At 58.2% G+C, this 223874-nt stretch carries 222 protein-coding genes, 4 tRNA genes, 1 other RNA gene and 1 pseudogene (2 of these 228 cut by a window edge); 125 read left to right on the top strand and 103 right to left on the bottom strand.

The annotated features are described in order from the left end of the window. From ACR0JB_RS00555 to aspS, 3 genes are all read left to right on the top strand, one after another. Positions 1-196 carry the final stretch of an aminotransferase class IV family protein gene (locus ACR0JB_RS00555; protein ID WP_170395459.1) on the top strand. It extends 452 nt beyond the left edge of the window, so 196 of the gene's 648 nt are visible here — the last part of the coding sequence; its start codon lies beyond the left edge, outside the window; it ends in the stop codon at positions 194-196. Next, the gene (locus ACR0JB_RS00560; protein WP_170395461.1) at positions 193-864 is read left to right on the top strand and encodes a CPBP family intramembrane glutamic endopeptidase; all 672 of its coding nucleotides are present in this window, start codon (positions 193-195) and stop codon (positions 862-864) included. Before ACR0JB_RS00555 ends, ACR0JB_RS00560 begins: the two co-directional genes overlap by 4 nt. A 78-nt stretch (positions 865-942) precedes the next feature. After that, entirely contained in the window at positions 943-2718 is a 1776-nt protein-coding gene (gene aspS, locus ACR0JB_RS00565) for an aspartate--tRNA ligase (protein WP_170395463.1), read from the top strand. Positions 2719-2938: 220 nt separating this feature from the next. Here the strand turns inward: aspS and ACR0JB_RS00570 are convergent, their stop codons facing one another. Then, positions 2939-3655: a response regulator gene (locus ACR0JB_RS00570; RefSeq protein ID WP_170395465.1), complete on the bottom strand. Its 717-nt coding sequence runs from the start codon at positions 3653-3655 to the stop codon at positions 2939-2941. Positions 3656-3789: 134 nt separating this feature from the next. Between ACR0JB_RS00570 and mce the strand changes: the two genes are divergently transcribed. Both mce and ACR0JB_RS00580 read left to right on the top strand, forming a co-directional pair. After that, positions 3790-4194 carry a methylmalonyl-CoA epimerase gene (mce, locus tag ACR0JB_RS00575; protein WP_170347876.1) on the top strand — a complete coding sequence of 135 codons (405 nt, stop codon included), beginning with the start codon at positions 3790-3792 and terminating at the stop codon, positions 4192-4194. Positions 4195-4209: 15 nt separating this feature from the next. Beyond that, positions 4210-4485, top strand: a complete 276-nt coding sequence (locus ACR0JB_RS00580; protein ID WP_170347877.1) for a DUF1467 family protein — start codon at positions 4210-4212, stop codon at positions 4483-4485. Between the two features lie 3 nt (positions 4486-4488). On the opposite strand, the gene ACR0JB_RS00585 is transcribed toward ACR0JB_RS00580, so the two are convergent. Next, positions 4489-5184 carry an EI24 domain-containing protein gene (locus tag ACR0JB_RS00585; protein ID WP_170395901.1) on the bottom strand — a complete coding sequence of 232 codons (696 nt, stop codon included), beginning with the start codon at positions 5182-5184 and terminating at the stop codon, positions 4489-4491. Beyond that, a complete protein-coding gene (locus ACR0JB_RS00590) occupies positions 5184-5762 on the bottom strand; it encodes a nitroreductase family protein (RefSeq protein ID WP_170347878.1) in 579 nt (192 codons plus the stop codon). Before ACR0JB_RS00590 ends, ACR0JB_RS00585 begins: the two co-directional genes overlap by 1 nt. Before the next feature lie 138 nt (positions 5763-5900). Between ACR0JB_RS00590 and ACR0JB_RS00595 the strand changes: the two genes are divergently transcribed. Continuing rightward, a complete protein-coding gene (locus tag ACR0JB_RS00595) occupies positions 5901-6176 on the top strand; it encodes a DUF167 domain-containing protein (protein ID WP_170395467.1) in 276 nt (91 codons plus the stop codon). On the opposite strand, the gene ACR0JB_RS00600 is transcribed toward ACR0JB_RS00595, so the two are convergent. Continuing rightward, on the bottom strand, positions 6164-6412 hold the full coding sequence (locus ACR0JB_RS00600) for a hypothetical protein (protein ID WP_170347880.1): 249 nt from the start codon (positions 6410-6412) through the stop codon (positions 6164-6166). The genes ACR0JB_RS00595 and ACR0JB_RS00600 overlap by 13 nt on opposite strands. 122 nt (positions 6413-6534) lie before the next feature. On the opposite strand from ACR0JB_RS00600, the gene ACR0JB_RS00605 reads away from it, so the two are divergent. From ACR0JB_RS00605 to ACR0JB_RS00620, 4 genes are all read left to right on the top strand, one after another. Continuing rightward, positions 6535-7242: a M48 family metallopeptidase gene (locus ACR0JB_RS00605; protein WP_170504584.1), complete on the top strand. Its 708-nt coding sequence runs from the start codon at positions 6535-6537 to the stop codon at positions 7240-7242. Beyond that, the gene (locus ACR0JB_RS00610) at positions 7239-7607 is read left to right on the top strand and encodes a YigZ family protein (RefSeq protein ID WP_170395471.1); all 369 of its coding nucleotides are present in this window, start codon (positions 7239-7241) and stop codon (positions 7605-7607) included. Before ACR0JB_RS00605 ends, ACR0JB_RS00610 begins: the two co-directional genes overlap by 4 nt. A 69-nt stretch (positions 7608-7676) precedes the next feature. Continuing rightward, the gene (locus ACR0JB_RS00615) at positions 7677-7928 is read left to right on the top strand and encodes a DUF6455 family protein (RefSeq protein ID WP_170347883.1); all 252 of its coding nucleotides are present in this window, start codon (positions 7677-7679) and stop codon (positions 7926-7928) included. A gap of 118 nt (positions 7929-8046) precedes the next feature. Further along, the gene (locus ACR0JB_RS00620; protein WP_170347884.1) at positions 8047-8307 is read left to right on the top strand and encodes a DUF6455 family protein; all 261 of its coding nucleotides are present in this window, start codon (positions 8047-8049) and stop codon (positions 8305-8307) included. Here ACR0JB_RS00620 and ACR0JB_RS00625 read toward each other — a convergent pair whose 3' ends face one another. Next, a complete protein-coding gene (locus tag ACR0JB_RS00625) occupies positions 8308-8550 on the bottom strand; it encodes a CDGSH iron-sulfur domain-containing protein (protein ID WP_170347885.1) in 243 nt (80 codons plus the stop codon). A gap of 229 nt (positions 8551-8779) precedes the next feature. Between ACR0JB_RS00625 and ACR0JB_RS00630 the strand changes: the two genes are divergently transcribed. Beyond that, positions 8780-8968 (top strand): hypothetical protein, encoded by a 189-nt coding sequence (locus tag ACR0JB_RS00630; protein WP_170347886.1) that lies wholly within the window; start codon positions 8780-8782, stop codon positions 8966-8968. Between the two features lie 131 nt (positions 8969-9099). Further along, positions 9100-9456 carry a diacylglycerol kinase gene (locus ACR0JB_RS00635; RefSeq protein ID WP_170395473.1) on the top strand — a complete coding sequence of 119 codons (357 nt, stop codon included), beginning with the start codon at positions 9100-9102 and terminating at the stop codon, positions 9454-9456. A gap of 508 nt (positions 9457-9964) precedes the next feature. On the opposite strand, the gene rimO is transcribed toward ACR0JB_RS00635, so the two are convergent. Further along, the gene (gene rimO / locus ACR0JB_RS00640) at positions 9965-11353 is read right to left on the bottom strand and encodes a 30S ribosomal protein S12 methylthiotransferase RimO (RefSeq protein ID WP_226688757.1); all 1389 of its coding nucleotides are present in this window, start codon (positions 11351-11353) and stop codon (positions 9965-9967) included. Positions 11354-11449: 96 nt separating this feature from the next. Between rimO and ACR0JB_RS00645 the strand changes: the two genes are divergently transcribed. Beyond that, entirely contained in the window at positions 11450-13408 is a 1959-nt protein-coding gene (locus ACR0JB_RS00645; RefSeq protein WP_480789610.1) for an AsmA family protein, read from the top strand. A gap of 33 nt (positions 13409-13441) precedes the next feature. Here ACR0JB_RS00645 and ACR0JB_RS00650 read toward each other — a convergent pair whose 3' ends face one another. The 4 genes from ACR0JB_RS00650 to ACR0JB_RS00665 are packed head-to-tail and all read right to left on the bottom strand — an operon-like array spanning position 13442 to position 18003. Beyond that, complete coding sequence (locus ACR0JB_RS00650; protein WP_170395479.1) at positions 13442-14938, bottom strand: phosphomannomutase/phosphoglucomutase; 1497 nt, start codon at positions 14936-14938, stop codon at positions 13442-13444. 14 nt (positions 14939-14952) lie between these two features. Further along, positions 14953-15786, bottom strand: coding sequence for a 3-deoxy-8-phosphooctulonate synthase (gene kdsA / locus ACR0JB_RS00655; RefSeq protein WP_170360482.1), 834 nt, complete (start codon positions 15784-15786; stop codon positions 14953-14955). A gap of 5 nt (positions 15787-15791) precedes the next feature. Further along, on the bottom strand, positions 15792-17366 hold the full coding sequence (locus ACR0JB_RS00660; protein ID WP_170395481.1) for a KpsE/RkpR family capsule polysaccharide export protein: 1575 nt from the start codon (positions 17364-17366) through the stop codon (positions 15792-15794). Continuing rightward, complete coding sequence (locus tag ACR0JB_RS00665) at positions 17344-18003, bottom strand: ABC transporter ATP-binding protein (protein ID WP_170347894.1); 660 nt, start codon at positions 18001-18003, stop codon at positions 17344-17346. Before ACR0JB_RS00665 ends, ACR0JB_RS00660 begins: the two co-directional genes overlap by 23 nt. A gap of 233 nt (positions 18004-18236) precedes the next feature. Between ACR0JB_RS00665 and ACR0JB_RS00670 the strand changes: the two genes are divergently transcribed. Beyond that, positions 18237-18824 (top strand): uracil-DNA glycosylase family protein, encoded by a 588-nt coding sequence (locus ACR0JB_RS00670; protein ID WP_480789611.1) that lies wholly within the window; start codon positions 18237-18239, stop codon positions 18822-18824. Beyond that, positions 18817-19605, top strand: a complete 789-nt coding sequence (locus tag ACR0JB_RS00675; RefSeq protein WP_170395485.1) for an SseB family protein — start codon at positions 18817-18819, stop codon at positions 19603-19605. The genes ACR0JB_RS00670 and ACR0JB_RS00675 overlap by 8 nt, the downstream gene beginning before the upstream one ends. A 46-nt stretch (positions 19606-19651) precedes the next feature. Here ACR0JB_RS00675 and yghU read toward each other — a convergent pair whose 3' ends face one another. After that, entirely contained in the window at positions 19652-20530 is an 879-nt protein-coding gene (gene yghU / locus ACR0JB_RS00680) for a glutathione-dependent disulfide-bond oxidoreductase (protein ID WP_170395487.1), read from the bottom strand. Between the two features lie 231 nt (positions 20531-20761). Here yghU and ACR0JB_RS00685 point away from each other — a divergent pair, with 231 nt between their 5' ends. Then, the gene (locus tag ACR0JB_RS00685; protein ID WP_170395489.1) at positions 20762-21280 is read left to right on the top strand and encodes a YHS domain-containing (seleno)protein; all 519 of its coding nucleotides are present in this window, start codon (positions 20762-20764) and stop codon (positions 21278-21280) included. Positions 21281-21313: 33 nt separating this feature from the next. Here ACR0JB_RS00685 and ACR0JB_RS00690 read toward each other — a convergent pair whose 3' ends face one another. Both ACR0JB_RS00690 and metF read right to left on the bottom strand, forming a co-directional pair. Continuing rightward, positions 21314-21991, bottom strand: coding sequence for a J domain-containing protein (locus ACR0JB_RS00690; protein WP_254437367.1), 678 nt, complete (start codon positions 21989-21991; stop codon positions 21314-21316). Positions 21992-22180: 189 nt separating this feature from the next. Then, positions 22181-23047 carry a methylenetetrahydrofolate reductase [NAD(P)H] gene (gene metF / locus ACR0JB_RS00695; protein WP_170395491.1) on the bottom strand — a complete coding sequence of 289 codons (867 nt, stop codon included), beginning with the start codon at positions 23045-23047 and terminating at the stop codon, positions 22181-22183. A 94-nt stretch (positions 23048-23141) separates the two neighbouring features. On the opposite strand from metF, the gene ACR0JB_RS00700 reads away from it, so the two are divergent. Together ACR0JB_RS00700 and ACR0JB_RS00705 are read left to right on the top strand one after the other, a co-directional pair. Next, positions 23142-24047, top strand: a complete 906-nt coding sequence (locus ACR0JB_RS00700) for a LysR family transcriptional regulator (RefSeq protein ID WP_170395905.1) — start codon at positions 23142-23144, stop codon at positions 24045-24047. Positions 24048-24143: 96 nt separating this feature from the next. Next, positions 24144-24929 (top strand): inositol monophosphatase family protein, encoded by a 786-nt coding sequence (locus ACR0JB_RS00705; RefSeq protein ID WP_170347901.1) that lies wholly within the window; start codon positions 24144-24146, stop codon positions 24927-24929. A 70-nt stretch (positions 24930-24999) separates the two neighbouring features. Here ACR0JB_RS00705 and bhcD read toward each other — a convergent pair whose 3' ends face one another. The 4 genes from bhcD to bhcA all read right to left on the bottom strand — a co-directional run bounded on the left by bhcD (position 25000) and on the right by bhcA (position 29419). Further along, entirely contained in the window at positions 25000-25989 is a 990-nt protein-coding gene (gene bhcD / locus ACR0JB_RS00710) for an iminosuccinate reductase BhcD (RefSeq protein WP_480789612.1), read from the bottom strand. Positions 25990-26066: 77 nt separating this feature from the next. Continuing rightward, the gene (bhcC, locus tag ACR0JB_RS00715) at positions 26067-27230 is read right to left on the bottom strand and encodes a 3-hydroxy-D-aspartate aldolase BhcC (protein ID WP_170504592.1); all 1164 of its coding nucleotides are present in this window, start codon (positions 27228-27230) and stop codon (positions 26067-26069) included. Between the two features lie 12 nt (positions 27231-27242). After that, on the bottom strand, positions 27243-28217 hold the full coding sequence (gene bhcB, locus ACR0JB_RS00720; protein ID WP_170360468.1) for a beta-hydroxyaspartate dehydratase BhcB: 975 nt from the start codon (positions 28215-28217) through the stop codon (positions 27243-27245). 11 nt (positions 28218-28228) lie between these two features. Then, positions 28229-29419, bottom strand: coding sequence for an L-aspartate--glyoxylate aminotransferase BhcA (bhcA, locus tag ACR0JB_RS00725; protein ID WP_170504595.1), 1191 nt, complete (start codon positions 29417-29419; stop codon positions 28229-28231). A 186-nt stretch (positions 29420-29605) separates the two neighbouring features. On the opposite strand from bhcA, the gene ACR0JB_RS00730 reads away from it, so the two are divergent. After that, positions 29606-30436, top strand: a complete 831-nt coding sequence (locus ACR0JB_RS00730; protein WP_170504598.1) for an IclR family transcriptional regulator — start codon at positions 29606-29608, stop codon at positions 30434-30436. A gap of 3 nt (positions 30437-30439) precedes the next feature. Here the strand turns inward: ACR0JB_RS00730 and ACR0JB_RS00735 are convergent, their stop codons facing one another. Together ACR0JB_RS00735 and putA are read right to left on the bottom strand one after the other, a co-directional pair. After that, positions 30440-31183, bottom strand: a complete 744-nt coding sequence (locus ACR0JB_RS00735) for a rhomboid family intramembrane serine protease (protein WP_170395499.1) — start codon at positions 31181-31183, stop codon at positions 30440-30442. A gap of 42 nt (positions 31184-31225) precedes the next feature. Beyond that, a complete protein-coding gene (gene putA, locus ACR0JB_RS00740) occupies positions 31226-34627 on the bottom strand; it encodes a bifunctional proline dehydrogenase/L-glutamate gamma-semialdehyde dehydrogenase PutA (protein WP_480789613.1) in 3402 nt (1133 codons plus the stop codon). Positions 34628-34729: 102 nt separating this feature from the next. Here putA and ACR0JB_RS00745 point away from each other — a divergent pair, with 102 nt between their 5' ends. Further along, entirely contained in the window at positions 34730-35218 is a 489-nt protein-coding gene (locus tag ACR0JB_RS00745; RefSeq protein WP_170347909.1) for an Lrp/AsnC family transcriptional regulator, read from the top strand. Between the two features lie 30 nt (positions 35219-35248). After that, positions 35249-35812: a tetratricopeptide repeat protein gene (locus ACR0JB_RS00750; protein WP_170347910.1), complete on the top strand. Its 564-nt coding sequence runs from the start codon at positions 35249-35251 to the stop codon at positions 35810-35812. Positions 35813-35851: 39 nt separating this feature from the next. Here ACR0JB_RS00750 and ACR0JB_RS00755 read toward each other — a convergent pair whose 3' ends face one another. From ACR0JB_RS00755 to ACR0JB_RS00785, 7 genes are all read right to left on the bottom strand, one after another. Further along, entirely contained in the window at positions 35852-37741 is a 1890-nt protein-coding gene (locus tag ACR0JB_RS00755; RefSeq protein ID WP_480789614.1) for a PhoX family protein, read from the bottom strand. A gap of 202 nt (positions 37742-37943) precedes the next feature. Then, positions 37944-38939, bottom strand: a complete 996-nt coding sequence (locus tag ACR0JB_RS00760) for an ABC transporter ATP-binding protein (RefSeq protein ID WP_170347912.1) — start codon at positions 38937-38939, stop codon at positions 37944-37946. Continuing rightward, positions 38936-39970 carry a Gfo/Idh/MocA family protein gene (locus tag ACR0JB_RS00765; RefSeq protein ID WP_170395505.1) on the bottom strand — a complete coding sequence of 345 codons (1035 nt, stop codon included), beginning with the start codon at positions 39968-39970 and terminating at the stop codon, positions 38936-38938. Before ACR0JB_RS00765 ends, ACR0JB_RS00760 begins: the two co-directional genes overlap by 4 nt. Beyond that, the gene (locus ACR0JB_RS00770) at positions 39967-40806 is read right to left on the bottom strand and encodes a carbohydrate ABC transporter permease (RefSeq protein WP_170360456.1); all 840 of its coding nucleotides are present in this window, start codon (positions 40804-40806) and stop codon (positions 39967-39969) included. Before ACR0JB_RS00770 ends, ACR0JB_RS00765 begins: the two co-directional genes overlap by 4 nt. Before the next feature lie 10 nt (positions 40807-40816). After that, a complete protein-coding gene (locus tag ACR0JB_RS00775) occupies positions 40817-41731 on the bottom strand; it encodes a carbohydrate ABC transporter permease (protein WP_170347915.1) in 915 nt (304 codons plus the stop codon). A 65-nt stretch (positions 41732-41796) separates the two neighbouring features. Continuing rightward, entirely contained in the window at positions 41797-43050 is a 1254-nt protein-coding gene (locus ACR0JB_RS00780; protein ID WP_170395507.1) for an ABC transporter substrate-binding protein, read from the bottom strand. 23 nt (positions 43051-43073) lie between these two features. Next, positions 43074-43958 (bottom strand): N-acetylmuramic acid 6-phosphate etherase, encoded by an 885-nt coding sequence (locus ACR0JB_RS00785; RefSeq protein ID WP_170395510.1) that lies wholly within the window; start codon positions 43956-43958, stop codon positions 43074-43076. 170 nt (positions 43959-44128) lie between these two features. Between ACR0JB_RS00785 and ACR0JB_RS00790 the strand changes: the two genes are divergently transcribed. The 8 genes from ACR0JB_RS00790 to ACR0JB_RS00825 all read left to right on the top strand — a co-directional run bounded on the left by ACR0JB_RS00790 (position 44129) and on the right by ACR0JB_RS00825 (position 53035). After that, entirely contained in the window at positions 44129-45004 is an 876-nt protein-coding gene (locus tag ACR0JB_RS00790; protein WP_170395512.1) for a glucosamine kinase nucleotide-binding domain-containing protein, read from the top strand. Continuing rightward, positions 44991-45740, top strand: a complete 750-nt coding sequence (locus ACR0JB_RS00795) for a GntR family transcriptional regulator (protein WP_170347919.1) — start codon at positions 44991-44993, stop codon at positions 45738-45740. The genes ACR0JB_RS00790 and ACR0JB_RS00795 overlap by 14 nt, the downstream gene beginning before the upstream one ends. An 18-nt stretch (positions 45741-45758) precedes the next feature. Then, a complete protein-coding gene (locus ACR0JB_RS00800) occupies positions 45759-46787 on the top strand; it encodes an SIS domain-containing protein (RefSeq protein WP_170395514.1) in 1029 nt (342 codons plus the stop codon). Continuing rightward, positions 46784-47920, top strand: a complete 1137-nt coding sequence (gene nagA / locus ACR0JB_RS00805; protein ID WP_170395516.1) for an N-acetylglucosamine-6-phosphate deacetylase — start codon at positions 46784-46786, stop codon at positions 47918-47920. Before ACR0JB_RS00800 ends, nagA begins: the two co-directional genes overlap by 4 nt. A gap of 108 nt (positions 47921-48028) precedes the next feature. Further along, positions 48029-48103: transfer RNA gene (locus ACR0JB_RS00810), tRNA-Gly, on the top strand. A 128-nt stretch (positions 48104-48231) separates the two neighbouring features. After that, positions 48232-50052 (top strand): ABC transporter transmembrane domain-containing protein, encoded by a 1821-nt coding sequence (locus ACR0JB_RS00815; RefSeq protein ID WP_170360444.1) that lies wholly within the window; start codon positions 48232-48234, stop codon positions 50050-50052. A gap of 157 nt (positions 50053-50209) precedes the next feature. Then, positions 50210-52099 (top strand): acyl-CoA synthetase, encoded by a 1890-nt coding sequence (locus tag ACR0JB_RS00820; protein WP_480789615.1) that lies wholly within the window; start codon positions 50210-50212, stop codon positions 52097-52099. Positions 52100-52111: 12 nt separating this feature from the next. Beyond that, a complete protein-coding gene (locus ACR0JB_RS00825; RefSeq protein ID WP_480789616.1) occupies positions 52112-53035 on the top strand; it encodes an alpha/beta hydrolase in 924 nt (307 codons plus the stop codon). 4 nt (positions 53036-53039) lie between these two features. Here ACR0JB_RS00825 and ACR0JB_RS00830 read toward each other — a convergent pair whose 3' ends face one another. The 15 genes and pseudogenes from ACR0JB_RS00830 to ACR0JB_RS00900 form a co-directional block, all read right to left on the bottom strand. Beyond that, entirely contained in the window at positions 53040-53876 is an 837-nt protein-coding gene (locus ACR0JB_RS00830) for an alkaline phosphatase family protein (protein ID WP_170374356.1), read from the bottom strand. A 150-nt stretch (positions 53877-54026) separates the two neighbouring features. Then, complete coding sequence (locus ACR0JB_RS00835) at positions 54027-55664, bottom strand: ABC transporter ATP-binding protein (RefSeq protein WP_170347926.1); 1638 nt, start codon at positions 55662-55664, stop codon at positions 54027-54029. Continuing rightward, positions 55661-56476, bottom strand: a complete 816-nt coding sequence (locus ACR0JB_RS00840) for an ABC transporter permease (RefSeq protein WP_170347927.1) — start codon at positions 56474-56476, stop codon at positions 55661-55663. Before ACR0JB_RS00840 ends, ACR0JB_RS00835 begins: the two co-directional genes overlap by 4 nt. Further along, positions 56473-57429 (bottom strand): ABC transporter permease, encoded by a 957-nt coding sequence (locus tag ACR0JB_RS00845; RefSeq protein WP_170395524.1) that lies wholly within the window; start codon positions 57427-57429, stop codon positions 56473-56475. The genes ACR0JB_RS00840 and ACR0JB_RS00845 overlap by 4 nt, the downstream gene beginning before the upstream one ends. Before the next feature lie 15 nt (positions 57430-57444). Beyond that, positions 57445-59028, bottom strand: coding sequence for an ABC transporter substrate-binding protein (locus ACR0JB_RS00850; RefSeq protein WP_170395526.1), 1584 nt, complete (start codon positions 59026-59028; stop codon positions 57445-57447). A gap of 259 nt (positions 59029-59287) precedes the next feature. Further along, positions 59288-59689, bottom strand: coding sequence for a hypothetical protein (locus ACR0JB_RS00855; RefSeq protein ID WP_170504623.1), 402 nt, complete (start codon positions 59687-59689; stop codon positions 59288-59290). Between the two features lie 51 nt (positions 59690-59740). After that, entirely contained in the window at positions 59741-60844 is a 1104-nt protein-coding gene (locus ACR0JB_RS00860) for a DUF4147 domain-containing protein (protein ID WP_170395530.1), read from the bottom strand. After that, complete coding sequence (gene dtd / locus ACR0JB_RS00865) at positions 60844-61281, bottom strand: D-aminoacyl-tRNA deacylase (RefSeq protein WP_170395532.1); 438 nt, start codon at positions 61279-61281, stop codon at positions 60844-60846. Before dtd ends, ACR0JB_RS00860 begins: the two co-directional genes overlap by 1 nt. A gap of 25 nt (positions 61282-61306) precedes the next feature. Continuing rightward, the gene (locus ACR0JB_RS00870; RefSeq protein ID WP_170395534.1) at positions 61307-61975 is read right to left on the bottom strand and encodes a nitroreductase; all 669 of its coding nucleotides are present in this window, start codon (positions 61973-61975) and stop codon (positions 61307-61309) included. Positions 61976-62065: 90 nt separating this feature from the next. Further along, on the bottom strand, positions 62066-63154 hold the full coding sequence (locus ACR0JB_RS00875; protein ID WP_170395536.1) for a TFIIB-type zinc finger domain-containing protein: 1089 nt from the start codon (positions 63152-63154) through the stop codon (positions 62066-62068). A gap of 35 nt (positions 63155-63189) precedes the next feature. Continuing rightward, a complete protein-coding gene (locus ACR0JB_RS00880; protein WP_170360424.1) occupies positions 63190-64338 on the bottom strand; it encodes an SPFH domain-containing protein in 1149 nt (382 codons plus the stop codon). A gap of 22 nt (positions 64339-64360) precedes the next feature. Continuing rightward, positions 64361-65287 carry a DUF2927 domain-containing protein gene (locus ACR0JB_RS00885; RefSeq protein ID WP_170395907.1) on the bottom strand — a complete coding sequence of 309 codons (927 nt, stop codon included), beginning with the start codon at positions 65285-65287 and terminating at the stop codon, positions 64361-64363. A gap of 43 nt (positions 65288-65330) precedes the next feature. Further along, the gene (locus ACR0JB_RS00890; protein ID WP_170347936.1) at positions 65331-66521 is read right to left on the bottom strand and encodes a toxic anion resistance protein; all 1191 of its coding nucleotides are present in this window, start codon (positions 66519-66521) and stop codon (positions 65331-65333) included. Between the two features lie 30 nt (positions 66522-66551). After that, positions 66552-67466, bottom strand: a complete 915-nt coding sequence (locus tag ACR0JB_RS00895) for a 5-bromo-4-chloroindolyl phosphate hydrolysis family protein (RefSeq protein WP_170516532.1) — start codon at positions 67464-67466, stop codon at positions 66552-66554. Positions 67467-67643: 177 nt separating this feature from the next. Then, a pseudogene (locus tag ACR0JB_RS00900) lies at positions 67644-68450 on the bottom strand (pseudouridine synthase); the annotation flags it as partial. Between the two features lie 61 nt (positions 68451-68511). Here ACR0JB_RS00900 and ACR0JB_RS00905 point away from each other — a divergent pair. Continuing rightward, complete coding sequence (locus tag ACR0JB_RS00905; RefSeq protein WP_170347939.1) at positions 68512-68973, top strand: nucleoside deaminase; 462 nt, start codon at positions 68512-68514, stop codon at positions 68971-68973. Here ACR0JB_RS00905 and ACR0JB_RS00910 read toward each other — a convergent pair. Continuing rightward, positions 68963-69655: a metal-dependent hydrolase gene (locus ACR0JB_RS00910; protein WP_170504632.1), complete on the bottom strand. Its 693-nt coding sequence runs from the start codon at positions 69653-69655 to the stop codon at positions 68963-68965. The genes ACR0JB_RS00905 and ACR0JB_RS00910 overlap by 11 nt on opposite strands. 60 nt (positions 69656-69715) lie before the next feature. On the opposite strand from ACR0JB_RS00910, the gene ACR0JB_RS00915 reads away from it, so the two are divergent. Next, on the top strand, positions 69716-70372 hold the full coding sequence (locus ACR0JB_RS00915; protein ID WP_170504635.1) for a ceramidase domain-containing protein: 657 nt from the start codon (positions 69716-69718) through the stop codon (positions 70370-70372). Here ACR0JB_RS00915 and ACR0JB_RS00920 read toward each other — a convergent pair. Then, positions 70363-70926 carry a DUF4202 domain-containing protein gene (locus tag ACR0JB_RS00920; RefSeq protein WP_170504639.1) on the bottom strand — a complete coding sequence of 188 codons (564 nt, stop codon included), beginning with the start codon at positions 70924-70926 and terminating at the stop codon, positions 70363-70365. The genes ACR0JB_RS00915 and ACR0JB_RS00920 overlap by 10 nt on opposite strands. Positions 70927-71075: 149 nt before the next feature. Further along, the gene (locus ACR0JB_RS00925) at positions 71076-71234 is read right to left on the bottom strand and encodes a hypothetical protein (RefSeq protein WP_170395545.1); all 159 of its coding nucleotides are present in this window, start codon (positions 71232-71234) and stop codon (positions 71076-71078) included. 228 nt (positions 71235-71462) lie between these two features. Between ACR0JB_RS00925 and gatC the strand changes: the two genes are divergently transcribed. From gatC to rnpB, 5 genes are all read left to right on the top strand, one after another. After that, the gene (gene gatC / locus ACR0JB_RS00930) at positions 71463-71750 is read left to right on the top strand and encodes an Asp-tRNA(Asn)/Glu-tRNA(Gln) amidotransferase subunit GatC (RefSeq protein ID WP_058280141.1); all 288 of its coding nucleotides are present in this window, start codon (positions 71463-71465) and stop codon (positions 71748-71750) included. Positions 71751-71753: 3 nt separating this feature from the next. Next, complete coding sequence (gene gatA / locus ACR0JB_RS00935) at positions 71754-73241, top strand: Asp-tRNA(Asn)/Glu-tRNA(Gln) amidotransferase subunit GatA (RefSeq protein WP_170395547.1); 1488 nt, start codon at positions 71754-71756, stop codon at positions 73239-73241. A 40-nt stretch (positions 73242-73281) separates the two neighbouring features. Next, on the top strand, positions 73282-73995 hold the full coding sequence (locus ACR0JB_RS00940; RefSeq protein WP_170395549.1) for a hypothetical protein: 714 nt from the start codon (positions 73282-73284) through the stop codon (positions 73993-73995). Then, positions 73940-74653, top strand: coding sequence for an N-acetylmuramoyl-L-alanine amidase (locus tag ACR0JB_RS00945; protein WP_254437381.1), 714 nt, complete (start codon positions 73940-73942; stop codon positions 74651-74653). Before ACR0JB_RS00940 ends, ACR0JB_RS00945 begins: the two co-directional genes overlap by 56 nt. A gap of 44 nt (positions 74654-74697) precedes the next feature. Further along, an RNA gene (rnpB, locus tag ACR0JB_RS00950) (RNase P RNA component class A) lies at positions 74698-75113 on the top strand. 9 nt (positions 75114-75122) lie between these two features. Here rnpB and ACR0JB_RS00955 read toward each other — a convergent pair. The 3 genes from ACR0JB_RS00955 to ACR0JB_RS00965 all read right to left on the bottom strand — a co-directional run bounded on the left by ACR0JB_RS00955 (position 75123) and on the right by ACR0JB_RS00965 (position 77009). After that, on the bottom strand, positions 75123-75455 hold the full coding sequence (locus ACR0JB_RS00955; RefSeq protein ID WP_170347947.1) for a GYD domain-containing protein: 333 nt from the start codon (positions 75453-75455) through the stop codon (positions 75123-75125). Positions 75456-75540: 85 nt separating this feature from the next. Continuing rightward, positions 75541-76362, bottom strand: coding sequence for a DUF2182 domain-containing protein (locus ACR0JB_RS00960; RefSeq protein ID WP_170395553.1), 822 nt, complete (start codon positions 76360-76362; stop codon positions 75541-75543). Between the two features lie 11 nt (positions 76363-76373). Continuing rightward, the gene (locus ACR0JB_RS00965) at positions 76374-77009 is read right to left on the bottom strand and encodes a DUF1326 domain-containing protein (RefSeq protein ID WP_170395555.1); all 636 of its coding nucleotides are present in this window, start codon (positions 77007-77009) and stop codon (positions 76374-76376) included. 281 nt (positions 77010-77290) lie between these two features. Here ACR0JB_RS00965 and rpmG point away from each other — a divergent pair, with 281 nt between their 5' ends. Together rpmG and ACR0JB_RS00975 are read left to right on the top strand one after the other, a co-directional pair. Continuing rightward, complete coding sequence (gene rpmG / locus ACR0JB_RS00970; RefSeq protein ID WP_037309480.1) at positions 77291-77458, top strand: 50S ribosomal protein L33; 168 nt, start codon at positions 77291-77293, stop codon at positions 77456-77458. 207 nt (positions 77459-77665) lie between these two features. Then, positions 77666-78172, top strand: coding sequence for a hypothetical protein (locus tag ACR0JB_RS00975; protein ID WP_170395557.1), 507 nt, complete (start codon positions 77666-77668; stop codon positions 78170-78172). Between the two features lie 167 nt (positions 78173-78339). On the opposite strand, the gene ACR0JB_RS00980 is transcribed toward ACR0JB_RS00975, so the two are convergent. Both ACR0JB_RS00980 and ACR0JB_RS00985 read right to left on the bottom strand, forming a co-directional pair. Then, entirely contained in the window at positions 78340-79119 is a 780-nt protein-coding gene (locus ACR0JB_RS00980) for a Bax inhibitor-1/YccA family protein (protein ID WP_170347951.1), read from the bottom strand. A 182-nt stretch (positions 79120-79301) separates the two neighbouring features. Beyond that, complete coding sequence (locus ACR0JB_RS00985; protein WP_170347952.1) at positions 79302-79511, bottom strand: DUF1127 domain-containing protein; 210 nt, start codon at positions 79509-79511, stop codon at positions 79302-79304. Positions 79512-79638: 127 nt separating this feature from the next. Here ACR0JB_RS00985 and ACR0JB_RS00990 point away from each other — a divergent pair, with 127 nt between their 5' ends. After that, positions 79639-80520 carry a LysR family transcriptional regulator gene (locus ACR0JB_RS00990; RefSeq protein ID WP_170347953.1) on the top strand — a complete coding sequence of 294 codons (882 nt, stop codon included), beginning with the start codon at positions 79639-79641 and terminating at the stop codon, positions 80518-80520. Here ACR0JB_RS00990 and ACR0JB_RS00995 read toward each other — a convergent pair. Continuing rightward, complete coding sequence (locus ACR0JB_RS00995; protein ID WP_170395561.1) at positions 80517-81473, bottom strand: NADPH:quinone oxidoreductase family protein; 957 nt, start codon at positions 81471-81473, stop codon at positions 80517-80519. The genes ACR0JB_RS00990 and ACR0JB_RS00995 overlap by 4 nt on opposite strands. Positions 81474-81812: 339 nt before the next feature. Here ACR0JB_RS00995 and ACR0JB_RS01000 point away from each other — a divergent pair, with 339 nt between their 5' ends. The 3 genes from ACR0JB_RS01000 to ACR0JB_RS01010 all read left to right on the top strand — a co-directional run bounded on the left by ACR0JB_RS01000 (position 81813) and on the right by ACR0JB_RS01010 (position 84471). Next, the gene (locus ACR0JB_RS01000) at positions 81813-82184 is read left to right on the top strand and encodes a helix-turn-helix domain-containing protein (RefSeq protein WP_170347955.1); all 372 of its coding nucleotides are present in this window, start codon (positions 81813-81815) and stop codon (positions 82182-82184) included. A gap of 46 nt (positions 82185-82230) precedes the next feature. Then, a complete protein-coding gene (hisN, locus tag ACR0JB_RS01005) occupies positions 82231-83022 on the top strand; it encodes a histidinol-phosphatase (protein WP_480789617.1) in 792 nt (263 codons plus the stop codon). Between the two features lie 114 nt (positions 83023-83136). After that, positions 83137-84471, top strand: a complete 1335-nt coding sequence (locus ACR0JB_RS01010; protein ID WP_480789618.1) for an 8-oxoguanine deaminase — start codon at positions 83137-83139, stop codon at positions 84469-84471. On the opposite strand, the gene guaD is transcribed toward ACR0JB_RS01010, so the two are convergent. Continuing rightward, on the bottom strand, positions 84468-85757 hold the full coding sequence (guaD, locus tag ACR0JB_RS01015) for a guanine deaminase (protein ID WP_170395567.1): 1290 nt from the start codon (positions 85755-85757) through the stop codon (positions 84468-84470). The two genes, ACR0JB_RS01010 and guaD, sit on opposite strands and share 4 nt — an antisense overlap. A 140-nt stretch (positions 85758-85897) precedes the next feature. Here guaD and mgtE point away from each other — a divergent pair, with 140 nt between their 5' ends. Continuing rightward, complete coding sequence (mgtE, locus tag ACR0JB_RS01020) at positions 85898-87292, top strand: magnesium transporter (RefSeq protein ID WP_170347958.1); 1395 nt, start codon at positions 85898-85900, stop codon at positions 87290-87292. Further along, on the top strand, positions 87289-87852 hold the full coding sequence (locus ACR0JB_RS01025; RefSeq protein ID WP_170347959.1) for a 5-formyltetrahydrofolate cyclo-ligase: 564 nt from the start codon (positions 87289-87291) through the stop codon (positions 87850-87852). Before mgtE ends, ACR0JB_RS01025 begins: the two co-directional genes overlap by 4 nt. Positions 87853-87857: 5 nt before the next feature. Here ACR0JB_RS01025 and ACR0JB_RS01030 read toward each other — a convergent pair whose 3' ends face one another. After that, positions 87858-88091, bottom strand: a complete 234-nt coding sequence (locus ACR0JB_RS01030; protein ID WP_170395569.1) for a putative hemolysin — start codon at positions 88089-88091, stop codon at positions 87858-87860. Between the two features lie 89 nt (positions 88092-88180). Between ACR0JB_RS01030 and ACR0JB_RS01035 the strand changes: the two genes are divergently transcribed. The 3 genes from ACR0JB_RS01035 (at position 88181) to ACR0JB_RS01045 (ending at position 91701) form a co-directional block, all read left to right on the top strand. Beyond that, positions 88181-88996, top strand: a complete 816-nt coding sequence (locus tag ACR0JB_RS01035) for a TIGR00282 family metallophosphoesterase (RefSeq protein ID WP_170395571.1) — start codon at positions 88181-88183, stop codon at positions 88994-88996. Between the two features lie 90 nt (positions 88997-89086). Then, complete coding sequence (locus ACR0JB_RS01040) at positions 89087-90865, top strand: SLC13 family permease (RefSeq protein WP_170374398.1); 1779 nt, start codon at positions 89087-89089, stop codon at positions 90863-90865. 95 nt (positions 90866-90960) lie between these two features. Then, complete coding sequence (locus ACR0JB_RS01045) at positions 90961-91701, top strand: YbaY family lipoprotein (RefSeq protein ID WP_170347963.1); 741 nt, start codon at positions 90961-90963, stop codon at positions 91699-91701. A gap of 10 nt (positions 91702-91711) precedes the next feature. Here ACR0JB_RS01045 and ACR0JB_RS01050 read toward each other — a convergent pair whose 3' ends face one another. The 4 genes from ACR0JB_RS01050 to ACR0JB_RS01065 all read right to left on the bottom strand — a co-directional run bounded on the left by ACR0JB_RS01050 (position 91712) and on the right by ACR0JB_RS01065 (position 96838). Next, positions 91712-93373 carry an FAD-binding dehydrogenase gene (locus ACR0JB_RS01050; protein ID WP_480789619.1) on the bottom strand — a complete coding sequence of 554 codons (1662 nt, stop codon included), beginning with the start codon at positions 93371-93373 and terminating at the stop codon, positions 91712-91714. A gap of 11 nt (positions 93374-93384) precedes the next feature. After that, entirely contained in the window at positions 93385-94242 is an 858-nt protein-coding gene (locus ACR0JB_RS01055) for a bile acid:sodium symporter family protein (protein ID WP_170395575.1), read from the bottom strand. Between the two features lie 72 nt (positions 94243-94314). Next, complete coding sequence (locus ACR0JB_RS01060) at positions 94315-95049, bottom strand: glutamine amidotransferase (protein ID WP_170395577.1); 735 nt, start codon at positions 95047-95049, stop codon at positions 94315-94317. A gap of 16 nt (positions 95050-95065) precedes the next feature. Then, on the bottom strand, positions 95066-96838 hold the full coding sequence (locus ACR0JB_RS01065; protein WP_170395579.1) for an SLC13 family permease: 1773 nt from the start codon (positions 96836-96838) through the stop codon (positions 95066-95068). Positions 96839-96948: 110 nt separating this feature from the next. On the opposite strand from ACR0JB_RS01065, the gene ACR0JB_RS01070 reads away from it, so the two are divergent. Together ACR0JB_RS01070 and ACR0JB_RS01075 are read left to right on the top strand one after the other, a co-directional pair. Next, the gene (locus ACR0JB_RS01070; protein WP_170347968.1) at positions 96949-97689 is read left to right on the top strand and encodes a YebC/PmpR family DNA-binding transcriptional regulator; all 741 of its coding nucleotides are present in this window, start codon (positions 96949-96951) and stop codon (positions 97687-97689) included. 135 nt (positions 97690-97824) lie between these two features. Then, positions 97825-99114, top strand: a complete 1290-nt coding sequence (locus ACR0JB_RS01075) for a permease (RefSeq protein WP_170395581.1) — start codon at positions 97825-97827, stop codon at positions 99112-99114. On the opposite strand, the gene ACR0JB_RS01080 is transcribed toward ACR0JB_RS01075, so the two are convergent. After that, positions 99109-99999 (bottom strand): LysR family transcriptional regulator ArgP, encoded by an 891-nt coding sequence (locus ACR0JB_RS01080; RefSeq protein ID WP_170395583.1) that lies wholly within the window; start codon positions 99997-99999, stop codon positions 99109-99111. The two genes, ACR0JB_RS01075 and ACR0JB_RS01080, sit on opposite strands and share 6 nt — an antisense overlap. An 88-nt stretch (positions 100000-100087) precedes the next feature. Between ACR0JB_RS01080 and ACR0JB_RS01085 the strand changes: the two genes are divergently transcribed. The 6 genes from ACR0JB_RS01085 to ACR0JB_RS01110 all read left to right on the top strand — a co-directional run bounded on the left by ACR0JB_RS01085 (position 100088) and on the right by ACR0JB_RS01110 (position 105853). Then, positions 100088-100687 carry a LysE/ArgO family amino acid transporter gene (locus tag ACR0JB_RS01085; RefSeq protein WP_170395585.1) on the top strand — a complete coding sequence of 200 codons (600 nt, stop codon included), beginning with the start codon at positions 100088-100090 and terminating at the stop codon, positions 100685-100687. 40 nt (positions 100688-100727) lie between these two features. Continuing rightward, positions 100728-101636, top strand: coding sequence for a DMT family transporter (locus tag ACR0JB_RS01090; RefSeq protein WP_170395587.1), 909 nt, complete (start codon positions 100728-100730; stop codon positions 101634-101636). Between the two features lie 89 nt (positions 101637-101725). Further along, positions 101726-102298, top strand: coding sequence for a choline-binding transcriptional repressor BetI (gene betI, locus ACR0JB_RS01095; protein WP_170347973.1), 573 nt, complete (start codon positions 101726-101728; stop codon positions 102296-102298). Further along, positions 102295-103803 carry a choline-sulfatase gene (gene betC, locus ACR0JB_RS01100; protein ID WP_480789620.1) on the top strand — a complete coding sequence of 503 codons (1509 nt, stop codon included), beginning with the start codon at positions 102295-102297 and terminating at the stop codon, positions 103801-103803. Before betI ends, betC begins: the two co-directional genes overlap by 4 nt. 72 nt (positions 103804-103875) lie before the next feature. Next, positions 103876-105534, top strand: coding sequence for a choline dehydrogenase (gene betA / locus ACR0JB_RS01105; protein ID WP_480789621.1), 1659 nt, complete (start codon positions 103876-103878; stop codon positions 105532-105534). 79 nt (positions 105535-105613) lie between these two features. Beyond that, entirely contained in the window at positions 105614-105853 is a 240-nt protein-coding gene (locus ACR0JB_RS01110; RefSeq protein WP_170347976.1) for an HP1242/YdcH family protein, read from the top strand. A 74-nt stretch (positions 105854-105927) separates the two neighbouring features. Here ACR0JB_RS01110 and ACR0JB_RS01115 read toward each other — a convergent pair whose 3' ends face one another. After that, positions 105928-107328, bottom strand: coding sequence for a helix-turn-helix domain-containing protein (locus ACR0JB_RS01115; RefSeq protein ID WP_170347977.1), 1401 nt, complete (start codon positions 107326-107328; stop codon positions 105928-105930). 65 nt (positions 107329-107393) lie between these two features. Then, complete coding sequence (locus tag ACR0JB_RS01120) at positions 107394-108599, bottom strand: multidrug effflux MFS transporter (RefSeq protein ID WP_170347978.1); 1206 nt, start codon at positions 108597-108599, stop codon at positions 107394-107396. A 183-nt stretch (positions 108600-108782) separates the two neighbouring features. On the opposite strand from ACR0JB_RS01120, the gene ACR0JB_RS01125 reads away from it, so the two are divergent. The 4 genes from ACR0JB_RS01125 (at position 108783) to ACR0JB_RS01140 (ending at position 111385) form a co-directional block, all read left to right on the top strand. Further along, positions 108783-110315, top strand: coding sequence for an acyl-CoA carboxylase subunit beta (locus ACR0JB_RS01125; protein ID WP_170347979.1), 1533 nt, complete (start codon positions 108783-108785; stop codon positions 110313-110315). Positions 110316-110415: 100 nt separating this feature from the next. Further along, positions 110416-110898 (top strand): DUF6497 family protein, encoded by a 483-nt coding sequence (locus ACR0JB_RS01130; protein ID WP_254440472.1) that lies wholly within the window; start codon positions 110416-110418, stop codon positions 110896-110898. Positions 110899-110900: 2 nt separating this feature from the next. After that, positions 110901-111038 (top strand): hypothetical protein, encoded by a 138-nt coding sequence (locus ACR0JB_RS01135; RefSeq protein WP_170504649.1) that lies wholly within the window; start codon positions 110901-110903, stop codon positions 111036-111038. Continuing rightward, on the top strand, positions 111032-111385 hold the full coding sequence (locus tag ACR0JB_RS01140; protein WP_170347980.1) for an alpha-amylase family protein: 354 nt from the start codon (positions 111032-111034) through the stop codon (positions 111383-111385). The genes ACR0JB_RS01135 and ACR0JB_RS01140 overlap by 7 nt, the downstream gene beginning before the upstream one ends. A gap of 87 nt (positions 111386-111472) precedes the next feature. Here ACR0JB_RS01140 and ACR0JB_RS01145 read toward each other — a convergent pair whose 3' ends face one another. Next, the gene (locus tag ACR0JB_RS01145) at positions 111473-112636 is read right to left on the bottom strand and encodes a DcaP family trimeric outer membrane transporter (RefSeq protein WP_170577349.1); all 1164 of its coding nucleotides are present in this window, start codon (positions 112634-112636) and stop codon (positions 111473-111475) included. 650 nt (positions 112637-113286) lie between these two features. On the opposite strand from ACR0JB_RS01145, the gene ACR0JB_RS01150 reads away from it, so the two are divergent. Together ACR0JB_RS01150 and ACR0JB_RS01155 are read left to right on the top strand one after the other, a co-directional pair. After that, entirely contained in the window at positions 113287-113490 is a 204-nt protein-coding gene (locus ACR0JB_RS01150; RefSeq protein ID WP_170347982.1) for a hypothetical protein, read from the top strand. A gap of 114 nt (positions 113491-113604) precedes the next feature. After that, complete coding sequence (locus ACR0JB_RS01155; protein WP_170395593.1) at positions 113605-115650, top strand: acetyl-CoA carboxylase biotin carboxylase subunit; 2046 nt, start codon at positions 113605-113607, stop codon at positions 115648-115650. Between the two features lie 76 nt (positions 115651-115726). On the opposite strand, the gene ACR0JB_RS01160 is transcribed toward ACR0JB_RS01155, so the two are convergent. After that, a complete protein-coding gene (locus tag ACR0JB_RS01160) occupies positions 115727-116173 on the bottom strand; it encodes a DUF4174 domain-containing protein (RefSeq protein WP_170347984.1) in 447 nt (148 codons plus the stop codon). Positions 116174-116341: 168 nt separating this feature from the next. Between ACR0JB_RS01160 and scpA the strand changes: the two genes are divergently transcribed. The 6 genes from scpA to ACR0JB_RS01190 all read left to right on the top strand — a co-directional run bounded on the left by scpA (position 116342) and on the right by ACR0JB_RS01190 (position 121781). Continuing rightward, entirely contained in the window at positions 116342-118468 is a 2127-nt protein-coding gene (scpA, locus tag ACR0JB_RS01165; protein WP_170360355.1) for a methylmalonyl-CoA mutase, read from the top strand. Positions 118469-118575: 107 nt separating this feature from the next. Beyond that, positions 118576-119178: a VOC family protein gene (locus ACR0JB_RS01170; RefSeq protein WP_480789622.1), complete on the top strand. Its 603-nt coding sequence runs from the start codon at positions 118576-118578 to the stop codon at positions 119176-119178. Next, a complete protein-coding gene (locus ACR0JB_RS01175; protein ID WP_226688724.1) occupies positions 119175-119699 on the top strand; it encodes a GNAT family N-acetyltransferase in 525 nt (174 codons plus the stop codon). Before ACR0JB_RS01170 ends, ACR0JB_RS01175 begins: the two co-directional genes overlap by 4 nt. A 9-nt stretch (positions 119700-119708) precedes the next feature. Beyond that, positions 119709-120389: a molecular chaperone DjiA gene (locus ACR0JB_RS01180; protein WP_170347988.1), complete on the top strand. Its 681-nt coding sequence runs from the start codon at positions 119709-119711 to the stop codon at positions 120387-120389. A gap of 4 nt (positions 120390-120393) precedes the next feature. After that, positions 120394-121371, top strand: coding sequence for an endonuclease/exonuclease/phosphatase family protein (locus ACR0JB_RS01185; protein WP_170360350.1), 978 nt, complete (start codon positions 120394-120396; stop codon positions 121369-121371). 38 nt (positions 121372-121409) lie between these two features. Continuing rightward, positions 121410-121781, top strand: a complete 372-nt coding sequence (locus tag ACR0JB_RS01190) for a hypothetical protein (RefSeq protein ID WP_170347990.1) — start codon at positions 121410-121412, stop codon at positions 121779-121781. Here the strand turns inward: ACR0JB_RS01190 and ACR0JB_RS01195 are convergent. The 5 genes from ACR0JB_RS01195 to ACR0JB_RS01215 all read right to left on the bottom strand — a co-directional run bounded on the left by ACR0JB_RS01195 (position 121778) and on the right by ACR0JB_RS01215 (position 127565). Further along, positions 121778-123322: a Ppx/GppA family phosphatase gene (locus ACR0JB_RS01195; RefSeq protein ID WP_170395600.1), complete on the bottom strand. Its 1545-nt coding sequence runs from the start codon at positions 123320-123322 to the stop codon at positions 121778-121780. The genes ACR0JB_RS01190 and ACR0JB_RS01195 overlap by 4 nt on opposite strands. A gap of 49 nt (positions 123323-123371) precedes the next feature. Then, the gene (locus ACR0JB_RS01200) at positions 123372-124061 is read right to left on the bottom strand and encodes a P-loop NTPase family protein (RefSeq protein WP_170504659.1); all 690 of its coding nucleotides are present in this window, start codon (positions 124059-124061) and stop codon (positions 123372-123374) included. Beyond that, positions 124062-125135, bottom strand: coding sequence for an AI-2E family transporter (locus ACR0JB_RS01205; protein WP_170374443.1), 1074 nt, complete (start codon positions 125133-125135; stop codon positions 124062-124064). 91 nt (positions 125136-125226) lie between these two features. Further along, complete coding sequence (locus tag ACR0JB_RS01210; RefSeq protein WP_170504662.1) at positions 125227-126201, bottom strand: isopenicillin N synthase family dioxygenase; 975 nt, start codon at positions 126199-126201, stop codon at positions 125227-125229. Next, complete coding sequence (locus ACR0JB_RS01215) at positions 126201-127565, bottom strand: FAD-dependent oxidoreductase (protein WP_170395909.1); 1365 nt, start codon at positions 127563-127565, stop codon at positions 126201-126203. Before ACR0JB_RS01215 ends, ACR0JB_RS01210 begins: the two co-directional genes overlap by 1 nt. A 168-nt stretch (positions 127566-127733) precedes the next feature. Here ACR0JB_RS01215 and proS point away from each other — a divergent pair, with 168 nt between their 5' ends. Together proS and ACR0JB_RS01225 are read left to right on the top strand one after the other, a co-directional pair. Then, the gene (gene proS / locus ACR0JB_RS01220) at positions 127734-129074 is read left to right on the top strand and encodes a proline--tRNA ligase (RefSeq protein WP_170548029.1); all 1341 of its coding nucleotides are present in this window, start codon (positions 127734-127736) and stop codon (positions 129072-129074) included. Then, positions 129058-129969 carry a glycosyltransferase family 2 protein gene (locus tag ACR0JB_RS01225; RefSeq protein ID WP_480789623.1) on the top strand — a complete coding sequence of 304 codons (912 nt, stop codon included), beginning with the start codon at positions 129058-129060 and terminating at the stop codon, positions 129967-129969. Before proS ends, ACR0JB_RS01225 begins: the two co-directional genes overlap by 17 nt. 2 nt (positions 129970-129971) lie before the next feature. Here ACR0JB_RS01225 and ACR0JB_RS01230 read toward each other — a convergent pair whose 3' ends face one another. Next, complete coding sequence (locus tag ACR0JB_RS01230) at positions 129972-130325, bottom strand: hypothetical protein (RefSeq protein ID WP_170347997.1); 354 nt, start codon at positions 130323-130325, stop codon at positions 129972-129974. A 377-nt stretch (positions 130326-130702) separates the two neighbouring features. On the opposite strand from ACR0JB_RS01230, the gene ACR0JB_RS01235 reads away from it, so the two are divergent. Next, positions 130703-131998, top strand: a complete 1296-nt coding sequence (locus ACR0JB_RS01235) for a lipoprotein-releasing ABC transporter permease subunit (protein WP_480789624.1) — start codon at positions 130703-130705, stop codon at positions 131996-131998. Further along, positions 131991-132677: an ABC transporter ATP-binding protein gene (locus ACR0JB_RS01240; protein ID WP_170395610.1), complete on the top strand. Its 687-nt coding sequence runs from the start codon at positions 131991-131993 to the stop codon at positions 132675-132677. Before ACR0JB_RS01235 ends, ACR0JB_RS01240 begins: the two co-directional genes overlap by 8 nt. Here ACR0JB_RS01240 and ACR0JB_RS01245 read toward each other — a convergent pair. Next, positions 132661-133098: a DMT family transporter gene (locus ACR0JB_RS01245; RefSeq protein ID WP_170360332.1), complete on the bottom strand. Its 438-nt coding sequence runs from the start codon at positions 133096-133098 to the stop codon at positions 132661-132663. The genes ACR0JB_RS01240 and ACR0JB_RS01245 overlap by 17 nt on opposite strands. 92 nt (positions 133099-133190) lie before the next feature. Between ACR0JB_RS01245 and ACR0JB_RS01250 the strand changes: the two genes are divergently transcribed. Continuing rightward, a complete protein-coding gene (locus ACR0JB_RS01250) occupies positions 133191-133595 on the top strand; it encodes a c-type cytochrome (RefSeq protein ID WP_170504670.1) in 405 nt (134 codons plus the stop codon). Between the two features lie 3 nt (positions 133596-133598). On the opposite strand, the gene ACR0JB_RS01255 is transcribed toward ACR0JB_RS01250, so the two are convergent. Continuing rightward, positions 133599-134285: a hypothetical protein gene (locus ACR0JB_RS01255; protein ID WP_170548032.1), complete on the bottom strand. Its 687-nt coding sequence runs from the start codon at positions 134283-134285 to the stop codon at positions 133599-133601. Positions 134286-134325: 40 nt separating this feature from the next. Continuing rightward, positions 134326-134988 (bottom strand): DNA-3-methyladenine glycosylase I, encoded by a 663-nt coding sequence (locus ACR0JB_RS01260; RefSeq protein ID WP_170395612.1) that lies wholly within the window; start codon positions 134986-134988, stop codon positions 134326-134328. 168 nt (positions 134989-135156) lie between these two features. On the opposite strand from ACR0JB_RS01260, the gene ACR0JB_RS01265 reads away from it, so the two are divergent. The 4 genes from ACR0JB_RS01265 to ACR0JB_RS01280 all read left to right on the top strand — a co-directional run bounded on the left by ACR0JB_RS01265 (position 135157) and on the right by ACR0JB_RS01280 (position 138866). Then, positions 135157-135822: an NnrU family protein gene (locus ACR0JB_RS01265; protein WP_170348004.1), complete on the top strand. Its 666-nt coding sequence runs from the start codon at positions 135157-135159 to the stop codon at positions 135820-135822. A gap of 72 nt (positions 135823-135894) precedes the next feature. Beyond that, positions 135895-136416, top strand: coding sequence for a DUF2478 domain-containing protein (locus tag ACR0JB_RS01270; protein ID WP_170374471.1), 522 nt, complete (start codon positions 135895-135897; stop codon positions 136414-136416). 87 nt (positions 136417-136503) lie between these two features. Next, on the top strand, positions 136504-137751 hold the full coding sequence (locus ACR0JB_RS01275; protein ID WP_170395614.1) for a D-arabinono-1,4-lactone oxidase: 1248 nt from the start codon (positions 136504-136506) through the stop codon (positions 137749-137751). Continuing rightward, positions 137748-138866 carry an alanine racemase gene (locus ACR0JB_RS01280; RefSeq protein ID WP_480644154.1) on the top strand — a complete coding sequence of 373 codons (1119 nt, stop codon included), beginning with the start codon at positions 137748-137750 and terminating at the stop codon, positions 138864-138866. The genes ACR0JB_RS01275 and ACR0JB_RS01280 overlap by 4 nt, the downstream gene beginning before the upstream one ends. Before the next feature lie 34 nt (positions 138867-138900). Here the strand turns inward: ACR0JB_RS01280 and ACR0JB_RS01285 are convergent. Continuing rightward, positions 138901-138984, bottom strand: a tRNA-Tyr gene (locus ACR0JB_RS01285). Positions 138985-139100: 116 nt separating this feature from the next. Here ACR0JB_RS01285 and rlmB point away from each other — a divergent pair. From rlmB to ACR0JB_RS01305, 4 genes are all read left to right on the top strand, one after another. Continuing rightward, positions 139101-139874 (top strand): 23S rRNA (guanosine(2251)-2'-O)-methyltransferase RlmB, encoded by a 774-nt coding sequence (rlmB, locus tag ACR0JB_RS01290; protein ID WP_170395618.1) that lies wholly within the window; start codon positions 139101-139103, stop codon positions 139872-139874. After that, complete coding sequence (locus ACR0JB_RS01295) at positions 139855-140169, top strand: hypothetical protein (RefSeq protein WP_174821702.1); 315 nt, start codon at positions 139855-139857, stop codon at positions 140167-140169. Before rlmB ends, ACR0JB_RS01295 begins: the two co-directional genes overlap by 20 nt. 105 nt (positions 140170-140274) lie before the next feature. After that, complete coding sequence (locus ACR0JB_RS01300) at positions 140275-140727, top strand: YHS domain-containing (seleno)protein (RefSeq protein ID WP_170360318.1); 453 nt, start codon at positions 140275-140277, stop codon at positions 140725-140727. Between the two features lie 198 nt (positions 140728-140925). Continuing rightward, positions 140926-141396, top strand: coding sequence for a CoA-binding protein (locus ACR0JB_RS01305; protein WP_170360316.1), 471 nt, complete (start codon positions 140926-140928; stop codon positions 141394-141396). Here ACR0JB_RS01305 and ACR0JB_RS01310 read toward each other — a convergent pair. The 4 genes from ACR0JB_RS01310 to ACR0JB_RS01325 all read right to left on the bottom strand — a co-directional run bounded on the left by ACR0JB_RS01310 (position 141393) and on the right by ACR0JB_RS01325 (position 145250). Further along, positions 141393-141959: a hypothetical protein gene (locus ACR0JB_RS01310; protein ID WP_170348011.1), complete on the bottom strand. Its 567-nt coding sequence runs from the start codon at positions 141957-141959 to the stop codon at positions 141393-141395. The genes ACR0JB_RS01305 and ACR0JB_RS01310 overlap by 4 nt on opposite strands. Before the next feature lie 73 nt (positions 141960-142032). Beyond that, positions 142033-142350 (bottom strand): phosphoribosyl-ATP diphosphatase, encoded by a 318-nt coding sequence (locus ACR0JB_RS01315; RefSeq protein ID WP_170348012.1) that lies wholly within the window; start codon positions 142348-142350, stop codon positions 142033-142035. Continuing rightward, positions 142347-143108 (bottom strand): imidazole glycerol phosphate synthase subunit HisF, encoded by a 762-nt coding sequence (gene hisF / locus ACR0JB_RS01320; RefSeq protein ID WP_170504688.1) that lies wholly within the window; start codon positions 143106-143108, stop codon positions 142347-142349. The genes ACR0JB_RS01315 and hisF overlap by 4 nt, the downstream gene beginning before the upstream one ends. 99 nt (positions 143109-143207) lie before the next feature. Next, complete coding sequence (locus tag ACR0JB_RS01325) at positions 143208-145250, bottom strand: fused MFS/spermidine synthase (protein ID WP_254437371.1); 2043 nt, start codon at positions 145248-145250, stop codon at positions 143208-143210. 416 nt (positions 145251-145666) lie between these two features. On the opposite strand from ACR0JB_RS01325, the gene ACR0JB_RS01330 reads away from it, so the two are divergent. Continuing rightward, a complete protein-coding gene (locus ACR0JB_RS01330; protein WP_254429466.1) occupies positions 145667-146113 on the top strand; it encodes a DUF302 domain-containing protein in 447 nt (148 codons plus the stop codon). Between the two features lie 49 nt (positions 146114-146162). Here the strand turns inward: ACR0JB_RS01330 and hisA are convergent, their stop codons facing one another. Then, positions 146163-146885 (bottom strand): 1-(5-phosphoribosyl)-5-[(5-phosphoribosylamino)methylideneamino]imidazole-4-carboxamide isomerase, encoded by a 723-nt coding sequence (gene hisA / locus ACR0JB_RS01335; RefSeq protein ID WP_170395624.1) that lies wholly within the window; start codon positions 146883-146885, stop codon positions 146163-146165. A 134-nt stretch (positions 146886-147019) separates the two neighbouring features. Between hisA and ACR0JB_RS01340 the strand changes: the two genes are divergently transcribed. Next, positions 147020-147421: a DUF2147 domain-containing protein gene (locus ACR0JB_RS01340; protein WP_170360309.1), complete on the top strand. Its 402-nt coding sequence runs from the start codon at positions 147020-147022 to the stop codon at positions 147419-147421. 4 nt (positions 147422-147425) lie between these two features. Here the strand turns inward: ACR0JB_RS01340 and hisH are convergent, their stop codons facing one another. Further along, the gene (gene hisH, locus ACR0JB_RS01345; protein WP_170395626.1) at positions 147426-148064 is read right to left on the bottom strand and encodes an imidazole glycerol phosphate synthase subunit HisH; all 639 of its coding nucleotides are present in this window, start codon (positions 148062-148064) and stop codon (positions 147426-147428) included. Next, on the bottom strand, positions 148065-148652 hold the full coding sequence (gene hisB / locus ACR0JB_RS01350) for an imidazoleglycerol-phosphate dehydratase HisB (RefSeq protein WP_170348018.1): 588 nt from the start codon (positions 148650-148652) through the stop codon (positions 148065-148067). It lies immediately after the preceding gene. A gap of 154 nt (positions 148653-148806) precedes the next feature. Between hisB and ACR0JB_RS01355 the strand changes: the two genes are divergently transcribed. Further along, positions 148807-149046, top strand: a complete 240-nt coding sequence (locus tag ACR0JB_RS01355) for an Lrp/AsnC family transcriptional regulator (protein WP_170331970.1) — start codon at positions 148807-148809, stop codon at positions 149044-149046. On the opposite strand, the gene ACR0JB_RS01360 is transcribed toward ACR0JB_RS01355, so the two are convergent. The 3 genes from ACR0JB_RS01360 to ACR0JB_RS01370 all read right to left on the bottom strand — a co-directional run bounded on the left by ACR0JB_RS01360 (position 149043) and on the right by ACR0JB_RS01370 (position 150178). After that, positions 149043-149909, bottom strand: a complete 867-nt coding sequence (locus ACR0JB_RS01360) for a GNAT family N-acetyltransferase (protein WP_170374497.1) — start codon at positions 149907-149909, stop codon at positions 149043-149045. The two genes, ACR0JB_RS01355 and ACR0JB_RS01360, sit on opposite strands and share 4 nt — an antisense overlap. A gap of 85 nt (positions 149910-149994) precedes the next feature. Continuing rightward, positions 149995-150069, bottom strand: a tRNA-Gly gene (locus ACR0JB_RS01365). A gap of 34 nt (positions 150070-150103) precedes the next feature. Continuing rightward, a tRNA-Gly gene (locus tag ACR0JB_RS01370) sits at positions 150104-150178 on the bottom strand. A 148-nt stretch (positions 150179-150326) separates the two neighbouring features. Here ACR0JB_RS01370 and ACR0JB_RS01375 point away from each other — a divergent pair. Further along, positions 150327-150479: a hypothetical protein gene (locus ACR0JB_RS01375; protein ID WP_170374500.1), complete on the top strand. Its 153-nt coding sequence runs from the start codon at positions 150327-150329 to the stop codon at positions 150477-150479. Between the two features lie 16 nt (positions 150480-150495). On the opposite strand, the gene ACR0JB_RS01380 is transcribed toward ACR0JB_RS01375, so the two are convergent. The 4 genes from ACR0JB_RS01380 to ACR0JB_RS01395 form a co-directional block, all read right to left on the bottom strand. Further along, the gene (locus tag ACR0JB_RS01380) at positions 150496-150879 is read right to left on the bottom strand and encodes an MAPEG family protein (protein WP_170395628.1); all 384 of its coding nucleotides are present in this window, start codon (positions 150877-150879) and stop codon (positions 150496-150498) included. Positions 150880-150953: 74 nt separating this feature from the next. Then, positions 150954-154391, bottom strand: a complete 3438-nt coding sequence (locus tag ACR0JB_RS01385; protein WP_170395631.1) for a pyruvate carboxylase — start codon at positions 154389-154391, stop codon at positions 150954-150956. Between the two features lie 146 nt (positions 154392-154537). Beyond that, the gene (locus tag ACR0JB_RS01390) at positions 154538-155674 is read right to left on the bottom strand and encodes an alpha-hydroxy acid oxidase (RefSeq protein ID WP_170504693.1); all 1137 of its coding nucleotides are present in this window, start codon (positions 155672-155674) and stop codon (positions 154538-154540) included. A gap of 39 nt (positions 155675-155713) precedes the next feature. Then, on the bottom strand, positions 155714-157501 hold the full coding sequence (locus tag ACR0JB_RS01395; protein WP_480789625.1) for a sensor domain-containing diguanylate cyclase: 1788 nt from the start codon (positions 157499-157501) through the stop codon (positions 155714-155716). 189 nt (positions 157502-157690) lie between these two features. Between ACR0JB_RS01395 and ACR0JB_RS01400 the strand changes: the two genes are divergently transcribed. Both ACR0JB_RS01400 and ACR0JB_RS01405 read left to right on the top strand, forming a co-directional pair. Next, positions 157691-160087, top strand: coding sequence for an ATP-dependent helicase (locus tag ACR0JB_RS01400; RefSeq protein WP_480789626.1), 2397 nt, complete (start codon positions 157691-157693; stop codon positions 160085-160087). A 52-nt stretch (positions 160088-160139) separates the two neighbouring features. Continuing rightward, positions 160140-160550, top strand: a complete 411-nt coding sequence (locus ACR0JB_RS01405; RefSeq protein ID WP_170395639.1) for a hypothetical protein — start codon at positions 160140-160142, stop codon at positions 160548-160550. Positions 160551-160606: 56 nt separating this feature from the next. Here ACR0JB_RS01405 and ACR0JB_RS01410 read toward each other — a convergent pair whose 3' ends face one another. Next, positions 160607-160831 (bottom strand): DUF1127 domain-containing protein, encoded by a 225-nt coding sequence (locus tag ACR0JB_RS01410; protein WP_170374516.1) that lies wholly within the window; start codon positions 160829-160831, stop codon positions 160607-160609. Positions 160832-161740: 909 nt separating this feature from the next. Between ACR0JB_RS01410 and mraZ the strand changes: the two genes are divergently transcribed. From mraZ to ACR0JB_RS01455, 9 genes are all read left to right on the top strand, one after another. Next, positions 161741-162244 (top strand): division/cell wall cluster transcriptional repressor MraZ, encoded by a 504-nt coding sequence (gene mraZ, locus ACR0JB_RS01415; protein WP_170348028.1) that lies wholly within the window; start codon positions 161741-161743, stop codon positions 162242-162244. Between the two features lie 4 nt (positions 162245-162248). Next, positions 162249-163241, top strand: a complete 993-nt coding sequence (rsmH, locus tag ACR0JB_RS01420; protein ID WP_170410582.1) for a 16S rRNA (cytosine(1402)-N(4))-methyltransferase RsmH — start codon at positions 162249-162251, stop codon at positions 163239-163241. Beyond that, positions 163238-163606, top strand: a complete 369-nt coding sequence (ftsL, locus tag ACR0JB_RS01425; RefSeq protein ID WP_170577358.1) for a cell division protein FtsL — start codon at positions 163238-163240, stop codon at positions 163604-163606. Before rsmH ends, ftsL begins: the two co-directional genes overlap by 4 nt. After that, the gene (locus tag ACR0JB_RS01430) at positions 163603-165390 is read left to right on the top strand and encodes a peptidoglycan D,D-transpeptidase FtsI family protein (RefSeq protein WP_170577360.1); all 1788 of its coding nucleotides are present in this window, start codon (positions 163603-163605) and stop codon (positions 165388-165390) included. Before ftsL ends, ACR0JB_RS01430 begins: the two co-directional genes overlap by 4 nt. A gap of 21 nt (positions 165391-165411) precedes the next feature. Next, the gene (locus tag ACR0JB_RS01435) at positions 165412-166893 is read left to right on the top strand and encodes a UDP-N-acetylmuramoyl-L-alanyl-D-glutamate--2,6-diaminopimelate ligase (protein ID WP_170348031.1); all 1482 of its coding nucleotides are present in this window, start codon (positions 165412-165414) and stop codon (positions 166891-166893) included. After that, positions 166890-168284, top strand: a complete 1395-nt coding sequence (locus ACR0JB_RS01440; protein WP_480789627.1) for a UDP-N-acetylmuramoyl-tripeptide--D-alanyl-D-alanine ligase — start codon at positions 166890-166892, stop codon at positions 168282-168284. The genes ACR0JB_RS01435 and ACR0JB_RS01440 overlap by 4 nt, the downstream gene beginning before the upstream one ends. Positions 168285-168308: 24 nt before the next feature. Next, a complete protein-coding gene (gene mraY, locus ACR0JB_RS01445; RefSeq protein ID WP_425081001.1) occupies positions 168309-169391 on the top strand; it encodes a phospho-N-acetylmuramoyl-pentapeptide-transferase in 1083 nt (360 codons plus the stop codon). Positions 169392-169541: 150 nt separating this feature from the next. Next, complete coding sequence (gene murD, locus ACR0JB_RS01450) at positions 169542-170942, top strand: UDP-N-acetylmuramoyl-L-alanine--D-glutamate ligase (RefSeq protein ID WP_480789628.1); 1401 nt, start codon at positions 169542-169544, stop codon at positions 170940-170942. A gap of 105 nt (positions 170943-171047) precedes the next feature. Continuing rightward, a complete protein-coding gene (locus ACR0JB_RS01455; protein ID WP_254440165.1) occupies positions 171048-171422 on the top strand; it encodes a glycine zipper family protein in 375 nt (124 codons plus the stop codon). Here ACR0JB_RS01455 and ACR0JB_RS01460 read toward each other — a convergent pair. Further along, a complete protein-coding gene (locus ACR0JB_RS01460; protein WP_480789629.1) occupies positions 171419-172597 on the bottom strand; it encodes a BaiN/RdsA family NAD(P)/FAD-dependent oxidoreductase in 1179 nt (392 codons plus the stop codon). The two genes, ACR0JB_RS01455 and ACR0JB_RS01460, sit on opposite strands and share 4 nt — an antisense overlap. 181 nt (positions 172598-172778) lie before the next feature. Between ACR0JB_RS01460 and ACR0JB_RS01465 the strand changes: the two genes are divergently transcribed. The 16 genes from ACR0JB_RS01465 (at position 172779) to ACR0JB_RS01540 (ending at position 190157) form a co-directional block, all read left to right on the top strand. Beyond that, positions 172779-173114, top strand: a complete 336-nt coding sequence (locus tag ACR0JB_RS01465) for a cupin domain-containing protein (protein WP_170374536.1) — start codon at positions 172779-172781, stop codon at positions 173112-173114. Between the two features lie 214 nt (positions 173115-173328). Beyond that, complete coding sequence (gene ftsW, locus ACR0JB_RS01470) at positions 173329-174492, top strand: putative lipid II flippase FtsW (protein ID WP_170348041.1); 1164 nt, start codon at positions 173329-173331, stop codon at positions 174490-174492. Next, the gene (locus ACR0JB_RS01475) at positions 174492-175589 is read left to right on the top strand and encodes a UDP-N-acetylglucosamine--N-acetylmuramyl-(pentapeptide) pyrophosphoryl-undecaprenol N-acetylglucosamine transferase (RefSeq protein ID WP_170395649.1); all 1098 of its coding nucleotides are present in this window, start codon (positions 174492-174494) and stop codon (positions 175587-175589) included. The genes ftsW and ACR0JB_RS01475 overlap by 1 nt, the downstream gene beginning before the upstream one ends. Further along, positions 175586-176995, top strand: coding sequence for a UDP-N-acetylmuramate--L-alanine ligase (gene murC / locus ACR0JB_RS01480; protein WP_170504709.1), 1410 nt, complete (start codon positions 175586-175588; stop codon positions 176993-176995). The genes ACR0JB_RS01475 and murC overlap by 4 nt, the downstream gene beginning before the upstream one ends. A gap of 75 nt (positions 176996-177070) precedes the next feature. Continuing rightward, positions 177071-177319 (top strand): DUF2484 family protein, encoded by a 249-nt coding sequence (locus ACR0JB_RS01485; protein WP_170395653.1) that lies wholly within the window; start codon positions 177071-177073, stop codon positions 177317-177319. After that, a complete protein-coding gene (locus ACR0JB_RS01490) occupies positions 177316-177564 on the top strand; it encodes a DUF2484 family protein (RefSeq protein WP_170395656.1) in 249 nt (82 codons plus the stop codon). The genes ACR0JB_RS01485 and ACR0JB_RS01490 overlap by 4 nt, the downstream gene beginning before the upstream one ends. 368 nt (positions 177565-177932) lie before the next feature. After that, entirely contained in the window at positions 177933-178862 is a 930-nt protein-coding gene (gene murB / locus ACR0JB_RS01495) for a UDP-N-acetylmuramate dehydrogenase (protein WP_170395658.1), read from the top strand. A gap of 101 nt (positions 178863-178963) precedes the next feature. Continuing rightward, positions 178964-179887 carry a D-alanine--D-alanine ligase gene (locus ACR0JB_RS01500; RefSeq protein ID WP_170395660.1) on the top strand — a complete coding sequence of 308 codons (924 nt, stop codon included), beginning with the start codon at positions 178964-178966 and terminating at the stop codon, positions 179885-179887. Further along, complete coding sequence (locus tag ACR0JB_RS01505) at positions 179875-180876, top strand: cell division protein FtsQ/DivIB (protein WP_170395662.1); 1002 nt, start codon at positions 179875-179877, stop codon at positions 180874-180876. Before ACR0JB_RS01500 ends, ACR0JB_RS01505 begins: the two co-directional genes overlap by 13 nt. 8 nt (positions 180877-180884) lie before the next feature. Then, positions 180885-182219, top strand: a complete 1335-nt coding sequence (gene ftsA, locus ACR0JB_RS01510; RefSeq protein ID WP_170360645.1) for a cell division protein FtsA — start codon at positions 180885-180887, stop codon at positions 182217-182219. Further along, on the top strand, positions 182206-182622 hold the full coding sequence (locus ACR0JB_RS01515) for a hypothetical protein (RefSeq protein ID WP_367648171.1): 417 nt from the start codon (positions 182206-182208) through the stop codon (positions 182620-182622). Before ftsA ends, ACR0JB_RS01515 begins: the two co-directional genes overlap by 14 nt. Before the next feature lie 349 nt (positions 182623-182971). Next, positions 182972-184582: a cell division protein FtsZ gene (gene ftsZ / locus ACR0JB_RS01520; protein ID WP_170395664.1), complete on the top strand. Its 1611-nt coding sequence runs from the start codon at positions 182972-182974 to the stop codon at positions 184580-184582. A gap of 213 nt (positions 184583-184795) precedes the next feature. Next, positions 184796-185716 carry a UDP-3-O-acyl-N-acetylglucosamine deacetylase gene (gene lpxC, locus ACR0JB_RS01525; protein WP_170395666.1) on the top strand — a complete coding sequence of 307 codons (921 nt, stop codon included), beginning with the start codon at positions 184796-184798 and terminating at the stop codon, positions 185714-185716. A 127-nt stretch (positions 185717-185843) separates the two neighbouring features. Next, the gene (locus ACR0JB_RS01530) at positions 185844-186686 is read left to right on the top strand and encodes an outer membrane protein assembly factor BamD (RefSeq protein WP_170360251.1); all 843 of its coding nucleotides are present in this window, start codon (positions 185844-185846) and stop codon (positions 186684-186686) included. Between the two features lie 35 nt (positions 186687-186721). After that, positions 186722-188371, top strand: a complete 1650-nt coding sequence (recN, locus tag ACR0JB_RS01535) for a DNA repair protein RecN (protein ID WP_170395668.1) — start codon at positions 186722-186724, stop codon at positions 188369-188371. A gap of 100 nt (positions 188372-188471) precedes the next feature. After that, on the top strand, positions 188472-190157 hold the full coding sequence (locus ACR0JB_RS01540; protein WP_170360248.1) for a chloride channel protein: 1686 nt from the start codon (positions 188472-188474) through the stop codon (positions 190155-190157). Here the strand turns inward: ACR0JB_RS01540 and ACR0JB_RS01545 are convergent. The 7 genes from ACR0JB_RS01545 to cobS form a co-directional block, all read right to left on the bottom strand. Beyond that, entirely contained in the window at positions 190154-191518 is a 1365-nt protein-coding gene (locus ACR0JB_RS01545) for a DUF3179 domain-containing protein (RefSeq protein WP_170395670.1), read from the bottom strand. The two genes, ACR0JB_RS01540 and ACR0JB_RS01545, sit on opposite strands and share 4 nt — an antisense overlap. A gap of 367 nt (positions 191519-191885) precedes the next feature. Continuing rightward, positions 191886-192365, bottom strand: a complete 480-nt coding sequence (locus ACR0JB_RS01550) for a DUF995 domain-containing protein (RefSeq protein ID WP_170395672.1) — start codon at positions 192363-192365, stop codon at positions 191886-191888. A 274-nt stretch (positions 192366-192639) separates the two neighbouring features. Next, a complete protein-coding gene (locus ACR0JB_RS01555; RefSeq protein ID WP_170395674.1) occupies positions 192640-192981 on the bottom strand; it encodes a DUF427 domain-containing protein in 342 nt (113 codons plus the stop codon). 60 nt (positions 192982-193041) lie between these two features. Next, a complete protein-coding gene (locus ACR0JB_RS01560) occupies positions 193042-194823 on the bottom strand; it encodes an aminopeptidase P family protein (protein WP_170395676.1) in 1782 nt (593 codons plus the stop codon). Positions 194824-194896: 73 nt separating this feature from the next. Next, positions 194897-196774 (bottom strand): cobaltochelatase subunit CobT, encoded by a 1878-nt coding sequence (gene cobT, locus ACR0JB_RS01565; protein WP_170395678.1) that lies wholly within the window; start codon positions 196772-196774, stop codon positions 194897-194899. 210 nt (positions 196775-196984) lie between these two features. Continuing rightward, the gene (locus ACR0JB_RS01570) at positions 196985-197704 is read right to left on the bottom strand and encodes a sulfotransferase family 2 domain-containing protein (protein WP_170395680.1); all 720 of its coding nucleotides are present in this window, start codon (positions 197702-197704) and stop codon (positions 196985-196987) included. Between the two features lie 4 nt (positions 197705-197708). Continuing rightward, positions 197709-198695 (bottom strand): cobaltochelatase subunit CobS, encoded by a 987-nt coding sequence (gene cobS / locus ACR0JB_RS01575; RefSeq protein WP_480789630.1) that lies wholly within the window; start codon positions 198693-198695, stop codon positions 197709-197711. A gap of 520 nt (positions 198696-199215) precedes the next feature. On the opposite strand from cobS, the gene ACR0JB_RS01580 reads away from it, so the two are divergent. Further along, on the top strand, positions 199216-200058 hold the full coding sequence (locus tag ACR0JB_RS01580) for a Hint domain-containing protein (RefSeq protein WP_170395682.1): 843 nt from the start codon (positions 199216-199218) through the stop codon (positions 200056-200058). Between the two features lie 6 nt (positions 200059-200064). Here the strand turns inward: ACR0JB_RS01580 and ACR0JB_RS01585 are convergent, their stop codons facing one another. Then, positions 200065-200688 (bottom strand): J domain-containing protein, encoded by a 624-nt coding sequence (locus ACR0JB_RS01585; RefSeq protein WP_170348074.1) that lies wholly within the window; start codon positions 200686-200688, stop codon positions 200065-200067. Positions 200689-200796: 108 nt separating this feature from the next. Here ACR0JB_RS01585 and ACR0JB_RS01590 point away from each other — a divergent pair, with 108 nt between their 5' ends. Both ACR0JB_RS01590 and ACR0JB_RS01595 read left to right on the top strand, forming a co-directional pair. Then, a complete protein-coding gene (locus tag ACR0JB_RS01590) occupies positions 200797-201051 on the top strand; it encodes a BolA family protein (RefSeq protein ID WP_170360232.1) in 255 nt (84 codons plus the stop codon). Positions 201052-201083: 32 nt separating this feature from the next. Continuing rightward, on the top strand, positions 201084-201308 hold the full coding sequence (locus tag ACR0JB_RS01595; protein WP_254437373.1) for a GDCCVxC domain-containing (seleno)protein: 225 nt from the start codon (positions 201084-201086) through the stop codon (positions 201306-201308). Positions 201309-201325: 17 nt separating this feature from the next. On the opposite strand, the gene ACR0JB_RS01600 is transcribed toward ACR0JB_RS01595, so the two are convergent. The 5 genes from ACR0JB_RS01600 to pepN all read right to left on the bottom strand — a co-directional run bounded on the left by ACR0JB_RS01600 (position 201326) and on the right by pepN (position 207827). Continuing rightward, entirely contained in the window at positions 201326-201736 is a 411-nt protein-coding gene (locus ACR0JB_RS01600) for a DUF4177 domain-containing protein (RefSeq protein ID WP_170395684.1), read from the bottom strand. A 140-nt stretch (positions 201737-201876) separates the two neighbouring features. Then, a complete protein-coding gene (gene gatB / locus ACR0JB_RS01605; protein WP_170360228.1) occupies positions 201877-203388 on the bottom strand; it encodes an Asp-tRNA(Asn)/Glu-tRNA(Gln) amidotransferase subunit GatB in 1512 nt (503 codons plus the stop codon). A 70-nt stretch (positions 203389-203458) separates the two neighbouring features. Further along, on the bottom strand, positions 203459-204718 hold the full coding sequence (locus tag ACR0JB_RS01610) for a hypothetical protein (RefSeq protein WP_170577366.1): 1260 nt from the start codon (positions 204716-204718) through the stop codon (positions 203459-203461). A gap of 131 nt (positions 204719-204849) precedes the next feature. After that, positions 204850-205278 (bottom strand): hypothetical protein, encoded by a 429-nt coding sequence (locus tag ACR0JB_RS01615; protein WP_170395688.1) that lies wholly within the window; start codon positions 205276-205278, stop codon positions 204850-204852. Beyond that, positions 205275-207827: an aminopeptidase N gene (gene pepN / locus ACR0JB_RS01620; RefSeq protein ID WP_480644121.1), complete on the bottom strand. Its 2553-nt coding sequence runs from the start codon at positions 207825-207827 to the stop codon at positions 205275-205277. Before pepN ends, ACR0JB_RS01615 begins: the two co-directional genes overlap by 4 nt. Before the next feature lie 206 nt (positions 207828-208033). Between pepN and ACR0JB_RS01625 the strand changes: the two genes are divergently transcribed. The 3 genes from ACR0JB_RS01625 to ACR0JB_RS01635 all read left to right on the top strand — a co-directional run bounded on the left by ACR0JB_RS01625 (position 208034) and on the right by ACR0JB_RS01635 (position 211617). Then, the gene (locus ACR0JB_RS01625) at positions 208034-210166 is read left to right on the top strand and encodes a malate synthase G (protein WP_170395692.1); all 2133 of its coding nucleotides are present in this window, start codon (positions 208034-208036) and stop codon (positions 210164-210166) included. 25 nt (positions 210167-210191) lie between these two features. Further along, positions 210192-210617 carry a GlcG/HbpS family heme-binding protein gene (locus tag ACR0JB_RS01630; protein ID WP_170395694.1) on the top strand — a complete coding sequence of 142 codons (426 nt, stop codon included), beginning with the start codon at positions 210192-210194 and terminating at the stop codon, positions 210615-210617. A gap of 220 nt (positions 210618-210837) precedes the next feature. Beyond that, a complete protein-coding gene (locus ACR0JB_RS01635; RefSeq protein WP_170395696.1) occupies positions 210838-211617 on the top strand; it encodes a gamma-glutamyl-gamma-aminobutyrate hydrolase family protein in 780 nt (259 codons plus the stop codon). Between the two features lie 39 nt (positions 211618-211656). On the opposite strand, the gene ACR0JB_RS01640 is transcribed toward ACR0JB_RS01635, so the two are convergent. Both ACR0JB_RS01640 and ACR0JB_RS01645 read right to left on the bottom strand, forming a co-directional pair. Further along, the gene (locus tag ACR0JB_RS01640) at positions 211657-213897 is read right to left on the bottom strand and encodes a xanthine dehydrogenase family protein molybdopterin-binding subunit (protein WP_480789631.1); all 2241 of its coding nucleotides are present in this window, start codon (positions 213895-213897) and stop codon (positions 211657-211659) included. 3 nt (positions 213898-213900) lie between these two features. Further along, positions 213901-214365, bottom strand: a complete 465-nt coding sequence (locus ACR0JB_RS01645) for a (2Fe-2S)-binding protein (RefSeq protein WP_170348095.1) — start codon at positions 214363-214365, stop codon at positions 213901-213903. 99 nt (positions 214366-214464) lie between these two features. On the opposite strand from ACR0JB_RS01645, the gene ACR0JB_RS01650 reads away from it, so the two are divergent. Next, positions 214465-215043 (top strand): TetR/AcrR family transcriptional regulator, encoded by a 579-nt coding sequence (locus tag ACR0JB_RS01650; RefSeq protein ID WP_480789632.1) that lies wholly within the window; start codon positions 214465-214467, stop codon positions 215041-215043. Here ACR0JB_RS01650 and kynU read toward each other — a convergent pair. Continuing rightward, entirely contained in the window at positions 215036-216229 is a 1194-nt protein-coding gene (gene kynU / locus ACR0JB_RS01655; RefSeq protein WP_170395702.1) for a kynureninase, read from the bottom strand. The two genes, ACR0JB_RS01650 and kynU, sit on opposite strands and share 8 nt — an antisense overlap. 171 nt (positions 216230-216400) lie before the next feature. Between kynU and ACR0JB_RS01660 the strand changes: the two genes are divergently transcribed. From ACR0JB_RS01660 to ACR0JB_RS01690, 7 genes are all read left to right on the top strand, one after another. Then, positions 216401-216850, top strand: a complete 450-nt coding sequence (locus ACR0JB_RS01660; RefSeq protein ID WP_170395704.1) for a methyltransferase family protein — start codon at positions 216401-216403, stop codon at positions 216848-216850. A gap of 129 nt (positions 216851-216979) precedes the next feature. Further along, the gene (locus ACR0JB_RS01665) at positions 216980-218551 is read left to right on the top strand and encodes a Re/Si-specific NAD(P)(+) transhydrogenase subunit alpha (RefSeq protein ID WP_480789633.1); all 1572 of its coding nucleotides are present in this window, start codon (positions 216980-216982) and stop codon (positions 218549-218551) included. A 13-nt stretch (positions 218552-218564) separates the two neighbouring features. Continuing rightward, the gene (locus ACR0JB_RS01670) at positions 218565-220019 is read left to right on the top strand and encodes an NAD(P)(+) transhydrogenase (Re/Si-specific) subunit beta (RefSeq protein WP_480789634.1); all 1455 of its coding nucleotides are present in this window, start codon (positions 218565-218567) and stop codon (positions 220017-220019) included. Between the two features lie 316 nt (positions 220020-220335). Further along, complete coding sequence (locus ACR0JB_RS01675) at positions 220336-220536, top strand: VOC family protein (RefSeq protein ID WP_368040136.1); 201 nt, start codon at positions 220336-220338, stop codon at positions 220534-220536. Between the two features lie 107 nt (positions 220537-220643). Continuing rightward, a complete protein-coding gene (locus tag ACR0JB_RS01680) occupies positions 220644-221921 on the top strand; it encodes a DUF3422 family protein (protein WP_480789635.1) in 1278 nt (425 codons plus the stop codon). Between the two features lie 61 nt (positions 221922-221982). Beyond that, positions 221983-223125, top strand: coding sequence for an MFS transporter (locus ACR0JB_RS01685; RefSeq protein ID WP_367648168.1), 1143 nt, complete (start codon positions 221983-221985; stop codon positions 223123-223125). Positions 223126-223182: 57 nt separating this feature from the next. Further along, on the top strand, positions 223183-223874 hold the 5' portion of the coding sequence (locus ACR0JB_RS01690) for a M20 aminoacylase family protein (protein WP_480789636.1). It continues 472 nt past the right edge of the window; only the first 692 of its 1164 coding nucleotides appear in the window; the start codon lies at positions 223183-223185; its stop codon lies off the right edge, out of view.

A 223874-nucleotide genomic window follows, 5' to 3' on the forward strand; every position in this document is an offset into this window, starting at 1 on the left:
GCATATGCCGGATGGCCGTCGCCTAACGCCTGCGTTGTCCAGCGGCGTTCTACCCGGCATTCTGCGCGAAGAATTACTGAGTAATAAAGAGGTTACCGAAGCCACCCTGACCTTGACCGACCTGAAAAACGCAGAAAAACTCTATATGGGAAATTCGTTGCGTGGCCTGATCCGGGCGGAGTTGGCAATACAGTGAGCAAACAAACCGATTGGGCGGACAGCGGGGTGCCGTATCTGCGATTGCGGCTGGAATTTGGATTGTTTTTTATCGCTGCGCCGGTGCTGATCGCGGTGTTCTTTCCACCCAACTGGATGTTCCCGTCATTATTCACCTTCACGGTCATCGGGATTGTGTTGCTGCACATTACACCCGGCTTTGCCTGGGCTGAACTACGGTACAACTGGCGCAACTGGTCCTGGCGCGAGGTTGCTTTGTTTACCTTAGCCATGACGATCTTTTGCGCCGTGGTTGTGATGGCAATGCGACCCGAGGCGGCGTTTTTCCTACTGCGAAATCGACCCGAATTCCTTCTGGTGATTTGGATTGGTTACCCATTGCTGTCGGCCCTGCCGCAAGAGCTTTTGTTCCGGTCCCTGTTCTTCCGCCGCTATCACGAGATCTTGCCAAACGGACGCGCGGCCTATCTGCTTAACGCTGCGCTGTTTTCACTGGCACATCTGATGTATTGGAGCTGGATCGTCGCCGTTATGACCTTTGCCGGAGGGTTGCTGTTCACCTGGGCCTATCGCAAACGCGGATCGTTTTTCTACGCGGTCTTATTGCACGCGATCGCGGGAAACATCATCTTTGCCGCCGGTCTGGGTATCTATTTCTACTCGGGCAACGTGCAAAGGCCGTTTTGACGGCGCGACCTGCCTTGACTTTCCATGCCTGACAGGGTGTATCGGCGCGACGAATTCTGCGCCCGAAGGGATATTTTCATGCACGCCTACCGCAGCCACACCTGCGCCGCTCTGACCGCCGCCAATGTCGGTGAAACCGTCCGCCTGTCCGGTTGGGTGCATCGTGTCCGAGATCACGGTGGCGTGCTGTTCATCGACCTGCGTGATCATTTCGGAGTGACACAGGTTCTTTGTGACGGTGACAGCGCCGCCTTTGCCGAGCTGGAAAAGGTTCGGTCCGAATGGTGTATCCGCATCGACGGCACTGTCAAAGCGCGCGACGCTGAGCTGGTAAACCCGAAACTGCCCACCGGCGAGATCGAAATTTACGTGCGCGAATTGGAAGTGCTGGGCGCCGCTGATGAGCTGCCGTTGATGGTGTTCGGCGATCAGGAATACCCCGAAGAAACCCGCCTGCGCTATCGTTATCTGGACCTGCGCCGCGAGGCGATGCAGCAGAACATGATGCTGCGCTCGGACGTTGTGGCGTCCATGCGCCGTCGCATGTGGGATCAGGGGTTCCGCGAATATCAGACGCCGATCATCACTGCGTCGTCGCCGGAAGGCGCGCGTGACTTCTTGGTGCCTTCGCGTCTGCATCCGGGCAAGTTCTATGCGTTGCCGCAGGCGCCGCAGCAGTTCAAGCAGCTGATCATGGTGTCGGGCTTTGACAAATACTTCCAGATCGCGCCGTGTTTCCGCGATGAAGACCCACGCGCCGACCGCTCACCCACCGATTTCTATCAGCTTGACCTTGAGATGTCGTTTGTTGAACAGCAGGACGTGTTCGACACGATCCAGCCCGTTCTGACCGGTGTGTTCGAGGAGTTCGGTGGTGGTCGCAAGGTTGATCAGGAGTGGCCGCAAATCTCCTACAAGGACGCGGCACTTTGGTATGGCAGCGACAAGCCGGACCTGCGCAATCCTATTAAAATGCAAGTGGTCTCCGACCACTTCCGCGATTCTGGCTTCGCGATATTCGCGAAGCTGTTGGAGCAGGAAGGCACCGAAATCCGCGCCATTCCTGCGCCGACGGGTGGCAGCCGCAAGTTCTGTGACCGCATGAACGCTTTTGCCCAGAAAGAGGGTCTGCCCGGTATGGGCTATATCTTCTGGCGCGATCAGGGCGAAGGCATGGAGGCCGCAGGTCCGTTGGCCAAGAACATCGGCCCCGAGCGGACCGAGGCAATCCGTCAACAGCTGGGTCTGGGTGTTGGTGACGCCGCGTTCTTCCTGGGCGGCAAGCCGAAAGCCTTTGAAAAGGTGGCGGGTAAGGCGCGCGATGTGATCGGTGAGGAGTTGGGTCTGACCGAGAAAGACCGCTTTGCCTTTGCCTGGATCGTAGATTTCCCGATCTACGAACAGGACGAAGAATCCGGCACCATCGACTTTGAACACAACCCATTCTCGATGCCGCAAGGTGGTATGGCGGCCCTGCAAGGTAATCCTCTGGACGTGCGCGGCTATCAGTACGATCTGGCGTGCAACGGGTATGAGCTGGTCTCGGGTGCGATCCGGAACCACAAGCCTGAGATCATGCTGAAAGCCTTTGAACTGGCAGGCTATGGCGAGGATGAGGTGAAAAGCCGCTTTGGTGCGCTGTTCAACGCCTTCCACTATGGCGCTCCGCCGCACGGTGGTTGTGCTGCGGGGATCGACCGGATCGTGATGCTATTGGCTGATGAGGCCAACATCCGCGAAGTCATGATGTTCCCGATGAACCAGCGCGCCGAAGACCTGATGATGGACGCGCCATCCGATCCGACCTCGGATCAGTTGATGGAATTGGGATTGCGGATCATCCCACAGGATTGATCAATCACCCGCCGCAGCCCCTGCGGCGGGTTTTTCCTTTGGATCAGGTGCCACAAGCCTGTGGTTAATATTCTGCGGTAACTGCTGTGTTGCTTCAGTGTCGGTCAACGGACAGGATTTTGATCTGCGTGCAACACGGATGTTCCGGGCTGTTGCACGGGTCTGAGAATAGGCCCAGATCGTCAGGATCGTGGATGTCAGAAAATACGCCGTTATCAATTCAGATCGCCTCGCGCTGTTCCAGTCGCGCCTGAACGATGCCGGCGACCGTTGCGGCCAGCGCCGTAACTGGTCCTCCGCCTGCGCGCGTTTCGGCCAGTTTCTGCGCGGCATCCGCCAGAACCGTATCCTCGGCATCCCGGGCAACGCCGATCAGGAATTGGGCCGCATAATCCAAAGTGCGATGATCGTTCGGCCCGGCCAGTACATCTGCGATATGGGCCATGTCGTCTTGATAGGCCATCGGGTCCGGGTGGATAACCTCATCCCGAATGGCGTGCAGGTTGTTGGGTCGACGATCCTGGGGCAGGTTTTCCAGAATGAACTGCTGAAAATGAGAAAGTGATTTCAGGGGTTTGTTCAAAAACCCATCGGCACCTGCTTGCAACGCAGCCTCCTGACTGTGATCGTCGCCGGACATGCCCAGAATAGCGCCGATACGTGGGGTTGCTTCGGCCAATTCGGCAATCAGGTCGGCACCGGACCCATCTGGCAAGCCGATATCCACCAGAATGACAGAAGGGCGATAGATCTGCAGGTGGCGCCTAGCCGAGGTCAGGCAATCCGCCCGCCGGATACGCGCACCGCTATGCAGGCACATCAGCCGGATCGCGTCACAGGCAAAGCGGCTGTCTTCGACAACCAGAATGGTTTGACCCAGCAGAGGCCGCGTGGCCGTCGGCTGCGCGGGTGAGGCGAAGGGGCTCGAATCGTCCATGGCAGAACTCCTAATCAGCAGATGCCCTAAGCTAGGAACTTCTGGCTAACACAGGGTTAACGGCAATTTGGCGCACTTGTTCTTTGGCCAAACTGCCCCCATAACCGCGGCAACGCAGAACACAGGAGAGTTCAATGATTGGTCGTCTGAACCACGTCGCCATTGCCGTACCCGATCTTGAGGCCGCGTCCGCGCAATATAGCAATGCACTGGGCGCCAAGGTCGGTGCGCCGCAGGATGAGCCCGATCATGGCGTTACCGTTGTGTTCATCGAACTGCCCAACACCAAGATCGAATTGCTGTACCCGCTGGGTGAAAACAGCCCGATCAACGGCTTTCTGGAAAAGAACCCGGCAGGCGGAATCCACCATGTTTGCTATGAGGTCGAAGACATCATCGCTGCCCGTGATCACCTAAAGGAAACCGGTGCCCGCGTTCTGGGATCGGGCGAGCCGAAGATCGGCGCGCATGGCAAGCCGGTACTGTTCTTGCACCCCAAGGACTTTAACGGCTGTCTGGTCGAACTAGAACAGGTTTAATCAAGCGAGGCTGTCATGACGATCACTGCTGCACTGGTATTGTTTGCCGTCATCTGGTTCATGACGCTGTTGGTTGTGTTGCCCATCCGTATCAAAACGCAGGGCGATCTGGGTGATATCGTTCCAGGCACCCATGCGGGCGCGCCGGAAGTGCATCACATGAAGAAAAAGATGTGGATCACCACCGGGATTTCGGTGGTGCTCTGGGCTGTTATTGCCGGGATTATCATCTCTGGTGTGATCTCGGTGCGCGATTTCGACTGGCTGAACCAACTGGAACCGCGGAACTGAGCGTCAGGTCGAGAGACCTGACAGCTTGTGATAGATATGGGTGAAAGTGGCAACCCCGAGGATTGGGATCACCAGATTCACCAGCGGCACCGAGAGGGGAATGGCCATCAAGGTGCCGGCCAGCCAAATGGTGGCGGAGTGTTTGGCGCGCAGCTTGCGCGCACCGTCCCGCCCGATACGTCGCATCGCGGCCAGCGTGAAATACTCCCGACCCAGCAGAAACCCGTTCATTGCCCAGAAAATAAACGGCGCCAGTGGTGGGAACATCGCATAGAGGATCAGCGCCAGCAGGTTGGCAACAACCAGCACGCCCATGAAGTTAACCGCATCCCTTAACCCTTCGTTGAACGGGATGCCTGGAACGGCGGGCAAGGTGGGATAGTGTTTATCCTCGACCGCCTGCGCGACCTCTTCCAGAAACAAAGACGTAATCGCCGAGGCGACTGGCATCATCAGAAACACCGGCAGAATCAGCACCACAAAGATGCCGGAATAATTCAGAACATCGTTCAGCCACGGGACTGCGCCGATCCAGGGCAGCGAAATCTCATCCCCAGACAGTCTGTTGATCAGCCAGATTGCACCGGCGCAGGCCGCGATCAACAACACGATTGTCAGACCAACGCCACGCAAAAGAACGGCACGGAACTTGGAGTCTCCGATCTGACCAAGCGCCGCAAAAAACGCGTTGAGGATCATCATTCCTCGACCCATTCGGTCAGCGCTGCCACATCCGGGCGAGGGCGTTCTGGCGGGGCCGTGCCTTCGGTAGCAATGTGGATCAGGCCAACGATGCGCTCATTGTCTTGCAAGCCAAAGGCTTGACGGCAGAATTCTGGATCATGGGTTTGCCAGCCGGACAACCAGTTCGCCCCCCAACCCGCTGCAAGCGCCGCGTTCAGTAAGGCCAGACAGACAGCACCAGCCGAATAGGTCTGTTCAATCGCCGGGATTTTTTCGGATGGTTTCTGCACCTCGACCACGGCAACGGCCAGATGGCCCATGTCAAACTGGCTTTGCGCTTTTGCGATGTCCTCGGGCGTCTTGCCCAGGGCAACGCCCCGCTCGTGCGTCAACCCGGATAGGCGCGGCATTGCGCCTTTCTCAAGAACGATAAAGCGCCACGGCTCCAGCTTGCCGTGATCGGGGCTGCGGGCGGCGGCGGTCAAAAGCGGCAACAGCTCATCCCGCGTCGGGGCCGGAGCAATCAGCGTTTTGGCAGGGCGGGACCGGCGCGATTGCAGAAATTCCAGGGCAGCCGGGTTTTTCAAGGACATATGTTAACTTCCTTTACATGGGCAGTCTGTATCTGGTTGAGTATCTGGCGCGTTTCAAGTGCAATCAGCTGGATAGGCCGGATCATTTTCATTCCCCGGTGCCCCATGCAAGGGTGTTTACAGGCAAGAGGTGAAAAGATGGCCAGGCCGAAACTGCGCGACATACCCGACCTAAGCGCCCATGCCGTCCCTGGCATGGCGGTTCCGGTTCGGGTCACGCCGAAAGCCGCAAAGGACAGCATCACGATGGACAAGGGCGTAATCCGCATTACGGTCACTGTGCCGCCCGAAAACGGCAAAGCCAACGAAGCTGTGCGCCGGATACTGGCCACGGCCATGCAGGTGGCCCCTTCGACGCTGACCCTAAAACAAGGGCAGACTGCGCGGGACAAGCTGTTTGTCTATGCGCCTTGACTGGGTCTTTCGTGGATTTGATACACCCCTTCCGGCAAATCCAGCGCAGCGGCCAGATCGCGGACCTGCTCGGGCGACAAGGTTATTTTCTGGATCTTGTCTGTGCGTGGGTCCAGCTGCTCAAGCGTCACACATTCGGCGAAGCTGTTGATGACGACATCCTCTTGCAAAGGTTTGGGGCCTTCGTCCACCAGAGTAATGACTGTCGAGTCGAATTCATGCTCAATCGAAAACATATAGGCAGAGTGCAGGGAGCAAGGCGGCAATGCAACCCGTTCCCGTGCAATCCGACGGTGGCGGTCCCCCAGGTGTCGCGCTATGGTTTTTCAAACGGGACCACCGTTTCAAAGGAATATAAATGCGCCGTCTGATCTATTTGCTGTTTCCTCTGGTGCTGACGGCCTGCAGTGCTGGTGTTCTGCGTGTTCAACCGGCAAATGAATGGTCGCTGGATTCGAGTGAATTTCAGGTCGACGCCGCCGCGTTTCGGGAAATTAGCCGTCAGGTCGGCGACGAAGCCCGCGCCGAATGTCTGCGCCAGGCCAAGGTCGAAAATTGCGATTTCACGATATTGGTCGACCTGAACCCGCGCGCACCGGCAAATGCCTTTCAGACTCTGGATGATGACAATCAGCCGGTAATCATATTCACGCGTTCGATGATCCAATCTGCGAAGAACCCTGATGAACTGGCGTTTGTCATGGGGCACGAGGCGGCGCATCATGTATTGGGACACATCGCCCGGCAGTCGAAAAACGCCCAGGAAAGTGCCGCGATCTTCAGCGAATTGGGTAAGCTGCATGGCGAGGAAGGCAAAGACCTTGAACGCACGCAGAAATTGGGGGCCGAATTGGGTGTGCAGGTGAACGTGAAAGCGTTCGAGCTTGAGGCGGACCAACTGGGCACGATCATCACCCATAACGCGGGATACAACCCTTTAATTGGCGCCAAATATTTTGATCGCCTTCCCGATCCGGGGGATCAGTTTCTGGGAACGCACCCCCCAAATACCGACCGAGTTCAGATCGTTCTTGAAACCGCAAGACAATTGGGTTTGACGCAATGACCGCTTTGACACGGCTGGGCGTGATCCTGACGGACCGGGGGTCGAAATACGCGGTAACAGGCGCAGCCGTTGGCACGCGGGCCGATGTTGATGAAGTCTTGCAAGAGCTCAAGTCAGACAAGGCTTATGCCAAAGCCACGCACAACACCTGGGCGGCCATTTTGCCGACCGGGGCGTTGAAGGCCGATGACGGGGAAAGCGGTGCGGGCATGGTGATTCTAAGGATGCTTGAACGGGCCGGGCTGGACAGTCATGTGGTCATCGTCACCCGCTGGTACGGCGGAAAAAAGCTGGGTGGGGATCGATTTAGGCGCGTGCAGGACGCGACCCGAGCGTATCTGGATCATATCGGCGTCGGGCCTTGATGTGAGTCAAAGGCCCAAGCACCGGGCTGAGATATCCTGCTGCGGACAGATGGCAGGAAAGGACCTCTCATGCCCGATCAAGAAGTCTTGAAATTCCATGCAGGTCTTGTGGATCAGATGGCTACGAAACTTGGTGTGGATCTGCAGGAATCCGCGATTGAAGGTGATGTTTCGATCGATCAGCTTTCCGATGCTGTTCTGAGGTGTACGGGCTGTGCAAATCCCAATCATTGCCAGAGCTTCCTACAGCAGCCCGCGCAGGCGGGCCAAACGCCGGAATACTGCCGCAATCAGGAAATGCTCCGAAAACTGCAACCTTAACGACAGGAAGGTTTCATGCCGCATTAGAGTGGTCACCTGACGCGATAGGTGACCTACAGACTAGCAGAAACCAACACCGGTTTGCTGTGTTGAAAACATGATCAAAGCAGGAAAACTGATGGCGCGAAATTCTTTGGGGGATGTCGAAAAACACTTTTGGCTAACCCGTTCGGTGGCGCGATGTATGAAAATCTCGTTGACCGAAGCCATGGCAGAGAAACGGCTGACACCGGATCGCTATGCCGAACTGGTAACACGCTGCCGGGCATCGCAGTGCAGTAACCAATGTGCCATCTGGTTGTCTGAACAACAATCCGAGGCCCACACTGCACCCGAATTCTGTGCCAACGCTGATCTGTTGAACGCGTTGAAGACCTGATTACAGTTTGGAATGCGACCCGTCACACAGCGGAGGATTCCCGCTGTGTTTGCAGCCACAGAAAAAGACTTTTTTGCTGCTGTCCGCCGTGTACTTTACCGGTTCGAACCCGGTGTCTTTGTGCGATCCATCGCAAAACGGCTGCCGCTTGGATCGGCCGCATGCACACCAGAAATAGCTTTTCCCTTCGATCACTTCGACCGGGAAGGGACCTTTTTGCGCGATGGTGGGGCTGTCAGACATGTGGCTACTCCGTCTTTTGCTGATGTCACTCTACCAGTGTAGAGCGATACGCGAAAATCGGTAGCCTATGCTCATAAATCCGCTGTTTCTGAGGGGGTTACCGGCGTTGTTTCGCCTTTCTTCACGATCGCGTGATCGAATTCGTTGCAAATATGCCATTCAAGTCGTATTGTGAGACCGGCCCCGGATTCTTGGGCAATATCAGGAAATTAATAGAGGAATGACGGACATGAAACTCAAATTTGCTGCCGTTGGTGCATTTGCCCTTGTTTTGGCTGCTTGCTCGCAGCAGGAAGAACCGGCGCCGGTTTATATCACGCCTGAGTACGACAAATTCGGCACACCTAGCTGCCCGGCAGGAACTGAGCTGGCCACGACAGAAGCAGGCCAGACCGTCTGTAATCCGGTCGCACAATAACTATTCCGCGGGTGGCCCGATTTTAAGGCTGCCCGCACATTCTCGACAAAAAACCGCCCTCGGGGCGGTTTTTTCTTGCCCTCCATAAATCAATGCGGCTTCAGTTCCGTACACCGAAAAGTTGAAGGCTGATGAGAAACCTTCTTACACATCTCAAGGATCGAACGCGTTGGAGCTGGCAAGGGCTGGTCGCAACCTGGCGTGAAGAGTATTCGTTCCGCGCCTGGGTTTGGGCAAATCTGGTCTCGGCTGCTTTGGCCGTTTGGTTGCCGCTCGGTGAAGGGGTACGCGCCCTGATCCTGATTTTTGGCCTGCTTGTTTTGGTGGCCGAGCTGTTCAATACCGCGATTGAGCGCGCTGTCGATCACACCTCGACCGATCACAATAAACTGGCGGGGCAGGCCAAGGACGCCGCCAGTGCTGCTGTTGCGTTAACGGCTTTGGCGGCGGGATTGGCTTGGGTCATCGGGCTTCTAAGCCTGTTCTGAAGCCATCAATACCACCGCCGTTTTGTACCATAGCGATATCCCCGGTTTTGAATTCCGTAACTCCGTGGAAGGTAATAAGGCGAGGCATGTTTGTTGCTGAACGCTTGCCTTGACCGGTGGTGTCGTTTGACCGGTTTGACGTAATGAACCTTGGGTTTGCTCTTGTGGTGGTACACTTTCGGCTTGGTTTGATGTTTGTGTTTGCTGGACCGATGATAAACTTTAGGTGCGCCATAGTATCGCTGCACATGGTGTTTGCTGCGCAGGTGCAGGCTCAGCGGTTCGGACCCAATAATTATGAAACCGCCCGCGCGGACGTTGTCCGCAACAGCGGGAACGGCATAAAGTTGGGCAGCAAGTATAACCGTTATGCATTTCAGGCCAAAGGGGCGTAGGCAGGACATTGGAACTTCCTTCCTATAAGGCGGTATGTCCCGTCATAATCCACGAGTCTGGCGCAAAACACCAATAAACTTGCCTCACGCTTTGCCCAGCAGGGGTGACCGGATCAGGTCAGCTTGCCCCAAAGGTCATATTCGCCAGCCTCATCGACCTCGACCGAGACAATGTCGCCAGGGTTGAGGGTTTCAAACCCTTCGTCGATAAACAGATTCCCATCGATCTCGGGCGCGTCGGATTTGGTGCGGCAAGTGGCGGCTTCGCCATCGACCTCGTCCACGATCACCTCGATGGTCTGGCCGACCTTTGCGGCCAGCTTTGCCTCGGAGATCGCCTGTGCCTTCTCCATGAACCGCTCCCAGCGCTCTTGTTTGATCTCGGCCGGAACATGGTCGGGCAGATCGTTCGAGCGTGCGCCATCCACGTTTTCGTATTGGAAGCATCCCACGCGATCCAATTGCGCCTCATCCATCCAGTCCAAAAGCGTCTGGAACTCAGCCTCGGTCTCGCCGGGATAGCCGACGATAAAGGTCGAGCGCAGGGTGATATCGGGGCAGGTCGCGCGCCATGCTGCGATCTCGTCCAGTGTTTTCGCCGCTGCCGCCGGGCGGGCCATGCGTTTCAGAACGTCCGGGTGGGCATGTTGGAACGGAATGTCTAGATAGGGCAGGATGTTGCACCCGGCATCGGCCATCAGGGGGATCAGCTCGCGCACATGCGGGTAGGGGTAGACATAGTGTAGACGAACCCAGGCATCCAGCTGCCCCAGCTCACGCGCCAGATCGGTAATGTGGCTGCGCACCTCACGGTCCTTCCACGGGTTCACATCGTATTTCCGGTCCAGCCCATAGGCCGAGGTATCCTGCGAGATCACCAGCAATTCGCGCACGCCATTGTCGACCAGCTTTTCGGCCTCACGCAATATGGCGTGGGCGGGACGACTGGCCAGTTTCCCGCGCATGTCTGGGATGATGCAAAATTTGCACTTGTGGTTACAGCCCTCGGATATCTTGAGGTAGCTGTAGTGGCGCGGGGTCAACTGCACGCTGGCGGCGGGCAGTAGATCAACGAATGGATCAGGATCGGGGGGAACTGCTGAATGCACCGCATCCAGCACCTGTTCGTATTGATGCGGCCCGGTCACGGCCATAATGCGCGGGTGGTGTTCACGGATATAGTCGGGTTCGGCCCCCAGGCAGCCGGTCACAATGACCTTGCCGTTTTCCACCAAAGCCTCACCAATGGCGTCCAGAGACTCAGCCTTGGCGCTGTCAAGGAACCCGCAAGTGTTCACGATTACGGCATCGGCCCCGGAATAATCTGGCGAAATGCCGTACCCTTCTGCACGAAGACGGGTCAAAATCCGCTCGCTATCGACCAAGGCCTTGGGGCAGCCCAGCGACACCATACCAATGGTTGGTTGGTTGGTACGTGGCGTATCAGGCATCCGGGCGGCGGGCGCCAGGTCAGGGCGGAGGTTTGGTGGGTTCGTGCTCATGGCGCGGCATATAGTGGGGAACGCTTCCTCTTGCAAATACGGGCTGGGCTTTGGATGATCTTTTCAACGCATGCCAAATAAGCGGAGAGCAGAAAAATGAAGTGGCTGGTGCGCATACTCTTCTTATTCGCGGCCGCAATCGGGTTGGTCATCGGCGCCTTATTGCTGATGCCGGGGGATAAGTTGGCGGCGATTCTGGCGGAACAAGTCAAAAGCGAAACGGGGCGCGACCTGACATTGTCGGGGGATGTGAACCTGTCGTTCTGGCCCGTTCTGGGGATGGAGACCGGCCCTGTCACGTTTGGCAACGCACCCTGGGCTGGGTCCGAACCGATGCTCAGCGCCGAAAGCCTTGCCGTCGGCGTGGATGCTTCGGCGCTGCTGAACGGAGATTTACGGATAAGGCGGGTTGTCGCGGATAATCCGGTTTTGAGGCTCGAGTTATCCGATGGACGCGGCAATTGGGAATTAAGCACTCCGGTTGCCTCGCAGGCGACGACCGGAAGCAATACCGGCGCGTCACCTGCATCGCCGCAAGGTGCCGTGACGCTGGACCGTCTGGAACTGACCAATGCACAGTTGGTTTACATCGAAAATGGCGCAACGAAATTCAACTTCTCAAACGTTGATCTGTCGGCCAGTTGGCCGGGGCCAACCTCACCCATGGTCATGGAGGCGCGGATGGCAGTGCCAGGCGGCCACGTGAAAGTTGACCTCGAAATACCGGACCTGCCGACCTATGCGTCCGGGGCTGTCGCACCTTTGAAATTGGCTCTGACCGCGCCGGGCGGCGAGGTTGGGTTCGATGGCCGCGTCAACCTTGCTGGAGAAATGGACGGCGCGCTTGCGGTCAAAACCAGGAACACCGAGGAAATGCTGGCCGCTTTTGGACAGGCGGGTGTCGGGGTGCCGCTGGGATTGGGCCGCAAGGCCGATGTGTCTGGACAGATGACCTATACCAGCGAGGGCCGTATCTCACTGCGCAACATGGTGGCGCAGTTGGACCACAACCGCTTTACCGGAGAAACGGATATCGAGATTTCGGATCCGCCGAAAATCACCGCGCGGCTCAAGAGTGGGGATATTGACCTGTCACGTTTCAATGACGCGCCGGCATCGAGCGGGGGTGGGTCGGGAACGGCGTCCTCGCCCGACAGTGGGTGGTCCAAGGCCCCGATTGATGCCTCGGCCCTGTCGCTGGCCAATGGGGAAATACGCCTGACAGCCTCGTCCATTGTCCTGCCCGACATAGAACTGGGAGCCAGCGACCTGACGCTGATACTCGACCGGTCCCGTGCTGTGTTGCAGATGAACCCGGCCACTTTGTTCTCGGGTCAGGTGAACGGGCAGGTGGTGGCCAACAACCGCAATGGCCTGTCAGTCGGCGGTAAGCTGAAGGCGAAACACATGAACGTTCAACAAGCCCTGTCCACCCTCGCGGGGATTGAGCGTTTTACGGGTACAGGAACGGGTGAGTTTGAATTTCTAGGCGTCGGGCAGACCGAAGACCAGATCATGCGATCCCTCAGTGGCACGGGCAATCTGAATGTGGGGCAGGGCGTGATTTCGGGTTTTGATCTGGATCGCCTGATGGGGCGCGGCAAAGGTTCGGGTGGGACAACCGTGTTCAACAGCCTGACAGCCAGTTTTACCATTGATCAGGGTGTGCTGACCAATAACGACCTGCTGATGTCACTGGACAATTTCCGTGCAGATGGGACGGGCAAGGTCAATATCGGCGCGCGTAGGATCGACTATCTGTTTACCCCAACCGCGCTGCGGGCCAACTCGGGGCAGGGTCTGTCGGTGCCAGTGCGGATTGTCGGGCCGTGGAGCGACCCTTCGATTAAACCCGATTTGTCCAAAGTGATCGAGGCCGCCGCCGAAGGTCAGCTAAAAGACCTTGAGGACGACGCCAAGCAAAAGGTTCTGGACAAAGTGGGCGATGAATTGGGCACAGCAGTGACTGACAGTGAAAGTGTTGAGGATGCTTTGAAAAATAAGCTGGAAGAAGAGGCCAAGAAAGGCTTGTTCAAACTGTTGGGTGGAAATTAAAAGGCGGGGCGCCTTAGGCGCCCCGATCCCAAATTAGATGGTTTGGTCGTAATCGCCAACGCCGGGCTCAGTCCGGATGACGGCGTCGATATCGGCAAATATAGCGCGCATTTCTTCTTCGCTTTCGCTGCTTTCGCAGACCACAACCAGGTTTGGCGTGTTCGAGGACGCCCGCACCAGCCCCCAGCTGCCATTGTCCAGAATGACGCGGGCGCCATTGACGGTGACGACCTCTTTGATCGCGCGGCCTGCCAGGGTTTCACCCGCATCGGCCTTGGCAACCAGTTTGTCCACCAACCGTTTGAGAATGTCGTATTTCTCGGTATCGGCGGCATAGGGTGACATGGTCGGTGTCGCCCAGGTTTTTGGCAACGCCTTGCGCAGGTCCGACATGCTTTTGTCCGGGTTGCGATCCATCAGTTTGCAGATCTCGACCGCGACCCGCATGCCGCAGTCATAGCCGCGCCCGATCGGCTCTGCCAGGAAGTAGTGGCCCGATTTCTCGAACCCTGCCAGAGCATTGATTTCTTTAACCCGGCGCTTCATGTGGCTATGGCCGGTTTTCCAGTAATCGGCTTTGGCGCCGTGGGCCTGCAACTCGGGGTCGCTGGCAAACAGCCCGGTTGATTTGACGTCCGCCACAAAGGTCGCGTTGGGGTACAGCTTGGCCAGATCGCGGGCCATGATCACGCCGACCTTATCGGCGAAAATCTCTTCACCCTCGTCATCGACAACACCGCAGCGATCTCCGTCACCGTCAAATCCCAGCGCCATGTCGGCGCCGCTGGATTTCACGGTGTTGGCCATGTCGTGCAACATCTCCATGGCTTCGGGATTAGGGTTGTAGTTGGGGAAGGTGTAGTCTAGCCGGTTGTGGCTGGGCACGACCTCGACCCCCATCCGTTCGAAAATCTCGGGCGCAAAGGCTGACGCTGTACCATTACCCGTCGCACAGACAACTTTCAGCGGCCGGGACATTTTGAAGTCACCAACCAGGTCGTCGATATAAGCCTCTTTCACGCCGTCGACGAATTCGTACGAGCCCCCTTCGTGGGGGACGCCTTGTCCATTCAGAACGATGTCGCGCAATTCCGACATCTCGTCCGGGCCGTGAGTTAACGGGCGTTCAAAGCCCATCTTCACGCCGGTCCAGCCGTTCGGGTTGTGGCTGGCGGTGACCATGGCCACGGCAGGGACATCCAGATGGAACTGGGCGAAATAGGCCATAGGGCTTAGTGCCGGGCCGATATCCTTGACCTGAATTCCAGCCTGCATCAGGCCCAGGATCAACGCATTCTTGATTGCCAGCGAATAGTCGCGATAGTCGTTGCCGACCGCGATCACAGGCGCGATTCCACGCTTGCGCATCTGAGTGCCCAAACCCAGCCCCAGCGCCGTCATGCCCGGCAGATTGATCTCTTCGGGGTATTTCCAACGGGCGTCATATTCGCGAAACCCGGTGGGTTTGATCATCGGGTCGCGCAGAAAACTCCAGGTGTTCGGAGTCACCTCGGGGATGGGTTTGGTCATACTATCGCTCTTGCTTAAATCTGAATCGGGTTGGCTTTGGCCAATGCATCAAAGCGCATCAATGTGTCAATCAATTGAGGCATTTGATCCAGATAGATCATGTTGGGGCCATCACAGGGGGCGTTGTCCGGATCTTGGTGTGTTTCCATGAATACACCGGCTACACCAACGGCAACAGCCGAGCGTGCCATAACGGGCGCAAATTCGCGCTGACCACCGGATGCACCACCCAATCCACCGGGCTGAGCCACAGTGTGGGTGGCGTCCATTATCACCGGGTACCCGGTGCGAGCCATTTCCGGCAGAGATTGCATGTCCACCACGAGGCGGTTGTAGCCAAAGCTGACACCACGTTCCGTCAGCATGATGTTGTGATTGTCGGTGCTTTCGATCTTGGCCGCGACGTTCTGCATGTCCCAAGGGGCCAGGAACTGGCCTTTTTTGACGTTGACCACCGCGCCTGTTGCGCCTGCGGATTTAAGAAGGGCGGTTTGACGGCAAAGGAAAGCGGGGATTTGCAGGATGTCACACACCTCGGCAACGGACGCGCATTGTTCTTTCTCATGTACATCCGTGGTGACTGGCACGCCAATGCTGTCCTTTACCGATTGCAGCACCGCTAAACCTTTGTCGAGGCCCAGTGCAGGAGCTGCGTTTACAGAGGTGCGGTTAGCCTTGTCGAACGAGCCTTTAAACACATACTGAGCACCGGCGGCGTCGCAGGCCTCTTTCATTTTGCCTGCGATCATCTGGGCGTGATCGGCGGTTTCAAGTTGGCAGGGGCCGGCAATGATCGTCAGAGGCAGATCATTACCGACCGTGAGATCGGAGATTTTTACATGTTTCATGTGTCTTACGAGGATACCTGTTCACGAAGGACCGACGCGGTAAGCGAGATCATCAGGTAGATACCAGCAAACAATAGGAAAGCCAAAATCGTATTTTCAAACTTGCGCGGATAGCTGGGTTCCTCACTGGCGACCGGGTTCACTGAAACCGTCAGATAACGCACTTTGCGGTTGGCTTCGGTCCGTGTGGTTTCCATCTGTTCCATTGCGGTTTGCAGCATCAAATCACGAGCCACAAGGTCGGCCTGGGCCATCTGAATTCGCACGCTTAAACGCGCCAGCGAGTTTTCGCCTGCTGACGCGTCCAGCATTTCGGCGTTCAGTTCTGCCAGGGCAACTTCAAGTCGTTGAATGTCCGCACGGACACCATCCACTTTGGCTTGGTTCGGGCGCAAGTTGTCCAAAAGTGCGGCCAGCTGCAGTTCTTTTTCCTGCAACTCGATTTCGATTACGTTGATCCGTTCGCGCAGGCCAAGGAGGACGTTTTCTGGGTCCAAAACCGCCCCCTGAAGCTGCAGCTCGATCAGTTCCTCCTGAGCTTTTCGACGTTCGTTCTGAGCCAATTCAAAACCGGCCCGGGCATCGCGCATTTGGTCTTCGCGTTTCAATTCGGTCAGACCGTTGATGGTTTCCTCGGCATAGGACAGTAGAAGATTGGAAAGTTCGACTGAAATCTCGGGGCTTGGTGCCGCAACTTCCATCCGGATGATACCGTCGCTGGGGTCGTACCCAATGGTAATCATCCGCTTGTAAAGCTTATAGGTATCCTCAAGAGATGCATCCTGCGGCAGGCGTTGAATCGGATCGATCCAATCCTGCTTGAAGATTTCGGAAAAATTGGTGTCGTTCTCAAGTCGCACCAGCGCGTCTTTGGATTCCAAAAATTCCTGCGTGGCAACGGAATCTTGTGCAGTGGCGAATTGAGTACCTGCAAGAAACCCACCAAAGGACGCCCCGCCGCCGTCTGCCTGCAAGATTGAAAAGGCGGAATCGCTGGCGTACATCGGTGTTGCGTACCGATAGAAATAGGTGCCCACAATCAGCGTCGGCAGCAGTACAAAGGCTGCCAGACGCGCAAACAGCGCAAACAGCTTGCGTTTGCGGCGGCGTGCGATGTCCTTTTGAATTTCACCGATTTCAAGATTTCGCCGCTCGGCTGGCGTTAGCTCCGGACCGGTAAGGCCTTGGGAAGAGTCCGAAATCGTCTGCGGCAACTGGATCTTGATCTTGTCCTTTGCTTGATCATTCGAACCTGTTTTTTCGGCTGCCAAATCCAGTAAGTTGGCACGTTCGAACGGATCGATGCCCTTTTTACGCAATAGCCGCACCGCGTCGTAATCCGACGTTGCAGCAAGCCCGTTTTTCTGGGCCAGACGACGCGCCACACGCAGTTGGCGACCGGTTAGCCCTTCGCGCTTGATCGCCTCAATATCGGTCGAGGGAGACGGGTTATTTGCCGCCTCAGACGGTTGCGTCGCTTTTCTGATGCGCGAAATCGCGTCGGCCCGTGCGTCTGCGGAACCCGAGCCCTGACGATTGCGGCGCCAGCGATATTTTTTAGCCTTGGGTTTGGTAGTCATATAACTGTCGTGCCTCTTCCAAGGTGTCGAACATGTAAAGCTGACCGTCCAATAGAACGGCCGCCTGCTGTGCAAATTTCTCAAGAACGTCGGGATTGTGGGACACGATCACCAGTGTGGTTGTCCGCAAACGCTCTCGCAGGATGTCACCTGCTTTTCGGTTGAATTCTACATCCGTGGATGAGGGCATGCCCTCATCAATCAGGTACATGTCAAAATCCAGCGCCAGCATCAGGGCAAATGTAAAGCGAGCCCGCATACCGGATGAATAGGTCCCGATTGGCTGGTTGAAATACTCACCCAGATTGCACAGCCAGCTGCAATACGCCTCGACATAGTCGGGATCCATTCCGTAGATTTTGGCGATGTAGCGGGCGTTTTCCAGGGCCGAAAGCTTTTTGACCACACCGCCGGAAAACCCCATCGGGAACGAGATGCGGCAGGATTTGCGGATCACACCCTCATCCGGTTTTTCCAGCCCGGCCATCATGTTGATCAATGTCGTCTTGCCGGTGCCGTTTGGGGCCAATATGCCAATCGACCGGCCCAGTTCGATCTGGAACGAGACCCGATCCAGGATCACCTTGCGGCGGGTCCCGGTCCAAAAGGACTTACTGACATTCTCAAACTCAAGCATTCACGGCCTGCTGCTCGGGCGTTTGTTTGGTACACCGCCCAGGTTGGTAAACCATCGACAAATTTATTGGTCCATGTTGGCTACATTATGTCGAATTGTGAAACAAATGATCAATGCGTACCGTCGCTGCGCTGTTGGTTTTGTGACTTTTGCATCTGTTGGCCTTGGGGTGTCCGTTGACTATCTTTCCTTTCGACCGTCAACCAATTTGATGCAGGAAGTCTTGCGATCTGATGAATTCGCTACAGAAAGAAATTGAGGCCTGCCGTATTTGCGCAGACAGGTTTCAGACCACGTTTACCGCGCATAAGCCGCGTCCGGTGGTCTGGTTTTGGTCTGGTACGCCATTGTTGATCGCAGGGCAGGCGCCTGGCGCGCGGGTCCATGCCTCGGGGCGTCCGTTCACCGATCCCTCTGGCGACCGTCTGCGGGACTGGCTGGGGATTGACGAGGCCGTATTCTATGACCGCGCCCGCGTGTCGACCGTTCCGATGGCCTTTTGCTTTCCTGGATATAACGAGCGTAAAGCCGACCTACCACCGCCGCCCATCTGCGGAAAGACATGGCATGACAGGGTGATGGATGAGTTAGGCGAGGTACCGCTGACGGTTCTGGTCGGGGGGCATGCGCACAAATATCACTTGGGTGTACGTACGGCCGTGACCGAAACCGTGCGCAACTGGCGAGACCATGCGCCGCGCGTCTTTCCCTTGCCTCATCCGTCTTGGCGGAATACGGCATGGCTAAAGAAAAACCCGTGGTTCGAAGCTGAACTGCTGCCGGTTCTGCGTGCGCGGGTGCAAGAGGTTCTGAATGACTGACGCCACGGCCCTTGACGCCGCCCATGCCACGATGGAGGCAAATCCGCAGGATGACGCGGCGCGTCTGCGGTTTTTTGAGCGCCTGGCAGACTCTGAGCTGTTTCTGTTGCTGGCCGAAGAAGCGCAGGACGAGAATATCTTGCCCGAGCTGTTCGATGTTGCGGATGGCCGCTTTGTACTGGCCTTTGATCGCCACGACCGTTTGGCCCGATTTGCGGAACGTCCCGTGCCTTACGTCGCGCTGTCGGGGCGGGTGCTGTCGACGATGCTGGCAGGGCAGGGGATCGGGCTGGGTCTGAACCTTGAGGTCGCACCTTCATCCATGCTGATCCCGGCCGAAGCGCTGGGCTGGCTGGCCACCACGTTGGAACATGCACCAGAAGAGGTACAGCAACGTCTGGCAGAGTTCATGCCGCCAAAGGGCATGCCGGATGATCTGTTGACAGCGCTGGACACGAAACTGGCCACAGCCGTCGGCTTGGCCGAAGCTGCGTTTCTTGTTGGGACCAAGACGGAAGAGGGCGGCATGGGCCACCTTCTTGGTTTTGTCGGAGCGGTTGAGGGGGCTGAGCCCGCACTGGCCAAAGCCGCGTCCGAAGCACTGACCTTTTCCGGGATCGAGGCTGGGGCGATGGATGTCGGTTTTTTTGGCCCGCATGATCCAGCATCAGCGGCACTGGCACGGGTTGGCTTACGGTTCGACTTGCCACAGCCCGAGGCGCGCGTCATCGAACAGGTTACGCCGGGCAGTAACCCGGATAAGCCACCAATTTTGAAATAGGTGGTCAGGCAAGCCCCGCGATCCAACGAACCGCGGGGCGTCGCGACTATTCTGCTGCTGCTTCCAGCTTGTCTTGTGTGCGGGTGTCAAAATCGCTTGCGTCGTGGCGTTCGTGCAGCTGCGTTTGCGGCTCACCAAACGCACGGTTGACCATGCGGCCACGCTGAGCAGCGGGGCGCGCGTCGATCGCCTTGGCCCACCGCATCACATTTTTATAGGACTCGACATCCAGGAACTCGGCGGCGCTGTAGAGGCGGCCCAACACCAGTTGGCCATACCAGGGCCAGATGGCCATATCAGCAATGGTATAGTGTTCGCCTGCAATATAAGCGTTTTCAGCCAGTTGCCGGTCCAGCACGTCCAGCTGCCGTTTGGCCTCCATCGCGAAGCGGTTGATCGGGTATTCCCATTTCTCAGGCGCATAGGCGTAGAAATGGCCAAAACCGCCGCCAAGGTAAGGCGCACTGCCCATCTGCCAAAACACCCAGTTCATCACCTCGGTGCGTTCCTGACCCGATTTCGGCAGGAAAGCATCGAACTTTTCGGCCAGATGGAACAGGATCGAGGCGCTTTCAAAAACACGCACAGGCGCATCACCCGAGCGGTCCCAAAGCGCAGGGATTTTTGAGTTCGGATTGGCGTCGACAAAGCCCGAGCTGAACTGGTCCCCCTCGCCGATATTAACCAGCCATGCGTTGTATTCGGCACCTTCGTGACCCAGCGCCAGTAGTTCTTCCAGCATCACTGTGACTTTGACACCGTTTGGGGTGGCCAGTGAATAAAGTTGCAATGGATGCTTTCCGACCGGCAGGTCCTTGTCATGGGTCGCCCCGGCAATGGGTCGGTTGATATTGGCAAATCGACCACCGCTTTCGCTGTCCCATGTCCAGACTGCGGGGGGCGTGTATGGGGATTGCTCGCTCATCTATCGTCTTTCTCAGCTGCGTTCTGGTAAAGTTTATGTCCGTCTCAACAGCTAATGTTGCAAAGCCCCGAGTCCAACCCCGGATGTTGGGGCAGTTTTGTAACATTCGGGATCGGACCTCTCACATTTCTTCATGCGATGTCACAGCGGCGCGAGCAGGACTGCCCATTGGGGCGAAAATATCTATTCTCTCAGCAAGTGCCCAACCCCGAGGACAAAAGGATTTACCACATGAAACGCTTTGCCCTGACTTTCGTGACAGCTTTGGCCTTTGCCGTGCCGGCTTTCGCCGGTGATCAGTATGTAGACGGCACCGGTTTTGCCGTGTCGGGTTACGACGTTGTCGCCTATCGTGGCCTGGATCAGGCGCCGGTTGGCCAAGCCCAGCCCGAGGCCGTGCGTGGCCGTTCTGATATTACAGCGGACTATAACGGTGCCACCTGGGCGTTCTCGACCGAAGAGAACCGCGATAAGTTTCTTGATAACCCCGCCTATTACGCCCCGGCCTATGATGGGCATTGCGCTTACGGTGTATCGCGTGGTGGCAAGGTTCCGGCGAACCCGAACCTGTGGCGGATTGTCGATGACAAGCTGTACCTGAACATCACTGATGTTGTTGTCGGCTTTTTTGAAGAGGATATCCCCGGCAACATCAATCTGGCCGAAGGCAACTGGCCGGGGATCGAAGGTGATGACGCATCGACCAGCGTTATTCCGAAATTCACCTCGGAAGGTCCGGTCGCAAACTAATACGCTACTCACCGAAGCTAAACCCGGTCCACACTAGGCCGGGTTTTTGCTGTTAGCCAGCCAGAAGTCGTCGCGCATCTGTTGACCCGCGTCGAACTTGATGCGAACGCTTTTCGCGCCGGGAAACTTTCGTTCGGTGATCGTGTCGGGAACCACGACTTCGCCGGCCCCCGCATCGTTCGACTGGAAGCTCAGAACTTCGGTTTCCGTCCGCCGGGCCGAGGCAAGAACCGAGGTTGGCAGCGCAACCCGGTTGGACCCCTCACAAACCGGTGTTGGAACAAAATAAGTCAGATGACGGCCATAGAACCCAACGGCTTCGGGGACATGGTCTGCTTCGATTGAGGTCTGAGAATCCGGGTTTGCGCCATCCGGGCTGTGCGCCAGAGCTGTGTTCAGCAACATGCGGCAGGCGTCGATATCAGCGCTTTCCAATTCAATGACACGTTTGCGTAGCTTCGGCCGGCGCGGCATGCCAGTGGCACGTCCTTTGACGGTCAGCCCTTCGCGGCGTAAAAAATCATACGCCTCTTTGGCGCGCGCGAAATGTGTGCAATCGCCGTTTCTGTGGTCTGGATGTGCGTGAAATGCGATGTGGCGCCAAGCATCTCGGATATCGTCGGACCCTGAATTCTGGTCCAAGCCCAAAGCTTCGAGCGCGTCAGCGCGTGCATTTATCTTTTCAACAGGCTCCATAGCCAAAACACTCATTAAACAAACACTACGAACTCAGTGTGTGGAGGCTCACGAATTTGTCAAACTTTATCAAAAATTTATCGCTATTTGGGGGACAGTTCGAAAGGGGTCGCGCTATTGTTCACATCCCGTTTGCACTTGTGATCCCACAAAAAAGCCCGGAGCCTTGGCAGGGTCCGGGCAAAGTAACTAACAGGGATCAAATCAGGCGACGTTTTGCAATTCGGCCTTTGGAGTAATACCCAGTGCAAAACACACGTCGCGCGTCAGTTCAGGCCGATTCAGGGTATAGAAATGTAGCTTGTCCACGCCTTCGTCGATCAGGTCCGAACACAGTTCGGTGCATAGTGCTGTGGCCAGCAGATCCTCTCGATTATCGCGAATCGCCTTTTCAAAGGCGTTTTCGACCCAGTCAGGGATATGCGCACCACAGCGGCGGGCAAAATTGCGGGCACCTTTCCAGTTCTCGATGGGCAGGATGCCGGGCACGATGGGCTTGTCGATCCCGGCTTTTTCGCAGGCATCGCGGAAGCGGAAAAAAGTCTCGGCCTCAAAGAAGAACTGCGTCAGGGCTTCGTCCGCACCGGCATCCAGCTTGGCCTTGAGCCAATCGATATCGGCGGAAAAGTCCTGTGCCTCGGGGTGCTTGTCGGGATAGGCGCCGACGCGGATGCTGAACATTTCGGTTTCAGCCAGGGCTTCGATCAACTCGACCGAGTTTGCGAACCCATCGGGATGCGGCAGGAACCGATCCTGACCTTTCGGCGGATCACCCCGAAGGGCGACAATGTCCTGAACCCCGGCACGCGCGAATGTATCGGCGATCTCCAGCGTTTCCTGGCGCGAGGCGTCCACGCAGGTCAGGTGCGCTGCCACAGGAAGGCCGGAGGATTTGTGCAGGGTGGCCACGGCATCGCGGGTCAGTTCGCGGGTTGTGCCGCCCGCCCCATAGGTGACCGAGACAAAGCGCGGCTCAAGCGGGGCCAGCGTCTGAACCGTATCCCACAGGCGGAATGAGGCCTCGAGCGTTTGCGGCGGGAAAAACTCGAATGAAATTTCTGGTTTCGTCATGGCTGCCTCACTGGTCCTATCTGTGGCCCTTGTGCCAGTTTGCGCATTGTGAGACAAACTCATATTACTCAAGAACAACATGAGCCACACTACAATGCACATCGAATTCCGACACCTGCGTACGATTAAGGCCATCCATGAATGCGGCGGCCTGGCCCGTGCGGCGGATCAGCTGAACATCACGCAGTCCGCGCTGAGCCATCAGATCAAGGGGTTGGAGGATCAGGCGGGGGTCGAACTGTTCCTGCGCCGGTCCAAGCCGATGAAACTGTCGGCGGCGGGCTTGCGTCTGTTACGGCTGGCAGAGCAGATTCTGCCGCAACTTGAGGCGACGCAACAGGAATTTTCCTCTCTGCGGGATGGGCGCACGGGGCGGATGCATATCGCCATCGAATGTCACGCCTGTTTCGAATGGCTGTTCCCGGTGCTGGAGTCTTTCCGCAAATCCTGGGGCGATGTAGATGTCGATATCCGCCCGGGTCTGGCCTTTGACGCTTTGCCTGCCCTGCAGAAGGAAGAGGTCGATCTGGTGGTGTCGTCCGACCCAGAGGAGCTGCCGGGCATAGAGTTCATCGAACTGTTTGACTATGACGCGGTCTTTGTCGCGTCGTCCTCGCACCCCTTGGCGCAGAAAGAGTTCATCGAGGCCGAGGATTTCCGAGGGCAAACCCTGATTACATACCCGGTCGAACGCACACGTCTGGATGTGTTCAGCCAATTGCTGATCCCGGCACGCGTTGAACCGGCCGCAATCCGGCAGGTGGAATTGACGGCAGTGATCCTGTTGCTTGTGGCCTCGAACCGGGGCGTTGCTGCGTTGCCTGACTGGGTCGTGCGCGAGGTAAAATACAACTCGGACTATGTCACCCGCCCGCTGACGGAAAACGGAATTACCCGCACATTGTACGCGGCTGTGCGCTCGGAAGACCTGGAAAAACCCTATGTGCAGGAACTGATCGAGCTGGCGGGAACCGAGGCGCGCAAGCTGCAAGCGCAATAGGTCAAAAACGCGGGTCTGCTATGCGCATCATTCCTCTTGGCAAGGGCGCGTTGCACCAGTATACGCGCGGTTTGACCGGACAGGAGCCTTTGGACAATGGTTGGCAGTGCAAACCTCAACATCATGATCAAAGCCGCGCGCAAGGCGGGGCGTTCTTTGGTCAAGGATTTTCGTGAAGTCGAGAACCTTCAGGTGTCGATGAAAGGCGCGGGCGACTTTGTCTCCAAGGCCGACATTGCCGCCGAGGCAATCCTGAAAGAGGAACTGCTGGGTGCGCGCCCAACCTATGGCTGGTTGGCCGAAGAGGGCGGCGCGATTGATGGTGAGGACCCAACCCGCCGTTGGATCGTAGACCCGTTGGACGGCACAACCAACTTCCTGCACGGCCTGCCGCACTGGGCGGTGTCGATTGCGCTGGAACACAAGGGCAAGATCGTGGCCGGAGTGATCTATGACGCCGCCAAGGATGAGATGTTCTTTGCCGAAAAAGGTGAAGGCGCATGGATGAACGATACCCGTATCCGTGTCTCGGGCCGTCATCGCATGATCGAGTCCATCTTCTCGACAGGTTTGCCATTTGGTGGCCGCTCGGACCTACCTGCCACGTTGCAGGATCTGGCCCGGCTGATGCCTGCCTGCGCTGGTGTGCGCCGCTGGGGCGCTGCGGCGCTGGACATGGCCTATGTGGCCGCAGGCCGCTATGAAGGGTTCTGGGAGCGTCGCCTGAACGCCTGGGACGTGGCCGCTGGGATCATCATCGTGAAAGAGGCCGGTGGCTTTGTGCAAGCCCTGAACCCCGAAGGCAACGTGCTTGAGGATGGCGAGGTGATCTGCGCCAATGAGCCGATCTTTGACCAGTTCGCCAAGGTGATCCGGGGCTAAGCTTCCTGCAAATCCATTAAAAAAGCGCGCCCTGTTACAGGCGCGCTTTGTCGTTTCAAAGAGACTGGATTCAGAGGGTTGCGCGCTGCGCCAGCCCGGCTTCATCCGCCAGCCGTGCGGCAACAGATGCAACCGCCAGGTCCTGTAGCCCAACACCGGTTCCGTCGAACAAGGTGATCTCATCCGCGCTTGCCCGCCCCGAATGGTCGCCATTGATGACGGCACCGATTGGGGTGATCTGATCTTCGGTCAACGAGCCGTTTGCGATGGCATGCTGAGCTTCGCCAAGGGTGACCGATTGGGCAACTTCGTCGGTGTAAACCGTTGCACTGGCAACCAGCGCGGCGTCGACTTCTTGCTTGCCCACCGTATCGGTGCCCATGCAGGCCAGATGGGTGCCCGGTTTGATCCAGTCTTTCATCAGCAAAGGTTCAAACGCCGACGTGATAGTGATGATGACATCCGCCTGTGCGCCCAGCTCTTCTTGACTAACAGCTTCGAAGTCGAGGCCGATTTCTTTCGCGACCTCACCCAGACGCGGAAGCATCTCGGGGTGGGGGTTCCAGGCAACGACTTTTTCAAAGTCGCGTTGCTCGGCTGCGGCGCGCAGTTGGAAGGCGGATTGATGGCCAGCGCCAACCATGCCCAGAACCTTGGAATCCTTTCGGGCCAGATGGGCGATGGAAACGGCAGACGATGCAGCCGTGCGCACGGCGGTCAGGTAGTTGCCGCCGACCAGTGCAGACAGACGCCCGGTGTCCGGGTCGAACAGGAAGACAGTGGATTGGTGGTTGGTCAACCCTTTGTCCAGATTGCCCGGCCAGTAGCCGCCAGATTTGACACCCAGCACCTGACCGGCCCGGTCAAAGCCGGATTTGAATCCATAAAGCGCATCGGCATAGCCAATCGCTTCACGGATGACCGGAAAGTTGTAAGCATCTCCGCGCGCCATTGCGGCGAACACGTCCTGCACCGCGTCAAACGCGTCGCTGCGGCCAACCAGTTGCTGGCACAGATCTTCTCCGACGATCAGCAAGGGTTTTCCCGACATATCTTTCATGACCTTTTCCTTAGCTTGAGGGCAGGTCCGGGCGGCAGGGAAGGGAAGAACCGCCGCCCGGATCAATGCGGTTCGGCTTAATACGCCTTACCGCGAGCGGATACTGGCCAGAGGGTTTCGACCTTGCCGTTGCGCACCCCAACATACCAATCATGGACGTTGGCGGTGGGATCGCAGTGACCCGGAACTAGACGCAGTTTGTCGTTCACCTTCAACGCACCGTCGGGATCAGCGACAACACCGTGTTCGTCCGAACACTTGATGTATTCCACATCGGTGCGCCCAAAGATCACCGGCAAGCCACTGTCCACCGACTGCGCTTTGAGGCCTGCATCGACAATGGCCTTGTCGGCCTTGGCGTGGCTCATGACGCTGGTGAGGATGAAGAACGCGTTCTCCCATTCTCCACGGTCGATGCGGTTGCCGTCCTGATCAAGGATACGACCATAATCGGCGTCCATGAAGGCGTAGGAACCGCACTGCAGTTCGTTGTATACGCCCGAAGTGCTTTCAAAATAGTAGGACCCGGTGCCGCCACCGCCGACAATGTCACACTCCAGACCTTCTGCGGTCAACCCGTCCACTGCGTCTTTGACCTGTGCCACGGCAACGTCGATCTTGGCCTTGCGGTCCTCATAAAGGTCCATGTGCTGCATCGCGCCCTGGTAAGCCTGAATGCCGGAGAACTTCAGCCCCGGAGCCGCGTCAATGGCTTTGGCGATGGCGATTACCTCGGGTGTCGTCGTCACGCCGCAGCGACCTGCGCCGCAGTCAATCTCGACCAGACATTCGATCTGGGTGCCATGGCGTTGTGCCGCCTCGGACAGATCGGCGACATTGTCGATGTCGTCGACACAGCAGATCGTCCGTGCGCCCAGCTTGGGCATGCGCGCAAGGCGGTCGATCTTGGCCGGGTCGCGCACTTGGTTCGAGACCAGAACGTCTTTGATACCGCCGCGGGCAAAGACCTCGGCCTCAGAGACTTTCTGGCAACATACCCCACAGGCCCCGCCCAGCTCGACCTGCAGCTTTGCCACATCGACGGATTTATGCATCTTGCCATGCACCCGGTGACGCATCCCATGGGCCTTGGCATAGTCACCCATCTTTTTGATATTTCGCTCCAAGGCGTCCAGATCCAGCACCAGGCTTGGCGTCTGAATTTCGGCCTCGTCCGTGCCAATAGCGGCAGGAATGTCAAAGCCAACTTCAAGCTGATCAATATTCACAGGCTTGTTCATATTTCTTCCTCCTCAGCCCTTGATCCAGGGCAATTTATCCAAATCCACGTTGCCACCAGTGATGATCACGCCGACGCGTTTGCCCTTGAACACTTCGGGGTGTTTCAGGATGGTGGCCAATGGCACGGCGCTGCTGGGCTCCATCACGACACGCAGGTATTTCCAGGTGATCTTCATCGCCTCGACGATTTCGTCTTCACTGGCGGTTTGAATGTCGGTGACAAAGCGGGACACGAAGTGCCAGGTGTTTTCCTTCAGCGGCACTTTCAGACCGTCGGCGACAGTGATCGGCGCGTCATCCGCGATGATGTGCCCGGCCTTGAAGCTGCGATAGGCGTCGTCGGCTTGTTCCGGTTCGGCGGCGTATATCTTTACCTCGGGGGCCGCGTTCGACAGGGTCAGGCACGTGCCCGAGATCATGCCGCCGCCGCCAATGGGTGCGACTACAGCGTCCACACCGTCGGTTTGCTCAAGCAGTTCGGCCGAACAGGTGGCTTGCCCTGCAATTACGCGCGGGTCGTTGTAGGGGTGAACGAACTCACCGCCCGTCCGGCCTTGCACTTCGGCAAACACGGCCTCACGCGAGGTGGTCGAAGGTTCACACTCGGTGATGATCCCGCCATAACGGCGCACCGCGTCTTTCTTGGCTTGCGGTGCCGTGCGCGGCATCACGACGTTACAGGGAATACCCCGCCGTCCGGCTGCATATGACAAACTGAGCGCATGGTTGCCCGAAGAGTGGGTGGCCACGCCGCGCTTTGCAGCGTCGTCATCCAGCCCAAAGACCGCATTGCAGGCCCCGCGCACTTTGAAGGCCCCGGCTTCTTGGAAGTTTTCACATTTAAAGAACAGCTGTGCGCCGGTCAGTTCGTCCAGATAGTCCGAACGCATCACTGGGGTGCGGTTGATATGTGGCCGAATCCGTTCGTGCGCTTCGCGCATGTCGGCCAGCGTCAGGCTTTCAGCTGTGGTGAGTGCGTCCAACATCAAGCTCCTCCTTAAGCTGCGGATTGCATCGGTGTGGCGCTGCCGCTGCGGAAGTACTCCTGCGCTGCTGCAACACCGCTGCCCAACGTGATCGGATAGTCCAGATCAGCCATCGCCATTTCGATCGTGGCCAGACCGGACAGAACCATTACATCCGTCAGGCTGCCCAGATGGCCGATACGGAAGGCTTTGCCGTTCATTTCGCCCAACCCGATGCCAAAGCTTACGCCATAGGCATTAAAGGCGTGATCGGTCAGCGCATTGCTGTCAAAGCCTTCAGGTACGTAAATCGCACTGACGGTATCGGAATACAGGTCGGGCGATTGCGCCACCAACTCCAGCCCCCAGGCGGCAGTTGCCTTGCGGACCCCTTCGGCCAGACGGAAATGGCGGGCATATACGTTGTCCAGACCTTCCTCGAACAGCATCTTCAGGCTTTCGCGCATACCATAGATCAGCTGCAGCGGTGGGGTATAGGGAAACCCGCCCGACGCATTTGCGTTCATCATGTCGCGGAAATCAAAGAAGGTGCGCGGCAGTTGGGCCGTTTCCATCGCAGCCAGCGCCTTGGGGCTGACACACAGGATCGCCATACCGGTTGCCAGCATGAAGCCCTTTTGCGAACCCGACACCGCGATATCGACGCCCCAGCCATCAAACTCGAACGGCATCGAGGCCAGTGAACTGACGCAATCCACAAACAGCATCGCCGGGTGGTCGCTGGCATCCATTGCCTTGCGCACCGCTCCGATATCCGAGCGTACGCCGGTCGCCGTTTCGTTATGCGTTACCAGAACTGCTTTGATCTTATGCTCTTTGTCTGCGGCAAGAGCTTCGGCAAACTTATCGGCGGGCGCGCCGCTGCCCCAGGGGCATTCGATGATGCGGACATCCAGGCCGTGCCGTTGGCACAGGTCGATCCAGCGATGGCTGAACATGCCATAGCGCGCAACCAGTACGCTGTCGCCGGGGCTGAGCGTATTGGTCACCGATGCCTCCCAGCCGCCTGTTCCGCTGGCCGGGAAGGTGATGATCTTCCCTTCTTTGGTTCCAAACACCTTTCTGGTGTCTTCCAGCACAGGGGCAAAGGTTTCGACAAAATCAGGCGCGCGGTGGTCCTGTGTCTGGACCTGCATCGCTAGGCGCAACCGATCCGGGATATTGGTGGGGCCGGGAATGAATACCGGGTTTTGATTGGACATTTCTAGATCCTCCGATTTGAAGAAGAGTGTTGTAGAAATCGCTCCTTGGTGCAATTTTCTTGAAAAATATTTTCATTTTTGTAATTAAATAAATAATCCATTGAATAGATGTAATTTTCCGTTTTTCATTTTTGGGTTTCAGAAAGCGGGATGAAAAAAACTTTGCCGGGCTGAAAGGAGAAATCAGTGACGGACACCCCCAAAAGGCCGCGCGGCAGGCCCAAATCGCTGTTCAAGGAAAGCTCGGCCGGGACCATGCAATCACTGGATCGGGCGCTGGTTGTTCTGACCGCAGTGGCACGAATGGAACGCGCTGCGCTAAGCGATCTTGCGCGCGAAGTGGATGTACCTACAGCCACTACGCACCGCATTCTGGCGACGTTGCAGAAACATGGGTTTGTCGCTTTCGATGACGAACGGCAGGAATGGATGATCGGGATTGAAGCGTATCGCACCGGCGCTTCGTTCCTGCGTCGAAACAGCGTGATTGAAATCGGGCGACCGATCTTGCGGCGTTTGATGCAAGAAAGTGGCGAAACCGCGAATTTGGCCGTGCCAGACGGGTCCGAAGTGGTTTTTGTCGGACAGGTTGAAACGCCGAACCCGATCCGGGCGTTTTTCCCACCGGGTGCTAGGACGCCGATGTACGCGTCCGGCACAGGCAAAGCGATATTGGCCGCGATGAGCGAGTCTGCGGCCAGCAAAGCATTGGCGGCTGACGCTGTTCGTTTCACCTCACATACGTTGCTGCCGAACGAAGGGTTAGAGGCGGATTTGGCTAAAACCCATGCCCGCGGCTGGTCGCATGATCATGAGGAACGGTACGAAGGCATGTCTTGTATCGGTGCCGCCATCTACAATGACCGGGGCGAACCCTGTGCCGGGATTTCCGTGTCTGGGCCGTCTGTCCGGTTCATTGCCGACCGGGCAACAGAACTGGGTGTGTTGGTTCGGGACGCCGCAGAAGAGATCACGCAGCTCAGCGGCGGTCGACTACCGAAGCCGCCTGAGGACTAGCGCCTATTTTCGCGGGACCCGTGGAATGCGGGATTGGGATAATTTGTATTTGTGTTCGGGGTGGGGCGGGTGGCCATGGGTGCGGCCCCAAAACGCGGGACCACCTCGTTTCAGCCAAAGCGGGAGGCACAGGACCAGGCCGACCAAAAAGCCCCCCGTGTGCGCCCAATAGGCAACTCCACCTTCGTCTGGGTTGCTTGCAAGGCTGCCCATGAATTGAAGGCCCAACCAGATGCCCAGCATGATGAAAGCCGGGATGGTGAAAATCCGAAAATAGACGATCAGAATCAGCAGAACGTCCACGCGCGCTTTGGGGAACAGCAAAAGATAGCCGCCCATCACCCCGGCAATTGCACCCGAGGCTCCAATGGTCGGCACCACCGAATCCGGCGCGGTGGCTACGTGGATCAGGCCTGCGCCGACACCAGCCAGCAAATAGAACAGCAGGAAGGGCAGGTGGCCCATCTCATCCTCAAGATTGTCCCCGAAAATCCAGAGAAACAGCATATTCCCGGCCAGATGCATCCATCCACCATGCAGAAACATCGACGTCACAAGGGTTTCGAACGCAAATCCATCGGTGATCCGCGCCGGGATGATAGCATAGTCGAAATACAGCCTGTTGATCAGCGGTGCATTATCCATAATCCCCACATAGCTGAAGAAAATCAGGATATTGGCTGCCATCAGTAGGTAAACGACATAGGGCGTGCGCCCCGACGGATTGTGGTCACGGATCGGAAACATGGGGGGACGCTGGGCTTTTCCCGGCCCAGCGTCAAGATACGGTTACGCCGCACCTCCCAACAAGGCCGCATTGCCTCCGGCGGCGGTGGTGTCGACGCAGACGTGACGCTCGCCCAGAACCCGCGCCCGATCAGGCTGACCGGGGATCAGCGGCAGGATCGGGCCGTCACGGCGGGCCAGGTGGCGTTCGATCTCGCGCGCGGTTTCGTCATCTCCCCACCACAGAACTCCTGAGATATTGGCGATGTTCTCTAGCCTGTGCAGGTCCACCATTCCGGTCGCTAGAATGGCGGTGCCGCCCAGGGCTGCGACTGCTTCGGCCTGCGCTTGTGCGGCCTCGGGTCCTGGCCCCATGCACAACAATGGCGCGCGGGGGAATTCACTCAGTCGGTTGGATTCGCCGGTCGGGCCGGGCAGGGATTGCGTGCGTACGGCAGCAGGCTGGCCTTGCGGATCGGGTAGATCGCCCATCGTGTTGTTCCAATTCGCCGTGCTGTGTTGACGATCCGGAGCACAGAAGCGTGCCATGTAGTTCGGCCCACCCGCCTTGGGTCCGGTGCCCGACAGACCTTCGCCGCCAAAGGGCTGAGATCCCACGATCGCACCAATCTGGTTGCGGTTGACATAAATGTTGCCCGCGTGAACGGCCTCAGTGATGTGCTGCACCCGGTCATCGATGCGGGTGTGCAGGCCGAAAGTCAGCCCATAGCCCGTGGCATTGATGTCGGCGATGACCTGATCAATCTCAGCAGCCTTGAAGCGGACGACATGCAGGACCGGGCCAAACACTTCACGCTGCAGTGCGCTGATACCGGGGATTTCGATCAGGGTAGGGGCGATGAAAGTCCCTTCGGGGGGCGTGTTCAGTTCCTTCACCACCCGGCCATCTGCGCGCGCTTGCGCGATGTGGTCCGCAATGCCTTGCAGCGCGTCCTGATCAATGACCGGGCCGCAGTCGGTCGACAAAAGCCATGGGTCACCGACCTGCAAAACCTCCATCGCGCCGGTCAGCATGGTCAGCAAGTCGTCGGCGATATCTTCCTGCACATAGAGGCAGCGCAGGGCCGAGCATCTCTGACCCGCAGATTGAAATGCGCTTTCGATAATGGATTGCACGGCTTGTTCAGGCAGTGCGGTGCTGTCCACAATCATGGCGTTCAATCCGCCGGTTTCCGCGATCAAAGGCGTGCCAGGTTTCAGGTTCTCTGCCATTGCTGAACGAATTTTCAATGCGGTGGCGGTCGAGCCTGTAAAGGCGACCCCAGACACGCGCGGGTCTGACGTCAACGCCGCCCCGACTGACGGCCCACCGGGCAGCAGTTGCAGAACGTCGCGCGGTACTCCGGCCTCGTGCAGCAGTTGGACAGCCCGGTGCGCGACCAACGGCGTTTGCGGCGCAGGCTTGGCTAGAGCGGCGTTGCCGGTGGCCAAAGCCGCCGAAATCTGCCCGGTAAAGATTGCCAGCGGAAAGTTCCAGGGGCTGATGCAAGTAAACGTGCCCGCTGGTTCAGCCGCGGGGATGTTAGCAGCATAATAACGAAGGAAATCGACCGCCTCGCGCAGTTCAGCGACCGCATCGGGAACCGATTTTCCGGCCTCTTGCGCCAGCAGAGCGAAAAGCTCACCATAGTGTGCTTCGTACAGATCAGCTGCTGTATTCAATACCTGCGCCCGTTGTTCAGCCGGAGCATTCCACGGAGCCGCCGTGGCCAACGCAAGTTCGACATCCTGAGCGCTGGCCGGGGCGACCGCGCCCGGTCGGTCCTGCGGATGCGCCGGATTGGTGACGGGTTCGTCAGCGTCGGGATGCGCGTCTTGTGACAAAAGCGGCTGCGCGTACCAGTGATGTGCGCGAAATGCATCGCGGGCGGCGTCAATCTGATCGAGCGTCGGTGTGTGTTGCAGATCAAACCCTTTAGAATTGGGTCGCTCGGGTTGAAACAGTTCAGGGCCGGTTGGCAGCGATGGTTTTGGTTCTGCAATGCTGTCAAACGGGTCCGACGCGACCTCCTCGGGCGGCACATTTTCATCGACGATCTGATTCACGAAGGATGAGTTCGCACCGTTCTCAAGCAGCCGCCGCACCAGATAGGCTAAAAGATCGCGATGCGCTCCGACCGGCGCGTAAATTCGGCAGCGAGTGTTGCTGTGATCCTTGACGATCTGATGCAAGGTTTCGCCCATGCCATGTAAACGCTGAAACTCGAATGGTTGCGCGTCGGCCATATGCAGGATTGCGCTGACTGTATGGGCGTTATGGGTTGCGAATTGCGGGTAAATCCGGTCGGTCATCCCCAACAGCTTGCGGGCATTGGCGATGTACGAGATATCGGTCGCCGCCTTACGCGTGAAAACCGGGAAACCATCGACACCTTCGACCTGCGCGCGCTTGACCTCGGTATCCCAATAAGCCCCCTTGACCAGTCGAACCATCAGTTTGCGGTCATGACGTTCCGCCATGTCATAGAGCGTGTCCAACACGACCCCAGCGCGTGGACCATATGCCTGAACCACGATGCCGAAACCATCCCAACCGGCCAATGCGGGCTCACCCATAACGGCCTCGATCACTTGCAGGGAAAGCGACAGGCGGTCGGCTTCTTCGGCGTCAACATTCAGGCCCATACCGGCGGCTTTGGCCAACAGACACAGGGCGCGCAGGCGAGGGACAAGCTCTTCCATCACCCGTTGTTCCTGCGCCAACTCATAGCGCGGATGCAGGGCTGACAGCTTTACCGATATCCCCGGATTGGCCCGGATATCGTCATGGGTGCAGGCATCGGCAATGGCCGCGATAGCGCGAGAATAAGACAGGTGATAACGGGCGGCGTCAGCTTCGGTGCGCGCCGCCTCGCCCAGCATGTCGTAGGAATAGGTGTAACCCTTTGCCTCCATCCCGGCGGCCCGGTCCATGGCGGACTGGATAGTCTCACCCAGTACGAATTGACGGCCCATTTCCTTCATCGCGCGGCCAACGGCCGTACGGATCACCGGTTCGCCCAATCGTTTGATGGCCCCACGCAGGGCGCCGACGGGCGACGCTTTGCCCTCGTCCAGAACCTTTCCGGTCAGCATCAGCGCCCAGGTTGACGCGTTCACCAGCGAAGACGATGACTGCCCCAGATGTTTGCCCCAATCCGACGGTGCGATCTTATCCTCGATCAGCGCGTCGATGGTGTCGGCATCAGGGACGCGCAGCAGCGCCTCGGCCAGACACATCAGCGCGATGCCCTCGTCGGTGGACAGGCCGTATTCGGCCAGAAACACCTCCATCATGCCGGGCGAAGTACTGGACCGGATGTCACGCACGAACTGAGCCGCTGCTGCACAGATCGCCGTGCGGTCGGCTTGGGGCAGGTTGGTCTGTTCGACCAACTGATCCAATACTGCAGACTGGTCAGCATAGGTCTGGCCGTCGATATGGGTGCGCAGGCTGTGTGTCATGTATCCTCCGGGCTTTTGGGGAGTATACAGTCGATTTTTCAGGACAATCGCCTTAAGTTCAAAAAATGGTAGGCGAATGTTCTGAAATTTCGAGGCTCAGCGATGCAAAAAGGTAATCCCGATCTGGATCGGTTCGACCGGTCGATTCTGGCGATTCTGGCCGAGGACGGGCGCATTTCGGTTGCCGACCTTGCGCGGCGGATCGGGTTGTCGAAATCTCCAACTCAAGCACGTGTGAAAAGACTTGAGGCCGAGGGTATCATCACCGGATACCGTGCCCTGCTGGACCCGATCCGTCTTGGTCTGGATCACGTCGCCTTTGTCGAGGTGCGCTTGACCGACACGCGCGAAAAGGCCCTTGCCGAGTTCAACGCGGCAGTGCGTAGGGTGGCCGAGATCGAGCAAGCCCATATGATTGCGTCAAATTTTGACTATTTGTTGAAAATTCGCACCGGCTCGATGTCGGAATACCGCGCGGTGCTGGCCGAGAAAATCTCATCCCTGCCGCATGTGGCCAACACATCGACCTTCGTCGCGATGGAAGCGGTGAAAGAGACGGGCGTGTCCGGTGCCATTGACGGGATGGGTTGACGAAAACCCCGCACGCGTCACCATTGGGTTATGAAACAGATCACCTATGCCACCATCCTGTTAATAACATCCACAACAGCGCATGCCGATGAATGCCCTGTTGCGCCGGATCACAGCGCCGATGTCAGTGGCGTAATCGCCCAGATACAACAGGCCGAAAACGAACAGGCCGCCCGTCTCTTGTCGAACCAATTGTGGGAGTTTTGGACGGACGCACCTGATGAAAGCGCGCAGGCGGTTCTGGACCGAGGCATGACGCGCCGAAACGCATGGGACCTGCTGGGCGCCATCGAGGATTTCAACAAGCTGGTCGCCTATTGCCCGTCATATGCCGAAGGGTACAACCAGCGCGCCTTTGCGCATTATTTGCGGCAGGATTTTCAGGCCGCGTTACCAGATCTGGACAAGGCGATCGAACTGTCGCCTAACCATGTGGCGGCCATCAGCGGGCGCGCCCTGACCTTGTTGGGATTGCAAAGGATTGACGAGGCGCGCGAAGCTTTGAACCAAGCACTGGAACTGAACCCGTGGCTTTCGGAGCGTCATCTTCTGGCACCCGGAGGGCCACTGGCGCCTCCGGGTGAGGATATCTGACAAAACGCCCCAACTATAGAGTGGGGGCTTTTTCGACGTTTAGCCGACCAAACCGTTGTCGGAGCGCTTGATGGCGATGACCGATGATCGCGGTGTACCGCCATCGGGCCAGTTGCTGCCCGGATGCTGAATGCCCACAAACATGGTGCGCAGGTCGTTGGACCAGGCCAAGCCGGTGACCTCGCAACCATTGGGGCCCGTCATGAACCGTACGATTTCGCCGGTCACCGGGTCGCCAACCAGCATCTGGTTATTGCCATTGCCAGCAAAGTCACCCTCATTGTTGTCCTTACCGTCGGTCTGAATCCAGATCAGGCCAGTCGAGTCGATGACCATGCCATCGGGCGAGTTGAACAGGTTACCCTCATTCACATTCGGCGAGCCAGCGCGGTCGTCGGAATGCACCGTCGGGTTGCCCGCCATGACATAGAGATCCCAGTCAAACGTGTCTGCGGCGTGATCGTCATTCGAGGGTCGCCAGCGGACGATTTGACCGTACTTGTTGGCCTCACGTGGGTTGGCGGCATTGACCGAAGTGTCGTCACCACCGGCATTCGGTTTGACACCACGGTTCTTGTTGTTGGTCAGGCAGCAATAGGCCTCGACCGCAACCGGGCTCGACGCCACCCATTCTGGGCGGTCCATAGTGGTGCCATCTACGGCAGACGCTGCCATGCGGGTAAAGATCCGGATTTCAGCATCATCCATGCCAGTCGTTTCCGGCGTCAGTGGCAGCCATTCACCGGTCGCATCGTCGTTGAACTTGGCAACGTACAGCGTTCCGTCATTCAGCAAGCTCTCGGTTTCGCCACCTGGCTGATAGGTGCCGTTCGAGACGAACTTGTACAAGTACTCGCCGCGCTCGTCATCGCCCATATAGACAACCACACGGCCATCTGCGGCCAGTGTCACCTCGGCGTTTTCGTGTTTGAAGCGGCCCAGGCCGGTGTGCTTGACCGGCGTGCTGTTCGGCTTGGTCGGGTCGATTTCCACGATCCAACCCGCGCGGTGCGGTTCGTTTGGGTTTTTTGACGTGTCGAAACGCGGATCGAAAAGCTCATACCCGTTCCAGCTTTCGGCTTTGACACCGTAACGCTTGAAGCCGTCTGCCACCTTCTGGTCGTAGCTGGCGTTTTCATCGGACGATCCGAAGTAGCCGTTAAAGTTCTCTTCGCAGGTCAGGTATGTGCCCCATGGCGTTTTACCTGCGCCACAGTTGTTCATGGTGCCCAGAGACGCCGTGCCGGTTGGGTCGGCCTGCGTCTTCAGCAGATCGTGACCTGCAGCGGGGCCTACGATCTTCATCGGCGTATTGTGGTGGATACGGCGATTGAATGGGCTGTCTTTGACAACCGACCAGCCGTTGGGGCCTTCGGCGATCTCCATCACGGTCACACCCTGAAGGTTCTGCAGCTTCAAAACATCGTCCGCGTTGGCGGGCACGCCTTCCTGCGCAGCTGGCATGTTGATCTTGCGGTTCGGGTATTCGTGGTTGATGGCGATAAGCTCGTGACCCCGGAACGAAAATGTCTCCATCCCATCAGTGTTTTCACCGAAGATACGGTCTGATTTGTCCAATGGGCCGCCATCCGTCAGGTCATAGCCATCGGCATCGGAAAACAGTGGATCGCCCCAACGCATCAGAATTTTCCACTCATACCCTTCAGGCACATGCACGGTGCCATCGGTCTGCGCAGCAATCGGCATGAATGCAAAGCGCGACGTGGTGACGGCATGAGCGGCAGTCGACCCCATCAGACCCGCGCCCATAGCGGCAGCGCCTGATCCAAATGCTAGCACACCACCCAGAAAACCTCGGCGCGAAATGGCGCTTTCTACAACACGGTCAAAGTCGTTTTCTTCGGGGCGGGGGAAATGCAGCTCGTCCCAATCGTCGGCGGACAGGGTGGTGGGATCAATGTCTTTCATGGATAGCTCCTGGCTGTTAAAAAAAGCAGATGAAAGGCAATTAGAATTTCTTTGTGACAGCTTGATAACAACCCCATTAAGGGAGAGGCCTGATCTTTCAGAATTTTGCGTGCAATGAAAAGGGAAAAGGCCTTTTCTCTGCGGGAATCCGCGCGTTCTGTTGCGCGATTATTCCGCAGAAAAACACGCGTGCCTGCGACATTTAGCGCAAACGCTGACCAGCTGCGTCGAACCGATAGGCCTTGTCAGCGGTATAGGCGAGCCGCAATTCCTGACCTTCGGAAATGGCGTGCTGACCGAATAGCCGCGCGGTCACGGATTGGTCGTGTATTTTGGCGATGACGTTTGTGTCCCCACCCAGTTTTTCAACGTGGCTGACCTGAGCTGTCAGCGGGCCGTCGTCGGACAGAAACAGGTCTTCGGGGCGGATTCCAATGATGTTCTGGCCGCTATCCCCCAACAGGCTTTCGGGTAGGAAATTCATAGACGGTGAGCCTAGAAATCCGGCAACGAACTGGTTTGCAGGGTTGTTGTACAGCTCCATCGGGCTACCGATCTGTTCCACCCGCCCGTCACGCAAAACGACGATCTTGTCGGCCAGCGTCATCGCCTCGGTCTGGTCATGGGTAACATAGATCATCGAGGCGTCCAGTGCCCGGTGCAGGTTCGCAATCTCGATCCGTGTGTTCATCCGTAAGGCGGCGTCCAGATTGGACAGCGGTTCGTCAAACAGGAACAGCTTGGGTTCCCGTACAATGGCGCGGCCGATAGCGACCCGCTGGCGTTGACCACCCGACAATTCAGACGGATAGCGATCCAGATAGGGCTCGAGGTTCAGCATCCGGCTGGCATTGGCAACGCGTTCCTCTATCACCGCTTTGGACTGCTTTTCCTGCTTCAGCGCCAGTGTCATGTTCCCGCGCACGCTGAGGTGCGGGTAAAGTGCATAGCTTTGAAACACCATAGCTATGCCACGCTTGGATGGCGGCACCAGATTGACCTGTTGACCACCGATATTGATTTCGCCCGAGGAGGCATCTTCGAGCCCCGCAATCACACGTAGCAGGGTGGACTTGCCGCAACCCGAGGGGCCGACGAAGACAACAAACTCGCCTTCTTCAACCTCAAGCGTGATGTCCTTGAGGACATGCACATTGCCGAAGGATTTGTTCACATTGCTCAGCGTCAGGGCGGTCATTTTGCGGGCTCCTCAAGGGAAACGGGCTGGCCGGTGCGGATGCTTTCATCCGCGGCCAGACAAATGGCGAGGGATTGAACGGCGTCATTCATATGACGGGTCTGTTCGATATCTTCGGCGATTGCGCGCAGCATATAGGCTTGTTCGGCATCGCAGAGTTCCTGATGGCCGGGTTCATCGGGCATATCGATGGTTCGGTCACCTTGTGGCGTATGGACCAGAATGCCGCCGACCTTTGTATGCCCATCAATATCGGAAGATGCGCCTTTATTGCCATCGGTGATCGAAACCGATCCGTTGGGCGACACGATATCTTTCACGAAAAATGCTGTTTCAGACATCATTGGGCCCCATCCGGCCTCGTACCAGCCGACCGAGCCGTCATCGAAAACCACCTGAAACTGACCGTAATTGTACATGTCCTCGGCGATCTCATCGGATAGGCGCAGACCCATCCCATGAACCCGGACAGGCTGCGCATCGGTGATCTGGCACATGACGTCGACATAATGAACTCCGCAATCGACAATGGGTGAGGTCGTTTGCATCAGCGCTTTATGCGTTTCCCATTCCGCGCCCGAGGATTGCTGGTTCAGGTTCAGACGGAACACATATGGCCCGCCGAGATTGCGCGCCTCGGTGATCAAGCGCATCCAAGACGGGTGGTGGCGCAGGATGTAACCCACGACCAGTTTGCGGTTCAGCCGGGTGGCGGTTTCGACCACGCGCCGCGCGTCAGCGACGTTGGTGGCTAGCGGCTTTTCGACGAAGACATGCACGCCTGCCTGCATCGCCGCACAGGCGTAATCGGCGTGGCTGTCGGAATAGGTCGCGATCACAACCAGATCGGGGCGGGTCTCATTCAGAGCAGTTTCGAAATCCGAATACGCGGGATAATCCGAAAGTTCGGGGTGGTCTACGCGCCCGGATCGGTTCACCAGCCCGACGATTTGCGCATCGGGGTGGTGGTGATGGGCCAGCGCATGGCTTAGCCCCATATTGCCCAGACCTGCGATCAGTACACGGGTCATTTGACAGCTCCGGATGTGATGCCACGGATCAGTTGGCGCGAGAAGATGACGTAGAGAACCAGAACCGGCAGGATTGCCATCGACAGGGCGGACAAAACCGCGTTCCAGTCGGTCACGAACTGGCCGATAAAGACCTGACTGCCCAATGTCAGCGTTTTGGTTTCCTCAGCCGGGGCAAGGATCAGCGGGAACCACAGGTCATTCCAGATAGGGATCATGTTGAACACGGCTACAGTTGCCATTGCCGGACGAACCAGTGGCAGGACCAGTCGGAAAAAGATCGTGTATTCCGACAGACCGTCAATGCGGCCTGCGTTTTTCAGGTCATCACTGACCTGCCGCATGAATTCAGACAGTATGAATACGGCCAGCGGTAACCCCTGCGCTGTGTAGACAAGGATCAGTGCCCACAGCGTGTTCACCAGCCCGGTCGCCACCATCATCTCAAGGATCGCCACAGTGCCGATGCGGATAGGGATCATGATCCCCAGCGCCAGATAAAGCCCCATGAGCAGGTTGCCTTTGAACTGGTATTCAGACAGCGCATAGGCCGCCATGGCGCCAAGCAGTAGGATGAAGAACAGCGATGCGACCGTGACGATCATCGAGTTCTGGAAGTAGAGGAAGAAATCCCCCTGCTTCATCACCGTCTCGTACCCGATCAGTGAAAAGCTGTCTGCGCTGGGCAGGGCCAGGGGTTCGCGAAAGATCGCGCGGCGGGTTTTGAAGCTGTTGATCAGAATGACAAAGACCGGGAACAGGGCGATCAGCGTATACAGGATCAACGCACCGTGCATCGCGGCGGTGTTGAAGGGATTTTGGCGTGCTTTGTTCATCCGTTCACCCTCACAGTTGATACCGGCGCATCCGGGTCTGGATGCCAAACAGATAGATGCAGACACCCACCAGGATGATGGCAAACATGGCCCCGGCGATGGCTGATCCCATATGCGGATCGCCCAGTTGCAATTGGAAGCCAAAGAAAGTGCGATACATGAATGTACCCAGAATATCGGTCGAGAAATCCGGCCCGGCCAGCGCGCCTTGAGACGCATAGATCAGATCGAACGCGTTGAAATTGCCTACGAAGGTTAGGATCGAGATGATCCCGATCGACGGCAGGATCAGCGGCAGCTTGATTTTCCAAAAGGCCGAGGCCCCAGTGATGCCGTCAATCTCTCCTGCTTCAAGGATTTCCTCGGGGATGGTCAGCAAGGCGGCATAGATCAGCATCATCGGGATGCCGACGAACTGCCAGACCGAGATCAGCGCCAGTGTGGTCAGGGCGTATTCCTCTTTTCCCAACCACGGGGCGAACAGGGATTTCAGCCCAATCGCGTCCAGCATTGACGGTGCGATGCCCCAGATCGGCGACAGGATCAGTTTCCAGGCGAAGCCGACAATCACAAAGCTGAGGATCGTAGGGATGAAAATCGCCGACCGGTACAAAGCCGCAAACCGCAGGCGCGGGTGGCTGAGAAGCGCGGCCAGTGCTATGCCAATGGGGTTTTGCACCAGCATATGGATCAGGAAGAACCAGAAATTATTCCCCAACGCATTCCAGAACTGCTCGGACCAGATCGGGTCAAAGAACAGCGTTCGAAAATTCTGTAGCCCGACGAATACACGCGTTTGGTCGACCTCGGTAAACAGCGCCAGACGCAGCGTGTTGAACAGCGGAAAGATCATAACCGCGGTATAGACAAGCACGGCTGGTGCCAGGAACACGACGATATGCCAGCGGAAGCGGGGGCGGTTCATTTGACTGCTTTCAATGGGGTGTCGGGAATACCCGGGCGGCCATTGCCGCCCGGGTATGATTGGGATCACTGGTGCGGTGCGTACCAGTTGGAAAGACCATCCTGCAGGCGTTGACCAGCCTCCGCAGGGCTTTCTGCGCCCCGAACAACATTGGCCGATGCATTCCATGTCTCAAGCTCAAGGTTGGGCTCGCCACGCGAAAGGATTTGATAGGTCGAGCGGATGGTGGATTCGCACTCGTCCCGCCAACCGACAAATTCCTTGGCCAGAGGATCCTGCAATTCGACTGGTGCAGTCGACAAGGGGAAGAAACCGGGCAGGGCGTTGCCAAAGATTTCAGCAAATTCTGGGCTTGCGACCCACGCCAGGAATGTCTCGGCCGCTTCGCGGTTTTCGGTGGCGGAGTTCATGCCGATCCCGATATCGGTGTGGTCCGAGATATAGCAGGTGTCGCCCGCGTTGCGGACTGGTGGCTTGAACGCACCCATTTCAAAATCTGCTTGAGTGTTGAAGCCCGAAATCTCCCAGCTGCCTGCGGGGTATATGGCGGCACGGCCAAGCGTGAACAGGTTCTGACTGTCTGGGTAGGTCTGCGCCTCGTACCCGTCCCCAAGATAGTCTTTCCATTTCGCCAGGGTCTCATACGGCTCGACCCATTGTGGGTCAGTCAGTTTTTGCGACCCTTCGATCAGAGCAAGGCGCCCTTCTTCGCCTTTCCAGTAATTCGGGCCGATGTTGTTGTAGCCCATTGTGGCGGCTTCCCACTGGTCAGTGGTGCCCATGGCCATGGGAATGTAGGTGCCGTCTTCCTTGAATGTTTCGAGGGCGGCAAAGAATTCGTCTTCAGTAGTTGGCACTTCGACGCCCAACTCTTCGAATGCATCCTTGTTGAAGATAAAGCCGTGAATTACAGACGCCATCGGAACGCAAAAAGTGGCTGCGCCGTCATCTGTCTGCCAAGCGGATTTGGCAACGTCCGAAAAGTTCGACATTGCGTCCAAGCCGGACAAATCGGCCAGGTGCCCACCATCATACAGGCCCAATGACCGATCAAACGGGCGGCAGGTAATAATGTCGCCCGCAGACCCAGCTTCGAGTTTGGCATTCAAAGCCGCGTCATATTCTGTCGGTGCAAACGGCGAAAACACCAGTTTGATTCCAGGATGCTGCGCCTCAAACGCGGGAATAATCTGGTCCTGCCACAGGGTCAGATCGTCATTTCGCCAGCTTTCGATGGTCAGGGTTACGTCTTCGGCATAGGCAGTTGTGGCCATCAGGGTTGTCCCCAGTAAGGCCAGCTTCAGGCTTTTATGTTTCATCTCTCTCTCCCGTTATTTAGTTGTTAATCCTTGGCCAATGCAGCGGTCAGAACTCCATTTGTGGTTCGCAGGCGAGCATCCGCTTGCGCCAACGACAGGTCTTGTGCAGCAATCAGAATGGCGGGTTTTACGTCGCCATGCGCAACGTTCAGTGCGTTTTGCGCCGTTTCTGTATCCACTTCGGCGATGCGGGCGACGATCTCGGCGGCGCGGCCCCGCAGTTTGTCGTTGTCGGCACGTAAATTGACCATCATGCCGCCATGCACATGGCCAAGCTCAACCGCCATAAGAGAAGACAGCATGTTCAGCGCAATCTTCTGCGCTGTTCCAGCGCCCATGCGTGTGGAGCCTGAGATCAGCTCGGGCGGCGTGGCCAACAGGATGGGAATGTCAGCGCCCAGCAGCAAGGGGCTGCCGCCGTTATTGGCGATACTGATCACAGTTGCGCCCTTGGTGCGGGCGATGTTCATGGCAGCCACGGTGTACGGCGTAGAGCCGCTCGCTGAAACCGCAATCACCGTGTCTTTGGCTTGTAAGCTGTCCAAGGCTTGTTCCAACCCTTCGGTCGCATCCTCGGCCCCGCCCGGCATTTCAACCCCGGTGGGCAGGCCACCTGCCATATGTATGCGCAGACGGGCGGGGGGGATTGAGAATGTGCCGCCAAGCTCTTGCGCGTCAGCAGCTGCCATCAGGCCAGATGACCCGGCGGCCACAAAGTGCAATATCCCCTCTGCGCGAATGGTTTCTGCCATGGCCTTGGCGCCCCGGACGATGTTGTCCTCGGCGTCGCGAACGGCTGCGGCAGCTTTGATTTGACCTTCGGCCAACACGCGAGCCGAAGTAGCCAGATCGCCTGGTGACATGCGCGCGGCATCAGGGTGTAATTGTTCGGTTGACGGCAGCGCCAAGAGAATCCTCCCACGTTTCCCTAATACAATACCTATCTAATACCACTTGTCTAGAATTTTATTTCTGACTGAGACTTATCAAGGTAATTCATCCGTTTAGTTGGCGATGTGGCCATTCGGTGTTGAATTTGGCCTTTTCTATCTCTGAAAGGTATTATAATGGTATTGTCATGAATGAGTCTCGAGATAATGCTGTATTGGCCGTTGATGGCGGGGGGACGCGATGCCGCGTCGCCTGTGAAATCGGGGGTGTGGTCCACAGTGTCGAGACCGGAGCGGCCAATGTTTCGACCGATTTTGACAGCGCGCTGGCGCAGATTCGGGCTGGGCTGGATCAATTGTCGCGTCAGATCGAGGTGACCATAGGGGATATAATCACTCTGCCTGCTTTTGTGGGACTGGCGGGCGTTACTGATGCCGCGATCGCAGGGCGGTTGCGGGATGCGCTGGGCCTGACCTGCGCGCGGGTCGAAGATGACCGGCCCGCCGCCGTGCGGGGGGCATTGGGCGCGCAGGACGGTTTGATCGCACATTGCGGCACCGGGTCTTTTCTTGCGGTGCAGGCGGATGGCGCGATGCGTTTTGCCGGAGGTTGGGGTTCGATTCTGGGGGATGAGGCCTCGGCCCAGTGGGTTGGGCGCAGAGCCTTGGCTGAGACGCTGCGTGCATATGATGGCACGCAAGCCGAAACCGATCTGACGCAAATGCTGTTGGCTGACCTTCAGGGCCCGGCTGGTATTGTGCGCTTTGCTGGAACGGCCACGCCCGCACAATTCGGAGTGCTCGCACCTACAGTGACGTCCGCTGCGAAAAAAGGCGATGCGGTTGCCGTACATATTCTACGAGCGGGGGCAGGCTATATCTCGGATACCGCCAAACAGTTGGGCTGGCAGGCGGGTCAGACGATCTGCCTGACCGGTGGGATTGCGGGGCAATATGCGCACTATTTACCTAATGACATGCAATCGGCCATTTGCCCCTCGCTGGGTGAGCCGCTGACCGGGGCCTTGGCCCTTGCGAAGGAGATCCGACATGAGCATCTCTGACTTCCTGCGTGCCGATTTGTGGCTGAGTCCGGACAAAGGGCCGCGCTATGTTCAGCTAAGGCACAGGCTGCAAGAGGGGATCGACACCGGCGTGTTGCCTCCGAATTCTTCGCTGCCGTCGGAACGTGAGCTGGTTGAAATCACCGATCTTTCGCGCGTTACCGTTCGTAAAGCGATTCAGGAACTGGTGCAGGAAGGTGTGATCGAACAACGTCAGGGGTCAGGCTCGTTCATTCGCGAACGTGTGGCGCGGGTCGAACAATCGCTGACTCATTTGACCTCGTTCACCGAGGACATGTCGAGCCGCGGTATGCAGACCACCTCAAAATGGCTGGAACGCGGCGTCTTTGCACCTACCCCCGAGGAGGTCCAGGCCCTGAGCCTGAAAGAGGGCGAGCAAATTTCCCGAATCTATCGCCTGCGCGAGGCAAATGGCCGCCCGCTGGCGCTGGAACGTGCTGCGCTGCCGCTGGATATCCTGCCAAACCCGATCGAGGTGACCACCTCGCTCTATGAGGTGCTAGACGGTCTGGGGCGACGACCAGTGCGCGCGGTACAGAAGATATCGGCCCTTAACCTCGCAGCGCGAGAGGCTGAGTTGCTGGAGGTGCCCGAAGGGGCCGCCGGACTGAACATCGAACGCGTTTCATTTCTTAAAAACGGGCGGGTCGCGGAATTGACCCGATCCCTCTACCGAGGCGACACCTATGACTTTGTCGCCGAGTTGCGGCTGTAGCCGGAAAGGCAAGTGAGCATGTCAGAACACAGTTCGAAAATGCGTCAGGAGGTTTTGGAAATCCCCGACGCCGTTGACCGATTGCTAAGCCAGGGTGCCGCCAATATTCAGGATGCGGCAAGGCGGGTGAAAGAGGCCGATCCCCGGTTTCTGATCACAGTGGCGCGGGGGTCGTCGGACCACGCTTGCGCGTATTTGAAATACGCTGCCGAATTGTTGCTGAACCTGCCTGTGGCCTCGGTCGGGCCGTCGGTCAGTTCGATCTATGGGGCTGATCTGCGTGCGGCTGGGGCGGTGTGCCTTTCGGTGTCGCAATCGGGCCAAAGTCCAGACATTGTAGGGATGACCCGAACGCTGAAATCTTCGGGCGGGGTGACGGTTGCGATCACCAACAACACGGCCTCGCGCCTTGCTGAAGTGACGGATGCGGTCTTGCCCCTGCACGCAGGGCCGGAACTGAGTGTCGCTGCGACCAAAACTTTTGTCACCTCGCTTGTGGCGGGGTTGTGGTTGTTGGCTGAAATCAAGGGGGATGGTGATTTGACGGCCGCGATCCGATCCTTGCCCGGTCATTTGGGGCAGGCCGCGCAATGCGATTGGTCGGCGGCGGCTGATGCAATCACCGGCCGGTCACTGTTCACGCTGGGCCGCGGTCCGTCCTTTGCGATGTCCAATGAAGCTGCTCTAAAAATCAAGGAAACCTGCCAGATTCACGCCGAAAGCTATTCGGCGGCCGAGGTTCTGCATGGTCCGGTCTCAATCGTTGAACAGGGGTTTCCCGCCATCGTTTTTGCCGCCGCAGATGCCGCCGAGCAAACGACAGCCGAGGCGGCTGATGCGTTGGCAGGCAAAGGTGCGGCTGTTTTCGCGGCCACTGATAAGGTCACCAAAGCGCATAGCCTGCCGGTAACCCGAACCGATCACTGGTTGACTGACCCCATTGCCACGATCACGTCGTTTTACAGCATGGTCGAAGCCGTGGCGCAGGCGCGCGGGATCGACCCAGATACTCCGCGCCATCTGAGAAAGGTGACAGAGACGGTATGACCTCAGAATCCATGACATTTCGCAATGGTGCCCTGTTCGATGGAGAGCGCCTGCATTTTGATCAAGTCATGACCTTTCGCAACGGCGTCCTTGCCGCGCTTGCGGCTGAGGAGACCGCACAGATCGAAGGGCAAGTCATCGACCTGAACGGGGATATCTTGTGCCCCGGCTTCGTCGACCTGCAGGTGAACGGCGGCGGCGGCGCGATGTTCAACGACGACCCCTCGGTTGATTCGATCCGGCAGATCGCCGAAGCGCATCGCCGTCTAGGTGTGGCGTCCTTGCTGCCGACCCTAATCACCGACACGCCCGAAAAAACCGAAGCCGCCGTTGCAGCCGCGATAGAGGCGGTTCGCGCGGGGGTTCCGGGTGTGGCTGGGCTGCATCTTGAAGGGCCACACCTGTCGGTGGCGCGAAAGGGGGCGCATGACGGGGCGCTAATTCGTCCGATGGAGGACGCGGACCTGACCATGCTGATTGCAGCAGCAGAGCAATTGCCGTGCCTGAAGGTGACCCTTGCGCCCGAATCCGTGTCTCTGCAGCAAGTGCAAGCTTTGTCGGACGCCGGGATTCTGGTGTCGCTAGGACATAGCAATGCAGATTTCGCGACGTGCCAGCGCTATGCCGCGGCGGGCGCGCGCTGCGTCACACACCTTTTCAACGCCATGAGCCAACTGGGCAGCCGCGAACCTGGTCTGGTGGGTGCGGCGCTGGCGATGGGAGGGCTGTCGGCGGGGTTGATCGCCGACGGTATCCATGTCCACCCCGAGGTTATCCGCTCGGCCTGGGCTGCCAAGAAAGCGCCTGGTCAGATATTTCTGGTCAGCGATGCCATGGCTGTTGCGGGTACGGATCAGGCTGCGTTCGAGCTGGAAGGTCGCCGGATCACGCGGACGGACGGACGCCTGACACTTGAGGATGGAACGTTGGCCGGGGCCGATTTGGACTTGACCACTGCGATCCGCATTCTGGTCACACATGCTGACGTGCCGCTTCAGGAGGCGCTGGCTGCAGCTACGACCTATCCGGCGTCTCTGATCGGCCAGCCGGTTGCGCAACCGCTGCGTGCCGAGTCGATGATCCGGATTTCCTCGGACCTCGAATCCTGTTCTTGGATATGTTCACAGGGTTGAGTGAAGGGCGTCTGTCTCCTGCATTAGAACGCGATTACAGAAATTGATTTCCTGCGCCGAACGGCGCTTGACGACACCAGACGCATCCCTTAAACCGACCTGCGCTGAGCGGGCGTCGTATACTGGCTATTACCTCAGCCTTCCAAGCTGATGAAGCGGGTTCGATTCCCGCCGCCCGCTCCAAATCAGCCCCGAAATTCTGCGTCAAATGGCCCTTACAGGCCGTGAATTGGTGACGCGCTGCTTGACCCCGCCGTCTGCTGCCGCCAAGAAGCGACCACCTGATTGCGAATTTTAACTAAGGGCCACGCATGGCAAGAACCGCCCCAGCCAGTCCAGCACAACAACCCGCACCCGGCGCCAGTGAAGAGCGCGCCCGGTCCAAGAAAATTGGCGTTCTGGCGTCGTTGTGGCCCTTCATGCGCCCCTATCGGATGTTGATGGCCGGGGCGACACTGGCGTTGGTGCTGACGGCAAGCATGACCCTTGCGCTGCCACTGGCCGTGCGCCGTGTGGTTGACAATTTCCGCATCGAAGATGGCGAGTTGTTAGAGTGGTACTTTCTGGCCGCGCTGGGCATCGCCGGGGTTCTGGCCGTGGGCACCGGCCTGCGCTATGCGCTGGTGACCCGGCTGGGCGAACGGGTGGTCGCCGATATCCGCGAGGCCGTGTTCGACCGCGTCATCGGAATGAGCCCCGAATTCTACGAACGTATCATGACCGGCGAGGTCCTGAGCCGGATAACCACCGACACGACGCTGATCCAGTCAGTGCTTGGCTCGTCTGTGTCCATCGCGCTGCGCAACATGTTGTTATTCTTCGGCGGGCTGGTGTTGATGCTACTGACATCGGCCAAGCTGACAGGTTTGGTTTTGTTGTTGATCCCGGTGGTGGTGGTGCCGATTCTGGTGCTGGGGCGCCGCCTGCGGGTGATCAGCCGCGAAAATCAGGACTGGATCGCAGCCTCGTCCGGTAACGCAGGTGAGGCGCTGAGCGCGGTGCAAACGGTGCAGGCATTTACTCATGAACAGGCCAGCCGCAAGCAATTCGCGGATATGACGGAAACGTCTTACGTCGTCTCGCTGCGGCGTATTCAGACGCGCGCGGTTCTGACCGTTATCGTCATCTTTTTGGTTTTTTCGGGCATTGTCGGCGTGTTGTGGATGGGCGCAAATGATGTCCGCAATGGCGTGATGACCGAAGGCGTACTGATCCAGTTCGTGATCTATTCGATTATCATGGCGGGTTCTGTGGCGGCCTTGTCTGAAATCTGGAGTGAATTGCAGCGCGCCGCAGGCGCAACTGAACGACTGGTGGAATTGCTGAATGCACAGGACACCGTCACCGATCCGTCCAACCCCAAGACGCTGCCATTACCGGTTCGGGGTGAGATCCGCTTTGACGATGTGACCTTCCGCTATCCGTCACGCCCCGATGTTGTCACGCTGGAACATCTATCATTGCAGGTTAACCCCGGCGAGACGGTTGCATTTGTCGGCCCCTCGGGGGCGGGGAAGACAACCGTCATCCAGATGATCCAGCGGTTTTATGATCCGGTCTCGGGGCAGGTCAGTCTGGATGGCGTCGATCTGCGTGACATCGACCGGGCCGAGTTCCGCCGCCACATGGCGCTGGTGCCTCAGGACCCGATCATCTTTGCCTCTTCGGCGCGTGAAAACATCCGGTTTGGTCGTCTGGACGCCACCGATGCCGAGGTTGAGGCCGCCGCCCGGGCCGCCGCCGCACACGATTTCATTTCGGCTTTGCCCGAAGGTTACGACAGTTTCGTTGGTGAACGGGGTGTGATGCTGTCTGGCGGGCAAAAGCAACGTATCGCCATCGCTCGTGCGATCCTGCGGGACGCGCCGGTACTGCTGTTGGACGAGGCGACCTCGGCACTGGATGCCGAAAGCGAGCGTGCGGTTCAAGGCGCTGTCGATCAGATGCGCGCCGGGCGCACCACGTTGATCGTGGCGCACCGGCTGGCGACGGTGAAAAAGGCTGACCGGATCGTGGTGATGGAGGCCGGCCGTATCGTGGCGCAGGGCACCCATGACGATCTGGTGGCACAGGACGGCCTGTATGCCAGATTGGCGCGTCTGCAGTTCACCGACGGCATGGCGGCAGAATAAAGTGACGCTGGGGCAGGGCAATTCGCTCCGCAGCGTAATTCTACCTCTTTCCGGGCTTCACAGCTAAGCCCTTTCTTGATCATGCACGGTTTTGCTTCCATCTTGGCGGTGGATACAAAACCCGTGCCGGACACGGGAGAGATAAGGGAGGAGTCATATGGCCTTTGTGGGTTTGGAAGACAAGGCAAGGATGGAGCAGGAAATGCCGTGGGAGGACCGCGATGTTCCGGTCACCTTCCATCAGTTGTTGTCGCGCACGGCAAGCAAGTTCCCCAACAGCAATGCGATCAGTTTTCAGCTTTTGTCCGGGCCGACCGACAAGGCCGAAACGCTGACCTGGTCCGAGCTGCTGGGTAAGGTCAACCAGGCCGCCAACCTGTTCCGCTCGCTCGGGATCGGTGAAAAGGATGTGGTGGCCTACGTGCTGCCCAACAGTAACGAGACGCTGATCACCATGATGGGTGGCGCGGTTGCAGGGATCGTGAACCCTATAAACCCGTTGCTGGAGCCCGAGCAGATAGCCGCGATCCTGCGCGAAACCGGCGCCAAGGTGGTGGTTACGCTGAAATCCTTCCCCAAGGCCGATGTGGCGCAAAAGGTCGAAGAGGCCGTGCGCCATGCGCCCAACGTCAAAACCATTCTTGAGATCGACCTCAACCGCTATTTGACGCCACCGAAATCCTGGCTGGTTCCGCTCCTGCGTCCCAAGATGGGCGACAAGGAACATCTCGCGCATGCGGATTATAAGAACTTCAACAAGGAACTGGCCAAACAGCCCACTACGCTGACCTTCGAGGACAGCACCGAAGATCGTGTCGCCTGCTATTTCCACACCGGCGGAACCACCGGTATGCCCAAGGTGGCGCAGCATAAATACTCGGGCCTGATCTACAACGGCTGGCTTGGAAACACGCTGTTGTTCTCGGACGAAGACGTGATCATGTGCCCGTTGCCGATGTTCCATGTCTTTGCTGTGCATGTGATCGTGATGGCCGCGGTGTCGTCGGGCGCGCATGTGGTCTTCCCGACCCCTGCCGGGTATCGGGGCGATGGCGTGTTTGATAACTTCTGGAAGTTGATCGAGCGCTGGAAGGTCAGTTTCATCATCACCGTCCCCACCGCGATTGCCGCCAAGATGCAACGCCCGGTGGATGCCGATATCTCAAGCGTGAAAACAGCCTTCTCGGGTTCGGCCCCGCTGCCGGTCGAACTGTTCCGCCGGTTCGAAGAAGCGACGGGTGTGACCATCGTCGAAGGCTATGGACTGACCGAGGCTACCTGTCTGGTGTCGTGCAACCCGGTGGATGGCGAAAAGAAAATCGGATCGATCGGGATTCCATTCCCCTATACGGATGTGAAAATCCTGCAGGACGGGCCGGACGGCCCCAAGGAATGCGGCGCGGATGAGATCGGCGAAATCTGTATCTCGAATCCCGGCGTCTATGCGGGCAACACCTATACCGAGGCGGACAAGAACGTTGATCTGTACCATTTCGACAAGTACCTGCGCACAGGTGATCTGGGTCGGTTTGACGACGATGGGTATCTGTGGATCACCGGCCGCGCCAAGGACCTGATTATTCGCGGCGGCCACAATATCGACCCAGCCGAAATCGAAGAGGCTTTGCTGGGCCACGATGCCGTTGCCTTTGCCGGCGCTATTGGTCAGCCCGACGCGCACTCGGGCGAGGTGCCCTGCGCCTTTGTCGAACTGGTCGACGGGGCCAGTGTGACCGAGAACGAATTGATGGAATACTGCGGTGTGCATGTCCACGAACGTGCGGCAAGACCCAAGCACATGACCATTCTGGACGAATTGCCGAAAACCGCCGTGGGTAAGGTCTTTAAACCCGAACTGCGCAAGCAGGCGATCACTCGCATCTATAACGGCGCGTTGGAAGAGGCCGGGCTGGATGCGCGCGTCGTATCCGTGATTGACGACAAAAAGCGCGGGCTTGTCGCGCAGCTTGACGCGAACGGCTGCTCGGACGACGATGTCGGTAAGGTGCTGGGATCGTTCACCCGGCCATGGGAATGGGCTGCCTGACCGGGAGGGACAATGGATTATGAACGTCTGATCGATGAAGAAACATGGGCGTTCATAAGACGAACGGCTGAAAGCTATCCTGATGACGCTGTCGACCTTTCGATCGACGATCAGCGCCGCGTCTACAACCGGATGTGTCAGGACTTTCGCCAACCCCGACCCGTTGGTCTGGATGTACAGGACAGGCCCGCCAATGGCGTGCCTGTCCGGGTTTACACCGCCGGAGATCCGACCCGAACCGTCGTCTATTTTCATGGCGGCGGTTTCGTCGTTGGTGGGCTGGATAGCCATGATGACGTTTGTGCTGAGATTTGCGTTCAGACCGGGTATCGGGTTGTTGCCGTAGACTATCGCCTTTGCCCCGAACATGTGCACCCGGCACAGTTTCAGGATAGCTGGACCGCAACGAATTGGGTGGTGCAGGAATACGGCGACCCGTTGATTTTGGCCGGTGACAGCGCGGGTGGCAATCTGGCCGCCGCGGTGGCGCAGCATGCACGGGGGCGGCTTGATGGAGTGCTGGGGCAGGTTTTAATTTATCCCGGTCTGGGCGGGGACACATCCACAGGGTCATATATCGAGCACGCCCAGGCACCGCTTTTGACGCTGGAAGAAATTCGGTTCTACGAGAAAGTGCGCTGTGGCGGACCTGCGCTGCAGAACGATCCCACGTTTGCGCCGCTGCAGGATAAAGATTTCTCGGGCCTGCCGCCTACTGTGGTGGTCACCGCCGATTGCGACCCGCTGCGCGACGACGGCCCGGCCTATTGCGGCAAGATCACCGAAGCGGGCGGGAGGGCGCATTGGGTGAATGAGCCCGGCCTTGTGCACGGGTACCTGCGGGCGCGCACCTCAGTGAAACGCGCTGCAGACAGTTTTGAACGGATATCAGTTGCGATCGAGGCGCTGGGCCAGCAGATCTGGCCCTACGATTGATCCGTTACTTCAGGAAAGGCTTGGCTTTCATCGTCTCGGCGATCGGTGCGCCCATGCGGTTCAGGATCGTGGGTGCCAGTTGCAGCTGGTCGATCACCGCATCAGCCTCGGGGCCTTCGGCATCGCCGAAATAATACAATGCAGTTTCCTGCTGAAGCGGGCTGCGCCCGCCATGATGGCCACGTTCGTCCTGACCGTGATCGGCGGTCACGATGACCTCATACCCCAGTTGCCGCCAGCGCGGGATGAAAGGGGCCAGCATTTCGTCCATGACAAAACAGGCGTGGTCCATTTCCTCGCAGTCGTGATGAAACCGGTGGCCCATACTGTCCAGCGTGCAAGTGTGCAGGACGCCGTAATCCAACCCAAAGCGCAGGCACAGATTGGTCAGAGTGCCAAACAGATCAACGTCCGACGGCGTCATCTGGTTCACTTTGCTGTAGCCGGTCATCGAGTGGAACCGGCCATGGTTGATCGTTTTGCTCTCGGGTTCGTCATATTCGACGTCACGGACATAATCGAACGGGTGACGGTTGAAGAATTGCGACCAAAAGCTGTGGGTCACCGCCCCGGTCACGCCGCCCGCTTCGCGGACTTGGCTGAAGACGTCCTTGTGGCTTAGGCGGAAGACGTTGCCATTGCCCGTACAGCCATGTTCCTGCGGCGTGACGCCGGTGTGGATCGAGGCATAGCAACTGGCCGAGATCGATGGCAGCACCGCGCGATGCTTCCAAACCTGCGCCTCGCCACTGTCGACCCACCCTTCCAGATTGCCGAACAGGCGGCGAAAATTGCGCCACGGAACACCGTCTAGAATGATGAGGAGGAGTTTTCGGTCCATTCCCTGACCCTTTCTTAAAGTCCCTCAGGCGACCCTAGGGGATTCGTTGCATATGGGCTGCCTGTTCCCGCCCCCAATAGCAAAATCCCGACACCTGTCATCAGACAAAGCGCCGGGATTTTCAGTTTTTTCAACCTGTCGCGAACCGGGTCAGTTCCCGGCACTCTCCATCTTGCGATGGGCGACAACCTCTTCCAGCCAACCCAGATGCATCTCGGGCACCGAGCTGAGCAGAAGGTCGGTATAATCGTCGAACGGTGGGCTCAGCACCTGGCTTTTGGGACCATAGCGGACCACGCGACCCTGATACATCACCGCGATGCTGTCGCTGATCGCTCGAACCGTCGCCAGATCGTGGGTGATGAACAGATAGGCCACGTCCTCGATCTTTTGCAGGTCAAGCAACAGCTTGAGGATGCCGTCCGCCACAAGTGGATCAAGCGCCGAGGTGACCTCATCACAGATGATCATCTTGGGCTTGGCTGCCAGCGACCGCGCGATACAGACACGCTGTTTCTGACCACCGGACAGCTCGGCCGGATAGCGATCCATGAACTTTTCACCCAGCTCGATCTCATCCAGCAGTTCGATGATCCGCTTGCGCTTTTCCGCGCCGCGCATGTTGAAGTAGAACTCCAAGGGACGCCCGATGATCGTGCCGACGGTCTGGCGTGGGTTCATCGCCACGTCAGCCATCTGATAGATCATCTGCAACTCGCGCAGGTCTTCGCGGGTACGGCCTTTCAGATCGCCACTGAGCTTGCGACCGGCAAAGGTGATCTCACCATCGCGCGGCGGCAGCAGGCCGGTGATTACTCGCGCCAGCGTGGACTTGCCCGAACCGGATTCGCCCACAACAGCCAGCGTTTGCCCCGGATGAAGCTCGACATTTACGTTGTGCAGCACATCGAAATTCAACCCTTTGTAGCGCGCAGTGATGCCGTCGACGCTCAGCACGGGATCTGGTGTGGGTTTCTTTTCTTCGTGCTCGATCGAGCGGACCGAGACCAGAGCCTGCGTATACTCTTCCTGCGGGTTGTTGATGATCTGGTCGGTATTGCCATACTCGACCGTATTGCCCATCCGCAGCACCATGATGTCGTCACTTACCTGCGCCACGACCGCAAGGTCATGGGTGATGTAAAGCGCGGCAACGCCGGTGTCTGCAATGGCCTCTTTAATGGCCATCAGAACGTCGATCTGAGTCGTCACGTCCAGCGCGGTGGTGGGTTCATCGAACACCACCAGATCAGGTTCGGGGCATAGCGCCAGCGCCGTCATGCAACGCTGTAGCTGACCGCCTGAAACCTGGTGCGGATAGCGATCACCAATGTTATCCGGATCGGGCAGACCCAGCTTGGCGAACAGTTCCCGGGCGCGGCCTTCGGCCTCTTTACGGCTGAACTTTTTCTGTTCGACCGCGGCTTCAACCACCTGATCCATGATCTTTTTAGCGGGATTGAAGGAGGCTGCGGCGGATTGGGACACATATGTGACTTCACCCCCGCGCAGCTTGCGGATATCGCCATGCGATGTCTTGAGGATATCGCGCCCGTTGACCCAAACTTCACCACCGGTGATTTCCACGCCACCCCGGCCATAAGCCATCGAGGCCAGGCCGATGGTTGACTTACCGGCACCGGATTCGCCAATTAGCCCCAGCACCTTGCCAGGCGCGAGGTCAAAGCTGACCCCGTGCACGATTTCGATGTCATGGGGTTTTTCACCCGGCGGGTAGACGGTCGCGCCGATTTTGAGGTCGCGGACCTTGAGAAGGGCTTCTGTCATCCCCGGCCTCCTTTCAGCGATGTGGTACGGTTCAGGACCCAGTCAGCCACAAGATTGACCGAGATCGCCAGCGTTGCGATGGCGACAGCAGGGTAAAGCGCTGCGCCGATGCCATAGACGATACCGTCCTTGTTTTCTTTCACGATGCCGCCCCAGTCCGCCAGCGGCGGCTGAACGCCCAGACCCAGGAACGACAGGGTCGAGACAAACAGAACCATGAAGATGAACCGCAGGCCCAGTTCCGCAACCAGCGGCGACAGGGCGTTGGGCAGGATTTCACGAAAGATGACCCAGACCTGGCCCTCACCACGTAGGCGCGCGGCTTCGACATAGTCCATGACCGCAATATCCACGGCAACGGCGCGGGCCAGACGATAGACACGGGTGGCGTCCAACAGGCCCATGACAAGGATCAGAACCGGGATTGTCACCGGCACCATGGCCAGAACAACCAGCGCAAAGATCAGTGTCGGGATTGACATGATCAAATCCACCGCGCGCGACATGACCTGATCGGCCCAACCACCCAGCACCGCGGCCAGGAAACCAAGGATGGACCCGGTCACAAAGCTAAGGATCGTGGCCGCCGTGGCGATAAAGATCGTCGTGCGCCCGCCATAGATCATCCGGCTAAGAAGATCGCGGCCAATGTTGTCGGTACCCAGCCAGAATTGCGAGCTGGACGGCTCCCATACATCTCCCACGACCTCCGCCATGCCATAAGGGGCCAGCAGAGGGGCGAGGAGGGCGATGATGAAGTACAGGGCTGTAAAGGCCAGCCCGATCATTGCAGAGATAGGGATGTTCTTCATTTCGGATGCCTCAGCCTTGGGTTGGCCAGAATGGCAACAATGTCTGCAATCATGTTCAGTCCGATATAGATCGCGGCAAAGATGACGCCGCAGGCCAGAACCACCGGAACGTCACGCTTGGTCACGTGGTCCACAAGGTACTGCCCCATGCCGGGATAGACGAACACCACCTCAACCACGACGACGCCGACGACCAGATAAGCCAGGTTCAGCATCACCACGTTGACGATGGGTGCGACTGCGTTCGGAAACGCGTGGCGGTAGATAACCTGAAAATTGCTCAGACCCTTCAGCTCTGCTGTTTCGACGTAGGCAGACTGCATCACGTTCAGGATCGCGGCGCGGGTCATGCGCATCATATGCGCCAGAACGACCATCGTCAGAACGATAACGGGCAGAGCGATCGAATTCAGCTTTTGCCAAAATGACATGCTGTCATTGATCATCGCCAGAGGCGAGAACATCCCCAGCTTAACAGCAACGAAATAGACCAGCACGTAACCGATCAGAAACTCGGGTATCGAGATAGTGGTGAGTGTAACCGCCGAAATCAGCTTGTCCGGCCAGCGGTTGCGATAACGCACGGCCAGCAGGCCGAGAAAGATGGCCAGCGGAACCGAAATAAGGGCGGCCCAAAAGGCTAGAAACAGCGTGTTGCCCAAACGGCTGCCGACAGACTCGGCAATATCAAGTTTATTGGTTAGAGATTGGCCCAGATCACCCTGAACGATGCCGCCCAGCCATTCGAAATAACGGGTTAGGGCGGGGCGGTTGAGGCCCATTTCCTCGCGCAGGTTTGCCAGCGCCTCGGGGGTTGCAGCTTGGCCTAGGACCGCTTGCGCAGCGTCCCCAGGAAGGGCTTCGGTGAGGCCGAATATCAGAGCCGATGCACCGAAGAGAAGCAGGAGTCCCAGCGCAAGGCGCTGGGAAACCAGTTTGATGATAGGATGCATTATCTGTGGGCCTTATCAGGAGAACCACAATTGACGCGATACCTGACCATTCATCAGTTCAAGACCCGGATTGCTCTCCCAGCCTTCCAGCAGGTTGCTGATACCTTCGACACCGTCATTGAACATTGGACAGATCAGGCCGCCTTCGTCGCGGACCATCATACCCATCTGCGCATACAGCTCTTTGCGTTTTGCAGGATCCAACTCGGCGCGCGCTTGGAAGAGCAGTGCGTCAAATTCAGGAACCTTGTAGCGTGTATCATTCCAATCCGACGTGGACAGGTATGTAGTCGCGTACATCTGATCCTGAACTGGGCGTCCGCTCCAGTACGAGGCGCAGAAGGGCTGAACATTCCAGACTTCGTTCCAGTAGCCGTCACCAGGTTCGCGCTTGATCTCAAGGTTGATGCCCGCCTGAGCTGCCGATTGTTGGAATAAGGCGGCTGCATCTACTGCGCCCGGGAAGGCTACATCCGACGTCCGTAGGATGATTGGTGATCCGTCGTGGCCGGAATTCTTGTAGTGTTCGGCTGCTTTCTCAAGGTCGAACTCGCGCTGAGGCAGAGAGTCGTCGAATAGTGGGTAGGCAGCATTGATCGGCATGTCGTTCCCGACTGAACCATAACCACGCAGGATTTTGTCGACCATTTCCTCGCGGTTGATCGCGTATTTCAGCGCCAGTCGCAGTTCATTGTTGTCGAACGGCGCAGTATCGCAATGCATGATGAACACATAGTGGCCACGTCCGGGGGTTGAGTGAACGGTCAGATTTGGTGCACGCCCCAACAGATCGGCAACTTTTGGTTCGACCCTGTTGATAATCTGGACTTGCCCTGACTGCAGTGCCGCGGTGCGCGCGGTAGCATCGTTGATGACGATGTTCTCAACGGTGTCGAAATATCCATCGTCGTTCCAGTAATTCGCAAATTTCGTGAACAGGTGCCGTACACCGGGTTCGTTTACTTCCACCTGATACGGACCGGTTCCGATTCCGGCGCCGGGGTCATCCATGCCGCCATCTGGTTGAATAACAAGATGATAATCCGCCAGCAGATAGGGAAGGTCGGCGTTTGGTTCAGTCAAGGTGACTTGGAAATTGTTGCCATCAGCTTTCATGGACTCGATGCCCTTCATGATGCCGAGAGCACCAGACTTCGATTCTTCGTTCGAGTGGCGTTCCATGGTCTTAAGTACATCTTCGCTGGTCAGGGTCTTGCCGTTGTGGAACTCAACACCTTCCCGCAGCTTGAAGGTCCAGACCTTGGCATCGGCGCTGCCTTCGACGCTTTCTGCGAGACGCGGTTCGATAGACCCATCCGCCGCAACTTCAACCAGGCCATCGCCGAAGTGACGACCGTTCATATATGGCACTGTGCTTGCATAAGTTGCCGGGTCCAGAGAATTGGTCGACTCGCCACCTTGAAGGCCGAGCTTCAAATCTCCGCCTTTTTTCGGGCCCGCCGCACGCGCGGCATCTGCAAACATGGTGCTTGCCACCGCTGCGGTGACACCCAAAGCCGCCGCTTTCCCCATGAATTCGCGGCGGGTCAGCTTGCCCGCTGTGACCTGCTTGGTCATGTGAGTGAGTTGTTCGTTCATTCAAAGATCTCCCAGTTGATTGGATTGTTCGTCCTTTGCGGACTTTTTATTGACGCATGAGTCAAAGTAGGCGCATTTCGGTCAGCCGAGCAAGGGTAAATGTCTGTCTCAATCCGGCGAATGATTTATATTTGATCGCGTGAAATGGTATCCTCCACCTGCTTTGTTGATAGCAAGCATTCACCATCAAAGGCATTCATTTCTGCCAAGGGGTAGAATGTCGGTTCTTCTTCCTGCAATTCGCAAGACGTCCCCGTTCTCAAATCGATACCAATCCGACTGATTTCCTGCCTGCGGCGGCACTATTCATGGCTTTGATTGCCCCGAACATTTCCCAGACCGAGCAGCGCCACCAATTGTTGTCTAGCGCTTGGCGGGTGTAAACTTCTCTTATCAGGTCTTCACTGCTGTCATTGCCGCGCATATCCAAACGAATGTGACCACAGCCGTGTTCCGCGAACCGCAAAGGGGCCAGCGTATCCCATATCGAGACGCCGTCGCGTTTCTCAAAAAGCAGAATGCCAAAAATGGCGGGGGCAGAGGTTTTCAGAGCATCCGAGGGGCGGGACACGCGGGCCGACCGGCGACAATCATCGCGCATACTAGTGCCTACGTTGGAAAGGTCTTGCATGTTGTGTAGCGCGTTTGAGGGCGGCGTCATTCGGATATTGTCCGGGTGTTTTATAACCCGGGCAGTCCGAAAACCGTCAAATCATGTGCGGATCGCGACAAGCAAGTCCATCACGTTTGTTCCGGTCGGACCCGTCAACAGCAAGGCGCCCACGCGATCCAGATAGCTGCCGCTGTCTGCCTGTTGTAACGCCCACTCGGCGCTGTCGCCCCAAGTGGTGCCGTCGACGACAGCTCCGGCGGCTTGCGTCGGCCCGTCTGTGCCGTCGGTGCCGCCGACTACCACCGTGAATCCGTCGTACCCTGCAATCTCGCGCGCGAGTGCCAGTGCCAGCGCCTGATTGCGCCCGCCGCGCCCCGGATTGTCAGGTAGTACGACGGTTGGTTCACCGCCGAAGATCAATGCCCCTTTAGGCATGGTGCGGATACGTTCGCCAAGCGCTTCGGCAATTTTCAGGAAATCATCGTGCAGGCATTCTTCGTTGGCGTGTACCGGGATGCCGTCGTCTTTTGCCAATTCAGCAGCGGCTGCGCGGGCGTGGGCGTTTGAAGCCACGATTTGAGTCGTCGCCGCAAAATCAACCTTACCCGGCAGCGCTCCGATGCCCGACCCGACAACATTCAGATCATCGCCCGGTACATCCGAAATCGCCAAAACGGTCGCCCTGTTACCCTGGAAATGAGACAGCAACCCGCCTCCCTTGATCCGCGACAGCGTGCGCCGTTCCGCATTCATCGTGGAGATGTCCAGCCCTTCGGACAGCAGCTTTTTGTTCAGCCGTTCCAGATCATCCAGTGTCTTACCCGGCAGCAAATCCTCGGCCAGCGAGGATGCCCCGCCCGAAACCAGCAACAACAGATGCGAGCCCGGCTTCATTGCCTCAACCGCTTCGCGCAAGGCTTGACCTCCCTGAAGACTGCGCGCGTCCGGAACGGGGTGCGAAGCCTCGATCACTGTGACATAATCCGGCAGATCGCGCCCGTGGTCGTCCTTGGTGACAACCAATGTTGGGCGCGGGCCGAAATGCTCAAGGGCCGCACGGGCCATAGCGGCGGCGGGTTTGCCGACGGCTAGTATCTGATCGGGCTCAGGGATGTCCTGCAAAACCTTGGTGGTCGCTGCGTGGCCGCCTACGGCGTCGACCCCGGCCTGCCAGATGCGAATTGCCTGTTCTTTCCTGTCCATCAGCTTTCCATCCAAATAGTGACGGGCCCGTCATTGACCAGTTCCACGGCCATGTCAGCACCGAATTGTCCGGTCTCTACCGGCACGCCATGCGCCTGCAACCGCTGGGCAAAGACCTCATACAGGTGTTTGCCAACATCCGACGCGGCGGCCTCGGAAAACCCCGGCCTGTTGCCGCGTGATGTATCGGCGGCCAGAGTGAACTGGCTGATCACCAGCGCGGACCCTTCGATATCTTTCACGGACCGGTTCATTTTACCGGCTTCATCTTTGAAGATGCGCAGCTTAGAGACCTTAGCGGCAAGCTGATCTGCCTTGGCTTCGTCATCGCCCTGCATGGCGCAAACCAAAATCATCAGCCCGGACCCGGTCTGACCGATCACCTGACCGTCAACCGAAACCTTGGCCTGCGAAACTCGTTGTAGAACAGCGCGCAAAATCGTTCTCCGCTTGGTGTGGTTGTCATCCGACCCAGTTTACGATCTCACTCAGATCGGCGCGGTCGGTGCGAAAGCTGTTGGCGGGATGATCTGTATCCGCATAGCCAAAGGAAATCGCGCATAAAATCAACCGGTCTTCCGGGATGTCGAAAAACCTGCGCAGGAACGGGCTGTAGGTGGCAAGTGCGGCCTGCGGGATTGTGGCGATGCCAAGCGCCTGCGCGGCCAGTGAAAATGCGGTGATGAACCCGCCGCAATCCAGCGCGCCATAGGTGCCAAGCTCGGCCGGGCTTGTGACGATGGCGCAATGGGGTGCCCCGAACAGAGAGAAATTCTGCATCATCTGCCGGGCCGAAGCAGTGCGGTCACCGCGCTCAACCCCGACAGCCTCGTACAAAGCCCAACCACAGGTTCGACGGCGATCTTGATATACACCGGAATAAGAGGTTGGAAAGGGAATGTCGGGGCAGGGGGTGCCCGTTGCGGCCTCGGCCTGTATGGCCGTGCGAAACCGGTCTGTTTCTGCGCCGCTGGTGATAGTGACGTGCCAGGGTTGAGCGTTGCACCAGCTAGGCACACGCGCGGCGCTGTTCAGGATTTGTTTGATCTGATCCTTGGGCACCGGATCGGAGCGAAAGGCCCGGCAGGAATACCGCGAGGCCAGCAACCGGTTCAGATCGGATAGGGTCACTCTGGCCTCTCCCCTTAGGCGTCGACGCCGTGGAGGATGGCGTCAGACTGACAGAAGTTCAAGCGCTAACATTGTCTGATTTCAGCGTTATCACTGTTGGCCGGTTGCCATCAGATACCCGACGCCTGCCGCCACAAGCAGACCCAGAATAACGGCAAGGGTGATCTTGATGGCGGACCAGGGGCGCTCTCCCTGAACGCGGCCCGTGCGTCCGTTCACGACGAACCGATAGGTCTGCCCACGGTATTTGTAGGCCGCCATCCAGACCGGCAGCAGGATATGTTTGAAGGTCACGTTTCGCACATCGGTGTCAATCGCGTGTATCCGCTGACGGTCGCCACCGATATCAAAGCGCACGTCGCGTTCGATCACCCGCGCCATGTACCCGCGGGCCTCGGTGTAGCCCTCCTGCAGTTCCACGGTGTAGGCCTCGGCGCGGAATCCGGCCAGATATTCTGGCTGATAAGGTTCCAACGCCGGCAGGTCCCAGGGCTCCAATGCGTCGGTATAGCTTTTGGGCAAAGACTGTGATGCCAGCACCAACACGTCGTCAAAGAATCGCGCGACCCGCCCGGATTTCGGAGACCACCGCACCTTGGGCACTTGCTGTTGCACGCGCTTGCCGTCGCGCATGACGGTGCGGGTCTCGTAATAAACAACGCCCCGCTCACCGCGATAATTGGACGTAGTGTCCGCATCAAAAGTCCAATACGGCACATAGATGCCCTGCATTTTGCGACCTTTGCGGGCATATTCTTTCAACCCGTTGGGCGCGAACCAGAGCCGTCCCAGCCAATCCCCCATCGCCTTGTGCGCCGTGCGTTCATCCAGCGCAAAGGGCAGCACACCGCGCGGTTTGATATGCCGGTTGACGCCGGTATCCGTTACTACGGGCGTCGCGCAGAACGGGCATTCGGCGGCGTGGGTGGCGGGGTCGAACTCGACCTGAGCCGCGCAATTGGGGCAGGACAGAACACGCGTTTCCTCGATCTCGCTGTCCGGAAGCTGTTCCGCGATGGCGGCGTTGAAATCCAGTTCTTTCAAACTGGCACCGCCCCAGGGGCCTGCGCCAATCGCTTCGGAATGCCCGCAATGGTCACAGGTCAGTGAGCCATCGCCGGGGTTGAAACGGTAGTCTGAGCCGCATTGCTCGCAGGGAAATCTGTGTTCTTCGTTCATCGTGTAGCCTTATTCTTACGCCGGTGACTGGCGCATTAGGCTCCAGGCGGTGGCGGCGGCAGGATGGTGAACAGCTGCGCCAGTTCCTGCACGTCTCCGGCCTTTTTCCAACCGTCCTGACCGGCGGTCCAGACATGGGTGTCGCGGGTGATCTCTCCGTCCGTTGCCATACGTCCCATCTTGGCTTTCGAGAACGGCCCACTGGTCTGCCCGTCCACCGCGATGTGCCACACATGTTCGACCGGGGGCGGAGGCGGCGGTGCGGCATGTGCTGCCGGTTGCGGTGCAGCGGGGGCGGAACTGCCCCACGGGCCGCTGGGTTGACCCGCTGCCATATTCGACATCTGTTGCGCCATCGCCATTCCCATACCCATGCCAAGCCCGGCGCCCATGCCGCCGCCTTGACCGGGGTTGTTGGCCGCGGCCGTCATCGCCTCGGCTGCTGAATATTGGGTAAACTTACCCAGATCGCCCGCCAACCCCATCGAAGTGCGCTTATCCAATGCCGCCTCAACTGCAGGCGGAAGTGAGATGTTTTCAATGTAGAATTCCGGCATCTCCAGACCGTAGCCATCCAGCACTGGGGAAACCTCGGCTGCAATCAGCTTGCCCAGATCGGCGGTGTTTGCGGCCATGTCCAGAACCGGAATGCCTGATCCGGCGATCACTCGGCTGAATTCCTGCACGATGATGTTGCGGATCTGAAAGCTGATCTCATCCATCGTGAATTCACCGTCGGTGCCCACGATCTCGATCAGGAACTTCGCCGCATCCTTTACCCGAACTGTATAAGTGCCAAAAGCCCGGATGCGCGTCGGGCCGAATTCGGGGTCCCGCAGCATGATCGGGTTCTTGGTGCCCCATTTCAGGTCATTGAATCGGGTCGTATTGACGAAATAGATCTCGGACTTGAAGGGCGACTGAAAGCCATGATCCCAGTGCTGCAAGGTTGTCATGATCGGCATGTTGTTGGTCTCAAGCATATAGAGACCGGGCGTGAATACATCCGCCAACTGCCCTTCATGCACGAACACGGCGGCTTGACCTTCGCGCACCGTCAGCTTAGCGCCGTACTTGATTTCATGGCCCTCACGCTCGAACCGCCAGACCATCGTATCTCGGGTGTCGTCGACCCAGTGAATGACATCAATAAATTCTCCGGTCAGAAAATCGAAAATACCCATTTGGGGTCTCCTTTCCTTGGGCTCAGAGCTGCTGGCCCATCAATTCGCGTGCAATGATCCGCACCACGGGGCGGGCGTCATCCGCCGTCACCCCGGGCTGAAGGCGCGGGTCGTAAAGCATGGTCAGTAGTTTTTCGTCATGGCTGGTCAGCAGCGCAAACTCATCATCGTCGTTGAAAATCGAAGGCCGCGCTGCGGGGCTGTCGTTTGGAAGGCCAAGTCCCTGCGCAATTTCTTCGTGGATGCAACTCAACCGCAGCAGATTGGGCAGTTCTGCACGTATGTAAGCTACGGCACGGATTACGGTATTGGTGTCCTCTTGGCCGGAAAACGTAAAGACAAAACAATAAAACGGCCGGTCCAGCGTCCTCAGCAAATTCAACCTGTCATCAGGGATACCCGGAACAAGTGATTTTAATCTATCCTGAGCGTAAGCCACGTCGTCCTGACCTGCTATGAAAACAAGAAAGTTCCCGTCACCATTTACACTTCGAACGTTGTGCCCGGTCGCTTTTTGCAGCCGTTTGGCATAGTTTTGAATGGTTTGCCGATCAGCTTCGCGGCTTTCCATAGAAACGCTCGGACCAAACTCAGTCCTGATGCGGATTGGGCTCTTCCAGCGATTTAACTTAATCTCGCTCGGGCCGCTGACAAATGCGGCGGATTTGCCGGAGTGTTCGTTGATGAAAGCAATTTTGCCAAAATTGCGGGCTAAATCATCAGCGTCATACGGTGTGTCAGGGCCTCCTCCGTCTGTTCGCAGCAAACCGCGGGTCAGCAGGTCCCGCTCGACCCGCTGATAGAACCGGGCCAGGTCCTGACTGGCAGCGGATGGGGGGACATAGGCATTGGCGGCAGGCGCCACTGCCTCTGGGCGCGGTTGCGGAACGACAGAGGATGTCAGCGTTTCATCGCAATTGGCCAGAGCCAACAGCAATAGAAAGCCCATGACCGGCTTCAGATATCCCGAAAACCGCACCCTTCGCCCGCCGTCAGCCCGGTACTGCCGTACCGGCATTGTCGCCAATACCATCCTTGCGGGCTTTGGCCGCGGCCAGCGTATCGCGCAGTTCGGCCTCCATCTTCTGAAGCTCTTGCTCGGCGGCGGCACGCTTGGCCTTGCCCTCGTCGGCAATGGCCAGACTTTCATTGATGGTGCCGATCAGGTCGGCATTGGCTTGTTTGACCGCTTCGATATCGAACACGCCGCGTTCCATTTCCTCGCGGATCATCTTGTTCGATTCACGCAAGTTCGCAGCATTCGAAGTCAGCAATTCGTTGGTCAGGTCATTTGCATCGCGCACGGCCGAGGCGGCCTCGGCGCTGCGTTGGATGGTCACGGCTTGGGCCAGCTGGGTTTCCCACAGTGGTACAGTATTAACCAGCGTCGAGTTGATCTTGGTCACCAACGACTTGTCGTTCTCCTGAACCAACCGGATCGAGGGCAACGATTGCATTGTCACCTGCCGCGTCAGTTTCAAGTCATGCACGCGGCGTTCCAGATCGTCCCGCGCGGCGCGCATGTCGCGCAGCTCCTGCGCTTTCATCACTTGTTGATCCTCGGGTGCAGCCTGAACCTCAGCCTCTTTTTCAGGGATATCCTGGCTGTCCAGTTCAGTCAGCTTTTCCTCGCCCGCCGCGATATAAAGCGCCAGCTCATCGTAGAAACCAAGGGTCTTTTCATACAGCAAGTCCAGTGACTTGATATCTTTCAACAGCGTGTGTTCATGACCCAGCAAGTCGTCAGTGATCCTGTCGATCTGGCTCTGAACTTCTTCGTATTGTGCGGTAAACTTGGCGAAGGGCGCAGCTTTGCCGATCAGCTTTTCCCACCAGCTGCGTTCACGGCGCACATCCAGTTCACTGACCGAAAAGCCCCGGATCGAGGTGACGATATCGCGCAGGCTGTCACCAGCGGGCCCCACATCCTTGTTGCGCACATCTGCCAGCATGGCCTGGCTGATTTCCTGCAATTCTGCCTGAGCGGACGAACCGAATGATACGATCGAATTCGTGTTGCTCATATCCAGCTCGTCCATGCGTTTGCGGATTTCAGCGCCGACAGGGTCGTCTGCGTCTTCCAGCGAGATGACTTCGGCCGTGGGTTCAGGCAACGCAACGGCGGTCACTTCCTGTACCAGCGTTTCTGCTTCGACCGCCTTGTTCTTGATTTCATCGGACATGGGGTAATCCTTTCTCAAAAAATGGGCCGGTTAGTCCAACCGGACGCCTTCGCGCTGCAGCCGTTCGCGCAACACGTCAATTTCGACCGTCAGATCACTACGGTCATCCAATAACATCTTGCGGGTGCGGGCCGCGAAATTCTGTTCCAGATCGTCCAGCAGGGACGAATAGTCGGCCAGTGCCTGCGCATCCCGCGTGCGGGCATAGACATCAGCAAACTTCACCGTCGCATCACGGGCACCCTGCAGGTAGACAGTCAGGTATTTGCGGGCACCGGCCAGATCGCGCGGGTCTTCCTCGACTGTTCGGAACAGATCGCGGGCGGTGTCCTGAAACCGTTCGACACGCGCTTCGATCCGGCGGTCGCCCGCACGTTTGATGGCGTCGGTCATCTCTGTCAGATGGGTTTCGGCATCTTCAACCACACGGGCCACGCGGTCTTGCTGAAAGGTATCGATCCCTTCCATGCCCTTGTCTTTCATCGGGTCCAGACCGAAGGACACGGAATGCAGGACCGTTGCCACCGCTCCGAACAGGATCGGGGCCAGCAGGCCGGCCTGAGCAGCAGTTTCGGCATCCAGGTATTCCGTCCGGTACGCGGCCACAGCGACACCAATACCGGTCAACACGCTAGCGAATATCTTGCGTGGAAAGGCAGGGCGTCTCGCGGTGCGACGTGTGTTAAATTCGGCCTCGGCGCGCAACCCTTCGCGCAACAGAAAGGCAGCGGCGGTCAGCAGGCCAGCGGCGACCAGCCCAATCGTCATCCCGACTGCACCATCGTTTAACGACAGAAACACCAGGGGAATGGCAGGCAGAAACAGGATATTGGCCCGTGCACCTGCCGGTTCGACGCGCGCGCCATGAAATTGCCCGCGCTGCGGTTGGTCGTCGTCAGAGCTGCCGCCTTCGGGGCTGAATTTTCCGCCATACCGCTTAGCCATGCGCTATAGCCCCCCCAGCACACCGGTGCAAACACCAAACATCAGCACAAGAAGGGCCGCATAGGCCAGTTTTTGCACTCCGGTCCCTGACATGGCGTTCCCCCGTGGAATAACTTACGGAAAATTTAGGCGATACGTGGGCTTGGCGCTAGGGGGAAGGTTGCTAAACCCGCGTCACTTGCGAGATTTCTTGCCGACCGGCGGTCGTTTTCGTTGCGGACGAGCAGGGCGTTTGGGTTTGGTTTCGGGCTCAGGGTCCAGACCCAGTTGGTCGCGCATAACGCGGCGGCGGATCTCTTCAACCTCGCCGGGTTTCAGACTGCCCAGCTGGAACGGTCCGTAAGATACCCGTAGCAGGCGGTTCACGGCATAGCCGATATCCTCCATTGCGCGGCGAATCTCACGGTTCTTGCCTTCGCGCAGGCCGATGGTCAGCCATGCGTTTGCGCCTTGCTGGCGGTCCAGAGACACGTCCATCGGCAGAAAGCGTTCTCCGTCGATCACAAGCCCCTTGCGCAGCGGCGCAAAGTCTTCGTCCTTGGGGCGGCCATTCACACGAACACGGTATTTGCGCAGCCAACCGGTCGAAGGCAGCTCAAGCTTGCGTTTGATGCCGCCGTCATTGGTCAGTAGCAGCAACCCTTCGGAATTCAGGTCAAGCCGACCCACGCTCATGACGCGGGGCATATCCTCGGGCAGGTTGTCGAAAATGGTGGCGCGGCCTTTTTCGTCGCGGGTCGTTGTCACCAGACCGGACGGCTTATGATACAGCCACAGACGCGAGGGTTCGGGTTCCGACACAGGTTTGCCGTCGACGACGATCTTGTCTTTGGCGGTCACGTTTAGGGCTGGGCTATCAATAACCTTGCCATTCACTGCCACGCGGCCAGCTTCGATCATGCGTTCCGCTTCACGGCGCGAGGCAACGCCCGCGCGGGCCAGCACTTTGGCGATCCGGTCGCCGGGAGGAGGGGTTTTTGTCATCCGCAGCCCATAGCGCATCCCGCCCGCTTGCGAAAGACAGGTTTCTGATGCAGTCAGAGGCATGACGTTCAAATCACATATGGATAAGGCGTTGGTCGAGGCGCGCGCTGCGGCAGATCGCGGAGAGGTTCCGGTTGGGGCCGTAATTGTCGCGCCTGACGGCCGGATCGTGGCTGCGGCGGGCAACCGGACACGCGAAATGAACGACCCCACTGCCCATGCCGAGATTCTGGCCCTGCGCACAGCCTGCGCCGAGGCCGGGTCCGAACGGCTGCCGGATCATGACCTTTACGTCACGCTGGAACCCTGCGCCATGTGTGCGGCAGCTTTGGCCGCGGCGCGTATCCGGCGCATTTATTATGGGGCTGCCGATCCTAAATCTGGCGGTGTGGCACATGGTGCGCGGGTTTTCACCCACACACAGGCGCACCATGTCCCCGAGATTTACGACGGCATCGCAGCTCAAGAAGCCGCCGATCTTCTGAGAGCCTTCTTCGCTGCACGCCGTGATATTAAAGAGTGATAGGTTTCATCAACTCAGGTTCGATCACGTCCACCCCCGGCAACCCATCAATCAGCGCCTGAGCAGACTGTTCCAGAATTGGGAAAGTTTTGTAGTGACAGGGAATCACCGTCTTGAAGTTGAAATACCGTCTGGCCGCATAGGCCGTGCCTTTCATGTCCATGGTGAAATGTCCGCCTGCTGACAGGATGCCGATGTCGGGTTTGTAGTAATCGCCCATCCACTCCATATCCGCCATGATGTCGGTGTCCCCTGACACGTAAAGCATGTGACCTTCCGAGGCGATCATGAAGCCGACCTCGCTGCCTCCGGTCCGCAGGCCGTCCGGCGTTGAAAAGGTCGAGCTGTGCGAGGCAGGCACCATGGATACCTTGACCCCGTTCAAATCCACTGTGCCGCCTTTGTTGAAGCCGACGGTTTCCAGCCCTTCGGTCTCGCTCCAATACCCCATCAGGTCGTATTGGCCGACCACGGGAACCTTCAGATGCTTGGCCAGCGACACCACGTCTGCGACGTGATCGAAATGTGTGTGCGTCAGCAGAATGTGCGTCGCACCATCCAGCGCATTGTCATGGTGGTCCTCGGACAACACCGGGTTACCGGTCAGCCACGGGTCGATCAACAGCACCTGCCCGCCGGTTTCAATACGGAAACTGCCGTGGCCCAGCCAGATGATATTCATTGAAAAAATCCTCCTGATCATACTGTTGGCATCAACCTAGCATCGGCTATGTAAAAGTGCATGGACTGGTTTCAGGAAGTTGACGGCTATTGTGAGCGTCTGTCGCCCGCCTATTGGGCCGAGCCGATCAACGCTGTGACAAACGCGGCGTTTCTGATCGCGGCGTTTGTTATATGGCGGCGCGTTCGGGGGCGGGGGATGCCGCTGGCAATGGCGCTTGTGGCCATTCTGGCTACCATCGGTGTTGGCAGTTTTCTGTTCCATACCCATGCGCAGACCTGGGCGGCTATGGCGGATGTCGTGCCGATCCTGCTGTACATTCTGGTCTATATCTTTGCCATCAACCGGGATGTCTGGCGGTTTAGACCGATGATCGCGGCAATCTTGACGGCCCTGTTCATACCTTACGCGGCGCTGACCGTGCCCGTGTTCCAACTTGTTCCGGGGCTGGGTGGATCAGCGGCTTACGCTCCTGTTCCGCTGCTGATCCTGATTTATGCATTCCTGCTGCGCAATCGGGCGCCGGATACAGCGCAGGGACTGGCCATCGGGGCGGTGATCCTTATCGTCTCGATTGCATTTCGTGCGCTCGATGACCCCATTTGTGCGCAGGTGCCGCTGGGCACGCATTTCATGTGGCACATCCTGAACGCCACCATGCTGGGATGGATGATCGAGGTCTATCGTAGGCATCTGGCGCGCGTGTCTCAGACCTGAAACGCCGCGGCCAGATGTTCCGGGAGGTTAAATTCGGACAGCACCCGCGTCCGTCCGTCGCCTGACATCTTGCGCGCGGTTTTCTCCACAATGCGTTGAATTTTCTCGACCGAGTGTTTTTCCGCGAAAGGCGCGAAATACCACTTGAGGAAAACGAAACAGATGACGTCTTCTAGCGCCTGAACCTCGTCATCGCGCTTGATGCCCTGTTTGCGCAGCATGCGACCGGCGGATTCGGCCTCGTCTTTGCTGTATCCAGCTTGCTCCATCAATCCCATGACAATCTCGGCATGATGTTCAGCCTGTGCCTTGCGCCAGGTCAGGTATCCGGTTCGGCCTTCGGGGTATTCGCTGCGCGCCAGCTTCCAGCGTTCCACATGCTGACCGCGTGCCGCGATCTGCAATGGGTCCGACGCGTCTGGAAACAACCGGTCCAACTCGGCGCTCATCCTCTGGCCGTATAACAGGGCAGCGGGTTGGCCTTCTTCGATTGTGGGGTCTTGCCTGTTGGCCGCATCTATTGCGTCCAGAACCGCTTGCTTGCGTGCGCTCATTTTCTGCTCCGTTGGCTTTTGCCGGATTTGCAATGCATTCCGGCGGGGTAGTTCGCACCATCGTAGCGGTTGGTTTCATCGGATGCAGCCGTCAATTGCATCCTGGCCGGGCCAGTCGGGGGGATTCTGGCCCGGCGGCAAAAGGCACCTTATTTGCCGACTTTGGCGCTATCCTGTGTCACCGTCTCGGGCGAGGGGGTCGGGAACGAGACGTCGGGGATCAGGGTTTGCGTCGTAGGGCCGAAGGCCATGGCGGGGGTGCTCAGAATGGTTGCGGTCAAAAGGGCTGCGGTAATGAAGGTTCTCATTTTCTTTCTCCGGTTTCTGGCTGTGCCATGGATCATGAGGTGAACAGTTTGGTTCACTTTTTCAAGGCGAAAACTGAACTAATTGGTTTACTTTTGCGTATACTGGTTATTCAATTTTGAATGGCTGGACACGCCCACGACGGAAACAGGGTCACATCCGCTCTTCGGCGGACTTGCGACCCGAGCATCAGACGGGTAAATGCCCCCTAACGCATATGAGGTTTTCCGATGTCGATTGACCAAAGCACCGCCGCCAAGGTGGCCAAACTGGCCCGGATCAAGGTCGAGGATGACGCGCTGCCCGCGCTGGCATCCGAGTTCAACACAATCCTTGGGTTCATCGAGCAACTGAATGAGGTCGATGTCGAAGGCGTCGAACCGATGGTCTCGGTCGAGCCGATGCGCCTGAAACGTCGCGAGGATGTGGTCACCGACGGCAATCAGCAGGCCAAGGTTCTGGCCAATGCCCCCGACGCACGCGAAGGCTTTTTCGCAGTCCCCAAAGTGGTGGAGTAAGACATGAGCGATCTGAACAAACTTGGCCTGGCCGAGGCCCGCGACGCGCTGCGTAAGGGTGATGTGACCTCGGTCGAGCTGGCCGAATCCTGCCTTAAGGCTATTGACGACGCAGACGCGCTGAACGCTTTTGTCCATAAAACGCCCGAGATTGCGTTGGAACGCGCCAAAGCGGCGGATGAGCGGATCAAGGGTGGCGACGCGCCGTCAATGTGTGGTCTGCCGATTGGTATCAAGGACCTGTTCTGCACCAAGGGCGTGCCTTCGCAGGCCGCGTCAAAGATTCTGGATGGCTTCAAGCCTGAATACGAATCCACCGTGTCGCAGCAACTGGCCGATGCGGGTGCCGTGATGCTGGGCAAGCTGAACATGGACGAATTCGCCATGGGCTCGTCCAACGAGACATCCGTCTATGGCAACGCGGTAAGCCCCTGGCGCCGTGGTAATGATGACGCGCAGCTGACACCAGGTGGCTCGTCGGGCGGCTCCGCTTCGGCCGTTGCTGCCGACCTGTGTCTGGCCGCAACCGGCACCGATACCGGCGGTTCGATTCGTCAGCCTGCTGCCTTTGTTGGCATCACCGGTATCAAGCCGACTTATGGTCGTTGTTCGCGCTGGGGTATCGTGGCCTTTGCATCCTCGCTGGATCAGGCCGGTCCGATGACCAAGAACGTACGTGATGCGGCGATCATGTTGGAAACCATGTGCGGTCACGACGCCAAGGATTCGACAAGCGCCGAATTGGCCGTTCCGAATTTCGAGGCGATGCTGACGGGTGACATCAAAGGCAAGAAAATCGGTATCCCAAAAGAGTACCGCATGGATGGCATGCCCGCCGAGATCGAAAAGCTGTGGTCTGAAGGGGCCGAAATGCTGAAAGCGGCAGGGGCCGAGATCGTCGATATCTCGCTGCCGCACACCAAATACGCGCTGCCTGCGTACTACGTGATCGCACCGGCTGAGGCCTCGTCGAACCTCGCGCGCTATGACGGTGTCCGCTATGGCCGCCGCGCGCAGTTGGCACAGGGCGACGGCATCACCGAGATGTACGAAAAGACCCGCGCCGAAGGTTTTGGTCACGAAGTGCAGCGCCGCGTCATGGTCGGTACATATGTGCTGTCCGCAGGTTTCTACGACGCTTACTATAATCGCGCGCGTCGCGTCCGCACCCTGATCAAGAAAGACTTCGAAGATGTCTTCGCCGCAGGTGTCGACGCGATCCTGACCCCGGCAACGCCGTCGGCCGCTTTCGGCCTGGGTGAAATGACCGAGGCGGACCCGGTTCAGATGTATCTGAACGACGTCTTTACGGTGACAGTGAACCTGGCCGGTCTGCCGGGCATCTCTGTGCCTGCCGGTCTGGACAAACAGGGCCTGCCGCTGGGTCTGCAGCTGATTGGTCGCCCGTGGGAAGAGGGCGATCTGCTCAACACGGCCTATGCGCTGGAAAACGCCGCCGGGTTTGTGGCCAAGCCTGGCAAATGGTGGTAATCCTCAAGTCAGGCAAGACAACGCAAGACGGAGCAGCTGGATGCGCTTTACGCTTCTGATCCCCGCAATCGGGTTCGTGGCCGCCTGTAATTCGGTGGCCCCGATAGGTGGCACGGATTTCAACACCCCCACCTATCAGGCACAGCGTGAGGCCCAGTTGGCGGGGCAGGGATATACTGGTAACCCGCTGCTTGGCCCGCCCGACGTGTCAGAACAGCAGCTGGGCGCGCCGGGCACAGTAGCCCCGTTGCCAACCGGCGAAAATGCCGACATCGCTTCGGCGACCGCGGCTGCGCTGGCTGGCACCTCAGGGCAAGGCGCGATCACTCCGGCACCGTCGCCCGTCGAAGACCCCATCAACAACGCGATTTCCGATGAGCAGGATTTTGGAGCGGTCTCTGACCGTCGCACCATCGAATCCGACGCCGCATTGATCGAACAGAACCGCCAGACCTATGAGGTGGTCGCGCCCACCGCCGTTCCGGAACGTGGAACGGATGGTCAGCCCAATATCGTGCAATACGCGCTGAACACATCGAACCCGGTCGGGACCCAACTATACAGCCGTGCAGGTCTGAACCTTCAGGCCAAGGCGCAGCGCAATTGCGCCCGCTTTCCATCCCCGGATCAAGCTCAGATTGAGTTCCTGTCCAACGGTGGCCCGCAACGCGACCGCAAGGGACTTGACCCGGATGGCGATGGCTACGCTTGTGGCTGGGACCCCAGCCCGTTCCGCAGTGCCGTCAACAACTGAGCCGCTGACGCCTAACTGGCACCCGTCCCCTAACTTTGGCGAACGCAGGGATGGGCTGACCCCGTCGCTGATCGTGCTGCACTATACCGCGATGGACAGCGCAACCGAGGCGCTGGACCGGCTGTGCGACCCTGCCCATGAAGTATCCGCGCATTACCTGATCGGTGGGGATGGTACACTCTGGCAGATGGTGCGCGAGGAGGATCGGGCCTGGCATGCCGGGGCGGGTGAGTGGCATGGCCAGAGCGATATCAATTCCCGTTCGATCGGAATTGAACTGGACAACACCGGCGCGCACCCTTTTTCCGAGTTGCAGTTGGACGTTTTGGAAACCCTGTTACACCAGATCATGAACCGGTGGGCTATCCCCCCTGAACATGTAATTGGCCATTCCGACATGGCACCGGGCCGTAAGTCCGATCCCGGTCCGCGCTTCCCTTGGCAGCGACTGGAACACATGGCCCTTGCCGGAAAGCGCTCTCAACACGACCCTGGCAAAACCCCTTTAAATACGTTCAATGCGTTGGCGCGCGCAGCAGGTTACTCGGCGGAGACGGACCATGACACGCTTCTGGCCGCGGTACGCCTCAGATATCGTCCATGGGGTGACGGCCCGTTGGAACCAGCTGACCTTATACCCTTGATCAAGAAAACCTGATCCACCCTTGACGCCGCCGTACCCAAAGCATACCCACACCCCGCGCGGAGGGACGGATGGCCGCTGGGGCGTATGCCCGAGAGGAAAGTCCGGACTCCACAAGACAACGGTGCCGGGTAACGCCCGGGCGGGGCAACCCGACGGAAAGCGCCACAGAAATCAGACCGCCGCACCATTGCAGAGGTTCGCCTTTGGTAAAACGCGGTAAGGGTGAAACGGTGGGGTAAGAGCCCACCGCGCCGCTGGCAACAGCGGCGGCACGGCAAGCCCCACCGGGAGCAATGCCAAATAGGGTCCTCGCGCGGGCCGGTCGGCGTCAGCCGATACCGCCGCTAAGCGCGTCTTGGCCGAGAGGGACCGGGTTGGCAGCTTGAGCCGCGCAGCAATGCACGGCCTAGAGGAATGGTCATCGAAGGGGGTAACCCTGGAACAAGATCCGGCTTACAGGCCCTCCGCGCTTAGATCCCGATTAACGGCCCGGCGCCTTGTAGGCTCCGGTCAGTTTTGCGGCTTTTTTGGTCACAGCGACAAAGTCCTTTGCCTTCCATGCGCGCACGGTTTCAACTTTTGACACCGCGCCTGATGCTGCAACGGCCATGCCTATAGCAACTGCATCCGTGCTTTCCGGCAATTCGCTGACAACCACCACGTCATTGTCGCCAGAGGTCATGTAAAACGCCACCAGCTTACCGCCGGCTTTTTTCAGCAATGCCCTGACCGCGCCCGAACGGTCCACGGGTTTCTTGAGCATTCCCTTAACGCCTTCCGGCGAATAGGACGCGTAGGTGATAAAAATAGGCATGACTACCTCCTGTCAAAAAAGTTAATGCAGAACCCGAAATTTGGCCGGTCCTTCAGCCCTTATGAACGTTTCAGCCTGTCGCGATCTATGAGATTGCGATCAGCCAAACGCCCACGACGATCAACGCAACACCAGTGAGCGGAACGAACCACCGCACCCGCGGCATCAGCTTTTCCAACGCGACATAAACGGCAATGCCCACAATCCAATAAAGGTTCATCACTCCGCCCACGAACAGCAGCAACATCAACGCCCAGCAACATCCCAGGCAAAACGCACCATGCAGCGCGCCGGTACGAAACGCGCCATAGGCACCGGGCCTGTTGTGGTCGGCCAGGAATTGGGCGGGGCTGCGGCAGTGGCGCAGACAGGCGTTTTTCAGGCTGGACAACTGGTACAAACCGGCAGCGGTCAGCACGCATCCTGCAAAAAATTTTGAATGGATCGTCATCATCGGCCCATCGGACAGTCCGACGCTTTCCATCGCCCATTGCGCCCCGGTTGCAATGATGCTGAACACCGCCCAGGCAACCAGATAGCCCGTCAAAAAAAGCAGGCTGAGACGCGACGCCCGCAACTTGTCAGGCCCCATTCGTTTGATCGCCGTATACAACAGAACGGTGGGGGCAGCGCTGGGGGTCATCATGGCAATCATCATGACCCACCACATTAGGAAAACCAGAACGGCGTAGATCGGTGTCCAGCGTGTTTCAGTCGCCATACTCATCGGCTCGCCAATCGGGCCAGCCATTCGGGTCATGTCGATGGCGGACATGTTCATACCGATGCCCGCAACCGTGTACCAGGACGCGCCCAGAATGATCAGCAGAACGCAGAACACAACGATGCCGCTGTCGCGCCGCAGCACCCGATCTACGACTCCGGGACGGGGAGGGGACGTGCTCATGTTAGCCTCCGCTATGCGCCGAGGACTCCGTGGCCTGAGATGTTGAGATGCGCCAAATGCGCGTGTGTTGCGTCAAAGGTTAGGCTGATCGCGCCGCCTGTTGTCTTGGCGGTCCCCGAGGCCGCCTCGGCGTGGCGATACTCGAACCCGTTGGGCAATTGTATCGAGGCACGATGCGGCATGCCCGAGACGATATGCGGGATCGGGCTGACCTCTACATCGAAGATACCCGAAACTTTGGCGTATCCAGCACGCTCATTCCGATCCCATTTCAGTTCGATCGGGGCGTACAGTGTTTCATGTTTTGTCGGGGCCATGGCGCTATAGACGTACCACATGGTCGCCATTTCGTCGGTGTCTTCACCTTTCATGATGGCCTCAATAGCGGCGCGCTGGTCGGCGCTGGCGGCCTCGTCAATGATCAGCTGCATCTGGCCATTGCCTTCGTGAATGGGGCCAGGCCAGTGGTACACGCCAGCCGCGCGCACTCCGGCAAGATCGGTGTCGCCATAGTTCCCGGACTCGATATCGAACACGACAACAGCCTCGCAATTGCCATGGCTTGGAAGGACGCTGAACTGACACGGGCAACCAAAGTTGCAGTTGCAATTGGCCAATTCTTCACCCTGAAGTTTCCATTCCGTCATGATAGCCCCCCAAAAACATGCTTAAAACCTCTGCTCGCAGAGGGTTTCGCCTGTTGCTGCCGTTTCGAAATACGAGCCTGTCGTCGGCTTCTTTGTGGGATAGAACGGCGGGACCTTATCACAGAACCGTGATCGCGCCAAACCGGGGCGAGGGAGCGACAGCAGGAATTGTGCGCGTTGTGCGCGGAATCTGGTTGACTCGGCTGCGCGACCGAGTAAAAGCGCACGCTCATAGGAATTCAACCGAAAGGCCCCTGCCTTTCCGGACGCAGGAGATAACCATGGCGAAGCCGACGACAATCAAGATCCGTCTGAACTCGACCGCGGGCACGGGCCACTTCTACGTGACCAAGAAAAACGCGCGCACCATGACCGAGAAAATGACCATTCGTAAATACGATCCGGTCGTTCGGAAACATGTCGAGTACAAGGAAGGCAAGATTAAGTAATCTGCCGTCCAGCTTGGACAGTTTTTAAAGGGTTCTGCCGCGGCAGGACCCTTTTTCTTTGCGCATATTCCGATGGGATCGCGCTTGTGGCGTTTCGCGCCGTTGCAACGAAGCATCAGCGATTGGGGCAATCGGATCGTCGACGGGTTGCTTTTTGCAAGAGCTTGCCTCTACGCTTCAACAACTCGTTCCAAAATGTTGGCCGTCATGAAAAAAATCTTGTTTTCTTCTACGATCATTCTGGCCCTAGCGGCCTGTGAAGATCCCTATAACCGCGAAGGCATCGGATTCACGGGTATCGATGGTGAACCGCGCTCGCTTTCGGATGTACCCGGTGCAGTGGGCTTCCTTCCGCCTGCAACGAATGTGCCAGCTGAACTGGCTGTTCTGCCTGCCGTGGCCGTCACGACGGATGAGACTGAGGCAGAGAAAGTTGCCCGAGTTGCAATTGAAAATGGTGGGCGCAGCGATACGGACTCAGTGGTTCTGACCGGGCAAGACACCAATCTGTTCCTCAGCACCGTCAATGTGAACGGCACCCTCTATGGTGTTCTGCGCACCCCGAACAACAGCACGCGCGTCGATAATCAGATCGGTGCCAACTTTGGTCGCAACGCGGAACAGTTTACCGGCTGTCTGCCTGCGGGTGACGTCTACCGCAAGGGCTCTTCCGACAGCAGCTCGGGTTTTGCGGTGCCGCTGAACTGCAGCTAAGACCCCGTTCATTCTATCATCCTAGGCCTCGCCATTTGAGCGGGGCCTTTGTCTTTTTGGGGCACCGGTCGAGGTGTCAACCGGGCTGTGAAACGGCTAAATAGGCAAAAGAAAAGGGCGGGTCGTTTTGGACCCGCCCTGTTTAATTGGTGCAGTGTTGAAGCGCGTTATTCTTGCTGCCCCATGAACATCAGCAGGAACTGGAACATGTTCAGGAACGAGATGTACAGGCTCAGCGCTCCGTCAATTGCGGCTTTGTTCAACCACTCCTGATCACCATGGGTTGCGTGCGCAATGTAGGTGTTCTTGATGTCCTGCGTGTAGAACGCGGTCAGACCAGCAAAGATCAGTACACCGATTGCCGAGATTGCGAACATCATTGCAGGCGATTGCAGGAAGATGTTGATGACCATCGCCACTAGCAGGCCGATCAAGCCCATCATCAGGAACGTGCCCATGCCGCTCAGGTTGCGCTTGGTGGTGTAGCCAAAGAGGCTTAGGCCAGCAAAGGCAATCGAGGTCACGATGAACGTCTGCGCGATCGAGTAGGGGGTGTAGATCATGAACACCGAGCTCATCGACACGCCCATTACGGCGGCGAAGACGAAAAAGCCCAGCTGTACGGCTGCCGCCGATCCGCGCCGCATAAGTGCGCCCCATCCGAAGATTAGGAAGGCCAGAGGCGAAAAGATCACAACCCATTTCAGCGGCGACATAAATAGTGCCCCACCCAGGCTGGTCAGGTAACGGTCAGCGCCGATCTGGGCTACTGCGTTGGTCGGATCAGACGTCACAGCAAGACCGGCAATCGCCCATGCGGCGAGCGCCGTGATCAGCATGCCCACGGACATCGTGCCGTAGACTTTGTTCATATGGGCGCGCAGGCCCTCGTCAATCTGGGCAGCGCGCGTACCGGCAGCCGTCCGGATCGTGTCAAATTGTGCCATTAAAGGGTCTCCCTTCACATAATTCTTTTCGCGGTCCGAAACCCGGACCCCGTTCCCAGCAAATATCGGCAACTGCGGGCCGTGTTTCAAGAGTTTAGAGTGGGAAACCGGTTAAAACATGCAACAAAATGGCGACCTGCGTCAGCGGGCCGCCATTCAGTAGGAAAACATGAGTGTCAGGGTCATTTTTGCCAGAATTCCGGTGCATCCCAGAAGGGGCGAGCAGCTTCGGCATCGGCCTGTTCGCGGGTGATTCCGATATCTTCTAGTGCTCGTGCATCCAATCTGGCCAGCGTGCAACGCTGGCGACGCAGCGAGAACGCATCCAACAACATGGTCAGGCCAAAACGACGACGGGGCGGGCAAGGTCTGTGAATTGCAATTTGGGTCATAATATATGTCCTTTCATTGATCCTCGATGAGTTTTTGGTTTCTCATCAAGTTCCTTGATTTATATGGCGCACTATGAGACATTTTAAAAATGAATGTTTTTGAAGTGATGCATAAGGATTCGTGAACATGCGGAATTTGGACATTACGACATTGCGATCGTTTGTGGCGGTGGCGGATCAGGGTGGAGTGACACGTGCCGCCGGGTTCCTGCACCTGACGCAATCAGCCGTTTCAATGCAGTTGAAGCGTCTGGAAGAGCTGCTGGGACTGGAACTGCTGGATCGCAGTGGCCGAACCATCGCGCTGACAGCTTCCGGAGAACAACTGTTGGCTTATGCCCGCCGGATGATTGCGTTGAACGACGAGGTGATCTCGAAACTCACTGACCAAGCCTTTGAGGGCGAAGTCGTTCTGGGTGTGCCGCATGACATCGTTTACCCGGCTATTCCGCGTGTCCTGCAGCGTTTCAACGTGGACTTCCCGCGGGTGCGGGTGCAGTTGATTTCTTCGTACACGATGCAGTTGAAGGAAATGTTCAAACGCGGCGAATGCGATTTGATCCTAACAACTGAGGCAAGTGCGGGCGAGGGGGGCGAAATCATCGCCGAATTGCCGTTGCGCTGGATCGGGGCGCCGGGTGGGTCGGCGTGGCGCAAGCGGCCGATCCCAATAGCGCTTGGCCGTCGCTGCATGTTCCGGCCACAGGTCATCGCGGCATTGGATGAGGCTGGCATCCCGTGGGAGCTGTCGGTTGAAACCGAAAATGATCGCACCATCGAGGCGACCGTTGCCGCTGACTTGGCCGTCCACGCCATGCTCGACGGAACCGAGGCTGCGCATTTGGTTCAAATCGATGATGGCGGTGTATTGCCTGAGCTGCCCGAACATATGATCAACCTGTACGGAGGCGATACCGGACGCGGGCCGTTGGTTGAGGCACTTGCAGCTTTGGTTCGACAGAATTTCCGCATGCTCGGCAGTGCGCCTTTGAAGGCTGTGGTCGGTTAGGGCGTAATCACGACCTTGCCGGTAGCCGCGCGGTCGCGCAACAATTGCAGGCCTTTCTCGGTATCCGACAGGGGCAGCACGTGGCTGATATGCGGCTTGATCCGCCCTTCGGCACACCACCGAAACAACGTGTCAAAACTGTCCTGAACGATCTGCGGCCGAAAGGTCAGATAACCACCGATGTAAAAGCCGATCACCGTTAGGTTCTTGACCAGCAGATGATTGGCCGGAATCTGCGGCACATCTCCGCCTGCAAAACCGATTGGCAGCAGGCGGCCTTCGGGGTTGGTGGCGCGAAAGGCGGCTTTAAACACGTCGCCGCCAACGGCGTCATACACCACGTCCGCTCCGCCCAGTTCCTTGACACGCGCGCGTAAATCCTCGGACGCATCAATCAGGTGATCCGCCCCCGCTGCCTGAGCGACCGCCAGTTTGTCTGCGCCGCGCGCCTGCGCAATTACGGTTGCCCCCATCAGCTTGCCGATTTCGACGGCGGTCAGCCCAACACCGCCAGCCGCGCCAGTGACCAGCAGGGTTTCTCCGGGTTGTAATTGGGCGCGGTGATCCAGGGCGATGTGACTGGTGCCATAAGCGATCTGAATCGCGGCGGCGTCCTCAAAGCTGACCGAATCGGGCAGGGGAATTGCGCGTTCAGCGTCAAACACCCCGAATTCCGCCAGACCGCCCTGACCTGAATAGATCGCAATGCGATCACCGGCGCTCAGATGCGAAACGCCGGGACCTGTTGTTTCGACCACGCCGGCGATTTCCATTCCTTGTGTGAACGGCGCGGGCGGCGTATCCTGGTACGTTCCCTTCTGCATCAGCAGATCGGCAAAGTTCAGACCGCATGCCTTGATCGCGACACGGACCTGGCCTTCTTGTGGGGGCGGCACGTCAATGTCGCAAAGCTGGGCGGCGGCGTCCGTAGATGAAATTCTATAGGCCAGCATGGTCGGGCTCCTGTGGTTTGGCGCATAGGTTCGTGCTGACCGGGGAATGTCAATCGCTTACCCGGCGGGGCGGAAAGGACTGTGTGGATGACGTCTCAGGCTTGCCTACGGTAACCGCGTGTGCGGGATCGAAAGGGCACAACCTTAGTCCTGTGCATGGTGAAACAGATTCAACCTTCTTGAAAAAAAGCCCAAAAAGAGCAATATTGTCCCAGGTGCTGATTTGGGGGGGCATGTTCCTGATTAGGGAGTGGTTAAGGGCGGCTCGCTAGTGTTGCGGTATTACATGCATGTCGCACACCCCAATTAGTTGTGTGTGTAGTTAAGAGGAGAATACCAATGACCCATCACGTCGATGTCCATGTGGGCAAACGCGTCAGGCATCGCCGCTGGCTGATTGGCATGACCCAACAGCAGTTGGCGCAGCAGGTTGGTATTAAGTTTCAACAGATTCAGAAATACGAGACCGGAGCCAACCGGATCAGCGCGTCGCGCCTTTGGGACATTGCCGAGGCATTGGATGTTCCCGTCAGCTTTTTCTTTGAAGGTCTGGAAGAATCTGAAAAGGAAACAGCCGGCAAAAAATCTGTTCCGGCCGATCTGATGGGGGACAAGGAAGCTCTGGATCTGGTGCGCTCTTACTATGCGATTCCGGAAAACCAGCGCCGCCGCTTGTTCGAACTTGCCCGCGTCCTGAGCGACGTCGCCTGAGAGAACCGGGGTTGACTCTGGCACGTGTGATCCGCACGGGTAGCGCATGCAAGAGACAACTTTAAGTGATCTGGATGTAGCCGAAGAAATGGCCGACGCGGCGCGTGCGGCCATTCTTCCGTTTTTTAGACAATCAAATATTGAGACTTCGAACAAGCTGGCCGACGGCTTTGATCCGGTCACGGCCGCGGATCGGAACGCGGAAAAGGCCATGCGCGAGGTTCTGGCCAAGCACCGCCCCGATGACAGCATTTTCGGCGAGGAGTTCGGCCAGACTCAGGGCAGTTCCGGCCGGACGTGGGTGTTGGACCCGATCGATGGCACCCGCGGTTTTATCAGCGGCACACCGACATGGGGCGTGCTGATCGCGCTGAGCAACCAGAACGGGCCGTTCTTGGGCGTCATTGATCAGCCCTATATCGGCGAACGTTTCCTTGGATCAGCGGATGTTGCACAGGCGACTGGGCCGACCGGAACTATGCCGCTGAAAACTCGCAAAACCTCCAGCCTGGATCAGGCCATTCTGTTCACGACCTTCCCCGAGGTCGGCACCCCTGAAGAACGCGCCGGGTTCGAGGCTGTGGCCCAACAGGTGCAACTGACCCGGTATGGTATGGATTGCTACGCTTACGCTTTGCTGGCGGCGGGGCAGGTCGATCTGGTGATCGAAGCGGGCCTGAATGCTTATGATGTTCAAGCCCCCATTGCGGTGATCGAGGCCGCAGGTGGTATCGTGACAGATTGGCAAGGTAGTCCAGCCCATGAGGGCGGACGGGTGTTGGCTGCGGCAAATGCCGAATTACATGCGGCGGCGCTAAAGCTTCTGCGCAACTACTGAAACAGGTTGTCGGGTTAAGGCTGGTCAGGTAATCTCTGCCCGGCTGGTTCTTATGCCCGTTTTCCGCCAGCCCTTACCTTCTTGCACGAAACGGGCGGATGCAAGGAGGGCGACATGGCCGAAATCCTGATCAAGAACGCAGACACCATCTTGACGATGGATGACACACGCCGCGAGCTTTCCGGCGCGGATATCCTGATCCGCGGTGGACAGATCGACCAGATCGGCCACAGACTGCAAACAACCGGAGAGGTGCATGACGCCACAGGATGTGTCGTCACGCCGGGTCTGGTGAATACCCATCACCACCTCTACCAAAGCCTTACTCGTGCGGTGCCCGGTGGGCAGGATGCGCTGTTGTTTGGTTGGCTTAAGACGCTGTATCCCATCTGGTCCCGCTTTGGGCCCGAAGAAATGTTTATCTCGGCCCAGATCGGGTTGGCCGAGCTGGCGCTGTCAGGGTGTACACTCAGTTCCGACCACCTTTACCTGTACCCCAACGGTGCCCGGCTGGATGACACGATTGCTGCCGCCGCCGAGATCGGTATGCGATTCCATCCGACGCGCGGTGCGATGAGTATCGGGGAAAGCGACGGAGGTCTGCCGCCCGACGCCTTGGTAGAAAAAGAGCAAGCGATTCTGGACGACATGATCCGTGTGGTCGATACGTTTCATGACCCGTCTGAGGGCGCAATGTGCCGTGTAGGGCTTGCACCGTGTTCGCCATTTTCCGTCAGCCGTGACCTGATGCGCGATGCTGCTCTTCTCGCTAGGAAAAAGGGCGTTATGCTGCATACTCATCTGGCGGAAAATGACGAGGACATCGCCTATTCGCAGGCCCAGTTTGGCTGCCGTCCGGGCCAATATGCCGAGGATTTGGGCTGGACCGGCACGGACGTCTGGCACGCCCATTGCGTCAAACTGGATGGGGTGGAAATAGACCTGTTCGCCAAAACACAAACCGGCGTCGCGCATTGCCCCTGTTCCAATTGTCGGCTGGGTTCGGGCATCGCGCCGGTGTGCGAGATGCGGGATCACGGCGTGCCTGTTGGACTGGGCGTGGATGGTTCAGCGAGCAATGACATTGGCAACATGATCCTCGAGGCGCGTCAGGCCATGCTGTTGCAACGGGTAGCCAACGGCGCGGATGCCATGTCGTCGCGCGAAGTGCTAGAAATTGCGACACGCGGTGGTGCAGATGTGCTGAACCGTCCTGATTGCGGACGTCTGGAGCCCGGAAAACGCGCTGACATCGCGATTTGGGACACAAGCTGTATCGAAAGCGCCGGCAGTTGGGACCCGGCGGCTTTGCTGTTGGCCGGGCCAGTGAAGGTCAAGCACCTGTTCGTCGAGGGCCGCCAGATCGTGTGTGACGGGCATGTCACCAGTTTGGACATGCCCCGCGTGATCGAGCGGCAGAACCAGCTGGCCCGCGCCCTGCAAGTCTAGTTGGAAACGCGTTGACCGGCGATCCAGACCTCTGCGATCGCCCGGTCATCGCCCATCATGATGGTGGGAAAGATGGCCTCCCACAGGTTCTCGGCGCAGGCTTCGCGCTGGGCAATGGCGGGGGTCGAGGCGAGGTCGAGCACGATCAGATCAGCCTCCATCCCCGGTGCAACGTTGCCGATGCAATCGTCCATCCGCAGCGTGCGTGCTGAGCCAACCGTGCTTAGCCACAAAAGTTGCGCGGCGTGCAGCGGCGCCCCGCGCAGTTGTCCGATTTCATAAGCTGCTGCCATCGTTCGCAGCATCGAAAAACTGGACCCGCCGCCGGTGTCCGTCGCCAACCCGACGCGATGGCCGTCACGCATCAACCCCGCCATATCGAACAAGCCAGAGCCGATGAATGTGTTCGAGGTCGGGCAGTGGATTAGCGCCGCGTCGACCTCGCGCAGGCGATCGCGTTCGCGTGCTTCAAGATGGATAACGTGGCCATACAGGCCGTTCGACCCTAATAGGCCAAATTTTTCATAGGTATCCAAATAATCGCGTGCCTCGGGGAATAGCTCGCGGACCCAGGCGATCTCATCGGTTTGTTCGCTCAGGTGGGTTTGCATCAGGCAATGCGGGTAATCGGCCCAGAGTGCGCCCATGGCTTCCAGTTGTTCCGGCGTGGACGTGGGCGAAAAACGCGGGGTGATGGCATAAGACAGGCGGTCGACCCCGTGCCAATTCTCAAGCAGCGCCTGAGACTGATCATAACCCGCTTGTGCTGTATCCCTCAGACCTTCGGGCGCATTGCGATCCATGCAGGTTTTGCCTGCCACAACCCGTTGGTTGCGCTTTTGCGCGGCGGTAAAAAATGCATCAACGCTTTCGGGGTGAATGGTGCAGAAACTGCACATGGTCGTGGTGCCGTGCGCAGCTGTCAGGTCAAGATAGCGATTGGCGATTTCACCGGCATAGGCCGGATCACCGAACTTCATCTCTTCGGGGAAGGTATAGGTGTTCAGCCAGTCGATCAGACGTTTGCCCCAACTGGCGATCATTGCGGTTTGGGGATAATGGGCATGCGCATCGACGAAACCTGCCATGATCACGTTCTGGCCGTGATCCACCACGTTGGCCTCGGGGTTGTTGGCGCGCAGGCTTTCGGCATCCCCAACAGCAGATATTCGGTCGTCTTCAACCAGAACGGCCTCGCTGATTTTCACGGCCTCGGTCGGTTCTCCTTCAAAAGGGGAACCCGTAAAGCTCAGAACACGACCTTTCAGCAGCGTTTTTTGCGCCATTTTCATCCATCTCCGCCTGAATAGGACTGTGAAACAGCATAGGCGGGCGAAACTTGCCGGTAAATCGGCGCATTGTCATTGTTTTCCGGTAGCTGCTTCTTCTAATTAGGGGGCAATGAGCGCGCGAAACGGGGGCAGACATGACAACAGGCTTTGATGAACCCGTAACCGAATCCACAAGTGACGAAGACGTCTATGCGCTGGATCGCAAGACTGTGGCGGATATCCTGTACGCGGTCGAAGTGGATGATCGCGACAAACTGATCGAGCTGATGGATCCGCTGCACGCTGCGGACATCGCCGACCTTCTGGAACAGATCAGCCCTCAGGAACGCGCCCAACTGATCCGTCTGTACGACAAGGAATTCGACGGCGATATCTTGTCGGAACTGGATGAGGCCGTTCGTGAAGAGGTTATCGAGGTTCTGCGCCCGGACGTTCTGGCCGACGCTGTACGGGACATGGAAAGCGACGATGTTGTCGACCTTCTGGAAGACCTCGAAGAACCGCAGCAAGAGGCCATCCTTGACGCGCTGGAGGATTCCGAACGGATCGCGGCCGAGCAGGCGCTGTCCTACCCCGAAAACTCGGCCGGTCGCCTTATGCAGCGCGAGGTTGTCATGGCCCCCGAACATTGGACCGTTGGGCAGGCCATCGACTTTATGCGGGCCAATGACGACTTGCCGGAACAGTTCTATCACGTTGTTTTGGTCGATCCCCGGTTGAAGCCGGTAGCGCAGGTCATGCTGGGCAAGCTGATGGCTGCTCGGCGTGAGGTGCCGCTGCACGACATCGCCGAAGAAGAGTTCCACACTATTCCTGTCGATCAGGACGAAGAGGACGTGGCATATGCGTTCAACCAGTATCACCTGATCTCGTCGCCCGTGGTCGATGCAGACGGGCGGCTGGTCGGTGTGATCACCATCGACGACGCGATGGTTGTTCTGGATGAGGAATACGAAGAGGACATGCTGCACCTTGCGGGTGTCAGCAACGAGAGCTCGCTGTCCGACAGCGTTGCCGCGACCAGTAAGCGGCGTCTGCCTTGGCTGGCAGTGAACCTGTGCACGGCGATTTGCGCCTCGTTGGTGATCTCGCAGTTCGAGGCGGCGATTGATCAGTTGGTGGCGCTGGCCATTCTGATGCCGATCGTGGCGTCGATGGGCGGCAATGCGGGCACTCAATCGCTGACAGTTGCGGTGCGTGCTTTGGCGACGCGCGACCTTACGGGGTCGAACGTATTGCGCGTGATCCGGCGGGAACTGCTGGTGGGGATGTTGAACGGCCTGTGTTTCGCCATCGTTTTGGGAACCGTGGGGATGATGTGGTTCGATTCTGCGATGCTGGGTGTCGTGATCGGCGCTGCGTTGGTCGTGAACATGATCATCGCTGGGTTCATCGGTACGGTAGTACCTGTGGTGCTGGACCGATTGGGCGCTGACCCGGCGCTTGCCTCCGGCACCTTCGTGACGACCACAACGGATGTCATGGGGTTCTTCCTGTTCCTGGGGCTTGCCAGCGTGGTGCTACTGTGACCGATCTGACCGAAATCAAAGCCGCTGCGCGCAAGGCGGCTTTTGCACGCCGCAAGGTTGCTTTTGACACCCGCCTGCCCGGTGCTGCGGGGCGCTTGTCCGAGGTTCTGGCCGGACACCGTGGCGTACCTCTGTCCGGTTATATGCCGATCCGTACCGAGATTGATCCAGTGGCGGCGATGGCAGAAGCATCGGCCTATGGTCCGGTTGGTGTGCCGGTCATTCAGGCTGCCGGTCAGCCACTAAAGTTTTCGCGCTGGACGCCGGAAGGCACGCTGAAGGACGGCCCGTTTGGGGCCAAGGTGCCCGAGGTCGACGATTACTTCGACCCCGAAATTCTGATTGTCCCATTGGTTGCTTTCGATGCGCTGGGCGGGCGGCTGGGCTATGGCGGCGGTTTTTACGACCGCACGTTGCAGGGTCTGCGCGCCAAGCGCCCGACACTGGCCATTGGCTTTGCCTTTGACGCGCAAGAGGCCAAAGAGCTGCCGTTAGAGCCCACGGATCAACCGCTGGATATGGTGATTACCGAAAGCCGGGTTCTGACGTTCTCGGGCTGATCGCCTTAGCTCGGGTGGTTCTCACGGAAGAACTCCCAGGCATCCACCTCGCGCCCATCCGGCAGAATGCAAACGCCGGTTTGGCCGTTGTCACCGTCGCGTATCTCGTACTGTGCGCCGTTGTCGATGCAATAGGTCGCCGCGGGGTTCGCCAGTTGCGTGGTGGAATCGGTTGCTGGGGTTTCGTCGCAGGCGGCAAGTGCGAATAGGCCAGCAACGGCCAAAAGGATGCGAGTCATCAAGATTCTCCTGCTTTAAAGGCTTTGGCAGATTATGCAGGCAGCTTAATCACTTGTGCTTGGTCATTACCACACTTAGGACAGGTTGGATGAGGATACTTTTTCTGGGTGACGTCATGGGCCGTGCGGGACGCACGGCCATACAGCAACATCTGCCGCGTTTGCGCGACGAATGGCGGCTGGATTTCGTTGTGGTCAATGGCGAGAATGCCTCGAACGGGATGGGGTTGACCGGTGATCATGCCAAGTTGCTGCTGGACGCTGGCGCGGACTGTCTAACACTGGGCGATCACGCGTTCGATCAGAAAGAAATGCTGCAATTCATCGAGAGCGAACCGCGTATCGTGCGCCCGGTGAATTTTGCGAAGGGTGCGCCGGGGCGGGGGCATCGGCTGTACACCGCGCCGGGCGGGCGCAAGGTTCTGGTGGTGCAGGTTCTGGGGCAGGTCTTTATGAAACGGCCCTTTGACGATCCGTTCTCTGCGGTTGAACCCATTCTGAAATCTCATCCTCGTGGCGGGCAGGCCCAGGCGATCATCGTCGATATGCATTGCGAGGCCACGTCTGAGAAGATGGCGATGGGCCATTATTGTGACAAACGTGCCAGCCTTGTGGTCGGCACGCATACGCATGTCCCGACTGCGGATGCGCAGATTCTGCCGGGTGGCACGGCGTATCTGACCGATGCGGGGATGTGCGGCGATTACGACTCGGTTATCGGGATGGACAAGGTCGAGCCGATGCGCCGCTTTATCACCGGCATGCCCAAGGCCCGGTTCACCCCGGCCAATGGCGAAGCAACGCTGAGCGGTTTGTTCGTTGAAACCGATGACCGCGACGGGCGGGCAAAATCTGTGCAAATGGTGCGCGTCGGTGGGCGTTTGCAGCAGGCCGGGCCGCAATAAGGCGATGTCAGGCTTGCTCTGCCGCGCGCAATGCGTGAAACTGGCTGCCGGGCGCGCAAGCCAGGCTAGGGTTCGGACAGAATACCAAGAATGCAATTCCTTCAACTGACAGAAACAGGCAGCGCAATACTGGCGCTTTTGGTCGTCGCGGGCATGTTCGTCATGTTCCTGCGTGAGGTCTATCCGACCGAGGTCGTTGCCATCGGCGGTGTCGCCATCATGCTGGTGACGGGTATCTTGCCGTATCAAAGCGCGCTGGCGGTTCTATCCAACCCGGCGCCGTGGACGATTGCGGCGATGTTCATCATCATGGGGGCTCTGGTGCGCACTGGCGCGCTGGACGCATTTACCTCGACCGCGCAAAAGCAGGCACAGGTAAACCCGCGTTTCGCCATCGGGCTGCTGATGGCGTTTGTTGTGCTGGCGTCGGCCGTGGTGTCGAATACGCCGGTGGTTGTCGTGATGATCCCGGTATTTGTGCAGATCGCGCGCACGCTGAATGTTCCGGCCTCGAAACTGCTGATCCCGCTGAGCTATGCAGCGATTTTAGGCGGCACGCTGACGTTGATCGGAACCTCGACCAACCTGTTGGTGGATGGTGTGGCCCGTGCGCAGGGGATGACTGCCTTCACCATTTTCGAGGTGACCCCGTTGGGCATCGCTCTGGTGATCTACGGTATGGTCTACCTGCGCTTCATCGCGCCGCGCCTGCTGCCGGATCGGGACAGCATGGCGACGTTGTTGTCTGACCGATCCAAAATGAAGTTTTTCACCGAGGCTGTCATTCCGCCTGAAAGCAACCTGATCGGTCGCGAGGTCACAGGGGTTCAGCTGTTCAAGCGCCCCGGTGTGCGGCTGATCGACGTAATCCGCGGGGATGAGTCGCTGCGGCGTAATCTGAAAGGTGTTGAGCTGAAACTTGGCGACCGTGTCGTTCTGCGAACTGAAATGACCGAATTGCTGAGCTTGCAAAGCAACAAGGAACTAAAGCGCGTCGATCAGGTCTCGGCCGTTGAGACCAAGACGGTCGAGGTTCTGATCACCCCAGGTTGCCGCATGGTGGGTCGGACGCTGGGCACGCTGCGTTTGCGGCGTCGGTATGGTGTCTATGTGCTGGCTGTACACCGACGGAACCAGAATATCGGGCGTCAACTGGATGATCTTGTGGTGCGGGTCGGCGACACGCTGCTGCTGGAAGGATCGCCCGCTGACATTCAGAAACTGGCCGCCGACATGGACATGGTCGACGTTTCGCAACCGTCGGCACGTGCGTTCAGGCGAAGCCATGCCCCCATTGCGATTGGCGCGCTGGTCGGTATCGTCGCCTTGGCCGCGTTGGGTGTCGCGCCGATCCTGTTGCTGTCGGTTCTGGCAGTTGCGGTGGTCCTGATCACGCGCTGCATCGACGCGGATGAGGCATTTTCTTTTGTCGAGGGCCGCTTGCTGGCGTTGATCTTCTCGATGCTGGCTATAGGGGCCGCGCTGGATAAATCCGGGGCCGTATCGCTGATTGTCGAGGCGATTGCTCCGGGCCTCAGCTCATTGCCGCCCTTCCTGATCATCTGGGCCGTATACCTGCTGACCTCGGTGCTGACCGAACTGGTATCAAACAACGCGGTGGCCGTGGTGGTGACACCGATTGCCATCGGGTTGGCTCAGGCGGTCGGGATTGACCCGCGCCCGCTGGTGGTGGCGGTGATGGTGGCGGCCTCAGCCTCGTTCGCGACGCCGATCGGGTATCAGACCAACATGATGGTTTATGGTCCGGGCGGGTACAGGTTTGTCGATTTCATGAAGGTCGGCATTCCGCTGAACCTGACTGTTGGGCTGCTGGCGTCGTTGTTGATCCCGCTGATCTGGCCCCTGTAAATCAGGCGTGGAATCGCCGATTTGGATCACTAGGTCTTGTAAATACTGATCTGGCCACGATCTTTTCACCAAAGTGGAAGTGAAAGGATTGTGTCATGCCATTTCCAAAGCTCGGCCAGGCCATCGTTGTCTGCGCTCTTGTCCTGACTATTTTGGGTAGCCAAAGCCATGCTGGAACCGTAACGGGAACCGCTGCCTATCGCGAGCGGATTGCCGTGCCGCCCGATGCGACGCTATATGTCGAGCTTCAGGATGTCTCTCTGGCCGATGCGCCGGCAGTGTCCCTTGCTGCAAAACGCTATGCAATGGACAGCGTTCCCGCGCAGTTCGAGCTGACATTCGATGACGCGCTGATCAAGGACGGGCACCGCTATGTGGTGCGGGCCTCGATCAGCCAGGGGCAAGACCTGCTGTTCACCACCGATACGGCCTATCCGGTTCTGACCGATGGGGCAGGAAATTCCGCGGACCTTATGCTGGTGCAAGTGCAGGGGGGAAACATGCTGGACAACACGCAGTGGACGGCCGCCGCCCTGAACGGCGCACCGATTGAAGCAGAGCGCCGCCCAGAGATTAACTTTGCCCAAGATGGTGCCTTTTCAGGCAGCGGTGGCTGCAACCGGTTCAACGGGCAGGCCGACATTTCCGGTGCGACTATCACATTCCCTGACAATATGGCTGCCACGCTGATGGCGTGTCCTCCGGCCTTGGAAGAGGTTGAGCGGCAATTCTTTCAAGCCTTGCAAAGCGTCACCACTTACGCGGTTGAAGGCGATGCGCTGGCCTTTCTGGATGCCGCAGGCGAACCGGTTATCAAATTCGTGCGCACCCGGTAAGGCGGGGCCGTCAGGCGACGGCCCTTGATCGCCCGGCATTGCGGCCCGAGAATATGCAGCCGCCCAGAAACGAGCCTTCCAGCGCGTTGTAGCCGTGATAACCGCCGCCGCCAAACCCGGCGACTTCGCCTGCGGCAAACAGGCCGGACACAACCTGACCATCCGAGCCGATCATCTGGCTGTCGAGATTGGTCTGTAACCCGCCAAGCGTTTTGCGGGTCAGCACGTGCAGCTTTACGGCAATCAGCGGGCCGTTTGAGGGATCAAGGAACTTGTGCGGTTTGGCGGTGCGGATCAGCTTGTCGCCGCGATAATTGCGCGCGGCGAGAATAGCGGCCATCTGCGCGTCTTTGGTAAAGGGGTTGTCGACCTGGCTATCCCGCGCCTCGATCTGGGCGCGCAGATGCGCCTCGTCAATCAACCCACCGCCCATCTGGTTCATACCGCTGACCAGTTCGGTCAGAGTGTTGGCGACAATGAAATCCTCACCATGTTCCTTAAAGGCCTCGACAGGCGCAGTGGCTTTTGAGCCGGTCAGGACGCGCTGGAACAGCACCTCGCGCCAGCCGCCATCAGTCATGTCTGGGTTCTGTTCCGAACCCGACAGGGCGAATTCCTTTTTGATCACCTTTTGAGTCAGCACAAACCAGCTGTATTCATACCCGGTTTTCAGGATTTCCTGCAGCGTGCCCAGCGTATCGAACCCCGGCATGAAAGGCGGTTTCAACCGATTGCCACGCGCGTCAAACCACATTGAGCTGGGGCCGGGCAGGATACGGATGCCATGCCCGGGCCAGATCGGATTCCAGTTCCGCACACCCTCAGTATAGTGCCACATCCGATCGCCGTTGATGACGTGCCCGCCGGCCTTTTCGCTTATGGGAATCATACGACCATCGACGTGAAACGGAACGCCCGCCACCATATCTTTGGGCGGCTCACCCAGCCGATCGCGGGGCCAGCTTTTGCGCACCATCTCAAAATTGCCACCGATTCCGCCCGAGGTAACGATGACCGAGGGCGCATAGATCTCGAACTCACCCACTTCATCGCGGTTGGTTTTGGCACCGTGGGGTGCCGTGTCATCGGCTAGAACCTCGCCCGAGACCCCTTTGGCGCACCCGTTCTGCATAATGATGTGGCTGACCTGATGGCGGAATTTCAACTCGATCAGACCGGCGCTGACATGTTCGCGCACGCGGCGGACAAAGTTCTTCAGAACGCCCGGTCCGGTGCCCCATGTGATGTGAAACCGCGGCACTGAATTTCCATGACCATCCGCATAGGACCCACCGCGTTCAGCCCAGCCAACGATAGGGAACCAGCGCAGGCCCATCTCATACAGCCACGGACGCATTTCACCTGCGGCGAATTCCACATAGGCCTCGGCCCATTTGCGGGGCCATGCGTCTTCTTTGCGGTCAAACTGCGCGCTGCCCATCCAGTCGCGCAGCGCAAGGTCCTGACTGTCTTTGATGCCCATCCGGCGCTGTTCTGGCGTGTCGACCATGAAAAGACCGCCCAAACTCCAATGCGCTTGCCCGCCCAGAAAATGCTCAGGCTCCTGATCCAGCACGATCACCTTCTTGCCACGATCCCCCAACTCAGCCGCAGCGGCCAGCCCGGCCAGTCCGGCGCCCACGACAATGGCGTCAGCAGTAGTGTTGGTCATTTCTTGTCCTTTCAGCGGCTGCGGAGCCAGGCGATATAGGGCAGGGCCACGACATACATCATGATCCCGTAGACGGCCGAGGGCAGAGCCAGCGGGCTGAACCCGCTGTCTGTCCCGGTGATCAGCGCCGCCAACGTGATCCCCAGAGTCGAATTCTGAATGCCGGTTTCGATTGAGACCGTTTTGCTTTCCGTCCACGACAGCTTCGCGGTACGGGCAATTCCCAATCCAATCGCCAACAGCGCAACGTTCAGCGTGATCAGACTCGCGCCCATGATCCCAAGGTTGTCGACGAACAACTGCCAGTTCCCGGCAAGCGCGGCGATCACGATCAGAACGAAAAGAACGGTGGCCGTCTTGGACAGCGGCGCGTCGATCCGTTCGGCAAATCCGGCTGCGAAATGGCGCAGGCTGACGCCGATGGCGACGGGCAGTGTGGTGATCAAGAACATTGCAATTGCCAGCCCGGTGATCGACACGTCGGGCGCGTCTTCGCCCATGAAGTGAGCGATGGTCCAAGCCGCCAAAACGGGAACGGTAATCATGGACAACAGGCTGATCACGGCAGTCAGGCTAACCGACAGCGCGACATCGGCCTTGGCCAGTTTGGACAGGATGTTGCTGGTGACCCCTCCGGGGCAAAAGCTAAGCAGCATGAACCCCACCGCGATCTCGGGCGGCAAAGCGAAGAGTTTGACTATGATGAAGGCTGCGACGGGCAGCAAAACAACTTGGCTTAGCGCGCCTATGGCAAAAGGATAACCCCGGCGCAGCACCCGTTGGAAGTCAGATACCTGAAGCCCAACACCAAGGGACAGCATGATAATGGCCAGCGACAACGGCAGCCCGACATTTATTAGCAAATCCAAGAACAACTCCTCCCTCAGCCGTTCGGATCAGCCTAAGCGAGTGTTCAAGGCGCAGGCAACCGCGCCGTTAGGTCACATATAGCGTTGGGCGAAACGGCGCAGGATTTCGCCGGGCTTGGTGACCTCGGCGGCGTGACAGATATCGATCAGACGCTGGGCGTCTTCGGGCGGGAAGTAGCCGAAATCCTTGTAGATATTGATGCGCTGTTCGAAATCTTGCGCGTTGGCCTCGGGGTGGAACTGCGTGGCATACACATTTTGACCCCAGCGGATCATCTGAAACGGACAGGGGTCCGAGGCCAGCAAGTGGACACATCCGTCGGGCAGGGACTGCACAGCCTCTTTGTGGCCGACGAAAGCCTCGAAACTGTCGCCCAGCCCGGCGGTCAGCGGGTCAAGCGCGCCTTCATCTGTCAGTTGGCAGGTCGAGGGGCCGACGGGTTCTCCGAACTGTTTCTTGCTGACATCGCCGCCCAGATGCGCCGCGAGAATGCCCAATCCGTAACAGCAGCCCATGAAAGGGTGATCATTCGCGGTGATCTGCGGCATCAAACCCATGATGGCCGCTTCGATACCTGCATCCATCTCGGATTTCGTCGCCGGATCATCACTGACGCAACCGGGGCCTCCACCTACGATAACGCCGGCATAATCTGTCACATCCAGACCCGCGGGCAGGCCCTGACAATCCAGACGGATACGATGGGTCTGGTCCGTCGACAGACCGGTCTTGTCCAGAATCGAGGCGTATTCGGCGTCCGAAGCTTCGGTCTCGGGACGCAGTTGCAGGATCAGAAATCGTTTCATGCAGTGCCCTTACCCGTCAAAGCGGCCAGAAGACAAGGATGGCAGGAACGGAAACTGCAACGATGAGGATTTCCAGCGGCAGCCCCATGCGCCAGTAGTCCCCGAACCGATATCCGCCAGGCCCCAGCACCAGCGTGTTGTTCTTGTGCCCGATCGGGGTAAGGAACGCGGCCGAGGCTGCCACGGCAACCGTCATCAGAAACGGATCGGGAGAGACTTCAAGCGTGCGCGCCATTTGGATGCCAACGGGGGCCGCAACGATGGCCGTGGCGGTGTTGTTCAGCACATCCGACAGGGTCATTGTAACAACCATCAATACCGTCAGGATCGCCCATGCGGGCAGGCCATCCGTCAGTTGCACTAGCGCATTGGCGATCAATTCGGTGCCGCCTGATGTCTCCAGAGCACTGCCCAGCGGGATCATCGATCCCAGCAGCACAACGACCGGCCATTCGATATGGTTATAGAGATCGGCAATCGGCAAGATTTTGGTCAGCACATAGGCGACTACGACAAACCCCAGAGCAATCGGTAGGTAGATCAGCCCGACACTTGCGGCCAATACCGCAGCGACAAACAGCCCGATGGCCAGCCAGGCCTTGTCATTGGCGGTGACGTTCAAGCCACGCGTGGCCAGCGGCAGGCAGCCCAGCCATTCGGTCACGTCGGCACTGCGGTCACGAGGGCAGAGCAGCAGCAGAATATCGCCTGCCTCGACTTCGGTCTTGCGGACCTGTTCAGTGATACGGCGACCCTGGCGCGAGATGCCCATCAGCACAGTGCTTTGCCGCCAGGCAAGCCCTAACCCTTGCGCGGTGCGTCCGGTAATGCGGGCGCTTTCGGTGGCAACAACCTCGATCACTTCCAGCCCGTCGCCCTCGGCCGTCAGCAACTCCTGCCGCCGCGTGTCCGAAAAATCGAGGTTCAGCGCTGCACGGAATTCATCCAGTGCCTCGGGCCGCGCCTCAAGCACCAGCGCGTCGCCCGGTTTCAAGGTGGCATGGGCCGATCGTCCATAGCGCCGCTTGCCATCGCGGATCAAACCGATGATGGCGACGTCGGATTTCTCGGCGGCCTCATACAATTCGCTGACCCGCTTGCCGATATGCGCTGATTCCGGAGGGATGGTCAGTTCGGCGATGTATTCCGCCAGCGCCTCGGACGTTTCCTCTTGCGGGCCGCGGTTCGGGATCAGACGCCATCCGATCAAAGACACAAAGGTCAGCCCGGCAATGGCCGCTAACCCGCCGACAGGGGCGAAATCGAACATCCGGAACGGCTCTCCCAATGTTTCGGCACGGATCGAGGCGATTATGATATTTGGCGGCGTCCCGATCAGGGTGGCCATTCCGCCCAGAATGGTGGCAAAGCTCAGCGGCATCAGGGTCAGGCCTACCGACCGCCCCGCCTTGCGCGCGGTTTGAATGTCGACCGGCATCAACAAGGCCAATGCGGCCACGTTGTTCATGAAAGCCGACAGAACAGCTCCGATCCCGCCCATCAGTGCGATATGCGCGCCAAGCCCGCGCGAGGCATCAACCAGCGTGCGCGTGATCAGAAACACCGCCCCCGACCGAACCAGCCCTGCTGAGACAACCAGAACTAACGCCACAATAATGGTTGCCGGATGTCCAAACCCGGCAAAGGCGTTGTCCACCGGCACGACGCCAAGAACGACCCCGATTAACAGCGCAGAAAACGCCACAAGATCATAGCGAAACCGCCCCCACAGAAGCATTCCGAATACAGTGGCAAAAAGGGTGAAAAGAATAATCTGATCTGTCGTCATCCCGTCACCATACCCGCAAGGGGGCGTCTCGCAAGCCGCTCTCTTGATCCCATGCCCTGCAAACGTCTATATGAGCGCCGAATACGCAATCACTATCACGAGGACGCACCATGGCAGGCCACTCCAAATGGGCCAACATCCAGCACCGCAAGGGACGTCAGGACGCCGCGCGGTCCAAGCTGTTTTCCAAACTGTCGAAAGAAATCACCGTCGCCGCCAAGATGGGCGACCCCGATCCCGAAAAGAACCCACGCCTGCGTTTGGCAGTTAAAGAGGCCAAGTCGAACTCAGTCCCCAAGGACGTGATCGACCGGGCGATCAAAAAGTCGGTTGCGGGTGAAGGCGACGATTACGAAGAAATCCGGTATGAGGGTTACGGCCCGAACGGTGTGGCTGTGATCGTCGAGACGATGACTGACAACCGCAATCGCACCGCCTCGACCGTGCGTTCAACCTTTTCCAAGAATGGCGGCAATCTGGGTGAAACCGGCTCGGTCGGGTTCATGTTCGACCGCAAGGGCGAGGTGGTGTATCCGGCCACTGCAGGCGATGCGGACACCGTTTTTGAGGCCGCCATCGATGCCGGCGCCGAAGACGTCGAAAGCTCGGAAGACGGTCACATCATCTGGTGTGCTGACACCGACCTGAATGATGTGTCGAACGCACTGGAGGGCGCGCTGGGCGAATCCGAATCTACCAAGCTGATCTGGAAACCCACCACCACGACCGAACTGGGGCTGGAAGACATGCAAAAGCTGATGAAGCTGGTCGATGCGCTGGAAGATGACGATGACGTACAGCGCGTGACCACGAACTTCGAGGCCACAGACGAGGTCATGGCACAGCTTTAAGCGTTTTGAATTTCTGTTGGAAAACCCGGCCTCTGGTCGGGTTTTTTGCATTGCGGGTTCTTGGCCGGTTGGACAGAACCCGATAGGCTTGACCAGAATATCTGTGCCCAAACGGCACATAATCTGATTGAGCGAATGACGGACAGCCCAGCCAGCCAACCCAAACGCAACATTCCTGTTCTGACCGGTCAGAGCATCCTGTCTCAGGTCGCGTGGACGCTTGGCAGCCCTTCTATCGTGCTGCCGTTTCTGGCCGTTTCTTTTGAATTGCCCATGTTCATCGCAGGCGCATTGGTGTCCATTCGGATGGTCGGCAGCATGATTTCGGATATCTTTCTGGCACAGCCGATTTCGGCGCGACAGCAGAAGAAACGCGGGATTGCCCTTACCGAGGTTTGTATAGGCGCCTGTCTTGTCATGGCTGTTTTGGTGGCCGCGACCGGGTTTGTCCCTGCGATTGCGTTGGCCTTTGTCGCGGCGTTCTTCGTGATTGGTCTGATCGAAGAGATCCAGTCGTTGATGTTAACGGATCTGATAGGGGATCAAGTGCAATCCAAATCGCGGATGATCATGCACTATCTTCAATTAGGTATAGGCGGGTTGGGAGCCATCGGATTGGCGCTGCTGGTCCATGAGATCACCAAGGAAAACCCACCGTTTTCCCGCCATTCCACCGTGATTGCGGTTTCGGTGGCCTTTTTCGTTCTGTCTGGCCTGTCCATTCTTGCGATCTCGGAAATCGCACGAGGGGATGAGGTCAAGGACACACCGCAAAGGGTGCGGAAACGGAAATTCTCAGAGAACTTTACCGATATTGCCGCCATGTTCGACCAGGCTTGGTTCCGTCGGTATCTGGTCATGCGGCTGCCCTTGGTCGTGGTCTCCCTGTCGGTGCCATTTTTTGCCCTGATCGCGGCCGAGGCGCATCATGCCTCAGCCAAGGGACTGACGGCCATGATCATCTCATCCGCGTCGGGATATTTGGTCTCGGCGCCGCTGTGGCAGCTGGTAAACATGAAATCCCACCGCGCCGTCATGGTGGCCGGAAACCTGATGGTTGCCGCGACAGGTGCCACGTTGGTCACTGTCCACTTTCTGGGTATTGATCACGCAGTCCATCTGCATGCTATCGCGCTGTTCGTTGTGACCGTGGCCGTAACTGGCATAAGCGGTGCGCGGCAGTTGTATTATTTGGACGTGGCCCCAAAGGATCAACGTGTTAAAGGCGCGGCGGCGATCAAAAGTATTTGCCGGATCACGGCGGTGATCCTGTCGGCGGCATTGGCCGGGGTCGCCCATATGCATGAGGTTGCGTGGGCCATTGTGTTCATCACTATGGTCAGTCTGTTTGCTGCCCTCACCTGTTACCGCGTGGTCCTTCCCAACGCGGAACAGGCCAAGGGCGCGCAACCAGGACAGTCATGATTGCGACGGAAGAAGCTCCTTTGCCGCGGTTTGTCTGACCGCACGGGTCAGCGGAATCAGCGCAGAGGACAGAACGCGCCCCACCTGCCAAGTCAGACCCACGTCAAGGGGGGCGTCAGGCAGCAGCGGGCGTAGCCGGCCGTCACTCAATGCGGTCTGCGCCAACCCGACAGGGTTCATGCCCCAACCTAACCCAGCGATGGCCGCATCCACAAACCCCTGCGGTGACGGCAGAAAATGCGAGGGCGGGGAAATCCGGCACCCCATCTGTTCGATGATCCACGATCGTTGAAGGCTGTCCTTGCGGTTGAAGGTCAGGCAAGGGGCAAGGGCCAGCGAGCGTTCGTTTACACCCTCGGCAAACCATTGCTGCATATAGGCCGGGCTGGCGGTCGCGATGTAGCGCAGCGCGCCCAAGGCATAGGAGTCGCACCCCGAAACCGGCTGACCGCCTACCGTGATGGCGGCGCTGACCTCGCCGCGCCGCAACCACTCGGCCGAGTGATCCTGATCATCCACCACCAGATCAAACAACAACCCATCCACCTGTGCCATGGCATCAATGAACCACGTGGCCAGAACGTCGGCAGGCACTGCCACGCGGACACGGGCCGGGCCGGTGCCCTGATCCAATGTCAGTTCGCGGGCCAGCTTCGCTTCGAGCAAACCGATATCCTCAGCATGCTGGGCAATACGCAGCCCCGCCGGTGTTCCGGTGCAAGGCGGTCCACGATTGATCAACGCTGCCCCCACGCGATCTTCCAATGCCTTGATCCGCTGGGATATGGCTGAAGGCGTCACCGTAAGTTCCGTCGCAGCGGCCTCAAAACTGCCGTGCCGCAGAATCGACGACAAAGCCGACAAGTGGTTGGGGTCGAGTATCATTAGCTAAACTTAATTAGGATCAACATCTTTAATTTGATAGGATGCAAAAATGCACATAGTCAATGCCCCTGAACGCACAGGAGGCATCATGTCCGCATCCCTTTTCGCCGGTTTTTTACTGGGCTTCAGCCTCATCCTAGCCATCGGGGCACAAAACGCCTTTGTGTTGCGTCAGGGATTGCGGCGCGAACACGTTTTTCCCCTGTGTCTGACCTGCGCAGTGTCGGATGCCATCCTGATTGCCACAGGTGTCGCAGGGTTTGGTGCGCTGGCCGAAGCGGCACCTTGGTTTGAGACCGCCATGCGATACGGAGGGGCGATCTTTCTGACGTGGTACGGGCTGCGCAGCCTGCAATCTGCGTGGCAGGGTGGGGCGGCGATGGACGTGGCCGAAGGTCAGCGCGCCAGCCTGCGGTCGGTGCTGCTGACGGTGCTGGCTTTTACCTGGCTCAACCCGCATGTCTATCTGGATACGGTAGTGTTGATCGGATCGATCTCGGCCCAGTATGATGACCGTCTGGCCTTTGCGAGCGGTGCGATGCTGTCCAGCTTCGTGTTCTTCTTTTCCCTCGGTTATGGGGCCAGGGTGCTGTCCCCGGTCTTTGTAAGACCGCGTGCCTGGCAGATTCTGGATGTGGTCATCGGTATTGTCATGCTGGGGATCGCACTGAAACTTGTTGCCATGTGAAGGGTTGTACCTGCGCAGTTTTCAGTGTTCAGGTTTCGGCATGAAAACGTCTGCCACCTCATACCGTCCCCTTGCGGGCATGTTCTGGATGTTTGCCGCCGGGCTGTCCTTTGTGGTGATGACGGCCTTGGTCAAATCGCTGGGCACAACAGTGAGTCCGATCCAGGCGGCATTCATACGCTATGCTCTGGGGTTGGTATTTCTGTTGCCGGCCCTGCGTTTGATCCTGTCGACTCATCTCACAAAGCGTCATCTGACCCTGTTCGGGCTGCGTGGGATCATTCACGCCTTTGCTGTGATGCTGTGGTTCTATGCAATGACCCAGATCCCATTGGCCGAGGTCACGGCGATGAACTATATGACGCCGGTCTATGTCACGTTGGGTGCGGCGCTGTTCTTGGGTGAGCCGCTGGCCTTTCGCCGGATTGCGGCGATAATGGTGGCGTTGGTCGGTGTGGTGATCATCCTGCGCCCGGGGTTCAGAGAGGTTTCGACCGGTCACCTGGCCATGTTAGGAACTGCTCTGCTGCTTGGAGGGTCCTACCTGCTGGCCAAACTGCTGGTGCGCGATATTCCACCATCGGTGGTCGTGGCGCATTTGTCGATTTGGGTGACACTGGCGTTGATCCCCTTTGCCATCGCCGTTTGGCAGCCGCCCAGCTTGCGTGACATCTGGGTTTTGTTTCTGGTCGCCTGCTTTGCCACCGCGGGGCACTATTTCATGACGCTGGCCTTGCAGGCGGCTCCGGTGGCGGTCACGCAGCCGGTGACCTTCCTGCAATTGATCTGGGCCACACTGCTGGGCGCTTTGGTTTTTCACGAAAGTGTTGACATCTGGGTTGTTGCCGGGGGTACGCTGATCCTGTCTGCCGTCAGCTTCATCGCCTGGCGCGAAGCGGTTTTGAACCGCAGCAACCTGACCACGCCCAGTATAGCTTCAAAACTCTAGCAGGTTTCAGCGTGCGGAAATGGTTATTGATTGACGAGTCAATAAAAACACCGTAGCGTTTTCCTACCAGTCATAGGGAGGGGACAGCTATGCCGAAACTCGGAATGGAGCCGATCCGCCGTGACGCAATCGTCCGGGCGACGATTGCCGAGCTTGGGTCGAAGAAATCCCTAGATGTGACCGTTAGCCAAATCGCCAAGCGGGCCGGCATGTCCAGCGCCCTTGCGCATCACTATTTCGGTGGCAAAGACCAGATTTTTCTGGCGGCGATGCAACGCATCCTGTCCGATTTCGGTGCCGAGGCTCGCAGCGAGCTTAAGGCAGCCGCACCGCAGGAGCGGGCGCAGGCCATCATCCGGGCCTGTTTTGCGCCCTCGTGCTTTACGCCCGATGTCATTGCCGCATGGATGACGTTTTACGTTCTGGCCCAAACCAACGATGACGCGCTGCGCCTGTGGCAGATCTATCAGGCGCGTATCCGTTCCAATCTGATTGATGCCCTGCGCCCGTTGATGAGCGACCCGGTCGAAGCGGCCGAGAATATGATTGCTCTGATTGACGGGCTGTATATCCGCGCCGCGCTGAGCGCGCCGAAAAAGCCGCAACTGGCGGTTAATCACGCATTGCGTGTCCTCAACACTCTGCTCGAGGCTGAAAAATGACAAAACCGAACATTCTGATCCTGATGGTGGATCAGCTCAACGGGACACTCTTTCCAGATGGTCCCGCAGACTGGCTGCATGCACCCAATCTGAAGAAATTGGCGGAAAGGTCGACACGGTTCGCCAATGCATATACGGCCTCGCCGCTATGCGCGCCGGGGCGGGCCAGCTTTATGTCCGGCCAGTTGCCGTCGCGGACCGGCGTCTACGACAACGCCGCTGAGTTCCGCAGCGACATCCCCACCTATGCGCACCATCTGCGCCGTGCGGGGTATTACACTTGCCTGTCCGGCAAGATGCATTTCGTCGGCCCCGATCAGTTGCACGGGTTCGAGGATCGCCTGACCACCGATATCTATCCGGCCGATTTCGGCTGGACGCCCGACTACCGCAAACCGGGTGAACGGATTGATTGGTGGTATCACAACATGGGCTCGGTGACGGGCGCAGGCGTGGCCGAGATTTCCAACCAGATGGAATACGACGACGAGGTCGCCTATAACGCCAAAACCAAGCTGTATGATCTGGCGCGCGGTAAGGATGACCGACCCTGGTGCGTAACCGTCAGCTTTACCCATCCGCATGATCCCTATGTGGCGCGCCGCAAGTATTGGGACCTGTACGAGGATTGCGAACATCTGCTGCCCGAGGTCGCGGACCTTGGCTATGACAACCAAGACCCGCACTCCAAACGGATTTTTGACGCCAATGACTGGCGCAGCTTCGACATCACCGAAGAAGATATCCGCAAATCCCGCCGCGCCTATTTTGCCAATATTTCGTATCTGGACGACAAGATAGGCGAGATTCTTGAAGTGCTGGAAAGTACACGGCAAGAGGCGATCATCCTCTTTGTCTCGGATCACGGCGATATGCTGGGTGAGCGTGGATTGTGGTTCAAGATGACCTTCTTCGAGGGCTCGTCCCGTGTTCCGCTGATGATTTCGGCCCCTGACTTGCCTGCCGGCCGGATCGGCACGCCAGTTTCGACAATCGACGTGACGCCGACATTGGGTGCGTTGGCAGGTGTCGACATGGCCGAGATCGAACCTTGGACCGATGGGGAAGACCTCGTGCCGCTGGCCAAGGGCGTTGAGCGCACCGCGCCCGTAGCAATGGAATACGCGGCCGAGGCGTCTTATGCCCCGCTGGTTTCGCTGCGCTATGGCAAGTGGAAATATAACCGCTGCGCGCTGGACCCGGACCAGTTGTTCGATCTTGAAGCCGACCCGCACGAACAGGCCAATCTGGCCGAAGACCCGACGCATGCCGGAACGCTGGAATCGCTGCGCGCCAAGTCCGAAGCGCGCTGGGATTTGGATCAGTTCGACGCGGATGTCCGCGCCAGCCAGGCCCGCCGCTGGGTGGTGTACGAGGCGCTGCGGCAGGGTGGGTATTACCCGTGGGATTACCAGCCGCTGCAGAAGGCATCGGAACGCTACATGCGCAATCACATGGATCTGAATGTCGTCGAGGAAAACGCCCGTTTTCCGCGTGGCGAATAGACTTATCAACCTAATCGAAGATACCTCGCCGAAAATTCGCAACTTGGTTCGGCGGGGCATGGAGACCAAATAATGGAAGCAGATTTCGTCATCGTTGGCGCAGGATCCGCAGGATGCGCGATGGCTTATCGCCTGAGCGAGGCTGGGGCCTCGGTTCTGGTGATCGAACACGGCGGCACCGATGCCGGTCCGTTCATCCAAATGCCCGCGGCGCTGAGCTATCCGATGAATATGTCGCGCTATGACTGGGGCTATCATTCCGAGCCTGAGCCGCACCTGAATAACCGCCGTCTGGCCTGTCCGCGTGGCAAGGTGATCGGTGGGTCATCCTCGATCAACGGCATGGTCTATGTACGCGGTCATGCGCGTGACTTTGACACCTGGGCCGAGATGGGGGCTGATGGCTGGTCCTATTCGGATGTGCTGCCCTACTACAAGCGTATGGAGACCTGGCATGATGGTGGCCATGGTGGTGATCCTGAATGGCGCGGCACTGATGGGCCGTTGCATGTTTCGCGCGGTCCCCGTGAAAATCCGCTGTTTCAGGCCTTTGTCGATGCTGGTCAGCAAGCTGGCTATGAAGTCACTGGAGATTATAACGGCGAAAAACAGGAAGGCTTTGGCCCGATGGAGCAGACCGTCTGGAAAGGGCGGCGCTGGTCGGCTGCGAATGCTTACCTGAAGCCTTCGCTCAATCGTGAAAACTGCGATATCGTGCGCGGGCTGGCCGCGCGCGTGGTGATAGAGAACGGCCGTGCGACGGGTGTTGAGCTGGTGCGTGGTGGTAAAAAGGAAATTATCCGCGCGCGGCGCGAGGTGGTGTTGGCCGCATCCTCGATCAACTCGCCCAAGCTGCTGATGTTGTCGGGCATTGGTCCGGCGGCACATCTGGCCGAACATGGGATCGAAGTTGTCGCTGATCGCCCCGGTGTGGGGGCGAATTTGCAGGACCATCTGGAGCTTTATATCCAACAGGCTTCGCTGCAGCCGATCACGCTGTATAAGCACTGGAACCTGATCAGCAAGGGCTTGATCGGGGCGCAGTGGCTGTTTACCAAAACCGGCCTTGGCGCGTCGAACCAGTTCGAAAGCGCGGCCTTCATCCGGTCGAACCCCGGTGTCGAATACCCGGACATCCAGTATCACTTCCTGCCGATTGCTGTTCGGTATGACGGGCAGGCGGCGGCCGAGGGGCATGGCTTTCAAGCGCATGTGGGGCCGATGCGCTCGCCTTCGCGTGGGGCAGTCACGCTGCGCTCGGCCAAGCCCGAGGACGCGCCGGTGATCCGGTTCAACTACATGAGCCACGAAACGGATTGGGAGGACTTCCGCAAATGTATCCGCCTGACCCGCGAGATTTTCGGGCAAGATGCGTTCAAACCCTATGCGGGCAAGGAAATCCAGCCGGGTGCCGACGTGCAGACAGACGAAGAGCTGAATGGCTTCATCGCCGAACATGCCGAAAGCGCCTATCACCCCTGCGGCACCTGTCGCATGGGTCGGGCCGATGACAAGAATGCGGTGGTCGATCCTGAGGGTCGTGTGATTGGTGTGGACGGCCTGCGCGTCGCCGACAGCTCGATCTTTCCGCAGATCACCAACGGCAACCTCAACGCGCCGTCGATCATGGTCGGTGAGAAAATGTCGGATCATCTGTTGGGTAAAGAAACCCTGCCAAAAGCCAATGACCGCCCGTGGATTCATCCGGCATGGGCAACAGCGCAGCGGTGATTTGATCCGCGTCAAAGCAGGGTGTGGAAAAGACGTATAGACTTGAATCGCAACGACATATTTTGAGGAGCGAACAGGAATGTCCCACACCCCGCATGAACTGGCCGAAGAGTTTCCGGATAAGGTCGAGCTGATGAGCCAGCTCAAGCAATCGGATGCACATTTTGCCCGGCTGGCGGATGAGTATCACGAGATCAACCGCATCGTGCATCGGGCCGAGACCAACATCGAACCAGTCGAAGATCTGACCGAGGGTGAAATGCGCAAGAAGCGCGCGGCGCTCAAGGATGAGATCTGGGCGATCTTGTCGAAAGCCTAAACCTTAAGGCGGGGGCGATGCCCCCGTCGCCGCAGGCCGCGACTCCCCCGAAGTACTTTCAGGCCAGGTGAAGATCAGGTGACCTTATATGGCAGGGTTCCACGGGTGTGGGCGTCGATCGACAGGCGGCGTTCCAGCGGCGGGACCGAGCGTTGGTGGCAGGTTTGCCGTTCGCAGATACGGCACGAGATGCCGATGGGCTCATAGGCGCTGGCGTTATTGATGTCGAGATTGTCGGCATAGACCAGCGCTTCGGCGTGGCGGATTTCGCACCCAAGCGCGATGGCATAGCGACGCACCGGCGCGCCATAGGAACCGCCCGATTTCGAAACATCCCGAGCCAGAGAGATATAGCGCACGCCGTCGGGTGTTTCCGCCAGTTGCCGCAGGAAATGGCCGGGCGTTTCAAAGGCACGGTGGACATTCCACAGGGGGCAGGCACCGCCGAAACGTGCAAATTGCAGGCGAGTGGCCGAATGGCGTTTGGTGATCGTACCAGCCTGATCAACGCGGACAAAGAAGAACGGGATGCCTTTGGCACCGGGGCGTTGCAGTGTGGAAAGCCGGTGTGCCACTTGTTCGATTGACGCGCCGAACCGGTTGCTGAGCAGTTCCAGATCGTGGCGATAATCCTGCGCTGCGGTCAGAAAGGCGTCGTAAGGCATCAAGGACGCCCCGGCGAAATAGTTGGCCAAACCGATCTTGGCGATGGCGCGGGCTTCCTCGCTTTGGAACTTGGCGAAGTCCAGGGTGGCTTCGAGCAGTTTGTCCTGGCTGATAAGCGCCAATTGCAGCAGCAGTTGAAACACTTGTGTTTGCGGCGCGATACGGGACGAGAGTTGCAGTGTCTTGCTGTCAGCGTCGTATTTCCGTGTTTCGGGTATATCGACAAATTGCACCCGAATGTCGCGCTCATTAAGACTGTTGATCGCTTCCGCCCTTATGCCATCGGCCTTACCAGCGCGGGTCGAAAAATGTTCGGCCGCGCGGTCGACCGCGTCGATGTAGTTGTCGCAATAATGAAAAAAGTCACGCACCTCTTCCCAGGGGCTGGCCTGAATCTGCGCGTCCTCGCGACCCAAAGCTTCGTCCAGCGAAGCGAGCCGTTCATGGGTTTGGCGATAGGTGCGGTGCAGTGCGATGAACGCGCGCGCCAGTGCAGGAGCGTTCGAGGCCGTCAGGCGCAGATCGGCCAGTGGTGGTATGGCGTCATCGAAAACCGGGTCGGCCAAAGCCTCGCGCATGTCCGAGACCAGACGCTCGCTGTCGCCGGTGCTCAGCTCGGTCACATCCATACCGAACTCCTGTGCCAGAGCCAGAACAACTGTGGTCGAGATCGGCCGGTTATTGTTCTCCATCTGGTTTAAGTAGGGCAAAGAGACGCCCAATTTGGTGGCGAATTCCTTTTGCGTCAGGGTCAGGCGCGTGCGCATTTCGCGCAGTTTCGCACCGGCATATAGCTTTTGAGTGGCCATGGCGTTTCTTTGCAACTTTTCCGTTGTGGCAAGCTAACTTTGCAAACCATGCGGTGCAAGCTGTGTTACAAGCCCAGTTGCCTCTCGCGTCGGATGACGGACGCAATCGCGCAGATCGCCAGCGCCGATGTTGCCAGCATCAGCCAAAGCAGGGGCATGGCGCCGGTTTCATGGGTCAGCAACGTCCCGGCCAGGGCGCTGAGGCCCGCACCACCGCCCAGCATGATCGCGCCGCTGAGGCCCGAGGCGGTGGCGGCCAGATGCGGACGCACCGACAGGGCGCCCGAGGTGGCGTTGGGGATCGTCATGCCGTTGCCAAGGCCCACAAAGGTCATGAGGCCAAAGAAGCTGAGCGCGGTGCCAAAACCTGCCAGAAACAGGATGGCCGACAAGGCAACACCCATCGCGTTCAGCCAACATCCCCAGTATACCATCCGGTTCACGCCAAATCTGACCGAGTATCGACCACTGAGAAAATTGCCGACAAAATACCCGACAGCAGGAGCGCCGAAATAGATGCCGACCTGCGCGGCACTGAGGCCGAACAATTCCGTACCGATGAAGGGCGCGCCGCCCAGATAGGCAAAAAACGCGCCCGAAGACAGGGCAGAGGACAAGGAATAGCCCCAGAACCGAGGTGAGCGCAGCAGCTCTGGATATTCTCGGAATTGCTGTACCAGCGTTTTACCGCTTTTGGCGGAGGTTTCCCCAAAGTCGACAAAGGTCAATGCCAGCGTCAAAGCGCCCAGGCCGAAAGGCAGCCAGAAATTAGCTTTCCACCCAAAGCTTTCCTCAAGCAGGCCGCCGATGGCAGGGCCGATCATCGGTACGATGGCCATGCCCATGGTCACATAGCCGATCATCGAGGCCGCCTGATCCTGATCATAAAGATCCCGGACGGCTGCTCGGCTCAGCACCATGCCGACCACCACGATGGCCTGGCACATTCGAAAGGCTAGAAAAACCTCGGCCGTCGGCGCATAGATACAGCCCAGCGTGGCGATCAGAAACAGCGCCAATCCCCACAGTAAAACAGGGCGACGCCCCGCTTTATCCGCAATCGGGCCGATCAGTACCTGCAGCACCGCATTGACCAGCAGGTACAGCGCGATGGACAGTTGCATGACCTTGTAGTCGGTCTGAAAATGCAGCGCCATATTTGGGAGGCTGGGCAGGAACAGGTTCAGGCTGAGGGCGGACAGCCCCGACAGCAAAACCAGCGTGAAAATGGTGGGTGGCGACCGACGCGCCATAGGCGAACTAAACTGCATGGTTCACAGGTATAATGACCGTTTCAGGGAATGCTATCCAAGACGGTGTTTCAGTATGAAACTTTGCAATTTTACAGTTTTCCATAACTTTGTTGCCAAAGGTTTGCAAATTTGCCGAAATGTACTTTGGCAACGGCATCCGTGCGTATAGTGTTCGCCTAAATTTCACAGGGAATTAGCGCCATGAAAGACATCCTGACTGAGCTTGAAGACCGCCGCAACGACGCCCGTCTTGGGGGTGGGCAAAAGCGTATCGACGCGCAGCACGGCCGCGGTAAGTTGACAGCACGCGAGCGGATCGAACTGTTGTTGGATGAGGGCAGTTTCGAAGAGTTCGACATGTTCGTCAACCATCGTTGCACTGACTTTGGGATGGAAAATCAAAAGCCTGCGGGTGATGGTGTGGTCACCGGCTGGGGCACAGTCAATGGCCGCATGGTCTATGTGTTCAGCCAAGATTTTACCGTGTTTGGTGGTTCGCTGTCGGAAACCCATGCGCAGAAAATTTGCAAGATCATGGATATGGCGATCCAAAACGGCGCGCCTGTAATTGGAATCAACGACTCGGGGGGTGCGAGAATCCAAGAAGGCGTGGCTTCGCTGGCCGGTTATGCCGAAGTGTTTCAGCGCAACATCATGGCCTCGGGCGTCGTTCCTCAGATCAGCGTGATCATGGGGCCATGTGCGGGCGGTGCGGTTTACAGCCCGGCGATGACCGACTTTATCTTTATGGTCAAAGACACGTCGTACATGTTTGTGACCGGCCCCGATGTGGTGAAAACCGTGACAAACGAAGTTGTCACGGCAGAGGAACTGGGTGGTGCGTCGACCCACACCAAGAAGTCCTCGGTCGCCGATGGCGCGTTTGAAAACGACGTCGAAGCACTGGCCGAGGTGCGCCGTCTGGTCGATTTCCTGCCGCTGAACAACCAAGAGAAACCGCCCGTTCGTCCGTTCTTTGACAGCCCCGAACGGGTTGAAACCTCGCTGGATACTCTGATCCCAGACAATCCCAACACGCCCTACGACATGAAAGAGCTGATCACCAAGGTGGCGGATGAGGGCGATTTCTACGAAATTCAGGAAGATTACGCCAAGAACATCATCACTGGTTTCATCCGGTTGGAAGGACAGACTGTGGGTGTCGTGGCGAACCAGCCGATGGTTCTGGCCGGATGTCTGGACATTGACAGCTCGCGCAAGGCGGCGCGGTTCGTGCGGTTCTGCGATTGTTTTGAAATCCCGATCCTGACGCTGGTGGACGTGCCCGGATTCCTGCCGGGGACGTCGCAGGAATATGGCGGGGTGATCAAGCACGGCGCCAAGCTGTTGTTTGCCTATGGTGAAGCGACGGTTCCAAAGGTCACCGTGATTACTCGCAAAGCCTATGGTGGCGCCTATGACGTTATGGCCTCCAAGCACCTGCGCGGCGATTTCAACTATGCTTGGCCCACAGCTGAAATCGCGGTGATGGGTGCCAAGGGCGCGACTGAGATCATCCACCGTGCCGATCTGGGCGATGCTGAAAAGATCGCGCAGCACACGCAGGACTACGAAGATCGCTTTGCCAACCCCTTTGTTGCGGCTGAGCGCGGTTTCATCGACGAGGTGATCATGCCGCAATCCACCCGGCGCCGAGTGTCGCGCGCGTTTGCCAGCCTGCGCAACAAGCAGCTGAAAAACCCGTGGAAAAAGCACGACAACATTCCGCTGTAACGGACTGCGCTGAATGACCTGCCCTTTGCAGAATGCTCCTTGGGCGGGTCATGGCAAGAGTAACTGTCGGTACGTTTGACTTTGAGGCCAAAGCTGCTAGATGAGACGTCTTACCAGATACAAACACGCGCGGGCCGAAAGCCATGCGCGCGCGATCCCGGAGAGAGGAGCCCACTTGTGGGTCTGGGATCGCGCTTTTGTACTGGCGTTTCTGGCATGGACCTCCCCTGCAATCGCTCAATCCGAAAACCTGTTGCCTGTCCCCTCTGGTCAGCCGGTGCATCTGAGTGATGTGCTGCTGGACAACAACCCGGGCGAGCTGTGGGTCAGGTTCCGTTTTATCGCGCCCAAGATCGGATCGGACGTTGGACGGATCGGGTATGATGTGGCCTCGGTGGACATGGAACATCTGTGCCAAACCCTTGCGGTGGCCTATGTCGCGAAATACGAGCTTGATCCGGCGCGGGTCGTGATATCGCTTTCTGATCGACCCCTTGAATTCGGGCGATCTTCACCTGATGCAACTCAGTACTTTGAAGCCTACCGGCTGGAGCAATCCCAATGTATCTGGGAGGGGCTCTGACCATGAAACCCCGTTTTCACCACGTCCGAGCGTTCCTGATCACCATAGCGGCTTTGGAGGTGCGCGAAATGATCCCGTCTGCACTCGGGTACAAGTTTGTTTCCCGGAATATATCGAACAACGAGGTGCTGGCATGCTGAAGCACCGCGGATTCCCCGGACGTCTGGCCGGAACTGATTTTCAGTTCACCATTCGCCGCGCCAATCCCAAGGGCGTAACCCCGATTGCCCGGCGCGAGCGGTTCCGTGACCGCAAACCCGCCGATCGCCGTGCGGATGCGGCGTTTATGGAAGCGCTGTGGCAGAATTTCGGAGACCAGCCGTTCGAGCGTGGCAACCTGGACGCCGGTCGCCTAAGTTGGTTGTTCGAGCGTGAGGTGATCGCGGCCGAAGATCCGTTCGATCCGGCCAGCTATGATGCGCTGCTGGTGATTGATGTGGACGCGGCGCGCATGTCGTTCCCCGATATCTTCGACGGGATACGCTGATCCGTGCAACCCGCTGTCGCGCATATCCATTCGGGGGAAACTTCGGAAAAAACCCTGCCCAGGATCGGGCAGGGTGGATTTGTGTGCCTAGAAATTCAGCTGGGCCGCGAATTGAACACGGTCCGAGTCAAATGTCCGGCCTGTAGACGCGTCGTTGCGTTCGCCAAAGAAATATTCGGCGCTGAACGTCAGATCGTCGGTTGCCTTGTAGAAGGCATTGACGTGGATTGTCTCAAGCTCGGTAAAAGCCAGAGTTCCGGTCGAGGTGGGCAGGTCGTAATCTTCTTCGCCATAGGCAATGCCGACATTCCACTTTTCGCTAATTTGCTGCCGGAGTTCGACGGTAAAGCCGTCAACGTCGTTGGCCTCGCCACCGACGATGGCGTCCCCGAAGCCGATCAGATATGGGCCAAGCGCTTCGCCGTCGACGTAGTTGACCTGAAACAGACCACCTTCCCAGGGACGGATACCAGCCGACAGAGTAAAGCCGGTTTGATCAACTTCGACATCACCGGATTGTGCCCTGCCGTACAAGGCCGAGGCTCGGGCGATGTATTTCCCGTCATTATATTCCGCCGACGCCGTCAGAACCGGATCATCGGAATTCGAAGCGCCGACATTTTCTTCAACCGAAAGGGCAAAGGTTGCGTTGCCGCCAATCTTATTCGTAAAGCGTACCTGAGGGACACGCGCGAAGGGGATACCAACGGGGCCGTTGAATTCCACAGAGGTCGGGTAGGTATCCAGCGGCTGGAAGTTGGTCCAGTACTGACCGATCAACCAGTGGTCACCGATTGTGATGTTGGCGTGTCTCAGACGCAATTCGGCCGGACCGTCCGTACCGCCGGAGAAAAGATCCAGTTCCAGTTGACCACCGATATCGCCCAATGCACTTGGCGTCGTCGTGCGCAATCCGACCCGAGATTGGCGAACCGTGGCGCCAAAGGTTCCATCCGTGGCAAATTGGGGCTCACCAATCCGCGACGTATCGGCCAAATCGCCAAGTTCGAAATCCGTATCGTAGAAAAAGTCGGCCTTGACGTAGCCGTAGAGGTCCAAGGTGGTGTTTCCGATCCTCAGGTCTCCGTCTCCGCCCCCAGAGCCGGTATTTGCGGTCTCCAGCGCCTCGACGCGGGCGCGCAGCGCATCCAGTTCTGCCTGGGTTCCGGCATCTTGAGCGAGCGCGAGCGTGCCCGTGACGCTAAGCGCAGAGGCAGCAAGCAAGAGTGCCTTTTTTCTATTTGTAATCATGCAGTTGATTCCTTGTGTGCGAGTGTGCCCACGCAAAGTTTCACGCAAACGTCAGTGGGGGAAATCACGAGAACGGCAAAGAAAGCGCCGTTTTCCTCAAGCAAAATTGTGCAAAGAGTCGGTATTTTTCACAGCAAGGTGAACAGATCGGTTAACCATACGTTCGCAAAGACTTTTTCAAATGAGAACAGCGAACTGAAACGTGATGTTGCACATGCAGAAAATCGCCTCGGAAGCGCGAATTGTAACGGAAGTGTGACTGATTCAGAGGATGGCGTTTTCCAGTCGGGACGACCCGGTGTCGGCACGATTTTGCGCGGGAATTCGCCTTATGGGCGAATTCTGGCCGGAAATTTGGGTGGAAACAATACTTTGTTTGCGGCCTCATTTGTGCCGTGCAATGTGATCGGGCCGTGCGGCTCTACTTTGCCTGCGCCGCACAAGCACCTACTATTCCGTACCCCTTCCTTCCGCGGGCAGGTTTGTGAAACCCACAAAATCCTGCCCGCGTTTTTCTTTGCGCACAATGCAGGCTTAATGCGGCATAAATCTGCGCAAAACATCCATTTCCAGCGCTTGTTATTGAATAACAGCGCTTGGTTCCGGCATCTGCGCCCCAATGCATCAAGAAAGCTAAAGGGGCAGAACACATGCGAATCTCAAAATTCTTCCTGGCCGTTGCGACCTGCGCGGGCCTTGCTGCCTGCGGCGACTCATTCGGTGAACAGGCGTTGCTTGGCGGCGGCGCAGGGGCACTGGGTTCGGCGGTCATCGGAGCGGATCCGTTTGTCGGCGCAGCAGTCGGGGCTGCGGGCAACGTGCTGTACTGCAAAACACAGAAGAACTGTTACTAACCAAGAATTCGGGGCGCCCGCCGCTCCGGTTGCCATTGCGCATCACGCCGTCGCAGGGTTTACGCCCTGCGGCGGCGTTTTGCGTTTCCAGAACATCAAGACAAAGGACGTTCCATGTTCAACAAGATCCTGATCGCCAACCGGGGTGAGATCGCCTGCCGGGTCATCAAGACTGCACGCAAGATGGGTATCGGCACAGTTGCCATATACTCGGACGCGGACAGACAAGCGTTGCATGTATCGATGGCGGATGAGGCCGTACACATCGGCCCGCCGCCCGCGAACCAGTCCTATATTGTGATCGACAAGGTGATGGATGCCATCCGCCAGAGCGGGGCGCAGGCGGTGCATCCGGGTTACGGTTTTCTGTCTGAAAACGCCAAATTCGCCGAGGCATTGGATGCCGAAGGCGTGGCTTTTGTGGGTCCCCCGGTTGGTGCGATTGAAAGCATGGGTGACAAGATCACCTCGAAGAAAATCGCGCAGGATGCGGGTGTTTCGACTGTTCCCGGTTATATGGGCCTGATCGAAGACGCCGATGAGGCGGTGAAGATTTCGAACGAAATCGGTTATCCGGTCATGATCAAGGCCAGCGCCGGTGGCGGCGGTAAAGGCATGCGGATCGCGTGGAACGACGAAGAAGCGCGCGAAGGGTTCCAGTCATCCAAGAACGAGGCCGCGAATTCGTTTGGCGATGACCGGATTTTCATCGAGAAATTCGTGACCCAGCCGCGCCATATCGAAATTCAGGTGCTGTGCGACAGCCACGGCAACGGGATTTATCTGGGCGAGCGTGAATGTTCGATCCAGCGCCGGAACCAGAAAGTCGTGGAAGAAGCCCCGTCGCCCTTCCTTGACCCCGAAACCCGCAAGGCGATGGGCGAACAAGCTGTCGCTCTGGCCAAGGCTGTGAACTACGCCAGCGCGGGTACGGTGGAATTCATCGTGGATGGCGACAAGAACTTCTACTTCCTTGAAATGAACACACGCCTGCAGGTGGAACACCCAGTGACCGAGTTGATCACCGGCGTCGACCTGGTCGAACAGATGATTCGCGTTGCTGCGGGTGAGCCTCTGTCCATCACGCAGGACGACGTGACCCTGACCGGCTGGGCCATCGAAAACCGTCTGTATGCGGAGGACCCGTATCGCAACTTCCTGCCGTCGATTGGCCGTTTGACCCGCTATCGCCCGCCGCAGGAAACCGCTGCTGGTCCAATGTTGGTCAACGGCAAGTGGCAGGGTGACGCGCCCAATGGTGAGGCCGCCGTGCGCAACGATACCGGCGTCTATGAAGGCGGCGAGATCAGCATGTATTACGACCCGATGATCGCTAAGCTGTGTACCTGGGCCCCGACCCGTGAAGCCGCGATTGAGGCGATGCGTGTAGCGCTGGACAGTTTCGAGGTCGAAGGCATCGGTCACAACCTGCCGTTCCTGTCCGCTGTGATGGATCACCCGAAATTCGTCAGCGGCGATATGACAACGGCCTTCATCGCCGAAGAATATCCCGACGGGTTTGAAGGTGTAACCTTGCCCGAGGCCGACTTGCGTCGCATCGCGGCCTCATGCGCGGCGATGCATCGTGTTGCTGAGATTCGCCGCACCCGTGTTTCGGGCCGCATGGATAATCACGAGCGTAAGGTCGGAACCGATTGGACCGTTACCCTGCAAGGTCAGGATTTCGAACTTGCCATCGAGGCGGATCATGACGGGTCAACGGTTACGTTCACTGACGGTGCGGTGATGCGTGTTGCATCAGATTGGACACCGGGCGATCAGCTTGCGTTGCTAGATGTAGACGGCGCTCCGCTTGTTCTGAAGGTCGGCAAAATCTCTGGCGGCTTCCGTATTCGCAATCGAGGTGCTGACCTGAAAGTTCATGTCCGTACACCGCGTCAGGCAGAACTGGCCAAACTGATGCCCGAGAAGTTGCCACCTGATACCTCGAAAATGCTGCTCTGCCCGATGCCCGGACTGATCGTGAAGATCGACGTCGAAATAGGTCAGGAGGTTCAGGAAGGTCAGGCGCTTTGTACGGTCGAGGCAATGAAGATGGAAAATATCCTGCGCGCCGAGAAGAAAGGTGTGGTCGCCAAGATCAACGCAGGCCCCGGCGACAGTCTGGCCGTGGACGACGTGATCATCGAGTTCGAGTGATCATGTCCGCGCGTTCGTCATATATCCAAATGGTCACGGCGTTTTGCGCCGGGTGCTTTGGGCGTGGCGAATGCGTTCAGCCGCCCTGGCGCCGCTCGCGAATCTCGCGTTCGCGCAGGGGGGTTTTGTCGATGGACCGGCCGATTTCACGCACGCTCCATGGGGACGGTTTGCGCAGTTTGACCACGCCGTCCTTGTCGACGAATACCATTTGGAACCCGCGAGGCCGCAGCTGCGACCGGATCGGAGACCGCGCCGAAGGGTCGGTGTCGGTCAGCACGACCACATCACGGTCGCGCATCGCTGCCTCGCCTTCGGTCAGCATATCGATCTGTTGCTGGAACCGCGGGTCGGCTGGCGTGTCGGCAAAAACGACGATGGGCCGTTTGACCCAAAGAAACTCACTGAGATCGCTGTCACCAGTAGGGCGAACAAATTCGTCTTCCACCGGTGCGGACCCGTCGGCAGCCAAGGCGGCCAGCGGGAATAGTGCCGAGAAAACAAGGGCAAGCGTTCGTATCATGGGGCCTCCTGTTGAATTGAATATAGCCCCTGCGTCGGTGAATGCGACCGGCGAATTGCATCAAAGGTTCAAAATTTTGCGTAAAGCGCTGTCTGAACCAACCCTTCCGAACACCACAACGCGCAGGCCAGGCCCCAGCGCGACCCGAATTGAAAAAAGGATATCGCTATGACCGATACGAAAGACTGGCGCGCGCTAGCCGAAAAAGAGCTGCGCGGGCGTCCGTTGGAGGATCTGACGAAAGAGACGTTGGAAGGCATCGACGTCAAACCGCTCTATACGCAGGAGGACACTGCAAATCTTCCGCATATGGGATCGTTGCCCGGTTTCGGTCCGTTTACGCGCGGAGTGAAGGCGACGATGTATGCGGGGCGGCCGTGGACAATTCGCCAGTATGCCGGGTTCTCGACGGCCGAGGAATCGAACGCTTTTTACCGCCGCAATCTGGCTGCGGGCCAACAGGGCGTCTCGGTTGCTTTCGATCTGGCGACGCACCGGGGCTATGACAGTGACCACCCGCGCGTGGTTGGCGATGTCGGCAAGGCTGGTGTGGCCATCGACAGCGTTGAAGATATGAAAATCCTGTTCGATGGCATCCCGTTGGACAAGGTCTCGGTATCGATGACGATGAACGGTGCGGTGATCCCCATCCTTGCCAGCTTTATCGTGGCGGGCGAAGAGCAGGGGCACGACAAATCCGTTCTGTCGGGGACTATTCAGAACGACATTCTGAAAGAGTTCATGGTGCGCAACACATATATTTATCCGCCCGATCCTTCGATGAAGATCATCTCGGATATTATTGAATTCACGTCGAATGAGATGCCCAAATTCAATTCGATCTCGATCTCCGGCTATCACATGCAGGAAGCCGGAGCGAACTTGGTGCAGGAGCTGGCCTATACTTTGGCGGACGGGCGTGAATACGTACGCGCCGCAACGCAGGCCGGGATGGATGTGGACAAATTCGCTGGACGCCTGTCGTTTTTCTTTGCCATAGGCATGAACTTCTTCATGGAGATTGCCAAACTGCGTGCCGCACGCACCTTGTGGCACCGGGTTATGACCGAGTTCGGAGCAAAATCCGAGCGGTCGAAGATGCTGCGCACCCACTGCCAGACTTCTGGTGTGTCGCTTCAAGAGCAGGACCCTTACAACAACGTGATCCGCACCGCCTATGAGGCGATGAGTGCGGTTCTGGGCGGTACCCAATCGCTGCATACCAACGCGCTGGACGAGGCGATTGCGCTGCCCACCGATTTCTCGGCACGTATCGCGCGGAATACTCAGTTGGTACTGCAGGAAGAAACCGGCGTGACCGATGTGGTCGATCCGCTTGCCGGGTCCTACTACATCGAAAGCCTGACCAATGAACTGGTCGAAAAGGCCTGGGCATTGATGGAAGAAGTCGAGGAAATGGGCGGTATGACCAAGGCCGTAGCCTCGGGCATGCCGAAACTGCGGATCGAAGAAAGCGCCGCCCGTCGTCAGGCGATGATCGACCGGGGTGACGAGGTTATCGTCGGGGTCAACAAATACCGCAAGGAACAGGAAGATCCGATCGACATCCTGGACGTCGACAATGTCGCCGTACGTGAGGCTCAGGTAGCACGTCTGGAACGCATTCGCGCCACCCGCGACGAAGCTGCGTGCCAACAAGCGCTGGACGCACTGACCAAGACCGCCCGCGAGGGTGGCAACCTGCTGGCTGCTGCGGTCGAGGCCGCCCGCGCCCGCGCATCCGTAGGAGAGATCAGCATGGCAATGGAGAAAGAATTCGGCCGCCACCGCGCCGAGGTGAAGACTTTGGCCGGTGTCTACGGCGCGGCTTACGAAGGTGATGAGGGCTTTGCTGCGATCCAGAAATCCATTGAGGAGTTCGCCGAAGCCGAAGGCCGTCGCCCCCGTTTGCTGGTGGTCAAGATGGGGCAGGACGGGCATGACAGGGGTGCCAAAGTCATCGCCACAGCCTTTGCCGATATCGGGTTTGACGTGGACGTTGGCCCGTTGTTCCAAACACCTGCCGAAGCTGCGCAAGACGCAGTTGATAACGATGTGCATGTGGTTGGCATTTCCTCGCAGGCCGCGGGGCACAAGACACTGGCGCCGCAACTGGTTGAGGAACTCAAGAAAGCCGGGGCAGAGGACATCATTGTGATCTGTGGCGGCGTGATCCCGCAGCAGGATTATCAGTTCCTTTATGACCATGGCGTGAAGGCGATCTTTGGTCCGGGAACCAATATCCCCGAGGCCGCGCAGGATATCCTGCGTCTGATCCGAGAAGCAAAAGGCTGAGGCCAGCCAAGATTTTTCGGCGAAAAATCTTGTGATTCACCGCCGTTGGCGAAAACATGCGACCAGATCCATCGGGATCTGGTCGTTTTTTGTTGGAGGCAGCGCACGTGTTACTGGATCATTTGGCCGTTGCGGGTGAGACATTGGAAGAAGTCTCGGCCCATATCGAACAGGCATTGGGAGTGCCACTGCAGGCGGGCGGTAAACATGATGCATTCGGCACGCACAACCGGTTACTGGGTTTGCGGGATGGGCTTTATCTCGAGGCCATCGCGATTGATCCGCAGGCACCAAAACTAAAGCGCACACGGTGGTTCGATCTGGATCGATTTTCTGGCCAGCCGCGCCTAACAAACTGGATATGCCGGGTCTCAGATATCCAGGCCGCACTGTCCATATTCCCAGATGGCGTAGGCCAACCAATTGACCTGACCCGAGGCGCGCTGAGGTGGCAAATGGCGGTCCCGCCCAACGGGCGGCTGCCATTCGACAATCTGTTTCCTGCGCTCATTCAATGGCACGGCGATCTGCACCCGGCGCGTATGTTGCAAGGCAGTGGATGCCGCCTGAGACGTTTGGTGGTTTTTCATCCTGACGCTTTGGATCTGGCGCGGTTGCTGGGTAATCTGGAAACCGTGGTGTTCGATACCGGTCCGGCCGCCTTGCGGGCCGAGTTCGAAACCCCGCATGGCCCCCGCGTGCTGGAATGAAAATACGGCGCGCAAAGGTCGCGGACGCCGCCTCAATCGCGGAAATCACCAACACGATCATCCGCGATACGCTTGTGACCTTCACCACGGATGAGCGCAGCGTCGAAAGCATCGCCAAGGATATCGTTTCTCGTGGGGACGGCTATTGGGTTGCGGGAAAAGGCAAGCAAGTTGTGGGTTTTGCCACCTACGGCCCATACCGCTCCGGGCCAGGTTACGCGCAGTGCCGCGAGCTTACGATCCAATTGGCCCCTGATGCGCGGGGGCAAGGGGTTGGGAGGGCATTGATGGCGGCGCTTTTTACCGCCGCCCGGGTGGAAGGTGTGCATGTGCTGGTGGCCGGGATCTCCTCGGCGAATCCTGGGGCGGTCGCATTCCACGCGGCGCTGGGGTTTAAGCAAGTGGGGCACATGCCAGAGGTTGGATTCAAATGGGGCAAACGGTTGGATCTTGTGCTGATGCAGAAAATTATTTCCTCTGACCCACCTGTCGTACCTGACAGTCGCGATTTCGGACGCTAGGGTGCGCCCATGTCGATCTGGACCCGCATATCCGATGCGCTAAGTGCGCTTGCCCAAGGTGAAAGCCTTACGGACGTATTTGAAAAATTGCGCACGCCGCCGGAACGCTCGGTTGCGTTTGCAATTGCCGTGATCGCGCTGGGTGCGAAGATGGCAAAGGCTGACGGGCAGGTGACGCGGGATGAGGTCACCGCCTTTCGCGATGTCTTCCAGATTGCCCGCGATGATGAGGCCGGTGCCGCACGTGTTTTCGACATGGCCCGGACGGACGTTGCCGGTTATCAGGACTATGCCCGCAAGATTGCCCGCATGTTTGCCGATGACAGCACCACGCTGTGCGACCTGATGGAGGGGCTGTTTCACATCGCCATGGCCGACGGGTTCTATCACCCAAACGAGAACGAATTTCTGGAACAGGTCAGCCGCATTTTCGGTCAGACCGACGCGCAGTTCATGGCCTTGCGCGCGCGGTTTGTGCCTGACGCACCCAATGACCCTTATACCGTGTTGGGAGTGCCGCACGACATGCCGCTGCCTGAAATCCGCAAGATCTGGCGGCAACTTGTTCGTGATACCCATCCCGACGCGATGATGGCACGCGGCGTGCCCGAGGAAGCCATCCGTCTGGCCGAGAAAAAGATGATCGACATCAACCGCGCCTGGGACGAGATCAACGGCGCACAGGCGTAGGCGAATGCGGTTGGCGACCTACAATATTGAATGGTTCGCCAACCTGTTTGACCGCAATGATAATTTGGTCGTCAATGATCGCTGGTCCGGTCGTCACAACGTCACCAAAGCGCAGCAGGTCGAGGCCATCGCCAAGGTTCTGACGGCAATTGACGCGGATGCAGTTTTGATTGTCGAAGCCCCCAATTCCGGGAAATCGCAGGACACCATCCGTGCTTTGCAGAATTTTGCCGAGGCGTTTGATCTGCGCACCTCTCACGCGGTGATGGGGTTTCCCAACGATACCCATCAAGAGCTGGCGCTGCTTTACGATCCGAATGTGCTGCAAGCGCGGCACGACCCGGTTGCGGGCAACGATGCGGCCCCCAGGTTCGACGACGTGTTCCATATCGACCTCGATATCGATGCGACCGAGGATCTTGTGCGTTTTTCCAAACCCCCGATGGAACTGGCGGTGCAGATCCGATCAGGCGCGCAGCTTCGCCTGATCGGGGCGCATCTGAAATCCAAGGCCCCGCACGGGGCGGGATCGCGGGATGAGGCGATCCGCATCTCGATCGCGAATCGCCGCAAGCAACTGGCGCAGGCCGTGTGGCTGTCTCGGCGTGTCAAAGCGCATGTCGAGGCCGAGGAACAGGTCATCCTGCTAGGCGATTTGAACGATGGGCCGGGGCTGGATGAGTTTGAACACCTGTTTGGCCGATCCTCGGTCGAAATTCTGCTGCAGGCCGGATTGTTTGACCCGCATGCCGCAGGGACGGACGCAGAGCCGTCAACCGCCCGGTTTGCCCGCGAGGGTGGGCGGTATCTTGAGGCGCTGCTGGACTACATCATGGTCAGTGAAAACCTGCGCGCCAAACGTCCGGCGTGGCGTATCTGGCACCCTTTCAAAGACGCAGGCCTTCGTGCGTCAGAGGACTTGCATCAGGCCTTGTTGACCGCGTCCGACCACTTCCCCGTTACTCTGGATATCGCGTTGTGACCTTTTATCGACGTAAGGCTCTGCTTATATTCTTTGACATGAAACATCTCATTGCGATCTGCGCGTTATCGGTCGCGCTGGCCTTGCCCGCACAGGCCGAGGAAGATACCGGCAAATCCTTGATGGAGCAGGGGGCCGAACTGTTTTTTGAAGGTTTGCGCAAGGAAATGGAACCCGCGCTGGAAGACTTGCAGGGGCTGGTCAGCCAATTTGGCCCGGCAATGCAGTCATTCTTTGAAGAGATGGGCCCAGCCTTGGCCGAACTGGCGGGTGAGATCGAGGACTGGAGCGCCTATGAAGCGCCTGAGATATTGCCCAATGGGGATATCATCATCCGCAAAAAGCCTGAGGATCAACCAGAAGAACCCGAGCAAATCGAGGAAGAAGCCGACGGAGCGACGGAAATCTAACCTCGGATAGTGACGTGAACCTCTGACTTTAGGGCATTCGCCAAGGAATTCAGGCGCGCTTCGGCCACCTCACTGAACAATGGCTCTGCGGCTTTGGGCAGCCGCAGTTCAAGCTGACGCTTTTTGGGATAGAATCGCAGCGTGCCCATTTTGACATCGTGGTGCATCCACAGCATGGCGCCAAAGCGCATTGCCTTGCCCAGAATTTCAGCCTGTTTCTGATCTTTCTCGTCCAGCAGTTTATAAAGTGGCTCGAACCGGTTGCCCTCGCGCTTGTTGCGATATCGGTGTTGCAGCGCAAGGCCGATAAAGACCCGTTCTGAATGTTTCAGCCCGCCAAGATTGGCGCGGGTGACATTGTCGAAACAGATTTCGGCTCGGTAATCAGGATGAGCGCGCCAGCTGACGTCGTGCAGCAGGCAGGCAGCCTTGATCAGGCGCACGCGTGCCTTTGGAGCGGATTTGAACAACGGCATGACAAAATCAAACAGGTGTTTGCCAAATCCGGGCAGACGGGCATCTTTGGCTTCGGAGAAGTAGCTGGCTTCGATCAACGGGTCACGGTCGCGCAGAATCTGCGGCATTTGTTCGTACAGCAACCCTTCGCGGATGCCATAGCTTGAGATCGCGATGTCCTTTGGTTTGAAGGTGCGGATCAGCCGCGCCAGAACGTCCATCGCATAGGGGATTAGCGCCATGCGGGAACTAGACACGCCCGCCTGACTGCGCAGTTGATCCGGATCACCTTTTTCGATGAATTTTATGGTCTCACGGACCTGCTTTGTGGTCATGCGGTATTCATGCAGCACGTTCAGCGGATAACCCCGGCGCAGCATGTCCAGACGTGCAAAAGCACGCCAGCTGCCGCCCACCAGAAACAGGCGATCCCGCTGCGGCCCCAGCTGATCCCGCAGTTCTTCCATGGTGGCCTTGATATGGGCCTTGCGCGCGCGCCGCCCGCCCTTGATATCGCGTAGTTTCAATGGCCCTAGGGCCGAGGTCAGACGGCGCCCGACTTGACCGTCGCCAATCTCGGCCAGTTCCATGGATGAACCGCCAATGTCGCAGATCAGGCCATAAGCCCCGGGCCAGCCCAGCAACACACCCTGCGCGGACAAGCGCGCCTCTTCGCCGCCGTCTATAACCTGAACGGTCAGACCGGTTTCCGAATGAACCTGATTGCAAAAATCCGGTCCATCCTTGGCTTCGCGCACTGCAGCGGTTGCCACGACATGCAGGCCCGGTAGGTCCAGATCATTGGCCAATTGCTGAAACCGGCGCAAAGCGGACAGCGCACGCTTGCGCCCGCGCGGGTTAAGGAACCCGGATTCCGACAGGCCCGCACCCAGCTCGCACATTATCTTTTCATTGTAGAAATAAGCCGGGGATCGCGCGGCCCCGTCAAAGATTACCATCCGGACCGAGTTCGATCCAACGTCGACCACGCCCACCCGCGACAGGGCGCGGGCCTCGGGGTTGTCGAACAAGGGCTTGCCGAACGATCCCCAGTCCGGGATTTTGGCTTCTGCGATCTGATCCATGTCTTTTCCAGATATTCGGGTGGCAGAATGCGAAATCGCAGTGTGCGGGTCAATTGTCGGATGCGACATCTGTCATGTCCGCGTTTAGCACCCGGATCGCAAGAGCGCGGGTGATTTCCCGCTTTTCCGACAAGGCCAGATGATCCAACCGGGCTACGACCTCGGCTGCGGTCTCGAACCGCCGATCCATGTGCTTGACAAGATAGGCTATCACGTCTGGTCCGGGATTCAGTTGGCGGTCGACAAACAGCTTTGCCAGAACGGCCCCCAAAAGGGCATCGTCCGGTGGGTCCAGCGCCACGTGATGCGCCCCTTCGATCCGGCTTTGCAGATCGGGCAGTGGCAGTTCCCACAACTTTGGCGCCAACCGCCCGGTCATCAACAGCGCATGGCCTTCTGCCAGCACCAGATTGTGCAGGTGAAACAGGGTTTTCTGCTGATCGAGGTCGCCTGCGACCATCGGAATATCTTCGACCGCTACCGGAGTGCTGGCCAAGGCGGGCACGTCTTCGTACCGCACATCGCGGGCCTGAATGATTCGCCCGCCGGTTTCGGCAGCCCAGACATGGGCCAGATGCGTTTTGCCAGACCCGGCAGGGCCGCTGAGGACCAGCTTGTTGCCGGGCCACGACGTCGCCGAGATCATCGCAACGGCCAGCGCATTGGCGGGCGAGACAAAAAAATCTTCGCGGCCCAGTGCGGTTTTGGCCGGTAAATCAAAGCTGAGTTGTTGGGCCATTTATTCGTCTTCCTGCTTCAACCCGTCGAGGCCGGTATACAGGCGGCTGTCCAGATAGATTGAGGTCAGGAACCGGGCGACCACGCCCAGCGCTGCGGCAACCGGAACAGCAACCAGCATACCCACAAAGCCGAACAGCGCGCCAAAGACGGACAGGGCCAGCAGCAGCCAGACAGGGTGCAACCCGACCGAGCTGCCAACCAGCTTGGGCGTCAGGAAATTGCCCTCGGTCACCTGTCCCAGCGCGAAGATGCCTGCCACCAGGCCGATATGAAGCCAATCGCCCCAGAACTGAAACAGCGCAAGGCCGATAGCCAACGTGCCGCCAATCAGGGCACCCAGATAGGGGATGAATGTCACGAGCCCTGCGATGAAGCCCACGATCAGGCCGAATTGCAGACCAACGATCATCAGCGCAACCGCGTAATAAGTGCCCAGGATTAGACAGACGGTTCCCATGCCGCGGACGAATGAGGCAAGAACATCGTCAATCTCACCCGCCAGCCGCTTGATCGTCGGGGCATGGTCACGGGGCAGCAGCTCTCCGATGCGGGCCATCATGCGATCCCAGTCCATCAGCAGATAAACGGCCACAACCGGGGCAATCACCAGCAGAACCACCACGTTTATGGCTGAGCCAAGCGATGAAACGACCGATTGCAACACATCGCCGGTCTTGGATTGCAACGTCTCACCGATTGAGACCAGCGCCTGATGCGAACTGGATTCGCGATCCAGCAGGGATGGGAATTGTTTTTCGATGAAGCCGCGCAGCTCTTTGAACAGGCTGGGCAGCACTTCGACAAGGTCAATCAACTGAGTGATCAGTGCTGGTACAACCATCAGTATCATCAGCACAAATCCCAGAACGCCGACAATGGTGATGATCCCAGTTGCGGCCATTCGCGACAGCCCCAAGTTTTCCAGCCGGTCTGCAATTGGATCAAGGAAGTAAGCGATTGCTCCGCCAATCACAAAGGGCAAAAGAACGTCGCCAAGTGCCCACAATAGAAGCACAAAAACTACAGCGGCTATGCCCCAGTACCTGAGCTGATCCTTCACCGGCAAAGCCATGGCTGTCCCCTTGTTTTCGGCTCTTGCCAGTGTTCTTGGCGCATGCAGCCCCATGATGCAAGCGCTTCATCGCCCGTACATTTCCCGGGCGCTAATCGCTGAGCGTTCCCAGTTCAGGCGTGGCGTCATGGGCGGCCTCGTCCGGCCAGTTGGTGCGCCAGATTTCCGCAGACCAATGGCCGCAATGTACCGCGGGCCGATCAAAGCCGGGCAGGGGGTCGACCAGAGGTGTAACCACCACGTCATGGCGGGGCACGGCAAAATAAGGAAACGAGTAACGTTCCTGTCCCGAGCGATTCACCACCCGATGCGGCGTAGATTTCAGCCTCCCGCCGGACCATAGTTCCAGCATGTCTCCGATATTGACGACAAATCCTCCCGGCGGGCAATCAGGGCTGATCCAACTATCGTCCATGGTTTGCACCTCGAGTCCGCCGACGGGATCAGGGGCGATGATAGTCAGGGCATCGGTGTCCTTGTGGGGATGAATGCCATAGCCGCCCTCATCGGGGGCTTGAGGCGGATAGTGCAGCAGAGTCATGTTGGTCATGGGATCGCGGAAGGCGTCCCGCAATTGGCGCGCGGGCAGGCCCAGTCCTGTTTCCAACGCACCCAGCAAGGCATCTGCAACGCGGTCGAGTTGGGACCAGTAGTCAAGGATCATTCCGCGAGCGTCTGGCACCTGCGACGGCCAGACATTCGGGCCGTACAAGGCGCAATCGTTGCGGATCGGCGCATCGCTGGCGACCTCATGGTGCAACTTGTAGCCTTCATATTTGTCCGCCTTGCCAGACCCGTCATTTGGGGTGAAGAACCCCAGCGGGATGAACCCGCGATAATTGTCGCGGGTGATGGCCTGATCCCACTTGGCACCTTCTTCAACGTCAAAGATGGCCTGCACACAGGCGCGCATGTTTTGAACCGTGTCCGTGGGTATGTCAGTTCCGGTGATCGACAAAAAACCGATATCAGTGCAGGCGCTCATGACCTGCTGAACGGTCTGCTCATAATCCGCATGGGACGCATTAAACAGCGGGGCGATGTCGATAGTGGGAATGCGACCCATCAGTGAATCCTTACGCCTTGGCGGTCAAGTTCGGCATGAACCGGGGCTAGGTTCAGCCCATGCAAGTCCTGATTGCTTTTCAGCGACAGGGCGGCTGCAATCCCGGCCCCCTGACCCATGACCGCACAGCAGGACATATTGCGGGTGGCGGCATGGGCCACCTTGTCCGCCCCGTGCGACCGGCCTGCAACCAGCAGACCCTTAACGCCTTTCGGCAGCATCGAACGGTAGGGCACATGCATATACCGGCCCGTGGTCGGCAGGATCAGGATGCCATAGCCGTCGATGAATTCGGGATAGATGCCGATCGTATCCTCGAACCGACCCTGATGCCGGGCGTCGTCCTCGGTCATATTGTAGATCGCATCGATCTTGCGGGTGTCGCGAATGCCGATGGTCATGCCGAAATTCCGCAGACGCGCGTTTTCGCAGCCGGGCATGAAACGGCGCAGTGCCTCGATGGCCAGCATTGACTGTCGACGGCCCTCGATCTCGCCACGGGTCAGGCTATCGGGATCGGTGCCGTCTATCCCGTCCATATGGATCAGGTTCATATAAGTCAGCTCACCCGTATCGTGGACCGCGCCCCAAGTGCCGGCGATGGTGTTCAGATGCGGCGGGATCAGACCCTGTTCGATGGCTTGCTGGAACGGTTTCTTGACGAAGGGTGAGAACATGTCGTCCTCTTTGCCACTGGTTTCAATGTTCCACTCGCCACCGCCGCCCCAGTCCTTGTAGGTCTGCGGGTCGGCCTTGACGCCCTCCATAAAGGCGCGCTTGTCGACGCCTGCCAGATGGAACATGACCGAAGCGGCCATCATATCCTCGCGCGCGGTCTTGTAGGTGGGCGCGCCTGCGCGATGGGCTACATCCGCGTCCCCGGTGGCGTCGATCACTACCTTGGCCAAAATCGCCTCACGCCCAGCTTTGGATTCGGTGATGACGCCGGTGATCCGGTCACCATCCATGATTGGGGCAACGAATTGACGGTGCAACATCGGATGCACCCCGGCCTCTTCGACCAGCTTGTCAGCAACCAGTTTGAACCCTTCGCTGTCCAACTCATAGCTGAGCGACTGGCTCTCTGGCACCGCTGCCCCCATGTCCCGGGCGCGGGTTTCAAATTCCAGACCAATGCCGCCTGCTTCGACGGTTTTCTCATGGCGGTACCAGGCAAATCCTTCGACTCCCACGGCGGTGATATTGCCACCCATGCAGCCAAAGCGGTCGACCAGAGACACTTCGGCCCCTGCGCGCGCTGCCGCCAAGGCAGCGGCCAGCCCCGCGGGGCCGGAGCCCACGACTAGAACGTCGGTTTTGTGAACGACGGGAATTTGACGGGCGGGTTCCTGAATGGTTTGCATCGGCGCCTCATGGGTTTGCATTTTAGCCACCATTGAAAACCTTGGCTGGCGGGTCAATCAAAATTCCGACCGTCCCGAGGTCGCAAAATAGCCAATGGCCGATTGCCCCCGGCGGGGCTTTGGAATAAGGACCTTTGAAGTCGAATTCTCACCCGTGAAGGTCATACAATGCGCCTCAGCCGTTACTTTCTGCCCGTTCTCAAGGAAAACCCGTCCGAGGCCCAGATCGTCAGCCACCGGCTGATGCTGCGCGCCGGGATGATCAAGCAAGCATCGGCCGGGATTTATTCCTGGCTGCCGCTGGGTTTCAAAGTTCTGCGTAAGTTGGAAAATATCATCCATGAAGAGCAGGCGCGCGCAGGCCATATCGCGATCCAGATGCCGATTATCCAATCGGCAGACCTGTGGCGTGAATCCGGGCGCTATGATGACTACGGTCAGGAAATGCTGCGTATGAAGGACCGGCATGACCGGGATATGCTGTTCACACCCACGGCCGAAGAGCTGGTCACCGATATCTTCCGCGGCCACGTCAGCAGCTACAAGGACCTGCCGCTGACGTTGTACCAAATCCAGTGGAAGTTCCGTGACGAGATCCGCCCGCGCTTTGGCGTGATGCGGGGGCGCGAGTTCTACATGAAGGACGGGTATAATTTCGACCTGACCAAAGAGGACGCGCTGCACGCATATAACCGTCATCTGGTTACCTACCTGCGCACCTATGAGCGCATGGGCCTGCAGGCTATTCCGATGCGTGCTGATAGCGGCCCGATCGGCGGCGACAACACCCATGAATTCCTCGTACTGGCCGATACGGGTGAATCCGAAGTGTTCTATGACAGCGCCGTCACCGACCTGACGTTTGGTGATCGTCAGATCGACTATGACAGCCGAGAGCAGTGTCAGGCCATTCTGGAAGAGTTCACCTCGAAATACGCCCGTACCGATGAAACCCATGACGAGGCGCTGTTCAATCAGGTGCCCGAAGAGCGTCGCCGTGTGGCGCGCGGGATCGAAGTGGGCCAGATCTTCTACTTTGGAACCAAGTATTCCGAGGCGATGGGCGCGACTGTTCAAGGCCCCGATGGCAAGCCAACGCCGGTCCATATGGGCAGCCATGGCATTGGTGTCAGCCGCTTGATCGGTGCGATCATCGAAGCCAGCCATGACGACAAGGGCATCATCTGGCCCGAGGGCGTAACACCGTTCCATTGCGGTATCGTAAACCTCAAGCAGGGTGATGATGAGGCTGACGCCGCCTGCGACAAACTCTATGGCGCGCTGACCGCACTGGGTCTTGAGCCGCTGTATGATGACCGCAACGAACGGGCAGGGGGCAAGTTTGCCACCATGGACCTGATCGGCTTGCCGTGGCGTATCACCGTCGGGCCGCGGGGTCTGAAAAACGGCGTCGTTGAGCTGACCTGCCGCCGTACCGGTGAAAGCGAGGAGTTGAGCCCCGAAGCTGCCGTCACGAAAGTTGCCGAAATCTATGAGCAAATCGCCTGAACAGGATCATCGGCCGCTGATCTCGGTCGTCACCGTTACGCGGAACCTGATCGAAGCAGGGCGCGAGGTGCAAGTCCTCGCCGCCCTGGACAGCGTGCAGTCGCAAAAGCTCCGTGACATCGAGCATGTGATCTGGGACGGCCAATCCGATGACGGAACGCAAGACCTGCTGAAAGACACGATTCAGAAATTCTCGGAGTCGGGCGACCCCATTCCGGTGCGGTACTTCTGCGAGGCAGACAAAAGCCTGTATGACGCGATGAACCAGGCGGTTGATCGGTGTCGCGGCGAGTATGTCTTGTTTCTCAACTCGGACGATCTGATTGCAGACCCTGACAGCCTGTTGAGGGTGCAAAAAGCTATCGAGCCCGATAAGCCCGATTTTGTGTATGGTGAAACCGTCTTTTTCGATGATGAGGGCAACCGCCGTCATGCCCGTCGGCTAACCCCGAAATCCATCTTGCAGCGCTTACCATTCGGTCACAATGCGATGGTCCTGAAACGTGCGTTGTTTCAGGAATTGGGCGGTCACGACCTGCAATTCCGTATCGCCGCGGACTATGACATGGTTTTGCGAATGATCCTGTCTGGCCATTCCGGCCAGCGGTTGCAGGCCCCAATATCACTGTTTCGGATCGGTGGAGTATCAGCAGACACAGACGCTGCCGGGGCCGAAATGGCCGCATGTTGGCTGAAAAACTACAGTCAGTTCTGCGATCTGTCCGGGTACTCGGACGCGCAGCGCTTTGGGTGGTACAAGCAAGGCCATTTGCCGGTTCGGGTTTCAGGCGCCATTTTGCTGAATTCGCTATCGCAGCCCGCTATCGCGCGTGCCGCGCTTTACAGCCTGACAAAGACGTTACGTCGCAAGGCTCAGTTCTGGCGGTCTTTCTAGGTTCACTGCGGTTCCGGTCGTTCCGTCAGAATTTCACCATCCGCACTGTTGCCGCGTGCTACGACAATCGGACGGCCCAGACGTCTGACCAGATCTTTGTATTCGAACCCTAGAAAGCGTATCCCACAAACCCGTTGATCGGTTGTGCGATCCGTAATGCACAGCCGCCCCTGACGGAATGCCAATCGGTATCCTTTGTCTTTCAGGATATCGGTCAAACTTGCCCAGCTTGCCGCTGTATCGAAAACAGGGCGAATGACTGCGCGCAACAATGCGGCTGTTTCACAATCCAGTTCTGAAGATGCGTTTCGGACCAAAATCGGGTCCAACAATTCCTTATTACTCTTTACAAACATGAGCGACCCCCGCTCTTAAAATGATATCCCCCTTACATCTAGGGTGACAAAGTTTTAAAAAATAAGCAAAAGGCGAAAGAATATTGCTTAATCAATGTTGCATTTTGAGTTCAGTAACTCACGCAACGGTCCTATTGACTTCATAGCTGAAACAATTGGGGGTTGTCTGTGAAAGGGGTCACAACCAAGGGTGTAATCTGGATCTTTTCTCTCTCCTTTCGCCAGAGCGAACTTCCCGACACCTAGGGTGATTCGTATTGGGCCATGCCAATAAAAGTCGCAGGATTGCCTATCACCGGGCGGGATGCGCATAACCACCTTGACCATCCCGGCAAATGCCGAAAGGGTCGCGCAAACCAAAAAGCCCCGGAGCAGACATGGCCAAGACGCCCCCGCCCTTTGCCCCATTCGAATGGAAGATCGCCTGGCGATACCTGCGCGCACGCCGTGCCGAGGGCGGTGTCAGCGTGATGACCTGGATTTCACTGATCGGAATTACACTGGCGGTGTTTGCCCTGATCGCGACGCTGGCCGTTCGGTCCGGCTTCCGATCCGAGTTCGTGGGTACCATTCTGGGGGCCAATGCGCATGTCACTGTCTACTCGGCGGGTAATTTTGATGCGCAGGGTAACCTGGACCGCACCATCGCGGATTATGACGGAGTGGCTGAGCGCGTTGCGCAGGTGCCCGGCGTTGAACGCGCCGCGCCCTTGGTCAAAGGGCAGGTGCTGATTACCAATCGAGAGCGCAGCAGCGGGGTTGAGGTCTTTGGCATTCAGCCTGACGACCTGCTGGACCTGCCCGGCGTCGCCGAAAGCGAACAGGCGGTGGGGGATCTTTCCGAATTCCAGAATGGAGAGGACTTTATCGCCATCGGTTCGGGCGTGGCGCGCAGTATTGGGGCAACTGTGGGGGATACGGTCAAACTGACGTCCCCTAACGGGGTGAAGACGGCCTTTGGTACCTCACCTCGTGTGAATGCCTATAGGGTGGTCTATGTCTTCTCGGCCGGGCGTTATGATATCGACCGCACCCGCGTTTATATGCCGTTCGAACAGGCGCAGGGCTTTTTCAACCGCGAGGGCGTTGCGGATGAGATCGAGGTGATGGTTGACCGCCCTGAAGAACTGACACCGATCCTGATCCCTATTCTTGAGGCCGCCGGCGAACGAAGTCAGATCTGGACCTGGCAGGACGCCTCGGGCGGGTTCCTGCGCGCGTTAGAGGTCGAGGACAACGTGATGTTTATCATCCTGTCGATCCTCGTGTTGATTGCGGCGATGAATATCGTCTCGGGGTTAATCATGCTGGTGAAGAACAAGGGGCGCGATATCGGCATCCTGCGCACCATCGGTCTGAGCGAGGGGTCCGTACTGCGGGTGTTCTTCATCTGCGGTGCATTCACCGGCATCATAGGCACCGTGATGGGTGTTGTTCTGGGTTGCTTGTTCGCGATTTACATCGACCCGATCTTTTCGTTCGTGAACTACGTCATGGGTGGCGGTGTCTGGGACCCTTCCATTCGCGGCATCTATGCCCTGCCCGCCGAACTGCACCTGTCGGACGTGTTGAAGGCAATCGGCTTGTCGCTAGGCCTGTCCTTTTTCGTCACCTATTTCCCCGCCCGCCGCGCGGCGCGGCTGAATCCGGTTGAGGCGCTGCGCTATGAATGATGTGACATTGCGATTGAGCGGTCTGACCAAGACCTATCTGAAGGGCACACCGGGCGAGGTTCAGGTGCTGCGTGGGGCCGATCTGGAACTGCACGCGGGCGAAGCGGTGGCGCTGGTTGCACCATCCGGCGCGGGCAAGTCGACCCTTTTGCACATTGCCGGTTTGCTGGACACGCCGGATGACGGCTCGGTCGAGATTGCGGGTCAGAATGTCAAGGGTAAGGGCGACCGGACACGCACCGCATTGCGGCGTCAGGACGTCGGGTTCGTCTATCAGTTCCACCATCTGCTGCCCGAATTCACGGCGCTGGAGAATATCACCTTGCCGCAACTGGCCAACGGGGTGTCCGAGGCGGCGGCACAAGCGCGGGCGAAGTCTTTGCTGGACCGCGTTGGTGTGGCACCGCGCGCTGATCACCGCCCGGCGGCGCTGTCAGGCGGTGAACAACAGCGGGTTGCTTTTTGCCGGGCGCTGGCCAACAAGCCGCGCGTTCTGCTGGCGGATGAGCCGACAGGAAATCTGGATCCCGAAACCTCGGATCAGGTGTTTGACGCGCTGATGGCACTGGTGCGGGACGAGGGGCTGTCGGCACTCATCGCCACGCATAACATGGAACTTGCCGCGCGGATGGACCGCAAGCTGCGGTTGGAGGGCGGTGTACTCAGGCCAGTTGAGTGATCGCAACGCCCGCGGCCATCACGGCGATCCCACCTGCGCGTATCCATGTCAGCGGCGTGACTTGCGCGCCGAAAAGCCCGAAGTGGTCGATGGCTGCCGTGCTGATCAGTTGCCCGAGTAAAACGAAGAACACCGCATTACCGACACCGAAATGCGGTGCGACATGGGTGATGGATAGGACGTAAAAGGCGATCAGGACACCGGCCAATAGCAGGTGTTTCGGGGCCTGCGTGACTTTGGGCAGCGCGCCCGTGCCGGTAAATAAAACCATCACCAGCGCGGATGCTGCGAACGCGATGGCAAACAAGATGACGGCGGCGGTGGTCGGTGATCCGATCAGCTTTCCAAGAGCCGCGTTCAGAGCGGCAAGGATTGGAACGCCAATCCCGGCGGCCAGCATGATAACTGCATATTGTGTCATTGCCCGTACCCATCTGCTTCGTTGATCTGGATCATTGCGCCAAGCCGGCCCTCGGGCAAGCCTGTATATGTCAATCGTGACAGGAGGATGCGATGCCCAGACCCCTAATGACTGCCGTTTCGTTCGGAGTGCTTGTGACCGCTGTGCAGGTCGCGGCACAGGATGTGGATACCGGGGCCGAGCTGTATCAGCACTATTGTGCAACCTGCCACGGAATCGATGCGACCGGGCATGGGCCGATGGCGGGGATATTGGTCATTCAGCCGGTTGATCTGACCAAGCTGGCCGGAGAAGACGGTGTTTTCCCAACTGCGCGCGTCGTTGCGCGGATTGACGGGCGCGATCCGTTGGTCAGCCACGGCAGCCCGATGCCAGTCTATGGTCCTTATTTCGACGGGCAGGACACCTCGATGAAAACACCCGAGGGGCAGCCGATTCTGACCAGCCAGCCGATCGTGGATCTGATCGCCTATCTTGAAACATTGCAAGGCGGGTAACGTCTAGCGGCAAATGCCTTCGGTCTTTGCGCCGCTCCAGGGGATGACGATATCGCGCTCACGCGGTTGGTTCGGCAGGGGTGAAATGTCGAAATGCGCGCCCAGCATGTCGTGCAAGCGTTGGGTGCGGGGGGCTTGAGGGTCCAGCGCCCGGCAGCAGACATATTCCTCGACAATCGCGCCTTGTTGTTCAAACCCGTAGGATAGGAAGTCGGACGAGGTTTCGATATCAAACAGATAGGGGTCCTTGTTGCCACCATGCTCGGCCGCTGCACGCAAAGGGTGATAGCCTGTGGTTTTCCGGTTCTGCCATTGCCACACATGTGTCAGCTCATGCGCCAGCAGCATTCCGGCGATTAGGTTCATCTGCTCGGGGAAGTCGGACATATAGTCCTCAAGATACCACTCACGCGTGAAATAGACCTTGTTGAACAGGGCTACGGCGGCGGGCTTTGCTGTGACGACCCCTTCGGTCGGGGCTGGCAATATGCGTTCACGGCAGGCCAGACGGGGCCGTTCCTTGCGGTAAAACGTGATTGGCGCGACCGGAGCCCCCTCGACCAGGCGCACCCGATCCAGATTCAGCGACTCGCCCTGAACAGCGGTGGCAAAAGCACGTTCCTGCTCGGTCAGCGGGCGACCGCAGGATGCAAGCAGAAGGAGAACCATCATCAAAATGCGGCAGGTCATGAAGTGAGCCTAGTGTGAAGCACCCGCACTGCAACCGGTTTTACAGGCTCATCGCCAAAACCCGGCTGATTTCCGTCAACGACCGCCCGGATTGGTCCATCCAGGTGTTGAATGCGTCTTGAACGGCAGCCATCGCCTTCTTGGAGCTTGGCGCTTTGTCGATCACGCCTTCAGCAATCAATCGGGCGGTGACGTCCCGCGACAGGATGAAACTGTCGCGCCCGGCAAATCGCATGGCGTATTGCGCCGAGGCCCCACCCAGACGCGACCCGCGCTTGCCTAGCATCGCCAGCAAGCCGACGTAATCAGTCGAGGGCCAGCCGCCCAGCACCTTTCCCACACCACCTTCCTGACGCAGTTCCAGCAGAAACGCGGCATTGTCGCGGACCGTGGCGATCTTGGTGCCATTGCGGACAATGCGGGTGTCTTGCAGCAGGGCGTCGAACTTCTCATCATCCATAAAGGCGCAGCGACCGACGTCAAAACCATCAAAGGCAGCTTCAAACCCATCCCATTTGCTTTCGATAACCTTCCAGTTGAACCCGGCCTGAAAGACGCATTTCGTGATGATCGACAGCCAGCGATCATCGGGCAGGGCGGTCAACTCAGCCACGCTTTTAGGTTTGCTCAGCTTGGCCCGCAACGCGTCGGGCCCACCGTGGCGATTGGCAGCCATGGTGTAGATCTCATCGAAATGGTGCATCGGTGTCCTCCGCAGGCAGGGTTGCCTGTTCATTGTCGGGTTGCAAGCGTTGAAACAATATGCCCAGAACATGCGCGGAAACCCCATGCGCCGCACCCGACTTGATTTCGGACAAGGATCATGCCGCGTCACGGACCTAAATAGGGGCCAACATTGACGGAGAATACCATGCTGGGTTGGGCCCTTTTCCTTGCCGCACTGATCACCTTTCTGCTGACCCACGCCATCCCCGCCCGACCCGTCGTGCGCGGGCGGTTGATCGACGTGATGGGACGCAGGGGGTATTTTACGGCCTATTCCGCGTTGTCCCTGCTAGTTTTGGGCTGGCTGATCGTCGCCGCAGCGCAAGCGCCCTATGTTGAAGTAATTCCACCGCTTCCCATCCTACGTTGGGTGCCGCTGTTGACCATGCCTGTGGTGTGCTGGTTGGCGGTGGCAGGTTTGACAATCCAAAATCCGTTTTCTTTTGGCGGCCTGGGTCACCGTCGGTTCGACCCCGAAAACCCCGGTATCCTGCGCGCCACGCGTCACCCGCTTCTTGCTGCCATGATGCTGTGGGCCTTGGCGCATCTTCTGGCGAATGGCAGCCTGTCGCATGTCATCTTATTTGGTCTTTTTGCAGGTTTTGCGGCGTGGGGCATGGCGCTGATCGATCAGCGCAAGGCGCGCGATATGGGGATCGAATGGGTACGCCTATCCCGCAATACGGCGCGGTTTTCCCTGCGCGCGCCGCAACCCTGGCCTGGCTTGGGGATCGCGCTGATTTCCTTGGCCGCATTTGTGGTTCTGCTTCACCTGCACGCGCCTGTGATCGGCCTTTCGCCCCTGCCATAACGCAAGGAGTGGCCGGACCGGGTCATGCGTGCTATCTGGAAAGTCACACTTTAGGACTATGAGGGTCTTTCAATGTATCTGGCCTATGTTACCACCACCGATCGCGGCGCGACCGACCGCCTGCTGAGCGCCGTTGCCGAACATCTTCTGGCCAACGATGCCCGTCTGGTCGGCGTGGTTCAAACTAACACCGAATGCGCCGACAGCAGCAAATGCGACATGGATGTCCGTGTGCTGCCAGATGGCGAGACCATCCGCATCTCGCAATCTCTGGGCGAGCATTCGCGCGGTTGTCGGCTGGACCCGGCTGCGTTGGAGCGGGCTGTGGGGTATGTCACCAACTCGCTTGAGGATGCGCCGCAGTTGCTGATCATCAACAAGTTCGGCAAGCATGAGGCTGACGGGCGCGGTTTTCGCCCGGTGATCGCCGAAGCGTTGACGCTGGATATCCCCGTGCTGGTCGGCGTGAACGGTTTGAACAAGGAAAAGTTTCAAGAGTTCACCGGCGGCGCGGCCGAGCAGTTGGAGCCGAACCTCGAAGCCATCTCTGCTTGGTTCGACCGGGTCAACGCGCAACGCGCGGCTGCGGCCTGAGTTAACCTCTCGTTGGGTAAACCTCTGTAATCCTGACTTGTTTCGTTCCACCTGTGCTGCAATCTTCGATTTCGGAGGAGATTGCACATGTGGACCAACTGGGCCGGAAACCAGCGTACGCAGACGCCGATCAAACGCCCAACCTCGATTTCCGAGTTGCAGCAAGCCGTGGCGCAGTCAGGCACGCTGCGGGTCGTTGGGGCCGGTCATTCGTTCACACCCATTGTTGCCGGTGGGGATCGGATACTGGACTTGTCGGATATCGACTTGCCAGTGGTCGGAGAAGTCGGGGAAGACAAGGTTTGGGTGAACGCAAATGCCCGGCTGCGCGACTTGTCTCCGGCCTTGGCGGGGCAGGGGATGGCTTTTCGCAATCTCGGTGACATCAACACACAGTCTTTGGCCGGTGCAGTATCAACCGCCACACACGGCACCGGACGCTCGCTGCCCTGTCTGGCAGCGGAAATCACCGCCGCAAAACTGGTCAGCGCGGGTGGGGATATTCTGACAACCGACGACCTTCCGCTTGAGATGGCGCAAGTCACTTTGGGCATGTTGGGCATTTTGACCGAGGCCCAAATCTCGGTCGTGCCGAAATACAACCTGCGCCGAAGGGTACGATTGGCTGATCTGCAGGACTGCATCGCCAACATGCACCAGAACTGGGTCCAGAACCGAAATTTCGAGTTCTTCTATATCCCTTTCACCGGTAAGGCCGTCGAGCTGCGCCATGAAATTTCAGACGCAGCCGAAAGCAGGGCACCACGTGATCTGGACATGATTGCCGTCAAAGTGCTGAAGCTGGCGCGCAATGTTGGTCGGCTCAGCAGTGGGCTACGCGATTTGCTGTTGCGACTACTGACCATGGCGCAATCGGATGAAGATTATGTGGGTGAAAGCTGGCGGGTACTGTGCAGTGACAGGCATATTCGGTTCAAAGAAATGGAATACCACCTGCCGCCTGACGTCGCCCAAGATGTTCTGCAAGAGGTCATTACCCGGCTGCATCGCGACCACAAGGATATCTATTTTCCAATTGAAGTCCGCCAAACTGCGGGCGACTCGGCCTGCCTATCCCCATTTCAGGGCGGGCCGCGCATTTCAATAGCAATCCACACAGATGCGGACGAGGATCACCAGCGATACTTTGACGCCATTGAGCCACTATTTGTCGAAGCTGGAGGAAGACCGCATTGGGGCAAAATGCACAGCTTGGGCTTCACTGAACTATCCACCATGTATCCTGATTTTGACCGTTTCTGCGCGCTGCGGGAACAATTGGACCCGTCGGGCAAGTTCCTTATGCCCGCGCTTGCCAGGCTGTTTCGACCATGACGAACTATCTGCAATCCCTCTCTGAAACGCTGCGTGGGTATGGCGTGGACAAGCCGGTCGCGGTGGTTGATCTGGACAGGCTCAATGCAAATTGTGCCTTGGCGGTGGACAGGTCGGATGATGGGTTGGACCGTCGATTGGTCGCCAAATCCCTGCCTTGTTTGCCGCTGCTGGATCATGTTCGAGGCCTGATCCAAACCTCGGGCCTGATGACGTTTTCCGAGCCCATGCTGCTGGCGCTTTTGAAGGCCGAGCCGAAAGCCGACCATTTGATCGGCAAACCGTTGCCGATCCGGTCAGCTGCGCGGGTTCTGAGCGAATGTCCAGACGCTGCTGCGCGGGTTCAATGGCTGATCGACTCGTCGGAACGGTTGCAATCCTATCTGGCCCTTGCAGCGGATCGTCAGCTAGCCCTGCGCCTGTCGCTTGAGGTTGATATCGGCCTGCATCGCGGTGGCTTTCAACCAGATCAAGTTGCGCGCATTGCGCAAGAAATTGAGACAAACCCTAATGCGCGGTTGTCCGGTGTTATGGGGTACGAGGCGCATCTGGCCAAACTGCCGAATTTTTTGGGCAAGCGTGCCTTTAGGGCCAGCGCGGATGCGTTTGATCACGCCGTTTCCAGCCTGCCGAATGAGGCCAAGGGGCTGTGCCTGAACACGGGTGGCAGTCTGACTTTTCAGTCCTACCGCACAACAGGTAAGACCACCGAGATCGCTTTTGGGTCGGTCCTCGTGAAACCCACAGATTTCGACCACAAAACGACACAGGGATTTCAACCCGCAGCGTTCATCGCGACTCCGGTTTTGAAAACCATGCCCGGTAATTCGCTGCCGGGATTGGATTTTCTGGCCCGGCGCAAAACCGATCTTGCGATTTTCGGGGGGTATTTCCGCGCTAAACCGGTATTTCCCAACGGCTTTGGCTATTCCTCCATTTTCGGACGTTCAACCAATCAGGAGGTCTGGGCAGGCCCACCTGATGCGCCCGTCAAACCCGGCGACATCGCCCTGCTACACCCAAGCCAGAGCGAGGCTGTGCTGAACCAGTTCGGGATCGTATTGGCGGTTAGGGGTGGTCAGGTAGTGGACGAATGGGAATGCCTGCCGAATTAACGGCCCCTTGCACTTTGTCACCATCAGAAGAAGATGGTGGGCGACCCTGGAATCGAACCAGGCGTGCGTCTCCGCGAGGGAGTTACAGTCCCCTGCCACACCTTGCGGCCTGTCGCCCACTGTCAGGCGTTGCACCTGACGTGGAGGCGTGATTACTAGCGCCTTAAAGGAGCGTCAACAGGAAAATACCGCTTTGACGCAGGAAACCGATTTCCCGGCCCGGAGGCCCAAGAAATGAAGAAACCCAAGTGGGTCGTTGAGAAAGAACAAGCCCGTAAAGCGGCTGCGTCCGAAACTGTCTGGCTGTTTGGCCTTCACGCTGTACGCGATGCGTTGATGAATCCGAAGCGGCAAAAACTGCGTTTGATCGTGACGCGAAATGCGCAGGACAAGCTGACAGAGGCCATTGATTTTGCAGGGATTGAGGCCGAAATGGTCGATCCGCGCAAATTCACCGCGCCGATTGATCCGGGGTCTGTCCATCAAGGCGCAGCGCTTGAGGTTAAACCGCTGGATTGGGGTGGGCTGGCCGAGAATTGCATCGGGCGCGAACATCCTCGCGTGATTCTGCTGGACCGGGTGACCGACCCGCATAACGTCGGGGCGATTCTGCGCTCAGCCGAGGTTTTGGGGGCCAGTGCGGTGATCGGCACGCGGCACCATTCGGCGCCGGAAACCGGGGCGCTGGCCAAAACCGCTAGCGGCGCATTGGAACGCCAGCCGTATTTGCGGGTCCGCAATCTGGCCGACTCCATCGTCGAGCTTCAGAATATGGGCTTTCTGGTGCTGGGTTTGGATGGAGAGGCCGAAGAGACCATCGAGACAGCGTTGGGTGGCAAACTTGATCAGCCGGTTGCGTTGGTATTGGGGGCCGAGGGGCCGGGCTTGCGGCAAAAAACCAAAGAAACAGTTGATCAACTGGTGAAAATCGACGCAGCGGGCGGGTTTGGGTCACTTAACGTCTCAAATGCTGCCGCAATTGCCCTATATGCCTCAAGGCACAGATAGACAGGAGAGCGCCATTCCCAGCCCGTCCAAAATCGCCACCTGTTGTTATTGCGGGACCCGCGCTGCGCTGGTTCTGAAAGGTCAGGACCGTCATGAGCTGAGCTGTTCCAGCTGCGGGGCGCCATTGCATAACCTCAAGATGATGCCCAAGCGTAAATTGTCCGAAAGCCAATCAAAGCGTGGTGCGGCAAAGCCGACTGTAAGCCACAAGAAAAAGAAGCAGAAAAAGAAAAAGAGTGTCTTCTCACGCGTGTTGGATGAGGCATGGGATGTCATCGAAGACATCTTTGATTGATGTGGGCCTGGGCGACACAGGTGATCACAAGCCCGTTAAGTGGGGTGTCACTTGGTCATAAAACTTGCATCTTGAGACCCTGATGACCTTGTTCCGATTTCTGTGATGTTGACCCGACGTTTTCTTCTGGGCGCGATTGCCGCCGCTTTGATCACTCCTGCCGCAACAGCGCAGGAGATACCTGTCTTCTACGTGACCGATGGCACCGCGATGTCCGGGTATGACGTGGTGTCGTATTTCAATGGCGATGCTCCGGTTCATGGTCAGCCGAAATACGCCGTCGTCTGGAAAGGGGCCCAATGGCACTTTGCAACCGCTGAGAACCGTGACGCGTTTGAACGTGATCCACGTGCCTTTGCCCCTCAATTCGGTGGATATTGCGCCTACGCCATGGCGCATGGATCGCTTGTTAGCACCGATCCCAAGGCATGGCAGGTAGTGGACGGTCGGCTGTATCTGACCCACTCACCCGAAATCGAAGCAATGTGGCGTGAAGCCAGGACGGAATATATCCGTATGGCCGAAGCGCATTGGCCTGTAATTCTTTACGAGCAATAGGCGGGTTTCCGCTTTTCGTGATCTGTCATCACAAAAATGCGCATCCCCTCTTTTTTTCTCTCAACTTATGCCTAAATGTCACAGTGACCGCGGAACGGAACTGCCGCGGGTCATTTCACTGTCCCTCGTTCCAACAACTGGCGCTCAGGTTCGACCTGGGCGCTTTTTTCTTCGGTAAGGACGGCATAGGGTGCGCAGATGGCCGACTATTCCGATAAGCACCTGAAAGAGGTTCTGCAGCGCACCAAGGTGGTCGCCGTTGTAGGCGTTTCAATGAACCCCGTACGCCCCAGCTATTACGTGGCGCGATATCTGTCGTTGAAGGGTTTTACTGTCATTCCGGTCAATCCGGGCCACGCAGGCAAGGCGCTATTTGGTCAGACCGTCAGGGCTTCGCTATCCGAGATTTCTGAGCCCGTGGATATGGTCGATATTTTCCGCCGGTCGGAAGCTGTGCCACCGATTGTGGATGAGGCATTGGATGCCTTCCCGAACCTGCGCACCGTCTGGATGCAGATCGGAGTTGAAAACGCCGATGCCGCCGCCAAAGCGCAGGCGCGCGGGGTGGATGTGGTGATGAACCGTTGCCCCAAGATCGAATATCAGCGCCTGTTTGGTGAGTTGCGCATGGGCGGATTTGCCACTGGTGTCATCTCGTCCAAAATCTAGCCGCCGGTATAGGGCAAGAGATCGCCGTATTGTTCCACGCGGCGCTTCTCCAAAACGACGTCGCGTGGCACCCATTCGTATTTTGTGTCTTCGATCAGCGGCGACCAAAACAGCACTCCGCCATAGCGCCACGGATCCAACACCACACCGTCATACATCGTTTCCCCTCTGCGGCTGATGATAGCCGTGCTGTGATCGATTCTGAACGGGTTGTCGGCGTTGGCGATGGCGCGGTGCAGGTCAAGCGTCTGGAAGTTTTCCTGCTTCAGGCGGCGCTCGATATCTTCGGCCCAATGCCAGCACAGCCCGCGCGGGCGCAGACCCTTGTTGACCTTGGCGTTGTGGATCAACGGAGGGTCGGTGATTTCGTATTCCTGCACCAATTGCGCCGTATAGGAATAGGCAATACGCGCGGCGCGGTCAGCCTCTTCCGGGTCGATATCGGGGCCGAGGCTGCGTATTTCGCTGGCCAGCCGTTGAACTTCATCTCCGGTCGAAGGGGGAGGGGACGCGCATGCCCCCAACGTCAGAAGGGCCAGCACCAAGGCCAAAGCTTTGATCATCTGCGTGCCCTTCGATCTGCAAAGCATGAAACACGATGATAAAGGGTTGAGCGGTATGACGAAACCCTGCCGATTACCCCTTGGGGCGCGCGGATTTTTCGGCGATGCCGCTGGTGCCCTGACGACGTTCCAATTCCGCCAGCACATCATCCAGTGCCACATCCCGCGCAGCCAGCATGACAAGCAGATGATAGAGCACATCCGCCGCCTCTGCCGTAAGCGCGGCCTTGTTGTCCTTGACGGCCTCGATAATGGCTTCGACGGCCTCTTCGCCGAATTTTTCGGCGCATTTCTCGGGCCCTTTTGCCAGTAGCTTGGCGGTCCAACTGGAGTCAGGATCAGCGTTTTTGCGGGCCTCAATTGTGGCGGCCAGATCGTGTAGAATACTCATGTCAGCCTCATCGGGATACCTGCGGCGGTCATGTGTTCCTTGGCTTCGCGGATGGTGTATTCGCCGAAATGAAAGATCGAGGCGGCAAGAACCGCGCTTGCCCCGCCCTTAGTGACGCCTTCGACCAGGTGGTCAAGGTTGCCAACCCCGCCCGAAGCGATCACTGGTACGTCCACCGCGTCGGAAATCGCGCGGGTCAGGGGCAGATTGAACCCGGCTTTGGTGCCGTCGCGGTCCATTGACGTCAGCAGGATTTCCCCAGCACCTTTGGCGACGACGGTTTTGGCGAATTCCACCGCGTCAATGCCGGTGGGTTTGCGGCCGCCGTGGGTGAAAATCTCCCACTTGCCGGGGCTGACGGTCTTCGCGTCGATGGCACAGACAATGCACTGGCTGCCGAACTGATCAGCCGATTCCGCAATCACATCGGGGTTTGCCACGGCGGCCGAGTTGAAACTGACCTTGTCCGCACCAGCCAGCAACAGAGCGCGCACGTCATCTTTAGTACGCACGCCGCCACCCACGGTCAGGGGCACAAAGCACTGCTCGGCGGTGCGTTGTACCACGTCAAACATTGTACCGCGGTTTTCATGGGTGGCGTGGATGTCCAGAAAGCAGATCTCATCTGCGCCGGCGGCGTCGTAGGCCTTGGCCGATTCAACCGGGTCACCGGCATCACGCAGACCAACGAAATTCACGCCCTTGACCACACGGCCATCAGCGACATCCAGACAGGGAATGATGCGGGTTTTCAGCATGTCGGCATCCTTTGTTGCCGCACCTCTACCTACAAAGCCCCGCCGATGCCAGTGCTGAACAGCCTGACTGTGGCGGGGCACAGGTTGCGTTATGTGCAATCAGTTTGTGTGCAGTATCTTGAGGGCCGACAGAAGGTTCGCCTTGTCATCCGTCCACGGAACCTGACCGTCGGTGACCAAAGGCTCCCACTTGCCGGTATCGATGAACGATTCGATGCGATTTTTATCTCGGCTCAGGATGACGACATGCGTGTCAGACGCGCCAGTTTTTTCTTCTTCCTCGGTGGCATCGTCCATTTGAAGTGCCGCGTGCAGGTTCAGCGTTGCTGCGGCTCGCGCCAGTTGCGGTGAAAGATCGTAATACTGGTTCGAGATATGGAAAACCAACGTGCCATCCTGATCCAGATGGTTCAGATAGACCTCGATTGCCTCCTGCGTGATCAGGTGGAGCGGTATCGCGTCTGAACTGTAGGCGTCCAGCACCATGATATCAAAGTCGAACTTTTGATATTCCAGAACGATCCGGGCGTCGCCCAGATGGGTGGTCGTGTCCGGTGCACATGTGGACATATACGTGAACAGTTCAGGGTCGCGTGCAATGCGATCAACGGTTTGGTCGATCTCAAAGAAATCCCACGTCTGATGCGGTTGCCCATAGCAAGCCAACGCACCGGTGCCAAGGCCGACAATTGCGACATTGTCCGAGTTCTGGCCGTATTCCGATGTCAGGATTTCGGCCATAGGCCCGTTCGGATGATAATACGAAGACCCAACCGGCCGCGTACCAGGCGGTGTTTGCCTTTGCCAGCCGTGTACGGTGGTTCCGTTCTTGTAGACCCGGAACTCTTTAAAATCATAGACGGCGTGGGTTCCGAAAAAGCTGCGATCGCGGAAATAGACCTGGGTCTTCGAGATCAGGTTCGGTGCCAAAACGATCAGCAGAACTGTCGCCAATCGGGTCGGGGCATTTCTAAAGGCCAGTAGCACTGCGGCAACAAGTGAGGACGCCACCAAGATACCAAGTGTGCGAGAGTCGAACACGAGGCTGAAGCGCAGTGCGCCTGTCACGAACAACAGCGGAATCGACGCAATGATTCCAATGGCAATGTGACGGATACTAAAAGTACCTGCGTGCAGCAGAAACAGTCCACCGGTCGCAATGAGTGTCAGGGCGAATTCGATCTCGCGGTCAAAGAAGACCGGCGCAATGATCGAGTTGAACAGGCCTCCACAAGCCCCTCCAACCGAAAGCGCCAGATAGAAGACGGTCAGATGCTCGGCTGGTGGCCGAAGTTCATACAGAAGCCTATGCGCAAACAGGGCGACCAGAAAGAGGATCGGAACATACAGCATCATCAACGCCAAGGCCTTATGCGTCGGTGCAACCTTGGACAGCAGGACCACGGCGATTGCCAGCGCGATCAAAACCGGAACTTTCAGACTATCCAGGGTGACTCGACGCCATTTGGTAAAAGCGAGAATGAAGGTCAGGATATATGTCGCCAGTGGCAGAACCCAGATTAGCGGGATGGCACCAAGATCGATGCTGAGCTTGGTTGTTGTGGCCAGCATCAGGGATGACGGAATGAATGCAATGAACACCCAAGTGGAAATTGTCTTGACGCTTAAGGCGCTGCCTGTCGTTTGCGGTTCATGTACGGCGACAGGTTCGGTTCCACCACGAAGGGCAAACACACCACTGACGGCCATAAGAATACCAAACACGACAAATCCGACGGACCAGAACAGGCTGATGTCTTGCGCACCAAAGAAAGGATCGGCCATCAGTGGGAACGCCAACAGGGCCAGCAGCGATCCAACATTGCTGGCTGCGTACAGAAAATATGGATCGTTGGCCGATGGACCGCCAGAGCGCGAATACCATGCCTGAAGAAGCGGGGCATTTGCGGACAGCACTGCAAATGGAACGCCGACCCCTGCCGCAAACAGAATCAGCGTTTGAAGGGCAATAGATTGCGAAGAATCGAATCTCCAGCCTTCTTGCGTGGCCAAGGGCAAAAAGCTGAGGGCGATCAGCCAAAGGGCCAGATGTGTAACAAGTTGCCAACGCAGGCTAAACCACCGGGTCAGGATGTGGGCGTACAGATATCCCATGATCAACATAAGTTGGAAAAACAGCATAGCTGTTGTCCAAACCGCCGGTGCACCGCCGATTTTGGGCAAGACGAGTTTTGCGAAAAGCGGTTGAACAAAAAACAGAAGGCTGGCGCTGACAAAAATTGTCGCGCAAAAACTGATGACCGGAGCATAATAGCGCCAATTCTCAGTCGGTTGAGATACGTTTGAAACGGACACAGTGAAACTCCGGCATTAGATTGCGGTTCAGCCCTAGCGACGGAATAAGACTATTTTGCGGCTGATATGTGCAAACTCTTACCGGAAACGTGGAATTGTTCACGATTTGTCATCGGTCGCGGCGGGCCCATTGAAACCCATTTAATTCGCAACCGGCAAAGCCTCGCCGATGCCGGAGATGTGATTGCCACCCGGTTCAAAACTGTGAACACTGCGCCCAAATTCATCAGGAGATCAAAGAGATGCGTAAACTTTTTTTGACAGCCGCTTTTGTATTTGGGGGGACCGTCGCAGCGATGGCAGACGATATCATCAAGGTAAACACAGCTAAATCCGTACCCGAGGTAATGGATGCACTTGAAGCCGCCGTTGGCAATGCAGGCGCGACCGTATTTGCGCGCGTCGATCACGCGGCTGGTGCGGAAAAGGTCGGGCTGAGTATCCCAGCCAATCAGGTGCTGATCTTCGGCAACCCGGCGCTGGGAACGCCCGCGATGCAGATCGACCCGAGGGCGGGATTGTTCCTGCCACTGAAAGTTCAAGCCTATGAGGATGAAAACGGTCAGGTTTGGCTGGCTTATGAAGACCCGAAAGAGACCATGGATGAGCTTGACGACGTCGAGAAATCTCCGGTCATCGAAAAGATGCGCGGTGCGTTGGCCAAACTGACTTCGGTCGCGGCTCAATAACATCAGGAATGCGCCAGCTGCACTTCTTGCTGGCGCATTTGGGCCCGCTCTAGTTGCTCAGGGTGGCCAGGGCCTCTTTCAGATCGAGGGCTCCGTCATAGAGCGCCCGACCAGAAATCGCCCCGTTCAATTCGACGCCGCAATCGCGCAGGGCGATGAGATCATCCAGCGAACTGACACCTCCCGAGGCAATGACCGGGATTGAGACGGCGTGGGCCAGATCGGCGGTTGCTTCAATATTCGGGCCCTGCATCGCGCCATCGCGGTTGATGTCTGTGTAGATGATGGCTGCGACGCCTGCATCCTCGAAACTGCGGGCCAGATCGGTGACCTGAACGTCGGTCTCTTCGGCCCAGCCCTTGGTGGCCACCATACCGTTCCGCGCGTCAATGCCCACAGCGACCTTGCCGGGGAATGCCTTTGCTGCTTCACGCACCAGATCGGGGTTTTCCACTGCAACCGTACCCAGAATTACGCGAGCGAGGCCCTTTTCGATCCAGGTTTCGATTGTGGCCATGTCGCGAATGCCGCCACCCAACTGCGCGGGCACGTTGCAGGCTTTCAGAATGGCCTCGACCGGCGCGGCATTGACCGGCTCACCCGCAAAAGCGCCGTTCAGATCGACAAGATGCAGCCACTCGCACCCGGCCTCGACAAAGGCGCGGGCTTGCGCGGCCGGATCGTCGTTGAACACGGTGGCCTTGTCCATTTCACCGCGCAGCAGGCGCACGGCCTGGCCGTCTTTGAGGTCGATGGCGGGGTAGAGGATCATGTCGGGCGGCCCTATATCTTGGTCAGTCGCGCGGGATATCGCACAGTCAGGGCAGGGGATGCAACGCGACGCAAAGTCATTCTTGCCCGAAGCCGGTCGCCGGGCCAGAGTGATCGCAACACAGGGAGAGCATTATGAAGAAATTTCTACTTGCAGCAGGTTTTGCCACCATGGCGACCACCGCCTTTGCGGCTGACCCGGTTGATGGGCTGTGGAAGACCCAGCCGGGGGATACGGGCGGCTATCTGCATGTAACCATTGCGGAATGTGGCAGTGCGATTTGCGGCACAATTGACAGCGCCTTCGACGGTGATGGCAACCAGCAGTTGGAATATGAAAACCTGGGCAAACAGATCATCTGGGATATGGTGCCCGAGGGGGATGGTCAGTACGACAGCGGAAAAATCTGGGCGCCAGACCGCGACAAGACCTACAACTCGAAAATGACACTGGACAGTCAGAATGAGCTGACTGTCAAAGGCTGTGTTGCTGGTGGTCTGGTCTGCCGTGGGCAGACTTGGACGCGGGTTCAGTAACCGTTCAGGGCGTCCAGGTCAGGAAGTTTCCGATCATGCGTAGGCCCACGTCCTGGCTTTTCTCGGGGTGGAACTGCATGCCAACCATTGTGTCGCGGCCAATCACGGCCGTGACCTCTTGGCCATAGTCCACAAAAGCCAACCGCTCTGCCGGGTCTGTTACCCGAAAATGGTAGGAGTGGACGAAATAGACATGATCACCCGTTTTGACGCCACTGAACACTGGGTGATCGCTTTCCAGCACCAGATCGTTCCAACCCATATGAGGCACTTTCAGCGCATCGTCCGAGGGTTCGATCCGCAGCACATCACCTGCCACCCAATCCAGGCCGTCGGTCTCGGTGTATTCATGACCTTTTGAGGCCATCAGCTGCATCCCGACGCAGATGCCAAGAAACGGGCGGCCATTTTGTTCCACCGCCTCGACCATCGCGTCATAGATGCCCTTGTGGCCGCGCAGTTCGGACGCGCAGGCTGGAAAGGCGCCGTCACCGGGCAGAACCAGACGGTCGGCCCGCGCCACAACATCCGCGTCCGAGGTCACAACGACTTGACCGGCATCCATTTCGCGCGCCATGCGCTGAAACGCCTTTTCGGCCGAGTGCAGGTTGCCGCTTTCGTAGTCGATAATGGCCGTGAGCATTTACAGCGCGCCCTTTGTCGACGGAATCGCATCGGCCTTGCGCGGGTCAGTCTCAACCGCCAGACGCAGGGCGCGGGCGACGGCTTTGAACGCGGCCTCGGCAATGTGGTGGCTGTTAAAGCCGTGCAACTGGTCGATGTGCAACGTGATGCCGCCATGGGTGCTGAGCGCCTGAAAGAACTCGCGTACCAGTTCGGTGTCGAACGCGCCGATCTTGGGCGTCGGCAGGTCCACGTTCCAGATCAGGAACGGACGGCCCGACAGATCCAGCGCACACCGCACCTGGGCGTCATCCATGGGCAGGTGGCATTCGCCATAGCGGCGAATACCTTTTTTGTCGCCTAGGGCCTGGGTCAACGCCTGACCCAGCGCGATGCCGGTATCCTCGACCGTGTGGTGGTCGTCGATGTGATAATCACCCTTGGCACGGATCGTCATGTCGATCAGCGAATGGCGCGCCAGCTGGTCCAGCATATGATCGAAGAAACCGACGCCGGTCTGGTTGTCATAGGTGCCGGTGCCGTCCAGATTGACCTCGACCGATATTTCGGTCTCGGCGGTTTGACGGCTGATCTTTGCGCTGCGCATGGGCGAATTCCTTTTGCTACAGGCGCGCTTATAGACGGGGATGGCCCGCCTTATCCAGACCAAGCGTGGCATTCACCGCAAACTGTTGCAGGGGATTGCGCCCGGTCGCGGCCCATGCCAGCCTGCGGGAAACTGAACCAACAAGGCACGGCCCATGTCCACTTGCGTTTTCATCCAGATTCGCTGCAAACCCGGCACTACCTACAAGGTGGCCGAGGAAATCGCCCTGCGCGAAATCCATTCTGAGCTGTATTCGACCAGCGGTGAGTTTGACCTGCTGCTAAAGCTTTACATCCCCGAGACCGAAGATGTAGGCCATTTCATCAATGAAAACCTGCTGGTGATTCCCAATATCGAACGGTCGCTGACCACGATGACGTTCAAGGCGTTTTAACCAAGCTCAAAGGTCGTGACGCCAAAGATGCGGCTCAGATCGATGTCTGGTTCGTAGTCTGAATACATCCGGGCTGTTTCGAACACCTTGTCCAACCCAAGTTCATCGGCCAGCGCGAACGCTGATGGGTTGGGTTGAGGCATGTCCACGAAAACCTCATGCTCATTGTGATCCTCAGGGATTGCAGTCAGAATTGCGGCCAGCAAAGCCCTTGCGATGTCGGAGTTATCCGCAAACAGGGGGCCAACCTTATACCCAGTGAGGCAGGGGCGAAGTGTTGCGTACCCTCTGATTCTGCCGTTCTCGGTAAAGACTTTCGATACGTGGCTATAGGCACTCAGCCAGTTGCCCAGAAACAAGTCGCGTGGCGCGGGAAACAGTTCGCGATCATAGTCTTTCAAGGCGTCGGATGCTTGGGTCAGATCGGTGATTTGATCGTTCTGTCTGGTTCCCAGCTTAGCCAACATCCGACTTTTCGTGCCGGCAAAACGATAGTTGTTATAGGCAAAGGTAAAGCCGGACTTGCGGTAATTGTCCTGTTGCTCGACCACGCCATCCAGCCCCATATTGCGCCCGGTACAATGGGCCAACGCATGCTGAGCGATCTCAAGCCCGTGGCCATGGTGGCGAAACTCGGGTTTGACGATATAGAACCCCAGGAATGCGAAGGTTTCGTCGTAATTTACCGCTGATACCGACGCGATCATCTCGCCATTCAGAAACCCACCCAGAAACCCATCCGGGTCTGTCGTGCGAAAGCACTCGGCATCATGTTTGCCCGGATTCCACCCTTCGCGACCGGCCCAATCCACGGCGTGTTCGACTTCGGCGGCAGTAAGGGGGCGAATGACATAGTCCGACATGGGCGAATTCCGTGCATGATTGAAATCACGGCCAGAATGGCGCAACGCTTACGAAGAAACCAGTGTGTTTGAAAGGGTTTGTATCTGGAGCGGGCGAGGCGATTCGAACGCCCGACCCTAACCTTGGCAAGGTTATGCTCTACCCCTGAGCTACGCCCGCATCAGATACATATGTTGGTCCGAAGACCTCTCAATGGAGCGGGCGAGGCGATTCGAACGCCCGACCCTAACCTTGGCAAGGTTATGCTCTACCCCTGAGCTACGCCCGCGCCGTTGAGTGAGGAGGGATGTATAAATTCCCACGCGGGCCTGCAAGCAGAAAAAGACAAAAAGGCGGAAAAATCTTTCGACGGAAACCCCGCCGCCGCACGTTCAAACCACAGAGCATTATAAAACAAGAGGGTTCGAGGAGAGGAAATGATACGGGTTGCAGATATGAAAATGGCACTGCTGGCCGCACTGATCGTGTTGACGGCCGTGTTCTGTGCGGAAGATGAGGACAAACTGGTCGAGGTTGAGCCGGTCCTAATGAAAGCACCACTGATTGAGACGCAGATATTGGCGGGATAAGCCCCCGCCAGCCGGATCAGAGCGCCAGCACGAGATTTGCAATTGCGGCCACCAGAATGGCCGTGAAGGTCAGCAGCATCCCGATCTGGCGCAGAATCACGATCTGCGGACTGCGACCGAAGCCATAGGCATGCATCACCCGCCCACTCAGCAGCGCCAGTCCCAGCAGGTTCAGCAGCTGCCCACCCGCGCCTTGCAGTTCGACCATCGCGATCAGCAGCAGGGCAAAGGGTGTGTATTCGACAAAGTTGGAATGCGTCCGCATCACTTTGAGCATCGCCGTATTCCCGCCGTCGCCGTAGGAAATCTTGTCGCTGCGACGTTGGCTGATGACCTTGGCACTCAGCACGACGTACAAAATCGCCAGCAGTGCGGCATAGATTGGGGTGACGGACAGCATCTTGATCCTCCTCGGCGTAAAAAAGGCCGCCCAGTTCCCCGCGCGGCCCTTGTTAATTTAGAAAGCTAAACCGGTTATTCCAGTTCGACCAGCAGGTCCTTAGCGTCAATCTGGCCTCCGGGCTGCACGTGAACGGCCTTGACCGTCGCGTCGCGTTCGGCGTGGATGCCGGTTTCCATTTTCATCGCTTCGATGGTCAGCAGCATGTCGCCTTCCTTGACCTGCTGACCAGCTGTGACGGCGACAGTGGCCACAACACCTGGCATCGGTGCGCCGACATGGTCGTGGTTGCCCGCCTCGGCCTTGGGCCGCGCCTGCGTGGTCGAAGTGACCATGCGGTTCGGTACCCGGATCACGCGGGGCTGGCCGTTCAGTTCGAAGAAGACTTTGACCTCGCCCTTTTCATCCGTATCGCCGATGGCCTGACAGCGGATTTCCAATGTCTTGCCCGGATCGATCTCGGCGGTGATCTCTTCGCCTGGCTCCATGCCATAGAAGAACGTGCGCGTGGGTAGGGTGCGGACCGGACCATAGACGCGGTGACGGCCCATGTAGTCCAGGAAGACCTTGGGATACATCAGGTAGCCGTTCAGATCCTCGTCATCGACCTCTTTGCCTTCCAATTGCTTGGATAGCTCGGCGCGGGTGGCTTCCAGATCAACCGCCGGCACGTCCTTGCCCGGGCGGTCGGTGTTCGGGGCCTCGTCTTTTAGCACCTTCTTGATGATGGTGTCCGGGAACCCTCCAGGAGGCTGACCCAGATTGCCACGCATCATGTCGACGACCGAGTCGGGGAAGGCCACGTCAGAATCTGGGCTTTCCACATCGTCACGTGTCATGTTCTGACTGACCATCATCAGCGCCATGTCACCGACGACCTTGGATGACGGTGTTACTTTCACGATATCACCGAACATCTGGTTCACGTCCGCATACATCTGCGCCACTTCGTGCCAACGCTCTTCAAGGCCGAGGCTGCGCGCCTGTGCCTTGAGATTGGTGAACTGACCACCTGGCATTTCGTGCAGATACACCTCAGACGCGGGGGCTTGAAGGCTGGACTCAAAAGCCGCGTACTGGCCGCGCACTGCCTCGAAGTAATCGCTGATCTCCCGGATTGCCTTGATATCCAGCCCGGTGTCGCGCTCGGTATGGCGCAGCGCTTCGACCACAGTGCCCAGCGTTGCCTGCGAGGTGTTGCCGCTGAAGCTGTCCATCGCGCAATCCACCGCGTCTACGCCGGCCTCGGATGCGGCCAGAATGGTGGCGCTGGCGATGCCGGCGGTGTCGTGCGTGTGGAAGTGGATCGGTAGCCCGACCTCTTCTTTCAGCGCCCGGATCAGAATCTTGGCCGAGGCCGGTTTCAGCAAACCCGCCATGTCCTTCAGGCCCAGAACGTGTGCCCCTGCATCGCGCAACTCTTTCGCCATGCCGACATAGTATTTCAGGTCATACTTGGAGCGGTCCGGGTCCAGAATGTCACCGGTATAGCAAACGGTGCCTTCGCAGATTTTGCCATTCTCGACCACTGCATCCATCGCAACGCGCATGTTCTCGACCCAGTTTAGCGAGTCGAACACGCGGAACACGTCGATATTCTTGGACGCCTGACGTACGAATTCCTGTACCACATTGTCGGGATAGTTGGTGTAGCCAACCCCGTTCGCCCCGCGCAGCAGCATTTGTGTCATCAGGTTCGGCATCGTTTCGCGCAGGTCACGCAGGCGCTGCCACGGGCATTCCTGCAAAAAGCGATAGGCCACATCGAAAGTTGCGCCGCCCCAGCATTCGACGCTGAACAGTTGTGGCAGGTTGGCCGCATAGGTCGGTGCCACCTTGATCATGTCGATTGAGCGCATCCGGGTGGCCAGCAGCGACTGGTGGCCATCACGCATAGTGGTGTCGGTGATCAGCAGCTGACGCTGCGCCTTCATCCAGTCGGCTACAGCCTGCGGGCCCTTTTGCTCCAGCAGATTGCGGGTGCCCATTTGCGGCTCGGCTTTGGGCGCGGGGGCTTTGGCTTCTTTTAGATCAGCGCGCGGGGCGGGACGATCTGCGGTCTCGGGATGCCCGTTCACGGTGATATCCGCGATATAGGTCAGAACCTTGGTGCCGCGGTCGCGACGACGCTTGAAGGTGAACAGGTCCGGCGTCGTGTCGATGAATTTGGTGGTGTATTCATTCGACAGGAAGGTCGGGTGTTTCAGCAGGTTGATGACAAAGTCGATATTGGTGCTGACGCCGCGAATACGGAACTCGCGCAGGGCCCGGTCCATCCGGGCAATCGCCGCGTCGGGCGTTGGGGCCTTGGCGGTCACCTTTGTCAGCAACGAGTCATAGTACCGCGTAATCACGCCACCCGCATAAGCCGTGCCGCCATCCAGACGGATACCCATACCCGTGGCCGAGCGATAGGCGGTGATGCGGCCGTAATCAGGGATGAAGTTGTTCTGCGGGTCTTCGGTGGTGATCCGGGTCTGCAGTGCGTGACCGTTCAGATGCACATCGGCTTGGCTGGCGGCACCTGTGGCCTCGGCCAGGGTTTTGCCCTCGGCGATCAGGATCTGCGCCTGCACGATGTCGATGCCGGTGACTTCTTCGGTGACGGTGTGTTCCACCTGCACGCGCGGGTTCACTTCGATGAAGTAGAACTTGCCGGTTTCCATATCCATCAGGAATTCGACAGTACCCGCGCATTCATAGTTCACATGGGCGCAGATTTTACGGCCCAGTTCGCAGATTTCCGCGCGCTGTTCTTCGGACAGATACGGGGCAGGGGCGCGTTCCACGACCTTCTGGTTCCGGCGCTGGACCGAACAGTCGCGTTCATAGAGGTGATAGATCTCGCCATGTTTGTCGCCGAGAATTTGCACCTCGACATGGCGGGCGCGGGTGATCATCTTTTCCAGATACCCCTCGCCGTTGCCGAACGCAGCCTCGGCCTCACGGCGGCCTTCCAGAACCTTTTCTTCCAGCTCGTCCTCGGATTCGATCGGGCGCATCCCGCGTCCGCCGCCACCCCAACTGGCCTTGAGCATCAGCGGATAACCGATCTCGGCAGCTTCCTTGCGGATCGCGTCCATGTCATCGCCCAGAACCTCGGTCGCCGGGATGACGGGTACGCCCGCCGCGATAGCCACACGTCGTGCGCTGGCCTTGTCACCAAGCGCACGCATGGTTTCAGCTTTGGGACCGATGAAGGTGATGCCATTCTGAACGCAGGCATCCACGAAATCGGGATTCTCGGACAGCAGGCCATAGCCCGGGTGGATCGCGTCCGCGCCGCATTCCTTGGCCACGCGGATGATCTCGTCGATGCTCAGATAGGCAGCAACCGGTCCCATCCCTTCGCCGATGCGATAGGCCTCATCCGCCTTGAACCGGTGCAGGCCCAGCTTATCTTCTTCGGCGAAGACAGCGACGGTGCGTTTGCCCATCTCGTTTGCTGCGCGCATCACGCGAATGGCTATCTCGCCGCGATTGGCGATCAGGATCTTGTTGAAGTTGGTCATATCAGGTCCCGGTCTTGGTGGTTTGGCCGTATTCATAGGCGGACAATACGCGCTCGTATATCAGTCGTTCTGGGTAGAACCGGCATGTTAACGCTCGCAAACGCCGCTTGGTGGCGCAAACTTACTAGCAATTCTGCGCTGCAGCATCAATTGCTGTATTGACGTAGCGTAAGTTGATCCAACTTTGCCAAACCCATCTGGCCCATATTCGCCAGCATGTCCTGTCGCAGAATGTCGATGACATGGGCCGGGCCGCGTGACCCAAGGGCAGCCAACCCATAAAGAAAACCCCGCCCCAGCATGACGAAATCCGCCCCAAGCGCCAAAGCTCGCAGAACATCAAGCCCGCCTTCAACGCCACTGTCAAAGATCAGCGGCAAGTCTGTGGCCGCTCGTATGGCGGGAAGCGCGCAAATGCTAGCCGGGGCGCCATCGAACTGCCGCCCACCGTGATTCGAGACCCAGAGCGCATCAACACCGGCTTTTTTCAGGCGAGCCGCGTCTTCGGCGCGCATCACGCCTTTCACAACGAACGGACCATCCCATGCATCGCGCAACCATTTGACATAGTCCATATCCGGCGATGTGCGCAGCAGGTATCCGATATGCGCCGTGGGGGACAGCGCGCTATCGCCATCGATGTATTTGTCGAGCGTCCTCATTCGCGGCATACCATGTCGCGCCATGCCCAAGGCCCAAGTCGGGCGCTGGGCGATCTGCGCCAGCAAACGTGGCGTCAGTCTGGGTGGATGGGTAAGGCCAGATCGCACCTGCCGTTCGCGCCGCGATGCAACCGGGACGTCAACTGTCAGAACAAGCGTTGAAAACCCGGCGGCTTTGATGCGACCTAACATGTCCGCGCGAATATCCGGGTCCTTTGGAGGGTAAAGTTGAAACCAGGCGTTTTGACCAAGATGAGGAGCCAGATCCTCGGGGCTTTGGCTGGCGACGGTCGACAAAGTATACGGCAACCCTGCCTTGGCACCGGCGAGGGCCAGCAATTTCTCAGCATCCGGCCAGATCAGCCCCGACATTCCAATTGGCGCAATACCGAAGGGCAAGGGAAAGTCTTGGCCCAAAAACTGTGTTCTGGTGTCACATTCGATAGGACCATGCAGGATTGAGGGTAAAAACTCCACATCATCCAGTGCGGCCCTGTTTTTGTGCAGCGTGACCTCGGACCCTGTACCGCTATCCAGATATTCCCAGACGAAATGCGGAACCTTGCGCCGTGCGTGGCGTTTCAGATCGCCAATGCTGGGGAATGAGCTGTGCAGGTCCATACGAATTGATCCGACCTACACAGTGATTCTGCAAGGTTTTCAGGCCGCTGATGCCTGAGTTGTCGATTTGGTCGGTTGCTCGGGCTTGCTTTTTTTACCCTGTGCCGGATCAGCGCCATTGGCGACCTGCACTTGATTTCGGCCCTTGTCTTTGGCCACATACAGGGCGTCATCCGATGCACGCATCAAATCCTGCGGCATAGAACCGTGCGCAGGATAATGGGCAACGCGAACGGAAATCGTGATGCGCGGCAGTGATTTCTCACCATAGCGGACCGAGACGGCCTCGACCGCCTGCCGCATTTGTTCGGCCCGGGTCATGGCGTCTTCGGGGGTGTTGTCGGGTAGGATCAGCATGAATTCCTCACCTCCGATGCGGCAGGCAACCTCGTCCCGGTCACAGCCCTGCTCCAAGGCCGAGCCCACCGCGCGCAGCACCATGTCGCCCGCATCATGACCATAGGTGTCGTTGAATTTCTTGAAGTGATCCACATCCACGGCTATCAGGCTCAGCGGTGCGCCAGTCTGTTGGCTTCGGCTAATGGATTTGCGCAACGTGTCGGTCATATGCCGACGATTGAACAAGCCGGTCAGCGGATCACGGACCGATTGGTCATGCAATTGGTCCCGCATCCGCACGTTTGCAATCGCCATGCTGATCTGTTCTGCACACAGTTGGGCCAGTTTTCTATTGGAATGAAAAACTTTTTGGCTGCCTTCATGCGCCCGCAGATGGAGCAGGCCAACTGTTTCGCCATGCGCCAGAATGGGAAAACAGAAATAGGGGCGGCCATCATGGGGTTCGGCATGTTCGCAGACAAAATCAATCTCAGACGCGCCGTATTGGTATGTGCGACCGCGACGCAGACCCCAGCATCCTTCAGGGTGGATATGCGCCTTGTGAGTGCCGCCGTTCCAGCTTGCGCAGCCATCAAGAACATCGCGCGAGTTGGAGTAGACATACACGCTGCCCTCTGCCTCGGGCAGGATGTGGGTCATAAACCGTGAAACCATGTCGAACAGTTCATCCAGAGATCGGCTCGACTGTAGCCATTCATTCAATTCGCCCAACAGGCGCACCTCACGCGCCAACCTAAGTTGTTCATCCATCAGGTTGCGTTCTTTGGCTGATTGCCGTTGCAGCGCGCGTACCTGCAGACGGTTGGTGCGATATGTCACCAATGAGACGCTGGCCAAAGCGAACAGAGCAATGCCGCAAAGGATCGAAAGTGAAACCCTCAGTCGGGTAATAAATGTTGTGCGCAGATCGGTGAAATCGGTGAAAAACTCAATCGCGCCGATGAAGCGTCCGTTTTTTGTGATCGGAACGAACACCTCAGCCACCTGATGTTGCACGGCGGTACGCGTGCTTTCGGAATGCAGGTCGAGTCCGTCGATCTCAGACAGTTGGAGCGCTTCCTGAATATAATGCGTCATTCCGCGTGCAACATCACTGCGGAAAAAGGCACGCGTTTCGTAGGATCCGATTTCCTCGGGACGTGTTGACCAGACAACGCGCCCGGCCGTGTCGAACATTTTGAACCGATACACATCCGACGCTTCGGGCATCAAAGAAAGAAATTCGGCATCATGCGGGTCGATCTTGCCGGTTTGCAGCGCCGTTTCGGGATCTTTTAGATGCAGAACAACGCGGCGTTTCCACAGTTCGGACTGTTTCAATATGTCAGTTTTCAGCATTCGGTCCACAACCGGTGCCGGAAGAGAATAGACTCCCCAACCTGCAACCGCCGCCAGCGCTATCAACAAAACGGTGATCCCCGCCCATTTTACCCGATGGGCAAGCCGTCCCCGAGCCGTGAGTTTCATATCCCGTCCTCCCGCAATCTGACATCAGCATTGAGGCCAGAGTTTGAGAGAGAGTTAACGAGACCGGCATAGGTGCAGACAAAAAAGCTCGAATTACTCAGAGCTGTAGCTAAGGATTTGTTGCTTTTTAGGCGAACAAGCCGTGAACAAACCCTTTCCCTTGTCGCGGAACCAGCGTAGTTTGGAGGCATGAGCAGTTTCGACGAAATGGACGCCTTTGAGGGCGCATCGCTTTCGGCACGCGCCATGGCAGCGCGGCCCGCACCTTATCTGGATGAGTTGAACCCGGCGCAACGTGACGCGGTTGAGCGGTTGGACGGTCCGGTTTTGATGCTGGCCGGGGCGGGGACGGGTAAAACCAAGGCCCTGACCGCGCGTATTGCCCACTTGCTCAGCACTGCGCGGGCGCGACCGAATGAGATTCTGTCGGTGACATTCACCAACAAGGCCGCACGTGAAATGAAAGACCGGGTGGGTCGCCTGTTGGGTCAACCGGCCGAAGGGATGCCTTGGCTTGGCACCTTTCATTCTATCTGCGTCAAGCTACTGCGGCGCCATGCTGAGCTTGCAGGGTTGAAGTCGAATTTCACCATCCTGGATACGGACGATCAATTGCGTTTGCTTAAGCAGTTGATTCAGGCCGCCAATATCGACGACAAACGCTGGCCCGCACGAATGCTGGCCGGAATCATCGACGATTGGAAAAACCGCGCTCTGACGCCAGACAAGGTGCCCGCAGCGGATGCTGGGGCCTATAACAACAAGGGCATTGAGCTTTACGCTCAGTATCAAGTCCGCCTGCGCGAGCTGAACGCGGTGGATTTCGGCGACCTGCTGTTGCACATGGTCACGATCTTTCAAACGCATCATGATGTGTTGGAGCAATATCAATGCTGGTTCCGCTATATTCTGGTGGACGAGTATCAGGATACCAACGTGGCCCAGTATTTATGGCTGCGCCTGCTGGCCGGGGCGCATAAGAATATTTGCTGCGTAGGCGATGATGACCAGTCGATCTATGGCTGGCGCGGGGCCGAAGTAGGCAACATCCTGCGGTTCGAAAAAGACTTTCCCGGCGCTTACGTGGTACGGTTAGAACAGAACTATCGCTCGACCCCGCATATTCTGGCCGCTGCGTCGAATGTCATCCGCGGAAACGAAAACCGTCTGGGCAAGGAACTTTGGACCGACGCGCAAGAGGGCGAAAAAGTTCGTCTGATCGGCCACTGGGATGGCGAGGAGGAGGCCCGTTGGATCGGCGAAGAGATCGACGCGATGCAAGGTGGAACTCGGGGTGCGCGGCCCTTTAATCTGGATGAGATTGCCATTCTGGTCCGTGCTTCGCATCAGATGCGCGCGTTTGAAGACCGGTTCCTGACCATCGGTTTACCCTACAAGGTTATTGGCGGCCCGCGTTTCTATGAGCGGATGGAGATCCGCGATGCCATGGCTTATTTCCGGCTGGTGGTCAGCCCCGGCGATGATCTGGCGTTTGAGCGGATTGTGAACACTCCGAAACGCGGCCTTGGGGACAAGGCACAGCAGACGATTCAGATGACAGCGCGCGAGCATGGTGTGTCACTGGTCGAAGGCGCGCGGATTGCAGTCGACAATGGGTTGATCAAGGGCAAGGGCGGTAAGGCGCTGCGCGAGTTGATCGATGGTTTGGCGCGCTGGAATGCGATGACCCGCGGGCCGCGGATCGAGGTCGACGACGATTCGGTGATTGATGACGGCACTGCGCCCATGCGGTTCGGCGAGCCAGAGGTGTCGCATATCGAACTGGCGCAAATCGTTCTGGATGAATCCGGCTATACCGCGCATTGGCAAAACGAAAAAACGCCCGAAGCGCCGGGACGACTGGAGAACCTTAAGGAACTGGTTAACCAGCTCGACAATTTCGAGAACCTGCAAGGCTTTCTGGAACATGTCAGTCTGGTCATGGACAATGAGCAGGAGGGGGATGGAGCCAAGGTCTCGATCATGACTCTACACGCAGCCAAGGGACTGGAGTTTCCTGCCGTATTCCTCCCCGGGTGGGAAGACGGGTTGTTCCCGTCGCAAAGGTCGATGGACGAATCCGGCCTTAAGGGTCTCGAGGAAGAGCGACGGCTGGCCTATGTGGGCATCACCCGCGCGGAAGAAGTTTGTACGATATCCTTCGCCGCAAATCGGCGCGTGTTCGGCCAGTGGCAAAATTCGATGCCGTCGCGGTTTATCGACGAACTGCCCGAAGATCATGTTGAGGTGCTGACACCTCCGGGTCTGTATGGCGGTGGTCAGCCTGCGGCGGGTATCGAAAACCGCGCGGCCGAGGCAAATGTCTATAACTCCCCCGGTTGGAAGCGGATGCAGGCGCGACAGGGGCAGTATGGGATGTCTCAGCCACGCGAAAGCCGCAATACGGTGATCGATGCAACCGCCGTCGCTAGTTTCACTTTGGGCGAGCGCGTGTTTCATCAGAAATTCGGCTATGGCGCGGTGGTCGGCATCGAAGGCGACAAGGTCGAGGTGGATTTCGAAAAGGCGGGCACCAAAAAGGTGGTCTCGCGGTTCCTGTCGGCCAAGGACGACATACCCTTTTAATCAAAAGGAATGTGCCTGACGGCACATGCTCGGTTTTTTGGGGCGCCCGGCCATGGCTGCGGCGCCCTGTTTCATTTGTGAAAAAAGAAAAACGGCGGTTCCCAGGGAGGAGGAGGGGAACCGCCGTTCTTTTCAACATCAGGGCAGGGAGGAGAAGAGCCCCGATGTATCCGAACCCGGGTTTGATCCCGGTATGTGTAAGTCGCGGCGACACCAGGGAGGAGGAGAGGTGTCGCCGCGGGCTTTCAACATCAAGGCAGGGAGGAGAAGAGCCCTGATGTATCCGAATCCGGGTTTGATCCCGGTATGTGTAAGTCGCGGCGACGTCAGGGAGGAGGAAGACGTCACCGCGCGCTTTCAACACCGGGAAAGGGAGGAGAAGTACCCGGTGTGTCAGTGTCCGACGTTCAGGGCCGGTATAAAGTGCGGCGATATCAGGGAGGAGGAGAGATATCGCCGCTGAAATACAGATCCTAAAGGGAGGAGGAAGGACCTGATCTCGGTTATGTCAGTGCGCGCTTAGTGCGCGACGTATTCTTCGGCCGCCTGCATTGCCACGCGGCGGATCATCGAACGGTGCAGGCCCAGATCGGCCAGCTCTCGGTTCGACAGTTCGGACAGTTCATTCACGGTCCGGCGGTAGACCCGGTACCGAACGAACCTGGTTTTTGCAGCCTCAATCAGTGATGCCAGGCCGGTTGCCGGTGCGCCTTTGAGCGCGGTCTGATGTGTTGCTACAGCCATCTGTGTTACCCGATATGTTTTGTCTTTGCCGCTGTGTCTCGGCGTTTGCTTGAGGATGAAGATAAGGAAATGCTGCACATGCACAATAGGTGAACTCGTCAATGCTGCTATGCAGCAAATGCATAGATATCAACGTGTTGGTGTGCTGTTGTCATTTGGGCCTTAAAAACAGGAGTTTTATGAGTGCCTTGCCCACGGTGGCAATCTTCCGAATTTTACTGGTTAGTAAAAATTGCCGCTTCTTTAAGCGCGATGTTTCTAAGTTGAGCATCTTTTGATTAAGGTGCGCCTCTTGCCTCACTAAAAGAGTGTTCCGGTGTGCATGGGAAATCATGGGCGACGCCTGGGAATGCCTTGGCGATTTGCATAGGGGGCCGCAAATGGAAGGTGATTCGTACGGTGGAAGCTGTGAGATTGACCTCTGGGTGATTGAATTTTCAAGAATCTGAAAAATTTTTGGGAATTCATGGGACATGATGTTCAGTGCAAATTTTTATCTATATATGGTATTTTGCCTCGATATGAATTCTAATTATGGTGTAACGCGGGTGGTTTTCAATTGATTGCCATGTGTCTATATTGCGATTCTTGCTTAAGTACCTTGAAGTTTCCTATTGATTTCCATGAATTCCCATGGCATCCCTTGTTTATCCGATGAGGACGAGGCACATGGGGCGCCAAACGACCCCGAACCAATAAAAACAGGTTTCATACAGGCATCTCGCTTTCATCAATCAAGAGATCCGGCGCGCGGGCGAGCAGACATCCCCCCAGGTGGCGCGCGCAGCTGGACATCCCGCAAAGCGGGTCAATGCGGCGGGTTGATCAGTGGCAGCAGATCAACCCGCCGTTTTTCATCCGGGGGGAACGTGAATTTTGGGTGGGGCGCAAGCGAAAGGGACAGTCGTCTTGGCGCGCAGGTTTAGAGGTGAAAGCCACCACAAGGTGGATACGAAGGGCAGGGTGTCGATCCCGGCCTCGTTTCGCCGTGTGCTTGAAGCTTCGGACCCGAACTGGCAGCCCGGTGATACCCCCGAACTGGTGATCGTCTATGGAGATCACCGCCGCAAATTCCTTGAATGCTATACCATGCAGGCGATTGACGAGGTCGATCACAAGATTGACGCGCTTCCGCGTGGTTCGATGCAGCGGAAGATGCTGCAGCGCATGTTCCACGGTCAGTCCTTCCCAACCACCGTGGATGAGACGGGTCGCCTTGTGCTGCCAGCCAAGTTGCGCACCAAGATCGGCCTTGAAAACGAGGCGTTCTTTATTGCCGCGGGTGATACGTTCCAAATCTGGAAGCCTGAGACATATGAGTCTGAAGAGCTGGCAGCCGCCGAAGATTGGCTGGACGAACAGCCCGAGGATTTCGATCCTCTGGAGTTCCTAGATGGCGTCGGGGACGCGTGACGGCATGGCCGGCGCTGACACCCCGTCCGACAAACCTCATATCCCTGTTCTGCTGCGCCCATTGCTGGCGGCTGTGGCGCCGGTTTCCGGTGCTTGGCTTGATGGAACGTTTGGGGCGGGTGGTTATACGCGTGGCCTACTGGAGGCCGGGGCTGACAAAGTCATTGGCGTGGACCGTGATCCCTTGGCCTTTGAGATGGCGGCAGACTGGGCAGGTGGCTATGGCGACCGGTTGGTTATGCAGCCCGGGGTGTTTTCCCGCATGGATGAATACGCGCAAGATCTGGATGGCGTGGTGCTGGACCTTGGCGTCTCGTCCATGCAGTTGGATCAAGCCGAGCGTGGCTTTTCCTTTATGAAGGACGGTCCGCTGGACATGCGAATGAGCCAGGAGGGTGAGAGCGCCGCCGATCTGGTGAACACGGCGACCGAGGCCCAGCTGGCCGATATTCTGTTCCACTATGGTGAAGAACGCGCTAGCCGACGGATCGCCAAGGCGATTGTGAAAGCGCGGGCGGATGAGCCGATTACGACGACCCTGCGTCTGGTTCAGATCATCGAATCTTGCTTGCCGCGCCCCAAACCGGGGCAGTCGCACCCGGCAACGCGCAGCTTTCAGGGGCTGCGGATTGCAGTGAACGCGGAATATGAAGAGCTGTTTCAGGGGCTTATGGCTGCCGAACGCGCGTTGAAGCCAGGCGGGCAACTGGCTGTTGTGACTTTCCATTCCATCGAGGATCGGATGGTCAAAAGGTTCTTTCAGTCCCGCGCAGGCAAGACGGGGCGTGCCAATCGCTATGCACCTGAAATGGAACAAGAACTGCCGCAGTTCACGCTCAAGACTCGCAAAGCTGTGGGTCCGGATGAACAGGAATTGCAGGAAAATCCGCGTGCGCGCTCGGCCAAGCTGCGTGTGGCGGTACGGACTGAGGCTCCGGCAGGGGAAATTGATGCCCGCGCCATTGGGATGCCGCAACTGGGGGGAAGGGCAAAATGAAGAGTGTTTTGTATGTGTTGACTGCTCTGGCCGTGTTCGGACTGGCGCTTTGGGCGTATCAAGAGAACTACCGCACCCAGCAAGTGGTGAAGGAAACACAGAATCTACAGCGCGAGATTGGCATGGCGCAGGTGCGGCTGGCCGTTTTGAACGCCGAATGGGCTTACCTGAACCGTCCCGACCGGCTGCGCGAATTGGCCGACCTAAACTTTGAACGTCTGGGCCTGTTGCCGCTGCGCGCCGAACAATTCGGACGCGCTGATCAGATTTCTTACGCCGAGGACCCGGACCTGCCTATCGTCGACCCGGTCGAGTTGCAGGCCATCACCAGTACTCAGGCGCTGGGCGAGGTGCAGATCCCATGACCCGTACCCCTCTGCGCCCCCTGGCCCGTGTTCTTGACGCTCGCGCCCGCGGCGAAAACCCAAAGGCGATCGAGCGGGAAAACATCCGTCAGCGTCACGAAGACATGAAAGATCGCGCCCGCGCCCGCGCCGAAGGGCGTTTGCTGGTGCTGGGCCTGTTCTTCTTCTGCGCTTTCTCGGTGGTCGGGGTCCGAATGGGCATGCTTGCGACGTCCGAGGCACAAGAGCCGCTGGCAAGCGCCCCCGGTGCTGCGATTGCGATGCAGCGCGCCAATATCGTGGATCGCGAGGGGCGCATTCTGGCGACAAATCTGGACACCTATTCTGTCTATGCCCAGCCGCCTGCAATGATCGACCCAGTCGCCGCTGCAGATCAGCTGGTGGCGATTTTCCCTGATCTGGAAAAAGAGCGTCTGGTCAAAGATTTCACCGGTAATCGTAAGTTCCTGTGGATCAAGAAACGTATCTCACCGGAACAGAAGCAGGCGGTGCATGATATCGGCGATCCCGGCATCTTATTTGGCCCGCGCGAGATGCGGTTGTATCCGAATGGGCGTCTGGCCGCGCATATTCTGGGTGGTTCGGGCTTTGGCCGCGAAGGCGTCAGCGCCGCCGAAGTTATCGGCGTGGCGGGGGTCGAGAAGCAATTCGACGATTATCTGCGTGACCCGGCCAACGGCAACAAACCGCTGCAACTTTCGCTGGACCTGACCATTCAAGCAGCGGTTGAGCAGGTTTTGTATGGCGGCATGAAGATCATGAACGCCAAAGGGGCCTCGGCGGTGCTGATGAACGTACACACGGGCGAGGTCATCTCGGCCGCGTCGCTGCCGTCCTTCGATCCGAACGACCGTCCGCGCCCGCCAACCTCGGGATTTGATCCGTCGGACAGCCCATTGTTCAATCGCTATGTGCAGGGCGTTTATGAGCTGGGCTCGGTATTCAAAATCTTTACTGCCGCGCAGGCTGTTCAGTTGGGGTTAGTGAATTCTGAGACAATCATCGACACCTCTGGTCCGATGCGGATCGGGCGTTTCCCGATTGGTGAGTTCAACGGCAAGAACTATGGTAAGATCAGCGTTGCGGATGTGATCGTCCACAGCTCGAACCGTGGCACGGGCCGATTGGCCTTGCAGATCGGGTCGCGTCGTCAGCAGGATTTCCTTGAGGCGCTGGGCATGTTCGAACCCACCCCCTTTGAAATTGTCGAGGCCGCAGGCGGTGAACCGCTCAAGCCCAAGAAATGGGGCGAGCTGAGTACGGTGACCATTTCTTACGGTCATGGCCTATCGACCAGCCCGATGCATCTCGCAGCCGGATATGCAGCGATAGCCAATGGCGGGCATTATGTCAGCCCGACCATTCTGCGCAAAAATGGTGCTCAATACGGGCCGCGAGTCATGTCCGAAAGCGCCGCGAAACAGGCGCAGAACATGCTGCGCCGTGTGGTGACAGATGGCACTGCCAGCTTTGGCGATGTTGCAGGCTATGACGTGGCGGGTAAGACCGGCACGGCGGATAAGCCCAAGCCGCGCGGTGGGTATTATGATGAAAAGGTAATCGCGACGTTCGCGACGATCTTCCCGGCCTATGATCCGAAATATGTGTTGATCGTCACTCTGGATGAACCGTCCATCGTGGCCTACGGCGAAAAGCGGCGGACGGCGGGTTGGACGGCAGTTCCCGTGGCTGCCGAGCTGATCGGACGGATTGCCCCGCTACTTGGGTTGCGTCCCCGGCTTGAGCCTGAGGCGCGCGCTGCTATAACCCTGACCTCAAATTAGGCTGTCCAGCAGAGGTGGGTCATGGGCACAAGGACGAAAACACTTAGCCAACTGGCCCTGACTGCGCGGGGCGGGGCGAATCCCGACATTACCGGACTGGCCGTTGACAGCCGTGAGGTGAAGGATGGCTATCTGTTCGCTGCGCTTCCCGGCACCCGCGTACATGGTGGAGAGTTCATACAATTCGCCCTGCGTATGGGGGCCGCTGCGATCCTGACAGATGCCGAAGGCGCTGAAATAGCGGCGGAGGAACTGGCCGCATCGGACGCTGCTTTGATCGTGGTTGAAGACCCCCGTCAAGCGCTGGCCGGATGTGCCGCGCTTTGGTTTGGGGCCCAGCCGCAGCACATCGTGGCTGTCACTGGGACAAACGGAAAAACGTCCGTGGCCACATTTGTACGCCAGATTTGGATGGAGCTTGGACTGGCCGCCGTCAATCTTGGAACAACAGGGGTTGAGGGTGCGTGGACCGCACCGCTGGCGCATACCACGCCCGAGCCGATTACCTTGCACCGCTGTTTGGCCGAAGCTGCGGAAAACGGCGTGACCCATGCCGCGATGGAGGCGTCTTCGCACGGGCTCGAACAACGCCGTCTGGATGGCGTGCATCTGGCCGCTGCGGGCTTTTCGAATTTCACGCAGGATCACCTGGACTATCACGAAACCTTCGAGGCCTATTTCGCCGCCAAGGCGGGATTGTTCGATCGTGTGTTGCCACAGGACGGCACCGTGGTAATCAACATGAGCGACCCAAAAGGTGTCGAGGTTCGCAAAATTGCCGAAGCGCGGGGTCAAAGTGTATTGACTGTCGGGCTGGGCGATGCCGATCTGTGTCTGATCGGTCAGCGCTTTGACGCGACGGGGCAGGATTTGCGGTTCTCGTGGCAAGGGAAGGTACTCCAAACCCGTCTGAACCTGATCGGAGGGTTTCAGGCCGAGAATATCCTGCTGGCCTGCGGGTTGGTTATCGCTGCCGGGGAAGAGCCCGAGCGTGTGTTCGAAACCTTGCCGCACCTGACAACCGTTCGGGGCCGAATGCAGCTGGCTGCGACCCGTGACAACGGCGCGGCGGTATTTGTCGATTACGCCCATACGCCGGACGCGGTGGCAACGGCGCTCAAGGCGATGCGGCCGCATGTCATGGGTCGCTTGATCGCCATTGTCGGCGCGGGTGGGGATCGGGATGCCACCAAGCGCCCGCTGATGGGTAAGGCAGCCGCCGATCATGCGGATCTTGTCTTTGTCACCGACGACAACCCACGCAGCGAGGACCCGGCCACGATCCGCGCCGCTGTTCTGCTGGGTGCGCCGGAGGCCACCGAAGTGGGCGATAGGGCCGAAGCTATCCTGCGCGGCATTGACGCTCTGCAACCCGGTGACGCGCTGTTGATCGCCGGAAAAGGCCATGAGACTGGGCAAATCGTCGGTGATCAGGTGTTGCCGTTTGATGATGTGGAACAGGCCAGTATCAGTGTGGCCGCGCTGGACGGGAGGGTGGCATGACGCTTTGGACAGCAGCCGAGGCGGCCGAGGCCACCGGAGGGCGCGCCACGACCGATTGGGCGGTAAATGGCGTATCGATCGACACCAGGACCATTGAGCCGGGCGATTTGTTCGTTGCTCTCAAAGCCGAGCGTGACGGGCATGATTTTGTGGCGCAGGCGTTGGAAAAAGGTGCGGGTGCTGCATTGGTGTCGCGCATTCCCGAAGGTGTTTCGAAAGACGCTCCGCTGTTGATAGTCGATGATGTTCAGACCGGGTTAGAGGCATTGGGGCAAGCAGGCCGCGCCCGAACCGACGCGCGCGTGGTGGGTGTTACCGGCAGCGTCGGAAAGACCTCGACCAAGGAAATGCTGGCGACCATATTGGAAAAGCAGGGAAAAACCCACGCCAGCGTGGCCAGCTATAACAACCATTGGGGCGTTCCCCTGACGCTGGCTCGGATGCCGCGCGACATTGAATTCGCCGTGATCGAGATCGGCATGAACCATCCCGGAGAGATTGCCCCGTTGGCGCGTCAGGCACGCCCGCATGTGGCGTTGGTGACGACAGTTGCGGCGGTCCATCTTGAGGCGTTCGATTCGGTTGCGGGTATCGCTCAGGAAAAGGCTGCAATCTTCGAAGGGCTCGAGCCCGGTGGAGCGGCCATCGTGAATGCAGATATCGAACACGCAGAAATTTTGCGTCAGATCGCGCAGGACTACGGGGCCGGTATCGTTGATTTTGGCCGTAAGGCTGCAGATTACGCTTTGACTGATGTCTCGCAAGGAGGCGACTCGGTGCGTGCGGAAGCTGCGGTTGGGGATGCCACCATCACCTATGACGTGCAATCGGCGGGTACGCATTTTGCCATGAATGCGCTGGGTGCATTGGCGGCCTGTGTTGAAATGGGTGTTGATCTTAATGAAGCCATCGCAGGTCTGCGCCAATGGTCTCCGGTCAAAGGGCGGGGCGTGCGCGAGGTGCTGCCGCTGGCGGCGGGAGGGCAGATCGAGCTGTTGGACGACAGCTACAATGCTAACCCCACCTCGATGGAGGCCGCGTTGGATGTGCTGGCTGCGGCGCAGGGCACACGCCGGGTCGCTTTTTTGGGTGATATGAAAGAGTTGGGCACACAGGAAATCGCCATGCATTCCGGAATGGCGGATGTCGCGGCAATGGCGCAGGTCGATCAGGTTCACTGTATCGGTCCGTTGATGAAGGCTCTGCATGCAGCGCTGCCCGAGGGCAAGCGCGGGTTGTGGAGTGAAACAAGCACCGAAATGGCCGCGCATCTGCCGGATTTGATCCGGGCAGGCGATACGGTTCTGGCCAAAGGGTCGCTGAGCATGGCGCTGGCTCAGATTGTTGACGGTTTGCGGAAAATGGGGCAAGGGAGCGCGCTTGACCCATGACCTCCGCATGAGAAAGGTTTTGACATGCTCTATTGGTTGACCGCCCTGTCGGATGGGGGGGATTTCTTTAACCTCTTCCGCTATATCACCTTCCGTGCGGGCGGAGCCTTTCTGACCGCGTTGATCTTTGGCTTTATCTTCGGCAAGCCGCTGATCAACGTATTGCGCAGGAAACAGGGTAAAGGTCAGCCGATCCGAGACGACGGTCCTGAGGGGCATTTTTCCAAGGCTGGTACGCCAACCATGGGCGGGTTGCTGATCGTTGGTGCGCTGGTGACCTCAACGCTGGTCTGGGCGCGGTGGGACAATCCTTATGTCTGGATGGTGTTGTTTGTGACGCTGGCTTATGCGGCAATCGGTTTTGCAGATGACTATGCCAAGGTGTCCAAGCAGAACACTAAGGGTGTGTCCGGAAAGATGAGAATGGCGCTGGGGGTGATCATCGCGGTTCTGGCTTCGCTTTGGGCCACCCTGCATCATCCCGAGGCGCTGCAGAACCAGCTGGCCGTGCCGGTCTTCAAGGATACGCTGGTCAATTTGGGTATTTTTTACATTCCGTTCGCAATTGTTGTGATCGTGGGCGCGGCCAACGCCGTGAACTTGACCGATGGGCTGGACGGGCTGGCGATTATGCCAGCGATGATTGCGGCCTCGACACTTGGCATCATTGCCTATGCGGTCGGTCGGGTCGACTTTACCGAATATCTGGACGTGCATTACGTGCCGGGTACGGGGGAGATTTTCATCTTTACCTCGGCACTGTTTGGCGCGGGGCTTGGGTTTCTGTGGTACAACGCGCCACCCGCGGCTGTGTTCATGGGCGATACCGGTTCGCTGGCTTTGGGCGGCGCGCTAGGTGCAATTGCTGTGGCCACCAAGCACGAGCTGGTACTGGCCGTTGTCGGTGGGCTTTTCGTTGTGGAAGCGCTGAGTGTGATTATTCAGGTTCTGTACTTCAAACGCACCGGTCGCCGCGTGTTTCTGATGGCACCAATCCATCACCACTATGAGAAAAAGGGGTGGGCCGAGCCGACCATTGTGATCCGGTTCTGGATCATCTCGCTGATCCTGGCGATGATTGGTCTGGCGACTTTGAAAGTCCGGTAACGCTCCCGCCAGGTTTGGCGGACCTGCGGTCCACCTGCCACCTGTTGAGCCCGGCTCGCGCTGACGCGCGAGCCTTTTGTTGCCCTTGCCAATAGAGTTTTCTTCTGCGCAGTGTGACGGCCAATTGGACGTCAGAAGAAGGTGGGCGGCATGATCCCGGTCAAAGGGTTTTCAGGGCAAAAGGTTGCGGTTCTGGGGCTTGGCCGATCGGGTCTGGCCACGGCCCGTGCATTGCGGGCAGGTAAGGCTGAGCCTGTCTGTTGGGATGACAATCCCGCCGCTCGCGAAACAGCCGAGGCAGAAGGTTTCACTTGCGCCGATTTGCACCGCCACGGGGCGTTTGACGACATCGCGTCGCTGATCGTGTCGCCGGGAATTCCGCATCTCTATCCCGAACCGAACCCGATAGTGGCTGCTGCGCTGGACGCCGGAGTGCCGGTGGACAACGATATTGGGCTGTTCTTCCGATCCTTTGCCGGGTCGGAATGGAACAACTATGACACTCCGCCTCGCGTTATTGCGGTGACTGGGTCAAACGGGAAATCAACCACTGCAGCATTGATTCATCACGTCCTGACCGAAGCCGGGCGTGAGGCACAGCTGGCCGGAAACATCGGCCGCGGAGTACTGGACATTGATCCGGGTGGAGACGGGTCGGTGGTTGTGTTGGAGTTGTCCAGCTATCAGACCGATCTGGCCCGCGCGTTGACGCCGGATGTGGCGGTGTTCACCAACCTCTCGCCTGATCATCTGGATCGGCATGGCGGGATGGGGGGCTATTTCGCAGCCAAACGCCGGTTATTTGCCGAGGGCGGACCGGATCGCGCAGTGATCGGTGTGGATGAAAACGAAGGCGCGTTTCTGGCGGGCCAGCTGTCCGAAGGGCCGACTGACGACCGGGTCATCCGTGTCTCGGTGGCGCGCAAACTGACCGGGCCGGGGTGGCAGGTCTTTGCACGCAAGGGGTTCTTGTCGGAGTACCGCAAGGGGCGGCAGGCTGGGTCAATCGACCTGCGTCAGATCAAGGGCCTGCCCGGCGTTCATAACCATCAGAACGCTTGTGCCGCCTATGCTGCCTGCCGCGCGTTGGGGCTGGCGCCGCGCGTAATTGAGGATGCGCTGCACAGCTATCCCGGCTTGCCGCATCGCAGCCAGATTATCGCCGAAGTGGACGGCGTGACCTATGTGAACGATTCCAAGGCCACTAATGTAGACAGCGCGCTGAAGGCGTTGAACGCGTTTAAAAAGATCCGGTGGATTTGTGGGGGGCTGGAAAAAGAGGGTGGTCTTTCAGCGTTGAACGGCGCTGCGGATCAGGTGCTCAAGGCTTATGTGATCGGGCGCGAAGCTGCCAATTTCGCGCTTCAACTTGAAGCCGAGGCGCAGGTCTGCACCACAATGGCCGAAGCCGTGGCGCAGGCCATGTCAGATGCGCAACCGGGAGAGACGGTGCTGCTGGCCCCTGCAGCGGCAAGTTTCGATCAGTATGACAATTTTGAACAGCGCGGAGAGGACTTCGCTGAACAGGTTCGGCAGCGGTTGGCGGGATAGTCATTTGCAATAGACCGCCAGTTGGGCCAAGCTACAGTGCTATCAGCTTGACGCGCCGTGACAATTACGTTTGGCTCCGGGCAAATTCAACACGAGGTAATGACTATGCCATACCGTAAGTTTTCTCTGATCCTACCCGCCATTTTGGTGGCTGGCGCCTGCACGAATGTTGGTGCCAATTATCAGCCGATTGTCGATGGCCCGATTGGCCCGAACTACAACGTGGATCTGCAGCAATGCCAACAGCTGGCTGCATCGCAAGCCAGCGTTGATGGCTCCACCGCCGGGAACGCCGCAATCGGCGCGGCAGGTGCGGCTGCGGTTACCGGGATCGTTCAGGACAGCAGCGACAATCTGGGTCGTGCAGCGGTCGCTGGCGCTCTGGTCGGTGCCGGTGCGGACGTGATCAACAAGAACCAGAATAAAGAAGTCATCGTGCGCAACTGTATGCGCGGACGTGGCTATAACGTCGTCGGCTAACGGGTTGCGATTGCAACTCCAGCAGCGTGGCCCGAGGACCACGCCCATTGGAAATTGTAACCGCCCAGCCAACCGGTGACATCCACCGCTTCGCCAATCGCATAGAGGCCGGGGACATCCCTGGCCTCCATCGTTTTTGACGACAGATCATCAGTGTCGATCCCGCCCAGGGTGACCTCGGCGGTGCGATAACCTTCGGTGCCCGAAGGGGTCAGTGGCCAATTGGACAGGGCCGTAATTAAATCGGTCAGTGCCGCGTCGGATTGGTCGGCCAGGTTGCCCTGCATCGGAATATGCTGGCTTAGGTACTCCACCAGCCGTGTTGGCAAGTGGCGGGCAAGTTCGGTGGTCAGGGCCTTGCGGCCCCCGCTCTGCCGCTGATCGCGCAGCAGGTCGAAAAGGGGAAGATCGGGTATCAGGTTGACCCGGATCGCCTCACCCTCGCGCCAATAAGAAGACAATTGCAGCACCGATGGCCCGCTGAGGCCGCGATGGGTGAACAGCAGCGCCTCGTCAAAGCTGGTGCGCTCGTTTGACAGGCGTGCCGGCAGGGACACGCCGGAAAGGTCCTTGAATTTCCCGTCCGAGAAGGTGAACGGCACCAATGCTGCGCGTGTGTCGGTGATCCGCAGACCGAACTGGCGGGCGATATCATAGGCCAAGCCGGTTGCACCCATCTTGGGGATCGACTTACCGCCCGTTGCCAGAACCAGATTGGTGCAAGTCAGGCTGAGGCGCTGCCCTTCGCGCTCGACCTCCAGCGCGAAACCGGCCTCGATCTTGCGCAAATCTTTCAACTCGGTACGCACCCACAGATCGGCCCCGGCGCGCTCCATTTCGGTCAACAGCATCTGAATGATCTGTTTCGAGGACCCGTCGCAGAACAATTGGCCAAGGGTTTTTTCATGCCACGCGATATCGTGGCGCCCGACCAGGTCAACGAAATCCCACTGTGTATATCGCGCCAAGGCCGACTTGCAGAAATGCGGGTTTTGCGACAGGAAGTTGCCCGGCCCGGCGTACATGTTGGTGAAATTGCAACGCCCGCCACCTGAGATGCGAATTTTCTCTCCGGCCGCTTTTGCATGATCGATCACCAAAACGCGCCCACCGCAATGGATCGCGCACATCATACCGGCTGCACCGGCACCGAGGATGATCGTGTCATATGTCATGGGCTGCGCATGGCGTGGAATTGGAAGGAAGGCAAGAGCCAGCGCGGTTTCGGCACGTTGCTAAAGCCTTCATGCGTCACTGCACGTGAAGCGCTTTGTTCAGTAGAAATACAGATTGCCAGCTACCCAACGCGCTGACATGCTGCCCTTTTGACGCGCGTTTTCGAAAAAGGATGAATGGATGCGATTTCCGGACTTTATTACTGCGTTTCCAAAGTTGGATGTGCCTTTCCCCGAGGATGTCGTGCAGACGGCGGTCATAAGATCTGACGCCGGCCTCGCGGCGTTTTTTACGTTTCTTCAGGATATGGAGCTTCCATTGCATTCACATGGGGCCCAATGGGGAACGGTCATCGAAGGTGAGGTCGAGCTGACTATCGGAGGAGTTACCAAAACCTACCGTCCCGGTGACAGCTATTCGATTCCGGCCGGGGTGGAACACGGCGGGCAGATCAAGGCCGGGACCCGTGTGATCGACGTGTTTGAAGAGCCGGATCGGTATCCAATCAAAGAGTGAAGTAAATTCTGCGCTGTCCTGCGCGGGCATTATTCAGCCCCTTTGATACTGCGATGGGATTGGGGCCGTTTGTCCAATTGCTGAGGTAACCGCCACTGACGGGCCGTTTTCCGCATACCCGCTCATTCCGCTAGCCCAAACGCAAAAATGTCTGTAGACTCTCAATCAGATCCCGAAAACGGGGCGTGAACGAGGCAGTAAGTGGCGGTATCTCATGACTGAGATGGTGTATGGCGCGGTCCAGGACCAGCGCGGAGAACCGATTCTACCAAAGTGGTGGCGGACGATTGATCGCTGGACCATGTCCTGTGTGCTGATCCTGTTTGTCATTGGGCTGTTGCTGGGGCTGGCCTCGTCGCCGCCACTGGCTGGGCGCAACGGGTTTGACCCGTTCCACTATGTCGAACGGCAGGCGATCTTTGGCGGGCTGGCCCTGGTTGCGATGCTGCTGACCTCGATGATGTCCCCGACACTGGTGCGGCGTCTGGCAGTGCTGGGCTTTCTTGCGTCGTTTGTGGCGCTGGCGTTTCTGCCGGTCTTTGGCACCGATTTCGGCAAGGGGGCGGTGCGTTGGTATTCGCTGGGCTTTGCCTCGATGCAGCCATCCGAGTTTCTAAAGCCCGGCTTTATTGTCGTGGCCGCATGGTTGCTGGCCGCGTCGCAGGAAATCAACGGTCCTCCGGGGCGGTTATGGTCCTTTGCGCTGTGCATGGCCATCGTTGGCATGCTGGTGTTGCAACCTGATTTCGGTCAAGCCTGTCTGATCCTGTTTGGCTGGGGCGTGATGTATTTTGTGGCAGGGGCACCTATGCTGCTTCTGCTGGGTATGGCCGGGGCGGTCGTGCTGGGCGGTATGCTGGCCTATTCGAACTCGGAACACTTTGCCCGCCGCATCGACGGGTTCCTGAACCAAGAGGTCGATCCGACCACGCAGCTGGGCTATGCCACCAACGCCATTCGCGAAGGTGGATTGTTCGGTGTTGGCGTGGGCGAGGGGCAGGTGAAATGGTCGCTGCCCGATGCGCATACCGATTTTATCATCGCTGTCGCGGCTGAGGAATACGGCCTGATCCTGGTGCTGATCATCATCGCGCTCTATTCGATCATAGTTGTACGCTCGCTGCTGCGGTTGATGCGCGAGCGGGACATGTTCATCCGTCTGGCAGGCACCGGTCTGGCCTGCATGTTCGGCGTGCAGGCGATGATCAATATGGGCGTTGCGGTGCGGCTGTTGCCCGCCAAGGGCATGACGCTGCCGTTTGTCAGTTATGGTGGTTCATCCCTGATTGCGGGCGGCATCGCGGTTGGCATGTTGTTGGCCTTCACCCGCACCCGCCCACAGGGCGAGCTTGGCGATATTCTGCGCGGACGAGGTTAATGAACAAACCCTACCTTCTGATTGCAGCCGGCGGCACCGGGGGCCACATGTTCCCGGCACAGGCGCTGACCGAGGCGATGCTGCAAAAAGGTTGGCGCGTGCGCCTGTCTACCGATACGCGCGGCGCACGGTATACCAGTGGCTTCCCGCACTCGACCGAAATTGTCGAGGCGTCCTCGGCCACTTTCGCGCGTGGTGGTTTGGCCGCAAAGGCGCTGGTCGGACCCAAGATTGCGGGTGGCGTGACCAGCATGTCATTGCAGATGATGCGCGACCGGCCGGATGTGGTTGTCGGATTTGGCGGTTACCCTTCGATCCCGGCGCTCGGCGCGGCAACGATGTTGAAAATCCCGCGCATGATCCATGAACAGAACGGTATTCTGGGACGGGTAAACCAGCTGTTTGCGACCCGCGTGTCTCAGGTAGCTTGCGGTATTTGGCCCACGGACCTGCCCGAGGGGGCAAAGGGCATCCATACTGGCAATCCGGTTCGGGCCGCCGTTCTTGAACGCGCGGCGGCGGGTTACATTCCGCCCGGAGATTACCCGATGTCGATCCTGGTGATGGGGGGATCGCAGGGCGCGCGCATCCTCAGCGATGTGGTGCCCGGCGCGATTGCAGCTTTGCCCGAATTGCTGCGCGGCCATATTCGCGTTGCCCATCAGGCACGTGACGAAGATGGCGAACGGGTCACGGCGTTCTACGCCGACCATGGCATCCGTGCCGAGGTCAAACCGTTTTTTCACGACGTTCCCCGCCGCATGTCGGATGCACAGTTGGTTATCTCGCGCTCGGGGGCGTCAAGCGTTGCCGATATTTCGGTCATCGGGCGACCCTCGATCCTGATCCCGTTTGCGGCTGCCGCTGGCGACCACCAGACCGCCAATGCACGCGGGCTGGTACAGGCGGGTGGGGCGATCATGATTCCTGAAAACGCCCTTGACGTTTCCTCGCTGACCGAGCAAATCACCGCAGTTCTGACTAACCCTGAAGCCGCGCAAAAAATGGCCCATGCCGCCCTTTCGACCGGAGCTCCGGACGCAACCGAGCGTCTGACGGCCCTTGTCGAGCAACTGGCGCAGAAGGAGACCGCATGAATCCTGCAACCAAACTGCCGCAAGATGTAGGGCCGATCCATTTCGTAGGGATCGGCGGGATCGGGATGTCGGGCATTGCCGAGGTGCTGCTGAACCTTGGCTACCGGGTGCAGGGGTCGGACCTGAAGGCCTCGAAAATCACTGACCGTCTGGCCAGCTTGGGGGGCGAGATTTTTGTCGGCCAACGCGCCGAGAACCTGGAAAACGCCGCCGTAGTAGTGGTGTCGACCGCGATCAAACCGGGCAACCCGGAATTGGACGGCGCCCGCGCGCGCGGACTGCCGGTTGTACGCCGGGCCGACATGCTGGCCGAATTGATGCGCCTGAAGTCCAACATCGCGATCGCCGGTACCCACGGTAAAACAACCACCACCACCATGATGGCCGAGTTGATGGTGGCAGGCGATTTCGACCCGACCGTGATCAATGGCGGGATCATCCACGCCTATGGCTCCAACGCGCGGATGGGACAGGGCGAATGGATGGTGGTCGAGGCCGACGAATCCGACGGCTCGTTCAATCGTCTACCTGCGACCATTGCCATTGTTACCAATATCGACCCCGAGCATATGGAACACTGGGGCGACTTCGACAAGTTGCGCGACGGTTTCTACGAGTTTGTGTCGAACTTGCCTTTCTACGGTTTGGCCGTGTGCTGCACCGATCATGCCGAGGTGCAGACGCTGGTTGGCCGCATCACTGACCGGCGCGTGCGGACCTATGGTTTCAATGCGCAGGCCGATGTACGTGCAGTTGACCTGACTTACAAAGGCGGCATCGCGCATTTCGACATCCATCTGCAATACGAAGACACGGTGATCGAAGGCTGTACCTTGCCGATGCCCGGTGATCACAACGTCTCGAATGCCTTGTCTGCGGCGTCCGTGGCCCGGCACCTAGGTATGAAGACCTCGGAAATTCGTGATGCGCTGGCCAATTTCGGTGGCGTGAACCGCCGCTTTACCAAGGTGGGTGAGGTTGATGGGGTCACCATCATTGACGATTACGGCCATCACCCTGTGGAAATTGCTGCTGTGCTGAAAGCCGCCCGTCAGGCGACCGAGGGACGGGTCATCGCCGTGCATCAGCCGCATCGCTATTCCCGCCTGTCCAATCTGTTTGATGATTTCTGCACGTGTTTCAACGATGCTGATGTTGTCGCTATCGCCGATATTTTTGCTGCCGGAGAGGACCCGATCAAGGGTGCATCCCGCGATGATCTTGTGCAGGGCCTGATCCGCCACGGCCATCGCCACGCCCGCGCATTGCTGGACGAAGGCGATCTTGAACGTCTGGTTCGCGAACAGGCGCGTCCCGGAGATATGGTCGTCTGCCTGGGCGCAGGCACGATCAGTGCCTGGGCCAACGGATTGCCCGCTCGATTGCAGCAAAAACAGGCGGTCTGAGGCAATGGACTCTCGTCTAATGCAACTATAAAGTGCGGCGTCGCAATCGCAGACGGGATGTCCTCGGAGGGGAAATTGGCATATTCGGTAATGTTTGCAGCCTTGTGGGTCGTGGCCTCGACGATTGTGGCCATGTTGCCGATGCGTCTGCAATTCCCGCCGGGAGTTGTGTTATTCGTCTTGGCGCCTGCTCTGATTGTCTGGCTGGGCCATGACCATGGCTGGGTGTTTGGGTTGTTGGCTAGCGCTGCCTTTGTATCCATGTTCCGCAATCCCATCCGGTTTTACTGGCGCCGTTGGACCGGTGCGGAGGTTCAGAAATGAACTTGTCCATCGCCCTTGCCGCGCTTTGGGGAATTGCCGCGAATGTGTTGGCGATGATCCCTAGCAAAGACAACCACTGGACGCGGGCTTATATGCTGATTGCAGTGGGCATTCCGATCTTGGGGTATGTGACGCTTCAGAATGGGCCTTGGATCGGATTGATCGTCATGGCGGCCGGCATGTCCGTATTGCGCTGGCCAGTGATCTATTTAGGGCGTTGGGTGCGACGTATGGTCGGAGAATAGAATTGGACCCCAAAGTACTCGCGTTTCTCTGCGTGCTTGTATTAGTTTCTGTTATTGTAGTTTATTTTCACATCTGCGCACGAAAGCAGGCAAACTTCGCGGCCCACTCATTTTGCTTTCGTTTTTGATTGCATCAGGGCTTTACGGCTTTGTGACCCGAATACATTTTGAGCCAGTATATATCGAGGAACGAACCGGCTTGATAGACGCTTGGATTGTGATCTACGTGCTTGCGGTTTCCATTCCGTTGATTGCCTTCCAATGCATTGGCTTTGTTGCCGGGGGGGCTGCACCGGGTTCTGGCTCAGTGGAACAATAAATCCAAGTAACTGAGTGACAATGCCACCCAAGCAGATTACCAGAGCACAATGAACCAATTGCTTCCCAAGCCTCGTGGCAAACTCTCGGAAAACCGGGTTCTTAATGACTTAACCTGGCTGCGCGTTGGCGGCCCGGCGGACTATTTGTTTCAGCCTGCTGATATTGAAGATTTGCAGCATTTTCTGCGCGATCTCCCCGCAGCGGTTCCCGTCTTTCCGATGGGCGTCGGCTCGAACCTGATTGTCAGGGATGGCGGGTTGCGCGCGGTGGTCATCCGGCTTGGGCGCGGGTTCAACGGTATTTCGGTCGATGACAACACCGTCACTGCTGGCGCGGCAGCGCTGGATGCGCATGTGGCGCGCAAGGCGGCGGATGCGGGTGTGGACCTGACGTTTCTGCGCACCATTCCCGGCTCGATCGGGGGGGCTGTGCGGATGAATGCGGGATGCTATGGCAGCTACACAGCGGATGTGCTGCGCAAGGCCACCATCGTCACGCGACAGGGTGAGGTTCTGGACCTGAGCCCAGAGGATCTGAACTTTCGTTACCGTCAGTCCGATCTGCCCGACGGGGCGGTATTGGTTTCCGCTACCTTCGAAGGTCCGGCTGGTGATCCCGAGGAATTGCACACCCGCATGGCCGCGCAATTGCAAAAGCGTGACGAAACCCAACCGACAAAGGACCGCAGTGCCGGTTCGACCTTTCGCAACCCGGCGGGTTTTTCGTCCACGGGTCGCGCTGATGACGTGCATGACCTCAAGGCCTGGAAAGTCATCGACGATGCCGGTATGCGCGGGGCATCGCGGGGCGGGGCGCAAATGAGCCCCAAGCACTCGAACTTCCTGATCAATACCGGCTCTGCCACGGCTTCTGACTTGGAAGGTCTGGGCGAAGAGGTGCGAAAAAAGGTTTACGAAACAAGCGGCATCACGCTAGAGTGGGAAATCATGCGGGTCGGTGATCCGCTGAAAGAATAAAGCCCCAACCGTCAGACCATAACAGGCAAATTCAGGCGACGGATCAAAGGCATAACGCAGTACGGACCACTACATAAGGTCCTGGGACATTGAGGCGCTAAGTGGGTAAGTCGAGCAGGACAAACCCCAAAGTGGCGGTATTGATGGGTGGCCCCTCGGCGGAACGCGAGGTGTCTCTCAGCTCTGGGCGCGAATGCGCAGCCGCCCTGCGGGGAGAAGGCTTTGAAGTAGTAGAGCTGGACGCAGGTCCCGATCTTTACGCGCGCCTTTTAGACATCAAACCAGATGTGGTTTTCAACGCCCTGCATGGCCGCTGGGGTGAGGATGGTTGCGTGCAGGGTCTGCTGGAGTGGATGCGGATTCCGTACACGCATTCCGGCGTGCTGGCTTCGGCGCTGGCGATGGACAAGCAACGCAGCAAAGAGGTGTATCAGGCCGTAGATCTGCCCGTAGTACCCAGCGTGATCGTGCCCAAGGTCGAGGTGATCGAGGTTCACGTGATGGAACCCCCTTACGTCGCCAAGCCCAATAACGAAGGCTCCAGCGTCGGCATCTATATCGTGCATGAAGGGTCAAACGGCCCGCCGCAACTGTCCGAGGATATGCCTGAATTCGTGATGGTCGAGAAATACATCGCAGGTCGTGAATTGACAGTGACCGTGATGGGTGACCGCGCGCTGACCGTGACCGAGATCATGACCGATGGTGGTTGGTACGACTATGACGCCAAATACAAGCCAGGCGGGTCCTGGCATGTGCTGCCAGCTGAAATCCCACAGGACATCTTTGACCGTTGCCTGGATTACGCATTGCGCGCTCATGATGCGTTGGGGTGCAAGGGGGTAAGCCGCACTGACTTTCGTTGGGATGACGGCATGGGGGATGACGGGCTGTTCCTGCTGGAAACCAACACGCAACCCGGGATGACACCAACGTCGCTTGTGCCAGAACAGGCCGAGCATTTCGGCATGAGCTTTGGCCAGCTTTGCGCGTGGATGGTGGAGGACGCCTCATGCGACCGCTAAGGGCCACTCGTGCGCCGGTGATCCACCGATCAAAACCGCTGGCCGGACCGGATGCGGATTTTGGCTCGGGCGCGAGGTCCGAGGTAGAACCAAAGCTGCGGCTGAGTGGGGTCAAGCTGTTCGGTAACAAATCGCAACACTTTGATCCGGCGCCGTCGCGGCTGAATTACCGATTGCAGCGTTGGATGCTGACGCCGGGTGTGCGCCGGGGTTTGCGGGTTGGCTTGCCCATATTCGCGCTTTGCGCTGCGGCCGGGATCTATTTCGGCTCGGCCGAGCGGCGCGAGGCTGTGGTGGCCTATGTGGCCGACATCAAGACCTCGATCCAGCAGCGGCCTGAATTCATGGTCAATCTGATGGCGATTGATGGCGCGGGTACCAATCTGTCTGAAGACATCCGCGAAGTGGTGCCGTTGGATTTCCCGATAAGCTCCTGGGATCTGGATGTCGAACAGATCCGCGACACGATCACCGGACTGGACCCGGTCAAATCCGCCTCGGTCCGGGTGCGCCCAGGTGGTATTTTGCAAGTGGATGTTGAAGAGCGTCAGCCCGTCATCGTCTGGCGCACGCGCCGCGGGATCGAACTGTTGGATGAAACCGGCGCGCATGTGGAACGCATCGCTTCGCGTAAGGAACACACCAACCTGCCGCTGATCGCAGGCAAGGGTGCGGATGCCCATGTGGCCGAGGCGTTGCAACTGGTGACCACTGCCCGCAGCTTGGGTGGCCGGGTTCGCGGTCTGGTGCGGATTGGCGAGCGACGTTGGGATCTGGTTCTGGATCGCGGCCAACGCATCATGTTGCCAACCGAACGCCCGGTGCGCGCGTTGGAACGTGTGCTTGCCGTGAACGAAGTGCAGGACCTGTTGGAGCGTGACGTGGCCGTGGTGGACATGCGGCTTGGGCAGCGCCCGACAATAAGAATGACTAAAGCGGCCAGCGAAGACTGGTGGAATACAAAAGTGACAGTGGGTAACGGGCAGTAACGAATATGATGACCGATCTTTATCAGTCCCAACGGGCCATGCGGCAGATGCGCAGGCAGGCGATGCAACGCGGTGTTGTCGCCATTCTGGATGTCGGCAGTTCCAAGATTGCCTGCCTTGTGCTGCGCTTTGATGGCGCAAACCGCTTGAGCGAAGATAACAGCATCGGGTCCCTGGCCGGTCAAACCGGATTTCGGGTGATTGGCGCTGCGACCACGCGGTCGCGTGGTGTGCAGTTTGGTGAAGTCACTGCCATGCAGGAAACCGAACGCGCCATCCGTACCGCGTTGCAGGCGGCGCAGAAGATGGCTGATATCCGGGTGGATCACGTAATCGCCTGTTTCTCGGGCGCAAACCCGCGTTCTTATGGTCTGGACGCTCAGGTTGATCTGGAAGGTCAGGTTGTGTCCGAGGCCGAGGTTGGCCGTGTTTTGAACGCTTGCGACGTGCCCGATTACGGGGCAGGGCGCGAAGTGTTGCATGCCCAGCCGGTGAATTTTGCCTTGGATAACCGCTCGGGGCTGATCGATCCGCGCGGGCAGATGGGCCAAAGCCTTGCGGTCGACATGCACATGTTGACCGTCGATGCCGTCGCGATCCAGAACATCGTGCGCTGCATCAAACGCTGCGATCTGGAACTGGCAGGGATCGCGAACTCGGCCTACGTGTCTGGCGTCTCGGCCCTGGTTGAGGACGAACAAGAGTTGGGTGCCGCTTGTATCGATATGGGTGGCGGTACAACCAGCGTGTCGATTTTCATGAAAAAACACATGATCTATGCCGATTGCGTGCGTATGGGCGGCGACCACGTGACCGCCGATATCTCGATGGGACTGGGTGTTCCGGCGGCTGTGGCCGAACGGATCAAGACCTTTAACGGAGGTGTCCACGCGACTGGCGCTGACGACCGCGACCTGATCGATATTGGTGGTGATACCGGTGATTGGGAACACGACCGCCGCACCGTCAGTCGGGCCGAGTTGATCGGTATCATGCGCCCTCGCGTCGAAGAGATTCTGGAAGAAGTGCGTGTGCGTTTGGATGCCGCCGGATTTGAGCATATGCCCAGCCAGCAGATCGTTTTGACAGGCGGCGGCAGTCAGATCATGGGGTTGGATGGCCTCGCGACCCGCATTCTGGGCCAGCGAGTGCGTTTGGGTCGACCCTTGCGTGTTCACGGTCTGCCGCAATCGGCGACAGGCCCGGGGTTTTCGTCAGCGGTGGGGCTTAGCCTGTTCGCTGCGCATCCGCAGGACGAATGGTGGGATTTCGAAATTCCAGTCGATACCTATGCCGCGCGACCTTTCAAGCGCGCCATGCGCTGGTTCCGTGACAATTGGTAAAGCGGTCAGCGTTGCGGCGCTGGTCGTTGCAACCCCGCTTGCCGCACACGCCCAGACACGGATACCGCCTGAGGCATTTCTGGCTGCTGTCCAGGGTAAAACCGTTACGTTTCACGACTATCCCAGCGGCCTTCTGGTGGGGACCGAGGAATTTCTCAGCCCCAAACTGTCTGTCTGGCGGATGGAGGGGCGGGGTTGTGTCTATGGGCAGATCACTACACCCAATGGTCAGATCTGCTTTTTGTACGATGATGACCCGGATGACGTGCCGGTGTGCTGGTGGACCTTTCAGCACGAGGGCCGCCTTATGGTGCGACTTGCCAACTTCAACCGACGCGAAATTCAAGAGGTGCGCAGCATTACCGAAGACGGTTTGAATTGCCCAAGTACCCCAATTAGCTAAAGAAATGGGTTGCAGCCAGCGGTCTTATCCCGCAAGATATCCACAAGGCCCGTCAGAGGCCCTGCGGCAGGACCTGAGCAGTTTTCCGCATCTTAAAAATCAGTGAATCCCTCGAGTGGCGTGCATGTTGACTGCGGCGCGTGTGTCGCTTGCTTTGTGGTGGATTGAGTTCAATCCGCAACATCTGGCAATGAATGCAAAATACCGCTGACGACTGCCTTATTTCCTCCATATTTTGTGGGATTCGGCGATTTTTGGCGTGACCTTTGCCGTTTGGATCGGTAGGATTGTAAGCGGATAGGTAAGAAAAACACCGCTTTGGCGGGTCAATAAAACAGGCGGACAGAGCATGACATTGAATCTTTCGATGCCCGGGCACGACGAACTGAAGCCTCGGATTACAGTATTTGGCGTTGGTGGCGCGGGCGGCAACGCTGTCAACAACATGATTGAGAAACAGCTGGACGGCGTTGATTTTGTCGTCGCCAACACTGATGCGCAGGCGCTGCAGCAAAGCCAGTCTTCGGCGCGGGTGCAATTGGGCGTGAAAGTGACCGAAGGTCTGGGGGCAGGGGCCCGTCCGACCGTGGGCGCTGCGGCGGCCGAAGAAAGCATCGAGCAGATCGTCGACCATCTGGCTGGCGCACATATGTGCTTTATTACGGCTGGTATGGGCGGTGGCACCGGTACTGGTGCGGCGCCGATCATCGCGCAGGCCGCGCGGGAGCTTGGCGTTCTCACTGTTGGCGTTGTAACAAAACCCTTCCAGTTTGAAGGCGCCAAGCGGATGCGTCAGGCCGAAGACGGCGTTGAGGCGCTGCAAAAGGTTGTCGACACGCTGATTATCATTCCGAACCAGAACCTGTTCCGCCTTGCCAACGAAAAGACCACGTTCACCGAGGCATTCTCGATGGCGGATGACGTTCTGTATCAGGGCGTTAAAGGTGTGACTGATCTGATGGTCCGTCCGGGTCTGATCAACCTCGACTTTGCTGATGTTCGTGCCGTGATGGACGAGATGGGCAAGGCGATGATGGGCACTGGTGAGGCCACCGGTGAAGATCGCGCGGTTCAGGCGGCTGAGAAGGCGATTGCCAACCCGCTGCTGGACGAAATCAGCCTCAAGGGTGCCAAGGGCGTGCTGATCAACATCACCGGCTCGCACGACCTGACCCTGTTCGAGTTGGACGAAGCGGCCAACCGCATTCGTGAGGAAGTTGACCCCGAGGCCAACATCATCGTCGGTTCGACCCTGGATACCGTGATGGAAGGCGGTATGCGTGTGTCGGTTGTGGCCACTGGTATCGACGCCAGCGAAAAGCCCGTCGACGTTCCGGTTGCGCGTCGCTCGATGTCCGAGCCGCTGACTCGCACCGTTTCCGCAGAAGAGGCGCAGCAGGATGAGACCCCCGCTGCTGTGGCCGAAGTGGCGGAGCCCGCGCCCCAGCCAGAAGTGAACCGCGAACCTTCGCTGTTCGAAACCGCCGAGGAACCGGCGCAGCCGCAGGTGGAGCGTGACGATGACGGTCTGCCACCCCCGGCCTATCAGCCCCGTGTGGCTGAGTTCGAGCCGACACCTGAACCGGTTGAACCCGCGGCGGAAAGCTTTGTAGCACCGCAGCCACAGCACTCCGCAGGCACACCGTCGCCCGAAGCGCTGCAGCGTTTGCAGGCCGCTGTACAAAATGTCCCGGCCTCTGAACGTGGGTATGCGGCGCCGCGCCCACAGGCACCGCAACCGGCACCCGCACCGCAGGCTGAAGGGCAGGATCGTTCTCGGTTCGGCTTTAACCGCCTGATCGACCGGATGACCGGCCACGCCGCCGATACGCCGGCACAGCCGGTGCGCCAGCAGCCCCCGATGCGCCAAGCTGACGCAACGGCACCTGCGCATGATGAGGCCGACCCCGATCAGGATCGGATCGAAATTCCCGCCTTCTTGCGTCGTCAGGCCAACTGATCACGGTAACAAATTAACGACTTAGGGTCGCCTTTTGGCGGCCCTTTTCTTTTGAAATACACGGCTTTAACTGTATGTAAGCAGGCTTTTGCCGATCTGTTACATTCATGTTTCATTCAGTTACAAAGAGTGAGTTGAGCCTTGACGCTTGCTTCCTTAGGTGAGTGTCCAACACGGACCGAAAAGGCCGGACACCACTCACCGAGGTTCACCTTGCAACATACGCTCAAATCTCCGATCACGTTTACAGGCGTCGGGCTGCACAGCGGCAAGCCTGCGACGATGGTCCTGAAACCGGCAGCTGCCGGTCACGGCATCTGGTTCAAACGGACGGATATCGAGCTGGGCAATGCACTGATCCCCGCGATCTATGACGTGGTCGAGCGGACGCCGCTTTGCACCCGTCTGGTGAACGATGCAAATGTTTCGGTGTCGACCGTCGAACATATCATGGCCGCGCTCGCCGGATGCGGCGTGCATAACGCGCTGATTGAGATTGACGGACCCGAAGTTCCGATCATGGATGGGTCGTCGATTGATTTCGTGCGCGGTATCATGACCAAGGGTGTGCGACGTCAGGCCAGCCCTGTTCTTGCGTTCGAAGTTCTCAAGCCCATCACTGCCACGCGCGAAGGCGCCAGCGCGTCAATCGCGCCCGCGGATGGGTTGATCATCGATTTCCATATCGATTTCGAAGACGGCGCGATTGGAAATCAAACCAAGAGGCTGGACATGCGCAACGGCTCGTTCGCGCGTGAGCTTAGCGATTGCCGCACATTCTGTCGCCGCACAGACGTTGAAGCGATGCGCGAAAACGGCCTGGCCCTGGGTGGGACACTGGAAAACGCTGTCGTTGTACAGGGTGACGAAGTTCTGACCCCTGGCGGATTTCGCCATGCGGATGAGGCTGTTCGCCACAAGATGCTGGATGCTCTGGGCGACCTTTACCTGGCGGGCGGCCCGATTCTGGGTCACTTCACTGGCGACAAATCCGGCCACGCGATGACCAACACGCTGCTGCGCAAGCTGTTTGAAACACCTGGTGCGGTGCGTCCGGTACTGTGTACCCCCGAACAGGCCGCGCGTCTGCCGGGTCAGGGCCTTGTTTGGGACGAAATCCCCGAAGTCGCCTGATTGGATCAACTCTGCCGACAATTCCGCTAGTGAGTGTACTAAGGCGTTTTGCCCCGGAATTATCTATGCTAGACCAAAGGCCAATCCGGGGCGTGCCCCGATAAGCAATACGACGAGGATAGGCGGAATGGTTGGCACCAAAGCGGCAGTCAGATTCGCAGGCGCGATTCTTCTGACAGCAGTTTTGACGGCATGCGGCGGAAAAGGCGCAGACCGCAATCAGAACCTGGAAGGCTTTACGCCAGAACAGATTTACACACGCGGCGAGTTTGAGCTGTCGCAGAATCGCTCGGATGATGCGGCGTGGTACTTCTCGGAAGTTGAGCGTTTGTATCCCTATTCGGATTGGGCCAAGCGCGCGCTGATCATGCAGGCGTTCTCGTTCCACACGGACAAGAACTATGAAGAAAGCCGGGCAGCGGCGCAGCGCTATATCGACTTTTATCCGACAGACGAAGATGCGGCCTATGCGCAGTATCTTTTGGCGCTGAGCTACTATGACCAGATTGACGAGGTTGGCCGCGACCAAGGGCTGACTTTTCAGGCGCTGCAGTCATTGCGTACAGTGATCGAGGTTTATCCTGATAGCGAATATGCCACGTCGGCGGTTCTGAAATTCGATCTGGCCTTCGACCATCTTGCTGGTAAGGAAATGGAGATCGGGCGCTATTATCTGCGTCAGGATCACTATACCGCAGCAATCAACCGATTCCGTGTTGTGGTCGAAGATTTTCAGACCACAACCCACACAGCTGAGGCGCTGTATCGTCTGATCGAAGCCTATCTGTCGCTGGGCTTGGTGGATGAGGCGCAGTCAGCCGGTGCTATCTTGGGTTACAACTATCAATCGTCGGAATGGTACGATGCGGGCTATGCATTGCTGACCTCGCGTGGGTTGGAATTGAAGAGCCGTGGAAACAATTGGCTAAGCACCATCTACCGTCAGACCATCAAAGGTGAGTGGTTGTAATCGTCATGGCTAAAGGCGTGGGACGCTAAGACCCGATGCTGCGCGCCCTTGATATACGCGACATGCTGATCATTGATCGGCTGGAATTGACGTTTCAGCCGGGTTTGAACGCATTGACCGGTGAAACCGGGGCGGGCAAGTCGATCTTGCTGGATTCGCTGGGTTTCGTGCTGGGCTGGCGAGGGCGGGCTGAATTGGTTCGGCAAGGCGCTGCGCAGGGGGAGGTTGTAGCCGAGTTTGAGTTGCCAGATGGCCACCCCGCCCATGCGATTCTGGCCGAGGCAGGCTTGCCTGGTAGTGAGGAGCTGATCCTGCGCCGGGTTAATACAGCCGAGGGGCGCAAGACCGCTTGGGTCAATGACCGGCGCTGTTCCGGTGAGGTACTGCGCGCCCTGTCCGAGACGTTGATCGAACTGCACGGCCAGCATGATGATCGCGGGTTGCTGAACCCGCGCGGGCATAGGGCAATGCTGGATGACTATGCGGGGGCAGAGGGGCTTCTGGCAGCAGTGCGCGCGGCGTGGATGGATATGTCCCGCGCGCGTAAGGATTTGGCCGAGACCGAGGCGACGCTGGCCGCCATGCGCGCCGAGGAGGAGTTTCTGCGCCACGCCGTTGCCGAGCTGGACAAGCTGGACCCTCAGCCCGGTGAGGATGCTGAATTGGATGCCCGTCGGCGCATGATGCAAGGGGCTGAACGCATTCGCGATGACGTTGCCCGTGCTTTTGACCTGTTGGGCGCAGATGGGGCCGAGGTGGCGATGTCTGACGCGGTGCGTTGGTTGGAAGGCGTGTCCGACAATGCGGGCGGGCAGCTTGAGGCCCCGATAGCCGCATTGGGGCGCGCCTTGATCGAATTGGGTGAAGCGCAGGACGGGGTGAGCGCCTGCCTTCAAGCTTTGGATTTTAACCCGGCTGAGCTTGAAGCCGCAGAAGAACGTCTTTTCGCCATCCGAGCGTTGGCCCGTAAGCATGATGTGGTGCCTGACGAATTGGTAGTTTTTGCCGACACGCTGCGTGATCGACTGACCCGTTTGGAAGCGGGTGACGCCGACTTGGCGGATCGGCGTGCTGCGGTTGCGGCTGCACAGGAAACCTATGACAACGCCGCCGCCGCACTTAGCGCCGCGCGCCAACAGGCGGCCGGGCAATTGGATGCGGCCGTGATGACCGAGCTTGCACCGTTGAAGATGGAGCGTGCGGTATTTCAAACCGAAATCACGGGCGCCGATCCCGGACCTGAGGGGGTCGATGCGGTGGCCTTTACCGTTGCCACCAATCCCGGCGCGCCGTCTGGCCCGTTGAACAAGATTGCCTCGGGCGGTGAACTCAGCCGGTTTTTGCTGGCGCTCAAGGTGTGTCTGACCGGCGACGATAGCGCCCGCACTATGATCTTTGATGAAATCGACCGGGGTGTCGGTGGGGCGACTGCTGATGCGGTGGGCCGCCGTCTGGCGTCTTTGGCACAGGGGGGGCAGGTTCTGGTCGTGACCCACTCGCCGCAGGTTGCCGCCCGCGCGGCGCATCATTGGCGGGTTCAAAAACAGGTAACTGGCGGGCAGACATTGTCCACCGTTATCCCGCTGGCAGAACCAGACCGTGTGGATGAAATCGCCCGGATGGTCGCAGGGGACACCATCACGGACGAGGCGCGCGCCGCCGCCCGCGCATTGTTGGACGCCTGAGGTAAATTTGCCGCTTTCCGGTTTTCAAACCGTCGCGATCCTACTTTTATAAGGGGGATCCGTGGCTTACTAAGGAATATACCTTGATCCCCGAGTGCCAATGACCCAAACGACCCGCACTGTTCTGCGCAACCAGCTCAATCAGGCTCTGGCCGCGATGAAGGATGCGTGGCGGGTGATGTTGCGACGTGGACCCAGCCAGATTCAGTTTTGGTTTATTGCTTTGGCGATTGGGATCGCGGCGGGGTTCATGGCGCTGGGGTTCCGTAAGGCGATCCGGTCGCTACAGGCCTATGTCTACGACACAGACGATATCCTGTTGCTGCACAGCCATGCTGAGAAATTGCCGTGGTTCCTGATCCTGATTACGCCGATCATCGGCGGTCTGATTGTTGGTGTCATCCTGCACAGATTCACCGATGACGGGCGAGTGCGCTCGGTCGCGGACGTGATCGAGGGTTCGGCGCTGACCAATGGCCGGGTCGAGGGCAAGGCGGGGATCGCCTCGTTCTTTGCCTCGCTGATCACGCTCAGCACTGGCGGGTCAACCGGGCGGGAAGGCCCGGTGGTGCATATGGCCGGGGTGATCTCGACCTGGGTCAGTGACCGTATCCACGCGGATGGCATCACTGGCCGCGATCTGTTGGGCTGCGCTGTGGCGGCAGCGGTTTCAGCCAGTTTTAACTCACCCATCGCTGGGGCGCTATTCGCGCTTGAGGTGGTGCTGCGCCACTTTGCTGTACACGCCTTTGCACCCATTGTTATCGCCTCGGTCGCGGGTACGGTGATCAACCGGCTGGAATACGGAGATGTGACCGAGTTCGTTCTGGAAACCCCGGGCTCGCTGCAATTCTATGTGGAGCTGCCAGCCTTTTTGATCCTTGGGCTGATCTGCGGGCTGGTGTCGTTGCTGTTGATGCGCTCGATCTTCTTTGCCGAGGACATCGGCACTCACGTTCAAAATCGCCTGTCGCTGCCACGTTGGCTGCGCCCCGCCGTGTCCGGTGCGATGCTGGGTTTGCTGGCCATCTGGTTTCCACATATCATCGGGGTTGGGTACGAAACGACGATCCGTGCCCTGACTGGCGATCTGACCCTGACCGTCGCGATCTTGTTCGCGGTGATAAAAACAGTCGCTTTGGCCATCACCATGGGGGGGCGTATGGGCGGTGGTGTGTTTTCTCCTTCGCTGATGGTTGGCGCTCTGACCGGATTGGCCTTTGGGTTAATCGCCACCGGGCTGCTGCCGGATGTGTCCGGGACCCATACGCTCTATGCCTTTGCGGGCATGGGTGCCGTGGCCGCCGCAGTGCTGGGTGCCCCGATTTCCACCACGATGATCGTTTTTGAACTGACCGGAGACTGGCAGATTGGAATTGCGGTGATGGTCTCGGTGTCGATGTCCACAGCTTTGGCTTCGCGTCTTGTGGACCGGTCGTTCTTCCTGACACAGCTGGAGCGGCGAGATGTTCACCTGGCCGCAGGACCACAGGCATACTTGCTGGCGATGTTGCGCACCGGGGCGGTGATGCGCCCGATAGGGGATCCGCGCTCGATCACAAAAGAGAAGGCGCAGGAGTTGATAGAGCAGGGGCTATGCGTACAGGCCAGTGCCACGCTTGAGGCGGCGATGCCCTATTTCGACCACGACGACATCCCTTGCATCCCGGTTGTGGTGATTGACGACGAGGGTAACGAATCCCCGGTTGGTGCGCTCTTTCATATCGACGCACTCAAGGCCTATAACCGGGCGCTGGCCGCCACGGCGGCCGAGGAACATTCCTAACCGTCGTAGACCGTTGCCGCGTCGCCCAGATAATTGTCCCATGCAAACCAGTAAGAGATATGTCCAGCCACACGCGGCAAGCGAGTTCCGTCTGGTCCGATCAGCGCCTCTTCGGTCATGGTCCATTTCTGTCCGGTCTGATCCACCAGGCCGCCGTCGGACGCGGTGAACCGGTACGAGGCGCGTTCAAACGCCCGTACCGCGCGCTTGTCGGGATTGCCGATCAGAACCAACGGCCGGTTGGCAATCGCGTCGTTGATCACGCGCGTCTTGCTAAACGCATCCAAAGGCCAGGCCCGCGCCGCGCCGAACTGGCGGATAGCGAAGATATAGTCTTTCTGCCGATGTTCGGATTGGTCAACCAGTGCTGGAAACATCAGTTCAGGCGAGGCGAAATACTCACGATAGACCACGCCAGAGCCATAGTTGCGCCGATGGCCGGTGTTCTGAGACAGAACGCGCGTGCCGGGATGTGAAGTTTTCCAGCTTTCCCATGTGGTGATCACCACCGGTCGCTGCTGGAGCGTGATTCCACTGCCGACCAGCGGGCCCACAACCGGCTTCCCGGTGTATTGGTTCCACAGCGAATGTGTCTCGCGATCAAACATCAGCTTGTTGGAACGGTACAGGAAACCAGATGATCCAAAGACAAACGGTTTCCGCCGTCCCGCCACTTGTGTTTCGAACAAGATACCCGACCCGCACAGCGTGCAATAAGCCAGCGCTACGGGGACGCCACCGATCACCTCGTTGAACATCTCGTGCCATCCCATGATCCGCAGCGGATAGGCGCGTTCATCCCCATTGATCGAGACGCCAAAAACCAGATCGTCGTCTTTCATGTAGCTGGCTTTTGAGGCCGAGATCAGTGCCGGATTGTCGAGCGACGGGATGCCGTCCTTGCTAACACCGCCCCAGGTGATTTCCTCTAGCCGGATCTTCATCTTGTCGCGCTGCAGGTATTTTGGGCGCAAGAAGTCGTCAAAATTCGGGTCAATCCCCAGAAGAACCTCACGCTTGAACGGGATCAACGAAGGGTGCGGAACCACCTGCGGATTCTTTTCCTGCCACAACATCCAGTCGAACCAGTCGGTGCCGATGTTCTGACCGGTGAGGGTTTGCATGACCTCGGCGATCTCATCACTGCGCCGCCGTCCATGACGCATTCCGGTCAGCAGGGCCGGGACTACATCCGGGTTGCCACGCTGCACCAGAAAGGCCATGCCCTGTTTGAATTCAGAACTGCTGCCGTAAAGAGTGGACCTGACGGCCTCAAGCACGGGGTCTTGCTGCGCTGAAAGTGCGTTGGGCAATGCGGCTGCGGCCAGCATACCAGTGAAACTGCGGCGCGTGATCGACATGGCATCCTCCGATGGTGTCCATGTCCAGTGTGCATCGGCCGCTGTTCACATGCATGCAACAGGTGCGTGAGGTTTCACACAACGTTCACGTTTTTAGTGCCTCTTTTACGACGCCACGTCAGACTCTTTTCGTTTTCAAAACCTACCTATCTCGCCCAAAACAAACAGCGAGTTTAGGTTTAGGGTATCTGTGTGTCACTCTCCACAGAGCAAACCGTACGGAAAAAGTAACAGCAGCGGCGTCTAACTAAACGCTATGGAAGAACCAATTGGCTGCTTTAACTGTTGCCGCTGCGCATTTACCGAAAGCGTTAATAACGCTTGGTTTTTTGCGATGAGCTTATCCCAGACTCATTTTTAGGATGTACTAGCTATTCACCATCTTCTTGTACTTGTTGTAGGTGGGTTTAATTTTGTTACCGTTCGCGATCTTGTCGGGATCAAGTTTATGAAAATCATTCTGGTCGCGGTGGTCGCTGCGCCACACCTGCCCGTCTTTATCAATCACATGCCGCCAGCAGTTTTTAAGAACTTCGTCTGCTTTGTCTTTGCCAGTCCAATGCCAAACGGACTCGTAACACAGAGTACCTTTTGAAGTTACGTACCACTTTCCATCTGTATAGCTGACCGCGGGATCGCTTGGGTCGTCGTCCCAAACAGCTTGAAACTTGCCGCCTGACCCCCAATAAGAACCTCCTTTGCTCCAGTTCCAGGTCTTGCCCAGGTAAATGTCGATAACCTGTTGAGGATCTGCGTTTTTTGCACCGTTTGGCTTACTTTCGCTGAATGCAGAAGTTGCGAGCAGGGTTGCACCAAGTGCGGTGATCAGTAATGAATTGAGTTTCATAGTCATGCCTTTCAAAACGAAATAAATGCATAACTATTGCAAGTGATTCAAATCTGATCAAGCTTCAGAAGAGAGCCGAGGTGTCTCGGTTGCATCTTCTACGCCGTGTTCGGTCCGGAAAGGAATGCCCGAACAGTCATACTTGCACAGACTGTAAGACAAGAGGAAATGTGCCGTTAAGGTGCTGAGAGCAAAAGTTTTTATGGTCGTCCGAAGGCAGACCTAACCGTCCAAACGCTGGCGTTGAAACGACTGCTACCATCGGATTTCAACCTTAAATCTGCTCAACCTTCACCGACTCGACCGGGTAAAAGGCCACATAACCCTTGATCTCGGCCATGGCGGCAATGGGGGTTTCATAGCTCCACGCGGCGTTTTCGGTCACCGAGGATTTGTTGACGATCGAGAAATGCGAGGCATCCCCCTTATGCGGGCAGTGGGTGATCTTGTCGGTGCTATCCAGAAAGGCCATCGCGATGTCGGTACGGGGGAAATAGATCACCGGAGTCAGATCACCTTCGATCAATTCCAGCGCGCCAGTGCTTTCACCCAGTACGGCACCACCGGAACGAACGCTCCATTTGCCCGGAGCTTTGCGGATTGTGATCTCAACCATTTTTCTTCCCTCGACTTATTTTCGGCCTCTCTTCTGCTCTGTGTATGTAACAGGTCAGTGTCAGATCGGCGCAGTTGCGGCATCCAACCACAGTTGCGCGTCGTCGCCCAGCCTTGAGCGCAGTTTTTTCGCAACGTCGTAGTGATAGGTATTCAGCCAGTCACGCTCTGCCGACGTCAACATGTCGGTCACGATTAGCCTTCTGTCAATTGGGACGTATGTCAGGGTCCGCCAGTTCAGCATCGCGCGTTCCGCGTCACCACCGGGCAGGGCTGGGGCTTCTTGAACAACTACGAGGTTTTCGATGCGGATACCAAAGGCGCCCTCGCGGTAATAGCCCGGTTCGTTGGAAAGGATCATGCCGGGTTGCAAGGGCACATGGCTGACTTTGGACAGGCGCTGGGGGCCTTCGTGAACGCTGAGGTAGGCACCTACACCGTGCCCGACACCGTGGTTGAAATCCTGACCCGCGGCCCAAAGCGGGGCCCGTGCGATACATTCGATGTCACGCCCGGCCAGCCCGACAGGCCAGCGCAGCATGGATAGGTTAATCATGCCCTTCAACACGCGGGTAAAGCAGGATTTTTCCTCATCTCCGACATTGCCGACGGCGATAGTTCGCGTGATGTCAGTGGTGCCGTCCAGATATTGCCCACCACTGTCCAGAACCAGAATATGACCGTCTTCAAGGCGGCTGTCGGTTTCTTCGGTCACGCGGTAATGCATGATCGCGCCGTTCGGACCAGTGCCGGCAATCGTGTCGAACGAGATATCCTGCAGCGCATTGTCCTTGCGCCGGTTCTCTTCAAGGCGGGTCACCACCTGCGTCTCGGTCAGGGTGCCCGGAGCCTGCGCATCCAACCAGCAAAGGGTTTCAATAACCGCCGCTGCATCGCGCAGATGCGCTTCGGCGCTGCCCGTGATCTCAGCCGCATTCTTGCAGGCCTTGGGCAAGGCGCAGGGATCTCCGCCATCCACCATCCGATCCTGCAACACATCGGCCACAGCCTGAGGCAGCGTTCCCAAATCGACCTGTATCTTCCCCTCAAGCGCTGTAACGGCGTCCAGAAATGCCCCCGGCGCGTGGACGGAAACCTGATCCGTCAACGGCTCGGACAGTTTTTCCTGATCCATGAACAGATCCACCCGGCCACCGGCATGCAGAATAGCAAAGCCATGCGCCACCGGGTTGTACCCGATATCCGACCCGCGAATGTTCAAAAGCCACATGATCGAATCCGGCAACGTGATTACTGCAGCTGTGCAATTTGCCTCGCGCAGGGCTTCGGCCAGAAGGGTGATTTTGCTGTCCGCGGTTTCACCTGCAAACTCAATCGGATGGGTCTTGACCGGGTTCATCGGGGCGGTGGGTTGGTCGGACCACACGCGGTCCACCAGATTGTCACAGCGCACCAGTTCTATGCCGCTGTCGGTCAGCTCTTTCTTTGCGCTTGTGATCTGACCTGCTGCGTGCAGCCACGGATCAAAACCTACCTTACCGCCATCGGGAAGGTGTTCCTTCAACCAGGTGCTCAGGTTGACCTCGGGCCACGGAACCGGAGTGAATTCGGCGGCGACCTGCGCCTTGACCTGGGTTCGATACCGGCCATCGACAAACACGCCCGCTATATCTGGTAACACGGCGCAAAACCCTGCTGATCCCGTGAACCCTGTCAGCCAAGCCAACCTTTCATCCCGAGCGGCCACGTATTCGCCCTGATGCGCGTCTGCGCGCGGGATCAGAAATCCGTCCAGCCCTTCGTTCGCAATTTCACCCCGCAGAGCCGCCAACCGGGGTGGCCCCTGTTCCGGGCGCGCCGTCACCTCAAAGGACTGAAACATCACATACCTCTCCCAAGCGGGGGTTCACCCCTTATTCTTTTGGAAAATTCTTTGGCCCGGGGCAAGGCCAGCCTCAGCTGGCCCTTTTCATCCCCATCACCCGCGCACGTGCGCGAGGATCACTATCGAACAGGGCTGCCAGTTGCTCGGTCATTGCGCCTGCCAGTTGTTCGACGTCAGTGATCGTCACCGCGCGGTCGTAATAGCGGGTGACGTCGTGACCGATGCCGATGGCCAGCAGTTCCACCATTTTGCGCTTTTCCACCATGGCGATCACGTCGCGCAGGTGTTTTTCCAGATAATTCGCGGGGTTGACGCTGAGCGTTGAATCGTCGACCGGCGCACCATCCGAAATCACCATCAGGATTTTGCGTGCTTCGCGCCGGGCCAGCATTCGGCGATGCGCCCATTCCAACGCTTCGCCGTCGATATTCTCTTTCAGCAGCCCCTCTTTCATCATCAGGCCCAGATTGGGCCGTGCGCGCCGCCAAGGGGCATCCGCGCCCTTGTAGATGATGTGGCGCAAATCATTCAGACGCCCCGGCTGTTGCGGGCGACCATCGTTCAGCCACGCCTCGCGCGCCAATCCGCCTTTCCACGCGCGGGTGGTAAAGCCCAGAATCTCAACCTTCACGTTGCAGCGTTCCAGCGTGCGCGCCAGAACATCCGCACAGATCGCCGCAATAGAAATCGGACGCCCGCGCATTGAGCCCGAGTTGTCCAACAACAGCGTTACCACCGTGTCGCGGAATTCGGTGTCCTTCTCGACCTTGAAGCTGAGCGGCGTAGTCGGGTTTGCCACAACTCGCGCCAGACGGCCCGCATCCAAAATGCCTTCTTCGCGGTCGAATTCCCAGCTGCGGTTCTGTTGTGCCTGCAGGCGACGCTGTAACTTGTTGGCCAATCGGCTAACAGCGCCCTTCAGGGGCTCCAACTGCTGATCCAAATAGGCTCGCAGTCGTTCCAGTTCGGCCGGTTCGGCCAGATCTTCGGCTGCGATCTCTTCGTCGTAGGTGTTCAGATAGACCTTGTAATCGGGATCAGCTTCGGATGCCGGCGGGGGGGCAGGGGGTTCCAGCGGAGCCTCACCTTCGGGCATCTCTGCCTCATCGCCCATCTCATCTTCGGCCATCTCATCCATCGAGACCTGAGCCTGAGACTGGTCCTGCTGTTCTTCCTGCGTTTGTTCAGGCGTGGCGTCGGCGTCCTGCTCCTCTTGGTCATCCTGGCCGGTGCTGTCGGGATCGGGCTGTTCCTCGTCGTCGTCTTCGGCCTGATCTTCCTGTTCGTCGTCCAACTCATCAGGGTCATCGCCCAGCTGGTCGCCGTAACCCAGATCCTTGATCATCTGGCGGGCAAACTTGGCGAATTCCGTCTGGTCCGAGAGCAGTTCGTCTAGGTTTTCCAGCGTGCCACTGGCCTGTTCTTCGATAAATCCACGCCACAGGTTCATGATGTTAGAGGCCGCCGGGGGCAGGTCCCGCCCCGTGGCCAGGTGCCGGATCAGATAGCCCGCAGCAACCGCTAACGGTGCATCCGCAGGCTGCTTGCACTGGTCGTATCCGCGCCGCAGGGCCTCATGCCCAATCTTGACGTCGATATTGCTGGCAGTGCCGGGCATATCCCGCGCACCCATCGCCTCGCATCGCGCGACTTCCATCGCCTCGTACAAATCCCGTGCCATATCACCCGGAGGCGCATAGCGCGCATGGGTGGCGTCGTCATGGTATTTCCGCTGCAGCGCCAGAGCATCCGCCGTACCGCGTGCCAGCAAAACCTCTTCGCGCGTCATCCGGCGGCTGACTTGCGGCAGACGCATCGACTCGCCCGATATACCAGAAGGGTCGACTGTGTAGGTCACGTTCAATTCAGGGTCGTCGGCCATAACCTTGGTGGCTTCGGCCAAAGCCTTCTTGAACGGATCAGCGGGGTTGTCGTTGGGTTTGCTCATCGGTGGCAGTCCGGTCTTGTTCTGTCCCGGCAACCTAGTGCCAATTCAGGGCCTTGACCATAGGGCCAACCCCGTTTTCGCATGAAACCAGAGCGGGACCTATGGTAAAATCATGGGGTGTCTCGATGGGTGGCGTGCGTCAAACTAACTATAAACTACGGGACTAGGAGATTGCCCAGCCTTGTGCACCCCAGAACGACTTGGCGGTTCCTACCTGAACCATCCTATAAGACCCTCAAACACTCCCTTAAGCCCATTTTTCCGGAACAATTTCTGATCTTTGCCGTGGTGCGAGCGCATAACGATATTCGTCAAGTCACGCATCTGTCCGGTGTTGAGCTTCATGGGATCGTTTACAGCACTGGAGTTCACTTTCTTGCCGGGCATGTCGGTTAGGTCAAAGCCGTTTTCCCGGCCAAATGTCTCAAGCCCGTGCCGTAAATCGGCAAAATCCAACAGCGACACGCGCGCCCCTGATGCATGCCGGGCGCTTTTGTTGACAGTTAACCTACCTGAAACATTTTTGATATCCAGCAAGTCCGAGATGGATTTGTTAGCCGACACAAGTGTCTCAAATTCCTCAAGGTTTATTGGTTCGTTGCGGGGATCAAGGCCGAAACCACCCCCTTCTTGCGCACGCATCCACCGGTGGGGCGAATAGTACAGCGAGATCATCCGCTCGACCGGGGGGCGGGCAAAGGCATAAGCGGTATAATCGGCAAAGGCCGGGCCAATCAGTTGGCTGTATTCCGCAAGTGTCTGATGCTTGGACTTGGTAGCGTCACCGCTTAGTTCGAACCGGTCTGTACCGTCTTGGTGGCCGCTGGTGACGATGGCATCGTCTGAGAACCGAAGGAAACAACGCGTAAAAAAGTTCCCTCCGGTTTTCGGTACGTGGATGAACACGCATTTTTGCGCGGCAAATTGCACCTACTTATCCCAGGCTTGTGCTGGCCGCGCTTTCCGGCAGTTCCTCGTCAAAGCAACGCTGATAGAACTCGGCAACGGTCTGACGCTCCAGCTCATCACATTTGTTCAGGAAGGACAGGCGGAACGCATAGCCCACGTCGCGGAAAATCTCGGCGTTCTGGGCCCAGTTGATCACGGTTCGTGGGCTCATCACGGTGGACAGGTCGCCATTCACAAAGGCGGTCCTGGTCAGATCAGCAACGGTCACCATCTGGCTGACGGTTTTGCGGCCTTTCTCGGTGTTGTAGTGCGGCGCTTTCGACAGGACGATCATCGTTTCGGCGTCGTGGCTCAGGTAGTTCAGGGTCGAGACCAGCGACCAGCGGTCCATCTGCGCCTGGTTGATCTGCTGCGTGCCGTGATAGAGGCCAGTGGTGTCACCCAGACCCACGGTGTTCGCAGTGGCGAACAGGCGGAAATTCGGGTTCGGTGTGATGATCTCGTTCTGATCCAGCAGGGTCAGCTTGCCGTCATGTTCCAGTACGCGCTGGATCACGAACATCACGTCGGCGCGGCCTGCATCGTATTCGTCGAACACGATGGCTACGGGGTTGCGCAGCGCCCACGGCAGGATGCCCTCGTGGAACTCTGTGACCTGCTTGCCGTCGCGCAGTTTAATCGCGTCTTTACCGATCAGGTCGATCCGGCTGATGTGGCTGTCCAGGTTCACACGCACGGCAGGCCAGTTCAGGCGAGCGGCAACTTGCTCGATATGGGTCGATTTACCGGTGCCGTGATAGCCTTGAATCATAACCCGGCGGTTATGTGAAAACCCTGCCAGAATCGCCAGTGTGGTTTCGGGATCAAACTTATAGGTCGGGTCGATGGCTGGAACCCGATCACTGCGCTCTGCAAAGCCTTTGACCGCCATGTCGGTATCAATGCCGAATACGTCCCGAACCGAGATTTCCTCGGTGGGTTTTGCGTTGATATCAATCGATCCGTCAGCCATTCGCCTTGTCCTTATCCTTTGGCCCGTCTTACCGGGTTTGAACCCGTGTGTGGTGCAACATATTGCCGGGAAGGGCAAGGGAAAGAGGCGCCGCGCGGAGGCTGAGAGGATGTTTCTTCGAAACTGGCCTTATAGAAGTGCGCGACAAGCGATCGTGGTCGCTCATTCGAACCTTGGGCGACACAAATAAGTTCCATTCGAAACAGGCCGAGGGTCTCGTTCTTCCTCCAACTTTTGGCGCTCTGGCTGATAGTGCTAATTAGGCAGAGTGCAGGTTCAGCTTGAGATAGGCGCTAGGGGACAAGACCAAATTAACGGTAACCAACAGGGTAAGCTCATGAATCGGGGTCCCAAAAAACAAACTAATGAATTAGAATATTCAGAAGTTAATGTTGGGTTAATCGACGCGTGATAAGCTCCGGATATCGTTTCCGTTGTGCGTTAAACAGTGAGTTTTGCGATGTCGCTTGTTATTTCAGGCCCCTCTTCGATCGCGATCCCCAGCGGGTCGACCTCGGTTATGCAGCAGTATACCACGACCAAAGCTGTGTCTTGGAGCGTGACCGTAACTGGCTCAGGTGGCTTGAATCCTTCCGACTACACTGTATCGATTTCATCCAGCGGAGTTTTGACCGTTGAACTTACGCCGGGCGCTGACATTCCCCCGAATACACAACTTACGGTTCTAATACGGGCGACGACGGGGAATCCGGGAAATGGTAACAATGCCTCTCTCAGTGTGACAGTTGACCTCCCTGCCGGAACAGTACCGTGTTTTGTGAAGGGGACGCTGATAGAAACTAAAAATGGCCCTTGCCCCGTCGAAGAACTGTCGGTTGGCGACAGGGTTTGCGTATCTGATGGTCAAACCCTTCCTATTATTTGGATCGGGAAACGAACACTCAGCGCTCAGACCTTGCGTCTCCAGCCAAGATTTCGCCCAGTGAGAATTCAGCGCAACGCGCTAGGCAGAGGTCTGCCCAACCGCGATCTGTACGTATCCCCGCAACACCGGATTGTGATTGAAGGCTGGCGGGCCGAGTTGCTATTTGGGGAACCGATGGTCTTCTCGGCCGCTATTCATCTGGTCAACGATGATACGATCCGTCAGATAGGAGCGGATGAGCCCGTCACCTACTTTCACATTGCCTGCGAGCAGCATGCCATCCTGTCCTCGCATGGCCTGCAAAGTGAAAGCCTGTATGTCGGCGGTCAGTCTTTGAATTCTTTCAGCCGCGAAGATGTTGACGAACTGCGCGCGCTATTTCCCGAACTCAGTGACAGCGCGCAGGTGCCAAAAACCAAACTGCGTTGCTTGAAACGCCCCGAAGCGCAGGCGCTGCGGGGTACGTTTTCAGCGTAGTAGAGCTTACTTAAAATTCCGGCTGTCCTTGATCTGATCCCAGGCCCAGACGACCTCTTGCAGCTGTTCCTCTTGGGATCGGTCGCCGCCGTTCATGTCCGGGTGCAATACCTTGATCAGCTTCTTGTAGGCCTTGCGCACCTCAGCCTTGGACCAGCTATCCTGCGCTTCAAGAATCTCGATTGCGCGGCGTTCGGTGGGGGGCAGGCGGCGGCCTCCGGAATTGGCGCGGCCGGGGTTTTTGGTGGCGTTCTCGCCCAGAACCTGATGCGGGTCCTCGATGCCCAGACGGGCCCAGGCGCGGGCCTCGGGGTCGCCCATCGGCTTTGTTTCACGCTCCCACACTTTGTCCTTTGAACGTTGTGCGTTCAACTCGGCCTCGGTGGTGCCGTCGAAGAAGTTCCACTTGTTGTTATATTCGCGGACGTGCTGCTGGCAGAACCAGTAGAAGTCGTCCAGCACATCCGGCGCCTTGGGCGCACGAAACTTACCGGCTTCCTCACAACCCTCGTGATCGCAGATTCGCGTCGAGGTCTCTGACGCACCCGACATCCCCCGGCGCCCGCGCGGGTTCTTTTTCTTTGCGCTGGAAACGGACATATCGAATCCGAAGGGGTCTGATTTTACCATGCTCTGATCCTCGACAAGGCATCTTTTCGACTCGGAGGCAGCAGTTTAGTCTAAGCAGCCGAAAGTAGAAGAGGGGGAGCGGTAAATTTTTTGCCGCTGAGCGAAAAAATGAGCGTGAGTGACGAAATCCATCAGCGCCTTGAAGCCGCGTTCAATCCGCGTGAGCTGGAGGTCATCGACGACAGCGAAAGCCATCGCGGCCATGCCGGGTATCAGGACGGCGGCGAAAGTCATTTCAATGTCCGCATCCGCGCCAGCGCGTTCGAGGGCCAGTCCCGCGTCGCCAGCCACCGCGCTGTACACAAGGCGCTGGGCGATATCGTGCCGCGCATCCATGCTCTGGCGCTGGATATTGGGGGGTAGCTGGCCCAAAATGCTTTGAGGAGAGGGATCAAATGTCCAGTACGGAGACGGCCTTTACGCTCGAGTCCACCTTGACTTGCCCATCCTGTGGGCACGTCGAAACGGAAACCATGCCCACGGACGCGTGTCAGTGGTTCTATGAATGCAAATCCTGCCACCAAGTGCTGAAGCCTCTGGAGGGCGATTGCTGCGTCTATTGCTCATACGCAACGGTGCCTTGCCCTCCGATACAACAGGGAAAAACGTGCTGCGCTTGACTTGAGACTCGCCGCGATCAGGGCTTTTCCTGAGGTTCGGATTTCGCCTCGGACCCTTTCAGCGACAGGGGCGGGTCTTTCACCTCTTCGGCAATTGGAGCTGGGGCAACAACTGTTTCGGGTCCAGGTACAGGTTGCGCCAGCGGCACGCTGTCCGGCGTTTCTGTTGGGTTACGGGTCGAGACAAAAGACGCCTCGATCTCGCGCCGAAAGACCAACACATTGCGCCAGTTCACGGCTGAACCGGTCAGGCCAGTGCGTTCCTCGCTGGGCAGCAATTCGGCCCGCTGATATTCCCAGCCGTCTTGCCCCATCTCGTTCAGCAGCTGTTCCACGGATGCTGCAAACCGTCCTTCGGCGGTTTTGACGCCCTTGGCCTTGGTGCCTTTTTGCGGGGCTGGGACAACTTTGTATTCGTAGCGCTGCATCGGATTTTCCTGGTTGCCGGGTTCCGGCAATCTAACATGTTAGCGATTTTGGGAAAGTCATCATCGCATGGACGTGGCGGAAAGAAAAACGGCAGGGTTTTGTTCAAACCCCGCCGCGACTGTTCGATATCTCGAAGGCTTTACGAGCCCAGCTTCTTGCTGACCAGTTCGTTCACCGCCTTGGGGTTGGCCTTGCCACCCGTGGCCTTCATCACCTGGCCGACGAACCAGCCCGCCAGTTTCGGGTTCACCTTGGCCTTTTCAACCTGCGCCGGGTTGGCTGCGATGATCTCATCCAGTGCGGATTCAATCGCGCCGGTGTCGGTCACCTGTTTCATGCCGCGCTCTTCGACGATCTGCGCCGGATCGCCGCCTTCGGTATAGACGATCTCGAACAAGTCCTTGGCGATCTTGCCCGAGATCGCGTCCGATGCGATCAGGTCGATGATCCCACCCAATTGTGCCGGAGACACGGGCGATTCCGTTATGTCGTGGTCTTCTTTCTTCAGACGACCGAACAGTTCGTTGATGACCCAGTTTGCGGCCAGCTTACCGTTGCGGCCCTTGGCAACTTCTTCGAAATAGGCGGCCGATTCCACCTCGGCGGTCAGCACGGACGCGTCATAATCGGTCAGGCCGAATTCGCTTATGAAGCGCGCTTTCTTGTCGTCGGGCAGTTCCGGCAGTTTGGCGGCGATGTCGTCCACCCATGCCTGCTCGATCTCAAGCGGCAGCAGGTCGGGGTCGGGGAAGTAGCGATAGTCATGCGCCTCTTCCTTGGACCGCATCGAGCGGGTCTCACCCTTGTCCGGGTCGTACAAGCGGGTTTCCTGATCGACCTTGCCGCCAGCTTCGACAATGGCAATCTGGCGGCGGGCTTCGACCTCGATCGCTTGCTGGATAAAGCGCATCGAGTTCATGTTCTTGATTTCGCAGCGGGTGCCCAGATGCGAGAAATCCTGCGTTTCCTGGTATTTCTCATACGCGCCCGGCAAACAGATTGAGACGTTCACATCAGCCCGCAGGTTGCCGTTTTGCATGTTGCCATCACAGGTGCCCAGATAGCGCAGAATCTGACGCAGCTTGACGATATAGGCCGCCGCTTCTTCGGGTCCGCGAATGTCGGGGCGGCTGACGATCTCCATCAGGCAGACACCGGTCCGGTTCAAATCGACAAAGGACATATGCGGGTCCATGTCGTGGATCGATTTGCCTGCATCCTGCTCCATATGGATGCGTTCGATCCGCACGTTGCGCGCGGTGCCATCACCCATTTCAACCAGCACTTCACCTTCGCCCACGATGGGGTGGTAGAGCTGTGAGATCTGATAGCCCTGCGGCAGGTCGGGGTAGAAATAGTTCTTGCGGTCAAAAGCCGATTTCAGGTTGATATCCGCCTTCAGGCCCAGTCCGGTGCGTACCGCCTGTTCCACGCAGTATTCGTTGATCACCGGCAGCATCCCCGGCATCGCCGCGTCCACAAAGGCCACGTTCGCGTTCGGTTCGGCCCCAAATTGGGTCGATGCGCCCGAGAACAGTTTGGCATTGGACGAGACCTGCGCATGCACCTCCATCCCGATCACCAGTTCCCAATCGTGCTTGGCCCCGGCAATGGTTTTGGGTTTGGGCATTTCATATGTCAGGTCGAGCATGGCGCGCCTCATTTCCGCAGAAGTCTAAGCCTGCGTATTAGGCCCGGCAGGGGCGAGGGGCAAGGGGGAATCAGTGTTGAGACAGGCGCAGACCAGACGGTGTAAAGGTCACGTCCGTGCCGCTGCGCAGTTCCTCGCGGAACAGATCACGGATGGCACGCAACGCATCGCGCTTGCCGCGGGCTGCAAACCGTTCGGCAGAATTGATGCGAACCGAGTTGTTGAACCCATTCGCGGCATGCGCCCAGATCAGCGGGTGCAGTTCAGTCATGTGGTCGCGGATCAGCCTGTTTGCAGCTTCGTGAATTTGCGAGCGCACAAGATCGGCCTTTTCGTTCAGGCCCTGACCGTTCTGTATCGTGATGGCGCAATAGGCCGAAAGCATGTTGACGGTCTGCTGATCGGGGCGGCGATGCAGAATGTCATCCAACCCTTCCAGGAAGTACTCGACATCCAGACGAGCGCAGGCCTCTTCGTCCAATGCGATGGCGTCAAACTGGACCCAAGTATAGCCGCCAGCGCCCCAGATATCGCCAGTCCGCGCGGCGTTCCGCAGTGCCTGAACTTCAAGCTTTTCATAGCTGCCAAACCAACGCGGCAGCAGATGCGTGCCCATCGCCCGCATAGGCCGCTGATTGTGCGGGTCCAGGGAGATCAGGCGTTCGTATTCTTCGGCTACACGCTGGTTGGTCTTCCGTTGACCTGCCAACAGGGCACAGCTTGCGGCTGCGACAATGGGGCTGTCTGGCAACGCAGCGCGGCATGTCGGCAAAAGGTCTGCGGCCCGGTCGAAATGGGCCGCGCAACGCGACCGGTGAAGGGGCGGCAACGTGGCAGCCGTTGCGGTTCCGCGCCATGCCCAGGCCAGGTCAATATGTGCTAAGGCGACCACCAGGGTAATCATCGGATCACCCGGATGCTCACGCATTTCGTCTTCAAGCTCTGAGATACCGCCCAGCAAGTCATATTCGCACAGCGCGCTGCCATCCGACAGGGCATGTTCCACTGCCAATACAACGTCGGAACGCGCGCCAAAGGCCAACAGATCCGCAATCGGTGTTGCGTCCGATGCGATTGCGCGGTCCTTGTCGGCGGCATGCATCATTTTGGACAGCTTGGCCCAGTGGTCCTGTCTGGCCAGTGTGCGCCCTTCTTCAATGGTGTTACGGGCTGTCAGGTCTTCGGCCCTGATATCGGCCACTGGAATGTTCAGTTGCCCTTTATCCGGCAGTGATGCCGTCACCTCGCAGTCGGTTGCCCGCACGTTTTGCGTGGATTGACCCTTGGATAAAGAAGAAAGGGCCTCACGTGCCCTGAAAAACCGAAACATGGTAAAACTCGAAACCGTAACAAACTGGTAAGTTAGCTTGAAACTTTGACCGAAAATCGCCTCAAATTCAAGCTTTTTGGGGGGTGATGCGTGACAGGCCGGGGGAATTGGTCCTTTTCCGACTGATTGTTTCAGAAAACGGTGAAATGGTGCCGTTCAACCCGTAATCCGGCGTCTTGCAGGACAGTTTCAAGGGTCTTGTGGGGTGGTGTGGCTTCATCCGGCAGCCGAATCCGCTTGCCCGAGGCCAGAACCAGTGACGTGCGCACGGAAAAGTCCCAGCGCGTGTCGAGCCGGACATGGTTGATATCGGCCAAGGCAACCTCGGCCTCGCGGTTGCCTGAAAACCACCGTATTGCGCGGTGATCCAGGGTTAGTCCGGCACTTGTGCCATGCGCAATGTCCCAAAGGGCGGGCAGGGTGGGCAAGCTCAGCAAACCAACCAGCCACCACGCCGCATCGAACAGAATAACCAACGCGATCAGCCCCGCGTAGACGCACATCAGGATCACGACGGCGCGTGAGGTCCCGTTGTGGCGTTGGAAAGTAAACGGGGTCATGCGCCGAGGATGCGAGACACCATTTCCGTTGTATCCCGCGACAGGTTCAGTGTGTCGGCGATACGCGTCAGCTGAGCTTTCATCAGGTCCTGACGGTCGGTGTCATAGCGTTTCCAGGTCTGGAAGGCAGAACACATCCTGGCGGTGGTCTGGGGGTTAACCGGGTCCAGCCTGATCAGCCAGTCTGCCAACAACGCATATCCTGCCCCGTCCGCACGATGGAACCCGGCGTGGTTCATCGCCAACGCCCCCATGACTGCCCGGAACCTGTTGGGGTTCTTCCAATTGAAATCAGGGTGCTCGGTCAATGTGCGCGTAACATCCGGCGTAGTTTCAGGAGAGGCCGTTGTCACCTGCAGACCGAACCACTTATCGACCACCAGCCGGTCATGCTGCCACTGCCTGTAAAAGTCCGCCAGTTCGGTTTGGCCCGCGCCCGCCCGCAACAGGCAAGACAGGGCGGTCAGTTGGCGGGTCATGTTGTCGGCTGCTGCGTATTCCTCGGCCGCTTTGGCACCGCCATCCAGCCGCGAAGTCAAATACAGTACTGCGCCACCAAGCGCCCGCTTGCCGGCCTGATCAGCATCGGGGCTGAACGGCGCGTCGATCAGTGTTTCGCTGTGCAGCCTTGGCAGCAGGTCCTGAGCATGCTGTGCGGTCGCTTGGCGCAGGGTTTCGACGGCGGTCCATATCGCCATCGGATCAGGGGTGTTACCACTTTCAAACAAGGCCGCAGCCAGTTCGGATTGCGTTGGCAGACCCAACATCAAAGAGCGATAGGCTGGGTCCAGATCGCCGTCACGCAGCACGGCCAACATACCATCCAGATAGTTCGTTCCCGGCGCTGCATCTTCGCGGATCATGCGCAGCAGCGTATCTTGCGCAAGCGACCGCCCTGCCTGCCAACGGTTGAACGGATCGGTGTCGTGGGCCAGCAAAAATGCGCGTTCGGCATCCGTGTGGTCATGTTCCAGAATGACCGGGGCCGAGAAATCGCGCAGGATCGAGGCCACAGGTTTTGCTGCCAGTCCAGTGAAAGTAAAGCTTTGCTCGGCTTCGGTCAGCTCCAACACTTCGGTGGCGCGCACTTCGTCCCCGTTCTGGCCCAGCAGGCCCACGGCGACGGGGATCACCTGCGGCAGTTTCTTGGTCTGGCCGGGTGTTGGCTTGGTGCTTTGTGACAGGGTCAGGGTATAGGTGCCATCCTGCCAGTCTTCGGCAACTGAGATGCGCGGTGTGCCGGATTGGCTGTACCAACGCTTGAACTGGGTCAGATCGCGACCGGTCGTATCCTCGAACACCTTGATCCAGTCTTCGATGGTGCAGGCCTGCCCGTCATGACGGTCGAAATAGAGGTTCAGCGCCTGCGCATAGGCCTCATCCCCCACCAACCGCTTGAGCATGGCGATGACTTCGGCGCCTTTTTCGTAAACAGTCGCGGTGTAGAAGTTGTTGATTTCCTGAAAGCTTTCAGGGCGAACCGGGTGTGACAACGGACCGTTATCCTCGGGGAACTGCCGTGCGCGCAGGTCGATCGCATCATGGATGCGTTTCACCGGGGCCGAGCGCATATCGGACGTAAACTGCGCATCGCGAAACACCGTCAGGCCCTCTTTCAAACACAGCTGGAACCAGTCGCGGCAGGTAATTCGGTTGCCGGTCCAGTTGTGGAAATACTCATGCGCAATGATTGCCTCTATCCTCTCGAAATTGGCATCGGTCGAGGTTTCGGGGCTGGCCAAAACGGCGGAAGAGTTGAAGATGTTCAGCCCCTTGTTCTCCATCGCGCCCATGTTGAAGTCATCAACGGCCACGATGTTGAACACGTCCAGATCGTATTCGCGGCCATAGACGTCTTCGTCCCATTTCATCGACTTTTTAAGTGCCTCCATCCCAAAGGCGCATTTGCCTTCGTCTCCGGGGCGCACCCAGAGGTTCAGTTCCACGTCGCGGCCCGACATGGTGGTGAACTGACCGGGATGGGCGATCAGGTCGCCTGCGACCAGCGCGAACAGATAGGCGGGTTTGGGCCACGGGTCGGTCCATTCAGCCCAGCCTTCTCCCTTGCCCGAGGGGTTGCCGTTGGACAGCAAGACCGGCAAGTCACCGTTGATGCGTACGGTAAACACGGACATCACGTCGGGCCGGTCGGGGTAATAGGTGATCTTGCGGAAACCTTCAGCCTCGCACTGGGTGCAATACATGCCGTTCGACATATACAGGCCCTCAAGCGCGGTGTTGTTACCGGGGTCGATCTCGACGACGGCCTCCCAGATGAAGGGCGCATTGGGGACTTCAACAGTCAGGCCCTTGTCGGTGACATTGGGGGTGATTTCGACCCCGTCAACAACCGCCCGGATCAGGGTCAGGTCTTCGCCATGCAGAAAAAACGTACGATCCGTTGCCTCGGGGTTGGGGCGGAACGCGATACGAGACGTAACGCGTGTGGCATGATCTGCCAGATCAAAGGTCAGATGCACGCTGTCCACAAGATAGCCAAAAGGCGTGTAATCTTTCAGATAGATCGTGGTGGGGGCAGCGTCACGCATCGGGGGCCTCGTATCGGTTGAGTTCTGGCGTGACGTTATGGGGATCACTTGTCAGCCGCAAGCCAGTGCTGGGTATTCCGAGCCGCCAAGCAGGTCAATTTGGTCTTCAAATTCCATCGGAAACTTGAGGGGTCTGTTGCCTATCGGAAACTTTCGCACTAATTGACGCCTGCATGCCAACGTACACAATGCGGGAGAATTGACTTATGAGCGGCAGAGAAACCCGGAAAGGGCTGCAGATTGCTTGGGAGCTGGCGGATTTCATCGAAAATCAGGCATTGCCTGGAACAGGTGTCACGCCCGAGGTGTTCTGGTCCGGTTTCGCCCGCTTGGTTGATGAGCTTGGCCCAAAAAATCGGGAACTGCTTGCTAAGCGGTCGGAAATTCAAAGCCGTCTTGATGGTTGGCATCTGGAACGCAAGGGGCAGGCCCATGATGCCGCCGCATACGAGGCATTCCTGCGAGAAATCGGGTATCTGGTAGAAGAAGGCCCCGATTTCCAGATTGAAACGGCAAATGTCGATCCCGAAATCGCAGGAATCCCCGGGCCGCAGTTGGTTGTTCCGATTACCAATGCCCGTTTTGCCCTGAACGCGGCTAATGCGAGGTGGGGCAGCCTGTATGATGCGCTTTATGGCACTGATGCGATGGGCGATCTTCCCACTGGCAAAGGATATGACACTGAACGCGGCGCACGGGTGATCGCCTGGGCCAAAGGTTTTCTGGATGACGCTGCACCGCTGGCCAGCGGTTCGTGGGCGGATGTCTCGGGACTGCGTGTGGAAAACGGGGCACTGGTGCCCGCTCTGGCGGACTCCTCGCGTTTTGTTGGATATGGCGGCGCCGCTGAAAACCCCGAATTCGTACTGCTGAAGAACAATGGTCTGCACGTCAAAATCGTGATTGATCCGTCCAGCACGATCGGCGCATCCGACCCGGCAGGTATCGCCGATGTGGTCGTCGAAGCGGCCTTGTCAACGATCATGGACTGCGAAGACTCGGTTGCATGTGTTGATGCCGAAGACAAGGTTGTGGCCTATGGCAACTGGCTGGGCCTGATGAAAGGTGACTTGACGCAAGAGGTTTCCAAAGGTGGAAATACCTTCACCCGCAAGCTGGCAGAGGATGCCGATTACACCACCGCAGATGGCGAGCAGGCAACGCTGAAAGGCCGCTCGCTGATGCTGGTGCGTAACGTGGGTCACCTGATGACCAACCCCGCCGTATTGGATGCCGACGGCAATGAAACCGGTGAAGGTCTAATGGATGCGCTCTGCACCACGTTGATCGCAATGCACGATCTGCAGCGCGAAGGCGGCAATTCGGTCAACGGGTCGGTTTACGTGGTGAAACCCAAGATGCACGGGCCGGAAGAGGTGGCATTCTCGGTCGAGACTTTTGACATGGTCGAAGACATTCTCGGTCTGCCGCGCAATACCGTAAAACTGGGCATCATGGATGAGGAACGCCGCACCTCGGCCAACCTCAAGGAATGTATCCGAGCTGCGAAATCGCGCGTGGCTTTCATCAATACCGGCTTTTTGGACCGGACGGGCGACGAGATTCATACTTCGATGGAAGCAGGTCCGGTGCTGCCCAAAGGCGACATCAAGAACACGCCCTGGATTGCGTCTTACGAAGACCGTAACGTCGATATCGGTCTGGCTTGCGGCCTGAAGAGCAAGGCCCAGATCGGTAAAGGCATGTGGGCGATGCCCGACCGTATGGGTGAGATGCTTGAGGTCAAGATCGGCCATCCGCAAGCCGGCGCGACCTGCGCTTGGGTGCCGTCACCGACCGCTGCGACCCTGCACGCCACGCATTACCACAAGGTCGACGTTCTGGCCCGTCAGGACGAACTAGCCGCTGGTGGCGCCCGTGGCACGTTGCGGGATTTGCTGACGATACCGCTGCTGGATGGCCGCAACCTCAGCGAAGATGAGATCACGCGTGAGATCGAAAACAGCGCGCAGGGCATTTTGGGATATGTCGTGCGCTGGATTGATCAGGGCGTGGGCTGCTCGAAAGTGCCGGATATCAACGATGTGGGTCTGATGGAGGATCGGGCAACCTGCCGGATCTCCTCGCAGGCACTAGCCAACTGGCTGCATCATGGTGTCGTCAGTAAAGAACAATTGATGGCTGCGATGCAAAAAATGGCTGCCGTGGTGGACCGTCAGAACGAAAATGATCCTGAATACTCGCCGATGGCGCCGGGGTTCGACGGGATCGCCTTCCAGGCCGCGTGTGATCTGGTATTCAAGGGACGTATTCTACCTTCGGGGTATACCGAGCCGGTTCTGCATGCGCGCCGTCTTGAACTGAAAGCCAGCCTTTAACTTCGCAAAAACGTTAGGACACACCATGACCATATCTCTGCGCAAAGCCCGCACGATCATTCGCAAAACTCTTGAAAAAGGCCGCGAGATGGAGCTGAAGCCACTCTCGGTCGTAGTCTTGGATGCGGGTGGGCACGTCATCGCGTTTGAACGTGAAGATGGCGCAGCACCCGGCCGGTTCGCAATCGCGCATGGCAAGGCTTATGGTTCGGTCATGTTGGGCATAGCAGGCACCGCGCAAATGCAACGGGCTGAAGCCCAGGCGTATTTCATGGCTGCTGTAAATGGTGCGTACGGCGGTCAGGTTGTGCCGGTTCCGGGTGGCATACTGCTGCGCGATCGCAAAGGTGCGGTAATCGGGGCCGTTGGTGTGACCGGCGACACATCGGACAATGATGTAGTTGCCGGAATGACCGGGGTTGAGGGAGCGGGCCTGACCGGAGAAGCCTGATTTCGATCAGCCTGTGTTGCTGGTTTTTCCAGAGAATAGGGAAAAACTCTAAAAAACTTGGTATCATTTGTAATTCTGTTCCGACATTTGCCGCACAGCCCGAACGTTTTGTGCGCAGTTGAACACGTCCTTGCGCCGTCATGCAGGGCGTGTTCTGTTGCACGTTCTTTCTGCTGAGGATAGCTTCCCTGTTAGTTACAGAAACTGCAAGGAATGCGGAATGTCTCGACCTGTCGTCGGTATCATCGGCAACTCTTACCTTATGAACGATGAATACCCTACCCATGCGGGTGGAACGATGAACTCTGAGGCCGTGGCTAATGTTTCGCATTGTCTGCCGCTGCTGATCCCATCCGACCCGCGCTTTGTCACGGTTGAGGAATTGCTTGAGGTCTGCGACGGGTTCCTGCTGACCGGTGGGCGCCCGAATGTACATCCCGAAGAATACGGCGAGGACGCCACTGACGCGCATGGTGAGTTCGACCGGGCGCGGGATGCGGTCACTTTGCCTTTGGTTCGCGCCTGTGTCGAGCGTGGTCAGCCCTTCATGGGCATTTGTCGCGGGTTTCAAGAGGTCAACGTCGCCATGGGCGGCACGCTCTATCCTGAAATACGCGATTTGCCGGGTCGAATGAACCACCGCATGCCCCCGGACGGAACTTTGGAAGAGAAGTTTGCCTTGCGACATGTGGTGACACTGGACGAAGGTGGCGTATTCAACCAACTATTCGGCGCGCCCGAAGTGATGACCAACACTTTGCACGGGCAGGGTATCAAGACAGTCGGTGACCGTGTTGTCATCGACGGCCACGCGCCTGATGGTACGCCCGAGGCGATCTATATCAAGGATGCGCCAGGCTTTACTCTATCGGTGCAATGGCACCCTGAATGGGATGCAATGAACGATCCCGTTTCCCGACCTTTGTTCGAGGCATTCGGTGCCGCCGTACGGGCATGGGCCACCGGTTCGGATGCCAGTCTGGTACAGCAACGGGCGTGAATGTCGCGCTGATCCACAAAGGGGACCGGCGCATTGCAATCAAATCAACAGATCAAACTGCTGATTCAGAGGCAGCTTTCGGGCGCGTTCTCCGGTCAGATCAAACAACGCATTGCCAAGCGCCGGCATTGATGGCGGCGTTCCGGGTTCGCCCGCGCCACCCATGTGGCGGTTGGTTTCCAGCACGCGCACCTCAACCTGCGGAGCAGTATGCATTCGGATCGCATCGTAGTCGGGGAAGTTGTATTGCTCGACCTCACCTTCGGCAAAGGTGATCTCGCCGTAGCAGGCTGCTGACAGACCATACATCATGCCGCCGAACATCTGCGCTTTGACGTTCTCGGGGTCCAGAGCCAGCCCCATATCACAGGCAATCCACGCCTTGTTGATGCGGATGGTGCCGTCTTCGTCTACCACCTCGATCACTTGTGCGACCGGAGTACCGAAACTGTAGGTGAACGCCACGCCGCGCCCCACGCCGTTCGGTGTCTGCCCGGTCCATCCGGACATCTCGCGCACTGCTTCGAGGCAACCGGCCGAGGGGGCGTGTTCACCCTTCATCAGTTCCAACCGGAATTCCAGCGGGTCGCGGCCCGCGGCATAAGCCATCTCATCCATGAAGGTTTCGTGGAAGAAGCCGTTATGGCTGTTGCCGACCGACCGCCAGAACCCGACGGGGACGTCAAGTTTGGGGATGTGGCCGCTCATGCGGTAGTTCGGCACCGCGTAGGGCTGGTTGAAAAAACCTTCGACCAGAACCTTGTCCGGGCCGGCACCAGGCATGCCAGTGTATCTCGTCACGGCCTGCTGCGTGCAGGATTGCGCCGAAACTTTGCCGTCAATCAGAACTGCCTTGCCGTCCTGCACTGCCCCGCGCATCCGGGCAATGGCGCCGGGGCGGTAATAGTCGTGGCGCATATCTTCTTCGCGGCTCCAGGTCGTCTGAACCGGGGTGCCGGGCATGGCCATGGCAACCTTGGTGGCAATCTCGCCGAAATCCAGTTCACCCCGGCGACCAAACCCACCACCCAGATATGTGGTGTGGATCTGTACCGCTTCGGTGTCCTGATTAGCGGTGTTGGCCGCGCGGAACCGGATCAGGGTTGGGGCCTGATTGCCGCACCACAGCTCCAACGCATCGCCGGTATACAGCGCGGTGGCGTTCATCGGCTCCATCGTGGCATGGGCCAAATAGGGCACTTGATACTCGGCGGTAATCTCGGTTGCGCCTTCGGGTGTGACGCTGACATCGCCATCGTCGCGCATTGTCGAATTCGCCGAGTCATCAAACGCCTCGGCGATCTTGGTGAAAATGCCATCCGTCTCGGCCGGGTAGGGGGCGTCACCCCAATCCACGTCGATGGCCTCGACTGCTTGATTGGCGAGCCACGTGTTGTTGGCAATCACGGCGACACCTGTGCCCAGATCAACGATTTTCTCGACCCCCGGCATGGATTGCGCGGCGCTGTCGTCAAAACCATTCATCGCGCCGCCCAGCTTGGGGTTCATGCGCACGGCCGCGAATTTCATCCCCGGCAGGCGAACATCGACGCCAAACTCGGCGGTACCAGTTGCCTTTTCGACCATGTCCAGACGCGGCTGGGTTTGGCCCAGATAACGCCATTCGGACGGATCGCGAAGGGGCACTTCAACCGGCTCAAGCCCGGCGGCGTCTACGGCCAAGTCCGTATAGGCAATCTTGTCGCCATTTGGCGCGATGACATGCCCTGCGGCAGTTCCCAGTTTCGACGGGTCAACACCCAAACGAAGGGCCGCAGCGCGTTTGAGCGTGTCTCGGGCCGAGGCACCGGCCTGACGCATCCGCTCGAACCCATCCTTCATCGATGTCGAACCACCCGTGACCTGGAGGTGAAGAGCTTTGCCAAGCACACCCAGCGCTTCGCCCAGATTGTGCTGGAAGTCCGAGATGTCATAACCCTTGTTGGGCAAACCTTCCCCCAGCATGGCAGAGTTATAGTAGGCCGCTGCCGCCGGACCGTGCAGCACAGTGATCTGGTTCAGATCCACGTCCAATTCCTCGGCAATCAGCGCGGCCCATGTGGTCTTGACGCCCTGACCCATTTCAGCGCGCGGTGCAAAGAGGGTTACGCCGTTTTGGTCGATCAGGACAAACGGGTTCAACGCCGCCTGACCCTCGCCAGGTTTTAGCGGGTTCGCGGCGGGGCGGCTGACATAGTAGGCGCCGAATGCTACGCCGCCGACAATTGCGGCCGAGCCGATCAGGAAAGTGCGGCGAAGGATTTTACCAACAGAAGCCATGAGTTACGCCTCCTTCAGTTTGCCAGCCGCGTCATGGATGGCAGCGCGGATACGGGGGTAGGTGCCACAACGACACAGGTTGCCCTGCATCGCCTCATCAATATCGGCGTCCGAAGGCGCAGGGTTTTCAGCCAGCAACGCAGCGGCCTGCATGATCTGGCCCGACTGGCAATATCCGCACTGCGCCACCTGATGATCGACCCAGGCTTGCTGGATTGTCGCCATCGTACCCGGCGTCCCGATACCTTCAATCGTGGTGACATCGCCCCAAACATCCGACAGGCTCACCTGGCACGAGCGCACAGCCTCGCCATCAATATGAACCGTGCAGGCCCCACAGGCCGCCACCCCGCAGCCGAATTTGGTGCCGGTCAGGCCGACCTCATCGCGCAAGACCCAAAGCAAGGGGACGTCATCGGGCAGGTCAACCTGATGTTGCTTACCGTTAATCTTCAGGGTGGTCGCCATGGCGCACCTCATCTGGCTGTGGCTGGTTGCTGACATATTTAGCGCAAAGTGTCAGTGTGTCAATTGACAAAATATACAAAAAATGTCAAAGGTTCTGGTATGACGGAAGCAGTTGACGATTTACGGCAAAAAACCATCCTGAACTCGGCTTTTCAGGCTTTTGCCGCTTATGGGTACCGAAAAACCTCGATGGATGACATTGCGCAGGGGGCGGGGATGTCCCGGCCGGCGCTGTATCTGCATTTCAAGAACAAAGAGGCGATCGTCAGTAAACTGACTGAGGTCTACTATGTCGAAAAATGCGCGGCTGTTGCCGAGGCGCTGGCAACGTCAGGTTCAGTGTCCGAGGTTCTAGCCAGTGCGATTCAGGCGCAGACGGCAGGGATGGCCGCGATACTGGCCTCGCCTCATGGGCTTGAGATGCTGGACAACACCAAATCCTTATCCGCCGAGATCATCGCGGAGGGTGAGGCTAAACTGTCAGGGCTATACGCGGATTGGCTGACACAGCAAGAACGGGCCGGGCGGGTGCGCCTACTGTCCGGTGCGGCCGAGACTGGTCGGACGATTACGGCCACGCTTAAGGGGCTCAAGCTGATCGGTGCAGGTGCAGAGGTCTATGAACAGCAGGTTGCGCAGATCGCGGCGTTGATCGGTGCGGGGCTTGAGGTCAGGTAACCCGCTGCCGCACTTTGAATTCCGGTGCATCCCACAAACGGTTTTGCATAATGTCAGCCAAGATTTCGACAGCGCGCTCGACGTCCCTCGCGTCGATATACAAAGGCGTGAACCCGAAGCGCATGATGTCCGGCGCACGGAAATCTCCGATCACGCCGCGCGCGATCAGAGCCTGCATGGCGGCGTAACCTTCAGTAAACCGGAACGAGACCTGACTGCCGCGCTGCTGCGGATCACGTGGGCTGGCCAGTTCCAACTCAGGGCAGGTGCCTTCGACACGGGCTATGAACAACTCGGTCAAGTCGATGGATTTGGCGCGCACATCAGCCATGTCCGCCATGTCCCAGATGTCCATCGCGGCGGACAGGGCGGTCATCTGAAGGATCGGAGGGGTGCCGACCCGCATCCTCTCGATCCCGCTGCCGGGGCGATAGTCCAGGTCGAAGGCGAAGGGTGCCTCGTGCCCCAGCCAACCTGACAAGGCCGGACGGGCGCGATCTGTCAAGCGTGGCGCGACATAGATAAAGGCTGGCGCACCGGGGCCCCCGTTAAGGTATTTATATGTGCAGCCCACCGCGAAATCGGCGTTGCAGCCGGACAGGTCCACTGGGATAGCTCCGGCGGAATGTGCCAGATCCCAGACAGTGACCGTCCCGTTTGCATGTGCCAGTTCGGTCAGCGCCTTCATGTCGTGTATGCGCCCGCTGCGATAGTCCACCTCAGTAAGCATCAACACGGCAACGTCGTCGGTTATGTTTGCGGCCACGTCCTCGGGTGCGACAACGCGTAGTTCATAATCCGGCCCCAGCGAGCGCAGCAGCCCGTCCACCATATACAAATCAGACGGGAAGTTGCCATTATCCGACAGGACCACCTTGCGGTCCCGGCACAGTTCCAGCGCAGATGCCACGGCCTGATACACTTTGATCGACAGGGTATCGCCGGTCACAACCGTTCCGGTTTCCGCGCCGATCAGACGGCCAATGCGGTCGCCCAGGCCGGTCGGCAAACCCATCCATCCGGCCTTGTTCCAGCCGGTGATCAGCATCTGGCCCCATTCCTTGACCATCATGTCACTGACACGATCACTGGCAGCTAGCGGCAACGGACCCAGCGAATTGCCGTCCAGATAAATGACATCCTCGGGCAGATCGAACATGGCTTTGGTCGCGGCAAAGTCGGTCATGGGCGGCTCACTACTTTGTGTTGTGTTGTGTTGCTTTCTTTCGGCCTAGCCGATCCGTATCGGCCTGTCCATTGATGCGACAACCTGAGCTTTTGCCAATTCGGTTCGAAAGCGGTAGGACATCGGCCAGAAACGACATGCCTGTGCATGTTGTCAGTTGCGGGGATGCGCATGCACCGGATCGACATACCGCCCGTCTGGCTTGTTGGGTTCGCTTTTCTGGCCTGGCTGCAGGCGCGTCATTTCCCCCTGGGCTTGTCGCTGGACGGCGGATTGACTGACTTGTTAAGCGGGTTGCTGATCGGGGGTGGCATCCTGATCGCGGTATTGGCGATAGTGGAATTTCGTCGTCACAAAACAACCGTTATCCCGCACGAAACACCTTCGGCGCTGGTTCAGTCAGGCATATATAAACGCAGCCGCAACCCGATCTATGTTGGCGACGTTCTGATTCTGGCTGGTTTGGTTTTAAGGTTCGATGCGGTGCTGTCCCTGATCCTGATCCCAATCTTCGTCTGGGTGCTTGAGCGCCGGTTCATTCTGCCCGAAGAAGACCGCCTGCGCCGTACTTTTCACGCTGATTTTGCCCGTTATGAACGTAAAACCCGCCGGTGGGTTTAGGATGGACAGACCGATAATATCATATCGTGAATGCTGCACTTGCGAAATAATGTTGCGCAAGATACATGTTTGCTTAACGAAGAATACCGACCACCCGCTCAGCTTGAGTGAGAACTAGGGGGACTGCCAGTGAAGATAGGCACACCGAAGGAAAAATATGAGGGCGAGAACCGGGTTGCGATGACGCCGGACTCTGCGGTGCAGTTGCAGAAACTGGGCTATGAGTGCCTGATTGAGAAAGGCGCTGGGGCTGCTGCGGGCTTTTCGGATGCGGCGTATGAGGCTGCAGGCGTTGAGGTCGTCAAGACGGCGGCTGCGCTGTGGAAAGAGGCCGACATTGTTGCCAAGGTTCGTCAACCCGACGCAACCGAGCTGAAGCGTCTGACTAAGGGTAAGACGCTGATTTCGTTCTTCAACCCGGCAGGGAACGAAGAAGGGATGGAAGCGGCTAAGGCCAAGGGCGCCAACGTCATCGCCATGGAGATGGTGCCGCGTATCAGCCGCGCGCAGAAAATGGATGCGCTGTCGTCGATGGCCAATATCGCCGGTTACCGCGCGGTGATCGAGGCGGGCAACAACTTTGGCCGGTTCTTCACCGGCCAGGTGACGGCGGCCGGTAAGGTGCCGCCTGCGAAGGTGCTGATCGTGGGGGCTGGTGTTGCCGGTCTGGCGGCGATCGGGACCTCGACCTCGCTGGGTGCGATCACTTACGCGTTCGACGTGCGCCCGGAAGTGGCCGAGCAGGTCGAATCCATGGGCGCCGAGTTCGTCTATCTGGATTTTGAAGAAGACCAGCAGGACGGCGCGGCCACCGGCGGCTATGCCAGCGTCCAGTCGGACGAGTTCCGCGAGGCACAGCTGGCCAAGTTCCGTGAACTGGCCCCGGAGATGGACATCGTCATCACCACGGCGCTGATCCCCAACCGCGAAGCGCCCGAGCTTTGGACCAAGGATATGGTCGAGGCGATGAAGCCGGGCTCCGTCATTGTCGACCTTGCAGCAGAAAAGGGCGGCAACTGTAAGCTGACCGTCGCGGATGAGAAGATTGTCACCGATAATGGCGTGACCATTATCGGCTATACCGATTTCCCCAGCCGGATGGCGGCGCAGTCTTCGTCGCTTTATGCGACGAACATCCGCCACATGATGACCGACCTGACACCCGAGAAGGACGGTCAGATCAACCATGACATGGAAGATGACGTGATCCGCGGCTCGACCGTGACCCATGAGGGTGAGATTACCTTCCCGCCGCCACCGCCCAAGGTGCAGGCGATTGCCGCGCAGAAGAAGCCCGAGGTCAAGGAACTGACCCCGGAAGAGAAAAAGGCGCAAGAGATTGCGGCCTTCAAGGCGCAGACCAAACAGCAGTTTACCCTGCTGGGTGTCGGTGGCGCGCTGATGCTGCTGGTGGGGCTGATCGCTCCGGCCAGCTTCATGCAGCACTTCATCGTCTTTGTGCTGGCCATTTTTGTGGGCTTCCAGGTGATCTGGGGTGTTGCTCACAGCCTGCACACACCGCTGATGGCGATCACCAACGCGATCTCGTCGATCATCATTGTTGGGGCCTTGATGCAGATCGGATCGGGGTCGTTCCTGGTTATTCTGCTGGCGGCGCTGTCTGTCTTCATGGCCGGGATCAACATCTTCGGCGGCTTCCTCGTAACCCGGCGCATGCTCGCCATGTTCCAGAAATCTTAAGGAGGCCGGGCACATGGAATTTGGCTTCACTACTGCCGCCTACGTTGTTGCGGCTGTTCTGTTCATCCTTTCGCTCGGCGGATTGTCGAACCAGGAAAGCGCCAAGCGCGCGGTCTGGTATGGCATCGTCGGTATGGCGCTGGCGGTTTTTGCCACGCTGGTTGGTCCCGGTTCGGGGCTGTGGCTGCTGTCACTGCTGCTGATCGCAGGCGGTGGCATGATCGGTCAGTACGTCGCACAACGCGTGCAGATGACCGAGATGCCGCAGCTGGTGGCTGCGATGCACTCGCTGGTTGGTCTGGCGGCTGTGTTCGTCGGCTTCAACGCGCATTTTGAGATTGGCAACGTGGCGCAGGTCATGGCCATTGCCGACAGCGCAAAAGAAGCGGACCTTTCTGATCTGGGGGCATTCGCCAAGCTGATTGCCAAGAAAACCTCGGCTGAGTTGGCAATCCTGCATGTCGAACTGTTCCTGGGCATCTTCATCGGTGCGATCACCTTTACCGGGTCGGTCGTGGCCTATGGCAAGCTGGCCGGCAAGGTCACATCGGCGGCGACCAAGCTTCCGGGCGGTCATGCGCTAAATGCGGCGGCTGCAGGTCTCTCGCTGATCTGCTTGGTCTGGTACACCTCGACCGGCGGCTTCTTCCCGCTGTTCCTGATGACGCTGGCCGCGCTGTTCATTGGCTATCACTTGATTATGGGAATCGGCGGTGCCGACATGCCCGTGGTTGTGTCGATGCTGAACTCGTATTCGGGTTGGGCCGCGGCGGCGATCGGCTTCTCGTTGGGCAACGACCTGCTGATCGTGGTTGGTGCGCTGGTGGGCTCGTCCGGTGCGATCCTGTCCTACATCATGTGTAAGGCGATGAACCGTCACTTTGTCAGCGTGATCCTGGGTGGCTTTGGTGGCCCGCAGGGCGAACAGATGGCCGTGGAGGGTGAGCAGATTGCCATCGAGGCCGATGGTGTGGCCGCAGCGCTGAACGATGCTGACAGTGTCATCATCATCCCCGGCTATGGCATGGCCGTGGCGCAGGCGCAGCAGTCCGTTTCCGAACTGGTCCGCAAGCTGCGCGCCCAGGGCAAGAACGTGCGCTTTGCGATCCACCCGGTCGCGGGCCGTCTGCCGGGCCACATGAACGTACTGCTGGCCGAGGCGAAGGTGCCGTATGACATCGTGCTGGAGATGGACGAGATCAACGACGACTTCCCCGAAACGGATGTGGCCATCGTCATCGGCTCGAACGACATCGTGAACCCTGCGGCACAGGAAGACCCCAACAGCCCCATCGCCGGCATGCCGGTTCTGGAATGCTGGAAGGCGAAACAGGTGTTCGTGTCCAAACGCGGCCAGGGCACCGGGTATTCGGGCATCGAAAACCCCCTGTTCTTCAAGGAAAACACCCGCATGTTCTATGGCGACGCAAAGGCCAGCCTCGACAAACTGCTGCCCATGATCGACTGAGCTTGGGGTGTAACCAAATTGCAAAGGGCGCCTTCGGGCGCCCTTTTCTTAATTGTAGTGAAGGAGGCTCTGCCTCCGGACCTTGGGGATATTTGTAGCCAGATGAAGCAGGCGGATTGTGATAGACTGGTCTGACGTGGTGGGTGTCAGGAGAGTAGCCTTGCAGAAAGTAAACGGCATAGGTGGTGTGTTCTTTCGTGCCCGCGACCCAGACGCGTTGAGCGCGTGGTATGAGAAACACTTGGGCGTCAATCATTACGATCCTTTGCCCTGGTAGCAGCGCGAAGGGTTTACTGTCTTTGCCCCATTTGCCGAAATTACGGAATACTTCGGCCGCGCGGATCAGCAATGGATGATCAATTTCCGAGTAGACGATTTGGCGGCACTGATAGCGCAGCTTGAGGCCGCCGGGATCACCGTAGAAACACGTGCTGAGTGGGACAGTGAGGTGGGAAAGTTTGCCCGCATTCACGATCCCGAGGGCAATCCAATCGAGCTGTGGCAGCCAAATCAATGAGATAGAGGGAATGTATACAGCCGTATCCACTTAAGTATATGAAATAAAAAGAGAATTGATGTATTTTTGAGGTGGCGTATAGTGCCCCGGACAAAACGGAGCCCTGCATGACGCCCATTGATGATCACCCGCTGCGCTATGCGCTGGCCAATGAACTGCACGCGCGCCCCTTTCCGGTGGCCGCGACGCCGTGCACGGTGGTGTTCTTGGCGATCAAGAAGCCAGATGCAGCCGTGGCACGGGACCGGGATGAGGATCTGGCCCATCTGATCAATCTGCTGGATCGCCACGGCGCACAACATCCGCAGCCGGAGGCGACGCATTACGCTGGTCAGATTGGCCGTCATTGGTTGAAATGGGAACAGCATACCGAATTCGTCACTTACACTGCGATTACACAAAATGTCAGCGATCGCCCCTTTAACCCGGCAGATTTCGAAGTCTTTCCCCCTGATTGGTTGATGGCCAGCCCAGGGCAAAGGGTGACGTCGGCCATGCTCCGCGTGGTTGAACGCCAGGACGACGAAGCGGTCCGGTCCTCTCTGGCGAACTGGTTCGAGCCTGAAAGCCTTGCCGTGGCCCGGGTGCTGGACGATACCGCCATTTGTGCCAGTGATTTCCGTATCGATCCGGCCGGGCACATGCGCTTTGCGCTGTTTGTCAGCAAGGGCACAGGGCGACGCAGGACGGGGCGGATCATTCAGCGTTTGTGTGAGATCGAGACCTATAAAGCAATGTCAATGCTTGGGTTTGCCCGCGTCAAACAGCTGACCCCACGTATCGGTGAATTGGACGGTAGGCTGACCGAGTTGATGGGGCAAATGACCGACAACACGGCCCACCCAGATGAACTGCTGCCCGATCTATTGTCCACCTCGACCGAGCTGGAAACGCTGTCCGCCCAGTGTTCCTTTCGGTTTGGGGCGACGGGGGCCTATGAGGCTATCGTGAACCAGCGGATCGAAGTGCTGCGAGAAGAGCGGTTTGAGAGTCGTCAGAGTTTCGCCGATTTCATGATGCGCCGGTATGATCCAGCCATTCGAACCGTCAAATCCACCGAGCGCCGCCTGCAGGCTTTGTCCGATCGGGCGATCCGTGCCGGAGAATTGTTACGTACCCGGGTCGATGTGGAACGCAGTGCGCAAAACCAGGCACTGCTGGAAAGCATGGATCGGCGTGCCCAGATTGCGCTGCGGCTACAGCACACCGTCGAAGGGCTGTCTGTGGTAGCTATCAGTTTCTACGCGGTGACGCTGGTTAGTGACTTTCTTTACCCGCTGACCGAGGATGGGATCAGTCAGGGACGGTTGACTTCGGTTGTGACGATCCCTGTCATTCTGTGCGTCTGGGTTGCCATCCGTCAGATTCGAAAGCGTTTGCAATAGCCCGCAATTGCGAATTACCTAGGGCGCTTTAGGAACAGCAAACTGCGCGTGGGAGTTTTCTGTGATCGGAATTATGTCTGCATGGCGGGCGGTGGCTGCCATGTTCATCCTGAACGGTTCGCTGTTTGGCATTTGGGCATCTCGCATTCCAGCCGTGCGGGACAGGCTGGAATTGACGCATGAGGCATTGGGCTATGGTCTGCTGTTCATGGCAGCGGGGGCTGTGTGTTCCTTTCCGGTGACGGGGCGGTTGTCTGATCGGTTCGGGGCCGTAGCCATCACGCGGGTTATTGCGGTGCTGTACACGTTGTCTCTGATCCTGTTGGCCGTGGCCGATGGGTTTTGGGCGCTGGCGGGGTTCCTGTTCGTATTCGGTGCCTTTCACGGTTCAATGGATGTGGCCATGAACGCCTGGGCCGCCGAGGTCGAGCAAGCCTATGACAAACCAGTCATGTCCTCGTTCCACGCGATGTGGAGTTTGGGCGCCGGGTTGGGGGCGCTTAGCGGATACGGGGCGGTGCAGCTGGGACTGACAGTAATGCAGCACTTTTTACTGGCTGGCGGAGTTGTCGTGGCGCTGGCGCTGACCCTGTCCTGGGTTAAGTGGACGTCGCGCAGAGCTGTCTCACATGACGGCAGTGTCTTTGCCCTGCCGTCCGGTGCGTTGATCCTGGTTGGGTTCACTGCGCTGTGCGGCGCTTTGGGGGAAGGTGCCGTAGCGGATTGGAGTGCAATATTCCTGCGCGATGTGACCGGTGCCGCCGAAAGCGTCGCTGCGTTGGGATATGCCGTGTTTTCAGTGACGATGGTGGCGTTTCGGCTGGCTGGCGGATTTGCAATCGCGCGGTTTGGTCCTGTCGCAACGGCCCGTTTTGGAGGTATTTGCGCGGCACTTGGCGTGTTCGGTGTGGTCTCGGCATCAGAGGCGGGATTGGCCTTAGCGGGTTTTGCCCTGATGGGGGTTGGTTATGCTGTGATCATGCCGCTGGCCTTCAGCCGGGCAGCCAATGATCCGCATGTGCCGCCGGGGCAGGCCATCGCCAGTGTGGCGACGCTGGGGTACGGAGGGTTACTGATCGGCCCACCGCTTATTGGGATTTTGGCCGAGATGCTTACATTACGATTGGCATTCATGGTTTTGTTGCCCTTGGCCATCCTGATTGTCCTGCTGTCCGGCGCGCTGCGGCCTGCGTCTTTGGACTGACTTGAGAATTCCGCGCCGGGATAAAGCCGGGGCAAAGAAAAAAGATGGGAGAAGACTATGCCGATCAAAAACCGTTTTGCCGAATTGCAGAGTGAAATCACTGGGTGGCGGCGCGATATTCATGAAAACCCCGAGATTCTATTCGAAACGCACCGCACCAGCGCACTGGTTGCTGAGAAGCTGAAGGAATTCGGCTGTGATGAGGTTGTCACTGGAATTGGTCGCACCGGGGTCGTTGGGGTGATCAAAGGTAAGGTCGACACGGGGGGCAAGGTGATCGGTCTGCGGGCCGATATGGATGCACTGCCGATACATGAGGCGACGGGTCTGGAGTATGCCTCCAAGACCGACGGGGCGATGCATGCCTGTGGTCATGACGGGCATACGGCGATGTTGCTGGGCGCGGCGAAATACCTCTCGGAAACGCGGAATTTCGACGGCACCGTCGTGGTGATCTTTCAACCCGCCGAAGAGGGTGGCGGCGGAGGCCGCGAGATGTGCGAGGACGGCATGATGGACCGTTGGGGCATCCAAGAGGTCTATGGCATGCACAACTGGCCTGGCCGTCCTGTCGGCAGTTTTGCCATTCGTCCGGGCGCGTTCTTTGCGGCCACAGATCAATTCGACATCACCTTTGAGGGCAAGGGCGGTCACGCGGCCAAACCGCATGAGACAGTCGATACAACCGTGATGGCGGCGCAGGCGGTTCTGGCATTGCAGACGGTGGCGTCGCGCAATGCTGATCCGGT

It is taken from the genome of Ruegeria sp. BI7 (assembly GCF_056537925.1).

What these genes read in the sequence shown, in the direction of transcription:
- ACR0JB_RS01000 (WP_170347955.1), top strand. Translation starts at nt 81,813, where the DNA reads ATGACCCATCACGTCGATGTCCATGTGGGCAAACGCGTCAGGCATCGC.
- ACR0JB_RS01155 (WP_170395593.1), top strand. Translation starts at nt 113,605, where the DNA reads ATGTTCAACAAGATCCTGATCGCCAACCGGGGTGAGATCGCCTGCCGG.
- ACR0JB_RS01235 (WP_480789624.1), top strand. Translation starts at nt 130,703, where the DNA reads ATGGCCAAGACGCCCCCGCCCTTTGCCCCATTCGAATGGAAGATCGCC.
- kdsA (WP_170360482.1), bottom strand. Translation starts at nt 15,786, where the DNA reads ATGAAACATGTAAAAATCTCCGATCTCACGGTCGGTAATGATCTGCCT.
- ACR0JB_RS01360 (WP_170374497.1), bottom strand. Translation starts at nt 149,909, where the DNA reads ATGTCGGACTATGTCATTCGCCCCCTTACTGCCGCCGAAGTCGAACAC.
- ACR0JB_RS01595 (WP_254437373.1), top strand. Translation starts at nt 201,084, where the DNA reads ATGTCCAGTACGGAGACGGCCTTTACGCTCGAGTCCACCTTGACTTGC.
- ACR0JB_RS00945 (WP_254437381.1), top strand. Translation starts at nt 73,940, where the DNA reads ATGGCTACGCTTGTGGCTGGGACCCCAGCCCGTTCCGCAGTGCCGTCA.
- ACR0JB_RS00595 (WP_170395467.1), top strand. Translation starts at nt 5,901, where the DNA reads ATGGCCAGGCCGAAACTGCGCGACATACCCGACCTAAGCGCCCATGCC.
- ACR0JB_RS01175 (WP_226688724.1), top strand. Translation starts at nt 119,175, where the DNA reads ATGAAAATACGGCGCGCAAAGGTCGCGGACGCCGCCTCAATCGCGGAA.
- ACR0JB_RS00590 (WP_170347878.1), bottom strand. Translation starts at nt 5,762, where the DNA reads ATGTCCTTGAAAAACCCGGCTGCCCTGGAATTTCTGCAATCGCGCCGG.
- ACR0JB_RS01185 (WP_170360350.1), top strand. Translation starts at nt 120,394, where the DNA reads ATGCGGTTGGCGACCTACAATATTGAATGGTTCGCCAACCTGTTTGAC.
- ACR0JB_RS01325 (WP_254437371.1), bottom strand. Translation starts at nt 145,250, where the DNA reads ATGCTGTTTTTCCAACTTATGTTGATCATGGGATATCTGTACGCCCAC.
- ACR0JB_RS01310 (WP_170348011.1), bottom strand. Translation starts at nt 141,959, where the DNA reads ATGATCAAAGCTTTGGCCTTGGTGCTGGCCCTTCTGACGTTGGGGGCA.
- ACR0JB_RS01230 (WP_170347997.1), bottom strand. Translation starts at nt 130,325, where the DNA reads ATGTTTGTAAAGAGTAATAAGGAATTGTTGGACCCGATTTTGGTCCGA.
- ACR0JB_RS01580 (WP_170395682.1), top strand. Translation starts at nt 199,216, where the DNA reads ATGCAGCAGTATACCACGACCAAAGCTGTGTCTTGGAGCGTGACCGTA.
- bhcD (WP_480789612.1), bottom strand. Translation starts at nt 25,989, where the DNA reads ATGAAAGATATGTCGGGAAAACCCTTGCTGATCGTCGGAGAAGATCTG.
- hisF (WP_170504688.1), bottom strand. Translation starts at nt 143,108, where the DNA reads ATGCTGAAAACCCGCATCATTCCCTGTCTGGATGTCGCTGATGGCCGT.
- ACR0JB_RS00750 (WP_170347910.1), top strand. Translation starts at nt 35,249, where the DNA reads ATGAAACAGATCACCTATGCCACCATCCTGTTAATAACATCCACAACA.
- yghU (WP_170395487.1), bottom strand. Translation starts at nt 20,530, where the DNA reads ATGAGCGAGCAATCCCCATACACGCCCCCCGCAGTCTGGACATGGGAC.
- gatC (WP_058280141.1), top strand. Translation starts at nt 71,463, where the DNA reads ATGTCGATTGACCAAAGCACCGCCGCCAAGGTGGCCAAACTGGCCCGG.
- ACR0JB_RS01640 (WP_480789631.1), bottom strand. Translation starts at nt 213,897, where the DNA reads ATGGCTTCTGTTGGTAAAATCCTTCGCCGCACTTTCCTGATCGGCTCG.
- ACR0JB_RS01660 (WP_170395704.1), top strand. Translation starts at nt 216,401, where the DNA reads ATGCACCGGATCGACATACCGCCCGTCTGGCTTGTTGGGTTCGCTTTT.
- ACR0JB_RS01455 (WP_254440165.1), top strand. Translation starts at nt 171,048, where the DNA reads ATGCCATACCGTAAGTTTTCTCTGATCCTACCCGCCATTTTGGTGGCT.
- ACR0JB_RS01270 (WP_170374471.1), top strand. Translation starts at nt 135,895, where the DNA reads ATGTATCTGGCCTATGTTACCACCACCGATCGCGGCGCGACCGACCGC.
- nagA (WP_170395516.1), top strand. Translation starts at nt 46,784, where the DNA reads ATGACCTCAGAATCCATGACATTTCGCAATGGTGCCCTGTTCGATGGA.
- ACR0JB_RS01545 (WP_170395670.1), bottom strand. Translation starts at nt 191,518, where the DNA reads ATGTCGATCACGCGCCGCAGTTTCACTGGTATGCTGGCCGCAGCCGCA.
- ACR0JB_RS00885 (WP_170395907.1), bottom strand. Translation starts at nt 65,287, where the DNA reads ATGGGCTTTCTATTGCTGTTGGCTCTGGCCAATTGCGATGAAACGCTG.
- ftsW (WP_170348041.1), top strand. Translation starts at nt 173,329, where the DNA reads ATGACTGAGATGGTGTATGGCGCGGTCCAGGACCAGCGCGGAGAACCG.
- ACR0JB_RS01195 (WP_170395600.1), bottom strand. Translation starts at nt 123,322, where the DNA reads ATGGATCAGATCGCAGAAGCCAAAATCCCGGACTGGGGATCGTTCGGC.
- cobS (WP_480789630.1), bottom strand. Translation starts at nt 198,695, where the DNA reads ATGGCTGACGGATCGATTGATATCAACGCAAAACCCACCGAGGAAATC.
- ACR0JB_RS01380 (WP_170395628.1), bottom strand. Translation starts at nt 150,879, where the DNA reads ATGCTGTCCGTCACCCCAATCTATGCCGCACTGCTGGCGATTTTGTAC.
- ACR0JB_RS00650 (WP_170395479.1), bottom strand. Translation starts at nt 14,938, where the DNA reads ATGACCAAACCCATCCCCGAGGTGACTCCGAACACCTGGAGTTTTCTG.
- ACR0JB_RS00665 (WP_170347894.1), bottom strand. Translation starts at nt 18,003, where the DNA reads ATGCTTGAGTTTGAGAATGTCAGTAAGTCCTTTTGGACCGGGACCCGC.
- murB (WP_170395658.1), top strand. Translation starts at nt 177,933, where the DNA reads ATGAACCAATTGCTTCCCAAGCCTCGTGGCAAACTCTCGGAAAACCGG.
- betI (WP_170347973.1), top strand. Translation starts at nt 101,726, where the DNA reads ATGCCGAAACTCGGAATGGAGCCGATCCGCCGTGACGCAATCGTCCGG.
- recN (WP_170395668.1), top strand. Translation starts at nt 186,722, where the DNA reads ATGCTGCGCGCCCTTGATATACGCGACATGCTGATCATTGATCGGCTG.
- ACR0JB_RS00630 (WP_170347886.1), top strand. Translation starts at nt 8,780, where the DNA reads ATGAAACTCAAATTTGCTGCCGTTGGTGCATTTGCCCTTGTTTTGGCT.
- ACR0JB_RS01390 (WP_170504693.1), bottom strand. Translation starts at nt 155,674, where the DNA reads ATGGACCTGCACAGCTCATTCCCCAGCATTGGCGATCTGAAACGCCAC.
- hisA (WP_170395624.1), bottom strand. Translation starts at nt 146,885, where the DNA reads ATGATCCTCTACCCCGCCATCGACCTCAAAGACGGCCAGGCCGTGCGC.
- ACR0JB_RS00895 (WP_170516532.1), bottom strand. Translation starts at nt 67,466, where the DNA reads ATGGCTAAGCGGTATGGCGGAAAATTCAGCCCCGAAGGCGGCAGCTCT.
- ACR0JB_RS01200 (WP_170504659.1), bottom strand. Translation starts at nt 124,061, where the DNA reads ATGGCCCAACAACTCAGCTTTGATTTACCGGCCAAAACCGCACTGGGC.
- ACR0JB_RS01555 (WP_170395674.1), bottom strand. Translation starts at nt 192,981, where the DNA reads ATGGTTGAGATCACAATCCGCAAAGCTCCGGGCAAATGGAGCGTTCGT.
- murD (WP_480789628.1), top strand. Translation starts at nt 169,542, where the DNA reads ATGATCCCGGTCAAAGGGTTTTCAGGGCAAAAGGTTGCGGTTCTGGGG.
- ACR0JB_RS01205 (WP_170374443.1), bottom strand. Translation starts at nt 125,135, where the DNA reads ATGGCTTTGCCGGTGAAGGATCAGCTCAGGTACTGGGGCATAGCCGCT.
- ACR0JB_RS00860 (WP_170395530.1), bottom strand. Translation starts at nt 60,844, where the DNA reads ATGGACAGGAAAGAACAGGCAATTCGCATCTGGCAGGCCGGGGTCGAC.
- rpmG (WP_037309480.1), top strand. Translation starts at nt 77,291, where the DNA reads ATGGCGAAGCCGACGACAATCAAGATCCGTCTGAACTCGACCGCGGGC.
- ACR0JB_RS01260 (WP_170395612.1), bottom strand. Translation starts at nt 134,988, where the DNA reads ATGCACCATTTCGATGAGATCTACACCATGGCTGCCAATCGCCACGGT.
- bhcC (WP_170504592.1), bottom strand. Translation starts at nt 27,230, where the DNA reads ATGAACAAGCCTGTGAATATTGATCAGCTTGAAGTTGGCTTTGACATT.
- ACR0JB_RS00965 (WP_170395555.1), bottom strand. Translation starts at nt 77,009, where the DNA reads ATGACGGAATGGAAACTTCAGGGTGAAGAATTGGCCAATTGCAACTGC.
- ACR0JB_RS00580 (WP_170347877.1), top strand. Translation starts at nt 4,210, where the DNA reads ATGACGATCACTGCTGCACTGGTATTGTTTGCCGTCATCTGGTTCATG.
- aspS (WP_170395463.1), top strand. Translation starts at nt 943, where the DNA reads ATGCACGCCTACCGCAGCCACACCTGCGCCGCTCTGACCGCCGCCAAT.
- ACR0JB_RS01070 (WP_170347968.1), top strand. Translation starts at nt 96,949, where the DNA reads ATGGCAGGCCACTCCAAATGGGCCAACATCCAGCACCGCAAGGGACGT.
- ACR0JB_RS00670 (WP_480789611.1), top strand. Translation starts at nt 18,237, where the DNA reads ATGAATTCGCTACAGAAAGAAATTGAGGCCTGCCGTATTTGCGCAGAC.
- ACR0JB_RS01315 (WP_170348012.1), bottom strand. Translation starts at nt 142,350, where the DNA reads ATGAGTATTCTACACGATCTGGCCGCCACAATTGAGGCCCGCAAAAAC.
- ACR0JB_RS01210 (WP_170504662.1), bottom strand. Translation starts at nt 126,201, where the DNA reads ATGGGTCGCATTCCCACTATCGACATCGCCCCGCTGTTTAATGCGTCC.
- ACR0JB_RS01610 (WP_170577366.1), bottom strand. Translation starts at nt 204,718, where the DNA reads ATGTTTCGGTTTTTCAGGGCACGTGAGGCCCTTTCTTCTTTATCCAAG.
- ACR0JB_RS01135 (WP_170504649.1), top strand. Translation starts at nt 110,901, where the DNA reads ATGAAACCCCGTTTTCACCACGTCCGAGCGTTCCTGATCACCATAGCG.
- ACR0JB_RS01395 (WP_480789625.1), bottom strand. Translation starts at nt 157,501, where the DNA reads ATGAAACTCACGGCTCGGGGACGGCTTGCCCATCGGGTAAAATGGGCG.
- putA (WP_480789613.1), bottom strand. Translation starts at nt 34,627, where the DNA reads ATGACACACAGCCTGCGCACCCATATCGACGGCCAGACCTATGCTGAC.
- ACR0JB_RS00765 (WP_170395505.1), bottom strand. Translation starts at nt 39,970, where the DNA reads ATGACCCGTGTACTGATCGCAGGTCTGGGCAATATGGGGCTAAGCCAT.
- ACR0JB_RS01060 (WP_170395577.1), bottom strand. Translation starts at nt 95,049, where the DNA reads ATGAAACGATTTCTGATCCTGCAACTGCGTCCCGAGACCGAAGCTTCG.
- ACR0JB_RS01405 (WP_170395639.1), top strand. Translation starts at nt 160,140, where the DNA reads ATGGCTGCGGCGCCCTGTTTCATTTGTGAAAAAAGAAAAACGGCGGTT.
- ACR0JB_RS01680 (WP_480789635.1), top strand. Translation starts at nt 220,644, where the DNA reads ATGACGCCCATTGATGATCACCCGCTGCGCTATGCGCTGGCCAATGAA.
- ACR0JB_RS01635 (WP_170395696.1), top strand. Translation starts at nt 210,838, where the DNA reads ATGTCTCGACCTGTCGTCGGTATCATCGGCAACTCTTACCTTATGAAC.
- ACR0JB_RS01560 (WP_170395676.1), bottom strand. Translation starts at nt 194,823, where the DNA reads ATGTTTCAGTCCTTTGAGGTGACGGCGCGCCCGGAACAGGGGCCACCC.
- guaD (WP_170395567.1), bottom strand. Translation starts at nt 85,757, where the DNA reads ATGGCGCAAAAAACGCTGCTGAAAGGTCGTGTTCTGAGCTTTACGGGT.
- ACR0JB_RS00745 (WP_170347909.1), top strand. Translation starts at nt 34,730, where the DNA reads ATGCAAAAAGGTAATCCCGATCTGGATCGGTTCGACCGGTCGATTCTG.
- ACR0JB_RS00845 (WP_170395524.1), bottom strand. Translation starts at nt 57,429, where the DNA reads ATGCATCCTATCATCAAACTGGTTTCCCAGCGCCTTGCGCTGGGACTC.
- ftsA (WP_170360645.1), top strand. Translation starts at nt 180,885, where the DNA reads ATGACCGATCTTTATCAGTCCCAACGGGCCATGCGGCAGATGCGCAGG.
- ACR0JB_RS01340 (WP_170360309.1), top strand. Translation starts at nt 147,020, where the DNA reads ATGAAGAAATTTCTACTTGCAGCAGGTTTTGCCACCATGGCGACCACC.
- hisH (WP_170395626.1), bottom strand. Translation starts at nt 148,064, where the DNA reads ATGCTCACGGCCATTATCGACTACGAAAGCGGCAACCTGCACTCGGCC.
- ACR0JB_RS00800 (WP_170395514.1), top strand. Translation starts at nt 45,759, where the DNA reads ATGTCAGAACACAGTTCGAAAATGCGTCAGGAGGTTTTGGAAATCCCC.
- gatB (WP_170360228.1), bottom strand. Translation starts at nt 203,388, where the DNA reads ATGCTCGACCTGACATATGAAATGCCCAAACCCAAAACCATTGCCGGG.
- ACR0JB_RS01355 (WP_170331970.1), top strand. Translation starts at nt 148,807, where the DNA reads ATGTCCACTTGCGTTTTCATCCAGATTCGCTGCAAACCCGGCACTACC.
- ACR0JB_RS01160 (WP_170347984.1), bottom strand. Translation starts at nt 116,173, where the DNA reads ATGATACGAACGCTTGCCCTTGTTTTCTCGGCACTATTCCCGCTGGCC.
- ACR0JB_RS00585 (WP_170395901.1), bottom strand. Translation starts at nt 5,184, where the DNA reads ATGATCCTCAACGCGTTTTTTGCGGCGCTTGGTCAGATCGGAGACTCC.
- ACR0JB_RS01530 (WP_170360251.1), top strand. Translation starts at nt 185,844, where the DNA reads ATGGTTGGCACCAAAGCGGCAGTCAGATTCGCAGGCGCGATTCTTCTG.
- bhcA (WP_170504595.1), bottom strand. Translation starts at nt 29,419, where the DNA reads ATGTCCAATCAAAACCCGGTATTCATTCCCGGCCCCACCAATATCCCG.
- mraY (WP_425081001.1), top strand. Translation starts at nt 168,309, where the DNA reads ATGCTCTATTGGTTGACCGCCCTGTCGGATGGGGGGGATTTCTTTAAC.
- ACR0JB_RS00925 (WP_170395545.1), bottom strand. Translation starts at nt 71,234, where the DNA reads ATGAGAACCTTCATTACCGCAGCCCTTTTGACCGCAACCATTCTGAGC.
- ACR0JB_RS00905 (WP_170347939.1), top strand. Translation starts at nt 68,512, where the DNA reads ATGACGTTCAAATCACATATGGATAAGGCGTTGGTCGAGGCGCGCGCT.
- ACR0JB_RS01265 (WP_170348004.1), top strand. Translation starts at nt 135,157, where the DNA reads ATGCTGGGTTGGGCCCTTTTCCTTGCCGCACTGATCACCTTTCTGCTG.
- ACR0JB_RS01275 (WP_170395614.1), top strand. Translation starts at nt 136,504, where the DNA reads ATGTGGACCAACTGGGCCGGAAACCAGCGTACGCAGACGCCGATCAAA.
- ACR0JB_RS01190 (WP_170347990.1), top strand. Translation starts at nt 121,410, where the DNA reads ATGAAACATCTCATTGCGATCTGCGCGTTATCGGTCGCGCTGGCCTTG.
- metF (WP_170395491.1), bottom strand. Translation starts at nt 23,047, where the DNA reads ATGACGAAACCAGAAATTTCATTCGAGTTTTTCCCGCCGCAAACGCTC.
- ACR0JB_RS01615 (WP_170395688.1), bottom strand. Translation starts at nt 205,278, where the DNA reads ATGACCCCGTTTACTTTCCAACGCCACAACGGGACCTCACGCGCCGTC.
- ACR0JB_RS01440 (WP_480789627.1), top strand. Translation starts at nt 166,890, where the DNA reads ATGACGCTTTGGACAGCAGCCGAGGCGGCCGAGGCCACCGGAGGGCGC.
- cobT (WP_170395678.1), bottom strand. Translation starts at nt 196,774, where the DNA reads ATGAGCAAACCCAACGACAACCCCGCTGATCCGTTCAAGAAGGCTTTG.
- ACR0JB_RS00610 (WP_170395471.1), top strand. Translation starts at nt 7,239, where the DNA reads ATGACCGCTTTGACACGGCTGGGCGTGATCCTGACGGACCGGGGGTCG.
- ACR0JB_RS00875 (WP_170395536.1), bottom strand. Translation starts at nt 63,154, where the DNA reads ATGAACGAAGAACACAGATTTCCCTGCGAGCAATGCGGCTCAGACTAC.
- ACR0JB_RS01080 (WP_170395583.1), bottom strand. Translation starts at nt 99,999, where the DNA reads ATGATACTCGACCCCAACCACTTGTCGGCTTTGTCGTCGATTCTGCGG.
- ACR0JB_RS00645 (WP_480789610.1), top strand. Translation starts at nt 11,450, where the DNA reads ATGAAGTGGCTGGTGCGCATACTCTTCTTATTCGCGGCCGCAATCGGG.
- ACR0JB_RS01280 (WP_480644154.1), top strand. Translation starts at nt 137,748, where the DNA reads ATGACGAACTATCTGCAATCCCTCTCTGAAACGCTGCGTGGGTATGGC.
- ACR0JB_RS00940 (WP_170395549.1), top strand. Translation starts at nt 73,282, where the DNA reads ATGCGCTTTACGCTTCTGATCCCCGCAATCGGGTTCGTGGCCGCCTGT.
- ACR0JB_RS01115 (WP_170347977.1), bottom strand. Translation starts at nt 107,328, where the DNA reads ATGGCCACTCAAAAGCTATATGCCGGTGCGAAACTGCGCGAAATGCGC.
- ACR0JB_RS01600 (WP_170395684.1), bottom strand. Translation starts at nt 201,736, where the DNA reads ATGCAGCGCTACGAATACAAAGTTGTCCCAGCCCCGCAAAAAGGCACC.
- ACR0JB_RS00995 (WP_170395561.1), bottom strand. Translation starts at nt 81,473, where the DNA reads ATGCTGGCCTATAGAATTTCATCTACGGACGCCGCCGCCCAGCTTTGC.
- ACR0JB_RS01330 (WP_254429466.1), top strand. Translation starts at nt 145,667, where the DNA reads ATGCGTAAACTTTTTTTGACAGCCGCTTTTGTATTTGGGGGGACCGTC.
- ACR0JB_RS01045 (WP_170347963.1), top strand. Translation starts at nt 90,961, where the DNA reads ATGCCATTTCCAAAGCTCGGCCAGGCCATCGTTGTCTGCGCTCTTGTC.
- ACR0JB_RS01255 (WP_170548032.1), bottom strand. Translation starts at nt 134,285, where the DNA reads ATGACCTGCCGCATTTTGATGATGGTTCTCCTTCTGCTTGCATCCTGC.
- ACR0JB_RS01090 (WP_170395587.1), top strand. Translation starts at nt 100,728, where the DNA reads ATGAAAACGTCTGCCACCTCATACCGTCCCCTTGCGGGCATGTTCTGG.
- ACR0JB_RS00690 (WP_254437367.1), bottom strand. Translation starts at nt 21,991, where the DNA reads ATGAGTGTTTTGGCTATGGAGCCTGTTGAAAAGATAAATGCACGCGCT.
- ACR0JB_RS00850 (WP_170395526.1), bottom strand. Translation starts at nt 59,028, where the DNA reads ATGAACGAACAACTCACTCACATGACCAAGCAGGTCACAGCGGGCAAG.
- ACR0JB_RS00755 (WP_480789614.1), bottom strand. Translation starts at nt 37,741, where the DNA reads ATGAAAGACATTGATCCCACCACCCTGTCCGCCGACGATTGGGACGAG.
- ACR0JB_RS01040 (WP_170374398.1), top strand. Translation starts at nt 89,087, where the DNA reads ATGCAATTCCTTCAACTGACAGAAACAGGCAGCGCAATACTGGCGCTT.
- ACR0JB_RS00705 (WP_170347901.1), top strand. Translation starts at nt 24,144, where the DNA reads ATGGTTGGCAGTGCAAACCTCAACATCATGATCAAAGCCGCGCGCAAG.
- ACR0JB_RS00955 (WP_170347947.1), bottom strand. Translation starts at nt 75,455, where the DNA reads ATGCCTATTTTTATCACCTACGCGTCCTATTCGCCGGAAGGCGTTAAG.
- ACR0JB_RS01585 (WP_170348074.1), bottom strand. Translation starts at nt 200,688, where the DNA reads ATGGTAAAATCAGACCCCTTCGGATTCGATATGTCCGTTTCCAGCGCA.
- ACR0JB_RS01130 (WP_254440472.1), top strand. Translation starts at nt 110,416, where the DNA reads ATGAGACGTCTTACCAGATACAAACACGCGCGGGCCGAAAGCCATGCG.
- mgtE (WP_170347958.1), top strand. Translation starts at nt 85,898, where the DNA reads ATGACAACAGGCTTTGATGAACCCGTAACCGAATCCACAAGTGACGAA.
- ACR0JB_RS01375 (WP_170374500.1), top strand. Translation starts at nt 150,327, where the DNA reads ATGATACGGGTTGCAGATATGAAAATGGCACTGCTGGCCGCACTGATC.
- ACR0JB_RS01590 (WP_170360232.1), top strand. Translation starts at nt 200,797, where the DNA reads ATGAGCGTGAGTGACGAAATCCATCAGCGCCTTGAAGCCGCGTTCAAT.
- ACR0JB_RS01540 (WP_170360248.1), top strand. Translation starts at nt 188,472, where the DNA reads ATGACCCAAACGACCCGCACTGTTCTGCGCAACCAGCTCAATCAGGCT.
- ACR0JB_RS00780 (WP_170395507.1), bottom strand. Translation starts at nt 43,050, where the DNA reads ATGAAACATAAAAGCCTGAAGCTGGCCTTACTGGGGACAACCCTGATG.
- ACR0JB_RS00820 (WP_480789615.1), top strand. Translation starts at nt 50,210, where the DNA reads ATGGCCTTTGTGGGTTTGGAAGACAAGGCAAGGATGGAGCAGGAAATG.
- ACR0JB_RS01645 (WP_170348095.1), bottom strand. Translation starts at nt 214,365, where the DNA reads ATGGCGACCACCCTGAAGATTAACGGTAAGCAACATCAGGTTGACCTG.
- ACR0JB_RS01250 (WP_170504670.1), top strand. Translation starts at nt 133,191, where the DNA reads ATGCCCAGACCCCTAATGACTGCCGTTTCGTTCGGAGTGCTTGTGACC.
- ACR0JB_RS01305 (WP_170360316.1), top strand. Translation starts at nt 140,926, where the DNA reads ATGGCCGACTATTCCGATAAGCACCTGAAAGAGGTTCTGCAGCGCACC.
- ACR0JB_RS00790 (WP_170395512.1), top strand. Translation starts at nt 44,129, where the DNA reads ATGAATGAGTCTCGAGATAATGCTGTATTGGCCGTTGATGGCGGGGGG.
- ACR0JB_RS01085 (WP_170395585.1), top strand. Translation starts at nt 100,088, where the DNA reads ATGTCCGCATCCCTTTTCGCCGGTTTTTTACTGGGCTTCAGCCTCATC.
- ACR0JB_RS01650 (WP_480789632.1), top strand. Translation starts at nt 214,465, where the DNA reads ATGACGGAAGCAGTTGACGATTTACGGCAAAAAACCATCCTGAACTCG.
- ACR0JB_RS00980 (WP_170347951.1), bottom strand. Translation starts at nt 79,119, where the DNA reads ATGGCACAATTTGACACGATCCGGACGGCTGCCGGTACGCGCGCTGCC.
- pepN (WP_480644121.1), bottom strand. Translation starts at nt 207,827, where the DNA reads ATGCGTGACGCTGCCCCCACCACGATCTATCTGAAAGATTACACGCCT.
- ACR0JB_RS01460 (WP_480789629.1), bottom strand. Translation starts at nt 172,597, where the DNA reads ATGACATATGACACGATCATCCTCGGTGCCGGTGCAGCCGGTATGATG.
- ACR0JB_RS01670 (WP_480789634.1), top strand. Translation starts at nt 218,565, where the DNA reads ATGGAATTTGGCTTCACTACTGCCGCCTACGTTGTTGCGGCTGTTCTG.
- ACR0JB_RS00635 (WP_170395473.1), top strand. Translation starts at nt 9,100, where the DNA reads ATGAGAAACCTTCTTACACATCTCAAGGATCGAACGCGTTGGAGCTGG.
- betA (WP_480789621.1), top strand. Translation starts at nt 103,876, where the DNA reads ATGGAAGCAGATTTCGTCATCGTTGGCGCAGGATCCGCAGGATGCGCG.
- ACR0JB_RS01630 (WP_170395694.1), top strand. Translation starts at nt 210,192, where the DNA reads ATGACCATATCTCTGCGCAAAGCCCGCACGATCATTCGCAAAACTCTT.
- ACR0JB_RS01430 (WP_170577360.1), top strand. Translation starts at nt 163,603, where the DNA reads ATGACCCGTACCCCTCTGCGCCCCCTGGCCCGTGTTCTTGACGCTCGC.
- ACR0JB_RS00735 (WP_170395499.1), bottom strand. Translation starts at nt 31,183, where the DNA reads ATGTTTCCGATCCGTGACCACAATCCGTCGGGGCGCACGCCCTATGTC.
- ACR0JB_RS01225 (WP_480789623.1), top strand. Translation starts at nt 129,058, where the DNA reads ATGAGCAAATCGCCTGAACAGGATCATCGGCCGCTGATCTCGGTCGTC.
- ACR0JB_RS00890 (WP_170347936.1), bottom strand. Translation starts at nt 66,521, where the DNA reads ATGTCCGATGAAATCAAGAACAAGGCGGTCGAAGCAGAAACGCTGGTA.
- ACR0JB_RS00685 (WP_170395489.1), top strand. Translation starts at nt 20,762, where the DNA reads ATGAAACGCTTTGCCCTGACTTTCGTGACAGCTTTGGCCTTTGCCGTG.
- kynU (WP_170395702.1), bottom strand. Translation starts at nt 216,229, where the DNA reads ATGACCGACTTTGCCGCGACCAAAGCCATGTTCGATCTGCCCGAGGAT.
- ACR0JB_RS00975 (WP_170395557.1), top strand. Translation starts at nt 77,666, where the DNA reads ATGAAAAAAATCTTGTTTTCTTCTACGATCATTCTGGCCCTAGCGGCC.
- ACR0JB_RS01410 (WP_170374516.1), bottom strand. Translation starts at nt 160,831, where the DNA reads ATGGCTGTAGCAACACATCAGACCGCGCTCAAAGGCGCACCGGCAACC.
- proS (WP_170548029.1), top strand. Translation starts at nt 127,734, where the DNA reads ATGCGCCTCAGCCGTTACTTTCTGCCCGTTCTCAAGGAAAACCCGTCC.
- ACR0JB_RS00840 (WP_170347927.1), bottom strand. Translation starts at nt 56,476, where the DNA reads ATGAAGAACATCCCTATCTCTGCAATGATCGGGCTGGCCTTTACAGCC.
- ACR0JB_RS01120 (WP_170347978.1), bottom strand. Translation starts at nt 108,599, where the DNA reads ATGCAGTTTAGTTCGCCTATGGCGCGTCGGTCGCCACCCACCATTTTC.
- ACR0JB_RS01140 (WP_170347980.1), top strand. Translation starts at nt 111,032, where the DNA reads ATGCTGAAGCACCGCGGATTCCCCGGACGTCTGGCCGGAACTGATTTT.
- rlmB (WP_170395618.1), top strand. Translation starts at nt 139,101, where the DNA reads ATGAAGAAACCCAAGTGGGTCGTTGAGAAAGAACAAGCCCGTAAAGCG.
- ACR0JB_RS01010 (WP_480789618.1), top strand. Translation starts at nt 83,137, where the DNA reads ATGGCCGAAATCCTGATCAAGAACGCAGACACCATCTTGACGATGGAT.
- ACR0JB_RS00825 (WP_480789616.1), top strand. Translation starts at nt 52,112, where the DNA reads ATGGATTATGAACGTCTGATCGATGAAGAAACATGGGCGTTCATAAGA.
- ftsZ (WP_170395664.1), top strand. Translation starts at nt 182,972, where the DNA reads ATGACATTGAATCTTTCGATGCCCGGGCACGACGAACTGAAGCCTCGG.
- ACR0JB_RS01240 (WP_170395610.1), top strand. Translation starts at nt 131,991, where the DNA reads ATGAATGATGTGACATTGCGATTGAGCGGTCTGACCAAGACCTATCTG.
- scpA (WP_170360355.1), top strand. Translation starts at nt 116,342, where the DNA reads ATGACCGATACGAAAGACTGGCGCGCGCTAGCCGAAAAAGAGCTGCGC.
- ACR0JB_RS00920 (WP_170504639.1), bottom strand. Translation starts at nt 70,926, where the DNA reads ATGAGCGCACGCAAGCAAGCGGTTCTGGACGCAATAGATGCGGCCAAC.
- rimO (WP_226688757.1), bottom strand. Translation starts at nt 11,353, where the DNA reads ATGAGCACGAACCCACCAAACCTCCGCCCTGACCTGGCGCCCGCCGCC.
- ACR0JB_RS01295 (WP_174821702.1), top strand. Translation starts at nt 139,855, where the DNA reads ATGCCTCAAGGCACAGATAGACAGGAGAGCGCCATTCCCAGCCCGTCC.
- ACR0JB_RS00660 (WP_170395481.1), bottom strand. Translation starts at nt 17,366, where the DNA reads ATGACTACCAAACCCAAGGCTAAAAAATATCGCTGGCGCCGCAATCGT.
- ACR0JB_RS01245 (WP_170360332.1), bottom strand. Translation starts at nt 133,098, where the DNA reads ATGACACAATATGCAGTTATCATGCTGGCCGCCGGGATTGGCGTTCCA.
- ACR0JB_RS00830 (WP_170374356.1), bottom strand. Translation starts at nt 53,876, where the DNA reads ATGGACCGAAAACTCCTCCTCATCATTCTAGACGGTGTTCCGTGGCGC.
- ACR0JB_RS00795 (WP_170347919.1), top strand. Translation starts at nt 44,991, where the DNA reads ATGAGCATCTCTGACTTCCTGCGTGCCGATTTGTGGCTGAGTCCGGAC.
- ACR0JB_RS01400 (WP_480789626.1), top strand. Translation starts at nt 157,691, where the DNA reads ATGAGCAGTTTCGACGAAATGGACGCCTTTGAGGGCGCATCGCTTTCG.
- ACR0JB_RS00570 (WP_170395465.1), bottom strand. Translation starts at nt 3,655, where the DNA reads ATGGACGATTCGAGCCCCTTCGCCTCACCCGCGCAGCCGACGGCCACG.
- rsmH (WP_170410582.1), top strand. Translation starts at nt 162,249, where the DNA reads ATGGCCGGCGCTGACACCCCGTCCGACAAACCTCATATCCCTGTTCTG.
- ACR0JB_RS00910 (WP_170504632.1), bottom strand. Translation starts at nt 69,655, where the DNA reads ATGAATATCATCTGGCTGGGCCACGGCAGTTTCCGTATTGAAACCGGC.
- ACR0JB_RS01050 (WP_480789619.1), bottom strand. Translation starts at nt 93,373, where the DNA reads ATGACCAACACTACTGCTGACGCCATTGTCGTGGGCGCCGGACTGGCC.
- ACR0JB_RS01475 (WP_170395649.1), top strand. Translation starts at nt 174,492, where the DNA reads ATGAACAAACCCTACCTTCTGATTGCAGCCGGCGGCACCGGGGGCCAC.
- ACR0JB_RS01490 (WP_170395656.1), top strand. Translation starts at nt 177,316, where the DNA reads ATGAACTTGTCCATCGCCCTTGCCGCGCTTTGGGGAATTGCCGCGAAT.
- ACR0JB_RS00775 (WP_170347915.1), bottom strand. Translation starts at nt 41,731, where the DNA reads ATGAACCGCCCCCGCTTCCGCTGGCATATCGTCGTGTTCCTGGCACCA.
- ACR0JB_RS00675 (WP_170395485.1), top strand. Translation starts at nt 18,817, where the DNA reads ATGACTGACGCCACGGCCCTTGACGCCGCCCATGCCACGATGGAGGCA.
- ACR0JB_RS01065 (WP_170395579.1), bottom strand. Translation starts at nt 96,838, where the DNA reads ATGACGACAGATCAGATTATTCTTTTCACCCTTTTTGCCACTGTATTC.
- ACR0JB_RS00770 (WP_170360456.1), bottom strand. Translation starts at nt 40,806, where the DNA reads ATGAACAAAGCACGCCAAAATCCCTTCAACACCGCCGCGATGCACGGT.
- ACR0JB_RS00760 (WP_170347912.1), bottom strand. Translation starts at nt 38,939, where the DNA reads ATGACCGCCCTGACGCTGAGCAATGTGAACAAATCCTTCGGCAATGTG.
- bhcB (WP_170360468.1), bottom strand. Translation starts at nt 28,217, where the DNA reads ATGTTGGACGCACTCACCACAGCTGAAAGCCTGACGCTGGCCGACATG.
- ACR0JB_RS00615 (WP_170347883.1), top strand. Translation starts at nt 7,677, where the DNA reads ATGCCCGATCAAGAAGTCTTGAAATTCCATGCAGGTCTTGTGGATCAG.
- ACR0JB_RS00990 (WP_170347953.1), top strand. Translation starts at nt 79,639, where the DNA reads ATGCGGAATTTGGACATTACGACATTGCGATCGTTTGTGGCGGTGGCG.
- mce (WP_170347876.1), top strand. Translation starts at nt 3,790, where the DNA reads ATGATTGGTCGTCTGAACCACGTCGCCATTGCCGTACCCGATCTTGAG.
- hisN (WP_480789617.1), top strand. Translation starts at nt 82,231, where the DNA reads ATGCAAGAGACAACTTTAAGTGATCTGGATGTAGCCGAAGAAATGGCC.
- ACR0JB_RS00815 (WP_170360444.1), top strand. Translation starts at nt 48,232, where the DNA reads ATGGCAAGAACCGCCCCAGCCAGTCCAGCACAACAACCCGCACCCGGC.
- hisB (WP_170348018.1), bottom strand. Translation starts at nt 148,652, where the DNA reads ATGCGCAGCGCAAAGATCAGCCGTCAAACCGCCGAGACCGAAATATCG.
- ACR0JB_RS00835 (WP_170347926.1), bottom strand. Translation starts at nt 55,664, where the DNA reads ATGACAGAAGCCCTTCTCAAGGTCCGCGACCTCAAAATCGGCGCGACC.
- ACR0JB_RS00600 (WP_170347880.1), bottom strand. Translation starts at nt 6,412, where the DNA reads ATGTTTTCGATTGAGCATGAATTCGACTCGACAGTCATTACTCTGGTG.
- ACR0JB_RS01465 (WP_170374536.1), top strand. Translation starts at nt 172,779, where the DNA reads ATGCGATTTCCGGACTTTATTACTGCGTTTCCAAAGTTGGATGTGCCT.
- ACR0JB_RS01110 (WP_170347976.1), top strand. Translation starts at nt 105,614, where the DNA reads ATGTCCCACACCCCGCATGAACTGGCCGAAGAGTTTCCGGATAAGGTC.
- ACR0JB_RS01145 (WP_170577349.1), bottom strand. Translation starts at nt 112,636, where the DNA reads ATGATTACAAATAGAAAAAAGGCACTCTTGCTTGCTGCCTCTGCGCTT.
- ACR0JB_RS01550 (WP_170395672.1), bottom strand. Translation starts at nt 192,365, where the DNA reads ATGAAACTCAATTCATTACTGATCACCGCACTTGGTGCAACCCTGCTC.
- ACR0JB_RS01625 (WP_170395692.1), top strand. Translation starts at nt 208,034, where the DNA reads ATGAGCGGCAGAGAAACCCGGAAAGGGCTGCAGATTGCTTGGGAGCTG.
- ACR0JB_RS01435 (WP_170348031.1), top strand. Translation starts at nt 165,412, where the DNA reads ATGGGCACAAGGACGAAAACACTTAGCCAACTGGCCCTGACTGCGCGG.
- ACR0JB_RS01385 (WP_170395631.1), bottom strand. Translation starts at nt 154,391, where the DNA reads ATGACCAACTTCAACAAGATCCTGATCGCCAATCGCGGCGAGATAGCC.
- ACR0JB_RS00880 (WP_170360424.1), bottom strand. Translation starts at nt 64,338, where the DNA reads ATGGGTATTTTCGATTTTCTGACCGGAGAATTTATTGATGTCATTCAC.
- ACR0JB_RS00700 (WP_170395905.1), top strand. Translation starts at nt 23,142, where the DNA reads ATGCACATCGAATTCCGACACCTGCGTACGATTAAGGCCATCCATGAA.
- ACR0JB_RS01125 (WP_170347979.1), top strand. Translation starts at nt 108,783, where the DNA reads ATGAAAGACATCCTGACTGAGCTTGAAGACCGCCGCAACGACGCCCGT.
- ACR0JB_RS00960 (WP_170395553.1), bottom strand. Translation starts at nt 76,362, where the DNA reads ATGAGCACGTCCCCTCCCCGTCCCGGAGTCGTAGATCGGGTGCTGCGG.
- ACR0JB_RS00625 (WP_170347885.1), bottom strand. Translation starts at nt 8,550, where the DNA reads ATGTCTGACAGCCCCACCATCGCGCAAAAAGGTCCCTTCCCGGTCGAA.
- ftsL (WP_170577358.1), top strand. Translation starts at nt 163,238, where the DNA reads ATGAAGAGTGTTTTGTATGTGTTGACTGCTCTGGCCGTGTTCGGACTG.
- ACR0JB_RS00605 (WP_170504584.1), top strand. Translation starts at nt 6,535, where the DNA reads ATGCGCCGTCTGATCTATTTGCTGTTTCCTCTGGTGCTGACGGCCTGC.
- ACR0JB_RS01030 (WP_170395569.1), bottom strand. Translation starts at nt 88,091, where the DNA reads ATGACTCGCATCCTTTTGGCCGTTGCTGGCCTATTCGCACTTGCCGCC.
- ACR0JB_RS01180 (WP_170347988.1), top strand. Translation starts at nt 119,709, where the DNA reads ATGTCGATCTGGACCCGCATATCCGATGCGCTAAGTGCGCTTGCCCAA.
- ACR0JB_RS01300 (WP_170360318.1), top strand. Translation starts at nt 140,275, where the DNA reads ATGTTGACCCGACGTTTTCTTCTGGGCGCGATTGCCGCCGCTTTGATC.
- ACR0JB_RS00620 (WP_170347884.1), top strand. Translation starts at nt 8,047, where the DNA reads ATGGCGCGAAATTCTTTGGGGGATGTCGAAAAACACTTTTGGCTAACC.
- ACR0JB_RS01075 (WP_170395581.1), top strand. Translation starts at nt 97,825, where the DNA reads ATGACGGACAGCCCAGCCAGCCAACCCAAACGCAACATTCCTGTTCTG.
- ACR0JB_RS01215 (WP_170395909.1), bottom strand. Translation starts at nt 127,565, where the DNA reads ATGCAAACCATTCAGGAACCCGCCCGTCAAATTCCCGTCGTTCACAAA.
- ACR0JB_RS00985 (WP_170347952.1), bottom strand. Translation starts at nt 79,511, where the DNA reads ATGACCCAAATTGCAATTCACAGACCTTGCCCGCCCCGTCGTCGTTTT.
- ACR0JB_RS00915 (WP_170504635.1), top strand. Translation starts at nt 69,716, where the DNA reads ATGGACTGGTTTCAGGAAGTTGACGGCTATTGTGAGCGTCTGTCGCCC.
- ACR0JB_RS01505 (WP_170395662.1), top strand. Translation starts at nt 179,875, where the DNA reads ATGCGACCGCTAAGGGCCACTCGTGCGCCGGTGATCCACCGATCAAAA.
- gatA (WP_170395547.1), top strand. Translation starts at nt 71,754, where the DNA reads ATGAGCGATCTGAACAAACTTGGCCTGGCCGAGGCCCGCGACGCGCTG.
- betC (WP_480789620.1), top strand. Translation starts at nt 102,295, where the DNA reads ATGACAAAACCGAACATTCTGATCCTGATGGTGGATCAGCTCAACGGG.
- ACR0JB_RS01035 (WP_170395571.1), top strand. Translation starts at nt 88,181, where the DNA reads ATGAGGATACTTTTTCTGGGTGACGTCATGGGCCGTGCGGGACGCACG.
- murC (WP_170504709.1), top strand. Translation starts at nt 175,586, where the DNA reads ATGAATCCTGCAACCAAACTGCCGCAAGATGTAGGGCCGATCCATTTC.
- ACR0JB_RS01150 (WP_170347982.1), top strand. Translation starts at nt 113,287, where the DNA reads ATGCGAATCTCAAAATTCTTCCTGGCCGTTGCGACCTGCGCGGGCCTT.
- ACR0JB_RS00855 (WP_170504623.1), bottom strand. Translation starts at nt 59,689, where the DNA reads ATGACGCCGCCCTCAAACGCGCTACACAACATGCAAGACCTTTCCAAC.